Origin of the sequence: Faecalispora sporosphaeroides DSM 1294, assembly GCA_000383295.1 — a bacterium.
In the GTDB taxonomy this organism is placed as follows: Bacteria; Bacillota; Clostridia; order Oscillospirales; family Acutalibacteraceae; genus Faecalispora; species Faecalispora sporosphaeroides.
Genome location: KB911066.1, coordinates 513643 through 699405 on the forward strand (window position 1 = coordinate 513643; position 185763 = coordinate 699405).

The following is a 185763-nucleotide window of genomic DNA, read 5'->3' on the forward strand; positions in this document are numbered from 1 at the left end:
GAAAAAGCCCCAAAATAGAATTAACAGGAAAATTGTTACAGAAAGTTTACGGTAAATTTACCGATCGCCGCGTATTCTGTTTTGACGCGATATCCTTTTTAGAGTATAATAACTTCACGATATCATACATTTGCAGCAACTCACAGCACATCTGAAGAAAGGTTCGGGCGCCTGAGAAAGCATGGTATCCCTCTGGTCGGACGGCGCGGCATTTTATCTGGCCGCTTCCCGAACGGATGATATCATTCCTTCATTTTCCGCATATGATTAGGCAAACGGTTGTTGGCCTGATCGCCTCTGTTTTTGTTCCTCTGCAGATAAAACCGGCGGCATCTGCAGAAAAATCCGCATTTTTCTTGGCCGGCAACCCAAAAAGGAGGGGACCACTCTGTTTGACAAGCTTCAACTGACCCGGTTAAAGCCGTTGTTCGTGTTTTTCATCGGGTACACGATCTGTTTTTATCTCTTTGCCCTGACTCTGGGCTTTACCTTCCCGTTTGTAGCGGGGTTCCTGCTGGCGCTGATATTGCAGCCGCTGGTGCGGTTTCTGAAAGAGAAGCTGCACCTGCGGCCGGGGTTCGCGTCCATTCTCGTCACCCTGCTGTCTTTCTTCATCCTGTTTGGTTTAATGGCGCTGCTGGGCTACTGGCTTGTAACAGAAATCACCACGCTGGTGGTGAGGCTCTCTTCCATCGACATAACAAAAATCGTCGGGCCACTCAACGAACAGATGAGACATCTCGGAATTTATGTGGACAGAATCGACTCGGAATTTATCCGCCAGAATCAGGAGCAGCTGATCAAGTTCCTGCAAACGGGCGCCGGCGTTCTCACCTCTGTTCTGAACACGGTTCTGCAGATTCTGACTTCTTTGCCCGCAATACTGACGATGTTTATCGTCATGATTTTTTCCACCTACTTTTTTGCGAAGGATATGCCGAAGATCAAACGCCAGGTGGCGTCGTTTCTGTCGCAGACCACGGTGATCAACATTCGCTCGGCCTCCCGCCACAGCCTGACGATGAGCGGGAAACTGCTGGCCTCCTTTCTGCTGATCTACTTTATCACCTTCGTGCAGACCCTGGTGGTGTTTTTCCTGCTGGGGGTGCCGTACCCGCTGGTGCTCAGCCTGATCGCCGGCATCGCGGACGTTCTGCCGATTCTCGGCCCGGGAACGGTTTACATCCCGCTGTCCTTAATCAGCCTGGCACAGGGCGATATTTTTACCGCGGTGGCCCTGATCGTTGCGTGGCTGCTCATTTCCACCATCCGTCAGGTGATCCAGCCGAAGATCGTTTCCGCCTCTATAGATATTCATCCTCTCTCGATGCTGGCCGCAATCTATTTTGCGCTGGTGGCCGGCCGGGTGAGCATTCTGATCTACATGACGCTGTTCTTTGTTCTGTATCAGGTTCTGTGTAAAACCGGCGTACTGCCCCGGCTTTTTGAGTCGGATTCCGACTTGGACAAGCAGAGCAAGCGCCCCATTCCGCCCACGCAGAAAAACGGCGCCGCACAGCCGGAGCCGCCTGCAGATTCCTGAAAGCTTACAGAACTGTAACCCAAAAATACCGCGCGCTTCTTGACAGTGGGAAGCGCACATGTTATATTCAAACTGTACTAATCGAATTAATACACACTAATACACAGAGAGGTGAACCGGATGTTTCCGCTGGATTATAAAAGCAGACTGCCCATTTATGAGCAACTGAACAAGTCCATTTCCAAAATGGCCGCTTTGGGCGCTCTGGAACCAAACGAACAGCTGCCGTCCGTTCGCACGTTGGCCCAGGATCTGGGAATCAACCCAAACACCGTGCAAAAAGCGTATCAATTATTGGAGCAAAATGGAATTATTTACTCCGTTCCGGGGAAAGGTTCCTATATCTCACCGGATCTTTCCGTGTTGTCGCGGCAGAAGTCGAGGGCACTGGAAAAGCTGACCGAAGCCATTGCCAACGCGGCAGACTGCGGGGTTACTCAGCCGGAAATGATTCAGCAGGTGGAAAACCATTTTAACGGGAGGGGTTCTGAGCAATGATTGAAGTCAAATCACTGGTAAAAAAATTCGGCAGCACAGTCGCTTTAGACGGAATTTCTTTTACCATCGGCGGAGGCTCCGTATTTGGCCTTGTGGGCAGCAACGGCGCGGGCAAATCCACTTTGCTGCGCAGTCTGGCGGGCATTTACCGGCCGGAAAACGGAGAAATCCTTGTGGATGGCCAGGCGCCGTTTGAAAACAGCGCCGTGAAGAGCAGGCTGTTCTTCATTTCGGATTATCCGTACTTTTTCCAGCAGGCCAGCATGAAGGAAATGGCCGATTTCTATTCCAAAACGTACACGTCGTGGGACGCGCAGCGCTACCAGGAGCTTTGCTCGCTGTTTCCGCTCGACACAAACGCCCGCATCATCAATATGAGCAAGGGCATGCAGCGTCAGGTGGCGCTGATCAACGCGCTTTCCGTTCGCCCGAGCTATCTGCTGCTGGACGAAATTTTTGACGGCCTTGACCCGGTGATGCGCCAGCTGCTGAAAAAGCTCGTTTCGAGCGAGGTTTCGGAGCGCGGCATGAGTGCAGTGATCGCCAGCCACAACCTGCGCGAGCTGGAGGATTTGTGCGACCACGTCGGCCTGATGCACAAGGGCGGCGTTATCTTTGAGCAGGAGCTCGACACCCTTAAGCTGGGCATTCACCGCGTGCAGGCCGTATTTAAGCCGGTGCCGGCGCAGGATGCGTTCCAGGGGCTCGACATCATCAAGCAGGATTCCCGCGGTTCTCTGCTGAATCTTGTCATTCGCGGGCAAAGGGAAGAAATTCTGGAGAAGCTCAACGCGCTGAACCCGGTGTTTATCGAACTGCTTCCCCTTACGCTGGAGGAAGTCTTTATCAGTGAAATGGAGGTGGCCGGTTATGACATCGAAAATATCCTCAAATAATCTGCGCGGTGAACTGATTCAAACGTTTCTGTGGGAGCTGCGCCATCGCTTTGGCCTGATCGCTCTGTTCTGCGGTCTTCACTTTGTCACTCTGCCGCTGGTTGAAATTCTGGCTATGAACAACGCCCAGCGCATCAATATGGAAAACGGATACATGATCGACATGTCTCAGCGGTTTTTAAACGCGCTGAGTGTCGTGCTCCCGCTGTGCACCGCTTCTTTGTCGCTGCTGATGGTGCTGATCCTTTCCGTGCTGGCGTTCCAATACATGCACCAAAAGCGCAGTGTGGATCTGTTCCATTCCCTGCCGGTCAGCCGCAGTGCTTTGCTGGGCGGCCGGGTACTCAGCTGCCTTGTGGCGCTGCTGATTCCGCTGGTGCTGAATTTCGCGCTCACGCTTGTGGTCGCGGCCGTTTATCAGGTTGCCCTTTCCGAATTTATGGGATTCTTCCTCGTCTCTTTGGGCTGGATTTTACTGATGGCGTGCGCTTCGTTTTTCTTCTGCTCCTTTATGGCGGTTTGCAGCGGCACCACCTTTGACATGGTGATCTCGATCGTCGTTGTGAACATTACCTACCCGCTGATGATCCTCCTCGGGCGTGTAACCGCCGGAATGATCATCCCCGGCATGAATATGAACATCGATTTTCAGTCGGTTCCCTATACGGCGCTCTCCCCCTTTGTGGCCTCCTACCTGCCACTGATTTACGGCAGTCTGGGCGAAGAAGCGTTTTCTTCCGTGCCGTTTCTCCTCTGGTGGCTGATCCTCAGCGTTGTGATGATCGCTTCTGCTCTGTACCTGTACCGCAGCAGAAAGAGTGAGTGCGCGGAGAGCAACTATGCGTTCCCGATTCCGAAAACGCTGATCCGATTTGTTGCCACAGCTGCCGCAGGCCTGGCCGGCGCACTGGTCTTCCATTCCACCTTCGACTCCAGCGCCAGCTTTTTTGTCGGACTGTTCGTCGGGTCGATCATCGCCCATATCATTGCCGAGGCCGTTTACGGGCGCGGCTTTAAGGGACTGAAAAGAAGCTTTGCCTACTATGGCATATTTTTGATTGCCTTTGCGGCTTTTTACGGAATTTGCGTTACCGGCGCATTCGGGTACGATACCAAAATACCGAAAGCGGAAAATGTCAGCTATGTGGAAACCCGCCTGGGCCATGTGGACGCCAGCTACCCGACCAGAGGCTTCAACATTATGGATGAAAAGGGCAACAGACAGATCGCATGGATTCCGCAGACCGTAAGGAAAGCTGAGAATGTGGAAAAGGTGGTCGCCCTTCACACCCTGCTGGTAGAGGAAATCCGTTCCAAGGGCTACCCGTACCGGATTCAGGATTCCTACACCGATGTTCAGCTGATCTACCACATGAAAGACGGCTCCGTGATCAAGCGGTATTTTGCCTCCGACCTGATTTCAAATCACAATAACCGCTACGAAGAGGCTGTGAAAAAAGTGGCAGATACCAACGAATACAAAATCTCCGGCAATCCCTTTTACTATCTGCCCCCTGAGATGATCGAATCCATTCAGCTGTACGGCACAAAGGACGACGAGCACGTGCTGGTGCCCGACCGCGAGAAGCTGCAGGAGCTGATCGACGCGATCAAGCTCGACATGCAGCAGTCCGCGGAAAGCGATTCCTACAAAAATGTTGACCGCCAGATCTGGCTGGAATTCCGCACCCGCGCAATTACCCCCGCGCCGGGCAGCGAGCTGCAAAAGCTGGTTGGCAACTATACGGGGAAAATCACGCTTTCACTGCCCGGCATGCCCATCAACGATGATTTCCCCCATACGAAGGCGCTGATTGAAAAATACGGATGGACAGAAGACAGTTCCGTCTCACCCACGGCCGCGTCGGATTTACACGCGGCAACCACCTCGGCCGACAAATCGGCAATCCGGCTTACTGTCGCAAACTGATCGATTTCCTCCCTTTTCAATCCCCGGGAGCACGAATCATTTTCGTGTTCCCGGGCTTTCTTTTTGCCCCCCTCTCACAGAGCGCGAAGAGAAGCTCCTTCGCGTTTTGGCAATCCATGCAGCCCGATCAACCGGTGCAGCCGGCGGTTTCCATCACAATATAAAATGCGGTCTGCCGGAACCCCGGCAGACCGCTTATGTTCTGATTCAGCTTTTATGTGCAAACCGCAGAGACGGCCTGACCATTTTGACTTTTATAATCGACAGGATACATGTTATAAACGACTCCCTCTTTTGAAACCATGGAAATCGGAATCCTGGGCACTATACTATGCAAAACTTCAATAAATCCGGTAGATGCAAACCCCGCCATGCCCGTTACCACATGAACCGCGCCGATTTGGCGGATAAATCCCGCCGCAACCAGGGGACTGTCATCCTGAAAAATAATCGTCATTTCGGCGCCCGCTTCCCGCGCCGTTTGATACAGGTACTCCAGTTCTTCGCTGCACGTGCCATACCCGGCGGACTGCGGCTGAACACACAAAACCTGCATTGGGAGCGCCTGTTCTTCGGCAAGCTTTTTTCCCACGCGGATCAACCGATCACAATCACGCTGGCCGGTAACGCACACGAGAACAGCCGCCTTCTTTTTTTTCACTGCTTTACCTCCTTTCACCATTGCATCTTCTCTTGGATGCATCTTAAGTATACGGTATTTTTAAAGAATATCAATAGATAAATTATGAACGAACTGTAAAAAACGTTGTTTATTGTCCACAAAATTAAGATAAAATTAAAAATTGGTTAGTAGGATAAGCACAAACAAGCCAGTGAAAATCGGCATTTTTCCTCCACCGTTTCGGTGATTTTATTTTTGCCCACGACCACGATAACCTGCTCGGGCCCGTACAGCATGGGCGCAACACGGCTGCCGTTGCCGTCGATATGAAACAGCTTCCCATCCTGCGTGATGGCGTTGGTGCCGGTAATGAAGGTATCCGCGCCGAAATTCTGCAGATAGATGCTTCGTTTCTCCTCTGAGGAAAGCCCCGGGCGGTGCTTATCATAAAATACATAGCTTTCTGTTCGCAGAAAATCAAACACGCCGGTCTGTTCCAGAGTGACAGAGTCCCCGCAGCCCACACTGCTCCCTTCGGGGATCAGCTTTTTTAACAACGCAGTCAGTTCCGTTTCATCTTCCACGTAATAGCCGTCCATATTGTTTCTTTGCAGGCTCTGTATCGTCGTTTGAATTCGTGAATCCATTCCTATTCTCTCCGTTTGTCCGCATCTTCCTCACAAGACACAGTCAATTGAATTTAGGATAGCACACAGTATCTCAAAATACAAAGGCTGGCCGAATCGGCCAGCCTTTGTTCTGATTGCACTGTTTCATTTGTTCTCCAACGCAAAATCATTCCCTTTTTGATCAGTCATTCTGCTGCAAAAGGGCAAGCTGCCGCTTGACTGCATCCAGCTCCTGCACGGGGGCGGCGCAGGTGCCATTTTGGCAAAGGTAATACCGCACGCCCTCCTGCGGCAGCGGATATTCCGCCGTGAAGGGAGCCACGGCGGCCAGCTCACGCTCATTTTTCGCGCATTTGAGCAGAACCGTCAGGTTCGGCAGCGAATGCCGGCGCAGAAAATCGCGCACCTCCCCGAACGCCTCCTCTCCCTGCGCGGTGCAGACCAGCTCCTGCGAGGGATAAAGCACCGCAGAAAGCGCGATCAGCGACATTCCATACCCGGCCGGGTACTCCTTGATCCATCCGGAGAGAAAACGGATTTGCCGCTCACCGGCCTGCCGCCAGCGTTCTTCGCCCGTCAGCGCGGCAAGGCGTACAAAAACCTCTCCCGCCACAGAATTGCCGGAGGGAATCGCACCGTCGTATACCTCCTTGGGCCTGCTGATCAGCTGCTCGCTGTCATCGGCGGTGAGATACAGGCCGCCCTGCTCCGCGCTGGAAAACAGCTCCAGAATCTGCTCCGCGATTTGCGCGGCACGACGAAGATATGAGCAATCAAACGTGGAACGGTACAGCTCCAGCAGAGAGAAGGCGTAGAAGGCATAATCGTCCAGCTGGCCGTCGTTTGCCGCTTCTCCCTCCCGCCAGCGCAGCAACAGCCTCCCGCGCTCATCCACCAGATTTTCTTCCAGAAAGCGCTGCGCCCTCTGCGCCGCCTGTCGGTACTCCGGCTCGTCGAGCAGCCACCCCGCTCTGGCCAGAGCGGCGATCATCAGCGCGTTCCAGGAGGACAGCACCTTATCGTCGCGGTGCAGGCGGGTGCGCTCCAGCCGGTACGCATACAGCTTTTGGCACAGCTGCGCAATATGCGGGTTCTCTTCGTCATACGCGGAAAAGTCCAGCAGATTCGGAATGCTCTTCCCCTCAAAATTTCCCGCTTCGGTTACGCCAAAGCGGCTGCAGAAGCGCTCGCCGTCTTCTTTCCCCAAAACTCCCTGTACCTCCTGTGGGGTAAAGACATAATATTTGCCCTCGACTCCGTCGCTGTCCGCATCCTGCCCGCAGTAAAAACCACCCTGTTCATCCGTAAGCTCACGAAGTACATAGTCGAGCGTGCGTTTTGCCACGCTGCGGTAAAGCGGCCTGCCGGTAACGGCATAGGCTTCGAGATACGCGTACGCCAGCAGGGCGTTATCGTAAAGCATCTTTTCAAAATGCGGAACCAGCCATTTCACATCGGTGGAATAACGCGAGAATCCGCCGCCGATATGATCGAACAGCCCGCCGCGGAACATTTGAGCCAGCGTATGCTCCACCATCTTTTGCGCGGATTCCTCCCCCTCCAGCACGGAATAGCGCAATAGGAACAGCAGATTGTGCGGCGCCGGGAATTTGGGCGCACCGCCAAAGCCGCCCCAGCGGGAATCGTAGGAGACGCTCAGCTGAGCGACGGCGCCGCGGAGCAAATCCAGCTCCGGCTCGGCCGATTCGGGAGATGAACCGGCCTGCTCGCGCAGGTATTTTGTAATTTCTTCCCCGGCGCTCAGAAGCTGCCGGCGGTTCGTGCTCCACTGCTCGCGGATGAGCGCCAGAAGCTCCAACAGACCGGTGGAACGGAACGTAGACAGTTTGGGCAGGTAGGTTCCCGCCCAGAACGGGCGCTGCTCCGGCGTCATGAGGATCGTCATCGGCCACCCGCCCGAGCCGGTTATGGCCTGGCAGACCGCCATATACACCGCGTCGATGTCCGGCCGTTCCTCGCGGTCCACCTTAATGCACACGAACCCCTGATTGAGCGCCGCGGCGACCTCGTCATCCTCAAAGGATTCATGCGCCATCACATGGCACCAATGGCACGTGGAATAGCCGATGCTCAAAAAGATGGGCTTGTCCTCGCGTTTGGCTTTCTCAAACGCCTGCTCTCCCCACGGGAACCAGTCGACGGGGTTATTGGCATGCTGTAAAAGGTAGGGGCTTTTCTCCCTGGCTAAGTGATTGGAATTTCTATGAGAGTGAGTCATTTCATCATCCTTCTCTTTTCGGTATCATCGTGTTTATTATACCTGAAAACAGAAAGGATACCACCCTTTGCAGGCAATATCCTTCGTATTCTTATTAAAAGTAAACATTCGGTAGTAAGAGAGGTATCCTCCAACACTTTTAAGAACATCAATATTTAATGATATAAAAATCCAGACACAACAAAATGATTGTAGCATATTGTAAAAACCTGTTGGCAGTACTCAACGATTACTGCTATATTAAATACAGTAATAATCTGTTAGCGCTGCAGAATTAGTACAAAATCACATTATTAAGGGGTTAAAAAGGGAGGTTTATCAATCAATGGAACACACCTCTACCGCGAAACCCAGTCGCTTTGAACGCTTTTTAAAGGGAACGGAAAATTTGGGAAACAAAATTCCGCACCCGATGATGCTGTTCATTTGGCTGTCCATCGCGGTCATTCTGCTGTCCTTTATCTGTTCGATGTTCGGAGTATCCGATGTAAATCCCGCTACGGGCGAAATTGTTACGGCTTATAACCTGTTGTCGGTTGACGGCTTGGTTAAAATGATTACTCAGGCTGTAAATAACTTTATTACACTGCCGGCACTGGGAATGGTGCTTGTCTGTATGATGGGCGTCGGCTTATGCGACCATTCCGGTTTGTTTTACACGGCATTGAAGGGCTTTGCCGATTTTTCCAAGGGCTCCGATACGGTGGTAATCGCCGCATTCAGCTTTGTCAGCATTATGGCAGGCTGTGCCGGAGGCGCCGGGTTTGTGGTTATGCCTGCTCTGGGCGCCATGATCTGGATGGGCATGAAAAAAAATCCTTTGGCCGGCATGTTTGTTGCTTATTCTTCCGTGTCCGGCGGGTATGCGTCCAGCCTGATCATTACCGCATGGGACGTTGTCAATGCAAGCTTTACCACAGCCGCCGCACAGCTGATTGATCCGAACATCAGCCTTTCCCCGGCAATTAACTGGTATTTCTCAGCGGTTTCCGTGCCGATTCTGACCATTGCTTCCGTCGTTTTAACGCTCAAGGTGCTGGAGCCTCGGATGGAGAAATATGATCCGGCTTTCAGCGATCTGGAAGCGGAGGACACGATTTCGTTGACATCGGCGAAGGAGAAAAAGGCGCTGAAAATGGCGGGACTGTCTGTGCTTGCTTATGCCGCTGTGGTGGTTGTACTGGTGGTTACAGGAGTTCTCTGCGACCCGAAAACCGGTTCCCCCATTGCAACGAACGCTCCCCTGATGAAGGGCATCACGATCTTTATTGCCCTGATGTTTGCTGTTCCCGGTACAGTATACGGCGTTGTGTCCGGTAAATTCCAGGGAATTTCAGATATTGCGAAAGCGTTGGAAAAAACCATGGCCGGAATGGGCGGATACATAGCGCTGATGTTCTTCATCGCGCAGTTTCTGAACTATTTCAACTGGTCAAATCTGGGAATTATCCTCGCGATCAAGGGGGCCAATCTTCTCAAGGTGTCCTGATTCCCGATCTGGATGGTGTTAATTCTGTTTATGCTGATGTGCATGCTTCTGAATCTATTTATCGGCAGCGCCTCCACTAAGTGGGCCATATTGGCCTCGGTGTTTGTTCCCATGTTTATGGTACTGGGCTTCCACCCCGGTTTGATCCAGATGGCTTACCGCATCGGCGATGCGGTTACGAATCCGATTTGCGCAATCGACGCTTATTTTGTAATGCTGCTGGCTTTGGCGCAGCGCTACGACAGAAGATGCGGCGTGGGCACCCTGCTGGCCAATATGATGCCGTTTGCACTTACGTATGGTGCTTTGATGATGATTCAGCTGCTGCTGTGGTATTTTCTCAACCTACCGATGGGCCCCAACGCGCCAATCCTTCTATCTTAAACCCGATCAGGTATTACCTGAATAAAACTCTGCTCGAAACAGAAAGGATATTCTCTTATGATGAACGCAAAACCATACACAGCGGCACGAATAGAGAAAATGCGCGCCATAATGGAGCGCAACGGGATTGAAGCAATTGTTCTCTCCCAACCTGAAAACGTATTTTATTTCACCAATTTTAATCCGATTCTCACCAGTCACCCGGCTTACTTTCTTCTGGCGAAAAATCAGGAGCCATGCCTTTTGGTACATTGCATCCGCAACGACCACGCGCACGAAGACAGCACGATGGAAAACATCCAGCTGTACGGCGCATGGGGAAACAATGTAGCTCTTTCCGAAAACGCCAACGGCGCAATGGAACAATTAATTGCCGCAGATGTAAAAAAAATTGGTGTGGAATTCGATTTTATCAGCATCAGCAGCTGCAAGGCGCTGCAAAAAAGCTTTCCCAGCGCCGAGCTGGAGGATGTTTCCCACGACATCGCAATGATGAAAATCGTCAAGGATGCCTATGAAATTGATTTATGCCGCAAGTCCGCCGAGCTGGTTGACCTTGGTGTAAGCACGCACATCGAGTGCCTGCGCAAGGGGATGAACGAGGCCGAAGCCTGCACCGAGGGCCAGTACCGGATGCGCCGCGCCTGGCACGAAAAATTTCAGGAATATGAGGTGGCCGGGTTCAGCAGCAAGGAGCAGGCGCAGATTGATTCGCTGTGTGTATGGAGCATGGCAAACGAGCGGATCGCTTACGGCTGCGATTGCCCGCGCGATCACGTTCCGGCACAGGGCGACCTGATTCTGCCTATGAGCTGGGCCAGAGTCGGCGGGTACTGCGTAGAAAACGAGCGCGTCGTCATGGTCGGCAAGGTCAGCGAGACCAGAGAAAGGGCTTATCAGGCAATGCTGGAAGCACGGGGAAAGGTCTTTAGCATGATCCGCCCGGGCGAGCTGTTTGAAAACCTGTATCTTTCTGCGATGGAGATTTTCAGAAAGTACGGGTTCGGTGATATTCTTCCGGGCCGCTGCGGGCACGGAATGGGTCTGTCCACCCACGAATTCCCCAGCGTAACCAAGGGCAATCAGCTGAAGCTTGAGCCCGGCATGATCTTTACCGTAGAACCCGGCCTGATGAGCCGCGAGCTTGGGGGAGTACGCCATTCCGACACGGTTCTGGTAACAGACTCCGGTTTTGAAAGCCTGACCAAGTACCGCAACGATATTATTACAATTTAAGAGAGTCCGCCTCGTTTTGGATCTCATCGGGAGGGAGCGCTCTCATTCGGAAAGCCGTCCCCACCGAATCCACAGCAGACCCTTTGCAGATGGAAACAGCCTCTTGCCGACACCGGCAAGGGCTGCGCCCATCACTTTTTGAAAAGGAGTAAGCCATGAATAAAAGAGAAAGAATTCAGGCCGCGATTTCCGGGGCCCGCCCCGACCAAATTCCGTACTCTCTTTGGAGCCATGTTCCGGGAATTGATCTGGACCCAAAGCTCAACGCGGAGCATACGTTTGAATTTTACAAATCGCTGGATATTGATTTCATCAAGACAATGAATAACGGTATGTATGCCATTGAAGATTTCGGCTGCGAGATCGATTATTCCGAAATTCAGAAGGGGGGCGTCGCCAAGGTGGTCAGTACGCCTATTGCGGAGCCTGACGACTGGAACCGGCTTTCCGTCTGCTCCTGCAGCGAGGGCAGCCTTGCGCGGGAGCTTCTTTATCTCAAGCTGCTGCTCGAAAAGCTCAAGGGCGAAAACGTACCCGTCATCTTTACCATTTTCAGCCCGATCACCACAGCGGATAAGCTGAGCAACAAGCAGCTTGTCAGTCACATTCAGCAGGGCTGCCACAAGCAGGTGAAGCACGCCCTCGAGGTGATTACGGAAACCACCGTAAACCTTGCAAAGGCGGCGATCGGGCTTGGTGCGGACGGCGTGTTCTTTGCCTCGCAAATGAGCTCGTATGACGTTATGACTGCCGAGCTGTACGAGGAATACGGAAAGCCGTATGACCTTCGGGTACTGAACGCGGCGAGCGGCGGATGGATGAACGTTCTGCACGCGCACGGCAACAACATCATGTTTGAAATTCTCAAAAATTATCCCGTTCCAATTTTTAACTGGCATGCATGGGAAACGCTGCCGGCCATTGACGAGGCACTGACCCTGACCGGAAAATGCCTGATGGGCGGCCTGAGCCGTGCGGACATCACCGCCCGCAATAAGAACGCCATTCAGCATCAGGTGTTTGAATGCTGCAAGCACACCAACGGGCGTCACCTGATTCTTACCCCCGGCTGCGTCATCCGTTACCCACTGGATCAAAGCATGTTGGAATATGTGAAAAAGGTAAAGGAGTCCGTCGAAAGCATCACGATTGATCTGAGCTGAAAGTTTGGCGCGTCATTGTGATGAATTCCTTTAGCGCGCGCGTGCGGTATTTGTTCTTCAGATAACTGATAGAAATATCGTACTGGCCTGCGGGATAGTCGAGCGGAATCAGCGTCACCTCGGACAGCGTTTCGGATTTCAGCAAAGTGGTGCTGTGCAGAAAGGTATCCGGACAGATACAGATTCCCATACCGACAACCGCCAGAGAAACGCAGGTCAGCAGATTTTCCGTTTCCAGTATCACATGAGGAGTCATATTCGCCGCGCTGCAGCAATCCTGAAAAATTTTGCCCGAAAATGTGTGTGCAGACTGCATAATAAATGGAAAGTCCTTGAACAGGGAAATGGGGGCCGGACCTTTGGGCAGATCTCGTCCGGTATTTTGTAATTTTTCTGTTAAAAGATCATTGGGAATCACGATAGAATAGGTTTCCCGGTACAGGTTAATGCTGTGAACCTGAGGAAACTCGATGGGGTGATAGCCGATAATCAGATCCGTTGCGCCCTGAAGAAGGGCCTCTGTAATTTGCGAAGTAGTTCCTTCCACCAGATGCAGATTGACCTGAGGGAATTTTTTATGGTATGGCAGCAGGATGAGAGGCAGCATGGCAGTTCCCCGGGTAACGGGAATACCGATCGTAAGGTTTGCGCTTGAAAAATTGGCGATGTCTCCCAACTCCTGCTCTGCCTCGCGCTTTTGAATCAGAATTGTTTTTGCATGCCTCAGCAGAGCTTGGCCGGCCTCGGTTAGGGCCATAGGAATTCCGCGGTCGAACAGCTTGATGCCATAGTATGTTTCGAGCTTTGAAATATGATTGCTCAGGCTCTGCTGTGAAATATACAGCCGCTTTGCGGCATTGGTAAAGCTTAGCTCCTCTGCTACCGTGACAAAGTATTGCAAATTTAAGAAATTCATCTTTTGCACTCCGCCTTACAATCATTTGATTTATTCATTCTTTTATTATACAGATCATTCTTTGTTGTTTCAATGTTTCTTTTGTTTTGGAACCGAGCGTTTTCTCGCCCGCCGGAAAGCAAAACGATGAAAGTCAATTTTTGTTTTTTGGGCAAGCAGTAGAGAGCTTACTTGACTCTACAGAGAGGAATACTATTATGGATACAGAATATTACCAAAATCACCTCAAAATTTTGAAGGAAGAGCTGATTGTTGCATTGGGCTGCACAGAACCGATTGCCATTGCTTATGCGGCAGCCCGCGCACGCGATTTGCTGGGCGCGATGCCGGAGCGGTGCGTCGTTCGCAGCAGCGGAAATATCATCAAGAACGTCATGGGTGTCACGGTGCCGAACTCCGGAGGAATGCGCGGTGTGGCAATCGCCGCCATTCTGGGTATTGTGGGAGGCGAAGCCGACCGCGAGCTGGAGGTGCTGGAGGCCGTAACGGAGCAGAACCGGGCCGAGGCCAAAAGGCTGAGCGAGTCGAATTTTTGCACCTGCGAACTGATTCAGAACGTTTCCAACCTTTATATTGTAATAGAGGTGTGGGGCGGCGGGCATCAGGCACTGGTCGAAATTCAGGACACCCATAAAAATATTACCCGGATGGAAAAGGATGGGGAGAAAATTCCGGTTCAAATAAGACTGGAACATTCGGACTCCTCTGAGCCAAAGGGAGACCGTTCCCTGCTGACGCTGCGGAACATCGTGGAATTTGCAGACGCGGTATCTGTCGAGGATGTAGCGCCGATTCTTGAGCCGCAGATTCAATACAATATGGCAATCTGCGAGGAAGGTTTGAAGAATCCGTATGGCGCAGAAGTGGGAAGAGTGCTTCTGGACGGTTCTCACGAGCCTACCGTCGGCCTGAGGGCGAGAGCGTATGCCTCTGCCGGCTCGGATGCCCGAATGGGCGGCTGCGCACTGCCGGTTGTTATTAATTCCGGCAGCGGGAATCAGGGAATTACGGTAAGCGTACCGGTGGTCATTTATGCACAGGAATATCACGCCGAACAGGAAAAGCTGCTGCGGGCTCTGGTAGTATCCAATCTGGTTGCCATTCTTCAAAAGCGGTACATCGGCAGCCTGTCCGCCTATTGCGGCGTTGTCAGCGCGGCCTGCGGCGCAGCTTGCGGAATTTGCTATCTTCTGGATTATCCGTATGATGTGCTGTGCAGCACGATAACGAACACAATCGGCACAGTGAGCGGTATGGTATGCGATGGAGCGAAATCCTCCTGTGCAGCAAAGATTTCAACAGCGCTCCAAACCGCGCTGCTGGGAATCAAAATGAGCCTGCATGAGCGTTCCTTCCAACCTGGCGAGGGTTTGGTCAATGACGATGTAGAAACAACCATTCGCAACATTGGCCGTATGGGTAGAGAAGGCATGAAAGGCACCGATCTTGAAATTCTCAATATCATGTTAGGAAATTGATCAGGTATTAGGAAGAAATTTTTGCATACAGAAAGAAAGTGCAGTGCGCTCCACCGCACTGCAAACACCGTTTGACCGATCCCCCTGAAACGGCAGACTCGTCAGGGACGTGCGGAAATTTCTTTCTCTATTCCTTACGATTCATTGACGCCTAATCCTTATCGGAGCAAAATCAGGGCGATAGCCGGCCGCAAACGGAGAAACCGGCTGGCGGCGCCTCATAGGCGATCACTCCGCGGGTCATGACCAACCGCAGACCGAACGCTTCGTCCACAACGGTAAAGTCCGCGCGTTTCCCCTCCCGGATCGAGCCGATCTCGCCGTCCCTTCCGATTGCGGCGGCGGGGTTGATCGTGGCCGACCGCACCGCCTGCCGCAGCGGAACGCCGAACCGCACCAAATTTCTGATTTCGTCCAGCAGATTTGTCGTGGAGCCCGCAAGCGTCCCATCCGCCAGACGGGCCGCTCCGTTTTTGAGAAAAACCGTTTGCCCTCCCAGCTCCGATTCCCCGTCCGGCAGGCCAGCCGCCCGCATGGAATCGCTGACGACGACGCTCCGCTCCTCCCCCAGCAGACGGAAGGCCGTGCGCAGCACCGCCGGATGGACATGCAGCCCGTCGCAGATCAGCTCCGCGCGGACATCCGGAGCATCGAACACAGCCCCGACCATCCCCGGCTGCCGGTGGTGAAGACCCGTCATCGCGTTGAACAGATGCGTCGCATGGGTGATCCCCCACCGAAAGCTCTGCATCGCCGTGTCGTAGTCCGCTTCGGAATGGGCGGCGGATACCGTGCAGAACTCGGAGGCCCGGGTGATGAATTCCCTGGCGTTTTCGCATTCCGGGGCAATGTCCACCAGGCGAATGGCACCGCCGCAGCCATGATAAAGCCGTAGAAATTCCGCAAAATCCGGCGAGCGGAGCGCGTCGCCCCGCTGCGCGCCCTTCTTTCCTTCCGAAAGATACGGCCCCTCCATGTGCGCGCCTAAAACAGCCGCTCCCTGCGGCGGGTACTCCATGCAGTCCCGAACGGCAAAAAGCGCGGTCGCAATCTGTTCGGCAGAGCCTGTCATGGTGGTCGGGCAGAACGAGGTCACTCCCTTTTGCACCAGATGCGCGGCCATGCGCGCAATGGAATCCCGAGTGCCGTCAAAAGTATCCGCCCCCGCGCAGCCGTGGATGTGAATGTCCACAAGGCCCGGCAAAATCAGGCACCCGCGCAGATCACACACCTGCGCGCCTGTCAATTCATGGCCGATTCGCACGATTCTGTCTCCCCGCGTTTCAATATCGGCCTGCACGACCGCAAAATCATCGTCAAAAAGCCTGGCGTTTTTTAAAATCAATTTGATTCTCTCCTTCCCAAGGGCTTGTTATTTACGAGCGGCGGCAGCGCCCGTACCTACCGGCAAGGGATTCGCCGAGCCGCCAAGGAGATCCGATATCCTTTTACAATCTGAAACGGGTTGTTGGCGACGCCGCGCAAATATTTATCTACAAAGAATGGATTCCCGTAAAGGATATCCATTCTTTGTTCTGCCCGCCGTCAAAACATCTTCCGTTTCTTCTGAAACCGAGCCACTCAAAACAGGAACCTGCCGCTTCCCTCAAAAGATGTTCGCACCGGTCAGAGATCGAGCTCGCGGATCGCCTTTTTCATTTCCGGAATGCGGGAGGGCGCAACGGAAAGCTCATCCACACCGATTTTCAGATAAAACGCGGTCAGACCGGTATCTGCCGCGGATTCTCCGCAGATTCCCACTTCGATCCCCGCCTGCTTTGCGCTGCGCACAGTCGTCTCTATCAGCCAAAGCACCGCCGGGTGCCGCGGATCATAAAGCTCCGCGATCGAGCTGTTCATACGGTCCGCCGCCAGAGTATACTGCGTCAGGTCGTTGGTTCCTATGCTGAAAAAGTCCACTTCTTTTGCAAGCGAATCGCTTACCAGCGCCGCAGCCGGCGTTTCTACCATGATGCCGAACGGAACATGCTCCGAATACGGAAGCCCCTGTGCGCGCAGTTCCGTTTTTACCTGCTCCACGATTTTCTTCGCGGCCCTGACTTCGTCAATCGAAATGATCATGGGAAACATAACGGACAGATTCCCGAAAACCGATGCGCGCAGCAGCGCCCTCAGCTGTGTGCGGAAAATCTTCTCATTTTTCAGGCAGATGCGTATTGCCCGGCACCCCAGCGCTGGATTTGCCTCCTTCGGCAGGTTCCAATACGGAATCTGTTTATCCGCGCCCAGATCGAGCGTTCGGATGATGACGCGCTTATTCCCCATCTTTTCAAGAACGGTTTTATACGCCTGAAGCTGCTGCTCCTCCGTCGGGAACGAAGTCCCTTCCATATATAGAAACTCACTGCGGAACAAACCGATTCCGTCGGCGCTGTTCTCCAGCGCTCCATCCACGTCTCCCGGGTGGCCGATGTTCGCATTGAGCTCGATGGAGCGGCCGCTTCGCGTGACCGCCTTTTGCCCGGCCATGCTCCGAAGGCTTTCGCGCTCACGGGCGCAGGCATCCCGCTTGACGCGGTACTCTGCCAGCAGAGCCTCGTCGGGCTCCAAAAAAATCTCTCCCGAAAAACCGTCGACCACTGCGGTGACGCCATCCGTTAATTCTGAAAAACCGCTCCCCAGCCCCGCCACCGAAGTAATCTGAAGAGTTCTTGCCAGAATGGCCGCATGGGAGGTCATGGAGCCTTCCCGCGTCACAAAGGCCAAAACGCGGGCGGTATCCATCTGGATGGTATCGCTGGGCATCAGATCCTCAGCGCAAACCACAGAGGGGGCGGCAAACGGGGCGGGGCTTTCTTCGCTTTTGCGCTCCAACACCCGGATCAGGCGGGAGGAAATATCGATCACGTCTGTCTTTCTCGCCTGCATGTAAGAGTCATCCATTTGAGCAAAGCGTTCGGAAAATAATTTGCCGGTTTCCCAGACCGCATATTCCGCGTTGACCCGCTCGTTTTCTATCTTCTCCCGAATTTCCGCGAGGAAGTCCTCGTCCTCCAGCATCATACTGTGTATTTGAAAGATGGAGGAATTCTCATCCCCCACCAGCTTTAAGGACCGGTGATAGATTTCATCCAGCTCACGGATTGTCTCTTTTCTCGCCGTGTCCAGGCGCATAAACTCCGCCGTCACATCCTCGACCGTTTCTTTTCTGGCGCCGGTGCCGCCTTGATTCAGCAGCACGAGCGGGCCGATCGCGATCCCGCCCGAGACGCCGATTCCCTGAACTCGTTTCATTCCCTGCCCCCTGTTTCAAATCGATTCTTTGCAGAATGCCTTCAGTTTTTCGCAATCCGGGCTCTCGTTTTCCCCTTCCACTAACAGGGTGATGGTATCACCCCGTTTGATGCCAAGCCCCATGACCGCGAACAGTTTTTTTGCACTCGCCGTCTTTTCCCCCGACAAAATCCTGATTTCAGAGTTGCATGCCTGAGCAAATTTGACGAGCTTGCCCGCGGGCCTTGCATGCAGGCCTTCGGGATCCTGAACGATATGATCAAACTGTATCAAAATAAAGAATCCTCCTTGTTGCTTTACTGAACTCCAGTGCTGTTCGCGGTTCTCAAAGAAGCTTCGGCTCCTGCCTGCGAATCACGGAAAGAGCGTCCTCTGTGGCGACCACCGTCACATTCGGATGGAACTGCAGGATAGATGCCGGAAGCTCCGGCGTTACCGGGCCGAAAAGCGCACGGTACAATATTTCTGCCTTTTCGGCCCCCGAGGCGGCCAGCAGCAGCTTTTTTGCCTGCATGATCGCCTTGATCCCCATTGTGACGGCATATTCGGGCACCTTTTCGGGAGTTTCAAAAAAGCGTGCGTTGGCCTCGATGGTGCGCCGACTCAGCCTGATGCGGTGGGTCGTCTTGTCAAAGCTCTGATCCGGCTCGTTGAATCCGATATGCCCCGTGTGCCCGATCCCCAGCAGCTGGAGGTCGATCCCCCCAAGTGACGAAATCAGCTTATCGTACCGAATGCATTCCGCTTCGATATCTTCCGCGTTTCCATTGGGAAGATTATAGTTTTCCGCCGGAATATTAATATGATGGAAGAAATTGCTTTCCATGTAATACCGGTAGCTTTGCTCGCTGCCGGCCGGAAGGCCGCAGTATTCGTCCAGATTAACGGTATGCACCTTTGAAAAATCGAGGTCGCCCTTGCGGTACCAGTCCGCCAGCTGTTTGTAAATCCCCAGGGGAGTCGAACCTGTTGCCAGGCCCAGAACGGAGCGGGGATACAGAATGACCTGCGCGGAAATCAGATTGGCCGCTTTTCTGCTCATGCTTTCATAATCTGGTGCAGAGATGATTTTCATAATTTCAGTTTCCTTTTAGAAGTGTTCACGCAAGGATTTTCCGCCTCAAATGCAGACAGAAGCGTTTCATCCTTCCTTTTAAATTACAGTCCGCCTCTTCCGCACTGCCAAAGCGCATGCGGGCCGCCGGCATAGAAAACGATACCATCCGCGGTTTGAGTATTCGGAAGCCCACAAAAAGGAATTCCGAATACTTTTGCGCGGCAGCGCGTTCAGGCCTGCGGGCTGCTCTTCATGCCTTTGACAAATCGAGAAGTGATGATTTCCGGCCGGGTGATTGCCGTGCCAACCACGACGGCATGTGCGCCGGCTTTCAGCGCGGCGGCCGCCTGCTCCGCATTTTTGATTCCACCCTCGGCTATAATCGGAAGATCAGTGATTCCCTTTATTTGCGATATCAGGCCAATGGCGGGCAATTCCACGCCCGCGCTTTCGGGTGTATAGCCCGCAAGCGTTGTCGATATGAGATCGCATCCGGAATTTACCACCGCTTTCGCTTCATCGAAAGTTGCGATTTCCGCCATGACGAGCACCTCCGGGTATTCCGCCTTTATTTGCTTTAGAATCGACAAATAGGTCTCCCCATTGGGCCGCGTGCGGTTTCCGGCATCGATCGCTAGGATCTCCGGCCCTTCCTTCAGAACACCGACAGCATCCTGGAGGGTGGGCGTAATGTAGGATTCGTATTCATCCGTCCAGTGCTTTTGAATTCCGATCACAGGCAGTTGCACGCGGCGTTTGATTGCGGCAATATCTTCCGGACCGTTTGCCCGTATTCCCACAGCGCCGCCTTCCTGAGCGGCGGCGGCAAATGCCGCCATGATTTCCGAACCATGCATCGCCCATCCTTTACGGGCCTGGCACGAGACAATCAGCCCGCCCTTGATAGACTGAAGCAGCTTGCTCTTTTCCATTCAGATATCCTTCTTTTCATCAATTTTAGAACAACCCTATGAGCACCCCGACAAACGCAATTACAAAGGTACCGCCAAGGCACCAATAAACCCCGCCTTTGACCTTTTCCATAATTTTATACATGGCAATTACAATCAGTACGGGCAGCAAATTGGGGAATATGGCGTCGAGCACGCCTTGCAGGGAGACAGATTTGGCAGCGGTGTTCGCGGTTTCGGCAACATATACCCATTCCGGCTTGAGTTTAAGCGAAACAAAGCTTGCCGTCATTGCCGCAATGACCATCAGCCCAACAACCGTGGCGCCTTCTATAAAGCTCTGGAACAGGTTGGAGGAGCGGAGCTTGACGACGAGATTGATGCCGGACCGATACGCCGCTTTCAGGAAGCCCCAGCGGCTTCCCCATGCAAGCGCCATCTGCGGAATGATATAAATGATCGGCCCAATCGGGTTCCCGTCCATAGCAAAACCCGCGCCGATTGCCGAAAACAGCACGCGGTAGGTTCCCTGAAATACGGAATCCCCAATTCCGGCGAGCGGCCCCATAAGGGCTGCCTTTGTGGAAGAAATAGCGGTAACGTCAAATTCCGGGTTTTTGGAGTTCTCTTCTTCCAGCGCGAGCGAAACCCCCATAATCAGATTCGCAAAATACGGGTGTGTGTTAAAAAACTCCGTATTGCGGGTAAGCGCCTCCTGATATCCTTCGGGATTGTCTTTATAGATTTTCTGCAGGCCCGGAATAATACTGTAAAGATAGCCTATGGAGTTGTAGTTCTTGAAATTGAAGGAACCGGAGCTGGTAAAGGAACGGAAGAAAATGCGTCTGAGGTCCTTGTTGTTCAGCACCCCTGCCGGTTTTTCGTCCTGCTGCGGCGCTTCCTGCGCATCTGCCTGCTCCGTATTGGCGCGGTACTGAATGGCCGCGATGGCAAGGCCCAGCAATGCAATGGCCATAATGTCCAGCTTCATGTATGAGGCCAGCAAAAATCCCACAAGAAAGTAGGGCCAGCCCTTTTTCACCCCAAGAACCGCAAGGATGGACGCCATTCCGATTGCCGGAAGAATCCCGGTGGCTACCTTGAGTCCGTTAATAATGAAAACGGGAAGCGAATCATAGAAATTCTGAATGACTGTGGAACCGACGAGCAGCGCAATAACCGTTGGCAGAAAGAACTGAATGATCAATCTGCTGAAGATGGACATGTAATGCCAGAATTCAAACTGCTTTACCTTGGATTTTTTGATCGCGCTTTCCGCTTTTTCCACCCAGATCAGATTGAGGTTCGACACGAGGTAGTTCAGCCACTGAACAAGCAGCCCGATTGGGTAGGCCAGCGCAACGCCCAGCTCAATGTTTCCCCCGCTTATAATGGCCAGCGCCGTTCCGACCATTCCGCCTATAAAAGAGTTCGGGGGCGAATAGGCCCCCATCGCAAGTCCTCCGAGGAACACCATTTCGATCATGCCGCCGCATATAAGGCCTGTTTGCAGGTCGCCCATAATAAGGCCGATAATCGGGCCCGCGCAAACCGGCCGGGCTATGTAGATGGTGCCGCCCCACCAGTACGTTTCCATGGCCATAAAGGCGATGAAAAGACTCAGCAGGATAATTTCAACCGTGTTCATTCATATCCCCCTTTTCTCTTTTGAATCTATTTTTTAAGGTCGGCTATAATGTCAACCTCAAAATCCCGCGGAACCTGACGATGCTCAACCTTGGTATTGGGGAATGCCTCCAGGGAAAGAATATCCTGCTTGAGCTTGTCGTCCAGAAATATGGTTTTGTACAGCTTGGTGCGGCCGGGCTTATCGTAAATCCCCCCAATATTGATCTGCGGCACCGCGACGCCCTCTTGGAGCAGATGGAGAAACACAGAGGGGTTCCCCGCACAGAGGAACAGCTTTTTCCCTATATTCTGTTCGATTTTTTCCTTGGCGGCCGTTTCATCACAAACAATGCATTTGATCACCCCGGCCGCCATTTCGAGCAGCATTTTTTTCATTGCGTCGTGCGCGCTGCCGTCGTCGATTACGATAACGCAGTCCGCGTTATAGGTTCTGAGCCAGGCAAGCGCCATCTGTCCATGAATTAATCTTTCGTCAACACGAGCCATAACAATAGGCATCATTTATTCCCCTTTCTGTTTGAGCCGTTCTTCTTCGTCAAAATGGAGTAAAACCACATTGTGGAACTGGTTGCGGATCTCCTGAATTTTCACATTGTCCCGGCTGGGATGAATGCGGTTGGTCAGCAACAGGATGCCGCAGCAGCGGACAAAATCGACATAGACCGACGTCCCCGCAAAGCCGGTATGAAACAGGCACACATCGGAATAATAATCCCCGAATTTTGCGGTGGGATCGTTGCATATCCACCCGAGCGTTCTGCGGGCGGAATAGCCCTGCGTATAGCACCTTTTCAAAAGATTTACGGTAGATTCGGACAGGATGCGCGCTCCGTCCCATTCGCCGCCGTTTAACAGCATGAGCACAAAGCGCGAAAGATCTGCCGTGGTAGAGAACAGCCCGGCATTGCCGCTCACGCCCGAAAGCCTCCACGCTTTACCGTCATGAACCTCGCCGCAGATAATCCCGCGGTCGGCGGTCTGCTCGGTGGGAGCGCATCTGTGCCCAAGTCCCTTGGCCGCCGGGCGGTATACGGTTTCGTTCATCTTCAGCGGCTGAAAAATGGTTTTCTCCGAGAATGTTTCCAAACTGCCGACAAACTTTTCCGCCGCAAATCCAAGCGCGATGTACCCGAAATCCGAATAGGAAAGATCGGTACCGGGTTCAAATTCAAGAGGTTTGTTCTTGAAGAAATTCCAAATATCGCTTTTCCCATAGAACGCCTTGTACGCCTTGTCGTCGTGACATATGCCGGACGTATGCGTCAGAATTTGCTTTATCGTCACTTTTTTGTGGGGAAAATCCGGCAGCAAATCCGAAAGCGGCGTATCAAGCGTGAAGCAGCCCTCCTCGATCAGTTTCAGCACCACGGTTGTGGTTGACACCGCCTTCGTCACGCTTGCAAGATCATACAGGGTATCGTTCGAGACTTCCTCAAGCCGCGGCACAAGAGACTTGTATCCGGCGCATCCAAACCGCGTCCCCTCCCGGGTGACGAGCGCAAAACAGGCCCCGGGAATCTCTTTGTCCCGCACATGCGAATCGATGATTTTTTTTCCGTAATCCAATGCGTTCATGCCATCATTCTTCCTCTTTTCTTTTCTCGAGTATGATTTGGCTCAAATCCTGAAACCCGAGTCTGGAAGACACCAGGCACTCCTGAACAAGGGCTTTGGGATCGTTGATTTCTTCGCGCGACACGATCGCTTCCAGCAAAAACTGCATGTTCATCCCCGCAATCAGCCTGACAGATTCGGTGACCAGCTGCGTTGCGCAATTACACGGGGTTCCGCCCACAAAATCCGCAAGAATGAGGGTTCCGTCGCCGTCCTCCACCTCGCCGAGCGCATCCCTGAGTTCCTTCAAATAGCTTTCTCCGCTTTCACCCTCCAAAAGTGAAACGGCCTTCATCTGCCGGATGTCTTTCAAGAGCATTTGGGCCGCGTTGAGAAGTCCGCCCGGGTAGCCGCCATGGCCCGCCAAAATGATTCCGATCAATTGCTTTTTCCTCCTTCGTCTGCAAAAGCAGAAATTAAAATAATAATGAACTGAAATGTTCAACAGCGCTTGCCAGCGGGCCATTGTCATGATCGGCCGCAATGAACACGCTTCTTCCCAGCAGGCTGGCGGTGCCATCCTTCCATCTGTCGATTACGCCGTCGAGCAATTCTGCATCCGACGGAACAGCCGCCCGGCCTGCCGAGGACAGCATGTCGATATCATTGTTGCTGTCGCCCACGGCAAGAACATTTTTCAGTGAAAACCCGTACCTTCTTCCGGCCGATTCCAGACCCTTTAATTTATTGACGCCGTAAGGCTGTATCTCCGCGCTGAAGGTACCGTCCTTCCGCTCGTAGATGCAAAGGCCGGACTCCCTGAAGCTGCGCCGGAATTCCTCGAGCCTTTCGAGCGGAATTTTCGTCACCGCGAACTTGAGGATTCTGTTATTCAGCGAGCCGTGAAGCTCATCGATATATCCGTAATCTGCGCCGTGGCAATACAGCGGCACCCCGTTCCTGAAGAAAGCGGAATCCTTTTCAAAAAGCCGGCGGTCGTCTCTGCGGTAATACGGCAATTCCTCCGTATATACCGTGCAGGGATATTGGCCTTTGGAGATCCATTCAAAGAAGGTCTTCACCTGATTTTCAGGAAGATAACGGATGCTCCACGGACTGCTGCTGTTCGTGTCGATCAGACAGGCTCCATTTAAAGAAACAATCCCCGTCACATTACGAAACCCCAGCCATTGGAGACAGGGCCTGACGAAGCGGATGTGCCTGCCGGTGGCAATGATCAGCTTTACGCCATTTTCCCCAAGCCTTTCGGCTGTTTTCATGTCGCTGCCACAGACGTCTCCACGGCTTGTAATGAGCGTCCCGTCAAGGTCAACGGCCACCGCGCTGATCTTATGCATCGTTCTTATCCCCTGAAAGGACAAGCTCAAAGAGCTTTCGTAGGCTGTCGTCACATTGAGACAACAAAACTTTCGTCTCTTCGGCGCTTTTTCCGGTTCGCATCATTGCCGCCGCAAGCTTCACACTGCCGTTTGCCTTCTCAAGGGCCGCCTCGAATTCCTCCCGCGTTTTCTCCGGAAAGATTTTGCCAAGAATGAGGATGCTTCTGTCATGTAACTTTCGGTTGCTGGCGCTCAAATCCACCATCAGATTTCCGTATGTTTTTCCCTGCTGAATCATGGTTGCGGTAGAGAGAATATTCAAAATGATTTTTTGAGCGGTTCCCGCCTTGAGCCGGGTTGACCCGCTTAACGCCTCCGGGCCGACCACGGCCTCTATGGCTACGTCGCTGTATTCGGCCAGCTGGCAGTTCTTATTGTTGGATACGCAGATGGTCTTGCAGCCGATGCTTGCGGCGTATTGCAGCGCGCCGATCACATAAGGCGTTCTGCCGCTTGCGGCTATTCCGCAAACGACATCGTTGCCGCAAAGGGCAATATCACGAAGCTGGGCCTGCGCGGCGTAAGGATCATCCTCGGCGTCCTCCACCGCGTCTCTGATTGCGGCGTCGCCCCCCGCGATCAGCCCGATAAATCTGTCCGGTGCGACGGAAAATGTCGGCGGGCATTCGGACGCGTCCAGCACGCCCAGCCGCCCGCTTGTTCCCGCTCCAATGTAGATCAGGCGCCCTCCGCGCTTCATGTGGAACGTGATGATATCGACCGCATTCGCAATGTTTTCCGCCTGCTCATCAATGTCATCCGTAATCCTGCGGTTTTCCTCATTCAACAGTTTTACCATCTCTAAAGTTGAGGCCTTGTCGATTGTCATCGTTCTTGGGTTTTGCTGTTCTGTTTCCAAGGACCTTAACAGATTGATTTCAGGATCATTCATAAATAGGGGTTCCTTTCTGCTGATTTATATGTATAATAAAAACATAACCAAGACGTGGAGGTACAAAATGAGCTGCTTAACTAGGATTTTAAATTACTATGAATCGCTGACTCCATCTGAACAGAAGATAGCGGATTTTATAAACAACAATCCTGAGCTTGTGGTAAAATTCACGATACACAAGCTGGCTTCGGCAATCGGCTGTGCACCCTCGTCTATTACCAAATTTGTACGCAAATTAGACTATGCGTCCTTCAGCGCCATGCGGATCGAACTTGCAAAGAGCGTGGATTCCGTAAGCGCTCAGGACTTCAGCGAGATCCTGAGCTGGGGAAACAGCCGCGAGCATCTGAGCCAGATTTACATCAAAAACATATCCGGCATCTGCAGTGATACGCTTGAGATAAACGAGTTTGACAAATTTCTTGAGGTCGCCAGACTGGTCACGCAAGCGCAAAATGTGTATTTGTTCGGAGTGGGTACTTCCGCGGTGATAGCGCAGGATCTTCAGCACAAGCTGATTAAGCTGAAAAAGCACTGTATGTACTCGCTTGACGGCAATTTCGGGTTACAGAACGCTTCTCTCGCCACCGAAAAGGATGTTGCCTTCGCCATTTCGCACAGTGGGCAGACGGACGAGGTCAACCTTGCCGCACAAAAAATAAAGGAAGCAAAATGCCCTTTGGTGGCGCTTACGAGATATTCCAAAACACCGCTCGCGGCCATGGCGGATATCAACCTGTATGTGCCGAACACAGAACCCGTAAACCGTGTGACCTCGATATTTTCGAGATACGCTTTCCTTTTTCTGGTAGACATTGTGTTTCTGAACGTCATGCAGCTGATCGGCGAGGAGCCGGAGAAGGTTCTGCATAATTACAGGGGTCTGCACAACATCCCATAAAACGCGGCTCTAAAGCCGACCTTTTGAAAAACTTTTTGAACCAGAGCGCTTCAAACGCTCTGCTTTCGGTGTCTTTGGCCAATTCCTGGTTCAATGCCGCGCACGGAAAGCGTTTTGAGAAAGCCGGCCCATCCGCCCACGGAATACGGAAAGCCCTTCGCGCTCACAGATGTCTTGAGGCGCTTCGGCACTGTTTCAGCGGTGGAAGCAATTCTTTTTTGTCTGTTTAGAAATTTTATTTCTTAATAACTATACAATATAGAAAATATTATTTCCATTGCCGAATTGTATGAATTCAATTGTGATAATATGTGAAGTTTTTTGAAACTCATCCTCCCACATGGATAGAATTGATTGAAACTTCTCTGAAAAACCGTTGATTTTGCCGGCACCCTCTTCTACCGCTTTTCCATAAAGAAAGGCCATTCCACCGCAAACGAAGTGTTCGCAGTGAAATGGCCTTTCCATTTGATAAGCCTATCCATTTGATAAGCTGAGATCTGTTTATGCAAGAAAAGAGATCCTTTTCATCATGATAAGCCTCATGATGAAGCGCTCTGGCAAAATCGAAAAAAACGCAGCGCAATTAGCCTTCGTCAATGACATTTCCCTCAATGTTATGCTTCTTCTTCAAGGTGTTAATCATAACAGGAGCAAGACAGAAAACAAAAATCAGCAGAATCAGTACGATAGAGATGGGGCTGCTGACAAAAATTCCCAGACTGCCGCCGCTCATATCAAACGACTGGCGCAGGTACATTTCGAGCATGGGGGTGAGTACATAGGCCAAAAGCAAGGGGGCCGACGGTATCTTCGCCTGCTTTAAAATGTAAGCAATGGCCGCAAACGCGATCATCACATACACATCGAACATGCTGTTGTTGGTTGAGAACGTCCCCATCACGCACACCGCCGTAATACAGGGAATCATGTAGCCGGTGGGAATGCGCACAATGTTCGCCAAAAACGGAATGAACGCAATCGAGATCAGCAGACACACCACGTTGCCAATGTACATGGAGCCAATAAGTCCCCACACAAAATCCGGGTTTGTCTGGAACAGCATGGGCCCGGGCTGTAAGCCCCACATCATCAGTCCACCCAGAAGCACGGCCGTCGTTCCGCCGCCGGGGATCCCAAGGGAAAGCAGCGGCGCAAACGCTCCAATGGCCGCGGCGTTGTTCGAGGACTCGGAGGCGGCGACTCCTTCAACGGCGCCTTTCCCCATCAGGTCGCGGTTTTTATTGATCCGTTTTTCAATAATGTAGGAGAGGAAAGCGGACATTGTGGCGCCCGCGCCGGGCAGCACGCCGACAAAGGTGCCGATACAGCTCTGCCGGAAGGATACCGGCAAAATGCGCTTGAGCTCTTCCTGACTCAGCAGGCTCTCTTTGATGGTGATGCGTTCGGTTTTCATCTTTTTGAAATTGTCGCGGTTGACCACCATGTCGATGACCTGCCCGAAGCCAAACATGCCAATAACCATGGGAACCATATTGATTCCGCTGAACAGGTATACATTATTAAAACTGAACCGCGGCAGCCCCAAAGCTGCGTCCAAACCGATCGAGGCCACCATGATCCCCAACGCCGTGGCGAGCAGCCCGCGGGAGGGGCTGTCGCCGATAATCCAGCCGATTGAGGTGAGCGCCAGAATGATCAGCCACGCCAAATCCGGCGAACCGAACTGCAGGCCGAATTTTGCAGCCAGCGGCCCGATCAGGGTCAAAGCCAGAATGCCGATGGCGCCCCCGATCCACGAAGCCAGGTTGGCGGAAAACAGCGCCTTGCCGGCCTTTCCCTGCCGCGCCAGGGGGTAGCCGTCCAAAGCCGTCATAATGGCCGGCGAATCGCCGGGAATGTTTACCAGAATGGCGGAAAAACACCCGCCATACATGGTGGAATAATACAGAGCAGCCAGCATGATGATCGCTGCCGTGGGATTCATTTTAAAGGTGAGCGGCAGCAAAAGAGACACGCCGGCCAGAGAGCCTACGCCGGGCATAGAGCCAAGACACATGCCCAAAAGGCCGCCCACAAGACACGCCAGAAGATTTTCCGGCGTTAACGATATGGCAACGCCCTCCATAAGAAGACCTAATGTTTCCATTGAAATTCCTACCTTTCTTTCGCCGAATCACAGCAGTCCCAAAAGCCCCTTGGGCAGCGGGGAACCCAGCCACACCACGAAAATCAGATACAAGAAACCGGGCCAGATCACCGCAGTTAAAATGGAATTGCGCAAAGGGAACTTTTCAAACAGGTACAGCCACAGGAATACAAACAATACGAGCGAAAGAAAGATTCCGATGAGCTTTCCGCAAAGTATCATACCGATCAGCGCGCCCCACGGAATCAAAGCCCGAACACTGAAAGCCGTATCGGATTCCTTGTGCCATTCCCTGAGCAGCATCACTCCGCTGAAGCCGACACACAGAATTCCCGCAAGCAAAGGCAAAAAGCCGCCGCCGGGGCCGTTGCGCACCCACAGGTCCAGCTGCAGGGAACCGATAATCCAATACACGCCGGCCAAAAACACCAGCGCCAGAACAATTTTTTGCGCGTTTACTTTTTCTTTCAATCTCAAACACCTCCATACATTTAAAAGGAGCACCGCCAGCCGGCGCTATCCCTGAATAATTCCAACCTCTTTAAAAATGCTATTATATTTTTGGGTTTCCTCATCGAAAAACTTTTTGGCTTCGGCGGACGTCATATAAACCGGCGTCAAATAATTTTTCTCAATGTACTCTGTTTTCCAACGCTCGGTTTCCGTAACCTTGCGGATCATATCGTCATAAAACGCGATGGCTTCCGCAGACATTCCCGGAGTTCCGGCCAGTGCGCGAACCTCGGTAACCAGAATATCGGGATAACCGATTTCTTTAAACGTGCGCACCTGCGCAAATTTGCCGCTCAGGCGATTCTCGGCAAAAGTCGCCGTCGGCTGAATCTCGCCCGCCTCTACCTGACCAACGCATTCCGAAGGATTGAAAATACCAAAATCGACGTGGTCGCCCAGCAAGGCGGACATGGTTTCTCCGGAAGAATTAAACTGTACATATGTAATATCCACATTCAAATACTTGCGCATCATCTCAAAACACAGGTGATCGGTATTGCCCCTCTGGCTCCCCCCTATTTTCACACTGCCTGGGTTTGCTTTGGCCGCCTCGATCATCTCTTCCACCGACTTGTATTTTCCGTTTTTATTGATACACAGCAGCAGGTTATCGAATGCCACAACGGGCAGATAAGTGAGATCGGACGCCACCACCGGAGATTTGTTCACCAGTGTGGACATAATCTGACCGTTGTGCAGCACCATCAGAATTTCATCGTTGCCCTTTTTGGTCGCCATATAGGAAAAAGCGACGCCTCCGGAGCCGCCGGGCATATTATTCACCTTAAAGTTCTTTGGGGAAAAGCCGCCGGTAAACGCAATGTCGGCAATCATTCGGGCGTTGGTGTCGGAACCGCCGCCGGGAGCCGACGGAACAACAAACTCAATTTCAGATTTCGGCGCCCAACCGCCGGATGTTCCCTTTGATTCGCTTGGCGCGGCAGAGCCGCTGCAGGCAGTCAACAGCACACTGGCAGCCATGAAAGATGCACAGATGACGGAAAACCATTGTTTCATAATAACGAGATCCTTTCTCCTTTAGAATACCGGTATCCGCAAACGCTCTGTTTGAGGGCGACCGGGCTCCGCGCGGAGCGTTCAGGGTACAGGTGGAATAAATACGGTGCTTTTTCCGCAAAACGCCGCCCGCCGGAATACAACAAAATCTTGTGTGGAAAATGTGCAGCCGCCGACAGCCGGACGATGGATTGCGTTTTGATTCTTAACAGCAGGGATTTGTTCGCTGACCCGCAAGACTCCCTCTCATCCTTCCTGACAGGTTCTGCCGTAACTACCATAACGCATTGGGAAGGGTGATGTCCATCGGTTTTTGTTCACCCTTCGCTGCTTGGTTAGAACAGCAAATCCCGTGCCAACCTAAAAGCAAACTTGGGAATTTGATCCATATATTGAAAACACACCGCAATTTATCTGGTGATTTTTTATAACAATTCTTTTTTTCGTCCAGCTCCGATTGATTTTTGCGGCGTGTTGGCGCGAAGCAATATCGTGACATTTTGTTTCATATTAACCATTTCGTTTCATTGTTTCAAGTAAAATATTTATTTTTATTTTATCTTGTTTATTTTTTTTATTAATTATATCTGAAATGTTTCTCACAAATCAATTAAAATCGGTTTACGCTACTTCAAAATCATGCTAGAATAAAAAAGTCCGGGGAACATCAGCCACCGGGTACCCAAAGGGGAGTGTGGAAACAATGGTTCAAGTTCTGATTATTATCCCTTACAGCCAGGTACAGGACAAAATGCGGCTTTGGGCGGAAAAGATAAGGGACCCTTCGATCTCTGTGCAAATGACGCACGTTTACGGCACCTCCAATCCCCCGGAGCAATACCGCAATGCGGACATTATCGTTGCTCGGGGCATGACCTGCAGCGCCCTGCGCCGCCAATACCCCGAAAAGCACATTATTGAAATCAGCATGACCAGCTTTGACGTGCTGGACGCCATTGCCGAAAGCAAACGGAAATACCGCCCGAATAAGGTGGCCGTGTGCATGCAGTCGGCCTCTATTATGGATGTGGCCAGCTTAGAGGAGCTTTCGGGGCTTACCATTCTCACCTACGACGTCGCCGATGAATCGCAGCTGGAGGAAGCGCTGCGCAGAGGGCAGGCCGCGGGGGCCGAGGTTTTTGTCGGGGGGCTTACCCTGTGTCGGCAGTGCGGCAACCAGAATCTGGCGTGTACCCATATCAAAACCAGCGACCTGAGTTTGGAACGCGCGGTGTCCGAAGCGATCAGCACGGCGCAAACGATCAATCAGGAACGCACCAAAACGCTGGTGATTCAGTCGGTGCTCAATAACACCCCAGACGCTATTTTCGCCGTGGATAACGAGGGCTGCATCACCGCGCTGAACGACCAGGCCTACCATATATGCCATATTCCCGCACAGGAAAAGCCGTACGGAAAAAAACTGGACCGCTACTGCCCGGACATTGGGTGGGAGCAGGTCATTCTCTCCCGCACGGAATCGGAAAAATTGCAGCGCTTTTTCGGTTCGCTGTATTTTGTCCGCTGCCGGCCCATATTGACGGATGAAAACTGCGCGGGCGCGCTGATCACGGTCATGGCGGCCGACAAAATCCGCGCGGCGGAAACAAAAATCCGAAAAGAACTGACCACAAAGGGCCTTACGGCAAAATACAGCTTCGACAACATCATCGGCGTTTCCCCCGCTTTAAAAAGAGCGGTTTCCATCGCTTACAAATACAGCCAGGTAGACGCCAACGTGCTTCTGGTGGGCGAGACCGGCACCGGAAAAGAACTGTTTGCCCACAGCATTCACCGGGCCAGCAAGCGCAGCCACCAGCCCTTTGTGGCCGTCAATTGTGCCGCTTTGCCAGAAAATCTGCTGGAAAGCGAGCTGTTCGGCTATGTGGAGGGTGCCTTCTCCGGCGCTTCCAAAGGCGGTAAAATCGGCCTGTTCGAGCTGGCGCATAAGGGCACCATCTTTTTGGACGAAATCGGAGAGCTGCCCATTGCCCTGCAGGCAAAATTGCTGCGGGTGCTGCAGGAAAAGGAGATCCGCCGCATTGGCGACGACCGGGTGGTTCCGGTGGATGTGCGGGTCATTTCCGCCACCAATATCGACATAGAAAAGCAGATTTCAACCCGGGAATTTCGCGCCGACCTGTTTTACCGGCTGAATTTGCTGAATTTACAGGCGCCCCCTCTGCGCGAACGCAGCGAGGATGTTATGGCGATGGCGGATTATTTTCTGCGGCTGTTCGGGCAGGAATACCAAAAGAGCATTCCCACCTTTTCCCCCAAGGCCGTCGCCCTGCTGCAACGCTATTCCTGGCCCGGCAACGCCCGCGAGCTCCGCAACTTTTGTGAAAAGCTGATGGTGCTGAACGAAAGCCCCGTGGTAGACGATATTCAGCTGCGAAACATGGGGCTTCGCGCATCGAACCCACAGCCTGCCGAAGCGGTTTTGGAGCAGCCCGACAACATAAGCCGGGAGCAGCTGATGCAGCTTCTCTCCAGACAAAAGCTAAAGCAGGAGGATTTGGCGCGAATGCTGGGGGTCAGCCGCACTACCTTGTGGCGCTGGGCAAAGAAACAGCAACAGTGAAACATTTTGTTTCTTTTCGTTACATGTTCCATCGAATTGGGGAGGGCGTCGCCCTTCTCCCTTTTGCAGGACAGCGGAAAATTCCGCTGTCCTGCTTTCTTTTTTTCTTTTTGCACCGTGCTTCTTCTGTTTGGCACGCTTCTTGCTGTAATACCCGAGTGTGTGGAAACCATATGCAGCCGCGGCAGTTCGGCAACCAGAAGAAAGGATGCCAGACACTATGAATGCAAAACCAGTTTTAGGAATCCTGTTGGGGGATTCCACCGGCGTAGGCCCGGAAATCGTGGCCAAAACCGCCGCCAGCGGCTTTTTAAGCGAGCATTGCCGACCGATTCTCATCGGCGACAACCGTATTTTTGAAAACGCGCTCCGCATGGTAAACGCGGCCGCGCCCCATTACACCATCTCCGAAACTTCAGAGGCCGACTGGAGCAAAGGAATCCCTGTTCTGGACCAAAAAGATCAGGATCCCGCCGAGATTGAAATCGGCAAAATCAACGCGGACTGCGGCAAAGCCGTGAACCGAATGATCCGGCTGGCATGCCGGCTGTGCCAGGAGGGTGCAATTGAGGGCTTTGTCTTCGCGCCCTTCAATAAGTCCGCCATGATCGAAGGGGGCTGCTCCTTTGAAAGCGAGCACCACCTGATGGCTAATATTTTCGGAGTGACCGGGCCCTTTGGCGAGATCAACGTTTTGGGCGACCTGATGACCACCCGTACAACAAGTCACATTCCCATCAGCGCGGTCAGTGAAAGCCTGTCGGTAGAACGAATCCTTCGGGCCATTTTGCTCTCTTACCAAACGGTAAAGAACACCGGCGTGGAGCACCCCGTTTTGGGCGTTGCCGCACTCAATCCCCACTGCGGCGAAAACGGGCGCTGCGGCCGGGAAGAACTGGACATCATCGGCCCCGCAATTGAAAAAGCCCGCGAAATGGGGATGGATGCGCAGGGCCCCTTCTCCGCCGACATCCTGTTTATCAAGGCGTTCCGCGGGGATTTTCACAGCGTTGTCACCATGTACCACGATCAGGGACAAATCGCGTTAAAGCTGAAGGGCTTCGACCAGGGCATCACCGTTGCGGGCGGGCAGCCCTACCCCATTGTTACCTGCGCGCACGGAACCGCCTATGACATTGCCGGAAAAGGCGTGGTGCATACCTCCGCTTTTGAAAACGCGGTAAAAATGGCCGCCAAAATGGCGGTGCACAAGTACGCAAATTCCTGACGGAAACAAGCAGACAGAAGGACCTTGGGGATGCGCGGGGCCGCCGGAAATGGAAGGCCGCACCGCGGGGATTCCCGGGGTATGGGGAGGATTCCCAAGGCCCTTCTCTGCCGCAAGGAGGATCAAAACGATGAAGCTATGTTATCAGGTGGCAACACCGGATGTTGCGGTCGCACCGTCCGTTACGGCCTTTCAGGGAGATTTGGAGCACACCTTTTCCCGTCTGGCAGCCATTGGGTACGACGGCGCAGAGCTTATGACGCTGAATCCCGCCGAATTGGATTGGAACCGCGTCAAGCATACCGCCGAGCGTTACGGGCTCGCGATTCCGCTGGTCTGCACCGGAGAAATTTTCGGTCAGCTGGGTCTCTCTTTTTCCCACCGTGACGAAAGCATTCGCCGGGCCGCGGTGGACCGCGTAAAAGAAATCATTGCATTCGCCGGTTTTTTGGGGGCGAACGTAAATATCGGCCGGGTACGGGGCCAGTATTCCGACGACATCCCCAAAGAGCAAAGCTACCGCTGGGCCGTCGCCGCTTTGCGGGAGATCAGCACCAGCGCGGAAAAAGAGAATGTGAAAATCGCGCTCGAAACCGTCACCCTGATGCAGACGAATTTTATCAATACCCTTGAAGAGGCGGTGCAGCTGATTCAAGATGTGAACCACCCCAGCTTTGGCCTGATGATGGATGTCTTTCACTTGAATCTGGAGGAGAAGAACATCTACGACGCCATCTGGACATACCGGAAATACAATCTGCACGTTCATTTGGCAGACAACAACCGGCGCTACCCCGGGCACTGCGGGCTGGACTTTTTGAAAATCATACAGTGCTTTCGCAACGCAGGGTATGACGGCGCTTTCAGCACCGAAATTTTTCAAATTCCCGACCAGGAAAGAGCCGCGCAGGGCGCTATGACCCATTTGGGACCGATTTTGAAAAAGGTGTACGGGCGTCCCTGTTCCCCCGCTGCATTGGAGGTGGATCTCTCTTGAAACGAATCGCTTTGCTGCACACCGTCCCCAGTGTTTTTCTTTCTTTCGAGAAACGCATCCGCACCGCTTTGCCGGGCGAGGAGCTGAACATCCACAATACGCTGGACGACTTTTTGGCTTCGGACGCGAATGTGCGGGGCTTTACCCAAAACAACCGCAACAGGCTGTTTTTTCTGCTAAAAGCGATCGAGCTGGAAGAGCCGGACGTGATTACCGTTACCTGCTCGACGCTCACCCCCGAAGTCGCGCGCATTCGGCCCTTTCTTTCGGTGCCGTTGATCGCAATAGACGACGCCATGGCGAAGAAGGCCGTTGCCCTGGGCAGTAAAATCACAGTGATGGCCACGGCGCAAAGCACCGTGGAACCCACCTGCCAAAAGCTTTTGGAGGAGGCCGCCAAAATCGGCGGAAAGGTAGAGCTTTCTCCCATGGTGTGCCACGACGCGTACGAAGCCATCAAGCGCATGGATCAGCCGGCTCACGACGCGGTTTTGCGCAAGGCGGCCGGGGGAATCCACGACCAGGATGTCGTTGTGCTGGCACAGGCCTCTATGGCGCATATGGAAAACGAGCTTGCCGCTATTTGCGGGGTCCCGGTTTTATCCAGCCCCGCGCTTTGTGTGGAGCAGATTGTTCACACCCTTTATCCGGCGCGATAAACGTTGCAATCATCAACCAATGCAAAAGCTCCCTGCCTTTGCGGAATGGAGGATTCATTTATGAGCATCAGCGAAACGCGGCTGGCAGAGCTGAACACCTTCTGCCGCCGTCTGCGCAGCGAACTGATCGACACGCTGCACAGCGTGCAGACCGGTCACCCGGGAGGGTCTCTCTCCTGCTGCGAGATTTTAGTCACTTTATACTTTCACCATCTGCGGGTCGACCCCCGAAACCCGCAGATGGAAGACAGGGACCGCTTTGTCCTGTCCAAAGGGCACGCGGCCCCCATGCTGTACCTTTGCCTGGCCCATAAGGGATTTTTTCCCCTTGTCGATCTCAAAACTCTGCGCCAAACGGGCAGCCATTTGCAGGGCCACCCCTGCGCGCATAAAACCCCGGGGGTAGAGCTTTCCACCGGCCCGTTGGGTTTGGGGCTTTCCGCTTCGGTGGGCATGGCGGAGTCCGCCCGCCTGAACCGGCTGGATTACCAGGTGTACACACTTTTGGGCGACGGTGAAATTCAGGAGGGCATTATCTGGGAGGCCGCCATGACCGCCGCCAAGCTGAAAACCCCGAATCTCGTCGCCATTCTGGATCACAACGGCGTTCAGCTGGACGGCACCAACGAAGAGATTATGCCCATGGGGGATATCGGCGCCAAATTTGCCTCTTTCGGCTGGCATGTCCTTTCCGCCGACGGACACGACATCGTGTCGCTTTCCAACGCTTTGGAGCAAGCCAAAGCCTACACCGAAGGCCCCGTCGTCATCCTCGCCAAAACGGTTAAGGGAAAGGGCGTCTCATTTATGGAGGGCAAAAACACCTGGCACGGCAGGCCGATTTCGGACACAGAATACGAAAGCATACAAAAGGAATGGAAGGGAGCTGGTAACCATGGGTAATCTGGTCGCCATTCGCGATGCTTACGGGAATGCGCTGGCCCGTCTGGGCGAGGCAAACCCGAAGGTAGTCGTGCTGGAAACCGACGTCGGCTCCTCCACCAAAAGCGCGGTGTTCGGCAGCAAATACCCGGAGCGTTATTTCAACATTGGCATCTCCGAGCTGGATATGAACGCCATGGCGGCCGGATTTGCCTCCTGCGGGCTGATCCCGTTCACCAATACCTTTGCCGTTTTTATGACCCTGCGGGGCGGCGACCCGATCAACAGCCTGATCTGCTACGACAGCCTGAACGTAAAGCTGGCGGGCGCCTACAGCGGCCTTTCCGATTCCTACGACGGTGCCAGCCACCACTCCACCGGCGACCTTTCGGTATTGCGCGCCTTACCGAACCTGACCATTCTTTCTGTGTGCGACCCGGTCGAAACGGAAAAAGCCGTATTTGCCGCCGCCGCCCACCCGGGCCCGGTATACCTGCGGCTAAGCCGCGCGGCGGTTCCCGCCATCTTTGACGAAAGCTACCCGTTTGAAATCGGCAAGGGCGTGGTTTTGCGGGACGGAAACGACGTCACCATTTTTGCAACCGGGTACCCGGTTCACAAAGCGCTGGAAGCGGCCGAACTGTTGGAAAAAGACGGCATTCACGCCCGCGTGGTAAACCTGCACACGGTCAAGCCTCTGGACGAAGAGCTGGTAGTCCGCTGCGCGGCGGAGACCGGGGCGGTCGTCACCGCCGAGGAACACAGCATTTATGGCGGCCTGGGCGGCGCGGTTGCAGAGGTGCTGGCGCGCGAGCGCCCCACCCCGATGGAATTTGTGGGCACTTCCACTTACACCGAAAGCGGCGATTATGAAGAGCTGCTTGCGAAATATGGACTGAACGGCCCCGCGATTTACCGCAAGGCCAAACAGGTGTTAGCGCGCAAAAAGAAATGATTTTTGCTTTCGCATCCCATCACAAAGCAGAGGGTTCTCATTCACAATACAAAGTGATCTATGAAAAGGAGTGGAAACGCATGAAAGATTCTATTCACAAGTATTTTCAGGTCGGCACCATCCATTGGATGTCCTTTCCGCCCGCACGGTATGATTCGCTCGAGTCGCTTCAGCTGATTGCACGGGACGATTTTTATGATGCAATCGAGATTTCACAAATCAAAGACGACGCCCTGCGCAAGGCGACGAAAGATATTTTGGAGCAATCTCATTTAAAAGTGTGCTACGGCGCGCAGCCCCGGCTGCTGGGGCCAAAGCTGAACCCCAACGCCCTTGCCGAAGAAGATCGTGTTTTGGCGGAGCAAACGCTGCTGGAAGCTTTGGACGAAGCGGAATATCTGGGTGCGAAGGGCATTGCCTTTTTGGCCGGAAAATGGGAAGCGGCCAAAAAGGAGCAGGCGTATTCTCAACTGATAAAAACCACCCGCAATGTGTGCAAACGGGCGGCCGAGAAGGGTATGTTCGTAGAGCTGGAGGTTTTTGACTACGATATGGATAAGGCTGCGCTCATCGGCCCGGCTCCTTATGCGGCAAAGTTTGCCGCCGATGTGCGCTCCTGCTGCAGCAATTTCGGCCTGATGGTAGACCTTTCGCACTTCCCCACGACGTATGAAACCAGCAAATTTGTCATTCAGACCCTGCGGCCTTACATCACCCACCTGCACATAGGCAACGCCGTGGTGAAAGAGGGCTTTGACGCATACGGCGACATGCACCCGCGCTTTGGGTACCCAAACAGCGCCAATGATACCGAGCAGCTTCTGGACTTTTTTACCGTGCTGAAACAGGAAGGCTTTTTCAATGCGCAGAATCCTCTGGTGCTTTCCTCAGAGGTTTCCCCCCGCCCTCACGAGGACGCCCACATCGTTTTGGCCAATACCAAGCGGGTCATCAACCGTGCATGGGCATTGCTGGAGGAGTAAGTACCGTTTTTTAATCAAATTCAGAACGGAGGTCTTGTCATGAAAATCGTCATTTTAGACGGTTATACCGAAAACCCCGGCGATTTGAGCTGGGATGGCTTTGCGGCATTGGGTGAGCTGACGGTATACGACCGCACCCCTGCCGACCAGATTCTTTCGCGCATTGGCGACGCGGAAATCGTGATTACAAATAAAACCCCGCTCACCCGTGAAACATTTGCCGCCTGCCCCGGCATGCGCTATGTGGGAGTGCTGGCTACCGGCTATAACGTGGTGGACATAGAGGCCGCGAAAGAAAAGGGAATTCCGGTCACCAACATTCCAACTTACGGCACCACCGCCGTTGCGCAGATGGTGTTCGCTCTGCTGCTTGAAATCTGCCACCATGTCGGTGATCATTCCGAGGCCGTTCACCGCGGAGAATGGACCAGCTGCCCCGATTTTTGCTTTTGGAATACCCCGCTGATAGAACTGGCGGGCAAAACCATGGGTATAATCGGCTTTGGGCGAATCGGGCAAAACACGGCGCAGATCGCCCGTGCCTTTGGCCTGCGGGTATTGGCCTATGACGAATACCCAAACGACGCTGCCCGCGCCCTGGGCGACTATGTCACGCTCGACGAGCTGCTGGCGCAATCGGATATCGTCTCCCTGCACTGCCCTCTGTTCCCGTCCACAGAGGGGATCATCAACAAAGACAGCATTGCGAAAATGAAGGACGGGGTCATCCTGATCAACACTTCCCGCGGCCCGCTGGTAGAACAGGCCGATTTGGCACAGGCACTGAATTCCGGCAAGGTGTATGCCGCCGGGCTGGACGTAGTAGCCACAGAGCCGATTCGGGCAGACAACCCGCTGCTCAGCGCCAAAAACTGCATCATCACTCCCCACATTGCCTGGGCGCCCAAAGAGAGCCGCGCCCGCCTGATGGAGATTGCGGTGAACAACCTGAAGGCGTTTTTGGAGCAGAAACCGGTGAACGTGGTAAACGCATAATCCCTACTCATATTTCATAGAAGCACAGCGGCGGGATTCCCTGCCGCTGTGCTTCTAAAAAGGACGGATGATCATGAAGAAATTCCTATTGATTCCCGATTCTTTCAAGGGCACCATGAGTTCCGCGGAAATCTGTTCCCTGATGAAAGAAAAAATTCAGGAATATTACCCCGCCGCGGAAGTTCATTCGATTCCGGTCGCCGACGGCGGCGAAGGAAGCGTGGACTGCTTTTTGCAGGCTCTGGGCGGTGAAAAAGTGTTTGTAACAACACAAAATCCCTTTTTTGAACCGGTCGACAGCTATTACGGTTTGATCGACGACGGCCGCACGGCTGTAATCGAAATGGCGGCCAGCGCCGGGCTCCCCCTCGTCGAGGACCGCAGGAACCCGATGAAAGCCTCGACCTTCGGGGTGGGGGAATTGATCCTGCACGCGGCCCGAAAGGGCGTATCCAAAATCGTCATGGGGCTTGGGGGCAGCTGTACCAACGACGGCGGCTGCGGCGCCGCCTGCGCGGTGGGCGTCCGCTTTCTGGATGAAGCCGGTAACAGCTTTGTTCCAACAGGAGACACCTTACACCGCATTCGGCGGCTGGATCTTTCCCAAACAGAACCGATGATAAAAGACATTGAATTTGTCACGATGTGCGACATCGACAACCCGATGTACGGCCCCACCGGCGCGGCGGCCGTATTCGGCCCCCAAAAGGGCGCAACGCCGGAAGAGGTTGCGCTGCTGGACGCAGGCGTACAGCACCTGAGCCAAATCATTCGGCAGGCCATGGGGCTTGATCTGGCGTTTGTTCCGGGAACGGGAGCCGCCGGAGCCATGGGCGCCGGCATGGCGGCGTTCTTCCATTCCCGGCTGCAAATGGGAATTCAGACCATACTCGACACGGTACAGTTTGAAAAACTCGCCGCAGGGGCCGATATGATTTTTACCGGCGAAGGCAAGCTGGACAGCCAGAGCCTGCGCGGCAAGGTCGTTATCGGCGTCGCCCGCAGGGCCAAAGCGCTTGGGGTACCTGTCACCGCTTTGGTCGGCGACATCGGCGACGATATAGAGGCCGCTTACGACGAAGGCGTCAGCGCTGTTTTCAGCATTAACCGGGTCGCCGTGGATTTTTCGGTGGCCAGACTGCGTTCACGGCAGGATTTGTCTCTGACGATAGACAACTTAATGCGGTTTTACCGGGCGATGAAGCTATAAGGCTCAGGGAAAAACTCCCATTTTACCGCTTTTCATGGATGCGCTGTTTGCCGCAGAGGGAGCTGATTTTCTCATTCCCGCCGCTGCGGAAACCGGCGAGACGCATGAAAACAACCCAGCGCGGCGCCAAAAGCATTCGTTTAATGTTTTGGAATCCCGTTTGCACCCTCTTTTGCATAAGTCTCAAGAATGTTGTCAACATCCTACAAAAGATGAAAGGATACCGTCCTTTGCGGGCAGTATCCTTTCCGTTTTATTTCTGGATTAAAGAGTTTCAAACGGGGCGATGATTTCGCTGATTTTTTCCATCATCTCCTCATCGATCTCCCAGGTCAGGCAATGGATGTTCTGTTCCAGCTGCTGAATCGAGGATGCGCCCCCGATGATGCAGGTGACCTCCGGCTTTTGTCTCAGCCAGTTCAGCGCGATTTCGTTCATGGGCCTCCCGTATTCATCCGCAAGCTTCTTCAGCTTTTTCCCCGCCTCAAAATACCGCTCAAACTGGGGCCCCACCAGCTTTGGATTCTCGTTGCGGATATCATGCCTGGAAAAGGTGATCCCGGAATGGAACTTACCCGCCAGCAGGCCCTGGAACAGCGGGCTGTAAGGCAAAAACGCCTGCCCGTGTTTTCTGACGGCGGGCAGCACCTCCGCCTCCGTGCGGTACTCCAGCGGAATACCGTGGTAGCTGGTGGTGTTCCGCTCCAGCATGTTATACAGGCTCTGCTGACAATGCACCGGTGTCAGCTTTCTCATCCTCTCCACATCCGCCTGAGAAAAATTGCTCAGTCCCACATAACGGATTTTACCGGCCTGTTTGATCTCCTCCAGCGCTTCGGCGGTTTCCTCCAGCGGCACGTTGGGGTCGGGCCAGTGCATCTGGTAAATATCGATATGGTCCGTCTGCAGCCTTGTCAGGGTTTGGTCAATCTCCTTCATCAGGCTCTTTTTGGAAAGGTTGTTGGTCGTTTCGTGCGCATCGTTCCAGAGGAGCCCGCCCTTCGACGCAATCAAAACCTTATCCCTCAAACGCCCCTGTTTCAGGGCCATTCCCAGCACCTGCTCCGAGTGCCCCCATCCGTACACAGGGGCCACGTCAAAAAAGTTGATTCCCAAATCAATCGCCCTGTGGATGATATCGACGGATTTCCTATCGTCCGTCGAATCCCAGTCGCCGCCGAAATTCCAGCAGCCCACGCCGATGACGGAGATTTCTTCCTCTATCATCTTCACCTTTTTGTAAAGCATAATCGCGCACCTCCACCGCTCTAATAATTGTATGGTTCAATTTCTTTTTTTCCGCACCTTATCCAAAACAACCGCTATTACAATCAGGGAACCGATGATGATCTCCATGATAAAGGAATTGATTCCCAAAAGGGTTCCGCCCTGCCGCAGGGTAGCCATGATCATGGCGCCCAGCACCGCACCGATCACAGAGCCCTCACCGCCGTCCAGACTGGCTCCGCCGACCACCGCGGCCGCGATGGCGTCGAGCTCATACCCCGTGCCCGCATTCGGAACCCCGTTGCCAAGTCTGGAGGCGAGGAGGATTCCTGCTACGCCGCACACGCTGGAGCAGAATATGTATACGCCGTACACCACGGAGCGCACGCGGATGCCGCTCAGTCTGGCGGCCTCTTTGTTGCTGCCGTAGGCGTACATGTTGCGCCCGAATACAGTCTTCTTCGCAATGAACAGGCCAATGCAGACGAACGCGGCCCACGAAAGAAACAGATAGGGAATGCCGAGCAGGCTGTCTGCCGCAAAATTGGTAAATACCTTTGGAAGATCCGATATGGTTTTCGCACCTGTGATCAACAGAATCAAATTTCTGACGATGGTCAGGGAGCCCAGTGTGGCGATAAAGGGCGGAACGTTTGCGTCGTACACCAGAATCCCATTGAACAGCCCCACCAGAGCGCTGGACGCAATCGCCAGCAAAATGGCGATTGGGATAGGCACGCCGTTCACCATACCCATGGCGACGATCACGCCGGAAAGCCCGACCACGGAACCGACGGAGATATCGATTCCCGATGAAGTGATGACAAACACCATTCCGATTGCGATGATGCCGTAGATGGAGGCCTGCTTCAGGAGCTTCATCAATGTGTCCAACTGAAAAAACACCGGAGAGGTATTCCCGAAAAACAGAAACAGCACGGCGAGAATGCCGACCAGAAGCAGCTCTGTTTGGTAGCGCGCCAAATAGCTGTTGTATTGCCTTTGTTTCAATGATTTATTTTCTGCCGTCATCGTTTACTCCTTTCCCTTTATCCCGGAGGCCAGGCGAAGAATCCGTTCCTCCTGAAATTCGTCTCTGGATAAGATCCCGGTCTGCCGCCCCTCATACATAATCAGCATGCGATCGGCCAGCCCCATCACCTCAGGAAGATAGGAGGAAATCATGATGATCGTTTTGCCCTCCTTGAGCAGGGTTTCAAAGATTTTATAAATCTCCAGCTTCGCGCCGACATCCACCCCCACAGTCGGCTCGTCAAAGATGAACAGCTCGCTGTCCTGCTCCAGCCATTTGGAAATGACGACCTTCTGCTGGTTCCCGCCCGAAAGATTCTTGACCCGCTGGTAAACGGACGGTGTTTTGATCCTGAGCGCATTGCAGAAGCGTTTGGCGATTTTAACGCTCTCGTGATTATTCACCACGCCATACCGGCTGATTTTATTCTGTGCCACCATATTGATATTGTCTGAAACAGACAAGCCCAGCGCCAGCCCCTGCGCGCGTCTGTTTTCGGGGAGCAGAGCGACCCCCGCCTTAATTCCTTGCGCCGGCCTGACAAAATCCGCCTGTTTTCCGTAAAGGGTGACGGTGCCGCCCTCTTTGACATCGGCGCCGAAAAGACTCCTCACAATTTCTGTCCGCCCGGAGCCGACCAGGCCGAACATGCCGAAGATCTCCCCTTTTCTCACCTCAAAGCTGATATTGGAAAACGCCCTTCCCCTGGATATATTATCAACCTTCAGTATCGTTTCCCCTGGAGCCTGATGCTGAATCTGGTACATGTTTTCCACGTTTCGGCCCACCATCATGGCGATCAGCTGATCCTGCGTGGTTTGGCCGATCGGAACAGTGCCCACCAACGCGCCGTCCTTTAGCACAGTGGCCCGGTCGCAGATGGAGAAAATCTCTTCCATCCGGTGCGAAACGTACAGGATTCCCACCCCGCTGTTCTTTAGCCGCCCGATCATTTGAAAAAGCTGCTTCGTTTCATCGTTCGTCAGCAATGCGGTGGGTTCGTCAAAAATGACCAGTTTGGCTTTTTGAAATATGGTCTTGCCGATTGCGACCATTTCCTGCTGCGCCACCGACAACGTTCGGATAATCGCTTTGGGATCGACATGCACGTGAATAGATTCCAGAATCTCCTTCGTGGCCCGATGGATCATTTTAAAATCAACGGTGCCGAGCTTGGTTTTGGGGAGCTGCCCCATAAAAAAATTTTCGGCCACGGACAGATGCTGCGCGAGATTGACGTCCTGATAGACCGCGCCGAATCCAAAGGCCTGGGCCTGAACGGGCGATCGGGCTTCTTTTAATTCGCCCTCCACATAGATTTCGCCCGCCGTTTTGGAGTAAATGCCCATCAGAATTTTGATGAGCGTGGACTTTCCGGCGCCGTTTTCCCCAATCAGGGCATGCACCTCCCCCGGGTACACCTCTAAATCCACACCGGACAAAGCGCGAACTCCCGGAAAATCCTTTACCAGTCCCTTTATGGCGACGATTGGCTGTGCTTGCGTTTGCATACGAACCTCCCTGTCTGAAAACCAGACTTCCTCCGCCACTCCCTCATGCTTGGAACCATCGGCTTCGGAAGTCTGATTTTCCCCCTTTAGAACGTATCGATTCTTTATTTGCCGGGATACAGCAGCTTCTGCACCGCATCCTCCTGAATATTCTTCTTCGTCACCAGCGTCGTTTCGGAAACCTTATCCTTTTCAAGCTCCTTGCCCTCGAGCTTCGATACCGCGGCCAACACCCCGTTATAGCCCATCCCGAAGGGGTCCTGAACGACGATGCCGGTCAGATTACCGTTTTGAATCGCATCGATTTCGGTATCGTCCGAATCGAAAGCATAGGTGACGATTTTATCGCCCTTTTTGCTTTGCTCCATCGCTTTCGCAATGCCGTCGCCCATGTGGTTGTTGTCGCCAAAAATCCCGATCAGGTCCTGATTGGCCAAAACTAGGTTATCGGCCGCGTCAAGCGCTTTCTGAATGTCGTTGTCGCAATACTGGGTTTCAAGAACAACAATGCCCGGAACAAGGCGCTTGATTTCATCCGTGAACCCCTTGCAGCGCGCCTGGTTGACGGCCGAACCGGAATCCGCACTAATTAAGGCCACTTTTTTGCCCGCGGGATCAATGCCCTTTGCCTTCCACTGCTCCACCATATCTGCCGCGGCGGTGGCGGCGGCCGCCGCGTGGTCTGTGGCGATATGCTGGGTATACGCATCCGTTTCCAGCTTATTGTCCACCGTTACCACGGGAATGCCTGCTTTGACTGCCTGCTCAACCGCCGGCACGGTGGAGGTGGAGCTGATGGAAGCGAGCACAATGCCGTCCGGCTTTGCGGCAATCGCGTTTTCCAGAATGGTCACCTGCTTATCGATGTCGGTCTCCGAGGCAGGGCCGTCTGTTGTAACCTTGATCTTCCCATTGCTTTCCTCCGCCGCGGCCTTCGCCCCGAGCAAAAGCGTCTGCCAATAAGAGGAGTCGGTGGCTTTGATGATTACGGTGACATGGTAGGTGTCTTTCCCCGCGCCGGAAGCCCCGGAAGCGGCGGACGGCGCCGGCGCCGGGGCCGCCGTACCCCCGCAGGCCCCAAGGGATACGGCCATCGAGGCCGCCAGAAGCACTGACAAAACCTTCTTCTTCATACTAACATCCTCCATTTCTTCAATAGAAAAATATATAACAGAAAAATTTCTGTTAACGATAAAGGATTCCCGTTTTATGGAACCGGTTCCATATCCTTTGCAGCAAATTCACTCTCCCTGCTTTCTTTCAGAACCCTTCAGTTCCAATTTACAGGGCACCACCCATATGTTTCTGCTGCCGTCCGGTTCCGCCATGCGGCGCATCAACAGTCTGATCGCCATTTTCCCCATTTCCTCCGTGTCGCGGGAAACGCAGCTGAAATGAAACCCCAGCGCATCCAGTGTGGGGATGCGGTCAATTCCAACGGCTGCGATGTCCTTCCCCACGGTGATTCCCGCCTCCACCATCGCCTTGAGGAACCCCATGCTGGTGCGGTTGTTTGTGGTCACCATGGCGTCCGGCAAATCCCCGGAGGCGATCATCCGCTTCATCAGTTCATAGGCCGTGTCTGTGGTGAAATCGCCCTTCCATACATCTTTATCGAGAATCACCCTATGGTACGCCGCCATCGCGTCCTGAAAGCCCCGGTAACGCTCTCTTGCGATCTTCAGCTGCATATCACCCAGAATAATCGCAATCCTCTCGTTGCCCGCCTTAATCAGGCTTTCCGCCGCAAGATAACCGCTTTCATAGTTCTGAAAATAAACGGTGTCCCACTCCGAATCATCTAAATCTCTGTCGACCACCACGATGGGAACCGCCAGCTTGGAGAGCGCCCCTTTGATTATATCAATGGATTCCTTCCCATAGCCCATGGCAGGCGTGATGATGACCCCCCTGACCCGTTGCTGCTCCAGCATCCCGAGTGCCTTCAGCTCTTTTTCGCCGCTGTTCTGCGTGTCGCAGAAAATCAGGGAAAAGCCGTTTTCATCGGCCATTTTGGTGATTCCCTTCAACACCTCGGCAAAAAAGGGGTTGTCGATTTCGGGGATCACCACGCCGATAATACTGCTCTCCTGCTTGGAAAGGCTCACCGCGGCAGCCGAGGGCTTATACTGGTGTTCTTTGATCACCTTCTCGATTTTCTGCCGAGCCTCGTTGCTGACATAGCCGCTATTATTCAGCACTCTGGACACTGTGGATTTGGACATTCCGGCTAATTTGGCCACTTCTTTGATCGTTAGCATTATGAAACCCTGATTCCATTTCAGTATTTGTAAAACCGTTCCCACTACACATTCCTATGTATTTCAGATAAATAATATTAATAAATTTAAAAACAGAAAAGCATTTTTACCAATAAATATGTTGAAGAGTGATCAAAATATGTTCTTTCTAATTTCAGTTTCCCCTTTTTTATGGAACCGCTTCCAGAATCTTGCTTATCTAGGTCGGCAAAAAGCGGACTATAAGACCGGAATTTCTCTCTGCCCCACAACTGAATTCTCTATTGAAAGAACATGTGGGGAAGTTCACAGTCATTTCTTTATAAAAATTGCACATTTCATTTGGAATGACTTTTTGATAATTGTGGGGTAATCTAAAATCCTGAAAAACTATTGACAACTCCATGCAGAAAGCTATATGATAGCGGCATAACACAAAGAGAATATTCCATAAACAATGGCGTTTTGAAAATGACTTTTCAAAGCGCCTTTTTTGTTTTCCTTTTGGAATTCACGCTTCAAAGGCAAGACACAGCATTCCCGGCGCACTCTTATTCATCAAATAATAAATAATTTTATCATCCTTATTCATTTTAGAATGAAATCATCATTTTCAGGAGGAGCTCATGAATTGTAAAACAGATGCCCTGACGATCAACAGAAGCCGGCTGCAAGAGAACCTGCTGGAGCTTTCTGCAATCGGAAAAAATCAGCAGGGCGGAATTGACCGATGGCTGGGCAGCGAGGCGGATTCTTCCGCCCGCAGGTGGCTGCGGGACTACTGGGAACATCACACAAGCACAGAATTTCATACAGACGCGATCGCCAATCTGTGGGCGAAGAGTACGGGGACGCTTTCCCTTGCCCCACTGGTGATCGGTTCGCATCACGACACCGTTCCAAACGGGGGAATGTACGACGGGGCGCTGGGCGTGTTAATGGCCACCGAAATTTTGCAGACGCTTCAGGAATCCGGTAAAAAGCTGCGCCACCCCCTCTGGGTCGTATCCCTTACCGCAGAAGAGCCCAACCCGTTCAATGTATCTACCCTGGGCAGCAAGGTGCTGGGCGGAGTGTTGAAATACAAAGACCTCAAGGATGTCAACCATATGCAGACCGGCCAGACCCTGGCGGACGCCATCCGCCGCATCGGCGGAAATCTGGAGAAAATCGATTCTCTGCAAATTGCGCAAGGGCAGATAGCCGCCTTTCTGGAATGCCATATCGAGCAGGGCCGGCGGCTGGCCGACCAAAAGCTCCCATCGGCTGCGGTGTGCAGCATCACCGGGATTTACCGCGAAATCATCACCGTAACGGGAACTGCCAATCACGCCGGCACCACTGTGATGACAGACCGGCAGGACGCTCTGTGCGCCGCATCCGAGGTGGTTCTGCTGGCGGAAACCTCCGCGGCGGCACTGCACAGCGACGAAGCCGTTGCCACCGTGGGCTTTTTGCAGATCAGGCCCAACTCGACGAACATCATTCCCGCGTCGGCAGAAATGATTCTGGAAATGAGGGCATCCGACCCCGCAAAAAAGGAAGAATTTTTGAAGCTGCTCACACAGGGAGTGAACCAAATTGCCGAAAACAGAAAGCTTTCGATCCAACGCAAAATGATTCTGGACCAGCCGCCGATGCCGATGAACCCCACCGTGATCAAGGCAGTGGAGCAGGGCATTGAGCAAGGCGGCCGGCCAGCGGTTCAACTGGTGAGCATGGCGGGGCACGACGCCGCGCACATGGCCAGAGTGACACGCTCCGGCATGATTTTCGCCCAGAGCGTGAACGGCAAAAGCCATTGCGCCGATGAAGCCGCCGAAATGGACGACATTGAGTATACCGCAAATGCAATGCTCTCTGCGTTGCTGATCCTGGATGAGGAGCTGGACTAAATGGATTTATACTATCCCTCTTACTTATACAGCAAAAAACAGTTTTTAAAGGACTATGCTCTGGCGGTGGAAAAGGGAGTGATTCAAAAAGTGAGCCCCTTCGCCGAGCTGCGGGCGCAGTTCCCGAACAGCTATGTACACCGGTGGGAAAACCAGGTGCTGCTGCCGGGCACGGTCAACGCGCACAACCACTCCTTTCAAAGCCTGCTGCGCGGAATCGCGGCAGACCGCCCTTTTCTGGAATGGCGCGACTGTTCCCTGTACCGCTACTCCCCCAGAATGCGGCTGGAGGACATTTATAACGGAGCGGTGTTCGCGTTTTCCGAAATGCTGCAATGCGGCGTGACGACCGTGTCGGATTTTTTTTACCTGCATAATTACGGCACGGAAAGCGACGAGGCGATCATCCGCGCCGCACGGGATGTCGGGATTCGTCTGGTACTGGCCAGAACCATGTACGACTGGAACGGCGCGCCGGAGGGTTACCGCGAAACGGTATCTCAGGCGGTGGAGCGAACGAAAGCACTGGCACGGATGCACCGGGATGATCCCATGGTAACGGTGCTGCCCGCGCCGCACAGTCTGCACGCCGCCTCGCCGGAAATGATTCAGGCCGGCTATGAGCTGGCGAAGGAGCTTGGAACAGGATTCCACATTCATGTGGCGGAGGAACGTTTCGAGGTCGAGGAGGTCAAGGCGGCGCACAACGGCCTGCACCCGATCGAATATCTGGATCAGCTGGGTGTTGTGGACGAACGCATGATGATGATTCACGGCGTGTGGCTCAAGGACAGTGAAATCGATCTGGCCGGGTCACGCGGCGCAAAGCTGGCCTACTGCCCCTCGAGCAATATGTTCTTGGCGGACGGCATCACCGACATTCCCCGCATGGTAAATAGCGGCGTGACCGTTGCTTTGGGCAGCGACGGCGCCTGCGGCAACAACCGGATCAGCGTGCTGGAGGAAATGCGCATGGTTTCGCTGCTACAAAAGGCCCATACGCTCAACGCCCTCTGCGTCAACTACGAGCAGGCGTTTGAAATGGGAACGGCGGCAGGCGGCCGGGCGCTGGGCCTGCCCGTGGGTGAGATTGCGCGCGGCTGCTACGCGGATTTCTTCGGGGTCGATCTGGGAGATTTGTCCATGCAGCCCCTGAGCGCCTCTATGGAGCAGCTTCTGCCGAACATCGTTTATTCCATGCAGCCCTCGGCGATTCAGAACGTCGTCGTCAACGGGAAGCGGGTTTACAGCTGCGGCGATTTTCTCACGATCCAAAAATCGCGGGTTCTGCTAAAAATCAAGGACACGATGGAGCACCTGCAAAGCGCCTGACCGGAGCAATCGCCCCGATGAACAGATACCAAACGGAGCGCGTCCCTTCCCCGCCCGCGGCGGAGAATATGCCGGCGCACTGCCGATCAAAGGAGGAAGCTATGAAACTGACAGCACAAGAGCAAGCCATGCTCGACGGAGAATATGGAACCGGAGTTCAGCTGGCCATGAAGGTGCAGGTTGCGGTGGGCGAAAGCTACGACGCACCTTACATGGTACCCATTACCCGGGCTCACGTGGCTCTGAGCAATCAGGAGGCCGACCTGTGGTTTGTGGAAAAGCTCGTCAACGGCGGCGCCGTTTGCCGGGTTCGCCCCACGGTAAACCCCAGCTTCAACTGGGAGCAGTTCAAGGAGTTTACCACGTTGGAGGCGGAGGACGAAGAAATCGTGCGGCGTACGCACGAGGCCTACAAAAAAATCGGCGCGATCATGACCTACAACTGTACCCCCTACCTGGAAAAGAACGTCCCCCGCTTCGGGGAGATCACCGCGTTTTCGGAATCCAGCGCCACGCCGTTTGTCAATTCGGTGTACGGAGCCAGAAGCAACCGGGAGGCCGCCGTCAGCGCCCTGTGCGCCGCCGTGACCGGCGTGGTGCCGTATTACGGCTATCTGCTTAACGAGAACCGCAGGGGCCAGATTCTGGTGGAAGTGGAAGCGGAAATGAAAAGCGATTTCGATTATCAGCTGCTGGGGTACTGCACCCCGAAAAAGACCGGCTTTAAGCTCCCCGTGTTCAGCGGATTGAAAAATCCCGGGAAAGAAGCGCTGATGAATCTGGGGGCGCAGCTCAATACCGGCGGAAATGTGGCGATGTACCATATTCTCGGCTTTACGCCGGAGGCCCAAACCATGGAGGCCGCCTTTCAGGGCAAAGAGCCGGAGGCGGTGGTCAGAATCACGCAGGAGGATCTGGACATCATGCGCGGTGAGCTGACGGATCCCTACGGCAAAATCGACTTTGCGCTCTTCGGGTGTCCTCACCTGACGATCGACCAGATCGCGACGGTCGCCGGGATGGTTCAGGGGAAGCGTCTGGCGGTGCCGCTGTTTATCATGACCTCCTCGCTTTCTTACGTGCTGGCGGAAAAGATGGATTACATGCGGATCATACGCGAGGCCGGCGGCTGGATCGTTTCGGACACATGCATGGATCAGCCCTGTTGGAAGTTCCTGTATGGCAAAAAGGGAGTTACGGATTCCCCAAAATGCGCTTACTACACCCGCCGCCGCCAGATGCAGTTTGTGATTACCGAGCTGGAAAACGCCGTAACGGCCGCTTTGGAAGGAGAGATTACCCTATGAGCAAGACGTTTGAGTGCCATAAGATTTCGGAGGGTCAGGCCAAGGGCGAGGTGCTCATTTCTACCGACGATTTCTGCTTTTATCTGGTCGACCCGCAAACCGGGGTGGTCATCGAAAAAAATCACTGTCTGTACGGGCAGAGCATCGCGGGCAAAATTCTGCTGTTCCCCAACGGAAAGGGCAGCTCCGTGGTGCAAACAGACGGTATGTTTCAATTAAAGATGAAGGGCACCGAGCCCAAGGCGCTGGTGATTCAGAATCCGGACACCACCCTGGTGGCAAGTGCGATTTTGATGGAAATGCCGATGGTGGACCGGCTGGAGCCCGAGTTCTACCAAACCGTTCAAAACGGCGATTTGGCGGAGCTGGACGCCACAAACGGAGTGCTGAAGCTGCTCGGCAGGGAGGAGCGCGAATGAAGCCGCTGTTCTGGTTTATCGACGAGGAATGGAAGGACTACGATATAGAAACCGCCGTTCTAAGAGAGCAGTACCCCGACTGTGAGCTGAAATTTTCCAATTATAATTACGAACGCGATCTGGAGGAATTCGGGTACCGTGCGGACGCAATTATCGCGCAGGTGTACGCGCAGATTCCCGCCTCCACCATACAGCGCCTGCAAAGCTGCAAGGGAATCGCCGTACTTGGCGGCGGCTACGACCGTGTCGACACGGCGGCAGCCCGGGAAAAGGGGATCTGCGTCACCAACGTGCAGGGCTACTGCGCGGAGGATTTGGCGGATTACGTTCTGGCGGCCATCTTCCATTTTTATAAGGGATTGACCGAATACCACAGCAAACTGCAAAGCGGAGCATGGGGCGCACAGGCAGTCGAGCGGCTGCCGAGGCGGATTTCACACTCTACGCTGCTCATCGTCGGATGCGGGCGGATCGGCCTCACCGTCGCAAAGCGCTGTCAAAGCCTTGGAATGAAAATCCTCGGCTACGACCCTGACCGGGACGCCGCCTTTTTGAAGGAGCGGGGCGTGAAAAAGGTTTCTTTGGAAGAAGGCTTGCGTTTGGCCGATTATGTGAGCGTCAATGTGCGGCTGGACGAAAGCACCGCCGGTCTTTTGGGAGAGCAGGAGTTTTCCCTCATGAAGAAAAGCGCGTATCTCATCAACACGGCCCGCGGCGCCGTTCTGAAAGAGGATGAGCTGATCCGCGCGCTGGAAGCCGGCACAATCGCCGGCGCGGTGCTGGATGTCATCACGCATGAGCCGCCCCGGGAGCAGGAACCGATTTTCAGCGCGCCAAATTGTGTGGTCACACCGCACGTTTCGTACATTTCGCAGGAATCCTTTGAGGAGCTGCGCGGCCGGGCCGCCTGGAACGCCATTCAAATGCTGCGCGGGGAACAACCGGCAGACCTGGTGAACTGAGTTTTTCGCCTTTATGAGGGGGCATGCTCTTTCATAAAAATACAGCTTCGCTTGAAAACGGACTGCGGCTTCTCCTCCTGCGGCGGAAAAGCCGATGACCTCTCAAACAGGCCATTTCAAGGGAAAGCACAACACATGCGAAAATGAAATTGAGACAGGATGAAGGAGAATCTACTATGAGAAAAGCATCTGCAAAAATTATTTCTCTGGCTCTAGCCGCCGCCATGAGCACTTCGCTTCTGGCCGGCTGTTCCGGCGGCAGCACAAGCAAGGCCCCGGCGGAAAGCGGCGCCGCCTCGCAGAGCGCGGCATCCGGCGGCGTTTACGACGGTACCGTCACGCTGGCGCATTCCAGCTGGATCGGCTTCTACCCGCTTGATCTGGCTGTGGAAAAAGGGTTCTTTAAAAATCACGGCGCAGACGTAAAGGTAGAAATCATCGAAAGCAAATCCGACAGCAAAAGTGCTCTTGCCGCCGGCAAAATTCAGGGCATTGCCACCTCGCTGGATACCAACATCATGAGCGCCGCCAGCGGAATCGACCTGCAGGTGGTTCTGGCGCTCGACACCTCCTCCGGCGGCGACGGCCTGGTTGCGAAAAAAGAGTTTAAAAGCTTTGAGGATCTGAAGGGCAAGACCATCGCGCTCGACACAACCGGGGGCGCGAGCTTCTTCTGGTTCAACTACCTGCTCAAGGAAAAGAACCTGTCCATGAGCGACTTTGACGTGCAGTCCATGGGCTCCGGCGACGCGGGCGCCGCGTTTGCCGCCGGCAAGGTGGACGCCGCCATGACCTGGCAGCCCTGGCTCGACAACGCAAAGAAAACCACCTTCGGCCAGGTACTGCTCTCCAGCAGCGAATATCCCGGCGTTATTGTGGACGCTCTCGGCCTGAGCACCGATTTCGTCCAGAAATACCCCGAGACAACGCAGGCCATCATCGACGGCTGGAACGACGCGATCGATTACATGAAGAGCAACCCGGACGACGCGTATAAAATCATGAGCGTACCCGCGGGCATGAAACCGGACGCCCTGAAAGCCGCCTGCGAAACAGAGGTTCAGTTCTACGACAAGGCCGGCAACAAGAGCTATTTTGGAACCGCGGAAAACAAGGGCGACATTTACAAAATTTCTGAATTTGCCGCACAGCTTTGGGTCGACACCAAAATGGTAAGCAGCAAAGCAGATATTGATAAGGTACTGAATTCCACCTTTGTGAACGCCGCCAAATAACAGGCAGGACAATCGAAATAAAACCCATCCTTCTCTGGGGAGAGCGCTCCGCTCTCCCCAGGAGATGTTGTTATTTGGAGCAAAGTGTGCCGCAGGGAACGGCAGACGGCGCCCTGACGAAAGGAGCTCGTGCTATGGCAGAAAAAACGACGGCGGTTCCCGCCGCGGCCCTGACCACAAAATCCGCAAAACGAGAAACGGGGAACAAATCGATGTTTGGCGATAAAATAACAGCAGCCTTTCAGCCAAAAGGGAAAATCAAACAAAATACCGCCATGATTCTCGGCATTGTGGCCTTTCTTCTCATTTTGATTTTATGGAGCGGCCTGAGCTACGGAAAAATGGTCGATCCGCTCTTTTTACCCACCCCTACCGCCACTCTTCAGGCAAGCCTGCAGCTGTTTGGCAGCGGCTTCTGGACGGACATCGGCATGACGGTGTTCCGCGTAATGACCGGATTTGTCATCGCGGCGGTCGTGGCGATTCCTCTGGGGGTGCTCATCGGAACCTACGCGCCGATCTCGGCCTTTTTTGAGCCGGTGTTTTCGTTCGTGCGCTATATGCCGGCCTCGGCCTTCATTCCTCTGTTCATCTTCTGGATCGGCATCGGCGAAAGCGAGAAGGTCGCCATCATCATTCTGGGCAGCCTGCCGCAGCTGGTTCTGATGACCGCAACCAACATCCGCAACGTGCATTCCTCGCTGATCGAGGTTTCGTACACGCTTGGCACCAACCGCAAAAACGTGCTGTGGAAGGTCATCCTCCCCAAGGCGATGCCGGATATTACCGACACGCTGCGCATCGTGCTCGGCTGGGCCTGGACGTACGTGATCGTGGCCGAAATGGTGGGCGCGTCCTCCGGCATCGGCTTTAAGATTCTGCAGGCGCAGCGCACCGTGGACGTGGGAAAAATCTTTGTGGGGATTCTGATTCTTGGCCTGATCGGCCTGATGATCGATAACCTGCTGCTGTTCCTGAACAAAAAGCTGTACCCGTGGAACGAATGACAGAAAGAGAGGGATTGTTATGCAGACAGCGGTAATGGAAACCACCGCCAAGCGCCCACATCAGGGGCTTGAAATCAAGAACGTCTCAAAGCTGTTTCAGAGCGAGAAAGGCCCGGTAAAGGCTCTCGATGGAATTAACCTCCACGTGCGCTCCAAGGAATTTTTAACCCTGCTGGGAACCTCGGGCTGCGGTAAATCCACGCTGCTGCGCATCATTGGCGGGCTCGAAACCGCCAGCAGCGGCACCATCAGCTATAAGCAGCAGGAGCTCAGGGGCGCGGGCTCGGACAGAGGCATGGTGTTCCAGAATTACACCCTCTTCCCGTGGCTGACCGTTCTGGAAAACATCGAATTCGGATTAAAGCAGAAAAACGTGCCCGCAAAGGAGCGCCGGGAAATCGCGGAAAAATATGTGGACCTGGTCGCGCTGCGCGGCTTTGAATCGCTGTACCCCAAATCGCTTTCCGGCGGCATGAAGCAGAGGGTGGCAATTGCCAGAGCGCTGGCCAACGACCCCGATATTCTCCTGCTGGACGAACCGTTCGGCGCGCTGGATATGCAGACCCGCGAGCTGATGCAGGAGCTGCTGCTGAATGTATGGCAGCAGTCCCCGAAAACGATCATTATGGTCACACATGATATCGACGAGGCGATTCTTTTGGCAGACCGCGTGGTGGTCATGTCCGCAAGGCCCGGCCGGGTCAGAGAGATCATCGACGTGGGGCTTGAGCGACCCCGCGATCACCACACCCGCCTGACGCAGGAGTTTTTGCAGTATAAGGAGCGCGCCTCCGAACTGATCCGCGAAGAAAGCCTGCGCCTGATGAACGCGATCTGATCCCTTCAGAAAAGAGGTGCCGTTTTGATTCAGCTGATTCCGCGCGCGCGGCAAAAAACGACGAAATGGTCGGGAGGGGAAACCTCTGAGCTGTTTATTGATCCGCCGCAGGCTTCGTTAGCGGCACAGGATTTTCTCTTTCGGATCAGCACCGCCTCGGTTGCCTGCGGTGCCAGTGAGTTTACCCTGTTCCCGCAAAAGCAGCGAATTCTTCTTTTGCTGGAGGGGGACATCACGCTGACCTTTCGCGAGGGAGAAAGCATCCGCCTGAAGCCGATGCAGAGCGCCGCGTTTTCCGGCGCGTGGCATACCCAGAGCCGGGGAACCGGGAGGAATCTCAACCTGATCCTCTTGCCGTCTGCCAAAGGGTCTGTTAAAGTGATAAAGCTCCGCCCCGGAAAAGTGTGGCGTTTTTCGCCGCAAACCCGCTTTACCGGGCTGTATTTCCCGTTCGGTTCGGCACACGTGACCGCCGGGGATTCCGGCTATTCCATACAAAAAAGAGATTTCTTGTTGATTTCCAATCCTGCAGAAGGTATGATATTTGATGTGGATACGCTCTGCGAGCAGTATCTGATCATGACGGGAGTGGAGCTTGATGACCAATAGAAGGGCAGCCTTGCAGACAGAACCGATTCAATTTTTAATTGCCAAGCTGTCTGCCGCGGCAAAGGAATCTGCCACTTACGAAAAACTGGCTTATTATATAGAAAAGAATTATATGCGCGTCATTTTTATGACCGCCGTCGATGTGGCGCTGGACGCCAAGGTGAGCCAGGGCAGTGTTTCGCGTTTCTGCATGGCGCTCGGCTATAACGGCTATAATGAGTTTCAGCGCGAGCTGCAGAAAAGCGTCAGCGAAAAGATAACCGGACCCCAACGGCTGAATTATGTACTGAAGGATCGGCACAGCGCGGTCGGCGACATTCTCTCGAGCGAAGTGAATAATTTAGTGGAGCTGGAAGCTTCCATCGGCGGCCCCGCCTATGAAGCTCTGGTGAATATGGTGGCAAACGCGCGGGATTTGATACTGCTGTCGTCCAGAATGTCCGCCACCCTGCTGCCCTATATGCAGTATATTTTGAACAAGCTGCGCAACAATGTCTACACGGTAACGCCGGAAACCCCGGCGTGGAATACGCTGGAATACCGCGACCCCAAGGATACAGGGATCGTTCTGCCGATTTTCCCCCGTTATCCGGATGCTTTGCTGAAAAAAGCGCGGGCGCTCAAAAACGGCGGCTTTCGGATCATTGCCGTTACGGACAGCCTGCTCTCCCCCATCTGCCAGATCGCGGACGAAACCAATGTGGTTCCCATCACTGTGGCTTCGCTGTTCGACATTTACAGCACCCCCATGGTTTTTATGAACCTTGTCTTTCGGGACGCGGCCAAAAAGATTCCCGATGTAAACGCGCGGCTGGAGCAGATCGAGCTTCAGGAAAAAAGCTCCGGCGTTTATCATATCTCCGGCCGCTGAAAATCAATCAGACTATTCCGGGCATGACGGTCGTCAGACTGTCATGCCCTTCTTGTTGTAAGAACGCTCCGTTTATGGCTTTTCTGCCCAGTCGGAAAGCTCATTCGGCCAGATTCCCGAAGAAAGATGCATTGTCTGACCAGCAGCCGTTTATTTTTCTGTGAAATTTCAGCCGTTCTATGGTAAAATAGCCTTATCAATACGAAGCAAATGAAACAGCAGGAAGAGGGAAATGTATGGATATGATCGCGGAGCTGTCAAAGGAATTCCGCCTGAACCAGCAGCATGTGGGGAACATCATTACACTGATCGACGACGGGAATACCATTCCGTTTATTGCGCGGTACCGCAAGGAAATGACCGGCTCCTGCGACGACCAGGTTCTGCGCGAGCTGTCGGACCGCCTGCAATACCTGCGGAACCTGGAAAAGCGCAAGGAAGAAATTTTAGAGAGCATCGCGGCGCAGGGCAAAATGACCGACGCGCTTTTCCTCGCCGTTCAAAGCGCGAAAACACTCGCGGAAGCGGAGGATTTATACCGGCCTTACCGCCCCAAGCGCCGCACCCGGGCCACCATCGCGCAGGAAAAGGGCCTGCGCCCTCTGGCCGACCTGATCATGGCGCAAACACAGCGCGGTACCACACTGGAAAAGCTTGCCGCTCCCTATGTCAATCTGGAAAAGGGTGTGGAATTCTGGGAGGATGCGGTGCAGGGCGCGCAGGATATTCTGGCCGAGGAGATTTCAGACGACGCGGAGATGCGAAAAAAGCTGCGTCAGATCATACGAAGGGACGGGCTTGTGGTATCCCGCGCCGTTCAGGAAAACCCGGTGTATGAAATGTACGCCGAATATTCCGAGCCCGTCAGTAAAATACCGAGCCACCGGATTCTGGCGATTGACCGCGGAGAAAAGGAAGAATGCCTGAAAGTAAAGCTGGAGCTGAACGATGTGCCCGCGCTTGCGGCCTTGTGCGATCGGTTTGTAAAACTTGGCAGCGTCACCTCTGCCTGCGTCAAAGGGGCCGCGGAGGATTCCTGGAAACGCCTGATTCTCCCCTCCCTTGAGCGAGAAATCCGGAACGAATTGACGCAGCGGGCGGCCAAGCAGGCGATCTCGATGTTTGCCCTGAATTTAAAGCCCCTTCTGCTCCAGCCCCCGGTGAAGGACAAGGTGATCATGGGCTTTGACCCCGCCTACCGCACGGGCTGCAAGATCGCGGTGGTGGACGCGACCGGCAAGGTGCTGGACACCACCGTGGTGTACCCCACCCCACCCCACAAAAAGGTAGAAGAAGCAAAGCGGGAGCTCAAGCGCCTGATTGTCAAGCACGGCGTCACAATCATTTCGATCGGGAACGGCACCGCCTCCAAGGAATCCGAAATCTTTGTGGCAGAGCTCCTGCGTGAGCTGGAAACGCCGGTCAGCTATATGGTCGTCAGCGAGGCCGGAGCCTCGGTGTATTCGGCGTCAAAACTGGCCGCCGCGGAGTTCCCCGAGTTCGACGTTTCCCTGCGCAGCGCGGTCTCGATTGCGCGCAGGCTGCAGGACCCCCTGGCGGAGCTGGTAAAAATCGACCCCAAAGCCATCGGGATCGGCCAGTACCAGCACGACATGCCGCCCGCCGAGCTGGACAGCGCCCTGGAGGGCGTGGTGGAAAGCTGCGTCAACAGCGTGGGGGTCGATTTGAATACGGCGTCCGTCTCACTTTTGACTCACATTTCGGGCCTGAACGAAACGGTCGCCAAAAATGTGGTCGCCTACCGGGACGACAACGGGCCGTTCCAGAACCGCAGCCAGCTGAAAAAGGTTGCGCGGCTCGGGCCGAAGGCCTACGAGCAGTGCGCGGGCTTTCTGCGGATTCCGCGGGGAAAGAATATTCTGGACAACACCTCTGTCCACCCGGAATCGTACGATGCCGTCACAAAGCTTTTGGAGCTGCTCGGGAGGAAGCCCTCCGACCTGACAATGCAGGGAGTGGGCACGGTGTCGCAGCAGATTGAGAAGATCGGCTGGCAGAAGGCTGCCGCAGCCTGCGGCGTCGGCATTCCCACGCTGACCGACATCGTCGCCGAGCTGCAAAAGCCGGGACGCGATATCCGCGACGAGCTCCCCCCGCCGCTGCTGCGAACGGATATCATGAGCCTGTCTGACCTGAAAGCCGGGATGGAGCTGACCGGCACGGTGAGAAACGTCACCGATTTCGGCGCGTTTGTCGACATCGGCGTGCATCAGGACGGGCTGGTACACATTTCGCAGATGTCGGATCATTTTATCAAGCACCCGTCCGATCTGGTGAAGGTCGGTGATGTGGTACAGGTTACGGTGCTCAGTGTGGAGGAAGCGAAAAAGCGCATCTCCCTGACAATGAAGCGCACGGAAGCACAAAAAGCAAAGGCGTGAGTTTCGTTTGATCATACGTTTTCTAACTTTATTCCGGATGCGAAAAATCAGATAGAACTGATAAAAAGGCGTATCGAGCCGATGCTTGAGGTCTGTGAATCCTAGCACCAGACCATTTTTTTAAAATATCCAGAACAATTAAAATCGCATGGCCGGCAAACCGAAATACGGCTGCCGGCCATGCGATTGATTCTATATTTGATTTATTTGAGGAGGCATATTCAGGCCTTCACATCCCGTGAAAGCATAGGACAATCCGATTCTCAAATTCCTTGATAACACAAAACGCCAGTCATTCGGCTTATGTTATGCAGGATAGCTTGGCGCTGAGCACCTCCTCCCGCCATGGGATGGAGGGAATGGCTCCCTTGCGGGAAACCGCCAGAGAGGACGCGATGGACGCAAGCCGCAGGCATTCCTGCGGGGAATCACCCCTTGCGACCCCGGAGAAGAAATAGCCGGTAAAGGTATCCCCCGCCGCTGTGGTGTCCACCACGGGAACGTTGTAAATACCGTGGTAAAAGCGCTGCCTGCCAGCCTGATACACCGCTCCGGCTTTCCCTAAGGTTAAAACGGTGTGAACCTGCGGGTACCGCTTTTGAATCTGCTCGAGTACGGCATCGGGATCACGCTCGCCTGTGATCTGGCTGCCCTCAACCTCGTTCATCATCAGCCAGTGTACCTTGTGAAGATCACATCGCTTCACCGCATCGTCGTACGGGGAAGGGTTCAGCGCGATTTTCATCTTTCGCTGTGCCGCACGTTCGATGAGATAATCGAGCAGGTTGATCTCATTTTGGAGAAGCAGCAGATCGCCCGCTCCAAAATGAGAGAGCACTTCGTCGACATACGCTTTCTCATTTCTCCGGTTGGCCCCGCCGAACAGAACAATGCTGTTCTGCCCTTTGCCGCTCACCTGAATGATCGCGTTGCCGCTGCGTTCCTCCACAGTACGGATCAGGGAGAAATCCACATGATTTTCTTCGCAGGTCTTGCGGAGCATTCCACCGTCTTCCCCCAGCATTCCCGCATGGAACACCGTGGCGCCGCCCCGGGCCATCGCAACCGACTGGTTCAGGCCTTTCCCGCCGGGGTAGACATTCAGCTGCGTGGAGGAGATCGTTTCGCCGGGGGCGACGATGTGATCTACGGAATAAACATAATCAATATTGAGCGAACCAAAGTTCAGGATTTTCATTCGATTTCCTCCTTTCTTTCCAGCAAAGCACTGTTTTATCATCAATTCACTTTAGTATGGGCCAATGCAGCTGCCAAGGTCTATTCCCCGCCTGCGGTGGAGAAAGAGACCAATGATTGCTTTAAAGCCTTTGTTACTGTGCGGCGTTTCTTTCTTTTCGCTTCATTTCCTAGAAAGACGCAGCCGGTAAGCCGACAGATCTTATATCTCTACCAGCAGCTCCATCAGCGGGGCGTGCTGCTGCGCGCCGTATACGTCTCTGTCAAAGCTGGTGCCGGATGAAATCCGGCGGGCAAACGTGATCTTGAACCCGAGCGCCGGGTCAAAAAACACGATGTTGGTGATCAGGCTTTCGGGAATGTGATACAGCTCTGCCACCAGCGCACGGTTGATGACACCGCTTTCTTTGATCTTCCGGTAGATTTGTTCGTCGTCGAACAGGCAGTCCAGCGTCATTTCAAAGGGCCCGCTGTTTTTGGAGCGCAGCACCTTCGCGCATTCATACAGCCGCTTTTTCATTGCGCGCCGCCCCCTTTCCATTCTTCCACAGGGAACATCTCTTCCCCGTCCCGCACATCCATCAGGTGGTACAGAGAAAATTCGTATACCCTGCCGAAGGGCACGTCGCTCGGCGCAAACGGAAACGCCAGATTCCCCGCCGTGGATTTGCGGCCCTCGTACCCGTAATGCAGAAACGTAGAGCGCACCGTGGAGCAGATGGTATCGGCCAGCTCCTGCGTTTTGGCGATTACCTCGAACACCACGCCCACCTCATGCGGAAGGTCGCGGCAGGGCTCCATCTCGCCCATCACGCCGTTGATGCCGTAATTGATAAAGTTGATTTGGTACTCGCTTTCGTTTACATCGCTGTAATAGTCGCGCACCTGTGCTTTTACCTTATCCTGCACCTCTTCCAGCCGGCCGATCAAAAGCGGGTCGCGGATACCGGCCACGACAAAGGTGCGAAACGCAACCGGCATGGCCCCTTCCAGCTTGATGCGGTAGGGATTGGTTTTCTCGATTCGGCTGCCGGTAACAAAAACGCTTCGCCCATCCTCGAGCTCGGTAAAGGTGCAGTGCTCCAGATTCAGCACAATGCCGGGGCCGTGCAGAAGATAGGGATGATCTTTTTCGTAAAAGGTATGGGCCGCAACCGAGGTTTTTGTGCACACCCGGTCTTTCGATAATGGAGTGACGATAAAGCCATCCTCACGGATGACGCCGAGCATGCAGTCCTTGGTGGTGCCGGGCTGTGCGCACAGCGCCGCGCATTCCAGAATTTTGCCCGCGTGGTAGCCGTAGGCCAAATCGAACCCGTGGAACACGGCAACGGCGGCAAAGGGCGAGGGATCGTAGGCGCGGCCGCAGACGATGATGTCCGCCCCCTGCTCCAGCGCCCGCACAATCGGCTCATGGCCCATTTGCGCCACGATGCCCGTTGTTTTCTCAATGCGCTCCGGGGTGAGCTCGCCCACGGTCAGGCCCAGCGGGTCGATCTTCCCCTCGCTCAGGCGCTGCTTGACGACCTCTTTCTCTATATCGGCCCAAATGACGGTGAGCTTCAGATGCCGGAGCTCGTGCTCCTTTAATATTTCCTCTATGATCGAAAGCGTCCACTCCACGTGAACGCGGCCTCCCGCCCCACCGGCGGAACCGATCACCACCGGAATCTTCGCCCTGGCGCCGTTCGTGATCATAATTTCCAAATCCTTTTTGCAGGCACGGCGGCTGACGATTGCCACCCCGGCCCCAAGCTTATGGGGGCCGGCGTCCGTGCTGCCCGCATCCACCACAATCGCGTCGGGATTCATTGCCATCCCGTTCAGAAAAGAGCTTTCCGGAAATCCATACCCGAGGATTCCGCAGGGGGAAAGCAGCCTGAGCTCTTTCATGTTTATTCCTCCTTTACGGTGAAATCTCCAAAGGCGGTGCGGCCGATGCTCAGCGAACCACAGCCGAACATGCCGTATTCATAGGAATCGTCTTTGGCGGAAAGCATCTCTTTCCCGTCGACCAAAAGGGTGATCGTATCGCCAACGGCTTTGAGCGAGAGCTCATAAGCCTGCTCCTGCTCCCACCCGAACGCGGCGCTGCCGAGCTCGCGGTAGCCAAAATCATTTTTGTACAGCTTCACGGTTCCGTCCGCGGCGAGACCTCCGGCGTAGCCGCGCATCGCGCCCTGCGCGCGGATGGTAAGCAGGTGGCTGTCGCCGTTGAGCGGCGTAACCGGGGCCGTAACGGTGTAATCCGCCGCGTAGTAATTGCCCGCGTAGGCAAAGGCCGGCTCGCAGCGCATCAAAAGCAGCCGGCTGCCCTCCAGATCCCACGCGCCGTGGTCGAACGAGAAGGGCGTCACGCAGCCAAACTCCGTTTTCTGCTTCGCGAGGGCAATGCGGTACTCGCTCTTCCCGGTAATCGAGAAATCATCCAGATACAGCATTCCGAGTGTTTTGGATTTTGCCGGGGAGTAGCCTTCGATCACGATACCGACCTCATCGACCATATCGCCGTCGGTATCCGGAATCCGGAAGGAAACCTCCAGCCATTTGCCCTGCTGAAGCTTGATGTAGCCCTGCAGATGATCCTTTTTATCGCTGGTGGTGCGCACGTAAGGCGCGATGCCGATGGTCTCCCAGCCGTTCCACTGGTCCAAATACAGCTTCATGGAAACGATCTGGCCCGGGTAGGCGGTCGGCGTGAAAACAGGGCTGTACCGCTCATCTGAAAAATCGTCGCGGCGGTAGAACGGCTTGTAAAACAGCTTGCACTGGTGGCCGCGCTCCATGCGGTCCACCAGCACCTTCAAAGAGCCGGTGCCGCTTGCCGCCTGCTCGGTGGAATGCCAGGTGCGGCAGAAGAACGGGTCGGACACGCGCATGTTGTGCGTGGAGCCGGGCAGCTCAAAATCGAAATGAACCTCGCCCTGACGATAGGAATCGCTGATTTCGGCGGGCATCTCTTCCCCTGCAATACGGTAGCCCAAAGCGGCGACCTCTTTGCAGTAGGTGGGGACATCCAGAATATTCAGGTAACCGGAAATACCGGAAAGCACAAGACCGTCATTGATCGGGCCGCGGTAGCGCTCCGGCAGCCCATCGATGCCGCACGCCACGCCCAGCACAGTGCCGACGTTCCCGGCGTTGCAGTCGGTATCCCACCCGCACATGGTGGCAATCTCCACCGTGCGCGCAAAATTCCCCTGCCCATACGCCATTGCTAGGATGCACACACCGGCGTTCGGAATGATATGGCATACTCCGCCGTATTTGTCGTAGCCCCAGTCGTCCACCAGCATCTGGTGGCAGGCCCGCCAGTCCTCCGGGTGCTCTGCGTGGAAACGCAGTACCGCGTCGGCAACCCGTCGGTACAGGGAGTCCTCCGGGATTTCCGCAAACCCGGCGCTCATGATCTCGTTGATGTCGCTGGTTTCAAATGCCTTTGCAATTGCGGCGCAGAAGAAGCGCGCCCCGTAAACGCCCTCACCGTCGTGAGAAACGCTGGCCGCCGCCGCGCCGTACTCCGCCGCGCGGTGCGGCTCGCAGGGGTTGACCAGACCCCATGTATCAATAAAGATCTGCCCGCCAATCTGCTCGGCAATCGTCTTGCCGTTCTGCTGGATCGAGCCGGAGCGCGGAGCGGGAATGCCCGCCTTCAGGTTCAGGTACGCGGTGTGCTCGGTGCTGCGGCCATAGCCGCCCCACCAGAACATGCCCACGCCTTCGCGCGCATAATTCAGCCAAGCTCTGGCCACATCCTGCGGTTCCAACGGACGGTCAGCCGCGTCATCGTACAGCGCTCTTAAAAAATAAACAGGGCCGTTTACATCGTCGTCGGCTGCGAAATTTTTAAAGTCCTTTACATAGTCCGTAATCTCTCCATATGTATTTCGGATGCGCTCATAGGTCCAAATGGTCGGTTCCACCGGAGCGCCGAGCCGAATGCCGATGTTCATTCCCAAAAATCCGGAATAAACCTTTTCGAGATAATCCTTGATCATTTTGTAGCCTCCCAATCGTTTCACTTATTGACGGCAATGCCGCTAGAAAAGCCGTTGTTTTTACACAGACTCCCTTTGCAAGCGGATGCATTTTAAGAAACCGGTTACTCAGTATTATACTCATTCTTTTGTCGCTTTTCAAGAGGCGTTATCCATAAAAATACGATAATTCTATGGTTATTGTCCTTAAATTTCTGTGGGAATCGGGAATAAAAAAGAAACCGCTTGCTTTTTGTTTCTCAGTTTGTTTATAATAGGACAAAAGAAAGTTGCAGGCGCAGCGCGTTTGAGGCGCCTGGATTCGGCCGTTTGGAGGGAAAAGCATGCAGAAGTACAGTATTGCGGATATTGCGGCGATTTGCGGAGTTTCAAAAGCGACTGTTTCGCGTGTGATCAACAACAAAGCCACCGGCGTGGGGGAAGAAACCAAAAAGCGGGTACTTACCACCATAAAAGAGCTCAACTACCGCCCCAACACCCTGGCCCGCAGCGTAGCCACCTCCTGCTCAGGCGTGATCGGGGTGGTGGTTCCGGATATTCTGAATCATTTTTTCCCCGCCCAGGTGCGCGGGATCAGCGATGTACTGGACAAAAACGGGTACTCCATGTATTTTGGCAATTCCGATTTTGACCCGGAAAAAGAAAAGCACCATTTGTTATCGATGGTGGACCGCCGGGTGGACGGCATCATCCTTTGCTCCGGCGTGTCGAACGACACGTTTTTGGCGCAGTTTTCCAAATACAATATTCCCCTTGTGCTGATGGGGCGCAATTTTGATCACCACGTGTGCGACGCCAGCATCGCCAGCGACAGTGAATACGGCGCCACGCAGGCCATGCGCCAGCTGCTGTCCACCGGGAATCGCCGCATTTTGTATATGGACGGCAACGCGGGCGTTTCCGGCGCCGTTCAGCGGCACCGGGCCTATGAGCAGGTGTTGAAAGAAGCCGGGATTCCGATAGATGAACGGCTCGTTCATTTCGGGGATTTCTCCGCGCACTTCGGGCAGGAAACAGTGACCCGGCTGCTGCGGGAAGGGCTCGATTTCACTGCCGTTTTCTCCGGCAGCGATATGATCGCCATCGGCGCGCTGAAAGCGCTGAAGGAGGCTGGCAGGCATGTGCCGGGAGAAGTTGAGGTAATCGGTTTCGACGGAATCGAAATCTCCGAAACCTACGACCCGGCACTCTCCACCGTACTGAAACCCAGACGGGAAGCGGCCGAGCAGGCCGCCACCATGCTGATTTCGATTATCAATGGTACGATCGGCAGCATGCGTCACATGACCATTCAGCCCACTTTGGTTCTTCGGGAAACAACCAGAAGGTAACCGGTTCCTGATAAAACAACTTCTCACAGCGGATCTAATTATCAATTTACTGACACCTATTTGTCTATTGATGTAAATTGTATATTAAATTCGCTGTATTTTTGTGCAATAAAATGATTGAACCTGCAAAATAAACCTTGTATAATGAAGTCCATGAGATAAACCGGTTTCCTAAATCGCTTTTCCATATCATTCTTCCCTTTTGCCTTTGATGATATGGGTCTGCGGCAGAAGCAGCGGCGTACGATTCTCTTTCCCTGTTTTATGAAAGATCGGTCTTGTTTGTAAATGCAAGACGCCGAACCTTTTGAGAAAGAAGAGGCAAAGCGGCTCGTTTTCCAAAGGGAATCGCTGCACCGATTTTACAGGCGACTCCGGTATGACATTCTGCGATTGATGGTTAAAGGAGGTTCCCTTATGAACGACCGACTGCTGTCGGCGCCCCGTCGTGATCGATGGAAAGCGGCTTTCAAGCAGATGCGCACCGACAAAATTTTGTATGTGCTGATCGCGCCCACGATTCTTTATTTTATTATTTTTCGTGTGTGGCCAATCTGGAACATGCGCATGGCTTTCTTCAATTACAAAGCAAGAGGCCCCTGGGAATGGGCGGGACTGAAATATTTTCATATGGTGTTCAGCACGTCGGCATTCGCCGATATTCTGAAAAACACACTGATCATCAGCTTTATGAAATACATACTGTTATTCCCCTTCTTCGTTCTGTTCGCGATTCTGCTCAACGAAATCCGCAGCCGCCGGGCGCGCAATGCCATTCAGGCGGTGTCTTACCTGCCCCACCTGTTGTCTTGGGTCGTAATCGCGGGCATCTGGATTTCGTTCCTCAACCCGTCCAGCGGCGCGGTAAATCAGGTGCTGGGCTGGTTCGGCGCCGGGCCTTACGATTTTATGACGAGCAAGGGCGCAATTCGCTGGGTGCTCTTCTTTTCAGAAGCGTGGCGCAGCCTTGGCTGGGATTCGATCATTTTCTTTACGGCGATCATCAATATCAGCCCCGACTTGTTTGAAGCCGCAGACATGGACGGCGCAAACCGTGCGCAGGTCATCCGCGCAATCATTCTGCCGGCTTTGGTCATCCCCATGACCACCGTGTTCATCCTGAATCTGGGGTTCTTTATGACGGCGGGCTTTGATCAGGTATTTAACTTTACCAATCCGGCGGTCAACAGCGTGGTGGATATTCTGGATACCTACATTTACCGCCTGGGCCTCGATAACGGCCAATACTCGCTGGCCTGCGCGGTCAGCCTGATCAAGGGCGGAGTAGGGCTGATTCTGGTACTGCTGACCCACGTCACGTCAAAGCGCCTGACCGGGCAGGGCGTTTGGTAACACCCGAACGCGCATTTCAGTTGGAGGTGTCTGTATTGAAACAAGCAAAGCTGCGTAAAAAATTCCGCGTTGGTCAGCTGATTTTGATCCTCATTATGGGCCTGTTTATCCTGACCATTCTGATCCCGCTGCTGCATATCGTCGCAAAGTCTCTCTCCGACCCCGCTCAGTCCGCCCAGATGAAGGGGTTGGAGATTCTTCCGCGGGGGTTCAGCTTCATCAACTATCAGATCATTATGAGCAACCCGGTGCTGGTGCCGTCCCTGATTACCTCCGTGTTTATCACCGTGGTGGGCACCGCGCTGAACATGCTGCTGACCATTTCGGCAGCCTATGTGCTGACCCGCCCGAATCTGGTGGGCAAACGGGCCTTTATGGTTTTCTTCATCATCATGATGCTGTTCGACCCCGGCCTGGTTCCGGAATATTTCGTGGTAAAGGATCTGGGCCTGATCGGCAGCCGCTGGTCTGTGATTCTGGCTTTGGCCGTCAACGTCTATTACCTGATCATCATGATGCGCTATTTTGAGGAAATTCCCCCCTCGATTTACGAGGCCGCCAAAATCGACGGCGCGGGCCATATCCGCACCCTTTTTTCCATCGCGACTCCCCTGTGCCGCTCCGGCATCGCAACGCTCACCATGTTTTACGCCGTCGTCCGCTGGAACGAATACCTGCGCTCCGGCGTGTACATCAGCAAGCTCAAAGACAGCGTGCTGCAGGTGGTTCTGCGAAAGTTTTTGGTGGAGGGCGATACCACCACGCTGATCGGCGCGCAGAATCTGCTCAACTACAACGAGCTGGCCAAGATTGACTATACGGCATTGTCCTATGCAGTCATTGTCATCGCAATCATTCCAATCCTCGTATTATTCCCTCTGGTACTGAAGTACTACACGAAAGACGTGATGGCAGGGGGGGTGAAAGGCTGATCTTTTCAGCGTTCTAACCGGGAATCAAGAACAATCATTAGGAGGAGAATCATGAAAAAGAGTATTGCGCTTATATTGGCCATGACAATGGCAGCTACAGCCTTTACCGGCTGCGGAAGCTCAGCAAACACGGCGTCCGGCACCGCCTCCGAACCGCAGTCGGCGCCCACGGGCAGCGGCCCCTGGCCGGAAATCGGCAGCAAGGACGCTCCCGTAACGGTGAAGGCTCTGATCAAGGACGTTCTGCCCACAGAGGAAGATGTGATCGCCATGTGCGACGCCGTCGAAAAGAAAATGGCAGGCCACGGGCAGTACATCGATCTTCAGTTCGTCGAGCCCCCGGCCGGTTCTTACGCCACCGCTCTGCCGCTCGCGATGCGCACCGGCGACATCGACGCGGACATCATCTATTTTCAGGGCGGCGGAGATTTGGCCATCTCTCAGGAGGGGCTGCTGGAGGATTTGACCCCGTACATCGAAGGCTCCACCTATGTCAAGGAGCTGATGCTGCCCGTCAACCAGGCCCGCATGAAAAACTACCCGTACCTGCTGTGGCTGGCCCCGGCGCGCACCTATGTTCCGGTGATGAGAAAGGATTTGACAGAGAAGCTCGACAGCTATGACGCCCTCGTCAAAGACCCCACCATCGACCATTACCACGCTCTGTTTACCGAGATGAAAGCAAAGGGCCTTGTGCAGTACGCAATTACCGCCGACGACTCGAACAACGCGGGTGAAGGCAACATGCGCCGTCTCAACGCCTTCTTCAATCAGGCGTTCGGCGTGAGCGCCACTCTGGTAAAGGAAAACGGCCGCTGGGCTTTCTCCCGAGCGACCGAAGCGGAAAAGAAGAAGCTGGAATTCTATGCCGCCCTGTACAAAGAGGGCCTGCTGGACCCGGAATACCTGACCAACACCTGGGATGTGCTGGAGCAGAAATTCTATGAGGGCAAGGCCGGCGTCATCTCCGGCACAATAGGCGACGTCATTCAGATTTACAACAACAAGATGTCCTCGACCACCGGCAGCGACCTTGTGGTTCTCCCCCCTGCAAAGGGCGTGGCGCAGGGCTTTCAGGCGGTTGACGTCACCAAGGAGGAGCGCGGCTTCGGCATCAACATTGACAGCAAGAACAAGGCTGCCGCATGGGCCTTCCTTGAATTTATGGCCAGCCCCGAGGGCCGCATCATCGACAAGTGCGGCATCGAGGGCAAGCACTACAACGTTGAAAACGGCAAGATCGTCTTTACCGACAAATACCCCGAGTGGTGGTCGCGCATTTGGGTGACCACGAACAAGTTCAACCCCGACCCGCCTCTGGCGCGGCCGGTTTACACCGAGGCGGCCCAGAGCTCTCTCGATTTGGCAAACCAGTACTACGTAGAAGATGTCAACGTGCTGATCCCCGAAGAGCTGGCGCCGCAGTGGGATGCCATGAAATCTTTGTACGACGAGTATTCCGCCGATATCATTCGCGGAACCAAGCCGATTTCTGCCTTTGACGAATTCGTGGCGAAATGGAATCAGGCCGGGGGCGACAAATTTGCGGAATACCTGAAGGAAAAGCTCGGCTAAAGGAATACTGACAAGTGATGGAGGATTTATGATAACAAGATCTGAACTGGCCGGCAACCCGGCCAAAGCGTTTGACAAAGCATACGGGGCTCTTTCGGGCCTTGCAATCGGCGATTCGCTGGGAGATGCCGCACGCAAACCGGAAAATCGTGCCAATTACGGTATCACTACCGACTTTAACAAGGGTGCTTCCTGGAGCACAGACGATACGGAGTTCGCACTGCTTACCGCAAAGACCCTCATCGGCTGCGGCGGGAACCTGACCAGCGACATTGTGGTGCAGGCCTGGCTGGAGGATGTGGCAGTGCAGGACGAATTTAAACGTGGCGGCGCCAGTGAGATTGAAGCGGCCAATAACCTGCGCAAGGGAATCCGTCCACCGCTTTCAGGAAAATACAACGCGTTTCACATGAGCGACGGCTCTGCCATGCGGATTGGCCCGGTGGGCATCATCTGCGCGGGCGACCCGGAGCGCGCCGCCGCAATGGCGGAAATCGACGCTTCGGTCAGCCATTACCGCGACGGCATCTGGGGCGCGCAGGCTGTGGCCGTGGCGGTATCTATGGCGATGGCGGACGCGAGCATGGAAGAAATTTTCGACGCGATCATGAAGGTGATCCCCGAGGAATCCTGGTTCTACCACGCGATGAACCGCGCCTTCGAGATTGTGGATAACGCGAACGGTTCCATTCTGGACGCCTGGATGCCGCTGCACGACGAGCTTTACACCAGCAGCTGGGCCACGACGGCCGAGGCTCTCCCCTCCGCCTTCGCATGCCTGCGCATGCGAAACGAAACCTTCCGCGAGGGCGTTGTGCTGGCCGCCAATTTTGCCCGCGATGCGGACACAATCGGCGCGGTGGCCGGGGCCATTCTGGGCGCGAAATACGGCGCCTCTTCCATACCGGCTCATTGGGTGGAGAAAACGCGGTATCCCACCGGCACCTGCCTGCAGTTTACCAAAGGGCTGGACATTAAAGAAATGGCCGGTGAGCTCGCCAAACTGATTGATTGAGAAGAGCCTCTGATTCCCTGACATAACCAAAGAGTGATTTCCAAAAGGGCCGGCGTCATCTTGAAATGAACCGCCTAATACGGACAATGACAAAAAGAACCTCCTGTCGTAAAACAGAAACTACGATAGGAGGTTTTGTTTTGCCCAGAGAAAAAAGAACACCGGATATTAAAGCGACGCCGCTCTATCCTCTCTTTTCGGCTGCCGTTATGGGGCGGCACGTTCTTCCCAATTGCTCTCGAAGCTGGCCTGATCGCTGACAAAATCGATCCGGAACCGGCTTCCCTTAGAGCAGGTATACCGCACCGTGCAGGCGGCGCTCTCGTGAATCAGCCGGATCATGCCGCCGTTCTGCGGCGCACGCAGAGGCTGCGCGCGGCTTTTGAGAAGCTGAATTTTCAGCTGCAAATCGCCCTGCCGGAGCAAAATCGTATCCTCACTGAGATACAGCAGTCTCGCGCCGCAGTACGTGGCGATCCGGTATTCTTTTCCGTTCAGGTACACAAAGCCGGTGCAGCCCGTAAAGCACATCCCGCCCCACGGCACGTCCGCCGCCGAAAGCATGATGCTGTTCCGCCCCCACGCGCAGTGCGTCCACAGGTAACGCCTGGGGAAGGACACGCCGCGGTCGCCTTCGAGATAACCCGTTCCGTTTTCAAATACATATTCCCTGCCGTTGATGGAAAGGGAACCGTCCACCTGATGAAACAGGCTGAAAACGCTGTGGCGGCACTCCATCATCGGCAAACAGCAAAACGGCCCCATGATGTCGCAGGCGGGCGGCGTCAGAGGCCCAAACCAAAGTACCCCGCGCAGAATGCAGTCCTGCGTTTGCACGTCGAGCCCGATCCCCTGTTCTGAAAACAGGCATTTGCCCAGCCGAACCGGCAGCTCTTTTTGCGACGCCTCGTGCGCCTGCGGCGGAAAGTCCACGTGGAACACCCGATCGTTTGTAATCACCTGAAGCGACGCCGAGCAGTTCCCGCAGTCATCCGTGTGGAATGCCGGGATCAGCGCGACGGTGTCGGTGCCGTTCTGCTGCTTGAAATACCATCCCTTAAAATACCCGTGCGGTTTTTGAAAACCGCCTGCCGCTTTCATGTGGGAATCTCCTCCAGATCGGTCTGGGCAGGGCCTTCAAGCAGGCCGCCCTTTGCGTCAAAGCGGGAGCCGTGGCAGGGGCAATCCCAGCTTTTTTCATCGGGATTCCATTCCAGCTGGCAGCCGAGATGCGGGCACTTGATCGAAACCGCCGTCACATCCCCCTGCTCCTCCTTATAGGCGCCCGCCTTTCTCCCGTCGGCAATCACCATGCCGCCGTGGCCGTCCGGCAGCGTCTGCGGCTCGGCCGCGTCCGCATCCGGCAGCGAAAACGTCTGCTTGGCAAGGCCCTTCACGGCCTGCCCCATTCCGGAGAGAAAATTTTTCGCCGAAGCGCTCGGCGTAAAGCGCGCCGGCGAAAACACCGGTGCAAACGGATTTTCAACCCCTGCAATCTGCTCGGAGAGCAGAATGGCGGAAACCATACTGCTAGTCATCCCCCATTTGCCAAAACCGGTGGCAACATACCAATTCGGTGTGGAGGAAGAAAACTGCCCGATGTACGGGACGCTGTCCAGCGTCATGCAGTCCTGCGCGGACCAATGGGCCAGCTCTTTGCTTTGCGGATAAAACAAAGCGGCCACTTCGCGCAGCATGTCGTATTTTCCCCCGGTCTTATTCTCGCCCGTGCGGTGATCTCCCCCGCCCAGCAACAGGGCATCCCCATAGTTGCGCATCGAAAGACCCTTTTCCCCAATGCCGAGGTACATGCCGTCGAGCTCCGCAGCGTTCCGCAGCGCCAGCGCATAGCTGCGCTCCTGATACATGCGCATAAAGTAATAGCCCGGCGCGTTGACAAACGGAAAGTGCGACGCAAAAACGATATGCTCCGCCGTTACGGTGCCGCGGTCGGTCACGACGTTTTTCCCCTCCACCGACAGAGCCTTGGTTTTCTCATACACTGTAAGGGGTTCTGAAATCGCCTGTAAAAACTTCAGCGGGTGGAACTGTGCCTGCCCGCCGAACTTGATCGCCCCCGCAACCTCAAAGGGAAGGGTGGTCTTTCTCGTCAGCTCCGCGCGGATTCCCGCCCTGCAGGCATACTCCACCTCCATCTCCAGAGCGGGAATATCCTCCCGATCGACGGAGTACAGGTAAGCGGGGCGCTCCTCAAACTGGCAGTCAATCTGCTCCTGCGCAATCATCTGCCGGTAGCGCCCGATGGCCTGCTGGTTGGCGGAGGCATACTGCTTCGCCTCCTCCTCGCTGAAATTCTGAAACAGCTTTGTGTAGATCAGATTGTGCTGAGAAGTAATTTTCGCCGTGGTATTCTGTGTCTGTCCGCTCCCGATCCGGTTTGCCTCGAGCACGACGGATTCGATCCCCTTCTGCCGCAGCAGGCAGGCGGTTAAAATCCCCGCAAGGCCGCCGCCGATGACGGCGACGGGCACTGTGATATCCCCGGAAAGGGCCGGGCGTTCCCGAAAATCGGATGTTTCTCTCCAAATGGACTGCATAAAGCTCACCTCACGGATAGGCTGTGCAAAAATATGGAAAATAATCATCCGCGGGGAGCCTTTGAACAAAATGGCTCAGTCGCAGCCGTCGCAGCTCTTCCCGATATGTACCGCAGCCGTGCCGGCCTTTACCGCCGTTTCGTAAAACCGGATTTTCTTCTCAATTTTCTGAATATGCTGCTCCAGCTCGCGCATCTGCCGCTCGGCCCGGCGCTTCTGCTCCAAAAACAGCTCCAGGCGCTTTTGCAGCGTGGAATCCCCTTCTTTACACCAATCCATAAACTGGCGGATCTCCCGGATCGTCATGCCCGTGTTTTTCAGGCAGGAGATCACCTCGATCCACTCGTAGTCGTTCTCTTGAAAGGAACGGCATCCGGAGGAATCGCGCCCGATCGAAGGCAAAAGCCCCTCCTTTTCATAATACCGTAGGGTGTGCTCGCTCAGGCCCGTGTGTTTTGATGCCTCCGCAATCGTATCTCCCATGGAAAATACCTCCTGATCACAATCCGAAATTTGTCGGTTTCTCTGCTCCCGTTATACCTTAGAGCGCTCTCAAAGTCAAGAATAAAAATTCTTGCCGCAAAGGGCTTGACTTTGAGCATACTCGAAGGATTATAGTAATAAAAGAGATTGATTTCCTTCTCCTGTGCAGGCAGGAAAAGAAATCGCCGCACTTGCGTCAGGCTATTCAAAAGTAAATGATACAATAGAAAATGGAGGTATTCAAATGCAATTCGATTATTTTGTCCCCACGAAAATTCTATTCGGAAAGGGCCGGCTTTCAAGCCTGCACAGCCAGAAGCTGCCCGGAAAAAGGGCGCTGATCGTGATTTCCTCCGGCAAATCCACCCGCTCCAACGGTTACCTGGCCAGAGTGGAGGAGCAGCTGGATTTGGCCGGAGTGTCGCACGCCGTGTTTGACAAAATCCTCCCCAACCCCATCAAATCGCACGTAATGGAGGGCGCGGCGCTTGCCCGCACCGAGGGCTGCGACTTTGTGGTGGGCCTCGGCGGCGGCAGCAGCATCGACGCGGCCAAGGCGATTGCGGTAATGGCAGCGAACGAGGGGGATTACTGGGACTATGTCTCCGGCGGCTCGGGCCAGAGAAAACCCGTGCCGAACGACCCGCTGCCGATTGTGGCGATCACCACAACGGCGGGCACCGGAACCGAAGCCGATCCCTGGACGGTGACCACCAAGGAAGACACCAACGAAAAGATCGGGTTTGGGTATGAAAAGACGTTCCCGGTTCTCTCCATCGTAGACCCCGACCTGATGCTGACGGTGCCGCCCCACCTGACGGCATACCAGGGCTTTGACGCATTGTTCCACAGCACGGAGGGCTACCTTGCCAAAATTGCCGACCCGATCAGCGATCTGTTTGCGCTCAAGGCGATCGAGCTGGTCGGCAAAAGCCTTGCGAAAGCGGTGGCAGACGGAACAGACGAGGCGGCCCGCGCCGACGTTGCGCTGGCCAACACACTCTCCGGCATGGTGGAGTCCCTCTCCTCCTGCACGTCGGAGCACAGTCTCGAGCACGCGCTCAGCGCGTTCCACCACGAGCTCCCGCACGGGGCCGGGCTGATTATGATCAGCAAGGCATACTATACGCATTTTGCGAATACCCGCGCCTGCGACGAGCGTATGATCGCAATGGCAAAGGCACTCGGCAAAGCCGACGCTTCTTCCGCCATGGATTTTGTTCACGCGCTCTGCGATCTGCAGTCGGCCTGCGGCGTGGCGGAGCTCAAAATGAGCGACTACGGGATCGACGGCGCCAATCTGGAAAAATACGCGGACAACGCCAGGCAAACCATGGGCGGGCTGTTCCTGGTGGACCCCGTCCCGCTTTCCAGAGAAGACAGCATTCGCATTCTGCGGGAGTCATTCCGGTAAGCGGCAACGAATTGCATCCTGCAGCACGATCTCTTGGTAAAATTCTGAAATGCACAAGAATGCACCTTGGTCGGGCGTTACAGACCCGTTTCAAGGTGCATTCTTCTGGTATTGAAGCCGCTGCTTTGTGCAGCTTGCTGCCGCAAACTCGGTTCGCGAAAATCCCCGGAAAATTTATTTCATTTTCACAGGGAAGCAGACCTCGGTAACCAGTTCATCCGGATTCCGCGTTTCCGCGGGGCTGACGTGATAAATACTGAACATCGATCCATCAAAATCGTAATGATTGTCTTTTACCCAATTGGCGACCGCCTGATAAACCTCGCCGACCTGCTCATAGCTCCCCTGGTAGGTTGCGGAAGCGATCTGTACGGCCGGAACCGTTTGGAAAACCACGTTTTGCGTATTTTGATAGCTGCCCTGTACGGAAATCTGAATTTCCACGTCGGGGTCGATTTCCTTATACTCGTTGTCGTGAAAAATCGCAAGGGCGTTGCAGGGGGTGGCAAATTGAACGTTCTGCGGGCCGAGCTCACGCCGGAGCTGTTCCCAGAGAATTCCCTCCCTCTCATAAGCAGGAATAATCTTCCGAAGACTCGCGACAGTTCTTTCTGGCATTTCTTTGAGTGTTACCGTGTATTCCATCACATTTTCATCCTTTCCAAGTCGGGTGATGGCTGTTTCCAGAAGCAGCAGCTGCCTGCCGATTTTTTCCTCCTGCTCCAGTATTTCCTCCCGTTTGAGCAGAAGATACTGCCGCAAGGCCTCGGGATCACGATACGTTTTCAGGATTTCAGCAACAACCGAAAGGCCGAACCCCATTTCTCTGAGCGCGTGGATCCGATTTGCTGCCGGAAGCTGCGTTTCGCTGTAATACCGGTAGCCCGTTGCGGGATCAATGCTCTCCGGTATGAGCAGACCAATTTCATCGTAATGCCGCAGCATGCGGATACTGATTCTGGACAGCTTTGAAAAATCACCTATTTTCAGCATGTTTGTTCCCTCACATATATGTGTTTTTTGAGCTCATACCCAGTATAAAGCATCTCACTGTGTGAGAGTCAACCGGTATTTAAAAATAATTTTTGAGTACAATTGCGATACAGGTGATGCTTCGGGCTGGAAATATTCACAGGAGCTTGTTTTCCACGGCAGTACCCCAAAGCAGCTTTGCGGATTCTCCTGCGGATATTTGCCGAATGATTTTTCATTTTCAGACGGCCGGGTCTGTATCGCGGCAAAAGAAGCTTGCCCCCCCCCCCCCGGCCGCTGACTTGATTGCCGGGCATACAGCCTGAAAAAGCGGCCCCGACACCATTTTGGCGTCGGGGCCGCTTTGATTTTCCTTTTTTCTTTTGGCTACGCCAGTCCCAGCAGGCGCACGGTATTGGCCACAAGCATGCACAAAATAATTCCCGTAGCCGTCGGGATGGCAAAGGCGGCAAGGGTCCATTTCAGGCTTTGGGTTTCTTTTTTTACTGTCAGGCAAGTGGTGCCGCAGGGCCAGTGCAGCAGGCAGAACAGCATGGTGCAAACGGCGGTCAGCCACGTCCAGCCGTTGCTGACGAGCAGGGTGTGAAGCTCAGAGAGGTTTTCCAGCTCGGTGAGCGTTCCGGTCGCCATATAGCTCATGATAATGATGGGCACAACGATTTCATTGGCCGGGAAGCCCAGAATAAACGCCATTAGAATATATCCATCCAGCCCCATCAGCCTTGCGAACGGGTCAAGAAACGCCGCGCAGTGCGCGAGAAGGCTCATATCGCCGACAGAGATATTGGCCAGCACCCAGATCACCAGGCCCGCGGGCGCGGCGACGACCACGGCGCGGCCCAGCACAAACAGCGTGCGGTCAAAAATGGAGCGCACGATCACCTTCCCCACCTGCGGGCGGCGGTAAGGGGGAAGCTCCAGATTAAAGGACGACGGCAGCCCCTTGAGAATGGTCTTTGAAAGCAGGCGGGAAATCATCAGCGTCATAAAAACGCCGAGCACGATCACCCCTGTCAGCATCAGGGTAGAAACGACGGACTGAAACGCTCCGCCCACCGCGCCGGCAAAGAACATCGTGATAATCGCGATCAGTGTTGGAAACCGGCCGTTACAGGGGACGAAATTATTGGTCAGAATGGCGATCAGGCGCTCCCGCGGGGAATCGATAATCCGGCAGCCGATCACGCCGCAGGCGTTGCAGCCGAACCCCATGCACATGGTAAGGGCCTGCTTGCCGTGCGCGCACGCCTTGCAGAAAAAGTGGTCGAGGTTAAACGCGATGCGCGGCAGATACCCGGAATCCTCCAGCAGCGTGAACAGCGGGAAAAAGATCGCCATGGGCGGCAGCATGACGGAGATGACCCAGGCCAGCGTACGGAACACACCGTCTACAACAATTCCGCGCAGCCAATCCGGCGCCGATAGGAAAAGAAAGAAATCGTTAAGCGGCTGCTCAAGAGAGAACAGCGCTTCGGAAAGCATGGCCGACGGCACATTCGCGCCGCTGATGGTGATCCAGAAAATTCCAAACAGCATCGCGATCATAATCGGGATCCCCGTCAGCTTGGAGGTCAGAATGCGATCGATCCGGCGGTCGCGCTCCGCATATTTCTCCTCCTCAAACCGCACGGTTTCACGGCTGATCTCCTCGCAGGTCTTTACGATCCTCGTAACCACCTCATCCCGGAACTCCTCCTGCGGAATCCCAGCGGCCTCCAACTCCCGGCGGGCCTGCGCAACCTGCTGCAACACCTCTTGCGACTCCAGCAGATCATAGCCGAGGTAGTTTTTCATGGAACGAAGCAGGCTGTCGTCGTTGTCGAGCAGCTGCAGCGCCACCCACCGGCTGTTGACGGCGCCGTGTAAAACGTCCGCAACCACAGGCTCGATCAAAGCCACGGCGCTTTCGATCTCGTCGCCATACCGGATGCGCAGCGGATTCTTCTTTTCTTCCTCTCGCGTCAGCGCCGCCACGGTGTCCATCAGCTTGTCGAGCCCCTTGCCCGACCGCGCGCTCATGCCTACCACCGGAATCCCCAGCCGTTCCGACAGGCGGGGAAGATCGATGCGGATTTTCTTCTTCTTCGCCTCATCCATCAGATTGACGCACAGCACAACGCGGTCGGTGATCTCCATGGTTTGCAGCACCAGATTCAAATTGCGCTCCAGGCAGGTGGCGTCGGCCACCACAACCACCGCGTCGGCCCCGCCGAAGCAGATAAAATCCCGGGCAACCTCTTCCTCGGCGGAGTTGGCGATCAGCGAATACGTTCCGGGAATATCCACCATGATGTAATTCGTGCCGTTGTGGCGGTACTTCCCCTGCGCATTCACCACCGTTTTCCCCGGCCAGTTGCCCGTGTGCTGGTTCATGCCGGTCAGGCCGTTGAAGACGGTGCTTTTCCCCACATTCGGATTTCCGGCCAGCGCGATGATCAGATCCTGCTCGGTCTCCTTTTCAATATGTAGACCGCAGTGATTCAGCACGCCGGCTCCCGTAGATGCGTTTGTTAATCCCATTCAAAAACCTCCCAAAATAGAATCGGCGGAGCGGGAATCCGGCCGGCCCGTATCCGCATGGCGGCCGCGCTTCCCGCTTCTTTGCGTTCATTACGATACGGAAACGACTATTTTCTTCGACACGTCGGAGCGCAGCGCGATCACCGCGCCGCGGATCAGGTATGCAACCGGATTGCCGGAGGGGCTTCTATACAGAGGCTCGATTTCGGTTCCGCCCACGACCCCGAGGTCGAGCATACGCCTTCTGGTGGTTCCGTCGGATGTCAGCATGGTGACATTTGCTTTCCTGCCTACCGGCAGCTGATCCAAAGTGATCTGATTTCGATTCATAAATAGTTCCTCCTAAAACAAGCCTTCCAATCAGGCCGAGTCAGCGCGGGGCAAAATTGTTTCCCTGCGCTAATATATGATGCCTAAATAAATTGTGTTACGAATATAATGTAATGCCGGCAGAAATCCGGCGATTTTCTCCCCCGCCTTTGGCGGGGGAGAAAATCAACCCTTTGAATCAATTTGTTCCCACTGTGAAACGAACGGAAAATACAGGTAAAGGTTTGATTCTATGAACAACAGCAGCAATTCCGATTTCAGAACCGTGCGGGGGTACCAGCTGGCGAACCACCAGGACGGCCAGCTGACCCCGGCGCTGGAGGATTATTTGGAGATGGCGTACAGGCTCCATCTGGAAAATCATTACGCCCGTGTGGGACAGCTTTCTGAGCTGCTCCACGTCAAGCCGTCGTCCGCCTCTAAAATGATTTCCAAGCTGGCCGCTCTGGGCTACCTGAAATACGACCGCTACGAGGTGATTCTGCTTACGGAGCAGGGCCAAAAGGCGGGAGAATACCTTCTGGCCAGGCACCGGACGATCGAAGCCTTTTTAAAGCTGCTGGGCAGCTCGAATCCACTGGAGGAAACCGAGCTGATCGAGCACACGCTGAGCCCCTCAACCGTTTCGGACATCGAAATGCTCAACCGCTTTTTCACCGATCACCCGGAGATCCTTCGGCAGTTTACAGAATTTCAGGAAGCATCGGTCACGGCACTTTCACAGGGAAATTAACAATCTGCAAAAGGGCCTTCCGCCAAAATTGGCAGAAGGCCCGAATCAGGAAAGCCTGTCATATTGACGAGAATAAAGTGCCGGATTTCAAGTGACCAGGTATGCTAAGCGTGCTTTGTTTGCAGCTCTACCATATGATGGAAAATTCCCTTTGTCTTCATCAGCTCCGCCGGCGTGCCGTGCTCGGCAACCGTTCCGTCGGAAAGAACCACGATCTGGTCCGCACCCGCTACCGTGCGCATTCTGTGCGCGATCACCAGTACAGTCTTGTTTTTGACCAGCTCAGAAATAGCGGACTGGATCAGCGTTTCGTTCTCCACGTCCAAAGAGGCTGTGGCCTCATCCAACAGCACGATAGGCGCATCCTTGAGCAGGGCGCGGGCAATTGAGATTCTTTGGCGTTCCCCGCCGGAAAGCGCGGTTCCGTTCTCGCCGATCATCGTCTGGTAGCCGTTTACCATCTGCGCCACAAAATCCTCGCAGCGGGCCGCCTTTGCCGCCGCAATCACTTCTTCGTCGGTGGCGTCGCGCCGCCCGATGCGAATGTTCTCCATCACCGTGTTATTAAACAGGGTAACATCCTGAAACACGATGGAGTACATAGAAAGCAGTGTCTCAGAGTCAACCTGCGAAATATCCTTGCCGCCAAGCGTGATTTTCCCCTGACTTATGTCCCAAAAGCGAGCCGCAAGACGAGAAACCGTGGTCTTCCCCCCGCCGGAGGGGCCGACCAGCGCGGTCACTTCTCCCTGCTTTGCGGTAAAGGAAACGTCTTTGAGCACATCCTCTTCCCCATTGTAGGCAAACGCGACATGGTCAAAGACAATATCGCACCCATCTGGATCAAATTCTGAAGAACCGCTCTGTACCGGATGGTCGAGAATTTCATTCATGCGGGCTACGTGCATTCGTGTGGCAATCACCGCCGCAAAGTTCTGCAGCGCGGCCTGGAAGGGATCGTACAGCCGGGAAGCCACCAGCAGAAACAGAAAGAAAGTCATTACGTCGAGCGTTCCGTTGATCAGAAGGACAGAACCGGTAAGCGCAACAGTCGCAATGCCGACCTTTAAAATCAGCTGCCCGGATACAACAAACACTGCGGTGCCAAGCTCAGACACAATTGCCCGCTTTTCCACCGCCTTGATTTTTTTGTCCAAGCCCTTCAGGTAATTCTGCTCCGCGTTATTGGACTTCAGGTCGCGCACCGATTCCAGGCACTCCTGAATTCCATCCGCGCAGGCCATTTTGGCATCGAGCTGTTTGCGGCTCAATGCATCCTGCACTCGAATCGAAAAAATAACAATTAAAAGAGAAATCGGAATGACCCAAAGCGAAGCCAGAGCCATACGCCAGTCAAAAGCAAATAGGCTGAACGCAACCACAACGGTGGAAACGATTGACCCGAACAGCACGGGGATATAGTGAGAAAACGAGGTTTCCAAAACCGCGCAGTCCGCCATGATGGTGCTGGTCAGATCGGCCAGATCTTTCTTTCCAAAGAAGGAAAGCGGAATCTTACGCAGCTTTTCCGCCAAAGAAATGCGCCGTACGCCGCTTTCTTTGTAAGTAGCAAGAAAGGTTGCGTTGTACTGAAAATAAGTGGTAACAAAAATCAGCGCGAGGCAGACCAGAATTCCAATGACATAGAACGTACCGTTGGGAGCCGTACCGGTAAGCAGATCGCGAATCAGGTAATACATCAGGCCAACAGGGAACATCAGTGCCAGGTCGCGGAACACGCAGGCTACACTGCCCTTAATCAGATCCTTTGCACCCTGCTCGGACAAAGCAAATGCTCTTTGAATTTTCTTCAGCATGACACAGCCTCCTTTCCAACCTTCCATTTGATGGAGGTCTGGTAGTTATTCCACATTTTTGTATACAGGCCGCCCTGGGCTAAAAGCTGTTGATGCGTGCCGTTTTGAAGAATCTTTCCGTCCTTTAAAACGAAAATTTCATCCGCACCTACTACCGTAGTCAATCGGTGGGCGATCATAATTACTGTTTTTTGTTTGGAAAGCTCGGCAAACGCGGCCTGTACCCGGCTTTCATTATCCGGGTCGGCAAAGGCTGTCGCTTCATCCAGAATCACGACCGGTGAGTTTTTCAGCATCACGCGTGCGATGGCGATTCTTTGCTGTTCGCCGCCCGAGAGAAATACACCCTTCGTGCCGACGATCGTATCAAGTCCGGCAGGCATTTTTTCAATAATATCCATACATTGCGCCGCTGTCAGGGCCTTCATAACCTCTTCCCGCGAGGCGTCCGGCTTTGCAAGGCGAACGTTATCCAGAATAGATGCTTTCAGCAGCCGACTGTCCTGAAAGACAAAGGATACCGTTTTCATCAGCTCTGCTTTCGGAATTTTGCGAATGTCTGCCCCGCCGATGAGAATGCTGCCCTCACCGACATCAAAGAAGCGGGCGATCAACGCCGCCAGAGTCGACTTGCCGCCGCCCGACGGGCCAACCAATGCCACGGTTTTCCCTTGCTCAATTTTGAGCGAAACGCCATCCACCGCCCGATGGGTTCCATCATAACTGAAGCACACGTTCTGAAGCTCCACAGAAGCGTTTTTCGAGTGAAGCGGATGTTCTGTTTCCTCCGCCAGCGGCTGTATGTTCAAAACACTGTCAATACGCTCCAACGCGTCCTTGACAATCATCTGATTTTCACTGGAATGCATGATTTTTGTCAGGGTGATGGAAATGACCGGAGTGATAATGATATAAAAGATCAGGTTAATCAGGAAGGTGTTGGTCACACCGCCCTGTGTAAAGTAAATGCCCGCACCGATCAAAAAGGCAAACACGCCGTTGATCGCCGTGGTGTAGACCATCATAGGCAGGCGAAGCTGCTTGGTGTAAGAAATCACCCATTTGCCGTAATTATCGATTGCAGCTTTAAAGCGCTTAAAAGAAAACACCGTCTGCCCAAAGGTTTTCACCACAGGCACACCGCGAACATATTCTACCGCTTCGTTCGACATATCCTCCAGTGCGTTCTGGTACTCCTTCATCTTCTGCTGCATCTTCTCGCCCGTCATTCTGGACATAATCACAAAGGCAAGGATCACCGGTACAATGCTGAGCAGCCCCAGACGCCAGTCAAAGAAGAAAAGCAGGCCCAGCAGGCCGATGGGCGTAGCGATTGCCCCCGCCTTATCCGGCAGCTGATGTGCCAGATACGTTTCGGTAGCCGCGCTGGATTCATTGATGATTTTTCTCATTTTGCCGCTGCCAAAGCCGCCCATAAAACCAAGCGGCAGCGTAACAATATGGTGCATGGCTTTTGAGCGGATATTGGCCGCGATGCGAAACGCGGAAATATGGGAGCACATCAGCCCGCAGACATAGACAAACAAAGACAGAGCCGCAAACAGTACCGCCATCCACCCGTTGTGCGCAAGGCCTTGTGCCGACGAAAAATTCGGGGCGACGTCCAGCACCTCTTTAATGATTGCCCAAATGTACACAAACGGCACCAGGGCCATCAATGCGCTGACCGCGGATAAAATCCACGACGCAATTGTCAGATACCGGAACTTTCCGGCGTACTGAAACAACTGCGATATACTTGACTGTTGTTTCAAATTCTTTCCCTCCTTATACACTCTGCCTGACAGAGCAGGCAAAAAAATTGCGAAGTCTGCTTTGGCCCTCGGCATCCATCGGATACTGGGCCTTTACCCGGCCGCGCTCCATATGAACCACATAGGAACAACAGGTTAGAATAAACTGCGGGTCGTGTGAAACGACAAACAGCGTCTTCCCCTTATTTCTAAGCTCATCCATATGACTTGCCACCTCTTTCATGTGGCGCAGATCCAACCCGCTGGTCGGCTCGTCGAACAAGATGTAGTCCCGCTGAGACGCAACCGCGCAGGCAATGGCAACCCGCTGCTTCTGCCCGCCTGAAAGGGCCATTGGGTGAACGTCACGAAGCGAGGACAGATCAAGCGCTGAAAGGATTTGCTCGGCCTTCCCCCGGTCCTCTTCCTCCATGCTGAGCAGCACTTCGTCCAGCACACTTTCGCAGAACAGCTGATGATTGACATCCTGCATCACCATATAGCAATGCTTCAGCCGTTTTCCACGCCGAAGGTGCTGCGCGCCGTCCTGAATCGCCCCGTTACACCGCTTTTCAAGCCCGCACAGGCAACGGGAAAAGGTTGTTTTCCCTGCACCGTTATGGCCGATCACAGCGGTGCAGCTGCCCTTGGGCACAGAAAGCTGCGGAATGTTCAGAAAAGGCGTTCGCCCCTCATAGGCGAAGGCCAAATCACGGATACAAACCGTTTGCCCGTCGCCCTCTTCCCTTTTTCGGGTCTGCGCAAGGCCGTCCAACGTAAGGGGCCTTAGCCCCATTTCTGCCAGCTCGTTACCGCTGAGCGCATTCAACTCCCCGCCGCTTAAAATACGGCTGACTCTGCCGCCCTTCAGATAAACCGCCCTGTCCGCAAGTTCGCGAAGATAGTACAGCCGGTGCTCGGCGATGATCACGGTTTTCCCCTGAGACTTCCAATCCTGAAGAATACGGCGCAGATCGTTGATGGCGAACACGTCCAGATTCGAGGAGGGCTCATCCAGCACAATGACCTCCGGCGCACTGACAGAGACCGACGCGCAGGCGATCTTCTGCTTTTCGCCGCCGGACAGCTCGAAGAGGCTTCGGTTCATCAGCTTCTGAATGCCGAAACTCTCGACAGTATGATCCATTCTCTGTTCAATTTCCGCCTCCGGCATTCCCATATTTTCACAGGCAAAGGCAAGCTCACTGTTGGTATCCACGTTAAAAAACTGCGAACGCGGATTCTGGAACACAGACCCGACCTTTTGCGCCGTTTCGTACAAGGGCTGACTTTCCACCTGTTTTCCATCGATGCAGACGCTGCCGCTCAGCCTGCCGGCATAAAAGTTCGGAATCAGCCCATTCAGCAGCCTTGTCAGCGTGCTTTTGCCGCAGCCGGATTCCCCGCACAGCAGAATCATCTCGCCATCGGCAATCTTCAGCGAGATGTCCTTCAGGCTGTTGGCAGAATCCGCGTTTTCGTACTGAAACGAAACATTCTTAAGTTCAATCATGGTTTGCCCTCATATTATCTTTTTGCTGTAAAAGCAATTGAATTCTTCCTCCCGCCGCAACAGAGGAAAGAACCACTCATTTCGCGTAAAATCACTTTTCCAGTCAACGCGTTTTATCTCATACAAACAAGGAATTCATGATCCACATTCCAAATGCGAGCAGGCACAAAGCCAGCACAATCACATCTGGTAAGCGGAAACCGATTCTGCAAATATTGGTTCTTTTCACCGGTGCGCCAAGCCCTCTTGTCAGTGCAGAAGCAGACAGCTCCTCCCCGATTTTTACTGAGCAGATCATCATCGGGATCAGCCGGTATTCGAGCATGGCAGTCACCTTCCCGCCGCCGAAGCGGACGCCCCGCATGCGCATCGCGTCGTTAATGGCGGTGTACTCCTCCCCGACCGTAGGGAAAAAGCGAAAAATGACCGACATGGGGATCACGATCTGCTCGGGAAGGCGCATCCGCTCCATAGCGGCAACGAACTCGCTGACCGTCGTGGTGGACATGACGAAGTATGCCATCGCAATGCTCGGCATAAAGCGGGTGACGATTCCCGTCATCGCGATCACCATAAAATTGACAAAGCCGCTGGTCATCGGTATCAGGTAAATCTGCATCCAATAAAAAGTGGAAAACAGAAGCGCAAAGGTAACAGCCGCTCTCCACTTTCTAGAAAACAAAAGGAAGAAAAGCGGCATAACCGAAATAACCAACCGAAAGCTCTCCATTTTAGCCCCGCCCAGGCCCCCAAGCACGAAGACGGCCATGGTAACAAGCAACAGCAGCTTTGTTCTGGGGTCGAGCGTCAGGGTTCGTTTCCCTGTATTGGAATTGAGCAGAAAAGCGGGCATTACACAATCCCCGCCTTATGAAAGTGCTTTTTCAGGGCAGCTTTTCCAAGCAGGCCGCCGATGATGCCGCTGATAAATGAGACAACCAGCAAAACCGGGCACATCCAAAGAGGCATCAGTCTTGTCAGCGCAGCAATATACTCCTGACCATACCCCTGCCGGGTAGAAAAGTATGCTTCGATATTTAAAAACAGCGGGACAAAATTCCCCCAGACCCAGACGCTGAACACACCAGAGGTGAGCACAGCCTTAGAGGCACTTCTGTAATTGCCGCTTTTAAAGATCAGTTCGGCGATCAGCCCGGATACCGCTCCCACCAGAATGGAATAAAATCCCATACCGGTCAACAGCATCAAGATTCCCATAATCACGCTCATGATCCAGATCATCCCGAACTTTTTCACCTTGGTCAAAAACAGCATGAACGGGATTCCGCCGACGATCGGCACCAGCACGCAGAGCAGCGGCATAAAGATTGGTATGTACCCCAGCATGGCGACCGCGAAAACGATGACAAAGTACATCGCGGTAAAAACACCTACGTTAATCAGATCTTTCCCCTGTAAGCTTTTGTTTGAGCTGTTGTTTTCAGACATAAAGTCCCTCCTGTAAGTTAGCAATAGCTAACCAAATCCTCTTTTTTAAGCGCCCAGCGGGCGCCGTTTGATCCTCAATCTATTGTATTGTAGCGAATCATACTCTTTTATATCTACTCTAAAGCGTTGCGTTCTGCTCCATTCGGTCAAAATATTACAATGGTGCCGTGGATTCACGGGGCAAACTCTTTTGCCGCGGCGACTCGACCGCATCGACGCTTGCGGCATAAATCCCCCGCCCGCCAGACGGATGTTATGATATAGGATCATGCAGGGGGATCCATTTTATTTTTATTTTACATAAAAGCTCGTCGACTATGTTGGTAAAAAAACAATGATGAAAAACGCACGCATGCGTGCGAGCCGGAACAACAGAAACCGCCCTATGAATCGCACGTTAACCATTCCGATCGACTCATAAAATTCCTCGGCCTGCACACACTAGTGCCGAGGTGATTTTGATGTCTTATATTGATCCCAGAATCCGCGATAAATTTGAATCTCTGTCCATCGATTTGAAAAATGAAATTCTTGGCCGCGATGTAAAGCTGTATACAATGAACGACCTGATGCGGTGCTTGCAGGACATTGTCGACGGCAAATAAATCCCCGCAGCCGAACGCACGGCTTCGCTTGCCCCATTGTTTTTATTTTTCCAATCCATTCAGTTTATTTCAACCAGCCGATCCCGAGGTGATCTTATGAATGAACAAAACAAAGCTTTGAACACCGGCGAGCGGTCAAGCAACAAGGGAATCAGCGCAGATATTTCCAAGAGCAAGACCGAAAATCAGAACCAGAACCATAGCACCAAAAAGGCGGCGTTAGGGCCGAACACCAAACGATAAGGGTAAAATCGCAGCGTCCCAATTTGATAAGAGGGAAAACGGAAGTCTCAGCTCCTGCCATCAGGCGGGGGCTGCTTTTTTGCTCTTTATGTAATCCTGTCGTGAAACAGCGGACAAACTTCGGCTGTTATTTTCTATGAAACGCGGCGCCTTTTCGGCACGCGCCGGGAGCACGCGGTGCCGCTGTAAAACGGCACACAAAAACGCGCCTTGAGCTGGCCCTGTAATACCATTTCAAAGCGCGATTTCTTGTTTATCCCCATGGTGATGCCGTACAATTCGCTATCGCCGATTGATTTAGCGGCAGTTCTCGCCTTTTGGTTTTACCCAACCCGTTCCAGGTCTTTTTTCAGCCGTTCGATGATCCGCTTTTCGAGCCGAGAAATGTAGGACTGCGAAATTCCAAGTGTGTCGGCGACCTCCTTCTGCGTATGCTCGCGGCAATTGTTCAGGCCAAAGCGAAGCTGCATGATCTGCTGCTCACGGGAGGAAAGATGCCCCACCGCCTCCAGCAGCAAATCCTTTTCCACCTCCTTTTCAATTCCTTTGTTAACGGTATCCTGTTCGCTGCCCAGCACATCGGACAGCAACAGCTCATTGCCGTCCCAATCCACATTTAATGGGTCGTCAATGGATACTTCGTTTTTCAGCTGAGAGCTCTTGCGCAGGTACATCAGAATCTCGTTTTCAATGCAGCGCGACGCATAGGTCGCCAGCTTGATGTTTCTCTCCGGACAAAACGTATTGACCGCTTTGATCAGACCGATCGTCCCGATGGAAATCAGATCCTCCACACCGGCCGAGCTGGATTCAAATTTCTTCGCAATGTAAACAACCAGGCGAAGATTGTGGGTAATCAAAGGTTCGCGCGCGTTTTCTCTGCCCTGACGCACATTGTCCATCACAATGGCCTCCTGCTCCGGCGTCAGGGGCGGGGGCAAGGTTTCCGGGCCGTTTATGTAGTGCACCTCCGCCGCGGGCCAAAAGCGCCAGAGCAGCCGCAGCAGCCACCTCCTGATTCCGGAAATCAGTTTTTCCATTCCCCTTTTCACAACGATTTCTCCTTTCCGGCAATCCGCTTGCCTTGTGTGATCAGCTCCGGGTTCAGCAAAGCGCTGAAGCCTGTCGTGCCCAGTTTTTGGGCGGAAACAGCCAGGTACACCTCCTGAACTGCAATCCTCTCTTTCGCTGTCTGAATTTCAATGCAATCCGGCCGAAACGCCGGCAAAATTCCCTCTCCGCCTACCGCGCGGAACGGTACCAGTCGAAGCCCCGGCTGCACCTCTTCCCGCTTTTCCCCCGCTGCCACGAACAGATAGGAGCGCACGGCGGGCGGCACCAGCTCCTGTACGCACCGATATTCGGCCACGATCACCGGGTACCCGGAAAACGGCTCCTTGAGGCTGTTCCCCGTATCGATTTTTGTGGTAAGGCGCACACTTTTCCCCTGCGCGCGGACCGTGACAAAGCAGAACAGCGCGGCGGGCTGCCGCTGCCCGGTAAGCCGGTTCAGCAAGGTGACCCCCGCGTAGCAAACAACCGTCAGAGCCAGCAGCATCAGCGGGGAAATATCAAAATAAAGCACGGAGTTTTTGATGATCATTCCGCTCGGCGCCGCCAAATACCACAACGCCAGCATTGCCCCCGCAAAGCCGAAGCTGGTCAGGTAAAACCCGCCGACAGTGCGCAGAAAGAAAAGCAGGGACGGAGCGCCGAACGCTGTAACAACAATAAAGACGGAAAGAACCAGCTTGATCAAAAAAGACACAGGCGGCGGCAGCGACGGGAGCAGTATGACGAGAGAGCCGATGGCCCCAATTGCCGCCCCCAGCACCATACGCAGCCGCGAAGCGGAGATATGAAAGAATCCGGCGACCGTCAAGAGCAAAAAGTAATTGACGAAAAGGTTGACGGCAACCAATACATCCACATAGATAATCTGCTTCATCCCGCCCCCTCCTTTTTGCGCCGCAAAATTATTATAGCCGCTCAAAACGGCTGTTTCTGTCAAAACTTGGTTCCGCCGGAAGAATAAAAAGCCGGAAACAAAAGTAGGCAGAGCGGCTGTTTCATTTCGATTCTCATCAGAATTGCAACTTCATCAGCATGATGCTCAATTACTTATTTAATAAATTTTATTTATTAAATATATATTATATTTTAAATTTACATTTTATATTTATCTATTTTCTTTCCGCCCCTGTACGGATATAAGCTTTGAATCTAAAGCTGCACCTTTCTGTAAATATTTTATGATTTACTATGAAAATCATAGTAAAAAGCTTGGTTTTTTCTTGTGAATCTATACATTTTTGTTTTTCTAGATTCATCCATTTTTGATTTTTGGGGAAAATTATTGTGAACATTTACGTCTTTTTTCGCTGAAAAATGCGCGATCATTGATATAGTTTGAGAACTTTTCTTTTTCCATATAAAAGTTCTTTCGCTTGCGAAAAGATGTGATATAATGAAAACGAACAATTTTAAGAAACGGTTAAAAATCGATTAAATTTTCATGTAAGGGGAGTGTAAATGACTGTTTCACTAACAGATTTTATATCGTGGATGTCGGCTTACCCCATGCTGGGAATCACAGCGCTGCTGACGACCGGAGTGATTCTTGTAAACGGCTGGACGGACGCCCCCAACGCGATTGCCACCTGTGTATCCACCCGCGCCATGGCGCCAAGGCCCGCCATCATGATGGCGGCTGTATTCAACTTTTTAGGCGTTTTTGTTATGACCTCCATCAACGCCAGCGTGGCCGCCACCATTTACAACATGGTAGACTTCAGCGGCAATACGCACGAAGCTCTGGTTGCCCTGTGCGCCGCACTGCTGGCAATCGTTATCTGGGCTACCGCCGCCTGGTGGTTTGGGATCCCAACGAGTGAAAGCCACGCGCTGATCGCCGGTCTTTCCGGCGCGGCAATTGCCCTGCACGGCGGCCTTTCCGGCATCAACGGCGCGGAATGGATCAAGGTGATTTACGGCCTGGTGCTCTCTACCCTGCTGGGGTTTGCCATGGGCTGGGTCAGCGCCAAGATCACGCAGTCCATCTGCCGCAACATGGACCGCCGGCGAACGACCGCGTTCTTCCAGAAAGCGCAGATTGGCGGCGGCGCGGCAATGGCATTTATGCACGGCGCGCAGGACGGCCAGAAATTTATGGGCGTGTTCATGCTGGGCATGTTCCTGGCCAAGGGCGAGGCAAACGTGCCGAACTTCCAGATTCCCATTTGGCTGATGCTGTTCTGTTCTCTGGTGATGGGCCTTGGAACCTCGATCGGCGGCTACCGCATTATCAAGGCCGTCGGCATGGACATGGTAAAGCTGGAAAAGCACCAGGGCTTTACGGCAGACCTTGCCGCGGCGGCCTGCCTGCTGCTCTCTTCCCTGACGAGCATCCCGGTTTCCACCACACATACCAAAACCACCTCTATTATGGGTGTTGGCGCCGCAAAACGTCTGTCTTCCGTTAACTGGGGCGTTGTAAAAGAAATGGTGATGACCTGGGTGCTGACCTTCCCCGGGTGCGGAATGATTGGTTTCGTGATGGCGAAACTGTTTATAACGATCTTTTAAATCCGGCCTAGGCCGACACCTTGACGAAACAGGAGAATCGAAACTATGGCGAGAAAAAGTGATCAATATTATTATCATGTATTGTCCGAGGGCATCGATTACTGCATGCAGGCCGCTGATTTGCTGCTGAAAACACTGAAGAATTACCACCCGGAAAAAATGGACGCCTGTATTCGGGATATGCATGCCATTGAGCACGCGGCAGACCTTGGCAAGCATGTGATGATGAGCCGCCTGGTCAAAGAATTCATCACCCCCATTGAGCGCGAGGATATTATTGAGCTGGCCCAGACGATCGACGACGTGACCGACGAAATCGAAGACGTGGTGCTGCGCCTGTACATGTTCCACATCAAAACCATCCGCCCCGAGGCACTGCAGTTCGGCTCGATCATCGTTTCCTGCTGTAAAGCCATGAAGTCGATGATGGAGGAGTTTCATAACTTCAACAAATCCGGCACCATCCACCAGATGATTATCGACATCAACCGTATGGAGGAGGATGGGGACAAGCTGTATACCGACGCGATTCACTCGCTGTACTCCAACCCCTCCGATGCGATCGAAATCTTTACCTGGACGGAAATCTTCAGCCGCCTGGAGCGCTGTTGCGACGCGTGTGAGGATGTGGCCAACGTTGTGGAAAGCGTGATAATGAAAAACACCTGATTCTTTTTTTAAAAAATCACACATATTTGCGGCGGGCAGTGATCAGCTGTCCGTTTTTTATTTGAGGTATGGCCAAGCAGTTTCCGCTTGGCCATACCTTTTTTATTTTCGGCAAAATGACGATTCCCTGCGCCGTTCCACACGAAGCCATGATTGCTCTGCGCCTTTACGGAACCGGCAGAGAACATTCTACACGGCCCGGCGAAACGCTGTGGGGAAATGAATGATCTTCCATACTCCGAAACGTTTTCTATATCATGGAATCCGCTGATTTTCGGATACTCTGCCCGAATTTGCGTGTCATTTTTTGAAAGCCTTTCCGGCTTTCGTCAGATTTTCCAAAGAGGGAATTCTCTTCCTGTATTGGTAGAGCCAATAATCTTTCGTTTTCAATGTATATTCTTAACATTTTTCTTATAATCAATCGAAATGCACAAATTTTGTTATTGACAAAGCATTTTTTCCAGAGGATAATAAGACAAAGTGACAGTGCAAGGGGAGTGCTCTGTCATTTCATGCGCAATTTGGTAGTATCAATTTAATTATCAAAGGCGCCAATAAGGAGGAGCAATTGTGTTTCTGGAATTTATTCTTGCGCTGCTGCCGATTCTATGGCTTGTTGTATCCTTGTGCTACCTGAAAATGCCCGCCTACAAAGCCTGTCCCGTAGCGCTCGTCATTACCGTTCTGCTGGCACTGCTGTATTGGAAAGCACCCGGAATTGAGGTATTTACCGGCGGACTGGAAGGCGCGACAATGGCGCTTTGGCCCATTTCTCTTGTCATCGTCGCTGCGATCTTTACATATAACCTCACCGTGAAAACCGGGGCTATGGCGCGAATTCAAAAAATGCTGACATCCGTTTCAAACGACAAACGGGTGCTGGTGCTGATCATTGCCTGGGGCTTCGGCGGATTTATGGAGGCCATGGCCGGTTTCGGAACCGCCGTCGCCATCCCCGCCAGCATTTTGTGCGGCCTCGGCTTTCACCCCATTTTTGCCGCCGTCGTCTGTCTGGTGGCAAACGCCACCCCAACGGCATTTGGGTCCATCGGCATTCCCACCGTGACGGCCGCGTCCGTTTCGGGCCTTGACCCGCAGGCTACGGCGGTTGTGGTGTCGCTGCAGCTGTTCCTCATGGTCGTTCTCACGCCGCTTCTGCTGGTCACGATCACCGGCGGCGGTCTGAAGAGCCTGAAAAGCAGCTGGCACATTGCGCTGATTTCGGGCCTTGGGTTTGCGGTGGTACAGCTTCTCGCGGCCCGTTTTATCGGTGCGGAGCTGCCCGCAGTGACCGGCTCGGTCGCGAGCATGCTGCTGACCATCTGGGCGGCGAAGGTTTTCTGCAAGAATCCCCCGAAGGAATATCAGCTTTCTGAGGAAACGAAAGACGAGCTGCAAAAGCAGGAGCTTCCGAACCTCCGCGAGGCTGTGATCTCGTGGTCGCCGTTCCTTTTGATCTTCGTCTTTCTGCTCACCGTTTCAAAGCTGGTGCCCCCGGTTTACAACGTGCTTGCCGCAGTGAAAACCAGCGTCGTCATCTACTCGGGCGCGGGGGCCGCGCCTTACACCTTCTCCTGGCTGACCACCCCCGGCGTACTGATTTTTATCGCCGCGTTTCTGGGCGGGCTGCTGCAAAAAGCCAGCCTTTCCGACATGGCTCAGGTGCTGGTTCAGACTCTGAAGCAGATGCTGAAAACCATGATTACGCTGATCACGATTCTGGCCGCCGCGAAGATCATGGGCTACAGCGGCATGACGCGTGACATCGCCGCGTTTCTGGTGGCGGTTACCGGCACGGCCTACCCGCTCGTAGCGCCCCTGATCGGTTCGATCGGCACCTTTGTCACCGGCAGCGCCACCTCCTCCAGCGTGCTGTTCAGCTCACTGCAGGCAGAGACCGCGCGCGCCATCGGCATACAGGAAATCTGGCTGGTGGCCGCCAACACCATCGGTGCCACGGCCGGCAAAATCATTTCGCCCCAGAGCATCGCAATTGCGGTGGCCTCTACCGGAACCAGCGGAGAGGAAAGCAACATCCTTCGCATCACCCTCAAATATTACCTGCTGTACATTGTGATTTTCGGTTTGATTTCCTATTTTGGGTACAGCCTGCTCTCTTTGGTCTGAAAGTGACGCGGCGCTTGTTCCCCAGAGCACGGCGCCTGCCCGAATCTCCCCTTTGGGCAGGGAGTTTGCCGGGATGAAACGCTCCCGGAGCAAGCGGCCTTTCGATTGTTTGGATACATCATTAGTAGTAATCAGGAAAGGAACATGCAGTTATGAGCCAGTACAACAAGGTCACACCTGAATTGATTGAACAGTTCAGGCAAATCGCACCGAACCGTGTTTCCGTCAACGGAGACATCAACGACGATTTCACCCACGACGAGATGCCGATTTACGGCAAAGCCTGTCCCGAGGTGGTCATCGAGGCCACCTCCACAGAGGAAGTGGCGGCTGTGATGAAGCTTTGCTACGAAAACGGCATCCCCGTTACCCCCAGAGGCGCGGGCACCGGTCTGACCGGCGGCGCGGTCGCGCTTTGCGGCGGCGTAATTCTCTCCACCACCAAGATGAACAAGATTCTGGGCTACGACAAAGAGAATCTGAACGTGCGCGTTCAGGCCGGCGTTCTGCTCAACGATCTGGCGGAGGACGCCGCGAAGCAGGGCCTGCTGTACCCCCCGGATCCGGGCGAGAAATTCGCCACCCTCGGCGGCAACGTCGCCAACAACGCGGGCGGCATGCGCGCCGTGAAATACGGCACCACCCGCGACTATGTGCGCGCCATGACGGTTGTGTTGCCTACCGGCGAAATCGTCCGCATGGGTGCGAGCGTATCGAAGAGCAGCAGCGGCTACAGCCTGCTGCACCTGATGATCGGCTCCGAAGGCACGCTCGGCATCATCACCGAGCTGACGCTCAAGCTGATCCCCCAGCCGAAAGAGGTCGTCAGCCTGATCGTTCTGTTTGAAAATCTGGAGGAGTGTATCGCCGCCGTTCCGCAGATCATGCTGGCGCACCTGCAGCCCCAGGCGCTGGAATTTATGGAGCGCGAAATCGTTATTTCTTCCGAGGCCTACCTCGGCAAGAGCGTGTTCCCGCAGGAGTTTGAGGGCAGCCAGGTCAACGCCTACCTGCTGATCACCTTTGACGGCGAAAACGCCGACCAGCTCGACGAGATCATTGAGAAAGCCTCTGAAGTGGTTCTGGAGGCCGGAGCACTGGATGTTTTGGTCGCCGATACCCCGGCCTTGAAAAAGGATGCCTGGGCGGCCCGCAGCTCGTTCCTTGAGGCGATTGAAGCGCAGACCAAGCTTCTGGATGAATGCGACGTGGTCGTGCCCACCAGCAGAATCGCGGAGTACCTCACCTACATTAAATCCATTGAGGCCGATTACGGCTTTGAGGTGAAGAGCTTCGGTCACGCCGGCGACGGCAACCTGCACATTTACACCTGCTCCAACGACATGGAGCTGGAGGAGTTCAAGAGCCAGGTGCACGACTTTATGAAGAAGGCTTACGCCAAGGCAACGGAATTCGGCGGTCTGATTTCCGGCGAGCACGGCATCGGCCACGGAAAGCAGGCCTATCTTTCTGAAATGGCCGGCCCGGTGAACATGCGCCTGATGAAGGAAATCAAATCCGTTTTCGACCCGAAAGCGATTCTGAATCCCGGAAAAGTTTGCGTAAAGCTGTAAGAAGCGCCTCTTACCAAGCGCAAAGGTTCTGATTCCATGCTTTTCATAAAAGTGCTGGATCAGAAAGCATACGATTCATATTATTTTGAGCGGAGGAATAAGCGATGGCATATATCATTTCTGAGGAAGGCCAGGAGCTGCTGGGTGCAGTGAAGGAATTCTGTGAAAAAGAAGTAAAGGAACAGTGCAAGGAATATGACAAAACCGGCGAATGGCCGAAAGAAATTTACGATAAGGCGATTGAAATGCAGCTGCACATGCTCGAGGTTCCCGAGGAATACGGCGGCATGGGCCTTGACCGGGTCTCTGTGGCGGCTTTGATCGAGCAGATGGCGATTGCCGATTCCGGCTTTGCCACCACAATTTCCGCAAGCGGCCTCGGCATGAAGCCCGTTCTGATCGGCGGCACCGAGGCACAAAAGCAGCACGCGTGCGATTTGATCGTAAACGGCGGCTTCGCCGCTTTCTGCCTGACGGAACCCGGCGCGGGCTCCGACGCTTCCGCCGGCAAAACCACCGCCGTTAGGGATGGCGACAGCTACATTCTGAACGGCCGCAAATGCTTTATTACCAACGGCGCGGTTTCGTCCTTTTACTGCGTGACCGCCATGACCGATAAATCCGCCGGTACCAAGGGAATCTCCATGTTCTTCATCGAGAAAGACACGCCCGGTCTTTCTACGGGACATGAAGAGGATAAAATGGGAATCCGCACCTCCAACACCTGCGACGTGGTGCTCGAGGACTGCCGCATTCCCGCTTCTAATTTGATCGGCGCCGAAGGACAGGGCTTTTCCATCGCCATGAAAACGCTGGATCAGGCCCGCGCGTGGATGGGCTGCATCGCCACCGGCATCGCCCAGCGCGGCATGGAGGAAGCCATCGCCTACGGCAAAGAGAGAATTCAGTTCGGCAAGCCGGTGCTGAAAAACCAGGCACTCCAGTTTAAAATTGCCGACATGGCCATCAAGATTGAAACTGCCCGCCAGATGGTGGCCCATGCTCTTACTCTGATGGATCTCGGCCTGCCCTTCAGCAAGGAATCCGCAATCGCGAAGTGCTACGCGTCCGACATCGCGATGGAGGTTGCTTCCGAAGCGATTCAAATGTTCGGCGGGTACGGCTACAGCCGTGAATACCCGGTGGAAAAGCTGCTGCGCGACGCGAAAATCTTCCAGATTTTTGAGGGAACCAACGAGATTCAGCGCATTGTGGTTGCCAATAATACCATCGGGCGCTTCTGATTTACCAAAGCACCTGCTTACCCTTGCCGCCCTTCAGGCGGCATTGCGCAAAACCTGCGATTGCTTCCCCGCCGGGGGCGGGGAAGCAATCGACCGTTTTCAAAGCGAATGATTCTGCAAGAAGAATGAAGCCCACGCGTGGGAGCAATCCTTCCCCGCTTTCGGCGAGAAGAAAGCCAAAGAAATTCTTTTATGGAACGAAATCCACGCATGAGAACGGTCTTTCCCCCGCTTTTGGTGGGGAAGAAACCAAACGTATTCTTTCTGCAAGAAGCACAAAATGCAAGCATACAGCAGTTCCTTTCCCGCCCTTGGCGGGGAAGGAGAGAATTGCTTTACTATTCTGCAAGGAGAACAAAACACATGGAAATACTGGTATGTATCAAGCAAGTGCCGGACGACGCGGCTGAAATCCGCCTGAAGGCGGACGGAACGCCCGACTTGGACGGCGTGGCGCAGGTGGTCAACGCGTTTGACACCTATGCCCTGGAAATGGCGACCCGCCTGAAGGAAGCAGTCGGCGGCGAAATCACGGTGATCAGCGTGGGCGGCGAAGGCGTCCGCGACGCGCTGAAAACCTGCCTGGCGGTCGGCGCGCAGCACGCCTTTCTGCTGACCGACCCCGCGTTTGAGGGCTCCGACAGTCTGGGCAAGGCCCGGATTCTGGCAGCGGCTAAGGCAAAGCTCGAAGAGAAATCCGGCAAGCCCTTTGATTTGATTTTCTGCGGCCTGGAAGCCACCGACAAGGCCACCGGCCAAACCGGCGCACAGCTGGCCGAGCTGCTGAATCTGCCTCTAATCACCAACCTGACGGATATTTCTTACGAGAACGGCACCGTCACCGCAAAGCAGGAAACCGATTTTGGCTACAACCTGATCGATTCCGCCGCGCCGTGCGTCGTTACCGTGAATACACCGGCCTACACGCCCCGCTACCCCACCATCAAGAGTAAGCTGGCCGCGAAGAAGATGCCCATCGACCCCATTTCTCTGGCAGATTTGGGCGAGGGTCTCGGCAAGGTCGGCGAGAAAGCGGCTCTCACCCGCACCGTACGGTTTGCGGAGCCGCCCCAGAAGGTTGCCGGGGTAAAAATCAAAGAAGAGACCTGCGAGGATTCCGCCCGCCGGGCCGTAGCCATGATGGTCGAAGCAAAAGCGCTGTAAGGGAGTACTGAAACATGGAACAAAATCAAAATCAGAACGTATTGGCGTATGTGGAAACGGCCGGCGGAAAACCCGTGAACGTCGGTTTGGAGCTGCTGACGCTGGCCAGAACGATCGCCGACGCCGCCGGGCAGAAAGTGACTGCCGCCTTGATCGGCAGCGGGCTGGACGAGGCCGCGCAGCGGGTTGCCGCCCTCGGCGCAGACAAGGTTGTTGTTGTGGACGACCCCGCTTACACCGCCTTTTCAATGGACGAATACACCGGCGTGCTGGAGCAGCTCGTAAAAGACGAAAAACCCGCCGTATTCCTGATGGGAAACACCCTGCAGGGCAAGGGGATTGTACCCCGCCTCGCGGCCCGCTTTGAGAGCGGCTGCGTTGCGGATGTAACCGCCGTCTCCGCTCAAGACGGCGCAGTGCGCTGGACTACCCCCCGCTTTGGCGGCACCGTGCTGGCGGAAGAGGTCATCGAAAACTCCGCGGTTCAGTTTGCCACCGTGCGCACCGGCGCGTTCCCGAAGCCCGAAGCCGCACAGAATACCGCCCCAGTAGAAAAGAAAACGGTTTTGGTTCCGGCGGACTCCATCCGCACAAAAATCCGCGAGGCGGTGAAGGAACTGACCGAAAGCGTAAACCTGGAAGACGCGGATGTAATCGTATCCGGCGGCCGCGGCATGGGAAGCGCGGAAAACTTTAAGCTGGTGGAAGAGCTGGCGGCCCTTTTGGGCGGCGTGGTAGGCGCTACCCGCCCCGCAATTGAGGAGGGCTGGGTTTCAAGAGCGCACCAGGTTGGGCAGTCCGGCAAGATCGTTGCGCCAAAGCTGTACATTGCGTGCGGTATTTCCGGCGCGACACAGCATGTTTCCGGCATGTCCTCCTCCGGCTTTGTTGTGGCGATCAACAAGGATGAAGACGCCGCTATTTTTGATGTGGCGAACGTCGGCATCATCGGCGACGCGGTCAAGGTCATCCCCGCGATGATCGAGGAAATTCGCAAAGCGAAGGCAGAGGTCTGATTCCTCTTATCCCCTCTCCGTTTGCCTGCACCTGAGAGCATAGACGCAACGCTGCGAATGCGACGGTCTTCCCCTGCTGTAATCGAAGGGAAGCGAGCGAGTATGTGGTTGCCCGGCGCATCCGCGGCCTTGTTTTCCTTGCTCTGCGGGCACAAACGGTTTTTAATCATCCTTTTTTCTGCAATTGTACGGTTTATTTCAAATAGAGCAGGGCAGATCGAACGATCTGCCCTGCTCTATTTTCTGTTCATGATAGAACGGTCATACAAATCAGCCGACGGCGGCTCCCACGAAGGGTGAGGAAGCAATCGCCGCTTCTATGCAGCATCACTTCTTCAGTGAATTTCTGGAAAGCAGGCCGCCCAAAACAGCTACTCTTCGTCAAAAGAATCCTCTTCCTGAGCGGGAGAAAAATCGGCCATGAGGCCCTGCTCGAGCATGTATTCGTCAATCAGCGCAAAATGATCCTGAACCGCCAGCGAAAGATGAAGCTTGTTCCGGCGGCACAATGCGTTGACGATCTGTTCGTGCGCGTATTGCAGCTTGTGCCCCGTGTCGTCGTGCAGCAGAATATTGTAGCGCAGGTCGTGAATAAAGCGGTCGATGGAATCCGACAGCGCGCGCAGAATCTGAATGATCAGCTCGTTGCCCGAAGCGATGGCAATCAGCTCGTGCAGCTCCTTATCCAGCAGATCCGCCTCTTCCCCTTCATGGGTGCGCAGGCTTTGCACGAGTTCTTCCAGCCTCGCGATCTGATCCGAAGAAATACGGTCCACGGCAAGCATGGCGGCCTCCAGCTCCAGCCCTCTGCGCAGCTCTGCCAGCTGCCGGTAGCTGATCCTTTGCAGCAGCGACAGCAGTGTGAAGGTGTCGTTCAGGCTTTGGCTGATGTCGCAGCAGATGAAGTTGCCCGCGCCGTGCTCGCTGCGAATAAAGCCCATGTGCTCCAGCAGGCGCATGGCTTCCCGCACGGAATTGCGCCCTACCCCAAGCTCTTCCGCCAGCTTCCGCTCCGGCGGAAGGGAATCGCCCAGCGAAAGCGTGCCGTCCTTTAGCTTTTGCTGTAAATAGTCCACTACCTTTTCGTACGCTTTTGAGTTTTTTTCCTTTTCGACTTCCATTGGATCAACCTCCGCCGCCGGTGCGCAGGGCCATTCTCTCCGCACAGCCACCGGGCGATATTATCATTCTGATTTTATTTTTCTTCTGCGCCGCTTTGCAGAGTAACCACGACGATTTCGGGGCGGTTAAAGACCCGAACGGGGAAAAGACTGTTCCCCAGCCCCCGGCTGACGACCATCGTGGTCACGCCCCGTGTGTAAGAGCCGCTGGTATAGCGCGGAAAGATACCCTGCCCCGGCGCTACAAGCCCGCCCACAAACGGCAGCCGAATCTGGCCCCCGTGGGCATGGCCGGTAAACACCAATTCCATTCGGTGCTCCGCATACAGGGAAAACAGCTCCGGGCGGTGACAAAGCAACATCTGAAAAACATCCGGCGACGACCACCGGGCCAGACGGCCCGAGAGCTCCGCCGTATGGCCCCCGCTTGCGCTGTCGGAACCGACAAACGCGGGATCCCGCAGTCCCAGCAATTCGACGGAACTGCTCCCGAGGGATATCTTCTCCGCCGCGTCGTCGAGCACATGAGCCCCCGCTTTGGTCAAACGGCTTTTGATCTCGGGGTATTGCCTGAGCCTCGATTCATGATTCCCGGATACATAGTACACGGGGGCGATTTTCACGGCGCCGTTTACCAACCGCATGGCCGGAGCTAAGCGATACCGCCTGCTGTCTACCAGATCGCCGGTAATGACAATCAAATCTGGTGATACGCTTTCCAACCGATTCAGCAGCGGACGCTGCGCGCTGCCAAATTCTTTATTGTGTAAATCGGAAATCTGGGCGATCACATATCCGTTGAATTCCTTTGGAATTTTGGGGTTGCGACAGACTATCCTTGTTATCACTATGCTGTTGTTCTGCCAAGCGCAAAAGAGGATCACGCATAAACCAAGCAATAAGTAACCCATTCGCTTCTTCCTTTTCGCCAACCAATTCACGCACTGCCTCCGATTCCGCCGCCGGGAGAGCGACCGTTCTTGCGCAACAGGCAGGCGCCAGGCCCGATGCACGCTCACGGCGGCATATGCAATATCATAGCACTATTTTTCGCCTTCAACAAGCAGAAAGACCGTATTTTGCTTGTGAAAGCGAAAAAGTGCATTTATACTGAAAAGGCTGCCAAGCCAGACCGCTTTGCAGCGCACGCAGAATTGTCGCTGGCTTGCTGCCGTCACACAGCCCATTTGCGCCGCGGAGAGCACAGCCTGAAAGCCGGACGGTTTTCAGGCGAATAGACAATACGGACACACGTGGGCTCGCGGCCCGTTCTTCCGACAAAAAGCCGCAGGAATAATTTCCCTGCGGCAAATCCGACACCGGGAATACCGGTGAGAATATTTTTTATCTGTTCAGGCCCTTTTCACAGCGGTTGCCCCAGGCGTCCAGCAGGTCGTCGCCCCGGTAAAACCGAACGATCTCGCAGCGGTTCGGGCAGCCGGAGCATTCCCCAGCCTTCGTCGTAAAGGTCATTTCCAGCAAAGACGGATCGAAGGGCCGCTCCCTTGCCGCGGAACGCGACAGAATCGCCGCGCCGATCGCGCCCATCAGGTGAGATTCCGGATCCACCGTAACGCCGGCATGAAGCTCCTCCTCGAACGCGCGCACGACCCCTCTGTTTTTGCTCACGCCGCCCTGAAACACAATCGGTTCTTCAATGCGCTTTCCCTTGCCCACATTGTTTAAATAGTTCAGAACCACCGCACGGCACAGCCCCGCCACAATATCCTCCTTGCTGTGGCCGGTCTGGGCCTTGTGGATCATATCCGATTCCGCAAACACCGTGCATCTGGCGGCGATTTTGGACGGTGACCGGGAGCGCAGCGCCAGATCGCCGAGCGACTCCACCTCGAGCCCCAGGCGCTTTGCCTGCGACGATAAAAAAGCGCCGGTGCCGGCCGCGCACAGCGAATTCATCGCGTAGTCGGAGACCACCCCGCCGCGGATCAGAATGATCTTCGAGTCCTGCCCGCCGATCTCCAGAATGGTGCGCACCCCCGGGTGGCGCGACAGCGTGCCCACCGCGTGGGCGGTGATCTCATTTTTGACCACGTCCGCCCCCAGCATACTGCCGATCAGCCGCCTTGCGGAGCCGGTGGTGCCGACGGTACGCACGCTGACCGGGCCGGGCGCCTTTTCAAGCAGGATGCCCACCAGCCGCTTGACCGCTCCCACCGGGTTCCCCTCCGTCCAGAGGTATTCCTCCGAAAGCACCTGCCCATCCTCGCTCAGCAGCACGCCCTTGGTAGAGATGGAGCCGATATCAACCCCCAGAGACACGGGCTGTTCCATACGCTTTTTTCCTCCTCATGTCAATCATATCGGCAAAGGCCTCCAGCCTTGTCTCCACGCCCACCTCGCTGGTGTTGGCGTCGAAGCTCAGATGCAGAATCGGTATGCCGTAATCCTGCTCCAGTCGCGTCAAAGCGGGCATCACGTTCAGTTCCGGAATGCAGCCGAACGACTTCATGTGGATCAACCCGTCGTAGCCCAGCTCGGCATAGCGCTTTGCCTGGCAGACGCTGTCCACTCCATTGGCTCCCACCGTATATTTTAAATACCCTCCGCTTTCCCGCAGAGAGATGCGGTCTTTCTTCCCGAACAGCAGAAACGACACGCTCATCCTGCGGCTGACGCTGATATTTCTGCGCGCCAGCTGCTTTTCCAGATAAAAATTGCTGAACGGCTCCATCAGGGTGTACAGCTCCCCAATCACCCCGACGCGAAGCGGCATGGCGCTTTTTTTTACGGGGATTTCGCCCGCGGCGCGCGCGTACCCCTGCTTGAGGCGTTCCAGCCGGAGCATGGTTTGCGGCTCGCTCAACTCCTTTAAAAGCTGCTTCTGAAGCTTTTCAAAGGAGCCCGGGACGATCTCGAACCCGACGTTTTCACGGATATAATAATCCAGCGCGTCCATGATTCTCAGGCTTTCCGCGGTGCGCATCATCACGCCGAGAATTTCGCGCATGGAAAGCGGGCACCCCAGATTCCGGAGTACCCGATAGATCTTTTCCGGCTTTACGTGCGCCCGGGAAAAGCAGAGAAAATCAAACTCATATCCCAAGTCCCGCAGAATCTGCTCCTGAACCTCTCCGTAATAGCCGTAGCGGCAGCCAAGGCCCGTTTGCAGCAGCACGTTCGCCCCGGCCTCGAGCGCCTCAATATAGTTCCCCATGTTGTATTTAAACGGGGAGCAGACAAAATCGGGGCTGTATTTGCCGCCGAGCTCCAGCGTGCGCTGGGTGGTCGGCGGTGCCGAGATCACCCTCTGCCCCGGGAAAAGCTCACCGAGCATGGAGCGGATAACCACGTGGTAATCTCCCATGTGGGGAAAGCTGAACACAAGTTGCTTATCCATAAACCTTCTTCCTTTCCCCCAAAATATCCAGAAAGCTCTCAATGCGGGTCTGCAGCCCGGCGTCCGACTGCTGCTCGTCCATGAGCAGCTGAATCACCGGCACCTCGTGCACCCGCCGGATGACCAGCTCGTTGACAAGGGAATCCGTTCCGCAGGGGAACGCGGTGAGCAGAATCACGCCATCCACGCGGTTTTTATACAGCTCGATCGCGCCGATCATCTCTTTGTTCATCGTCCAGTACAGCTCGGTAGAAATCGCCTTGGATTTTCGGCTGCAAACGCTCCGGTTGCAGTAATCGGAAAATAAGACGGTTCCGTTCTGCTCCCGGATCATTCGGCAGACCGGTCCGCCGATAAACGAATCGTGGCTGATATAGGGCTGCGCGGCGATCAGGATCTTCAAGCCGTCGCCCTCGCTGACACGCTGCTGACGCTCCATGCGCGCCAAATCCTGATTTTGCTGGCGCTGTCTGGCGCGCTGGTACGCGCGAAAGCATTGGTCCGCGCTTTTCCCCAGCTGGCGGCCCATCGCGCAGAAGGCAAACAGCTCGGCGCGCGCGCTCCCCTTTAAATTGTAAGTAATCAGCTTGGCCCAGGGAAACGTGTGGCGCACAATATCGTACAGCCCCAAAAAACGCACGCAGAATTCCTCGCTGCCGCGGTTTCCCTCAAAGCGGGGTACCAGCACCGCGTCGCACTGCCCCAGCAGCGATTCCACATGCCCCAGATACAGCTTCATCGGCAGGCAGTTTTCCGCTTCGGAATGACGAATCCCATCCTCCAGAATCGTTCTGCAGGTTTCACTGCTGACGACAACCTCGCACCCCAGCTCCTGAAAAAATGTTTCCCACAAACAGCCGTAACGATAATATAAAAACGCCTTCGGTATTCCAATTTTCAAAGTTATCACCCAGATGCTATTATGGATTTTTTCCCTGCAAGTATTCATTCGGGCGACGCTTTTCCATAACCCCACGTCGGGCGCAGTCTCGACAAAAAGCAAAAAATCCGCTCCGGGCGTTTCGCCCTAAGTGGATTTTCAGGAATCACATCATTTTTTTGAAAGACAGCTCCGGGATTTTGATTTGAAAATAATCACCGTTTTGGATTGGAACACCCAGCTTATACCACCTGATCTCTTCCGGCGTTTTTGGCCTGATACAGCTTTTTGTCCGCAAGGTAAATCAGCTCATCCACAGCCTTTGGCGCATGGTCTGAGGTGACCGTCTCCACACCGATGCTGCAGGTGATGGCGATTTGCCCATAGGTGGTACGAAAAATATGACCGCGAATGGAATCACGGATGCGGCAGGCAATCTGCTTGGCGGAGTCGCTCTCCCACCCCGGCAGGCAAACCAGAAATTCATCGCCGCCGTAGCGGGCCGCCCACCCGCTTTTGGCCGGAACCATCTTTTGCAGCAGAACGGCGATTCCGTGCAGCACGCAGTCGCCGGCCACATGGCCGTTGTGATCGTTGATCTTCTTAAAATAATCAATATCGATAAACAGAATGCTCAGCGGCTGCTTCTGCTCAAAGCAGCTTTGCAGATCGGCGGGAAGCCGAAGATCGATGTACCGCCGGTTGTACAGGTGCGTGAGAAAATCGGTATAGACCGTTTCCCGGCATGCGTTTTCGTCCTCGATCCTTTCTTCCTGGCGGAATATGCGCCGGGCCATTACCAGAGTGCAGACTCTTTCCCCCACGATAAGGGGGATTTCGAGAATACTGCAGACCGTCGAATCCTCCGCAGATACACGCAGCGTTGTGCCCGGCCCGAAAAGGATTTGATAGTCGAAGCTTTTCTCGAAAGAGCGCTCAAACAGCCCTTGCGAATGGACGCTTTGCAATTCACCGTAAAGGATCAGTCCGCAGGTGGAATCCACAAAGTACAGCGAAGACGAAAACGCCCTCAATCCATACAGCAGATTCCCCACATCTGATAAAGATTCTAATACCATTACTTCCCTTTCTACCGATTCGGCGGACCGCAAATTCCTTCGATCAAAGCCGTACACCGCCAACCCGGAACCCGCAAAAATCGCTCAGCCATTGAAAATCGTGTTCTCTCAAAGCGCCCGGCAATTGCGGGGTTTCGGGCTTTGAGAGAAATGACAGAAAGGTATTCAAACTATTTCCGCAAACCCCAAAAACACAGAATAAGTGTTTTTATTTAAATTATACATATAATATTTGTGCAAGTCAATACGTAAATAGAGCGTGTGATAAGATCGTTTTCGTATTAATATATGTTGAAGGAAGGGTTGAAATGAAAGCAATAAATCAAATTATTCGCGATTTACGCGAAGATAAAGATTTAAGACAATCAGACATAGCAGCCGTCTTGGGAACAACACAGCAGCACTATTCCCGATGCGAAAAAGGGGAATCGCAGCTTTCAACTCGCTCCGTCATTGCACTGGCCGATTTTTATCACGTATCCACGGATTATCTGTTGGGCCGAACCGAATGCAAGCAAGGGGTGGACGTTCTGAATCAGCAAATTGCGGACGGTTACACCACCGGACGCCTTTTGACGGAGGCGCTTTCCCTGAGCATTGTCGGGCGCTGTGCTGTGGTGGAATACCTGAAGCTTCAGCTCCTAAAGGAAGAGGTGGAACAAAAGGGGCTCCTGTGAATTCCAGGCGAAATTTTCTTTTTTCCGGCTACCGACACGGGACAAAAACGAAATCGGCTCCCAAGGCGGCCGCCTTACCATGCAGACATCTGCAAAAGCACAGAAAGGATGAATGACAGATATATTAGTTAAAGATTCCGTTGTACGGAATTCGCCTTATTGGGATATGGGAATCACTTTAAAAACAGACTCCGAATGAAAATTTTGATTTTTCCCTGTCTTACACCCCGAATACAGATGGTTTTCCATGGAGATATTTCAAACGTCAATCCGAATTCAGGTTGACGTTTTCTCTTGTTCCAATTATCATATATTTATTAACCAGGATGCGGCAGGAGATGCTTATGATCTATTCTGAGATATTGTGTTGCGGATATCTACACTCTGCAAACAGCGGGGATCGCCTATAACAAGCTGGCATCCATGTGCGGCCTGAATCAATCTACCATTGACAACATCGTGCGCGGAGTAACAAAAGACCCGCGCGTTCAAACGCTCCATCATATTGCCCTTGGATTCAACATGACTCTGGCGGAATTTTTTTAGATTACCCGGAACTGAATGAGTATTCGTTTGACGAGGAATATCATTAACTTTGTGAGAGAGTTTTGGACAAGAAAAAGCCGCAGGACTTTCGTCCTACGGCAATGGAATATCTGAATTAATCTTTAAAAGAGAGCGGCGCTGCGCGCCGCTCTCTTTTATTTTTGAGAAAAGATTTAATTCCCGACCTCAAGGCTGATCTGATTAAAGCGATTCAGAAGATCGTCCGTAGACAGGGCCTCTTTTGCCTCGTCCGCGGCGTCGATCACCGCCTGGCCCTGGTGCATCATCAGCAGCCGGTTGCCATACTGAATCGAATATTTCAGATTGTGGGTCACCATCAGCGTCGTCAGGCGCTTTTCCGTCACCAGCTCCTGCGTCAGGCGCATCACATTTTCGGAGGAGCGTGGATCCAGCGCCGCCGTGTGCTCGTCGAGAATCAGCAGATCGATCGGCGTCATCGTCGAAATCAAGAGGGCCAGCGCCTGCCTTTGCCCGCCGGAAAGACTGCCCACCTGCACGCCGAGCTTATCCTCAAGCCCCAAATCCAGGCGCTGCAGCATGGTGCGGTATTCGTCGGTACGGCGGCGGCTCACGCCGCGGGAAAGCCCGTAAAACGAGCCCTTGTTGTCCGCAAGAGCCATGTTCTCTAAAATGGTCAGCTCCGGGCAGGTTCCCTTTGCGGGGTCCTGAAATACCCGGCCAATCGATTTGGAGCGCTGAAATTCCTTCCTCTTGCTGATATCCTCACCCTTCAGCAGAATGCTGCCGCTGTCGGGCACGATACTGCCGCAGATGAGGTTGAGCAGGGTGGTTTTGCCGGAGCCGTTGCTGCCGACCACCGAAACAAACTGCCCGGGCAGGATTTCGAGATTAAAATCGGAAAACAGAACCACCTCGCTCACGGAATCGGGAGAAAAGGTTTTGCAGATATTCCGCAGACTGACCATACTGTCAGATTTGAGTTGGGTTAACGACATGCGGATGCTTCCTCCTTCCCGAGAACGCCTGATTCCCCACCAGCGCCAATGTGAACAGCAGCGCCATCAGCAGCTTGAGGTAATTCGTGGGCAGGCCGAGCTGCATCGCGATCACCAGGCAGGTTTTGTACAGGATTGCGCCGATCACCACCATGGCGGTGGGGCGGATGAATTTGATCTTGCCGAACAGGCTGGTGCCGATGATGACCGAGGCCAGCGCCATAACCACCATACCCGTACCGCCGTAGATATTGGCGGTCTCTGTCTGCTGTGCCAGAATAGAACCGGCCAGAGCCGTGCAGCCGTTGCCGATCGCAAGCCCGGCGATCTTCATTCGTCCCGGGTCCTTGCCGAGCGAGATCACATACTGCGGGTTATTGCCCGAAGCGCGCAGCAGCAGGCCGGACTTCGTCTTTAAATACAGGTCGAGCAGCACCTTGACTATGACCACCACCAGCAGCACGATGAGCACCACGCGGTAATCCTGCATGCCGGGCGGCATCAGGTGAACAATGGGTCCGGAGGTAAAGATGGTCGGCTTATTGTAGAAGGGGAGCACCGCGGAGCCCCTTGTCACCACAAGGTTCACGCTCCACAGGCCCGTCATCACCAGAATACCGGAAAGCAGGTCGGTAATGTGCAGCTTTACATGCAGCAGACCGGTGACGCAGCCGGCAGCCGCGCCGGCCAAAAAGGCCGCAAGGCACGCGGCCCAGGGATTCACGCCAACGGCGATCAAGGCCCCAGTGACACACGCGCCCAGCGGGAACGTGCCGTCTACCGACAAATCCGGGAACCCCAGAATCCGATAGGTAATGTACACGCCCATCGCCATAATTCCGTAAATCAGGCCCTCCTCCATGACGTTGAAGAACAGGCCAAAAAAAACATCCATTCGCTGTTACCCGCTTTCCGTACAAATCAAGTTTGAACACACGGCGGTTTCTCCGCCGCGTATTCGGCGGGCAGAGAAACCGCAAATCAGATTCTGAATCCGGCGCCGTAAAACCGTGCGGCCGTTTGCGCTATTATTTGCTCGACGCCGGGGAATCTTCCGTAACCGCCTGCGCATTTTCGTACTCCTTCGGCAGAGTCATGCCGAAGATGTTCAGAACATCGGCGTTATAGACGGGAGCAAAATCCTTTACAATGTAAACGGGGGTTTCTCCGGCTTTCTTTTCGCCCTTCAAAATCGAAGCCGCCATTTTGCCGGTTTCTTTGCCGAGCGCGACATAGTCGATTCCCTGAGAGGCCAGGCAGCCGTTTTTCACCTGCTCAATCTCGGAGCCGAATACCGGGATGTTGCCCTTATTTGCGGCCTGCAGAACCACCTGCAGATTGTTGACGACGTTGTTGTCCGTAAAGTTATTGATGCAGTCGACGCCCTTGCTGACGAGCGACGCGGCGGCGGAAGCAACCTCCGACGCGTTGACGACGCCGGATTCCACAACTTCAAAATGATATTTGCTCGCAACCTCTTTCAAAGTGGCCAGCTGGCTGACGGAGTTCGGCTCGCTGGTTGTGTAGAGCACGCCGATTTTCTTCGCGTCCGGCAGGAAGGCACGGATCATCTTCACCTGCTCCTCCAGCGGGAGAACGTCGGAGCTGCCGGTGATGTTGTTTTCGGGTTTTTCGAGGCTCTTCACCAGCCCGGCCGCCACGGGATCGGAAACCGCGGTGAACACCACGGGGATATCGGTATCCTTGGCCGCGCTGTAAGCGGACATCGCGGACGGGGTCGCAATGCCAACCAGCATATCGTATTTGGAGGAAACCATATTCTTCGCAATCAAATCGCTGTTGGAGGCATCGCCCTGCGCATTCTGGTAATCGATGGTCAGGTTTTTGCCCTCTTCATATCCGGCTTCCTTCAGGCCCTCCACAAGGCCAGTGTAGCAGTTATCGAGCGACGGATGCGGCGCGTATTGAATCACGCCGATCTTCAGTGCTTTTCCTCCGTCGGACGCGGCGGAAGAAGCGGAGGAGCCATTGGAGCATCCGGCAAATCCTGCGGCCATAACAGCGGCCAGGGAAACTGCGGCAATTTTCGTAATCAGCTTTTTCATAGGAATACCAAACCTTTCTCTTTGCATTATTTCAATATCGTTTGGGAAGATGTTTTGATCGGTTTTGCGCTTCCACCAGCCATCCGGCATACGCCCCACCTCCTGTTTGGCAATAAAAAAAGCCCTTGCCCCCGATCGCTCAGGGACAAGAGCATCTGCTCCTGCGGTACCACCCAAATTGACGCCTCAGCGCCCTCTTTTCTCACATACCCGTTCGATATGCGCTCCACTGATAACGGGCAGAGCCCCCGTCGCAGACTACTTGGCACCATGGCCGTTCGCCCCGCCCTCATAAGTCCATTCCCCGCGCGATCTCTTGCCGCAATTCCACCGCATGCGGCTCTCTGGAAAGACATCCTGCCCGGCTACTACTCTTACTCACAGGTTTGTGTTATTGCCCCTATTATATGACGGCGCTTTGAATTTGTCAACACCGCAAATCCAAAATTCCATTTTTTCACCACCGCCGATTGCTTGCCACAACTTCTCCGCCCAATACGGCGATTCCCCACCCCACCTGCGTCCGGTAGAAAAAATGTCGATTTGAAACGCAATATGCTGCAAAAAGATCAGTTCCAGAATTTGACATTCGCTCAAAAAAACGGTAAAGTGATAGACAATGATTTCCGTTTTGGGATCATACTGCGCCATTTATTGCTTTGCTTTTACTAAATCAGGTGTATTTTAGAACATATCCATACAATATATAGAGAACGAATTGTGTAAATCTCTTAAAATTCCGTTAGGCGGTGCGCAGCGCTTGCCAAAACGTAAAATCTGCATTACAATAGGAACAGCAAAAAGTAGTTAAGCAACCTAACTAATTCAGTTCCGTGTCGGATCAAACACACAGGGCCGCCGAACCGGCCTGGCTCTGTTCATGAAATGCAACAGCCAAAACGGCCAAAAGATTGCGGAGGAAAAGGGACGATAGGATGAGAATCGGACTTGACGTCGGTTCCACGACCATCAAGTGCGTCGTGCTGGACGATGACAATCAAATTGTATATCAATCATATGAGCGGCATTTTTCACAGATCACGGAAAAAATGGCGGAGCTTCTGCACAAAATTCAGGCGGAGGTGTTAAACGGAGCGCCCGCTTATCTGTCGGTATCCGGCTCGGCGGGAATGGGAATTGCTCAAACCTGCGACCTGCCTTTTATTCAAGAGGTCTACGCGACCCGCGTGGCCATGGGCAAGCTGATCCCCGACGCGGATGTGATTATTGAGCTGGGCGGCGAGGACGCGAAAATTCTGTTTTTAACCGGCGGAACCGAGGTGCGCATGAACGGCTCGTGCGCCGGCGGAACCGGAGCGTTTATTGACCAGATGGCGACCCTTCTGCACCTTTCTCTGGAAGAGATGAACGAGCTGGCCGCGCAGCACGAGAAAATTTATACCATCGCTTCGCGCTGCGGCGTGTTCGCCAAGTCCGACGTTCAGCCTCTGCTCAATCAGGGTGCGCGCAAAAGCGATATTTCCGCCAGCATATTCGCCGCCGTGGCCAACCAGACCATTGCCGGGCTGGCGCAGGGCCGCCCGATTCGCGGCAAGGTGATTTACCTTGGCGGGCCGCTGACGTTTCTCTCTGAGCTGCGGCAGAGCTTTGACACCGCCTTGAAGGTGCAGGGCGTCTGCCCCGAAAATTCGTTGTACTACGTGGCGATGGGCGCTGCGTTCAGCAGTGAAAACGCCGTGGATTTGGGCACAGCGCTGACGAACATAGAAGCATACTGCGGAAAGAGCAATTTTCTGTCCATCCCCTCTCTGTTCCGCGACGAGCAGGAGTACCGGGAGTTTCAGGAGCGCCACCAGAGCTGCCGCGCAAAGCGCGGAGAGATCTCCCAATATAATGGAAAGGCGTACCTTGGCGTCGACGCCGGTTCCACCACGGTAAAAGCGGTGGTGCTCGGGGAGGACGGCGAGCTTCTCGACTCCATTTACCAGAGCAATTCCGGCAATCCGGTGCCGATCATCCGAGAATACCTGATGAATCTGTACCGCCAGTACCCCAATTTGACCATCTGCTCCTCCGCCGTGACCGGATACGGCGAAGAGCTGCTGAAAAACGCGTTCAACCTCGATTATGGCATTGTGGAAACGATGGCGCACTTTACCGCCGCCAAATACTTCATGCCGAACGTCGACTTCGTCATCGACATCGGCGGGCAGGACATGAAATGCTTTAAAATCCGAAACGGCGCGGTGGACAACATCTTCCTCAACGAGGCCTGCTCCTCCGGCTGCGGTTCGTTTTTGCAGACCTTTGCGAATACCCTTGGGTACGACATTGCGGATTTCGCCCGGAAGGGCCTGTTCGCGAAGCGCCCGGTAGACCTTGGCTCTCGCTGCACGGTGTTCATGAACTCCTCCGTCAAGCAGGCTCAGAAGGACGGCGCCACCACAGAGGATATCTCCGCGGGCCTTTCCGTCAGCGTCGTGAAAAACGCGATTTATAAAGTCATTCGTGCCGCTTCGGCCGAAGAGCTGGGCACAAACATAGTGGTGCAGGGCGGCACCTTCCTGAACGACGCGGTGCTGCGCGTGTTTGAAAAGGAGCTCGGCGTCAACGTCATCCGCCCCGACATTTCGGGCCTGATGGGCGCGTTCGGCGCGGCGCTGTACGCGAAGAGCCGGGCGAAGGGAACCAGCACCCTGCTCCCTTATGAGGAGCTGAGGGACTTTACCCACGAGGTAAAGGTGGCCACCTGCGGCCTGTGCAGCAACCACTGCCGCCTCACGATCAACAACTTTGGCGGCAACCGGCGCTTCATCGGCGGCAACCGGTGCGAAAAGCCGGTCACACGCCAGCAGGGCGGCCCGGCGCTCGATATGTACACCTACAAGCTCGATCTGCTGCAGAGCTACCGGCCGGTACCCGGCCCCCGCGGAAAAATTGGTATTCCGATGGGCCTGAATTTCTATGAGCTGCTGCCGTTCTGGCATTCGTTCTGGACGTCGCTTGGCTTTGAGGTGATCCCCTCTCCCCTTTCCACCCGCTCGCTTTATCTGAACGGGCAGCACACCATTCCGTCCGATACGGTTTGCTTCCCCGCAAAGCTGATGCACGGGCACATTGAAGCGCTGCTGCGGCAGGGGATCGACACCATCTTCTACCCCTGCATGTCTTACAATATCGACGAGGGGCTGGGCGACAACCATTACAACTGCCCGGTGGTTGCATATTATCCCGAGGTGCTTTCGGCCAACGTGGAGGAGCTCAAGCAGAAAACCTTTATCCACGACTATGTGGGCATTCACAGAAAGCGCGACTTCCCCATTAAAATGCACCAGATTCTGAACCAGTATTTCTCCGGCATCAGCCTGCATGAGGTTCAGAAGGCCGCAAAGGCCGCGTATGAGGAATACGACAAGTATTTCGCACAGGTGCACAAGGAGGGCGAGCGCATCATTGAGGAGGCGGAACGACTGCATAAGCCGATCATCGTGCTGAGCGGCCGCCCGTACCACCTTGACCCGGAAATCAACCACGGCATCAACAAGCTGATCACCAGCCTCGGCGCCGCCGTGATTTCGGAGGATGTGATCAGCAACCGCGTGGAAAAATTCCGCACCGGCGTGCTCAACCAGTGGACCTATCATTCCCGCTTGTACGCCGCCGCAAAGTACATCGGCACCCGGGCGGACATGAACCTGGTGCAGCTTGTCTCGTTTGGCTGCGGCGTAGACGCGATTACCACCGACGAGGTGCGCGAGATACTGGAAGCGGAAGGCAAAATCTATACACAGATCAAAATCGACGAAATTACGAATCTGGGAGCGGTGAAAATCAGACTGCGCAGCCTGTTTGCCGCGTTGGAACAGTGAGGTGAGCGTTCTTGGCAGAACTGAAAAGAGACAAAACCGGGCGTATTCTGTTTACCAAGGAAATGAAGCAGGAATACACCATCCTTTGCCCGCAGATGGCGGAAATCCATTTTTCGCTGATTATCAATGTTTTCCGCAACTGCGGCTACAACATGGTACTTTTAAAAAATGACGGCCCGAACGTGGTGCATGAGGGCCTGAAATATGTGCACAACGACACCTGCTACCCCGCCCTGCTCGTGATCGGCCAGTTTATGGACGCGCTGAAAAGCGGGAAATACGACCTGGACCGCACCGCGCTGATTATTACACAGACAGGCGGCGGCTGCCGTGCCTCCAACTACATTCACCTGCTGCGCAAGGCCCTGCGCAGAGCGGGCATGGAGAATATTCCGGTGATTTCCCTCAACCTTTCGGGCCTTGAGAGCAACCCGGGCTTTTCGCTTACCCTGCCCATGCTGCGCCGCCTGGTTGCGGGCCTTGTGTACGGCGACCTGCTCATGCTGCTCGACAATCAGGTAAAGCCCTACGAGCTGAAAAAGGGCGAGAGCGCCGCGCTGGTTCAGAAATGGATTGCGGAGCTTACCTCCCAGTTCAGCCGCAATGAAGGCTATTCCCTGAAGCAGCAGAAGGGCAACCTGGAAAAAATCGCCGCGGAATTTGCGGCGATCCCCGTTCACCGCGTGCCAAAGATACGTGTGGGAATCGTGGGCGAAATCTTTGTCAAATACTCCTCCCTCGGCAACAACCAGCTCGAGCAGTTCCTGGCCGAGCAGGACTGCGAGGTGAACGTGCCGGGCCTGCTGAACTTTATGCTGTTCAAGGTGGATAACCGCATGGAGGACATTAAGCTGTACGGCGGCAGCTCGGTGAAATTCCGCGTGGTGAAGGCCATGATGGATTACCTGATGAAAATGCAGGAGCTTTTGATCGCCGCCGTAAAAACACAGCCGTGCTTTGAAGCCCCGCTGAATTACCCCCACACGAAAGCGCTGGTCAAAGACGTGATCGGCTACGGCAACAAGATGGGCGAAGGTTGGCTCCTGACCGCCGAAATGCTCGAGCTGGTGGAATGCGGCTTTGAAAATATCGTCTGCACACAGCCGTTCGGCTGCCTGCCGAACCACATCTGCGGCAAGGGCATGATCCGCCGGATCAAGGAGATCGACGACCGCGCCAACATCGTGCCGATCGATTACGACCCAAGCGCCACGCGCGTCAATCAGGAAAACCGCATCAAGCTGATGCTGGCGGTAGCCCGGGAATCGCTGAAGCAGCGCACAGAAAAGCAGGCTACAACCGCATAGCACTGATAAAATATCCAAAAAAAATCAACTTTGTCCCCCGGTTTCCCTACCGGCACAAAGTTGATTTTTTTGACAAACTCTGATAAGATAATAATTATTATTTCTCTGCAGCCCGAGTGAACCATCGTTCTTCTCCGCACCTTTCGGGGAGAGAGACAAACACAGCTCGTTGCTTTCATGGGAAAGCGGGAGAACATTCTTTTGGAGTGGTAACATTATGGACAAACAGGAGGAACAGCATGTGAAAAAGTTCATCCAGGAATTTAAGGAATTCGCGATGCGCGGCAACGTGGTCGATCTCGCCGTCGGCGTGATCATCGGCGGCGCGTTCGGGAAGATCACCACCTCTTTGGTACAGAACATCATCACTCCCGTGCTTTCGGCAATCACGGGAAAAATCAATCTGGGCGACCTGGCTTTAAAAATTCCCGGTGCGTTCGGCGGCGCCGACATTGTCATCGCCTACGGCGCGTTTCTGCAAAACGTATTGGATTTCGTCATCACTGCGTTTGTCATCTTCCTGATGATCAAGCTGATGAACAAGCTGCGCCAAAAGAAGGAGGAGCCGCCCGCCGAGCCCGTGGCCCCCGCGCCGAGCAGAGAAGAGGAGCTTCTGACTGAAATCAGGGATCTGCTCAGAGAAACTAACGGCAAATAATCAATCGCACAGCTTCCTCCATTCCTTTTGGCGTGGGAGAAAGCGGAGAAGGATTCCGTGATACTTACAAAGCTCAAAACGAAGACCGTTTTGAAGCCCATGGGGAACCGCCGGCGATGTCGGCGGTTCCCCGTTGTTTATCGACGATCGGCACCGGAACGGCACGCTGCGGGAACCGCAGCTGGGAAACCGGACGGTTTTCCAGCGAATGGACGGTGCGAAACAAAAAGCTTTGCATAGAAACGGGACGCATCCGCAGTGGATGCGTCCCGTTTCTATCTAATAAATCGCCGCCGGGAAAGCCGCTTACCTCTCCCATTTCTTTGCAAGCGCCAGTATCTGATCCGCAAAACGGGCCAGATCCTTGTTGGTGCCGCCCTCGTTGCGCAGAATGATCTGGTGCAGCTGTTTCTCCGCCGCCAGCAGACGCTGAAAAGTGGAAGCCAGCTTGCGGGCTTTGGCCTTCTGGGGCTGCTCGCTGCGCTGCAGAGAGACATCGACGCCGAAATCCAGCTCCCTGTCGGCCAGCAGGTCGTACCTGGCTTCAAAGTTCGGCACATAAACGCCGTAGCCCAGGCCGCTCAGCTCCTCTGAGAAAGCCAGGCAGGTTTCGCGCTCGCCGTGCACAACGAACACGCGCTGCGGCTTTGGCCGAAACGCCCGCAGCCATTCGAGCAGGCCGTCGTGGTCGGCGTGGCCGCTAAGTGCGCGAAAGTTGTAAATCTGTGCCTGAACGGTGATTTCTTCGCCGAACAGCTTAACCTCCTTGATGCCGTCGACCAGCAAACGCCCCAGCGTACCGTTTGCCTGATAGCCGACGAACAGCACCGCGCATTCCGGCCGCCAGAGGTTGTGCTTTAAATGGTGCCGAATCCGCCCCGCTTCGCACATGCCGCTGGAGGAGATGATCACCTTGGGGGTCGTGTCGAAATTCAGCGCGCGGGAATCCTCTGCGCTCTGGCTGATATTCAGGTTGGAAAACGAGATCGGCTTGAAGCCGGAACGCAGAATCTCAAGCGTTTCCTCATCCGCGTAGCCCGTCAGGTCGCCGCTGAAAATGCGGGTGGCCTCCGCCGCGAGGGGGCTGTCCACATACACCGGAAAATCCGGGAAGCTCTTGACCAGGTGGCGTTCCTTGATCTCGCGTATAAAATACAGAACCTCCTGCGTGCGCCCCACCGCAAAGGCCGGGATGATCACATTGCCGCCGTTTGCCAGCGTTTTGTCGATCAGCTCCGCAAGCTGAGGGGTGTAATCATCCACATGCTCATGCTGCTTGAGGCCGTAGGTAGACTCCATCACGGCAAAGTCCGCCTCCGATACATATTGCGGATTGCGGATCAGCGGCTGATTTTTATTGCCAATATCCCCGGAAAAGACCACCTTTTTCGTCACATCCCCCTCCGTCAGCCACGCCTCTGTGAACGCGGAGCCGAGCAGATGGCCGGCGTCGGAAAAACGAACCCGAATGCCGGGCGCGGGCTCAAAAATCTCGCCGTACTCATGCGGCTCTAAAAAGGACAGGGTCTTTTCCACATCGTCAAGCGTGTAGAGAGGCTCCACCAGTTCGTGGCCGGCCCGGCGCCCCTTGCGGTTTTCGTTCGTTGCGTCCATCTCCTGAATGTGCGCGCTGTCGCGCAGCATTATGGAGAGCAGCTCGCACGTTTTGCCCGTCGCGTAAATTTTGCCGTGAAAGCCCTGCTTTGCCAAAAGCGGCAGCCGCCCGCTGTGGTCAATGTGCGCGTGCGTGCAGATCACAAAATCCACCGAAATGGGTAGAAACGGCAGCACGCGGTTATCCTTTTCGTCCTTGCCCTGCTGCAGCCCGCAGTCTACCAAAAAACGAATTCCGTTTGTATCCACACAGTGACAGCTGCCGGTAACCTCTTTATCCGCGCCAAAAAAAGTCAAATACATCCAAACGCCTCCCTGCTTTTATTTTTCAAATGCCGCCGGCCGCCGTTTCGCGTTCAGCCGGCCCGGGGATGCTCCCCGCCGGGGGGCACGGGAGCATTAAACGGTTTGTTTCTATCAGAATACCGGGGCCCAGCATGAATTGCAAGACCCCGGCACATATTATTTTGTCACCTTCGGCGAAAGCAGACCCTGCCGGTACGCGTTGAGCAGCATGGTCAGATCATAAATCTGGTTGCTGATGTCGTTCCCGTTGTCGGTATCCATTACCATCATGCGGGCAAAATGGGTCTCAAACACATCGGAGCGGGACTGAATGTCTTTGTTTTCCTCCAGCGCGCTGCGCACGCCGTCGAACGGCTGGTGCGACTTGATGCGCATTCCGTGCGAATTGTAAATGAGGGTGTACCCGGCGATCCCCGTGGTGGGGTGATACGCCTCGCAGAAGCCGCCGTCGATCACGATCAGCTTGCCGCCCGCCTTGATCGGGCTTTCCCCGTCGCCCGCGCGCACCGGCACATGTCCGTTGATGATATGGCAGAACGGCGTGTTCAGGCCAAACTCCCGGAGCAGCATTTCGCAGACCTCTTCCTGATTGTACCACTGGTAATAGGGATTCTTTTTCTCCGCCCAAGCGCTTTTGTCGTCGATGAACATGCGCTCAAACGTCGTCATCTTCTCGCGCCCGAACAGCGGGGAGTCCTTGCCGCTCCACAAATACCACATGTAATCGAGGCAGAACGGCTTATCCGCCGCGGTGGGCGGCGCAAAATAAGCCCGGCGCACCAGCTTGTCGGAAAGATCCATCAGCTCCTTGCCCTTCACGATCCGCCCCCCTACGTTGACGCCGGTCAGCTCGCCGTCAGCCGTCATGGGGATGCACCCGTGGAACAGCAGATTCTGGTTAAAGCATTTGTACATGCCGCCCTTGGCGTACAAAAAGCGCATGTGGCGGTGCAGCCTCTCGCTCTCCTTAAAATCCTCCATCAGCCCGTGTAGAATGTTTTTCTCTTCCACGGTGAGCTCATAGGGATTTTCGCGGCTCACGGTCGGGAACACCGTTGTGTTGAGCCGGTAGGTTTTCCCCTCGATTTCGATCGTGCCCTGCTCGTAATTGATCTGGTGCAGCAGCATCCGGTGCTCCATCCGGAATTCCGGGTGGCGGCGGATCAACTGGCCCTCGAGCTTAAACAGGATGATCGAGATCGCCTTGCGGATGGCGTGGTTCAAGTCCTCGCATTCCGGGTACTGCTCCTTTGCGAACATAGCAAGCCCGCGCATGCTGATGCCGTAGCCGCTCTCCAGCGTGGCGAGATTCCCGCCCGCCACGGTGTTGCGCACCACCGCCGCGGCGCACGCCTCGCTGCCGGAGGCCGCGCCCATCCACAGGATGTCGTGGTTGCCCCACTCCACATCCACGGCGTGATGCTGCATCAAAAGATCCATGATGCGGTCCGCGCCGGGGCCGCGGTCGAAAATATCGCCCACAATATGCAGGTGATCCACCGCAAGGCGCTTGATCAGCGAGCACAGCGCCGTAATAAACTCATCTGCGTTGTTAATGCCGATGATCGTGTCGATGATCTTCGCGTGGTACACCTGCTGGTTGCTGTCCTCCCCAGGCTGGGCGTGCAGAAGCTCGTCGATGATGTAGCTGAACTCCGGCGGCAGGGCCTTTCTGACCTTTGACCGCGTATACTTGGACGCCGTAATACGGCAGACGCTGATGAGCTGATGCAGCGTTTTCTGGTACCACGCGTCCAAATTGGATTCCGTCTGCTTGATGTAGCGAAGCTTTTGCTCCGGGTAATAAATCAAGGTGCAGATTTTGGAACGCTCCTGATCGGACAGGCTCTTTCCAAACACCAGATCCACTTTTTCGCGGATGACGCCGGAGCAGTTATTGACAATGTGGTAAAAGGCGTCGTATTCGCCGTGCAGATCGCTCATAAAGTGCTCCGTGCCCTTCGGCAGGTTCAAAATCGCCTGAAGGTTGATGATCTCTGTGCACACCGCCTGAATGGTCGGATAATCCTCCGCCAGAAGCTTTAGATATTTCAGTTCATGGTTCGACAGATGATATTCTGTGCCGCGCATGACTTGCGTCCCCCTTTGATCAGATAAAATCATACCGAACCGCAGTAAAGGCCGCGGATCACGCCTGTGCGCTCTCCGCTTTTTCCCCGCAGTTCAATATCAGTCCTACCGGACAGTGGTCGCTGCCCTGCACCTCTGAATAAATCACGCTGTCTCCGAGCTTTTCCCGCAGCCGTTCAGAAATAAGAAAATAATCAATGCGCCACCCCGCGTTGTTCTGGCGCGCCTTGAACATATAGGACCACCACGTGTAGGCGCCGGTCCGGTCGGGGTACAGCTCGCGGAAGCTGTCGAGAAAACCGCTCGCCAAAAGCTCGGTCAGCTTGCCGCGCTCCTCATATGAAAAACCGGCGTTGCCGATATTGCTCTTTGCGTTTTTCAGGTCGATCTCCTGATGCGCCACATTCAAATCCCCGCAGATAATCACCGGCTTTTTCTCGTCGAGCTGTGTGACATATTCGCGGAAGGCATTCTCCCATTCCATGCGGTAGGGAAGGCGCACAAGCTCGCGCTGGGAGTTGGGAGTGTACACGTTTACAAGGTAGAACAACTCGAACTCCAGCGTGATCGCCCGGCCCTCGCCGGTATGCTCCGGGTGCCGGATATCGTAGCAGACGGAAAGCGGCTCCTTTTTGGTGAACACCGCCGTACCGGAATACCCCTTTTTTTCCGCGGAATTCCAGTACTGAAGATACCCCGGCAAATCCAGCTCCGCCTGGCCCTCCTGCATTTTGGTTTCCTGCAGGCAAAAAACATCCGCGTCCGCCTCCCGGAAAAAATCAAGAAAGCCCTTATTCAGGCAGGCCCGAAGGCCGTTGACATTCCAAGACACAAATTTCATACTGCTTCTCCTTTTGCTGTACAGCAGCCGAAGCTGCCGAAAATCATGCCAATTTTCCGTAACATCCCGTATTTCCTTGCTGAAACCGGACTTTCGGTTTATAATAAACGAATAACAAAGTCATTGGAGGAATTTTAGATGAATCCTGTTGTAACGATCGAAACCGCCGAGGGCGTTATAAAAGTGGAGCTCTACCCCGAGGTTGCACCGAATACCGTGCGCAATTTTCTGTCTTTGGTAAAGAAAGGGTTTTATGACGGCACGATCTTTCACCGCGTGATCCCGGGATTTATGATTCAGGGCGGCGACCCGGAGGGCACCGGCATGGGCGGCCCCGACTACCATATTCGCGGCGAATTCGCCAAAAACGGCTTTCAGAATGATTTAAAGCACACCAAGGGCGTGATTTCCATGGCGCGCTCTTCCCATCCCGACAGCGCCGGTTCGCAGTTCTTCCTGATGGCGGGCGAAGCCCCGTACCTGGACGGCAGCTACGCGGCCTTCGGCAAAATCATCGAAGGGCTGGAGGAGGTTGATCGTATCGTGGCGTCTCCCCGCGATGCGAAAGACCGCCCAAGAGAGGATCAGGTGATGAAAAGGGTGACCGCCGAAACCTTCGGCGTGGAGTACGAGGAGCCCGAAACCCTTCCCTTTTGATTTTTCGTTTATTTCTAAAGAGCGTCTCTGTCGGAGAATCCGGCAGGGACGCTTTGTTTTCCTCCAGCCCCGTTGACCAAAACAACCAGATTTACTATTCAATAGTATAACATTTTTCATAAAAAGTAAAGGATCGATAAAAAAGCAACGCTCTTTTTTATCGATCCTTTTTTGCACCGGAAACCACCGTCTCCGCCGGTGGAGGTACCCTGTTTGCATTCGCTTCGGGCTCCGGGCAAAGCAAATGGCCGTCTATCAGCGCGTGCGGCTGTAACTGCTTTGGCAGTTACAGCCGCACGGGAAACGTGTGGGGGATTTTCAGGGCCTTTTCAAAGCAAGCCGGCAACATCCCCTTTTCGGGCCGGTACACCTCACCGGTTGAACGGGCGGTTTTGATTCTAGGGCGAAACCGCGCAAAGGAGAGGCGGAGCCCAAATGCTCCCCTCTCCTCTTTTGCATGGAAAATATAAGTAAAAATCGTGACTTGCAATCTTATCGAAACAGCGACAGCAGAATACCAGCCGCAACAGCGGAACCAATGACACCAGCGACGTTCGGGCCCATGGCGTGCATCAGCAGATAATTGCCCGGATTCGCCTTCTGCCCTTCCACCTGAGCCACTCTGGCTGCCATGGGGACTGCCGAAACACCGGCGGAACCGATGAGCGGGTTAATTTTCCCGCCCGACAAGAAGCACATCAGCTTGCCGAGCAGAAGCCCGCCGATGGTGCTGAAGCAGAATGCCATGAGTCCCAGGAAAATGATTTTCAAAGTAGCGGGGCTGAGGAACTGCTGCGCTGTTGCGGTCGCTCCGACCGTTACGCCAAGGAAAATCGTCACAATATTGATCAACGCGTTCTGAGCGGTACTGGACAGCCGCTCCGTAACGCCGGACTCTTTAAACAGATTACCCAGCATCAGCATACCGATCAGCGGTGCGACAGAGGGCAGCAGCAAAATGCAGAGGATTGTTACCATGATGGGGAAACAGACCTTCTCCAGCTTGCTGACTTCGCGCAGCTGCGTCATTTTGATCTCGCGCTCTTTCTTGGTGGTCAGCGCACGCATGATCGGGGGCTGAATGAGCGGGATCAGCGCCATATAGGAATACGCCGCAATCGCGATGGACGGCAGAAGATCCGGCGCAAGCTTCGAGGTGAGATAGATTGCCGTGGGGCCGTCCGCACCGCCGATGATGCCGATCGACGCCGCCTCCTGCGGGGTAAAGCCCAGTGCCACCGCCACAATAAAAGCGATAACAATTCCGAACTGCGCCCCCGCACCCAAAAACAGGCTGCTCGGCCGGGCAATCAGCGGGCCAAAATCCGTCATGGTGCCGATCCCCAAAAAGATCAACGACGGGTAAATTCCCAGCTTTACGCCCTGATATAAGTAATAGAGCAGGCCGCCGGCCTGCCCGTTCGCCGGCCCGTCCATCAACCCGATTTCTCCGGCCGGTATGGGCAGATTGATGAGCAGCATTCCAAATGCGATGGGCAAAAGGAGCAGCGGCTCGAATTTTTTAACGATCGCAAAATAAATCAATACGAGTGACAGTACAATCATGACAACGCTTTGACAGGTAAGGGCCGCAAAACCTGAACCCTGAATCAGCTTTTGAATCGCTTCAATAAACAATGTTCTTCCTCCTATCCTATGATCTGTTTTTTTCCGCACGCCTGCTTTCAAATTTGCGGATTCCGGCGGTGAAAATGCGAATTAAGAAGTACAATACCGCCAAAATCCCAAATACGAGAGACATGCAGAAAACACCGACCAATGCGGCTTCCGACACAGTCATTTCAAATCCTCCCTTTCTCTCTTAACGCCATGACCGGCTTACCAAAGGGGAGGGGATGCTCTGTGAGAAGCACCGGAAAAAAGGCGACAAAAAAGAGCGGGATGCTTCACACAGAAGCTTCCCACCCTTAAAGCTCAAAATCTTGAAAACAGAATTCAGAACCGAATCCTGCCCAACCGGTATTTTGTATTTTTCAATTTGTGCTTATTATACTCAAGTTTTCGACAGAAGTCAAGCATTCCCATCAAAATAGATTTTACTCATTGCCCGACTGACAAGGAGAGCACGAAGCCCATGCCGACCTCTTTTACAGAGATTTTTTCATGGATTGCCGCGCGCACGGCAAACGAGGTACAGTGGCAGGGATACAGCCGTCGGATTCCCGCCTCCCCGAAATACCGGATGGTGGCTTTTCCCCTTTCGTTTACCTGAAACAGATGAAAGCCGCCGATCACACCCGTTACTGTTTGAACGCCGCATACTCTTTTTGCCTGCTCTATGATATTGCAGATACCGCTGTGTGAGAGCCTGGCATTCGCCCGATCACCGAGGCTGAATAGAACAAAAAGCACCCTACAAAAAAGTAAGATGCCTTTTGCCGCGGCCGAGAAAGCGCTTCTCTGAAGAAACATTCCCTTTTGAAAAAGCCTTTCTGCCGCGATTCAAACCAAAATTAAGGACACAGAGCGTCAATTACAGCTCTGTCTTCCACAGGCCGTGCAGATTGCAGTACTCATAAACCGCAACCGGCTTTTCACCGTCCTGCAATGTAAATACAGCTTTCGGGGCCTCGCCGGGCTGAAGAGCCGTGCGGTGGCCGCTCGTGGTGGTCAGCAGATAAATCCACTGGATATAGTGCTCCGGCTGCATGGGATGCTCTACACTGCCGACAACAGCAGTAACGGTGTTCCCTTCAACGGTCACAACGGGAACATGCTTCTCGGTAGCGGCATCGGTCGTATTCGCAACCAGCTCGGTCATTTTATCCCCACAGCATACCATGGGAGCGCCGGAACTGAAGATCATTCCAACCAAATTGCCGCAATGCTTACAGATAAAGAATTTTTGTTCCTTGTTCATTTCTTTACTCCTTTCAATTGTCATAAAGCGGTGATTTCGATCACATAAATTATATCTCATTCTGCCGGTAAAATCCACCTGTAACGGCAAAATTCATTTGTAAGGATTGCCAAAATACACGGCTATTTTGTATCCGCCGTTTTCATTTGCTTCGCGACGATCAGCAGGCGCCCGTCCTCTTTGGAATACTCACAGGTTGACAGCAGCAGCAGACGATCCCCGAACGATACGCTTTCGCCGGTTGGATACAGCTCGCGCTTTTCACACGCGGAGAGAAAGGTCTGGAATTCCTTTTCATCCGAAGGGAAGGCGGCCTTTGTGTAATCGAACGCGCTAGGGTCATTCAGCAGCGCTGTGGTTTTGACGACCATGACAATCTGATAAAACCCGTACCGCTCCAGCGTATCAAACAGGATCACCGGATGCGCCTGATAATAGGACTGCCTTTCATACTCCACCAGAGCACCGAACATCCCCTTGTTTTTGGTGTGATGCCCGTAAATCAGCACGTTGCCGCCGGACAAATCGCTGCGGGAATCCGCATATGGAACTCCGTAGGGGCTGTATTGGCGCTGAAAATCGTGATCGAGATAATAATCCGGGTCTTTTGGGGTCTGCATCACCGGATAATTGATCGAGGTGCCCTCAATCTGAATCCACCCGGCCAGATCAGGATTTTGCTTTGCCAACTGACCATACCGCTGGCCGGCTGTTTGGGGAATGACTGCCGGGGAGTAGGGCCCCCCGGCAGTTGATAACGTCTCTGTCGATAGAATACCGCGCAGATCTTCAAATTCCTTGTCAGCCGTCATCTGGCGCTGGTAATCCAAAAACAGGATTGTACCGGAAATCAAGGCCAGAGCGGCAAATAAAACACATCCGACTACAGCCAGACGACGCTTACCCGTCTGTTTACTTATCGTTGGCATGACGTCCCCGTTTTCTCTCTACCAACAGTGAAATCACGGAATACCCCAGGCCGGCTAAAGACAGACCCAGCATCAGCGCCCACAAGGGCGATGCGCCGGTATAACCGGTTTTCGGCCCGAAGGTTTCTTTTCCGCCCTTCGGAACATCATTGTCTGGAATCACTTCAACCGGGTCTGTAGGCGGTGTGGGCTTAATACCGCCCTGAGGCACATCGTTGTCCGGGATAAATTCAGGACGCAGCTTATTGACAAAGCTGAGCTTTGTGCCAAACCCGGAAATACGCACTGTCTGCTCTGCCGGAATCACATATCTGTCCGTTACTCCCGCAACACTGATTTCGCGGACGGTATAGCTCCCGCTGGGTAGTTCGCCAGTCTCAATTTTGCCGTTGGAATCCGTCACAAAGCGCTCTGTATAGGTCTTGCCGTCCGTAATCTCGAAGGTAAAGCCGGATAGCGTACCGTCACCCTCAATGGACTTTTGAATCATAATATACCCGTTAGTAGAACCACCCGGATTTTTGGGCCCGCCGCTGCCACCGCCACCGCTGCCACCGCCACCGGGGTTACCGGGCTTGGTTGGAATTTTATTATTTGTAATTAAAATCGGATTCGTGCTGGTATCCACGGTAACGGTTTCCCCAGCGGTCGTTAGCTTTACGGGAATCGCCTTACCGTTCAGATAGTACCCATCAGGAGCATTGACCTCTTTGATTTCATACTCACCGGGGGCTGCATGGAATGTAAAGTTTCCGTCAGAACCGGAAGTGACAACCTGAAGCGGAGAATTTGAGCCTTTTATAAACAAGCCGATTCTCGCACCGGACAGACCCGTCACTCCGTTCTCTATCGTTTTCTTTCCGGTAATCGTACCTGTTTCATCAGTCTTTACATTCTTAAGGGTGAGAGAATAATGATAGGTGTCTGCCGCGATGGCCACTGCTCCCAACGAGGTAATGTCGTGCTCCGCTGTACCAAAAACAAAATATCGAACTGTTTCATCCGTGATATACCCGGTAGGAGCCTGTGTTTCCTCAACCCGATAAGGCGTACCCTCTTTCAGGAACAAGAAAGTCGCAAATCCCTTATCCGACGTTTTTTTCGTCATTGCCTTCGTTTCATTCAGAACCCATTCTGCTTTGGTATCGTTCCATTCCAAAGGAGTAAATTTAAACTCCGCTCCAGCCAGAGCTGTATTGCTCGAGTCTGTTTTCTTTATTTGAATGAGTCTGATATTTTTTGCAGTTGCATAGCTGTTCATATCAAAGCTGGCGCTACCGCCCGGCCTTTGTTCCCCAGTATTGGTAGAATTATTTTTCCCCCACGTTAATGTGACGTCGTTTGTCATGGAACTGTGCTCGGTATTTTCCAGGAAGTAGGTCTTGAATTTCACAATAAGGGGAGTTGTTTTGTAAGAAGCCGGGATATTAAACGTAAAACCGGTTACAGATGTTTCAATTCTAAAGTTTTTTAGTTCAGTCTCTGGAATCCCGGTTTCACTGTTAATTGTCCCGTTGGGCTGTAAAGTTGCAGAATAGAGCTGAAAGCTATTCTCGTCTAAAGCAAACCAGTTTTCCAGTTCATCTTTTACAGTAGCATTGGACAGGTCGATTTGATCTTTATTTAGCACGATCGTCCAATCGACCCACTGATTACCGTCTGCAAAGGTTCCGCTTTTCTCTACCGGAGGAACCGATACTGTACAATCCGCATGCGCTTCTGCATTGGTAATAGTTTCAGTATCTACCTTACCGTTCAGCTCAACATTGTTTGTGACAGTGTCTGCTTTCGTAAAGAAATTGTCGCGATAATTTTGCGGGTAAGCAGTAGTAAAAGTAAAGACATAGCTGTCGGTGTTTTCTGCTGAAGGCAGAGTAAAGGTCACTGTGCCACGATCCGGCTGTGTAGGCGGAGTCTTATCGTCAGCCTTCCAGTCCTTAGCAGCCGAATCATCCACCGAATAAGGAATGGTGGAACCGTCTTTGAACTGAATTGTGTCACTCGTTACAGAATCCAAGTCATACTTAGTGGTTCCATCTGCTTTGATCCGCTGCGCGGCAGTCAGTGTACCGAAAACAGCGCCGACAGGAAGCTCATCCGTCACCACACCATCCGTAATCGGAACGTGGTTGGGGTTTACCGTCACCTTCCAGGTAACACTGTGATTTAAAAAATCATAAGACCCTACCGCAGCTTTTTGAATCAATGTGTTGGAGATATTCTTCTTGACTTTCCCGGTATCCTTTGTTGTTCCGTTATAATTTAGGGTCGCTTCATTTTTGAGTTCACTATTGCCCTGTTTTGCCAAAATAACTGGATCAACCACTTCGGTGACCAGAGTCAGCTCATACACCTCATCATCGGCAATATCAGGCAGAGAAATAGTAAGAGTCTCATTTGCTGTTCCTGCATTGGCCAACTCATAATAAGGCTTTGTTCCACCAGCAATTGCTTTTTCCTTAATTTCAGTTAAGGCGTTACTGCTGAATTTGATTTTTCCATCTTCTAGCACGGCTGTTTTGTAATTCAGGCTGACAAATTTCTGCCCATACATTCCAAGCTCATCAGTAATGGATACGTTGTTTAAAGGCTGCCCAGCCTGATTCACTGTGAATTTCCAAGTCTGCTGATGCTTCGATTCGTTGTAATCGCCAGCAGGTGCTTTTTTAATCAGCGTATAGTCTGCGTTCACTACTTTATTAACAGAAGCGGAATGATCCCAGTTTCCACCGGTTCCACCTTCACCCTTTTCCCACCAAATCAAGGATGCCTTGTTGTTTAAATTCTTCTGGAACGTGCCGTCTGACCCCAATTTTGCTTCGGTCTGATATTCTATGGTGACTGGGGAGCTTAAGTCGCTGGCAGTAAAGGGAATAATCATAACCGCCTGCTTGGTTGACCCATTATTCACGGTATAATAGACGGCGTTATTTGAACCGACCAATGTTGAAAAGTAGTCTTCCGCAAGCCCGCTATCTAGTAGCTGACTGTAGGTTTTTAAATCAGATGCCGTTTCAGTTATGTCAACCGCATAGACCTCTGTGGTTGTGCTATCTATATCCACTTTAACCTTAACTTGATTCCCGCTCTCCATCTTATACATGTGGGTGTTTTCAATATCATCCACAGAATCAATCAAATAAATCTTATCACTACCCGAAAAATAGGTCTGTGCTGTAATTGTCCAGTCAAAGTATGGTGAATTCAGCGCAGCGCGCTTACCCTCTTTTGTCATAAAAGAGTTAGGCTTATCGGTTGTGCTCTTAGGAAGATTTGCCGTTGCCTTGCTCTCTATCGGGTCGGTTATTTTGTCACCCGAAAGCGTCGCGGTGTTTTCAAAAGATAGCGCATCCCCCTTGAGATATTTTGCGTAATCCTCTTTTGTCATAGTGCTTGGGTCAATTTTAACTGTGACAGTCAATGTCTCGTCTTTTGCCGTGGAAGTATCCGGAAAGATATACTCAAGTACCGGTGGGGTATCTGTTGAGAGGGTATAGTGCTTCCCTTCCGTACCCGGTGTCGTCGTATCCTGTGTCAGTGTTGTCTTGCCCAGCTTTACCTCACTTATTTTCAATCCAGCAGGAATCGTATCCTGAATCTTGGTACCGGCCAAAGTAGCATGGCTGGCAGTTGCTTTGATCGTATAAGTAGCAAAATCGCCGGAAAAGTCTGTGGCTGTTTTCTTCAAGTCATAAGAAGCGGTGGGCTTAGTCACAGTTATACTGACTTTAATTTTTCCGTCCTCCACCGTAATTTCAGGCTCAGCTGTGTCATCATTATCCATAATGATTTTGAGTGCCAAATCCAGGCCACCGGTTACATTTGTATGATTATATACAATCTTACTCAGTGTTCCGACAACCGTTAATGTTTTCTCTGTTTCGTCATATAGAACACTGTATGTTCCAATCTTTAAATCTTTACCAGCTTCGTCTTTCGCAATCAGTTCAACATTGCTTTTTTCCGCACTATCTACATTTTCAAAAATAGAATCATTCACTGGAATGGTAAACTGAAAACCAATCGGCGGAAGCGTTGTATCATCTGCACCTTCAAATGCAGAGTCAGGCTTACTGGTATCATCACCCAAAAAGTCAGCATACTTATCACCAAATAAATGTTCCTTCACCGGTGAGCAATGTAAAATCATATCGAAGATAAAGCGTTTTATCCGCATTCACTACCTTATATTTCAAATCAGCACTGTCAAATGCATCCTCTGTCGGTGTAAGAGAATCTGATAGTTCTGCTTTCAAATCGAGCGTTTTAACTCCGTCGGTATCTGTTTTCCAATTTGGTTTTGCACCCTCCGCCACAAACGGCAGCATCTGCAGCGAAACCAGCAGACACATTGCAGCCGCAAGCACTTTTTTCCCTATCCCTTTTTTCATGGTATAACCTCCTCAAGTACGCTCCGCCTGAATTTAGAAACATGTGACCAATCAGGTGCAAAAGCACCTTCTCATCATTCCTTTATTCATTCTATCGAATGAAAAGAAATAATACAATAATGATTTTTATTTTCTCCGTTATGCTAATTTATATGGTCACAAACTGGTAATTGTAAGTATTTTATTTTGGAAATTCTCTAATTTGTTTGTTAGCTTTTCCAAACAAGCCGGCACTTACGTTTGGGATTCTTCTCTCGGCGTGTCCTGTCTGCCCGATAAAACCGCTCCCCGGCATTTAGAAAACAGAAAGATATTTTTACAAATTGTCTTGCATTTCGGCCGGGATGGAAATACACTAGGAGGGAACGGCGGAATTGCCATTTTCCATTGTCTTTGAAAATCCGTTCGGTAGAAAGCGGCCCGCACCTTTTGCAGGCTCGCGGAGAAGGAATGAAAGTCACCATGGCGCAAAAAAACCAAATCAAAACCGTACTTCTGCATTTCGTTATCGTGCTTGCCCTGCTGCTGTCGGCGGCGGGAATCGGATACCTGCTGCGCGGCCTTGGACTGCCGGAGGCCAACATCGTAATCGTCTTCTTTCTGGCCGTATTATTGACCTCACTTCTGATTTCAAGCTACGTCTTTGCCATTCTGGCATCTGTGCTTGCGGCTTTTCTGTTTAATTTTCTGTTTACCGAGCCCTATTTCAGCTTTGCAGTACATGCGCCCAGCTATATGGTCACCCTGTTCATCATGAGCATTGCGGCTCTGCTCACCAGCACGGTGACGTTCCATGCCAAGCGGAACGAACGAAGCGCAATGGAACGTGAGCTCGAATCCCGTGCGCTTTATGCTTTGACCAATCTGCTGACAGACGCGAAAACCTTTCCCGAAATCGCGGAGCTGGCGGCCGACACCATCAGCAAATCGGTATGCGCGGGCGCGGCCTGTCTGTGCTTTGACGAGAACGGCAAGCCGGAGGATTCCTATATTCAATGCCTGCCGGGGCAGGCGGTGCGGCGCCGTACCGAGGATGTATCGGACCTCTTACAGCGTCTATCTGATTTGGACGCGGGTTTTGTCGCCGGCCCCGTATTTTACGACTGGCCGATTTACGCAAAGGATTCGATTCTGGGACTGATCCGCCTGCCGAGGGAAAAGGCGCAGCGCCTGTCTGCGGCGCAGATTCGGATTCTGCGCTCCATGATCGAAAGCACGGCCCTTGCGATGGATCGCTTTCGCGCCTCCCAGCAGCGGATTCACCTGCATGAGGAAACCGTACGGGAGCGCTACCGGGTTAATCTGCTGCGCGCAATCTCTCACGACCTCCGCACGCCCCTGGCGGGAATGATGGGAACCTCTGAAATGCTGCTCGGGATGACCGACCGCTCCGACCCCCGCTACCCGCTGATGGAAGGAATTCATCACGACGCAGGCTGGCTGCATTCGCTGGTGGAGAACATTCTGAGCCTGACGCGCCTGCAGGACGGCACGCTCGCCATCAGCAAGCAAATGGAAGCCGCCGAAGAAATTCTGGGCGGCGCCGCACGTTACGTCATGCGCCACCACCCCGGGTACGACATTGAGGTTCACGCGCCGGAGGAGCTGTTTCTTGTTCCAATGGACGCGAAGCTGATCAGCCAGGCGCTGATCAATCTGCTGGAAAATGCCATAAAACATACCGACCCGCCCGGCGAAATCTGCGTTTCTGTCGAAGAGGACAGAGAAAACCGCAAGGCCGTCTTTTCCGTACGGGATCGCGGCAGCGGGATCGGGGGCGCCGATCTTCCCCATATCTTTGAGCTGTTCTATACCTCTCACGCAAAGGAATCCGATTCCCGCAAGGGGGTCGGGCTGGGTCTTACGATCTGCGATACAATCGTAAAAGCCCACGGCGGAACCATCTGGGCGCGCAACCGCGCCGACGGCCCCGGTGCGGAGTTTGTATTCAGCCTGCCATTGGAGGTGGAAACCCATGGGTGAAGCCACTCATAAAATTCTGGTCGTGGAAGACGACAGGCAAATTCAAAGCTTTATCGGCTATGCGCTTGAGCAGGACGGTTTTTGCTCCCTGAGCGCAAACTCCGGGCACAGCGCCATGAGCCTGTTGATCTCTGAGCCGATCGAGCTTTTGCTGCTCGATCTGGGTCTGCCGGACTGCGACGGCATGGAAATCATCAAACGGGTGCGCGAGTGGTCGGACATGCCCATCATCGTCGTTTCCGCCCGGGATCAGGACAGAGAAAAGGCGGCGGCACTCGACGCGGGCGCGGACGATTACCTGACGAAGCCGTTTTCCGCCACTGAGCTGCTGGCGCGTATCCGCGTGGCCATCCGGCATTTGCGCAGGCAGAGCGGCGAAAAACCGCAGGCGGTATATCAGGTGGGAGAACTGAAAATCGATATGGAGAAACGCCTGACGTATCTTCAGGGAGAAGAGCTTCATCTGACCCCCATGGAATACAATCTGCTGGCCCTGCTGTTTAAAAACTGCGGCAAGGTGCTCACGACGCAGTATATCATTCGCGAGGTATGGGGCGTCGGCTATGGCAGCGACACCCAGGCTCTGCGCGCGCTGATGGCCGCGCTGCGCCGCAAGATTGAAAAAAACCCGGCAAAGCCGCGCTACATCGTAACAGAAATCGGCGTGGGGTACCGGCTGGTGGACGAATAACCGCCGCGTAAAAAGCGGGTGATCTCCTTCGCCCGCGGCGGAGAGAGAGAAAATCACCGCAGCTGCACAAAGCCCCTGAAAGCGGGCTATTTACTTTCTGTAAAAAATTGACTGGAAAAAGGATTCTTTTCTATTATTCATGAAAAAAGACCCGATGCGGAACAATATCCGCATCGGGTCTTTTTTCATAAAAAACGCGAAAAACAGAGCGGCAGGCGCCGCAAGGAAACGAATACGCACGCAGGCAAAACCATTTCATTCCCATTCTCACAGGATTCTCACACCAATCTCTGTCTTTTCACACCCAACTCACAGGCTCTTCGCTAAAATAAGAACGGAAATCGGGAAAGACAGGCAGGGCGATCCGGTAAGAAATCCGCAGTTCCCCTTCCGCAGCAGGGACTGACCGGGCTTACCGGAACGCAGCGCCGCTGATTGAAAAACAGAAATATGAAGAACGCAAACGGCCGGTTTCAAACGCGACGCGAACGTTTCCTCACGCGCCGCAGCCCCACAATCAAATGGGGGTTTTTTGCTAACCCGCCTGCCGTTGAAGCCGGCCCTGCAGCCTGGCTCCCGGCGGCAAACGCGCCCATAAGGGATCAGACTGCGGCGAACCCCTTCTTCCCGCGTTTGGTACCCGGCGGGATCCGAATGGAATGATACATGTTATGGAACGGAGAGCTGAACGATGAAAGAATCAAACGTACAAACCGCCACTCATCAGCCGGCCGCACCGCCGGTCAATGATCTGCCGCGCAAAATCCGGCAGCTGCCCGTATCGGAAGTATACGGGGCGCTGGGCACCGCAGAGCAGGGCATTTCCCCCGAAGAGGCGCAGGCTCGCCTGAAAAAGTACGGCAAAAATACAATACAGGAAAAGAAGGGCCAGCCGCTGATCTGGAAGTTTCTTTCCAACTTTACCCACCTGATGGCGATTCTGCTTTGGATCGCCGGTCTCGTCGCGCTAATCGCGGGTATGCCGGAGCTGGCCATCGCCGTTTGGATGGTCAACGTCATTAACGGCGTATTCAGCTTCTGGCAGGAATTCCGCGCCGGCAAGGCGACCGAAGCCCTCAAGAAGCTGCTGCCGGACTACGTTCGCGTGCTGCGCGGCGGCGAGGAGCTTCGCCTTCTGGCGGAGGATCTCGTTCCCGGAGACATTATGCTGCTGTCGGAGGGGGACATGATCTCTGCCGACGCGCGTCTTGTCGAGGACAACGACCTTCGCGTCAACCAGTCCACACTCACCGGAGAATCGAATCCCGTGCACAAGGCACGTGACCAGGTGCTTCGCACCGATATTTCCACAGTGGAGTCGCCGAACCTGATTTTTGCCGGAACAACGGTCTCCTCCGGCACCGGCAAGGCGATCGTCTGCTCTACGGGAATGGATACCGAATTCGGCCGCATTGCCAGCCTGACCCAGAGCCTCAAGGATGAATCCAGCCCCCTGCAGAAGGAAATGGGGAATCTGACCAAGAAGGTTTCCGCCATTGCTGTTTCGATCGGCGTGCTGTTCTTTATTCTGGCGATTTTCCTCGCGAAATCCGAGCCTGTGGCGGCGTTTATTTTCGCTCTGGGCATGATCGTCGCGTTTATTCCGGAGGGCCTTCTCCCCACCGTTACGTTATCGCTCGCCATGGGCGTGCAGCGCATGGCAAAGCGCAACGCGCTGATCAAGCGGTTGTCCGCTGTCGAGACGCTCGGCTGCACCACGGTGATCTGCACGGATAAAACCGGCACCCTGACTCAGAACGAAATGACCGTCAGCAACGTGTGGCTCGGCGGCCGCAACCTCGAGGTGACCGGGGTCGGCTACAACGCCGAGGGCGGCCAGATTTTGGAAGAAGACGGCCGCCCCGCCGACAAGGATAACAGCGACCTGTGCCAGCTGCTCACCGGCGCCGGGCTGTGCTGCGACGCCAGACTGCTGCCCCCAAGCGAAGAAAACAGCCATTACACCGTTCTCGGCGACCCCACGGAAGCCGCTTTGCTGGTCGTTGCAAAGAAGAACGGCCTGAATCTGGATGAGCTGTCCGCCTCGATTCCCCGCCTGCGCGAGCTGCCCTTCGACTCGGGCCGCAAGCGCATGAGCACCATTCACCAGCCCCTGAGCGGCGGCCGCCTTGCGTATGTAAAGGGCTCGCCGAAGGAGGTGCTGGATTTATGCACCCGCCAGCGCAGAAACGGCGTGGTTTCCGCCATGAGCGACGACGAGCGCCGCCGCGTCATGGCGGTGAACGACGAATACGCCAAAAAGGGGCTGCGCGTGCTGGCGGTCGCCTGCCGCGAGCTGACCGGCGAAGTCGCGCTGCCGACCAGCCTGAGCGAGTACACCCCCGAGCTGATTGAGCAGGATCTGACCTTCCTCGGCCTGATCGCCATGGTTGACCCGCCCCGTCCGGAGGTTGCCGCCGCCGTGAAGAAATGCCACAAGGCCGGCATCCGCATCATCATGATCACCGGCGACTACGGCCTGACCGCGGAGAGCATTGCCCGCCGTATCGGGATCATTTCCGGCAGCCACCCCCGCATCATCACCGGTCTGGAGCTTGAAACCATGAGCCAGACGGATCTGGAGGAAGCGCTCAAGGATGAAGTCATCTTCGCGCGCGTCGCCCCCGAGCAGAAGCTTCAGGTCGTCAGCGCTTTGCAGGATATGAAGCAGATCGTCGCCGTCACCGGCGACGGCGTCAACGATTCCCCCGCGCTGAAAAAGGCGGATATCGGCGTCGCGATGGGCCGCTCCGGAACCGACGTGGCAAAGGAAGCCGCCGACATGATTCTGACCGACGACAACTTTGCCTCCATCGTCAACGCGATCGAGGAGGGCCGCGCGGTGTATAGCAACATCCGCAAATTTGTTCTCTATATTTTCAACAGCAACATGTCCTGCGCCGTGCCGATGGTTCTGTACCTGTTCTCCGGCGGGCTGATTCCGCTTCCCCTGACGATCATGCAGGTTCTGGCCATCGACCTCGGCACCGATATGGTGCCCGCCATGGGCCTTGGCTCCGAAGCGCCGGAGGCGGGTGTGATGGACGCGCCACCGCGCTCCAGAAAGGATGTTCTCCTCAATCGTCCCTTGATTTTGAGGGCTTTTCTGTGGTACGGTATGCTTGAAGCAATCTTTGGCATCGCCGCATACTTCTTCCTGAACTTCCTGATGGGCTGGCCTGCGGTTCCGCTGGCCTCTGAGGGAATCGCGTACCGGATGACCACCTCCATTACCTTTGCCGCCATCGTGCTTTCGCAGATGGGCGCGGTATTCGCCTGCCGCACGGATCGCACGTCTGTATTCAAGATCGGTTTGTTCAGCAACCGCCTGATTCTGGTGGGGATCGCGGTGGAATTCACGCTCCTTGCGTGCCTTGTTTTCCTGCCGCTGCCGTTCCTGCACAACCTGTTCAACACGGCGCCCCTGCCGCTGAAACACCTGGGAATGCTGCTGTTCATCCCGTTTGCCATGCTGCTGCTGGATGAGGCGCGCAAATGGCTTCTGCGCTGGTGGGATCGCAGAAAGAAGAAGAATCGCAACGACCAAACCCACACCAACATGCCCAAAGACGCAAAAAGGGAGGCTATTTGATGAAGATCATTATTGTAGGGTGCGGACGCAACGGCTCCGGCCTTGCGCAGGCCATGAGCAAAGCCGGTCACTCCGTTACCGTCATTGACTCTGACCCGGCAGCGTTTCAACAGCTCGGCAAAGGCTTTCACGGAAAAACAGTCGAAGGCATCGGCTTTGACAAAGACGTTCTGCAGCGGGCGCAGATCGAGCGCACCGACGCGCTGGCGGCCTTTACCTCCAGCGACGAATCGAACGCCGTAATCGCCCGCATCGCCAAAGAGATTTACCATGTTCCAAAAGTGGTCGCACGCCTGTACGACCGCGAAAAGGCCGAGATTTACAAGCGCCTGGGCGTACAGACCCTCTCCTCCACCACGTGGGGTATCAAGCGTGCATCGGATTTGCTTTCGTACTCCTCGCTGAATCAGGTTTACAGCTTCGGCAGCGGCGAGGCGGAGCTGGTGCGCGTGGAGCTGCCCGCCCTTCTGGCAGGGCACCGGGTGAATGAGCTGACGGTGGTCGGCGACATTCACGTTGTCGCGATCGAGCGCGACAACAAAACTCTGCTGCCGACAACCGGCACGATTTTTCAAAAGGGCGACGTCGTGTATATCGCGGCAACCTCCGCTTCCGGCGGTCAGCTGCGCAAACTGCTCGGCAAAACATGGTAGGGGGATGAAATCATGAAGGTAATTATTGTCGGCGGCGGTCAGGTGGGCTGCTACCTTGCATCGCTTTTGATTGAACGCGGCCACAGCATCACGATTATTGAGGCAAAGGACAACCGGATCGAGGTTTTGAAAAAATCCCTCCCGCACGATACGATTCTGCAGGGCAACGGCGCGGAGCCGAAGGTGCTGGAGGCCGCCGGTGTGCGCCAGGCGGACGTTGTGGCCGCCGTGACCGGCTCGGACGAAAACAATCTGGTCATCGGCACGCTGGCCCGCCTGGAATACGGCGTGCGCAGAGTGATCGGCCGTGTGAACAACCCGAAAAACGCGTGGCTGTTCACGCCCTTAATGGGCATTGATGCCGCCGTGAACCAGGCCGACCTGATGGCCCGGCTGGTGGCGGAGGAAATGTCGATGGGCGACATGATGACGCTTTTAAAGCTGCACGGCGGCAAGTATTCGCTGGTTGAGCGCATCGTGAACCCGGGCTCCTCCGTGCAGGGCAAGCTGCTGCGCGACATTGAGCTGCCCACCGAATGCGTGCTCGTTGCGGTCATCCGCAACTCCGACCTGCTGATCCCCCGCGGCGACACCATGCTGCAGGGCGGCGACAAGGTCGTGACGATCGTTCATATTGACCAGCTGGAGAATATGGAAAAGATTCTGGGCGCGGGCCTGTAACACAGAGCAAAGCGGACTTTGGCCGATCTGCACCCAACAGAGCCGCAAAGCCAAGTTGCACCGCCAAATTGAATGCTGCAAAACAAGGTATCTTCTATTGAGGAAGGATACCTTGTTTTTTGCCGGAAAACGGGCTTCCCCCCCTGCTGCCCAAAGCCGGATTACAGCTCCCAAAACAGATAATTTCACCCGAATTTCAATATTTATTTATTGACAAACAATAAATAAATGCTATAATCGAGTTAACGATAGAGAATGGAGTGATTTTATGAAGCAGCGTGTCTCAACCATCTTTTTAACAACCGTCATTGTCCTGATCGGAATCGCCGTGCTCGTTTTCGGCGTTTTCCTTTTGCCCAGATTTGCAAACGCTCTGTCTGCATTCGTGCCGGCGGCGGCGTTTTTCAAACTCCCGTTCCTGATCTGCATGTATGCGGCAATGATTCTTTTCTTCTTTGCGCTGTACCAGGCGATCAGGCTGCTGCACTATATCGACAGCGGAAAGGTGTTTTCCGACGCATCCATCAGGACGCTGAGGAACATGAAAATCGCCGGAACGCTGATGACCGGGCTTTTCTATTTGGCCGGTATGCCGGCCGTATATCTTGTGGCACAATGGGAGGATGCGCCCGGCCTTATCCTCCTCGGCTTTGCCATGGCCTCCATCCCGCTTGTGGTTGCAACCTTCGTAGCCGTTCTTCAAAGACTGCTGCAGGAAGCGATCCTCATCAAATCTGAAAATGATTTTACCATTTGAGGTGAGCACATGGCAATGATAATCAATATTGATGTGATGCTCGCAAAACGGAAAATGAGCGTGACGGAGCTTTCTGAAAAGGTCGGCATAACGCTGGCGAATCTTTCCATCTTGAAAAACGGTAAGGCAAAGGCAATTCGCTTCTCCACTCTGGAAGGAATCTGTAAGGCCTTGGACTGCCAGCCCGGAGACATACTGGAATACCGGCATTCGGAAGCGCCTCAAGCCGACACATGAAGGAAGGCATTCCCTTGGTCACTGCCAGCAAGGGATTCCCGCCGATCGATTCACCGCGGCGTTTTTCGGGAATAAAACAATCCTTAACAAACAAAAAACGGGGCGGCTGCAAAATGCACCCGCTGAAAAACAGTACACAAAAATGCGCCTTGATCCGTATCCTGCCAGATCAAGGCGCATTCTCCTGTTTATCAGCGTGCTTTGCCGCGCGATTTGCGACTGCAACTTTGTTTTTGCAGCAATTCTATTTTTCTAACGGAATAAATCCTGTTTCATAAAAGAGCATTCGTTCCGGCGCTTATGCGGCAGCGTGTTTATTTGCCGAATGCGGCGGTATCCCTCTTTTGCTCCTCCACCAGCTCGTAGATCAGAGACAAAATGTTTCTGGACGACTGCGATTTATCGAAGCTCTGGCAGGACTGCCGCATTTTCTCAAGCTTTTCGCGGTTGCGCAGCAGCTCGGAGATTGTGCCCGCGCAATCGTCGCCCTTGCGGATCCTCACCGCCATATCGTGGCTCATCAGGAAATTGGCGTTGTCCTCCTCCTGCCCGGGGATCGCGTCGAACACGGCCAGCGGAACGTTGCAGGCCAGCGCCTCAGACACCGTGAGCCCGCCGGGCTTTGTGATGATGAGGTCGGACGCGTGCATGTACTTTTCCACTTCGTTCGTAAAAAAGACCAGCCGGGTGTGCTTGCAACCCATTGGAGGGCTCAGGCGGCACTCTGCAATCTTATCCTCGAAGGCCTGGAACAATTTTTCGTTCCGCCCGGTGATGACGATGATCTGGAACGGCAGATCCAGACAAACGATATCCTCGTAAATCTGGAGGATGTTTGAAACGCCGAAGCTCCCCGCCATAATCAGGATGGTAAGCTGGTCGGGCTTCATTCCCAGCTCTTCCAGCAGCGCGGCCTTGTCGGCCTTATCGAAAAACACATTGTAAACCGGAATGCCGAACGGGTACACGATTTCGCGCCGCACGCCCATGGCCTCCATCTCCGGCACCATGTCTTCACTCGACACGACGTAGGCGTCCACATTGTCCGAAATCCACGCCTTATGCGGGCCGTAGTCCGTCATGATGCAGATCAGCGGCACCCTGACCTGCCCCTTTTCTTTTAAATGGGAAACCATTTCCGTTACAAAGGGGTGCGTTGCGATGACCACGTCGGGCTCGTACTCCTCAAACAAGGGCAGCAGCCGCTGGCTGAACAGGCTGTTGAATTTCGGCACCATCTGCGCCAGGGGATTTTCCTCGTTGGATTTCTGGTACAGCAATCCGAACATTTTCGGAGTCTTCGTGGCCAAAAAGTGATATCCGTCGCAAATCGTTTTATCTAAGATTGGATGAATGGTTTTCAGCGCATCCACCACTCTCACTTCAACATCTGTGGTATTCTCCAAAAGATACGACTCAATTGCATGGGATGCACGTAAATGGCCGCCTCCGGTTGCCGCAGATAAAATAAGAATTTTCACCTGAAGGTTCCTCCTGTGAGAACGGAACGATTCCGTTCTGCGTATTTTTCAAAATACAGTCCCGACCCGGCAGTGCCCAAATGAAAAAGTCTGCATTTCTTGCCGCAGGGTCGCGTATTTATACAATATAGTATTTCCCACTAAGTTTCAAGCCTTGATATGTAAATATTTTACGGAATAAACGGCCTTTTGAAACTTATGTAAAAGCTGTAACTTTACATTCCTTGCAAAAGGCGATAAAATAGATTCGCGAAAAGCCTTGTTTTGCTGTGCCTTCAGCTTCCCGCTCCGGGAACGCGCAGGACGAATTTTGTTTCAGGAAGGAAGGATTGTTGTATGAATCAGACGACTCATCCCCACCAGGAAGAATCCCTGAAGGACCTGTATTCTTCTTCCCCGAAACACGGCAAAAACAGCTCCGGCCGGTGGAAAAAGATTGCGGCCGCCGCGGCCGGCGTCCTGATTTTGGGCGCAGCTGTGTTTGCGGGCGTCTCTTACTACCAGCAGCAGGAGAAGGCGAAGAACGAAGCCACTCTTCTGCGGGCGGACACCTACTACGCCGGAACGGTGGTAGAGGGAATCGACCTGGGCGGAAAGACAAGGGAAGAGGCCCAAAAGGCGCTGGAAGCCGCCGAGCCCGCTCTTCTGCCAAAAATCGACATCACGCTGACCTACGGCGATAAAAGCTGGACGCTCACCGCGCAGGATTTGGGGTACCGCTTCAACACGCGGGAGGTTCTGGACGAAGCCTACGGCTACGCCCGCACGGGCAGCGACGAGGATCGCCTGAAGCAGATCGAAGCGCTGAAAACGACCCCCAAAACCTATCGTCTGACGGCAACGCACGACGAAGCGGTGTTAAAACAGAAACTCTCTGAAATCGAGCAGGCTGTGAATGTTTCGCCGGTCAACGCAACGGTCGCTTCTTTTGATACCGCCACGGCCACGTTCCACTATAAGGACGGCAAAGACGGCCTCGCGGTGGAAAGCGACTCTCTGTTCTCTCAGGTGAACGCCCTGGTGGGCGGCAGCGGAACAGGAACGATTGAGATTCCCGTGAAAACGGTTCCCTTCGACGTGACGCAGGCGCACCTGAAAAGCCATATGCAAAAGCTCGGCACTTACACAACCACCTCAACCAACACCGCGGACGGCAACCACAACATGAAGGTGGCTTCGGCGGCCATCAACGGCAAGGTGATTGAGCCCGGCGCCGTATTCTCATTCAACAATGCAACGGGCGACTCAAATCTTCCCGAAAACGGCTACCGCAAGGCCGTGGCCATCTCCGGCGGAAAGAAAGTGCTGGAATATGGCGGCGGCGTATGTCAGGTGTCCTCCACACTGTACGGGGCGGCTATCCGCTCCAACATGGAGATCACCAGCCGCGCCAATCACATGTGGCGGTCCTCCTATGTTCCGCTCGGTCTGGACGCAACCGTCAGCTACCCTTATTTGGATTTTCAATTTAAAAATCCCACCGAATACCCGGTATACATCGTGGCCGGCATGGCCGGCACAAAAGTGACGGTTACGCTTTACGGCTACCAGTCCCCCGATTATGACGCCATCGAGGTCGTCTCTCAGCAGACCGGCACCGTGGCGCAGCCTGCGGACCAGTTCGTGGTGGATCCCTCCCTGAAAAAGGGCGAGAAGGTTCTCGACCGCAAGGGCAACGCCGGCATTCGCGCGTCCGCCAAACGCATTTTCTACCTCAACGGCAAGGCGGTCAAAACAGAGGCTCTGCCGAGCAGCTATTACCGCGCCATTGCGAACATTTATAAGGTAGGCCCCGGCACGGAGGGAACCGCTTCCGTATCCCCGGCCTCCTCGGCACCCGTCTCTTCAAAGCCTGCGCCGAGCGCGCCGGCTTCCTCTTCACAGGCTTCGCCTTCCTCCCACGCGTCGTCTCAGCCTGCTTCTTCTCAGCCGAACACGGCATCTTCCGACTCCTCCGGACAAACGGAATCGGGCCAATAACAGCCCCGCAAAGAGCTTTTACCTGTTCCTGCAACAGGGGCATGTATCAACCTGCGCAAAAAGCGGGATACTAGTTTCGTATGAAAGGAGAAATGAGCTTTGCCGAATCAAGCAAAATTCAAAGACCCCAAAATCAGCGTGGTAATTCCCGTCTACAATGTGGAGCCTTTTGTCGGCAAGTGTCTTTCCACTCTGGTTCACCAAACATTTCAGGATTTTGAAATCATCGCCGTCAACGACGGTTCAAAAGATGGTTCCCTTGCTATTCTTCGCGAATTCGAGCGGAATTATGTCAATATTATCGTGATCGACCAGCCCAATGCCGGCATGTCTATGGCGCGCAACCGCGGAATGGAGGCCGCCCGCGGCGATTACCTCTGTTTTGTGGACAGCGACGATTATGTTTCTCCCTACTTTTTGGAGGAGCTGTACCGCGCAGTCACCGAAAACGACGCAGACATTGCCTGCTGCTACTATTATTACCACTTTGTCCGCTCAGATGTATTGTACAAGTACCCGTTTCGCTGCCACGGCGTTTTCAGCCGCGACGTGGCCATGAACAAGCTGCTGCACGACACCCAGATTCAGAGCCTTGTATGGAACAAAATTTATAAAAGAAGCCTGTTTACCGATTACGGTATCACCTTCCCCTCCATGGCGTTTGAGGATCTGGCCACGGCAAACAAGCTGTTTTCGCACGCAAACAAGGTCGTCGTCATCGACAAAGCGCTGTATTATTATAGTCAGCAAAGCACCAGCACTCTGGCTACGATCAATGCGGACAAGATCAACGATTTTATCCGCGCCACCGCCATGGTGCGCGCCACGCTGGAAAACGTGGGCGTTTATTCCGATTATGAAAAGGCCTACCATGCCCTTTGCCGCAAGACCGGCCTGTGCTGTCTTTATTATGTGCTGAAAATGCACCTGCGGGAGAGAAAGGGCGCCAACTGTCTCAGCAATTTAAACCGGGTGCGGCGCGGTATTTTCTATTGCTGCAGCAAGCAGTTCAAGCTGGAAAATCTGCGGCGGCATATGCCGGACGTTACCGTTTGCCCGCCGGCGCTAAAAGAAAATTATTCCACTCGATAAAGAAGGGCGCGCGGCTGCGCGCCCTTCTATTTCCCAAAAATGGAGGAGAACAGTCCTATGAAAGACGGATTTTTCAGAATCGCCGCCGCTACCCCGGTGATTCGGGTAGCGGACTGCCGGCACAACGGATCTGCCGTGATCGACCTGATGCGCGAGGCGGAGCAGCAGCAGGCGGGCGTTGTGGTATTCCCCGAGCTGTGCCTGACGGGCTACACCTGCGGTGACCTGTTTCGCGACAATACCCTGATCGCGGGTGCGGAAGCGGCCTTATCACGCATTCTGCACGAAACCCGCGGTATGCGCATCATCGCCGTGATCGGCGTACCCGTTGCGCTGAACGCCGAGCTGTACAACACCGCCGCCGTGATCCATCAGGGCCGGATTCTGGGGCTGGCCGCCAAGCGCAGCATTCCGAATTATTCGGAGTTCTATGAAGCGCGCCATTTTTCCCCTGCTCCCGCTGCCTGCGAGGTCACACTCTGCGGACAAGCGGTGCCGATGGGCGGCGATTTGATTTTCCGCTGCGTGTCCATCCCGGAGCTGGTACTGGGGGTGGAAATCTGCGAGGACTTGTGGATGCCGGAGCCGCCCTCGGCCAATCTGGCCTCCTGCGGGGCGACGGTGATTCTGAATCCCTCCGCGAGCGACGAGGTGATCGGCAAGCCCTCTTATCGCCGCGCGCTCGTCACCGGGCAGTCGGCCCGGCTGATTGCCGCCTACGCCTACGCGGACGCGGGCGAAGGGGAATCCTCCACCGACATGGTTTTTTCCGGACATAACCTGATTGCCGAAAACGGCGCCCTTTTGGCGGAGGCGCCGCTGTTTACCACCGGCCTGACCTGCGCGGACGTTGACCTGCAGCGCCTCATTCAGGAGCGCCGCCGCATGACCACGTGGCAGAACGGTCGCCGCTGCACGGCGATCGAGTTCGATTTGGCCCCTGCTCCGCTGGAGCTTCGGCGCACCTTCCCCTGCCTGCCGTTCGTGCCGTCCGACTCCTCCGATCTGTACGACCGCTGTGAGCTGATTCTGACGATGCAGGCCGAGGGGCTGAAAACCCGCCTGCGCCACACCGGCGGAAAATCGGCTGTGATCGGTCTTTCCGGCGGGCTGGATTCCACTCTGGCACTGCTGGTCACGGTGCGCGCCTTCGACTCTCTGCGGCTTCCCCGCACGGGGATCACCGCGGTTTCGATGCCGGGCTTCGGCACCACCAGCAGAACCAAAAACAACGCTTCGGGCCTTGCGGAGAGCCTGGGCGTGAGCTTTCGCGAAATTTCCATCGCGGCCGCGGTGGAACAGCATTTCAAAGACATCGGCCACGACCCGCAGGTTCACGACGTGACCTACGAGAATTCGCAGGCGCGCGAGCGCACGCAGGTATTGATGGACATTGCCAACCAGACGGGCGGAATCGTCATCGGCACGGGCGACCTGTCGGAGCTTGCGCTCGGCTGGGCCACCTACAACGGCGATCACATGTCGATGTACGGCGTGAACGCCTCCATCCCCAAAACGCTGGTGCGCCACCTGGTACGCCACGCGGCGGAAAACAGCCTGCCCGGGGTGCGCGAGCTGCTGCTCGACATTCTCGATACGCCCGTCAGCCCAGAGCTCCTGCCCCCGGTGAACGGCAAAATTTCTCAGAAAACGGAGGATTTGGTCGGGCCGTATGAGCTGCACGACTTCTTCCTGTTTTACATGCTGCGCTTCGGCTTCCGCCCAAAGAAAATTTACCGCATGGCACGCATGGCCTTTGCCGGCGCCTATGACGACGAAACGATCAAAAAGTGGCTGCTGATCTTCTACCGCCGCTTCTTTGCCCAGCAGTTCAAGCGCTCCTGCCTGCCGGACGGCCCCAAGGTGGGCACTGTAACGCTGTCGCCCCGCGGCGATTTTCGCATGCCGAGCGACGCCAGCTCCCGTTTGTGGCTGGACGAAATCAAATCCCTGTAATCATAAGTGCCTTTGTTCTCCCCGCCCATGGCGCGGGAGAACTTTTTTTCTGTCTCCTGAAAATCGGGCAGACAACCAACAAAAAGTGTTTCTGACGCAGCGATAAAAAAACGCTTTGAGATCCCTCTCCCTGCGGCAAGGGGAATCCCTGTTTGATTGACGATATGCACGAATGAAAAGCGCGCCTTTGGAATACACCTGATAGTACAGGTTGTAGGAGGAGGCGCTTTCTTTTGAAAATTTCTGCGGTGATTCAGCAGCTGAACGATGTTCTGCATCCCCTGCTGTGGGGCTGGCCCGTTCTGGCCGCCATTTTGCTGGTGGGGGCAAATTTTACCTTTCGTTCGGGCTTTTTTCAGTTTACGCATTGTAAACTCTGGATGAAAAATACTTTCGGTAAACTTTTCAGCCGGAATTCACGCAGCGGGGAGGGAATTTCTCCCTTTCAGGCGGTTTCCACCGCGTTGGCCGGTTCCATCGGCACCGGCAACATCGTGGGGGTCGCCACCGCTTTGACTCTCGGCGGCGCGGGCGCGATCTTCTGGATGTGGGTCTCGGCGATTCTGGGAATGATGACGATCTTCTCTGAAAACGTGCTGGGCATGAAATACCGAATCAAAAATTCGGACGGCACCTGGCTGGGCGGCGCGATGTATTACCTTGAGCGCGGCGTTCACAGCCGGGGGCTGGCCGTGCTGTTTTCCATCGGCTGCGTGCTGGCCTCGTTCGGCATGGGGAACATGGCGCAGTCGAATTCCATCGCCGGTGCGCTGCAGGACACCTTCGGCGTCGCGCTCCCCGTAACCGGCTTGGCGCTGGCGGTTCTGCTGGCAGTCACGACCTTCGGAGGCATCCGCCGCATTGCCCGTGTTACGGAACGCCTGGTTCCGTTTATGGCGGTCAGCTACCTGCTCGCGGCGGGAATCGTTCTGTACTGCCACCGTCAGGTACTGCCGGAGGTGCTCCGGCAGATTGTGGAGGAGGCTTTCGGCCTGCGGCAGGCCGCCGGAGGAATCGGCGGGGCGGCGATGGCGAACGCGGTGAAAACCGGCGTTTCGCGCGGGGTATTCACCAATGAGGCCGGGCTTGGCAGCTCGGTCATGGCGCATTCCGGCAGCACGCTCAAAGAGCCGGTAGAGCAGGGCATGTGGGGCATTTTTCAGGTGTTTCTGGACACGATCCTCATGTGTACGGTAACAGCGCTCGTCATCCTGTGCAGCGGCGCGCTTTCGGGCGGAAAGGACGGCGCGGCGCTCTCGGCGGCGGCCTTCTCCTCGGTATTCGGCAATTACGGCGGCGCGCTGATCTCCGTGTGCATCTCGCTATTTGCGTTTGCCACCCTTTTGGGGTGGTCTTATTACGGTGAGTGCGGGGTGCGATACCTTGTGGGCAACCGGGCGGTGCCCGCCTACCGGATTCTGTTTGCCCTCTCGGCCATTGCGGGCTGCACGCTCGATTTGCATCTCGTTTGGGGAATCAGTGATATTTTCAACAGCCTGATGGCCTTCCCGAACCTGATCGCCCTGTTCCTGCTCAGCGGGGAGGTGCTCGACGAAACCGCCAACTACCTGGCCAAGTGCCGCCAGAAGGACCGGGCAGACGGAAAGCGCCGTCTCTTTGCCGGGATTCGGCGCAGTTATTCCTCGCACAGCAAAAAATACCAGAGCAATAAATTTTAGCTATATCCTTAAATAGAGAAATCCTATATGATTTCTAGGCTTTTTTTATTGACAAATAAGAGAGGGCTCTCTATAATAAGTGTAATCCCCGGAGAAAAAGGATTTCTTTTTTTACAAAACCCCGTTTCTGAAGCGATGCTCCCCATTTACTATCCGAGCGTTTTGGTATATACTAAGAGGGTTATTGTAGAAAAGGAGGGAATTTTGTGGCGCCTCAAACATTGATTGAGATTCAGGAGCTGGAAAAGACATTCCAAACCAAAAACGGCGCTGTTCACGCCTTAAAAGATATTAATCTGCAAATTCAGCAAGGGGACATATTCGGGATCATCGGCATGAGCGGCGCGGGAAAAAGCACCCTGGTGCGGTGCATGAATCTGCTGGAGCGCCCCACGGCCGGCCGCGTGCTGTTCGACGGCAAGGACATAGCAAAGCTGAACGACTACCAGCTGCGCACGGTGCGCCGTTCCATGGGAATGATCTTTCAGCAGTTCAACCTGCTGATGCAGCGCACCGCAGAAAGCAATATCTGCTTCCCGCTGGAAATTGCCGGGGTGGACAAAAAAACCGCAAAGGCGCGAGCCAGGGAGCTTTTGGAGCTGGTCGGCCTTTCCGACCGCGCAAAGTCGTACCCGTCGCAGCTTTCGGGCGGGCAGAAGCAGCGCGTGGCGATCGCGCGTGCTCTGGCCCCGAACCCGAAGGTGCTTTTGTGCGATGAAGCCACCAGCGCGCTGGATCCCACCACAACCGCATCGATCCTGTCGCTGCTCAAGGACATCAACCGGCGGCTGGGCATCACCATCATCATCATCACGCACGAAATGAGCGTCATCGAGCAGATCTGCAACCGGGTGGCCATCATTGACAAAAGTCACATTGCCGAGGTTGGCAGCGTGGAAGAAATCTTCTTTCACCCTAAAACCGCCGCGGCGCAGAAGCTTGTTTACCCGGACGGCCGCAAGAGCGAGCCGTTCTCGGCGCAGGATGCCGACGCCACCTGCTACCGGATCGTGTTCGACGGCAACTCCTCGTTCGAGCCGGTGATTGCGGATATGGTACTGGAATTCAAAATCCCCGTGAATATCATCTATGCGGATACGAAAAATATTGACGGCAAGGCATTCGGCCAGATCGTCATTCAGGTTCCCCAGCAGGAATCCCTGCGGGAAAACATGCTGCGGTACCTGCAGCGGCGCGGGCTGACGGTGGAGGAGGTGACCGGCTATGTGGGATAATGCCACAATCCAGATGCTGCTGGTCGGCATTGGGGAATCCTTATACATGACGGTGTTTTCCGCCCTGTTCGGCTATGTGATCGGCCTGCCGCTCGGCATTCTGCTGGTCATCAGCGCAAGGGATGGAATCCGCCCCAACGCTTCGCTTTACAAGGTGCTCGACGTGATCGTCAATGTGACACGCTCGATTCCCTTTCTTTTGCTGATGGTTATGCTGATTCCGGTAACGCGGGCTATTGTGGGCACCTCTTTGGGCCCCACGGCCGCCATCGTTTCACTAACATTCTCCGCCGCGCCGTTTATTGCGCGCATGGTGGAGTCCTCTTTGATGGAGGTCGACAAGGGCGTGATCGAGGCGGCTCATTCTATGGGTGCGTCCGACCGGCAGATCATTCTAAAGGTGCTGCTGCCGGAGGCGGTTCCCTCCCTGATCAACGGGGCGACAATCGCGATCGCCACCATTCTGGGTTACTCCGCAACAGCTGGCTTTATCGGCGGCGGCGGACTTGGCGCCATTGCGGTCAACTATGGTTACTATCGCTATCAAACCGATATTATGCTCGTCACAGTGCTGTTACTGGTTGTTGTGGTGCAGATTTTTCAGGAAATCGGAATGCGTTCCGCCGGGAAAAGTGACAAGCGTAAATCTTAAATATTCGGTGTGAAAATTGTATGGAGGTATATTGACAATGAAAAAAATTCTTTCTCTGTTATTGGTTGCGGCCCTTTCCGTTTCGGCTCTGGCAGGATGCTCCAACGGCTCTTCCGCCAGCAGCGCGGCGGCGGCTTCGGAGCCCGCTTCTTCCGCAGCGGAGCTGCAAACCATTAAGATCGGTGCATCCCCCACGCCCCACGCGGACATTCTGAAGAAGGCCAACGAGCTGCTGAAGGACAAGGGCTACCAGCTCGACATTCAGGAATTCAACGACTATGTGCAGCCGAACCTTGCGCTGGAGAACAAAGAGCTGGACGCGAACTACTTCCAGCACATCACCTACCTGAACGACTTCAATAAGGAAAAGGGTACCCACCTTGTTTCTGCGGGAGACATTCACTATGAGCCCTTCGGCATCTATGCCGGCAAAACCAAATCTTTGGATGCGCTGAAGGACGGCGCGACCATCTCTGTTCCGAACGACACCACCAACGAAGCCCGCGCACTGCTGCTGCTGCAGGATCAGGGCCTTATCAAGCTCAAGGACGGTGCAGGCATCACCGCTACCAAGAACGACATTGTCGAGAACAAGAAGAACCTGAAGATTCAGGAAATCGAAGCGGCCCAGACCGCCCGTTCCCTGCCCGATGTTGACCTTGCCGTCATCAACGGCAACTACGCCATCGCCGGCGGCCTGAAGGTTGCCGATGCGCTTGCCGCCGAGGCCGATACCTCTTTGGCCGCCACCGCATACGTGAATGTAATCGCCGTACGTGACGGCGATCAGAACAACCCGGGCATCAAGGCTTTGGTTGAAGTTCTGAGAGGCGACGATATCAAAAAGTATATCGAAGACACCTACGCGGGCGCCGTTGTCCCTGCGAAATAAGCCTTCCTTTCAAAAAACAGTCCGGTTTTCCCCACGGTGTCATAGGGACATTTTCTAAAACCGTGGAGAATTGAGCGGTATGCATCGGCAGTCAGTGAGTATTCGCTGGCTGCTGATTACTTTTATGCGACCTCAGATGGCTTTTGTTGTGTGGATTCATTAGTTTGTAACTCAATTACGTTGTCCAGCAGTCCGATATCCCGATAGTAAATGCTGATTTCCTGCATAGCGGTGCGAGACCATTTTTCTGTGCGTTCGCCGACTTCTATTCGCTCAATGAAGAGACGCAGGACTTCAGAAATCAATTCATCAATCTTCGTATATTGCTTTGCCTTATCAATAAATGCGCTCACAATTCTGATTGGAAGCGACTCTTGCACCGCTTTCCGCCTTGATTCTTGCAGAGGCTTTCCCCTTTTTACTTCAGTCTTTCGCATACCATTCGTTTGTAATGTGGCGTTTAGGAAAGGTTGCGAGAAATATGAAAAAACATTGCAACCAAGCGGGTTTGCGGCTGATTGCTCCCTTCAAGAGTTAAGCCATATAAGCCTGCTTACCACGATTTTTTCTGCAAACCGGGTGAAAAAGCTAAAGTCAGTCAAATGCTACTAACCTTTTACACTTTAAGAATAACATATATCTAAGGGGATACCCTGCTGCTTCAATGCGGCAGGGCATCCCCTTGTTCTATTTCTATGACAAAGGAGGTTCTGCCCATGGGAAAACACACACGCATCTACAACAAATTTGCGTATTGGAGTGTTGCGGACTGCGTCTGTACATACTGCCGGCACTACAATCGGAAAAAAGGCTGCATGCTCACGGAGTGCTGCTGGTAAGGGAAGTGCCTCTTGAACGCAAAAGTAATTTGTGCTATATTTTAATAGTTCACAAATGAACTATATTGCTTAAAAGGATATGCTATGAAAAATACGAATTCAGAAGACCTCATCCGCCCGTACTTGCCTTATATGGCGATGGCGTGGAAGTTTGTCAAGTGGTATGATTCCTGCTTTGTGCCGATACAGCAGGAATACAGGCTGACGGCCAATGAGCGGGATATTCTGTTATTTTTGCACAATCACCAAGGGGTTAACACCGCCGCGGACATTGTCAAATACCGCTCTATTTCCAAATCCTTGGTGAGCAAATCGGTAGACAGCCTAATTCAACGCGGTTTTTTGCAGCCGCATCAAGGTTCGGACCACAGGTGTGTCTATTTGAATATAGCGCCCGAGGCTCAGAACGCTGTTATAGAGCTGTCACGCATTCAGCAGCATCTTTTTATGATGCTGGGTGACGGACTGACGGAGGATGAGTGTCGCAGCTTAAATTCTGCACTGAAAAAAATGGGGGATAACGTTGAGCGTTACTCCCGAAAGGGGTAATTCACTTGCAACAGGACAAAAATACGCAATTGGCAACACAAAGCATCGGAAAGCTGTTGTTTAAGCTTTCCATTCCGGCTGTGACCGCGCAGCTAATTAATATGCTGTATAACATGGTGGATCGTATGTATATCGGACGCATACCCGATGTGGGGGCGCTGGCGCTCACCGGCATGGGTGTCTGCATGCCCGTCATTCTGTTGATTTCCGCCTTCGCGGCACTGGTCAGCATGGGGGGCGCACCCCGCGCCTCCATCAAAATGGGAGAGGAAAATCATGAGGAGGCTGAGCGCATACTTGGCAACTGCACGAGTACGCTTCTTGCAATATCCTTGGTGCTGACGGTGGTATTTCTTACCTTTGCAGAGCCGCTTCTTCTGCTCTTTGGCGCCAGCGCGGACACCATCGGCTTTGCCCTGGATTATATGCGTATCTATGTGATGGGAACAGTGTTTGTCCAACTGGCACTGGGGCTCAACGCATTTATCACAGCGCAGGGCTTCGCCGTCACCAGCATGCTGACGGTTCTCATTGGCGCGGTGCTGAACATTGTGCTTGACCCCATCTTTATCTTTGCTTTTGATATGGGGGTGAAGGGCGCAGCGCTTGCCACGGTCATTTCGCAGGCGGTTTCTGCCGTATGGGTAGTGCGCTTTTTGCGGGGCAAAAAATCTACTTTGCGCCTACACCTGAAAAATATGAAACCGGATCTGCCTGTGATTCTCCCCTGCCTTGCACTGGGGTCGGCCCCCTTTATCATGCAGGCCACTGAGTCGATTCTGATGATTACATTTAACACATCTCTGCAAAAATACGGCGGCGATATGGCAGTGGGCGCCATGACTATCCTCAGCACGGTCATGCAATTCGCTTTATTGCCACTGATGGGGCTTTCACAGGGAGCGCAGCCTATTATCAGCTATAACTACGGCGCCAAAAACGCCGAGCGGGTAAAAGCGGCTTTTATTGCTTTGCTGAAAGTATCCATTCTGTTTTCCGTCTGTCTCTGGCTTGCGGTTCAGTTGTTCCCACAGATATTTGCAAATATTTTCACATCCGATACTGTGCTTGTGGCATACACCGCTCAGTATTTACGGATTTATATGGCAACAAGCGTTGTAATGGGTGTGCAGCTTGCCTGCCAGCAGACCTTTATCGCCATTGGGAATGCCAAAACCTCGTTGTTTTTGGCGTTGCTGCGCAAAGTGTTTTTGCTTATCCCGCTTATTTATATGATTCCCGTATGGATGGCGGATAAAGTGACAGCCGTTTTTCTGGCGGAGCCTGTCACCGACTTTATTGCGGTAACAGTGACGGTGATTCTGTTTGCTTTGCAGTTCCGAAAGGCCTTGCGCGGTATGAGGGCTTCCGCATAGCTATCAGCATTGCCAGCTTTTTAAGATTGATGGCAGCAAATTTAAGCTTCACCCAATTCGTCACTTGAGTTAAGCCCTTGTAGAGCGTGTAGCGCATCCCATATTTCACCTTTGCATCGGCGAACACCCGCTCAATGGTTTCTTTTCGCCTTTGGTAAAGCTCTTTGTATTTCAGTGTGTGCCTAACGTCTTCCGCCATCTCTACATAATCCTGCCACACATGCCGCGTCACCGTTTTCGTACAGTTCTGACTTTCGGTGCACTGAGAACGAGAGAGGCATTTCTCACAAATACAACTCCGGCTTTTGTATTCTCGGTATCCCTCACGATTGGTTGTCGCGTTATGTGGACGTAGGCTTTCTTGTTCAGCTCGCTGATGGTCGAGGGGGATACCTTGCTGCCCCACAGTGCCTCCGTAATATCCTCCACCCGGTGTACGGATACTCCCGCCAGGTACATCTCAATCAGAGCCTCCTCCACGCTGCTTTCTCTGCGGCGATACCGCTCAATGATTGCCGTCTCAAAGGGTACGCCTTTCAGCCGGGGCACATTCAAGGTCACATCTCCGGAACTGGTGGTCAGATTGCGCTGGTAGTGGCCGCTGCGGTAAGCCTGCCGCTCCTTGCTGCGCTCGTAACGCGCGGCCTGCGTCAGCTTCTGCGCCTCTGCTTCCAGCAGACCGTTCAGTGTTTCCTCCACGCTGCCCCGAACCAATTCTTTAATTTGCCCCTTGATTACTTCCTCGTTTAACTGTACAAATTTTCGGACATGGTTTGCTGTCTCCTTTCAGAATGGTGTGTGGTAACTTCATTCTATCAAAGACTGCATACTATGTCTCTTTTTATTCCATTTTCAATTTACGTTACGCAATGTATTCTACCTCCACCCGTGGGCTTCTCCGGACTGTTTTTTGATGTCAATCGATGTGAAACAGCAAGCCTTCTCCACTTCTACGGGGGAACTTCAATGGCGCTTTGAACAATACATTACAAATTAATAAAAAAATTGAAAAAATGATAAAATAGGATTGACCCTGACGCGGCGTTATAGCTTATGATACTCTTTGAAAGGAGGAATTCCCACATGAACGCCAACGAGGTTGCGGGCCTGACCGGCCTGAGCGTGCGCACGCTGCATCATTACGATGCAATCGGGCTGCTGTGCCCGCGGCGGAATCCGGAAAACGGGTACCGGGAGTATTCCGAAGAGAATCTGGATCGTCTGCAGCAGATCCTGTTCTTTCGGGAATGCGGGTTCCCCCTTTCCGTCATCCGCGAGCTGCTGGAAAATCCCGAATTTGACCGGGAACAGGCCTTTCAGGTGCAAAAAGCGTACCTGGTGCACGAGCGCCGGCGGATCGACACCATGCTGGACACTCTGCTCAAAACACACAAAACATGGAAAGGAGATATCACCATGACGCCGAAAGAAAAATTTGAGGGTTTTGATTTTTCAAAGAATCCCTATGAAGAAGAAGCGCGGCGCCGCTGGGGCGACGAAACGGTTCAGAAAAGCAGCTCCATGCTTTCCGCTCTGGGAAAAGAGGAACAGGAGAAAATCGCGCGGCAGATGGAAAACATCTTTTGCACGCTTGCACAGTGCCGTCAGCTTCCGCCGGATTCCCCCGAGGTATTGGAAAAAGTCGGGGAGTTTTATCATTTTCTGAACGACAATTTCGGCCATCACTATTCGCCGGAAGCCTTCACGGGTTTGGGCCAAATGTATGTGGACGACCCGCGCTTCACCGAAAACATCGACCAATACGGCGAGGGCCTCTCGGCCTTTCTGGCACAGGCCATGAAGCACTATGCCGACACTTTGAACTAACGGCACCGAGTGATAACAGGGAAAGGATTTGCCCCTGCAAAACAAATTCAACAATACAAAGCGGGAGCGAGCCCTTTTCATAGGGCACACTCCCGCTTTTTCTTTATGATATAGAATGGAAAAGGAAATCAGTCCTTTACAAAGGTGCCTTGATCCAGCTCCAGAAACGCCTGCTGCAGCTCCTGACGGGTGTTCATCACAATCGGCCCGCCCCAGACAATCGGTTCTTTCAGCGGAGGGCCGCTGAACAGCAGAAAGCGCACGCCCTGCGCGCTTGCCGTAACCGACAGCTCTTCTCCCTCATGGAACAAAACCGCGTGCTTTTCCTGAACCGTTCCATCCTGCTCGGCAAAGCTGCCTTCCCCGCGCACCACATACACAAACACCGTATCCGCCGTGGGAACGGTCAAGCTCCATTCGCAGCCGGGGTTCAGCGCAACGTCCAGCATCGTCATCGGAACAAATTCGCCCTGCCCAGGGCCGGCTGTGCCCTGGTAGCTGCCGGCGATCACACGGGTGGTGCCCGCCTCTGTTTCTACCGCAGGTACCTGCTCGGCACGAATATCATGATATTTGGGGGCTGTCATTTTAGCTTTGGCCGGCAGGTTCAGCCAAAGCTGTACTCCCAGCATGCGGGGGCTTTCCTTCGGCATCTCCTGGTGCAGAATGCCGCCGCCCGCCGTCATCCACTGGCAGCAGCCGTTATCAATACTGCCCCGATTGCCCAAACTGTCGCCGTGCTCGATGGTTCCCTCGATCAGATAAGTGACCGTTTCGATTCCCCGATGCGGATGCCACGGAAATCCTTTCACATAATCGGCCGGATCGGTGGAATCAAATGCGTCCAGCATCAGGAACGGATCAAAATCCTCTACGTCCGGGCGGCTGATCACGCGTACCAGACGCACCCCCGCGCCGTCATATTGTGTATTCCCGGTAACTGTTTTACGAATGGTTCTTCTCATGCTGTTTCCCCTTTCCGTCCTCTTGGTTTTTTGATTAATTATGATAATCATTCTCATGTTATTGTATTATAACACACTGTTCCTGATTTTGCCAGACCTTACTTTCCGTTACCGAAGGATGACATTTCTCGTTCTTTGTGGTATATTATAATTAGAAAGGATGAGTGCCGATGGAAAAAATGATACCGCGGGAAAAAATGAGCAAATCGCAGCGCAGAAAGCTGGATCTGCAAAAGCGGGCCGGTTGGGGCGGACTGAATCCCATAACCAGAAGAATGCCGAACGGTAAGGCATATAACCGAAAAAAGATTCAAAAGGGAGTGGATGATGTGTTCCGCCGTTTTGAATCTTTTTCTTTTTGCCTTATTTCAGCAGGGCCTCTTCCCATTCTTTCTCCCGAAAGCCGACCAGCACGGTTTCTCCATCCGTCAGAATCGGCCGCTTAACCAGCATTCCGTCGGTGGAAAGTAGCGCCAGCTGCTGCTCCTCACTCATTTCCGGCAGTTTTTGGGAAAGTGCCTGCTCCCGGTAGGCCATGCCGCTGGTATTGAAGAATTTTTTCAGCGGAAGCCCGGATGCGCGGTACCACCGTGTCAGCTCCTCCTGTGACGGATTCTGCTCCTTGATATTCCGCACCTCAGCGGAAATTCCGTGCTCCTTCAGCCAGCGTTCGGCCTTTTGGCAGGTGGTGCATTTGGGGTAACACACAAATAAGCGCTCCATTATTTTTCCTCCTGTTCTTCTATTACATACTGCACCCGGCCAACAATTCCGGATTCCAGCATCACCTTTATGCCGTGGGGATGGCTCGGGCTTTTTGTGAGCAGGCGTGCAACCCGCCCCCGCGTCAAACGTCCCGTCGGCTGATCCTGCTTTTGAACGACGTCTACCAATGAACCAACCGCTATATTTTTTCTTTGCTTTCCATCCATGGATTTGTTACTCCTTTTTATTTTCAACAAAAGATTATTTCATTTTCTTTTTTGGGCTGATTGTTTTTACGGCTTACTTGAAGAAAGCGATATTCTGAAAGAGTTGGTTTTCAGCGGATGCCCCGCGTGGGATTCCGCTTACGCGGGCTTGCCCCTCTTGCCGGGTTGGACAGAGATAAAAAGGAATCCAAACAGCTTGCGTCTGAGATGATTATAACACAAATTCCATCCATTCCCAAACCCCTTCCGCAAAACCGCCGTATTTGAAGACCCCAAGCTCTCTTTCTGTGATATTTCTCACATGTTTCTGCAAAAGACTCTCTCCAATTGCAGGATCTTATCATACAGAAATTTCAGGAAGGGAAATATTGACAGAAAAACGCCTCGTTTTTCTGCTCCCTTTTGGGCCGTTATCCCGTGACAAACCGCTCTTTTCGTTGTATAGTAATACACATTGACAGTTTTTTCGTTCGATGCCATTTCAGGCCTTGTTTCTGAAAAATCTGATCGGCGCTTTGCATCTCAGTCTAATGGACAACGGCGCTCTCTTCGCCGCTACAGCTCCCGTACCCTTGCCCAAATACAGCTTTAAAGGAATTGGTGTGATTTTGTTGCACAGCAAAACGCTTCTCATCATAAAACAGCGAACCTCTCACTTACTGGAACAGTATCTTTCCGGAAAAAGCATCCATTACCAGCAGGTTCTTGCGCTGGCTTTGCCCGTTTTTTTAGAGCAGGCCTTTATTCTGGGCATCAATTTTTTTAACACAGCTCTCATCAGCACCGCGGGCGTTGCGGCAATCAGCGCCGTAAACATGGTAGATTCGCTGAACCTGCTGATGACGACGATTCTGGTGGCGGTAGCCACCGGCGGCACGGTCGTAGTGGCGCAGTACCAGGGCAGCCGCAATCAGGAGATGGTGTCGCGCTCGACCGAGCAAACGGTGGCCGCGGTTCCCCTTCTGGCAATCGGCCTGGGTGTGGTGCTCATTCTGTTCCGCGACCCGATTTTGTGGCTGCTGTTCGGCAGCGCCGACGCAGACGTTTTTTCAAACTCACGGCTCTATCTTTTGGGCAGTGTTCTTTCTTACCCCGCGTTTGGCCTGTATCAGGGCTGTGTCTGCTGCCTGCGCGGCGTAGGGCGCACCCGGCCCGCTCTGGCGCTTACTTTGATCACCAATGTGTCTTACGTTCTTTTGAATCTTCTGTTTATTTCTGTCTTCCACTGGGGCGTGATCGGGATGGCCGTTGCGGTAAACATCGCGCGCGGCCTGGGTGCGGCCTGTTCGCTTCTCTTTCTCATCCGCCTGGATGATACCCTCCATTTTGATTATCGGGGCGCGCTGCGCCTGAATCAGGATATTCTGAGACGGATCATGTACATCGGCCTTCCCTTCGCGGCGGAACAGGTATTTTTCAACGGCGGCAAGCTGCTGACGCAAACTTATATTGTCGCTCTGGGCACTTTGGCAATCACGGCGAACGCCATCGCCTGGTCGATCATCATGGTGTTACAAATTCCCAGCAACACCGTCAGCCAGGTTGCCGTAACGATTATCGGCCAATGCATGGGCCAGCGGCAGATTGACGATTCCCGCAAATTTATACGGACATTTGTGATCCTCTCGAGCGTATTCTATTTGATAATGCTGCTGCTTGTACAGCCGATGCTGCCCGGCCTGATCGGCGTTTTTAACCCGCCGGAGCAGATCATCCCCGAAGTCCGGCGCATCGTGATCGTGACCGCGATCGCCATGCCCTTCGTGTGGTCGCTCAGCTTCATCATTCCCGCCTCCATCCGCGCGGCGGGCGACGCCAAATTCAGCTCGGTTGTTTCTCTTTGCTGCATGTGGACGTTTCGCGTTGCCGGCGGCTGGCTGCTGGCTATTCCGCTCGGCTTCGGACTCATCGGCATTTATCTGGCGATGATCCTCGAATGGGCAATCCGGGCAGGGATTTTCCTGTTCCGGGTGAAGGGAAACAAATGGTATGCGCATCACCTGATCGATTAAACGCCCCAAAACTGGAAAGGATATCTTATGAAACCGGAATATACCCTCATCCGCTCCAGCCGCAAGACCCTTTCGCTGGAGATTACGCGAGACGCCGCCGTGGTAGTGCGCGCCCCCATGCGCTGCCCGCAGAGGGAGATCGATCTGTTTGTCGCCCAGCGGGAAGGCTGGATTCGATCCGCTCTGGAACGGCAGCGCAGCCGCATAGAACAGCATCCGGAGCCGAGCGATGCACAGCGTGAGCAGCTCATTCGGCGCGCAAAAGAGATCCTGCCGGAACGGGTGGCCCACTATGCCGGCCTGATGGAGCTGCGCCCCACCGGCATTACGATCACGGGGGCGGTTTCCCGCTTTGGCAGCTGCAGCCCCAAAAACCGCCTTTGCTTTTCCTGGCGGCTGATGCAATACCCGATGCGCGCTGTGGATTACGTTGTGGTACACGAGCTGGCACATATCCGCCATAAAAACCACGGCAGGGATTTTTATGCACTGGTGCAATCCATTCTGCCGGATTACCGGGAGCGTTGGCAGATGCTGAAAGATTGATGCTGTTTGGAAGATAAAATGCTGAAAGCAATCATTTTTTTGTATAGAAAATGAGCAAAATCCATTGACATAGCATACAACTTATGGTATCATAACTCTCGCACCTTGTGTTGGAGGGGTGTCCGAGTGGTTTAAGGAGCTAGTCTTGAAAACTAGTGATCCCGCAAGGGACCAAGAGTTCGAATCTCTTCCCCTCCGCCATTCGTAAAAAAGCTGACAAGCTTTTCAATAAAATAGATTCGGAGAAATACCCAAGTGGTGAAGGGGCTCCCCTGCTAAGGGAGTAGGTCGGGTAACCGGCGCAAGGGTTCAAATCCCTTTTTCTCCGCCAAAGTCCGCATTAACGCTCAGTTTTTGCGGGCTTTTCTTTTGCCTGTAAAATGGCACCACATGGTATAAGAAAATATAAAATTTCTTTCTATTCCCACTAAAAATTGCCCATAAATAGAAGAAATCCCTCGTAATTGGACTTACTCCAGCTATGAGGGATTGTCATTTGCTATGGTAAAACCGAATTCACAGCCACTTTTTCTTTTTGAAAAACAGGAGCATTACAATACTGACGGCCGCCATCACCGCCCAAACGGCAGGATACCCCCACGGCTGATTCAGTTCGGGCATGTACTTAAAATTCATCCCATACACACCCGCAATAAAGGTAAGCGGAATGAAGATGGTGGAAATGATGGTCAGCACCTTCATGATTTCGTTCATACGATAGCTGATGTTGGAGAAATGCAGATCGGCCAGGCCGGACAGCAAATCTCGATAAGTTTCGGTAGAATCGATGGCCTGCACGATATGATTGTAAACATCCCGCAGGTACGGCTCCGTTTCGGTGTGAATCAGCTCGCTCGATTCCTTGTCCATCAGCGAGGCCACGTTGCGCAGCGGCCAGATATGCCGGTTCACCCGCAGCAGATTTTTCTTGATCGCCCGAATTTGCAGCAAATGCTGCTTTGTGGTTCGCTCCATGATGCTGTCTTCCAGATCGTCGATCTGCCCGCCGATCGTTTCGAGCACGTCGAAATAGCCGTCAACAATGGCATCCATCAGCAGATAGGCCAAATGATCCGCCCCCATGGAACGCACACGCGCATCGGCCTGAATACGCCTGCGGATACTCTCGAACACATCCCCCTGGGTATCCCCAAAGGTGAGCACATAATTGCGGCCAAGCAGAATGTTGGTGTGCTCCACCGTAAGAACGTCGCCGGCAAAATAAATCATTTTCGTCACGATGGAAAGAAACCCGTCGTACTCCTCCACCTTGGCCCGCTGAAACTGATTGCGCAGATTGTGAATGACCAGCGGATGAATACGAAAAACGGCTCCGATCTCATTCAGCAGCTCTTCGCTGCAGGGGCCGTCCACATTGATCCACCGCGCGTGTTTTTCAGCAATATCGGCCAGAGAATCCAGGTGTGGTGCGGACGAAAAATCCCAAAAGAAACGATCGCATGCATCCTTACTGTAATCAAAAATCTCAATTGACGGCCATTCTCCGGATTTCTCCAAGCTGTTTTCTTGCTCCATTGGCACAAAATCCTCCCTGTTTCGCCCTTCCTGCATTTTATATTTTTACGCATTCCGCCTGTTTCTTCCGCCGCGAATGGATTTCCTTCTAAGTCGCGGCTCCTGCCCGTTTTCCTTTTGCGGCAGGCGGCTTCTTATCGCTATGGGATATCGATCAAATGGCAAAGCCGGTATCTTAAGTCGCTATGCGGCTATTATACCACAAATTTACAGGGAAATATCTACACCAAGAACCAAATGGTACGTGTACGGTTCCATATTTACGGTCATTTCAAGCGATTCTGAGCCTTGCTTTGTGCCGCGAGGCATGCTGTTCTATATTAGCCGCACGAAGCAACCGGATTCCGTTTGCTTTCGGGCCGATGGTTCTGCACCCTCTCATATGCCCGGGGCTTCGCCTCGGCATGCGGTTTGTAGCCGTGTTTCATTCCGTTTCAGAGCGCTTTTTGCCTATGCTTTTCAGCACACCCGTATCGTATGATTTTCCCTTGTCAGGAGAAAATAATTTGCGGACCATCTGGTAAATTTAACATCTTAGCTGTAAAATTAAGGAAGCCTGGTATTTATTGAGGCTGATAAGGAAAGAATTTCAACTGATACCACAAAAAGAAAGGGTGTACGTTTATGAAAGCAATGCTTGACAGATCGGGCTGTATTTCCTGCGGACTTTGTGCAGAAACCTGTCCGGAAGTATTTCGCATGGCAGATGACGGCGTGGCAGAGGTTTACCAGGAGGACGTTCCGGAGAGCGCGGAGGCGACTGCCGTTGAAGCGCAGGAAGGGTGTCCTGTTTCCGTTATCACGGTTGATTGAGTTTTCTGGAAAAGCTGCGGCGGCCATTGATGAGGCCGCCGCAGCTTTTTGATGGGAACACGTTATTTCTCTTTCAAAAACATCGTTTTCAGCAAATGCTTTCCGGTTTCTGTGCGAAACAATGTCGACAGAACATTGCGAACCGCCTGTTCGCTCAGCGCGTCCTCATAGGCGTTTACGAGAAAATCCGCCTCCACCAGAATCTGGTGATCTATTTGCTGAATATTGCCATAAGTATGATGATGCCCCACCAGCCAGCAAACACGGTCTACAAACGGCTCCGGGTAACCGAGCTGCCTTAAAAGCGCCCCAGCCTCCGGCGGGCCCTCAAGCTCCTGATACTTCCCCGAGCTGCTGCGGTATTTTTCCTCGCTGTTTTTGATCCCAATATCATGCACCAGAGCCGCAATCTCAAGAATTTCCTGCGTGTCGGGATCAATGCGCTCCATTTCTCCAATGAGCTTGGCGAAATGGTATACCTTAATAAAATGCTGAATGCGTTTCGGGTCACCGGCGTAATAGTTGATCATGGCGACCGCAACCTGCCGCGTGCTGCTCATGCCTGACTCCCTCCTTTTCACTGCCCTGCCGTTCTGTTATGCGTACAGATTCCTCTAAAAAATCTCCGGTGCCGGGCGGCGTCTGTTTTGCGGGAAAAGCGGGCGCGACCCTTCGGCCGTCCGCGCGGAACAGCGATTCTTTTCTTCCTTTATACCACACCTGCGGCATTCCCGCAACCAGATCACGCAATCATTTGCTAAAGATTTTGTAAAGGTTCAATCGGCCTGCTCCTGTACCTTTCGGCGGATCAGCTCCAGATTGGATTTCAGGCGTTCGTCCGCGGGCCTCATTTCGCAGGCCTTTTCCGCAAGATTCTGGGCCTTTTCATACAGACCCAGATAATAGGCGGAGACAGCCCCCAGATCGTACGGCTCCGCTCCCCAGCATTCCGGCTCCGTCAGATAGCTCCCGCTCTTTCGCGTGATCGAAAGCGCCGACCGCACCATGGTGTACACCAGCGGCCAGTTCTTTTCCCCATAGGCCAGTCTGGCGAACGCCAGATACGGCTCGCGCACCGTGGGGCATTCCTCCACCGCGCGAAACAGCCATGTCGTAGCCGCCCTGCCATCCCGCAAGCTTTCATAGCTCTGCGCGATCAACCGCATGGCGGCGCTTCTCTCTTCGCCCCACCGTGCCGTCGGAAGCTTTAAATAGCGTTTGAGCGTCTCAATTGCCGATTCGTATTCCCGGTAATACAAATACTCTCGGCCGAGCCAGAACATGGCTCTGTCGTCGAACGGGTTTTCCTTTACCGAAAGCTCCAGCAGGGGCAGGTACTGGCTTCTGGGCTTTGAAAGATCCGGGTAATGGTGCAGAACGAGCTCCTCGATCCACACCTCGTTTTCTCCGCCCTCCCCGGTGTATTCCAAAATCTCATGCACGGGGCGAATCCAGTGAAAATCATGCCGCCGGTGAATCTTTTCTCTTTCGTATTTCTGGTCGGGCGCGCCGTCGGAACGATGATTCCAGATATACGGGTATCTTGCGCGGGTATACGCCGGGCTCCAGGCGGATTCCAAAACCTTTCTCCACCCGGGCTCGTGGATTTCATCCAGATCGATCGACACGCAGATGTCCGCGTCGTCGGGAACATGGGCAAGCGCGCGGTTTCGTGCCTCATCAAACCGCCATGGAACAATTTTTTCTTCATAAACCGCCGCGCCGCGCTCCCGAAGCTTTTCGACCGTACGGTCTGTCGAGCCGGTATCCACCACAATCACCAGATCGGCTTCGCCGACGGAATCCATCCAGCGGTCAACAAACTTTTCCTCATTTTTACTGATTGCGTATACACAAATCTTATATTGGCCCAATCGCATTCTCCCCCTTACTCAAAATCATCTCCTTCTGATAGTATATGACCCGGCTTTGGGGAGAGTGCCGGGGAACGGGCGTTCCATTGAATACTCAGCAAGCTTCAAAACGAGAGCGTTCGTAGCGCGCGGGGAAGTGCCGCCGGTTTGCTGCCGATGTTTCCGTATTCTACAATCGAAATCTTAGACTTATTCTAAAAGTGCCTATTTGTGACTTATTTAAAAAATTGTTATAAATTTTGCAAGTTTGGTTTGCAAATACCACAATAGTCAAAAATGGTCTATAGCCTACACCGAGGCTTTTGAGGCAGAGAAACCATTTAAATGTGATTTTTATGTGTCAATTAGTTGACAATCTACTCCATTCCTTTTATACTCTAATTGAATTGTGGAGAAAAATACGCAATTCATCGGCCGCCGAAAAGCGGCAGGCGGCAGATGCCGCTATGAGAGCCTTGTCATATGAATCCCGCGGGCCCTTTGTTTTTTTGCGTGCCGCCGGCGGCGTTTAAAAAGCGTTTCTACTTCTATATGAGCATCAGGCCAGTCCCGCCATTTCTGCTAAGTGTTTTCTTCGCAGATCTGCCGGAAACCAAAATCCCACAGAAAACGAATCTGACGGAAAAGCACTGCTGATCTGAAAGAAACGGATGGATAGTCCTCTTTTACAAGCGGGCCGTCTGTTTTGCTGCGTTTTGATCAGACCCAAAAGCCTTTCCGAATATTCGGAAGGGCTTTTATTGATTTCAGGAGGAATGCGTTATGAACCGAGTCGCTGTAATCAGCGCCATTTTAGAGCAGCCGAATCTGTGCCAGCAGGAATTTAATCAGGTGATATCTTCCTTTCAGGGCATTGTCAAGGGCCGCATGGGGATCCCCATGCCGGAGGAGAACATGGCCGTGATTTCTCTGGTGGTGATCAGCAGTACCGACGAGATCAACAGCCTCACCGGGCGCCTCGGCAGGCTGGAGCACGTGACCGTTAAAACTTCGATTTCAAAAAAGGAGGTATCCTGAATGGAGCAAAATCAGTCCCCGCGTTCCGTGAGCACGCACATCGCGCTGTTCGGCAGGCGAAACGCCGGAAAATCGAGCCTGATCAACGCGCTGACCGGCCAGAACACCGCCATTGTTTCCGACCAGCGCGGCACGACCACCGACCCGGTGTACAAAAGCATAGAGCTGTTCCCGCTGGGGCCATGTGTGCTGATCGATACCGCCGGACTCGACGACACCGGCGAGCTGGGTGCGCTGCGGCGTGAAAAATCGCTGGAGGTGCTGGGCAGAACCGACATCGCCGTGTATGTGGCGGACGCCCAAACCGGCCTTTCCGCCGAGGAGGAGGATTTTCTGCGGCAGCTTCGGCAGCGCGGCCTGCCGGTGATCCTCGTATGGAACAAAAGCGACCTGGAGTGTCTTCCCGCGCCGGAGGGCGCAATTTCGGTTTCCGCCCAAACCGGGCAGGGAGTGCAGCAGCTGATCGAGGTGTTATCGAACACAAAGCCGCAGCAAAAAGCACCGGGCCTTCTGGACGGCCTTGTTTCACCCGGTGAGCTGGTGCTGCTGGTGACACCCATCGATTCCTCCGCGCCCAAGGGGCGGCTGATTTTGCCTCAGCAGCAGGTTCTGCGCGCCCTTTTGGAGCTGCCCGCCCCCGCTCTGGTGGTGCAGCCGGAGGAAATCCCCGCGGCGCTAGCCGCGCTCGCGGCCCCGCCCGCACTGGTGATCACCGATTCGCAGGCCTTTGCCCGGGTTGCGGAGCTTTTGCCTCCGGACATGCCGCTGACCTCGTTCTCCATCCTGTTCGCCCGCGCCAAGGGCGACCTTTCGGAGCTGGCGGCGGGCGCCCGGGCAATCGCCGCGCTGAAAGACGGCGACCGGGTTCTGATTGCCGAAGCCTGCACGCACCACCGGCAGGAGGACGACATCGGCAAGGTGAAAATTCCGCGCTGGCTGCGGCAGAAAACCGGAAAAGAGCTGCACTTTGATTTCTCCTCCGGGCTCGGCTATACCAAGCAGCTGCCGGAATACGCGCTTGTCGTTCACTGCGGCGCGTGCATGATCAACCGCGCCGAAATGCTCAGCCGCATCCGACAGGCGCGGGAGGCCGAGGTGCCGATCGTCAACTACGGCGTTTTGATCGCCTATGTGACCGGTATTCTCGACCGCGTGCTCCAGCCGATTCCCGAAACACACAAAAAGGAGGGAAGCTATGCGTGATCTTGCCCGTATGACCCGTGCGGAGCTTGCGGAATTCATCCGCGACGGCGGAGGGGCGGACTATGCGGAGCTGATGCGGGAGGCCGACCGGATTCGCCGCCTTTCTTACGATAACGAGGTCTACACCCGCGGCCTGATCGAATTCACCAACTACTGCAAAAATGACTGCCTGTACTGCGGCATTCGCCACAGCAACCCGCACGCGGAGCGCTACCGCCTGACCCAGCGCCAGATACTGGAGTGCTGCTCGTTGGGCTGGGAGCTTGGCTACCGCACCTTTGTGCTGCAGGGCGGCGAAGATCCATACTTTACCGACAAGCGGATCGAACGCATTGTGTATTCCATTCGCAATGCCCACCCGGACTGCGCCGTGACTCTTTCGATCGGCGAGCGCAGCCGCGAATCGTACCAGCGTTTCTACAATGCGGGCGCACAGCGCTACCTGCTGCGCCACGAAACCGCAAACGACGAGCATTACCGCAAGCTGCACCCCGCCGCCATGTCCCCCGAAAACCGCAAGCGGTGCCTTTGGGATCTGCGCGACATCGGTTACCAGGTAGGGGCGGGCTTCATGGTGGGCTCCCCGTTCCAAACGCCGGAATACCTTGCGGACGACCTGCTGTTTTTGCAAGAGCTGCAGCCGCACATGGTGGGGATCGGGCCGTTTATTCCGCAGAAAGACACGCCGTTCGGCGCCTTCCCCTCCGGCACGGTGGAGCAGACACTTTTGCTACTCGCGATGCTGCGGGTGCTGCTGCCCACGGCGCTGCTGCCCGCCACCACGGCGGTGGGCACGCTTGACCCGCTCGGGCGGGAAAAGGCGCTGAAGGCCGGCGCAAACGTGGTGATGCCGAACCTTTCCCCCACCGACGTTAGAAAAAAATACTTGTTGTACGACAATAAAATCTGTACCGGCGACGAAGCGGCGGAGTGCCGCTTCTGCATTCAGGGCCGCGTGGAGCGGGCTGGATTCCGCCTGACGGTAAGCCGGGGCGACCACAAAGAATGGAGAATGCAGCATGATGCAGTTGGATCATGACCGAATCTATCAATTACTCGAGCAGGCAAAAAACAGCACTCAAAAGCAGCGCGAAGCCACCGTTTGCCGCGCGGAAAACGGCGAAGCGCTGGATTACTTGGATATCGCGCTGCTGCTTGAAATCACCGAGCCGGAGCTTTTGGCGCGCATTTACCGGGTTGCCGGGAACATCAAGAAGAAAATCTACGGCAACCGCGTGGTGCTGTTCGCGCCGCTGTACGTTTCAAACCACTGCGTGAACAACTGCGTTTACTGCGGCTTTCAGCACTGCAACGAGATGCCGCGCCGCCGCCTGACCCGCGAGGAAATTCAGCAGGAGGTTCGCGCGCTGGAACGCATGGGCCACAAGCGTCTTGCTCTTGAGGCCGGAGAGGATCCCGTCAACTGCGATATTCAGTACATTCTGAACGCGCTCGACGCCATCTACGACACGAAGCTCGACAACGGCAGCATCCGCCGCGTCAACGTCAATATTGCCGCCACCACGGTGGAGGAATACCGCATGCTCCACGAAAAGGGCATCGGCACCTACATTTTGTTCCAGGAGACTTACCACAAACCTACTTATGAAGCTATGCACCCTCACTGTCGCAAGAGCAACTACGACTACCACCTGACCGCGTTTGACCGCGCGATGGAGGCCGGGATTGAGGATGTGGGCGCAGGCGTGCTGTTCGGCCTGTACGACCCGAAGTTCGAGGTGCTCGGCCTGATGATGCACAACGCACACCTGGAGGAACGCTTCGGCGTGGGCTTCCACACGATCTCCATGCCGCGTCTCAAGCAGGCCGAGGGTATGAGCCTGAAGGATTTTCCGCATCTGGTGGACGACGAAACCTTTAAGCATCTGGTCGCCATCCTGCGGATCGCCGTGCCCTACACCGGCATTATCATGTCCACGCGCGAATCGGCCCAGATGCGCGACGAGGTGCTGCGTTACGGGGTATCGCAGATCAGCGCGGGCTCCAACACGGAAATCGGAGGATACCATCAGGAGGAGGAGGCCCCGCACGAGGCGATACCCGGGCAATTTCAGCTTTCAGATGAGCGCCGCCCGCTCGAGGTGATCAAGACCCTGATCGAAAACGGATACATTCCCAGCTACTGTACCGCCTGCTACCGGCAGGGCCGCACGGGCGACCGCTTTATGCAGCTGGCGAAAAGCGGAACCATCCAAAACACCTGCACCCCCAACGCGCTGATGACGCTGCTGGAGTACATGCTCGATTACGGCGACCCCGAGCTGAGCGAAATGGGCGGGCATCTGCTGGAGAACGAGCTGAACAAGATCGAAAACCCGAATGTGCAGAGAATTGTCCGCCGGAACATTGAGCGCATGCGCGCCGGGGAACGCGACCTGTTCCTGTAAAATGTTATCGTTCAATCAAACAGAAAAAGGCGGTATCCTGCGAGCATTGCAGATACCGCCTTTTTCTGTGAACCCGAATTGACAGAGGCTTTGTCCGATGATATTGTCTCCCGGCCGCTTTCGGTTGAATTTCCCGTCTGGGTCTGCTACAATGTCAGGAAAAGAAATAGGAATAGAGGCGATCTCATGAACCGAGTCATTCGTAGGAATCAGATCAATCTGCCCTACAGCTTGCACGATGGGAAAGTGATTGGCTTTCAGGTGACAAACGACATCCTTCAAATGCAGCTGCAGAGCGGATTCATAGAAACCATCGAGCCCTTTGAACAGGTAACCGGCTATATTGAGCTTGAGAAAATAGATTGGGATTCCAGCTATGTGTACCTGCTGGAATATCAGGAGGTTCCATGCGGGAACTGCGGCAGCTTTACCGGTGAAAAAATGGGGCTGCACGAATTCATCGATCAGTTTCACAACGCCGGGTTCGACATCATGGAGGAAACCTATGGCTACAATATGTCAAAATTCAGCGGATACCTTTCAGCAAAAGGGTCTGTCAAAGAATGCATTATCGAGATATCCCATTTGGGTGATATGAGCTACATTGTGGAGAAATGATTTTTGATTGCCGCAAGCTTCTCACCAGCGGCAATCGCGGCTCCGCATTTTTCTCCCAAATCTTTCAAAACATCAATACTAATTGTATATTTTAGAATAATATATTCTATAAGTAATTCAAAAACCGGCCAGATTTCAATTTTGCTGTAAAATGGGAAATGAAAAGCCAATATTGTGGCTTATGAAAGCCCCTTTCTCTTTTTCACAGACTCGGTCAGCGCCGGCAGCACCTGAAACAGGTCGCCCACCACGCCGTAATCGGCCACTCCAAAAATGGGGGCGTCAGGGTCTTTATTGACGGCGACCACCACGTCGGAGCTGTTCATACCCACCAGATGCTGAATCGCACCTGAAATACCGGCCGCAATGTAAAGCTTTGGGCCTACGGTCTTCCCGCTTTGCCCTACCTGATGAGAGCGTGAAATCCAGCCGGAATCCACCGCCGCGCGGGATGCGCCGACCGTCGCGCCAAGCGCGTCCGCCAGCTCCCGAATCGTGCGGAATCCCTCGGGACCGCCTACGCCGCGCCCACCGGAAACAATGATCTCTGCTCCCTCCAAATCGACCAGCTCTTTGCTCAGTTCGCTGATCACGTCCAGCACCCTGGTGCGCAGGCGTTCCTCCGGAATGTGAATCTCTTCTCTGATCACCTCCGCGGAGCGGCTGCCGTCAGGCTCCTTCTTCTTAAAAACACCGGGGCGCACCGTGCCGATCTGCGGGCGGTGGTCGGGGCACAAAATGGTGGCCATCAGGTTTCCGCCAAAGGCCGGGCGGGTCCACGCCACATTGCCGCTTTGCTCATCGATATCCAGTCCGGTGCAGTCTGCCGTAAGGCCCGTTTTCAGGCGGCAGGACAAACGGGGGGCCAAGTCGCGCCCGTTGCCGGTCGCTCCGATCAGCAGCGTGGTAGGGCCATATTTTTCCACCAGCGCATACAGCGTGTCGGTATACGCGTCGGTTGTGTACCGGGCAAATTCAGGGCCGTCCACCACAATGATTTGATCTGCCCCGTGCGCCTGTGCGGCCTTAACCGCCTCATCCACCCGGGAGCCGATTACAACGGCCACCAGTTTCCCCTGCTGTCCCTCCGCCAGGCGGCGGCCCGGATTCAGCAGCTCCAGCCCGACATTTTTCGCTCCGCCGTTCTGGTCGGTTTCGACCAATACCCACAAATCCTTTGTCTTTGCTTCCATTGTTTTTCCCTCCCTCTTATATCGCACAGGTTTCGCAGAGCGACTCAAACAGCTTTTTGCCGGCATCTGTCCCGCTTTCTTCCTGAATTCTGACCCCACCGGACTTCTGCGGCGCCGTATAGGTCTTTTTCACTTTTGTCGGCGAACCCTTCAGCCCCACGCGGCTGAGGTCGATCGTCAGATCCGCGGAGGTGAGAGTGGGAATCTCGGCCTTATTCGCGGCCAGTTTGGTTCGGACGGTGGGGTACCGCGGCTCATAGGGCAGCTTTGTCACCGTAATCACACACGGCATTTTAACCCCCAGCAGCTCAAAATCATCTTCCGCCTCGCGCTTGACTTTCGCGGTGTCGCCCTCAACGGAAAGCCCAACCGCACAGGTTACCTGCGGGTAGTCCAGGTGCTCCGCAATCTCGGGGCCCACCTGGGCCGTATCGCCGTCGATCGCCTGCTTGCCGCAGAAAATCAAATCGAATTTGCCCTCCAGCTCCTCCACCCGGACGATGGCGCGCGAGAGAATATAGCTGGTTGCCAGCGTATCGGAGCCGCCGAACGCGCGGTCGCTGATCAGATACGCTTTGTCCGCCCCCACTGCCAGACATTGCTTGAGCGCCGCCTTGGCCTGCTCCGGCCCCATAGACAGCACGACGATTCTGCTGCCCGGCACCGCATCCTTCAGCCGGGCCGCCATTTCCATTGCGTAAGAGTCGAACGGATTGACGATGCTGGGTACGCCCGAGCGGATCAGCGTATTTGTTTTCGGGTCGATGCGAATTTCCGCCGTATCGGGCACTTGCTTGACACACACTAACAGATTCATTTTCGCTCTCCTTTTCCCACATAACTCCCCTTTGTGCCGGGGGCCAAGGCTCCGCTGCCGGAGCGCCGTGTTTTTCTGCGGAGCACCGCAAATAAGCGGCCGCAAGATTGCTGACCGTGCATATTGGTGCTACCAATATTTATATTAACTATAATACAAAGATCTGTCAATAATCGTTGTTTTATTGTCAAACTTCTATAAATAAATAACAATATTTCATTTGAGTAATTTTCTTATGGCAATTTAGAAGCACAAACCGCTGATGTAACTGATGCTTTTCACGCACTGGTATAACCAACAGCCGCCCCCGGCCATTGCAGCGCCTGATACGGCCTGATTTTTCAAGAGAATTCCATTTGCTTTATAGGCTGTTTGATTTTATCTTTCCTTCTGTTTTCGCCGGTTCTGCTTTTCAATACAGATTACAACACACGTTGAACAGGGTATTAAAAAGCTTTTGTGAGCGTTTTTTTCAGATTTCTACCAACCAGACACTTTTCCGATTCGCCGGCACAGCCGGTGGTTGTTCTACAGAAAAAGGGAAAGGAACTGTATCCAACAGTTCCTTTCCCTTTTCTATATGGCAGCGCCGGTAAAACGAAGCCATAATCATTTTATTTTTCCCGTCTGTCTCAGGGCAATTGCTTATCCACTCCGGGGCAGCCCTCCGCTTCCCCTTTCTCTTGTTCCTTCACGGAACGGCAGACCGCTCCGCACGGCTCCACCTGAGAAAAGGTGTAGGAATCCAGCTGCCTGCGCACCGATTCCGAAATTTCGGCATAGATGCGGTGATACCGGCAAGCCTGATGCGTACAGGCATATTCATCCTGCTGGCACCGGCTGATCATGTACGGGCCTTCCACCGATTCAATCACCTCGCGCAGGGTGATTCGGCTGCCGGGGCGGGCCAATGTATAGCCGCCGTGCGCCCCTTTGTAGGACTGCACAATTCCGTCGGAAACCAGCTTGCGCAGAATCTTGAGCGCAAACCGCGGCGGAACACAGGTTCCCTCAGAAATGCTGCGCGCATCTGCCTTTTGATTGGATGCCGCCAGAAAATCCACAATTCTGACCGCATAGTCCGTTTCTAATGTCATGTGCATGACGAGGCTCCTTCCATTAATCCAGGAAGTCCTTCAGCTTTTTGCTGCGGCTGGGGTGACGGAGCTTGCGCAGCGCCTTTGCCTCAATCTGGCGAATGCGTTCGCGGGTAACGTTGAACTCCTTGCCCACTTCCTCCAGTGTGCGGGAACGGCCATCCTCCAGGCCAAAACGCAGGCGAAGCACCTTTTCTTCCCTGGGGGTGAGGGTGTCGAGCACCTCGCCAAGCTGCTCGCGCAGCAGCGTGTGGGAGGCGGCATCCGCCGGGGCGGGCGCTTCGTCGTCGGGGATAAAGTCGCCGAGGTGGCTGTCCTCCTCCTCGCCGATCGGGGTTTCGAGCGAAACCGGCTCCTGCGCAACCCGCATGATCTCGCGAACCTTATCGACCGGCATATCCAGCTCCAGAGACACCTCGTCCGCCGTCGGCTCGTGGCCGTTCGTGTGCAGAAGCTGGCTCGATACCTTCTTTACTTTATTGATCGTTTCCACCATGTGCACGGGGATGCGGATGGTTCTTGCCTGGTCGGCGATTGCCCGGGTAATGGCCTGGCGAATCCACCACGTGGCATAGGTAGAAAATTTAAAGCCCTTGGTGTAGTCGAACTTTTCCACCGCCTTAATCAGGCCGAGGTTCCCCTCCTGAATCAGGTCGAGAAACTGCATTCCGCGGCCAAGGTAGCGCTTGGCTATGCTGACGACCAGACGGAGGTTCGCCTCGGAAAGGCGCTTCTTTGCGGCTTCGTCTCCGTTTGAAATGCGGATGGCCAGATCGATCTCCTCTTCGGGGGTAAGCAGCGGAACACGGCCAATCTCTTTGAGGTATACCTTAACGGGGTCGTCAATGGCAATTCCTTCAGTGGTCAGGGCCGCCTCCACATCCTCGCCTTCACCGGCGGGAATGTCGAGCCCCTCGAGCGGGATATTGGCAAAATCCTCTATGATCTCAACGCCCTGGCTCTCGAGTGTATCATAAAACTTTTCAATCTGCTCCGGCTCAAAATCCAGCTCGCCGAGAGCGTCCAGAATTTCTTTCGTCGAAAGCTGTCCTTTGCTTTTCCCCAGTTCGATCAGATCTCTGATGACTGTCTTCTTATCAGGCATTTCCATTGGTAGTTCCCCCTATTTTTTCTGCTCCCTTAGTCTTTGCAGATAGTCCCGAATGTCCTGCGGGGCCGCGGCGGCTGCGTCCTGCGGCTCCAGCTTTGCATTTTCCTGTAAAATCACATTCCGGTACTCCTTTGCGTCCTGAGCAGTCACATTGACCTGATGGTAATCTGCCAGCATTTTCGCAACGGAAGAAATCTCTTCCACAGAGAATTCCCCCGCAAGGTCTGTAAGGCCGCATGCCTTGCCATCCTTAATCTTCCCCAGAATGACCGTATATAATCGACGATTGAATGCAGTGACGAAATTTTCGGGCGGCAGAGCCGCTTCCAGCGCCTTTGCCGCGTCCGGATGCTGCATCAGGTAGACGATGAGCGCTTCCTCCGCATTGGCCGCGCGCAAATGCCGGCTTTTTTCCGGATTCACGGTGTCGCGGATTCCCGCCGTCTGCTGCTGAAACGCCCGGAACTCCCGCCGCTGCTGATCCTTTCGCCGCTTTTTCCTGTTTTTATCCACCTGCATCAAAATCGAGGATCGCTCGATCCCGATCTCTTCCGCCAGGCGGCCCGCGTAAATTTCCTGCTCCATGCGGCTGTCGAGCGTAGCGAGAAGCTCCGCCGCGCCGGTGAGGTACGCAACCTTTCCGTCAGCCGTTTGCAGGTTGTGCCCGGCCCGCAGCTTTTGCAGGCGGTACTCCACGTCGTTTCCGCTGCTTTCCATCAGCTGGCGGAAGCGCGCCGGCCCCTGCTCGCCGTAGGAGCGCATGAATTCGTCCGGGTCTTTCCCCGCGCTCAGGCTGAGCACCCGCACCGTAAGCCCCGCCTCCCGCAGCAGCGGAATCGCGCGGGAGCTGGCCTTCTGCCCGGCTTCGTCCGAATCGTAGCACAGAAAAACCTCGCCCGTGTAGCGCGCCAAAAGCCGCGCCTGCTCCGTTGTGAGCGCCGTGCCGAGCGTGGCGATGGCATTCGTAAACCCCGCCTGATGCAGCGCGATCACATCCATGTAGCCCTCGGCCAGAATCAGGCCGTCCTTCGCGTTGTTCTTCGCGAAGTTCATCGCGAACAGCCCCGTGCTTTTATGGAAAACGAGCGTATCGGACGTGTTGAGGTATTTCGGCTTGTTGTCCCCCAGCGTGCGCCCGCCAAACGCGATCACATTCCCGCGCAGATCGATGATCGGGTACATCACGCGGGCGAAGAAACGATCCATCACCCGACCGGTAGAGGCCCGAACCGCAACATTTGCCTGCAGCAGCTCCTCGGGCGTGTAGCCCTTGCCGCTGAGGAAATTGACCAGCGAAAAGCGCGAATCGGGCGCGTAGCCGAGCCCGAAATGACGGATGGTCTGCGGGGTCAAACCGCGGCCCAGCAGGTACTCCCGCCCCGGCGTGCCCTGCGCGCTCATCAGCTGCGTGTGGTAAAACCGCGCGGTTTCGCGGTTGATTTCGAGAATGCGTCCCCTGACTCTGGCAAGGCCCTGATCCGCATCGCTTTCCGGCACGGAAATTCCGGCCCGCTGCGCCAAATGCCGAACGGCCTCCATATAATCCAGATTTTCAATCCGGCGGATAAACGTGATGACATCGCCGCCCGCGCCGCACCCAAAACAGTAAAACGAACCGTTTTCGGGGTACACATGAAACGACGGCGTCTTTTCGCTGTGAAACGGACAGAGCCCGGAAAGGGTTCTGCCGCTGTGCCGCAGATTCACGTAGGATGAAACCACGTCGGCAATATCACTGCGGCTTTTCAGCTCCTGTAAAAAATCGTCCGGCAGCGCCAACGGATCCCCCTCCTATCTCCGGTGCTCAATGATCCCAGGATTTTGGGATGCTGATGTCCTGAAACAGCACCACGGCATACCGGTCGGTCATACCGGCAATAAAATCCGCGGCGGCCCGTTCGGTTCCCTCCCGCTCCGCTATTTCGCGCAGATCCGGCGGCAGATGCGCGGGATTCTTCGCGTACTCAAACAGCGTTTTGATCAGGAACGGAACCTTTTCCTCCTCCTTTTTGGCATAAGGATTCAAATAGACCTTTTGAAACATAAACTGGCGCAGCTCCAAAAACAGCGGGAAAATGTGCTCCTCCATGCGGATCTCCGCCCCGCCGCTCGCGCGGATCACGGATTTGACGAGCGTATCGATACGCACTGATCTTCGGGTGCCGAGCACACTTGTAATGTGCCCGGGGATATCCCGCTCGGACAAAACGCCCGCGCGCACTGCGTCGTCAATATCGTGATTGATGTAAGCGATCTTGTCCGCCAGGCGGACAATGCGCCCCTCCGGCGTTTGCGCCTGAGTGCCGCTGGTGTGGCACAGAATCCCGTCGCGCACCTCGTGGGTCAGGTTCAGGCCCCGGCCCTCGTTCTCGAGCTTCTCCACCACGCGCACGCTCTGCTCGTTATGCCGAAAGCCGTGCTCGCACAGCTCATTGAGCACCCGCTCGCCCGCGTGGCCGAACGGGGTATGTCCCAGATCGTGCCCAAGCGAGATCGCCTCGGTCAGATCTTCATTGAGCAGCAGGCCGCGCGCGATGGTCCGCGCAATTTGCGCAACCTCGAGCGTGTGGGTCAGCCGGGTGCGGTAATGGTCGCCTTCGGGCGACAAAAACACCTGCGTTTTGTGCTTTAACCGGCGGAACGCCTTGCAGTGGATAATGCGGTCGCGGTCACGCTGAAACGGTGTGCGCATCTCGCATTCCTCTTCGGGCCGGTCGCGGCCCCGCGTTTTTTTCGACAATGTCGCATAAGGCGACAAAATTTGCTCTTCCAGCAGCTCGGTTCTCTCTCTTACGGTCATAATTATCACCCGCAATCCTCTCATAAGGATATACGCAAAGAGGGCCTAAAACTCCTGCTTCCACTCAAAATATTTTTCTCCCGTCCGCTCCGCCTCCACCGTTCCGCCGGTCGCATCCGCCAACCGTTTGCAAAACAGGGGTACGTCGTCCTGCGCCATGTGAAAGCGCAGCGTGACGATCTCGGTAAAATCCGAAGCATCCACCACACCGCCGCACTCCGGAATCAGCGCCGCCAGGATCCCGTACTGCGAGTAATCGCACGAAAGCCGGAGCAGCAGGCAAAGGCGCATGACGATGGGCCTTGCCGCCTGAATGCCAAGCGAGGCCGCGTGGGAATACGCGCGCACAAGGCCGCCTGCCCCCAGCAGTACGCCGCCAAAATAACGGGTCACCACAATGGCCGCGTCGACAATGCCGGACTTTTGCAGAACCTCCAGCACCGGCATTCCTGCCGTGCCCTGCGGCTCGCCGTCGTCGGAGTACCGGCGCAGCTGGCCGCCGCGCAGCGAATAGGCATACACGTTATGGGCAGCGTCCCAGTGTCTCTGGCGGATTTCGTTCAGGAAAGAAATCGCGTCCTCCTCGGTGGAAACCGGCCTTGCATAGCCGATAAACCGGGAACGACGCTCCGTAAATTCCGCACAGGCATTTTGACTGATGGTTTTGTATTCTGTCATAAGCCCGCCCCGCCCTTTTCACAGTAAGGATAAAAAGACGGGCGGCGCATCGCGCCGCCCCCCATAATTCCAGCTAAAACTTCCGCAGATGCTTCAGGATGATTATTTGCCCTGAAGACCGTAACGCTTTTTAAATGTGTCCACGCGACCGCTAGTATCAATCAGCTTCTGCTTGCCGGTGAAGAACGGATGGCACTTGGAGCATATTTCAACGCGGATGTTATCTTTGGTGGACCGTGTCTCGATCTCATTTCCGCAAGCGCATTTAATGGTCGTCTTCTGGTACTTCGGATGGATTGCTTCCTTCATTCCTGTCACCTCTTTCAACGAAAGTACAACTTATTTAATATAAGTATAACAAAGGAATTTTAACACAATGCAATCAAAAAATCAAGTGGTATTTCCAGCAAAATCTTTATTTTTTCGATTGCTTGGAAAGATAAGAGACATATTCCTCCAGACAAAAGCCCATTTGGCGCATCCGCAGGGCGTTTTCCTGCCCCACGTAGCGAAAGTGCCGCGGCTCCGCATTCTTTTGAGTGACGCTCTCTTTGTTCTCCGGATACCGCAGAACAAAGCCGTACTGCGGGCCGTTGACCAAAAGCCATTGCGACTGCTGCCCGCCGGTCAACTCAAAATCCACCGCAAGGCCGGTCTGGTATTCACTGTAGCCGCCGCGCTCCACCAGAGACTGTGCCGCATCCTCGGCGCGCACCTGTGTGTAGCCCGCCGCCACCAGCTCCCGCACCTTCTGCTTGTACAGCTCCTCCTGCTGCTCCGCCGTAACATAGCCCCGCGTGATCTTCAGCGCAACGCCGTCATCCGCTGCGGCTTTCTCCATCTCTTCGTACGCCGCGGCCAGGCGCTTGTCCACCTGAACTCCGTCCAACTCCGTCAAATCCGGCACAACGCCCTCCATCAGTCCCCGGCCGCTGCCAACCAGCACCAGAAGATCCGGCGCACTGCCGGCCGACGACTGCACCGGCTCGGAATATTCCGGCGCCGAGGACGTGAACAGTTCCTTCTCCAAAGACGGGTGCAGCTGGAACCAAACCAGCAGCAGACCCGCCGTTACCGAAATCAGAATGATCACCGCAATCACCGTCATCAGAATCCGCAGCCGCCTTACCTGATTTACCCCGCGCCAGCCGGGCTGGCTTTTCAGCACTCTTTCCCCGCGGCGGCCGAGCCGGTCGTCCCTTTTCCACAGCCTCACGCTGCGCACTCCTCTCCTTACGGCACCGCGTCCCTGCGGCCGATTGCCGTTTCATTTTCTCATTTCTTTCTTCTTTACTTATTGTATATGTTATCGTAAAATTTTTCAATATCTGTTTGTAATCCGGAAAAGGTACCTATTTTCTTTTCCCCCATTAATATTTGTTTGATTTTTCACGAAATATGATGTAGTATTAGCGTGAAGAAAATCAGGATTTGCGCCGTGCGCCCAACCATAAAATCCGCCCGTTCGAATGGAGGAATTACTTGTGAGAAAAACGAAAATCATCTGTACGCTTGGCCCTTCAACCGATAAAGAAGCTGTGCTTCGTCAGTTGATGCTGTCCGGCATGGATGTGGCCCGTCTGAACTTTTCCCACCAATCCCACGCAGAGCAGAAGGTTCGCTCCGATATGGTGAAAAAGCTGCGTGAGGAGCTGGATCTTCCCATCGCGCTGCTGCTCGATACAAAAGGCCCCGAAGTGCGCATCAGAGCCTTTTCAACCCCGCAGGTCACGCTGAAGCAGGGCCAGAAATTTACTTTGACCACAAGAGAGGTTGACGGAACAGAGGAAATCGTCAGCGTCACCTTTGCCAATCTGCCGAAGGACGTAGACCATGGTTCTCACATTCTGATCGACGACGGACTGATTGAGCTGAGAGTGGAAGCCTGTACCGATACCGATGTTCTCTGCACCGTATTAAACGGCGGCACCCTTTCCGCGAACAAGGGTGTGAACGTGCCCGGCGTACAGCTTTCCCTGCCGTTCATCAGCGAGCGGGATCAAAGCGACATCGCCTTTGCCGTGCAGGAGGATTTCGATTTTATTGCCTCCTCTTTCACGCGCAGCGCCCGCGACATCCTTGAGCTGCGCAGCGAGCTGGAAAAGCTGAACTGTCACAGCATGCGCATCATCGCCAAAATTGAAAACCGCGAGGGCGTGGACAATATCGACGAGATCATCCGCGTGGCCGACGGCATTATGATCGCCCGCGGCGATCTGGGCGTCGAGATCCCGCTTGAGGAGATCCCCGTGGTGCAGAAGCGCCTGATCAAGAAGGGCTACAACGGCGGCATGCAGGTCATCACCGCCACCCAAATGCTGGATTCGATGATGAAGAACCCCCGCCCCACCCGCGCGGAGGCCACCGACGTGGCAAACGCCATTTACGACGGCACCAGCGCGATTATGCTTTCGGGCGAAACGGCTGCCGGCAAGTACCCCATTGAGTCTCTGAAAACGATGTCCACCATCGCCGAGCGCACGGAGCGCGATATCAACTACAAATCCCGCTTTTCCCAGCTGGTCGGCAGGGAATCGCCGAACGTTACCTCCGCGATTTCTCACGCCACCTGTACCACGGCGCACGATCTGGGCGCTGTGGCGATCATCACGGTATCGAAATCCGGCAGAACCGCCCGGATGGTTTCAAAATACCGCCCGGCCTGCCCGATTATTTCGGGCACCACCAGCGAAACGGTGCGCCGCCAGATGAACCTTTCCTGGGGTGTGATCCCGATTATGGTGGAGGAGCAGGTGAACACCGACAAGCTGTTCGACCACGTGGTAAAGGTTTCGAGAGACCGCGGTCTGGTGAAGGACGGCGACGTGGTCGTCATCACGGCCGGCGTGCCCGTGGGCTTTTCCGGTACCACCAACCTGCTGAAGGTGCAGATGGTGGGAGACATTCTCGTTTCGGGGCGCGGGGTCAACCAAAGCTATGCCTGCGGCAACCTGTGCGTCTGCCAGACGGAGGAAGAAGCCTGGCAGCGCTTTAAGCCCGGCGATGTTCTGGTGCTGCCACACACGACAAACAAGCTGATGGAGCTGATCCGCCTGAGCGCCGCGATCGTCACCGAGCAGGATGGGCTCAACTCCCACGCGGCGATCGCCGGGATGGCCCTGAATAAGCCGGTGATCGTCAATGCGGAAAACGCCACGCAGCTGCTGAAAAGCGGAACCACCGTAACGGTGGACGCCATGCGCGGAATTGTGTACAGCGGCATTCACAAGCAGGAAAAGTAAAAATCGATACCGGTTTTTTCAGTGAGGGGCCGCCGTTCCAAAAGAACGGCGGCCCCTCACAAAACATTTTTTGGACAAGCGCTTGATTTTTCATCCAAAATAGTTTATAATAAGCCACGTTGTTCTTGCCGGTGTGCTGGAATGGCAGACGGGGCGGACTCAAAATCCGTTGGTAGTGATACCGTGTGGGTTCAAGTCCCACCACCGGCACCAAACGCACATAACCCGAACATTCACTTTATCGGTGAAGCGTTCGGGTTTGTGATTTTATTGAACTAAAACGAAATGAGGGATAGCCGTTAGGTTATCCCTCATTTGCTGTTTTGCGGACAATCAACCTTGCTTTTCCGCTGCTTTTTCTTTTTGCTGTTTCTGCCATGCCATAAACTCCGCTTGCCCCTGCTCACTTTAAAAAAATTCCCGAATGGCAGGATAAAGCGTTGCGGCGAGGGCTCCCAGTTCGTGCTCAGGGATGGTTGTTCCCTGCTTCTTGGCCGATCCCCCGACTGTTTACATTTCTTGTTGCAATGGCGGTAATTGATGACGTTACAAGTCTTGCCGCTTGAAGTTGTTGGAACAATGGCAGAAAAAAACGATAACGTGAACAGGAGCGATGAAATCGCTTCTGCATACTGTTAATGTGCGACACATAAGATTCAGATAAATGGGAGATGATAAAAAAGGGGTGAACGCATGAATCGTTTGGCAAGTGCTTATAGTAAAATTAATGAAATTTTGCAAAAACACCAACAACACGGACTGAGCTCTGATGATATTATCGCTCTCAAAGATGCTCAAAAAGCAATATTGTTAATCGAAATGCTAGGTTTGTCACAAAAAAGTGATAACGCAAATCTCACTTAAAAATGTCACTATAAAGAGCTTTCGCTTCCGCAGGAATGTCTGTATTAATTAGATGAGCAATTCTACTCTTTATCGTATCTGGCTTATTCTGAACACCTACATTTGTTCCCTCGATAGATACCGAACCAGGTACCAGTGCGCTTAAAATTTGGACAAAGCTTGTGATTTCTGCGGTAGAAAAAGATTTGTTTAACTGTGAGTTTAATTCATGACGAATAACACTGATATTAGGCGGCTCATTATCTGTTGATTGAAGTTTGTAAATCAGATCGATGATTTCATAATATGGTGGGTTTTCAACAGTTTCGCCCTGAAGATCATCAATCCATTTTTTTACATCCATTGGCGCATAGCAGGTATCAAACAGGTTTCTGAGCTTATTTAATCCAAGCTGCTTTGGAGTCGCAAGGAAAAGAAGCCTAATCAAATCTTTTGCCCGAATAATAGTTACCTTTTGCTGAACGGCCTCTTTTGAGATAGCACTATTAGCATCATCTTCTCCCTGATAACCGATTGCGACTTCTAAAGCATAGTTTGCGTTATAGTCTGCTTGGTGACGTTTTAGACCTGACAAATGGGCTGTTCCTGCTGCAATTTAATCTTTAGCGGTACTTTTTGCGTCGTATGTAAGTGAATAACTTAACAATTGCCCACTTGCATTGTACCCAAGCCTTGCATCTGCTTTGCCATCTGGCTTACCATTTCCTCCAATTTTGATTGTTTCAAAACCAAGCGCCAATAATACGCGGTATACCGCATCTTCTAATGCAGTGGGGTTGGCTATGGCCTCCTTTAAGAAAAGCGCAACAGCGGGAATTCCTTCTCGGTCGGACAGTGCTAATTCACGCAGGGTAGTGTCGCGCTTTCGCATAACTTCATTAATTTGAGTTTCTTCAATACCCAATTCATATAAGTGTGCCTCTGTTAGGACCTCCGTGATAGCAATGCTTTGAAGAGGAAGTGTGTTTTGATAGGCATCTGCGTAGTTTGCGATATAAGGATGCGACGAATTAATTGTTAAAAGTCTCTTCTCAAGATTCAGTTTAGCAATGGGTGCTCCAGTTGAAAGCGAAGCCCACTCGACTGTTTCAATAACTTGACTCCCAGTATCAATATCCTTTTCATATGCATCCAGAATGGTCTGCCTTTTTGAATCACTAGGCCTTTCAATTAAAAAGGGATTGACTATTTCGCCAGCAAAATAACGTTTCGCAAAATTATATATGGGTCTCTTAGAAGTCGTATATGAAGTTTGTGATAGGCGATATGAGATAGTCCTTTTGTCTGCTTCCCGATTTTCTTCATCAAAATAATAGGTGCGGACTTCACTATTAAATTTTCTTTTTATATAATCCTTAAGCTGCTTATATGGTAAAGATTCTTTGACTGCTTCGCGAGTGGATGTCAAATTGTTGTCTAACTCATCAGCATCTATTATGATTCTAGTTCTATTAAACGCACCGTGAGAAAAAGCTTCCATCCCAAGTAATGGATCGTCAAGATTAATTAGCCGTCCTCGGATATTCAGAAATATTCCGTGGCTTCGCCCTAATCCTGATGATTTTCCGCTTACCAGAGAATCCTTATACAAAATGAACTTGCCTGAGACACCCTTTAGATTTTCAAAATCAATGGTATACTCTCCATTGTGTTCACTACAAACGGTACCCTTAAACGTCTCGGCTGTTTTATCATCTTTACCGACAATCCATTCTTTTAAAATTGGGACATCAATTTTTGACGATTCAACCCGTTGTCCATTGTAAAATAGGTTGAATTGGGGATTAAGCGGTAATGCCGTACGAAGTATCCATTTCAATCTGCCTTCTGAGATTTCTTGTACTTTTGGTCTCAAATCAGTTAAAATAGAAAATGTCCATGACGAAACAGCTTTTTCCCCGAACAAATCAAATTCTAGTTTCCCACCATTATAGCTATTAGTGTAGAAGGATAGAAGTTGCGTGGCTGTAGTTTCATCAATCTCTCGTTCATCAAGGTTTAGTTTATTGACGGAACCATGAATTTTATCATAATCCATGGTAGCTAGAATATATCGCCCCGTCTTTTTCGAGATGTATGTAAGTTTCCTAGCAAGAACATATGTGGCCAGCTTTCCTATGCCAAACTGTCCAATTTGCAGGCGCTTTTTGTCTCTATCCGTATTGAGCCGTTTTGATGACTCGCCTATATGCCACAAATCTTTCAGCTCATTGGTGTCAAGACCTTCGCCGTTGTCACACACCCAGATGAAAGTACCCTCTGCGGATAAGTCATTTGGTAAGTATACGCATACTTTGTCAGCAAAAGCATCATAAGAGTTGCAGACGAGTTCCTCAAATGCTTTGTTTGGGCTAGAATACAAACCGGCAGAAAAGAGCTGGATAATTTTATAGCTTATTTCAACCGGGATATCATCTATTTTTGTCCCAACTGTACTAATATCCACTCTTTTTACCTCCCAATAACAATAAATTCTTCGCTGTAAACCTTTCTTTTGTCTGAGCTAGCAGAAAAACGACCACTCTCGTCTCTATACGGTGTCAATATTTTTCCAGATATTTTTCGTTTTGTAACGGATACTTTCGCAAATCCGCTATTGAGCATTGACTCGCATAAATGTCTTACATTATCAATGTGAACGCCTTTATACTCTGTGTTACCAATTACCATAAGCATCATCCCGCCAGGAATCAGTACGTCCTTGCATACGCCGGTAATCTTTTGCATGTCCAAGTAGTATTTTGCTACGCTACGAGCTTTTGATTTGTCTACACCAGATAGCTTATCGAATATTACTTTTCCTGACCGATTAAGTGATTCAACACTTTTTTCATCGTAGTTGTTATGTGATGAGCCAATGGAGTTTTTACGCAAATCCCGGTAATCATTGGCATAATCGAGCCAAAGGCTTGATAATTGGTGCAAATCAGCGTATTCGTAGGAAGTAACATACGGAGGACTCGATATAATTAGATTTGCAAAGCCTTGCTTCTGAATATTTAATGCATTCCTACACTCTATTACAGTTTTTGAGGTCTTAACAACATCGTTTTCCGTGATAAGAGCGGCTTTCATTGATATACACTGATTAACAAAGGCATCCCGCACATGCATCGGCTTTTTATTTGGGTCAATTTGGGGTTTTATGGATTTTGTAAGCCACTTTGATGTTGATTTAAGTATATTTGAAAATGCGCATAGGAAGTAATAGCGATACTTACTGTTGTAAGGAATGCATTTCATAATGCATTCCTTAAGCAAACTCAATTCACGAATTTCATTTGGAAAAAACCAATATGATATACGTTGATTGATATTTTCAGGAGGCTGATAAAATGGGAGCTGTTCATCAAATCGAACTAATATGGATTGGTAATATATATCGATTGCCGACTCTATGTAATTGCCGCTTTTAGCTTTTGCAATTAAAACCGCGACTGGATTTAGATCGCAGCCCCAAAAGTCGATACCAGAGCGCTTTGCCTCATAAGCCACAGTTCCGCATCCACAAAAAACATCAGCAATACAATCAATTTTGATGCCTAATACCTGAGCATATTGTATGGCCTTTTGAGTAATAAATGCCGGGAACTTGGCAGGATATGCGTGTATTCTATGGCTCCGATGCTCGCGTTCACTACCGACATTCCAAAATGGATCAATATCAATATTTTCAAAATCAACTGATAAAGCATCAATGACATCAATCATATGCAAATATCCTTCTTCCTGTGGGCTTATTTGTACCTGAGAGCCAAATTAACCCCAGAATACATACATATATTTATTTTACCACAAGTCTTGCGGCTTCTCAATGAATTTTCGCTAATAATAGTAGTTAAGAAAAACAGCGTCCATAGTCTTTTACGCTTATCCCTCATTTGCTATTCTGCAAACATATTATTTTTGTTCTTTCGCTGCTTTTTCTTTTTGCTGCACCTGCCACGCCTTAAACTCCGCTTGCCCCTGTTCACTTTCAAAAAACTCACGAATGGCGGGATAGAACGTTTCGGCAAGGGCTTCAAGTTCATGCTTAGGGATGGTTGTTCCCTGATTTTTGGATTTTGACATTGGGAACACCCCCTATTGATTTGGATTTTTGCATTTATCGGTATCAAAAGGTAAATCGCCAGTATTTTCAATTTCTATCCAGCCATCCAACATCTTTTGGCGCGATGCAAAATATTCCTTTGTGGTTATTTCGTCATACTGATTTTCGCCAGTAAAATGCACCACCTTGTGAATGCGGCGTATAAAGGCGTTCCAGACCGCAGGAGTGTCTAAACGCACATTGGCATATTGGTATTCCAATGGAATGTTGCTGATGATGTACGCCCTTGTATAGCACGCTACACGGTTTGCATATCGGCAGGGTAGCATCAGCGGGTAGCCATCAAGGAAATTGTTCATATCCTGAATTTTCAGACTAGATGAAAATTCGTCAAAAACTATGACATCTTCGCTCTGGTATTTGTCAAAGCATCCATGCTGGTAGCCGGTTATCTGGCATATGTTTTCATATCCGTACCTCTCCATGACAAAGCGTGTCTTGCCAAGTCCTGTTGTGCCATATATATAGGTTGTTTCAAGTATGCGAAAGGTATCGCGGAATTGTTCTGCAATCAGTTCTTGCCTAATTTGCTCCAAAGTGGAGCGGTAACGCATTAAATGGGTTTGTACTCGAATAACATCCATTGCGCTGTGACCGTCCTCAAGCATGGCTAACGCAATATCCCAATCGGTACGCTGACCGGGATTTTCCGTCGGCAGCACTCCCCCTTCCTCAAATGTGCCGGGAATACTGGTATCGGATTTTTCATCCCCTGCCCATTTCCCGGACTTTTGCACATACGCCCGGTTTTCTTCGGAAGTGCCGCAGGCCGGGTCAAGATGGGCGGTGGGAAAATAGCCCTTGACGGTGGAAAAGCGAATGGCACTGTTGGCAACCAAGAACACATGCGTATGCGGGGTCTGTTCCTGCAATCCCTGTTCGTCAGCCATGCACCAATATTTTAGCTGCATTTTGCCAAGAACTGCACAGATTTTTTCATGTGACCATTTAGCGCCGGGATTATTGATTGTAAGTAAGTATTTTCTGTGTCGTGTATCTTTTTTCAAAGGTTTTCACTTCCTTTGTTTGATTTTCGCAGTTGTGGTACAAAGGTGTCTGGGTAATACTAGCCAGACACCCGCGCCGCGCGCCTTACGCTTCGCACGGCGGGCGGCGCGTGCATTTCTAAGACAATGCCTTTATGCATATCTGCCGCATTCGTTCTGAATTTTGTACCGTTCCTACCTTGATAAAATGCAGTTGCGAACCTTGAAGTAACGCAACACCTTCACTCTTTCCAAATATACGGCCTTTGACTTGCTCCATGAAATCAGGTAAGAGCATTTCATAGATACTCTTGATAGCCGCGCCGAGAATGATTACAACGCCGTAGTTAAGGCGCGAACCAGAGGGAAAAGCAACCGCGTCAGGACGCTGCATGGTGGTAATCAAGCGTACAGACAGGGAACGCCCAAGCAGTAATATTTCGCTTACCTTGTTCATCACCACCGCCGCCACTTTTTTATCCTGATTTACAAGCGACAAGACATTTGCCATGTATTCATCCCAAATCAGCGTAATGGGATGCTTGCTTTCGTCCTCTCCCGACTGCCGAGCATTTAAGCGGGCATACACGGCCTCTAACGCTTGCAATGTGCTTTTGTAAGAATAATATCGAGAACAGCTGTGCAGATACGCAAAGTTGTCATCCCCCTTGTAGTCCGCAAAATGGTATTCCCCGCCCGATTCTGCCATAATAAGCTTTGCAAACAGGGCGTTTTCAAAATAAGATTTTCCCGAACCGGACATCCCGCAAATGAGAATATGGCTGTTAGCAGTTGGGGAAACATCAGTGATTATGGGGATTTTAGCCCCATAACCGTTCCATGCGTCCAAATCGTAACCAAGTGTAAGCAGCTTCGGCGCGTCAGATTTCATCACACAGCACATCCTTTCGGCTTGTTTCCGCTCCGGGTGCGGCAGTAATGACAATGATATTGCGATTTCGTCCATTTCTGCCACCATACTTGATAGGCTCCACAAAATGGATGTTAAGCGCATCCTGTATTTCCGCGCGGTGTGTTTCCCATGTTTCTATGCCAACTCCCAGCGAATAGAACATCATCACGCTGACCTGTGTATTTTTGATACGCTTGCATGAAATTAACGCCGGGGCATACCCGTAGCGGTTGGCAAGACCGATTTGCAACAGACTGTTTTCAATTGTGTTTGCCCGGAACGGCGTTCCCAAAAGAAGCAGCAGCCCGACCAAAAACAGCAGGAACAGCAGTGGGATTAAAACCGCGATAATATAGCTCCAGACGGTGGACAGCAGAGGTATATCGCTGTGGAAGAGTACTAACGTATCGCGGACATTCCAAAGAAAGATAAATGCAGCACACAGCGGCAGGATGAAAACGCCTTTCCACGTTGTAGCTGATTCTTTTATCCCCGACCATAGGCGCAGCCGCAGAATGGCACGATTACGCCGCCTTTGAGCCAGAACTTTTGTCTGATGAACGATATTTTTTGATTCCATATTGTTTCCTCCACATCAAGCACCAGTTGCACCGCCGGGAGAAATTCCCCCAAGCGGTACAAGTTGTGCGGTTTAGAATTTACTTGCCAATGACTGTGATGGTCTCCGGCTTGCCCTTGCGGTTAAATGTAATGTCCAGCATATCACCCGGTTTGCAAGTGGGCAGCGTAAAGCCGTCCCGCAGGAAAAGCTTATCCGTCATTTCACCGACAACATTTTCTTC

General features: G+C 53.7%; 166 protein-coding genes, 3 tRNA genes, 4 pseudogenes and 1 other annotated feature. Of the genes and pseudogenes, 85 read left to right on the top strand and 88 right to left on the bottom strand.

Features of this window, described 5'->3' with window-relative positions:
• Positions 1-430 precede the first annotated feature (430 nt).
• The 4 genes from ytvI to G340_RS0102680 all read left to right on the top strand — a co-directional run bounded on the left by ytvI (position 431) and on the right by G340_RS0102680 (position 4867).
• Complete coding sequence (ytvI, locus tag G340_RS0102665) at positions 431-1543, top strand: sporulation integral membrane protein YtvI (RefSeq protein ID WP_326522302.1); 1113 nt, start codon at positions 431-433, stop codon at positions 1541-1543.
• A 120-nt stretch (positions 1544-1663) separates the two neighbouring features.
• Positions 1664-2041: a GntR family transcriptional regulator gene (locus tag G340_RS0102670; protein ID WP_020072111.1), complete on the top strand. Its 378-nt coding sequence runs from the start codon at positions 1664-1666 to the stop codon at positions 2039-2041.
• A complete protein-coding gene (locus G340_RS0102675; RefSeq protein WP_020072112.1) occupies positions 2038-2937 on the top strand; it encodes an ABC transporter ATP-binding protein in 900 nt (299 codons plus the stop codon). The genes G340_RS0102670 and G340_RS0102675 overlap by 4 nt, the downstream gene beginning before the upstream one ends.
• Positions 2912-4867: an ABC transporter permease gene (locus G340_RS0102680; protein WP_020072113.1), complete on the top strand. Its 1956-nt coding sequence runs from the start codon at positions 2912-2914 to the stop codon at positions 4865-4867. Before G340_RS0102675 ends, G340_RS0102680 begins: the two co-directional genes overlap by 26 nt.
• Before the next feature lie 214 nt (positions 4868-5081).
• Here the strand turns inward: G340_RS0102680 and G340_RS0102685 are convergent, their stop codons facing one another.
• From G340_RS0102685 to G340_RS0102695, 3 genes and pseudogenes are all read right to left on the bottom strand, one after another.
• Positions 5082-5528: an adenine nucleotide alpha hydrolase family protein gene (locus tag G340_RS0102685; RefSeq protein WP_020072114.1), complete on the bottom strand. Its 447-nt coding sequence runs from the start codon at positions 5526-5528 to the stop codon at positions 5082-5084.
• Between the two features lie 191 nt (positions 5529-5719).
• Positions 5720-6136, bottom strand: a pseudogene (locus tag G340_RS16275) (lactate utilization protein); the annotation flags it as partial.
• Between the two features lie 163 nt (positions 6137-6299).
• Complete coding sequence (locus G340_RS0102695) at positions 6300-8357, bottom strand: thioredoxin domain-containing protein (protein WP_020072116.1); 2058 nt, start codon at positions 8355-8357, stop codon at positions 6300-6302.
• Positions 8358-8682: 325 nt separating this feature from the next.
• Here G340_RS0102695 and G340_RS17055 point away from each other — a divergent pair.
• The 3 genes and pseudogenes from G340_RS17055 (at position 8683) to G340_RS0102710 (ending at position 12629) form a co-directional block, all read left to right on the top strand.
• Positions 8683-10230, top strand: a pseudogene (locus G340_RS17055) (AbgT family transporter).
• Between the two features lie 99 nt (positions 10231-10329).
• On the top strand, positions 10330-11466 hold the full coding sequence (locus G340_RS0102705) for a M24 family metallopeptidase (RefSeq protein WP_326522303.1): 1137 nt from the start codon (positions 10330-10332) through the stop codon (positions 11464-11466).
• A gap of 155 nt (positions 11467-11621) precedes the next feature.
• Positions 11622-12629 carry a uroporphyrinogen decarboxylase family protein gene (locus G340_RS0102710; protein ID WP_020072120.1) on the top strand — a complete coding sequence of 336 codons (1008 nt, stop codon included), beginning with the start codon at positions 11622-11624 and terminating at the stop codon, positions 12627-12629.
• Here G340_RS0102710 and G340_RS0102715 read toward each other — a convergent pair.
• The gene (locus G340_RS0102715) at positions 12610-13545 is read right to left on the bottom strand and encodes a LysR family transcriptional regulator (RefSeq protein WP_020072121.1); all 936 of its coding nucleotides are present in this window, start codon (positions 13543-13545) and stop codon (positions 12610-12612) included. The two genes, G340_RS0102710 and G340_RS0102715, sit on opposite strands and share 20 nt — an antisense overlap.
• A gap of 197 nt (positions 13546-13742) precedes the next feature.
• Between G340_RS0102715 and G340_RS0102720 the strand changes: the two genes are divergently transcribed.
• A complete protein-coding gene (locus tag G340_RS0102720) occupies positions 13743-15023 on the top strand; it encodes an L-cysteine desulfidase family protein (RefSeq protein WP_020072122.1) in 1281 nt (426 codons plus the stop codon).
• Positions 15024-15195: 172 nt separating this feature from the next.
• Here G340_RS0102720 and nagA read toward each other — a convergent pair whose 3' ends face one another.
• The 11 genes from nagA to murQ form a co-directional block, all read right to left on the bottom strand.
• Positions 15196-16368: an N-acetylglucosamine-6-phosphate deacetylase gene (gene nagA, locus G340_RS0102725; protein ID WP_020072123.1), complete on the bottom strand. Its 1173-nt coding sequence runs from the start codon at positions 16366-16368 to the stop codon at positions 15196-15198.
• A 281-nt stretch (positions 16369-16649) separates the two neighbouring features.
• Positions 16650-18278 (bottom strand): phosphoenolpyruvate--protein phosphotransferase, encoded by a 1629-nt coding sequence (gene ptsP / locus G340_RS0102730; protein ID WP_020072124.1) that lies wholly within the window; start codon positions 18276-18278, stop codon positions 16650-16652.
• A 15-nt stretch (positions 18279-18293) separates the two neighbouring features.
• The gene (locus G340_RS0102735; protein WP_020072125.1) at positions 18294-18551 is read right to left on the bottom strand and encodes an HPr family phosphocarrier protein; all 258 of its coding nucleotides are present in this window, start codon (positions 18549-18551) and stop codon (positions 18294-18296) included.
• 52 nt (positions 18552-18603) lie between these two features.
• On the bottom strand, positions 18604-19353 hold the full coding sequence (gene nagB / locus G340_RS0102740; protein WP_020072126.1) for a glucosamine-6-phosphate deaminase: 750 nt from the start codon (positions 19351-19353) through the stop codon (positions 18604-18606).
• Positions 19354-19565: 212 nt separating this feature from the next.
• Positions 19566-20267 (bottom strand): N-acetylmannosamine-6-phosphate 2-epimerase, encoded by a 702-nt coding sequence (locus G340_RS0102745; protein WP_020072127.1) that lies wholly within the window; start codon positions 20265-20267, stop codon positions 19566-19568.
• A 25-nt stretch (positions 20268-20292) separates the two neighbouring features.
• Positions 20293-21894 (bottom strand): PTS system mannose/fructose/sorbose family transporter subunit IID, encoded by a 1602-nt coding sequence (locus G340_RS0102750; protein ID WP_020072128.1) that lies wholly within the window; start codon positions 21892-21894, stop codon positions 20293-20295.
• A 26-nt stretch (positions 21895-21920) separates the two neighbouring features.
• Positions 21921-22382 (bottom strand): PTS sugar transporter subunit IIB, encoded by a 462-nt coding sequence (locus G340_RS16285; protein ID WP_177309634.1) that lies wholly within the window; start codon positions 22380-22382, stop codon positions 21921-21923.
• Between the two features lie 15 nt (positions 22383-22397).
• A complete protein-coding gene (locus G340_RS0102760) occupies positions 22398-23471 on the bottom strand; it encodes a serine hydrolase domain-containing protein (protein ID WP_020072130.1) in 1074 nt (357 codons plus the stop codon).
• Positions 23472-23475: 4 nt separating this feature from the next.
• The gene (locus G340_RS0102765; RefSeq protein WP_020072131.1) at positions 23476-23892 is read right to left on the bottom strand and encodes a PTS sugar transporter subunit IIA; all 417 of its coding nucleotides are present in this window, start codon (positions 23890-23892) and stop codon (positions 23476-23478) included.
• Positions 23893-23926: 34 nt separating this feature from the next.
• Entirely contained in the window at positions 23927-24808 is an 882-nt protein-coding gene (locus G340_RS0102770) for an HAD hydrolase family protein (RefSeq protein WP_020072132.1), read from the bottom strand.
• Positions 24801-25742, bottom strand: a complete 942-nt coding sequence (gene murQ / locus G340_RS0102775) for an N-acetylmuramic acid 6-phosphate etherase (RefSeq protein ID WP_020072133.1) — start codon at positions 25740-25742, stop codon at positions 24801-24803. Before murQ ends, G340_RS0102770 begins: the two co-directional genes overlap by 8 nt.
• A 67-nt stretch (positions 25743-25809) precedes the next feature.
• Here murQ and G340_RS0102780 point away from each other — a divergent pair, with 67 nt between their 5' ends.
• Positions 25810-26646, top strand: a complete 837-nt coding sequence (locus G340_RS0102780; protein WP_020072134.1) for a MurR/RpiR family transcriptional regulator — start codon at positions 25810-25812, stop codon at positions 26644-26646.
• A gap of 586 nt (positions 26647-27232) precedes the next feature.
• On the opposite strand, the gene G340_RS0102790 is transcribed toward G340_RS0102780, so the two are convergent.
• Genes G340_RS0102790 through G340_RS0102800 form a run of 3 tightly spaced genes read right to left on the bottom strand, consistent with a single transcriptional unit; the run spans position 27233 to position 30286 of the window.
• A complete protein-coding gene (locus G340_RS0102790; protein WP_326522304.1) occupies positions 27233-28756 on the bottom strand; it encodes a tripartite tricarboxylate transporter permease in 1524 nt (507 codons plus the stop codon).
• A gap of 27 nt (positions 28757-28783) precedes the next feature.
• Positions 28784-29227 carry a tripartite tricarboxylate transporter TctB family protein gene (locus tag G340_RS0102795; protein ID WP_020072137.1) on the bottom strand — a complete coding sequence of 148 codons (444 nt, stop codon included), beginning with the start codon at positions 29225-29227 and terminating at the stop codon, positions 28784-28786.
• 45 nt (positions 29228-29272) lie between these two features.
• On the bottom strand, positions 29273-30286 hold the full coding sequence (locus G340_RS0102800; protein WP_020072138.1) for a Bug family tripartite tricarboxylate transporter substrate binding protein: 1014 nt from the start codon (positions 30284-30286) through the stop codon (positions 29273-29275).
• Positions 30287-30989: 703 nt separating this feature from the next.
• On the opposite strand from G340_RS0102800, the gene G340_RS0102805 reads away from it, so the two are divergent.
• The 10 genes from G340_RS0102805 to G340_RS17730 all read left to right on the top strand — a co-directional run bounded on the left by G340_RS0102805 (position 30990) and on the right by G340_RS17730 (position 41048).
• A complete protein-coding gene (locus G340_RS0102805; protein ID WP_020072139.1) occupies positions 30990-32870 on the top strand; it encodes a sigma 54-interacting transcriptional regulator in 1881 nt (626 codons plus the stop codon).
• A gap of 220 nt (positions 32871-33090) precedes the next feature.
• On the top strand, positions 33091-34098 hold the full coding sequence (locus G340_RS0102810) for a PdxA family dehydrogenase (protein ID WP_020072140.1): 1008 nt from the start codon (positions 33091-33093) through the stop codon (positions 34096-34098).
• Positions 34099-34228: 130 nt separating this feature from the next.
• Positions 34229-35095 carry a sugar phosphate isomerase/epimerase family protein gene (locus G340_RS0102815; protein WP_020072141.1) on the top strand — a complete coding sequence of 289 codons (867 nt, stop codon included), beginning with the start codon at positions 34229-34231 and terminating at the stop codon, positions 35093-35095.
• Positions 35092-35754, top strand: a complete 663-nt coding sequence (locus tag G340_RS0102820) for an aspartate/glutamate racemase family protein (protein WP_020072142.1) — start codon at positions 35092-35094, stop codon at positions 35752-35754. The genes G340_RS0102815 and G340_RS0102820 overlap by 4 nt, the downstream gene beginning before the upstream one ends.
• A gap of 60 nt (positions 35755-35814) precedes the next feature.
• Complete coding sequence (locus tag G340_RS0102825) at positions 35815-36657, top strand: transketolase (protein WP_020072143.1); 843 nt, start codon at positions 35815-35817, stop codon at positions 36655-36657.
• Positions 36650-37591: a transketolase family protein gene (locus G340_RS0102830; protein ID WP_020072144.1), complete on the top strand. Its 942-nt coding sequence runs from the start codon at positions 36650-36652 to the stop codon at positions 37589-37591. The genes G340_RS0102825 and G340_RS0102830 overlap by 8 nt, the downstream gene beginning before the upstream one ends.
• 80 nt (positions 37592-37671) lie before the next feature.
• Positions 37672-38574, top strand: a complete 903-nt coding sequence (locus G340_RS0102835; RefSeq protein ID WP_020072145.1) for a sugar phosphate isomerase/epimerase family protein — start codon at positions 37672-37674, stop codon at positions 38572-38574.
• Positions 38575-38613: 39 nt separating this feature from the next.
• Entirely contained in the window at positions 38614-39570 is a 957-nt protein-coding gene (locus G340_RS0102840) for a D-2-hydroxyacid dehydrogenase (RefSeq protein ID WP_020072146.1), read from the top strand.
• Between the two features lie 73 nt (positions 39571-39643).
• Positions 39644-40780, top strand: a complete 1137-nt coding sequence (locus G340_RS0102845) for a glycerate kinase family protein (RefSeq protein WP_027103830.1) — start codon at positions 39644-39646, stop codon at positions 40778-40780.
• Between the two features lie 34 nt (positions 40781-40814).
• Complete coding sequence (locus G340_RS17730) at positions 40815-41048, top strand: hypothetical protein (protein WP_154653072.1); 234 nt, start codon at positions 40815-40817, stop codon at positions 41046-41048.
• On the opposite strand, the gene G340_RS0102855 is transcribed toward G340_RS17730, so the two are convergent.
• The 5 genes from G340_RS0102855 to G340_RS0102875 form a co-directional block, all read right to left on the bottom strand.
• Positions 41045-42028, bottom strand: a complete 984-nt coding sequence (locus G340_RS0102855) for an aldo/keto reductase (RefSeq protein ID WP_020072149.1) — start codon at positions 42026-42028, stop codon at positions 41045-41047. The genes G340_RS17730 and G340_RS0102855 overlap by 4 nt on opposite strands.
• A 36-nt stretch (positions 42029-42064) precedes the next feature.
• Positions 42065-43018 carry an ABC transporter permease gene (locus G340_RS0102860; protein ID WP_326522305.1) on the bottom strand — a complete coding sequence of 318 codons (954 nt, stop codon included), beginning with the start codon at positions 43016-43018 and terminating at the stop codon, positions 42065-42067.
• Positions 43019-43042: 24 nt separating this feature from the next.
• Complete coding sequence (locus tag G340_RS0102865; protein ID WP_020072151.1) at positions 43043-44551, bottom strand: sugar ABC transporter ATP-binding protein; 1509 nt, start codon at positions 44549-44551, stop codon at positions 43043-43045.
• 104 nt (positions 44552-44655) lie between these two features.
• A complete protein-coding gene (locus tag G340_RS0102870; RefSeq protein ID WP_020072152.1) occupies positions 44656-45684 on the bottom strand; it encodes an ABC transporter substrate-binding protein in 1029 nt (342 codons plus the stop codon).
• 108 nt (positions 45685-45792) lie between these two features.
• Entirely contained in the window at positions 45793-46812 is a 1020-nt protein-coding gene (locus G340_RS0102875; protein WP_020072153.1) for a LacI family DNA-binding transcriptional regulator, read from the bottom strand.
• 605 nt (positions 46813-47417) lie between these two features.
• Between G340_RS0102875 and G340_RS0102880 the strand changes: the two genes are divergently transcribed.
• From G340_RS0102880 to G340_RS0102930, 11 genes are all read left to right on the top strand, one after another.
• Positions 47418-48686, top strand: a complete 1269-nt coding sequence (locus G340_RS0102880; RefSeq protein ID WP_020072154.1) for a hydantoinase/carbamoylase family amidase — start codon at positions 47418-47420, stop codon at positions 48684-48686.
• Positions 48687-50018 carry an amidohydrolase family protein gene (locus G340_RS0102885; RefSeq protein ID WP_020072155.1) on the top strand — a complete coding sequence of 444 codons (1332 nt, stop codon included), beginning with the start codon at positions 48687-48689 and terminating at the stop codon, positions 50016-50018.
• 101 nt (positions 50019-50119) lie between these two features.
• On the top strand, positions 50120-51325 hold the full coding sequence (locus G340_RS0102890) for an aconitase X catalytic domain-containing protein (RefSeq protein WP_020072156.1): 1206 nt from the start codon (positions 50120-50122) through the stop codon (positions 51323-51325).
• On the top strand, positions 51322-51744 hold the full coding sequence (locus tag G340_RS0102895) for an aconitase X swivel domain-containing protein (RefSeq protein WP_020072157.1): 423 nt from the start codon (positions 51322-51324) through the stop codon (positions 51742-51744). Before G340_RS0102890 ends, G340_RS0102895 begins: the two co-directional genes overlap by 4 nt.
• Positions 51741-52706 (top strand): C-terminal binding protein, encoded by a 966-nt coding sequence (locus tag G340_RS0102900; RefSeq protein ID WP_020072158.1) that lies wholly within the window; start codon positions 51741-51743, stop codon positions 52704-52706. The genes G340_RS0102895 and G340_RS0102900 overlap by 4 nt, the downstream gene beginning before the upstream one ends.
• A gap of 176 nt (positions 52707-52882) precedes the next feature.
• Positions 52883-53941 carry an ABC transporter substrate-binding protein gene (locus G340_RS0102905; protein ID WP_020072159.1) on the top strand — a complete coding sequence of 353 codons (1059 nt, stop codon included), beginning with the start codon at positions 52883-52885 and terminating at the stop codon, positions 53939-53941.
• 134 nt (positions 53942-54075) lie between these two features.
• A complete protein-coding gene (locus G340_RS0102910) occupies positions 54076-54948 on the top strand; it encodes an ABC transporter permease (RefSeq protein WP_020072160.1) in 873 nt (290 codons plus the stop codon).
• A 19-nt stretch (positions 54949-54967) separates the two neighbouring features.
• Positions 54968-55786, top strand: a complete 819-nt coding sequence (locus tag G340_RS0102915) for an ABC transporter ATP-binding protein (RefSeq protein ID WP_020072161.1) — start codon at positions 54968-54970, stop codon at positions 55784-55786.
• 24 nt (positions 55787-55810) lie between these two features.
• Positions 55811-56395, top strand: coding sequence for a HutD/Ves family protein (locus G340_RS17185; RefSeq protein ID WP_020072162.1), 585 nt, complete (start codon positions 55811-55813; stop codon positions 56393-56395).
• Positions 56385-57266, top strand: a complete 882-nt coding sequence (locus tag G340_RS0102925) for a MurR/RpiR family transcriptional regulator (RefSeq protein ID WP_027103832.1) — start codon at positions 56385-56387, stop codon at positions 57264-57266. The genes G340_RS17185 and G340_RS0102925 overlap by 11 nt, the downstream gene beginning before the upstream one ends.
• Positions 57267-57502: 236 nt before the next feature.
• On the top strand, positions 57503-59668 hold the full coding sequence (locus tag G340_RS0102930; RefSeq protein WP_020072164.1) for a Tex family protein: 2166 nt from the start codon (positions 57503-57505) through the stop codon (positions 59666-59668).
• A 301-nt stretch (positions 59669-59969) separates the two neighbouring features.
• Here the strand turns inward: G340_RS0102930 and G340_RS0102935 are convergent, their stop codons facing one another.
• From G340_RS0102935 to G340_RS0102950, 4 genes are all read right to left on the bottom strand, one after another.
• Positions 59970-60866: a ribokinase gene (locus G340_RS0102935; protein ID WP_020072165.1), complete on the bottom strand. Its 897-nt coding sequence runs from the start codon at positions 60864-60866 to the stop codon at positions 59970-59972.
• A gap of 201 nt (positions 60867-61067) precedes the next feature.
• The gene (locus tag G340_RS0102940) at positions 61068-61385 is read right to left on the bottom strand and encodes a DUF4387 domain-containing protein (RefSeq protein WP_020072166.1); all 318 of its coding nucleotides are present in this window, start codon (positions 61383-61385) and stop codon (positions 61068-61070) included.
• A complete protein-coding gene (locus G340_RS0102945) occupies positions 61382-62758 on the bottom strand; it encodes an acyclic terpene utilization AtuA family protein (RefSeq protein ID WP_020072167.1) in 1377 nt (458 codons plus the stop codon). Before G340_RS0102945 ends, G340_RS0102940 begins: the two co-directional genes overlap by 4 nt.
• 2 nt (positions 62759-62760) lie before the next feature.
• The gene (locus G340_RS0102950) at positions 62761-64863 is read right to left on the bottom strand and encodes an ADP-ribosylglycohydrolase family protein (protein ID WP_020072168.1); all 2103 of its coding nucleotides are present in this window, start codon (positions 64861-64863) and stop codon (positions 62761-62763) included.
• Positions 64864-65186: 323 nt separating this feature from the next.
• Between G340_RS0102950 and G340_RS0102955 the strand changes: the two genes are divergently transcribed.
• From G340_RS0102955 to G340_RS0102980, 5 genes are all read left to right on the top strand, one after another.
• Positions 65187-66194, top strand: coding sequence for a LacI family DNA-binding transcriptional regulator (locus G340_RS0102955; protein ID WP_020072169.1), 1008 nt, complete (start codon positions 65187-65189; stop codon positions 66192-66194).
• A gap of 417 nt (positions 66195-66611) precedes the next feature.
• Complete coding sequence (locus G340_RS0102965; RefSeq protein ID WP_020072171.1) at positions 66612-67547, top strand: ABC transporter permease; 936 nt, start codon at positions 66612-66614, stop codon at positions 67545-67547.
• 26 nt (positions 67548-67573) lie between these two features.
• Complete coding sequence (locus tag G340_RS0102970; RefSeq protein ID WP_242841427.1) at positions 67574-68479, top strand: carbohydrate ABC transporter permease; 906 nt, start codon at positions 67574-67576, stop codon at positions 68477-68479.
• 51 nt (positions 68480-68530) lie between these two features.
• Complete coding sequence (locus G340_RS0102975; RefSeq protein ID WP_020072173.1) at positions 68531-70054, top strand: extracellular solute-binding protein; 1524 nt, start codon at positions 68531-68533, stop codon at positions 70052-70054.
• Between the two features lie 28 nt (positions 70055-70082).
• Entirely contained in the window at positions 70083-71069 is a 987-nt protein-coding gene (locus G340_RS0102980; RefSeq protein ID WP_020072174.1) for an ADP-ribosylglycohydrolase family protein, read from the top strand.
• Positions 71070-71276: 207 nt separating this feature from the next.
• Here G340_RS0102980 and G340_RS0102985 read toward each other — a convergent pair whose 3' ends face one another.
• The 3 genes from G340_RS0102985 to G340_RS0102995 form a co-directional block, all read right to left on the bottom strand.
• Positions 71277-72170 (bottom strand): hypothetical protein, encoded by an 894-nt coding sequence (locus G340_RS0102985; protein WP_020072175.1) that lies wholly within the window; start codon positions 72168-72170, stop codon positions 71277-71279.
• Positions 72167-73627, bottom strand: a complete 1461-nt coding sequence (locus G340_RS0102990) for an FAD-dependent oxidoreductase (protein WP_027103834.1) — start codon at positions 73625-73627, stop codon at positions 72167-72169. Before G340_RS0102990 ends, G340_RS0102985 begins: the two co-directional genes overlap by 4 nt.
• A gap of 75 nt (positions 73628-73702) precedes the next feature.
• On the bottom strand, positions 73703-74110 hold the full coding sequence (locus G340_RS0102995) for a MerR family transcriptional regulator (RefSeq protein WP_020072177.1): 408 nt from the start codon (positions 74108-74110) through the stop codon (positions 73703-73705).
• A gap of 244 nt (positions 74111-74354) precedes the next feature.
• Between G340_RS0102995 and G340_RS0103000 the strand changes: the two genes are divergently transcribed.
• Positions 74355-75524 (top strand): iron-containing alcohol dehydrogenase, encoded by a 1170-nt coding sequence (locus G340_RS0103000; RefSeq protein WP_020072178.1) that lies wholly within the window; start codon positions 74355-74357, stop codon positions 75522-75524.
• 174 nt (positions 75525-75698) lie between these two features.
• Here G340_RS0103000 and G340_RS0103005 read toward each other — a convergent pair whose 3' ends face one another.
• The 3 genes from G340_RS0103005 to G340_RS0103015 all read right to left on the bottom strand — a co-directional run bounded on the left by G340_RS0103005 (position 75699) and on the right by G340_RS0103015 (position 79367).
• Positions 75699-76517 (bottom strand): MerR family transcriptional regulator, encoded by an 819-nt coding sequence (locus G340_RS0103005; RefSeq protein WP_020072179.1) that lies wholly within the window; start codon positions 76515-76517, stop codon positions 75699-75701.
• A gap of 366 nt (positions 76518-76883) precedes the next feature.
• Positions 76884-79037: a ferrous iron transport protein B gene (gene feoB / locus G340_RS0103010; protein WP_020072180.1), complete on the bottom strand. Its 2154-nt coding sequence runs from the start codon at positions 79035-79037 to the stop codon at positions 76884-76886.
• 90 nt (positions 79038-79127) lie between these two features.
• A complete protein-coding gene (locus G340_RS0103015; RefSeq protein WP_020072181.1) occupies positions 79128-79367 on the bottom strand; it encodes a FeoA family protein in 240 nt (79 codons plus the stop codon).
• 232 nt (positions 79368-79599) lie between these two features.
• Between G340_RS0103015 and G340_RS0103020 the strand changes: the two genes are divergently transcribed.
• Positions 79600-80100: a metal-dependent transcriptional regulator gene (locus G340_RS0103020; RefSeq protein WP_020072182.1), complete on the top strand. Its 501-nt coding sequence runs from the start codon at positions 79600-79602 to the stop codon at positions 80098-80100.
• A gap of 104 nt (positions 80101-80204) precedes the next feature.
• Here the strand turns inward: G340_RS0103020 and G340_RS0103025 are convergent, their stop codons facing one another.
• The 5 genes from G340_RS0103025 to G340_RS0103045 all read right to left on the bottom strand — a co-directional run bounded on the left by G340_RS0103025 (position 80205) and on the right by G340_RS0103045 (position 86633).
• Positions 80205-81917 carry an ABC transporter ATP-binding protein gene (locus tag G340_RS0103025; protein WP_020072183.1) on the bottom strand — a complete coding sequence of 571 codons (1713 nt, stop codon included), beginning with the start codon at positions 81915-81917 and terminating at the stop codon, positions 80205-80207.
• Positions 81911-83692 (bottom strand): ABC transporter ATP-binding protein, encoded by a 1782-nt coding sequence (locus tag G340_RS0103030; protein ID WP_020072184.1) that lies wholly within the window; start codon positions 83690-83692, stop codon positions 81911-81913. Before G340_RS0103030 ends, G340_RS0103025 begins: the two co-directional genes overlap by 7 nt.
• Positions 83693-83705: 13 nt before the next feature.
• Positions 83706-85184, bottom strand: coding sequence for an ABC transporter ATP-binding protein (locus G340_RS0103035; RefSeq protein ID WP_020072185.1), 1479 nt, complete (start codon positions 85182-85184; stop codon positions 83706-83708).
• A gap of 118 nt (positions 85185-85302) precedes the next feature.
• Positions 85303-86037, bottom strand: a complete 735-nt coding sequence (locus G340_RS0103040; RefSeq protein ID WP_020072186.1) for an energy-coupling factor transporter transmembrane component T — start codon at positions 86035-86037, stop codon at positions 85303-85305.
• Complete coding sequence (locus G340_RS0103045) at positions 86037-86633, bottom strand: MptD family putative ECF transporter S component (protein ID WP_020072187.1); 597 nt, start codon at positions 86631-86633, stop codon at positions 86037-86039. The genes G340_RS0103040 and G340_RS0103045 overlap by 1 nt, the downstream gene beginning before the upstream one ends.
• A 461-nt stretch (positions 86634-87094) precedes the next feature.
• Here G340_RS0103045 and G340_RS18175 point away from each other — a divergent pair, with 461 nt between their 5' ends.
• Together G340_RS18175 and G340_RS18180 are read left to right on the top strand one after the other, a co-directional pair.
• On the top strand, positions 87095-87238 hold the full coding sequence (locus tag G340_RS18175; protein ID WP_020072188.1) for a hypothetical protein: 144 nt from the start codon (positions 87095-87097) through the stop codon (positions 87236-87238).
• Between the two features lie 96 nt (positions 87239-87334).
• Positions 87335-87481 carry a hypothetical protein gene (locus G340_RS18180; RefSeq protein ID WP_020072189.1) on the top strand — a complete coding sequence of 49 codons (147 nt, stop codon included), beginning with the start codon at positions 87335-87337 and terminating at the stop codon, positions 87479-87481.
• Positions 87482-87804: 323 nt separating this feature from the next.
• Here the strand turns inward: G340_RS18180 and sigE are convergent, their stop codons facing one another.
• Both sigE and G340_RS0103070 read right to left on the bottom strand, forming a co-directional pair.
• Entirely contained in the window at positions 87805-88521 is a 717-nt protein-coding gene (sigE, locus tag G340_RS0103065; RefSeq protein ID WP_051092131.1) for an RNA polymerase sporulation sigma factor SigE, read from the bottom strand.
• 8 nt (positions 88522-88529) lie between these two features.
• Positions 88530-89429 carry a sigma-E processing peptidase SpoIIGA gene (locus tag G340_RS0103070; RefSeq protein WP_020072192.1) on the bottom strand — a complete coding sequence of 300 codons (900 nt, stop codon included), beginning with the start codon at positions 89427-89429 and terminating at the stop codon, positions 88530-88532.
• Between the two features lie 584 nt (positions 89430-90013).
• On the opposite strand from G340_RS0103070, the gene G340_RS0103075 reads away from it, so the two are divergent.
• From G340_RS0103075 to G340_RS0103115, 8 genes are all read left to right on the top strand, one after another.
• Positions 90014-91066: an inorganic phosphate transporter gene (locus G340_RS0103075; protein ID WP_027103837.1), complete on the top strand. Its 1053-nt coding sequence runs from the start codon at positions 90014-90016 to the stop codon at positions 91064-91066.
• Between the two features lie 45 nt (positions 91067-91111).
• Entirely contained in the window at positions 91112-91735 is a 624-nt protein-coding gene (locus tag G340_RS0103080) for a DUF47 domain-containing protein (protein WP_020072194.1), read from the top strand.
• 68 nt (positions 91736-91803) lie between these two features.
• On the top strand, positions 91804-91962 hold the full coding sequence (locus G340_RS17735) for a hypothetical protein (RefSeq protein WP_020072195.1): 159 nt from the start codon (positions 91804-91806) through the stop codon (positions 91960-91962).
• 346 nt (positions 91963-92308) lie between these two features.
• On the top strand, positions 92309-93865 hold the full coding sequence (locus G340_RS0103090; protein ID WP_020072196.1) for an L-lactate permease: 1557 nt from the start codon (positions 92309-92311) through the stop codon (positions 93863-93865).
• Between the two features lie 152 nt (positions 93866-94017).
• Complete coding sequence (locus G340_RS0103095) at positions 94018-95439, top strand: FAD-binding oxidoreductase (RefSeq protein WP_020072197.1); 1422 nt, start codon at positions 94018-94020, stop codon at positions 95437-95439.
• Between the two features lie 104 nt (positions 95440-95543).
• Positions 95544-96683, top strand: a complete 1140-nt coding sequence (locus G340_RS0103100) for an acyl-CoA dehydrogenase family protein (RefSeq protein WP_020072198.1) — start codon at positions 95544-95546, stop codon at positions 96681-96683.
• A 363-nt stretch (positions 96684-97046) separates the two neighbouring features.
• Positions 97047-97847: an electron transfer flavoprotein subunit beta/FixA family protein gene (locus G340_RS0103110; RefSeq protein ID WP_020072200.1), complete on the top strand. Its 801-nt coding sequence runs from the start codon at positions 97047-97049 to the stop codon at positions 97845-97847.
• 14 nt (positions 97848-97861) lie between these two features.
• Entirely contained in the window at positions 97862-98863 is a 1002-nt protein-coding gene (locus G340_RS0103115) for an electron transfer flavoprotein subunit alpha/FixB family protein (protein ID WP_020072201.1), read from the top strand.
• 371 nt (positions 98864-99234) lie between these two features.
• On the opposite strand, the gene G340_RS0103125 is transcribed toward G340_RS0103115, so the two are convergent.
• From G340_RS0103125 to G340_RS0103155, 6 genes are all read right to left on the bottom strand, one after another.
• A complete protein-coding gene (locus G340_RS0103125; protein ID WP_020072203.1) occupies positions 99235-99984 on the bottom strand; it encodes a FadR/GntR family transcriptional regulator in 750 nt (249 codons plus the stop codon).
• Between the two features lie 74 nt (positions 99985-100058).
• The gene (locus tag G340_RS0103130; protein WP_326522306.1) at positions 100059-100832 is read right to left on the bottom strand and encodes a metallophosphoesterase; all 774 of its coding nucleotides are present in this window, start codon (positions 100830-100832) and stop codon (positions 100059-100061) included.
• A gap of 496 nt (positions 100833-101328) precedes the next feature.
• Positions 101329-102276 carry an acyl-CoA dehydratase activase gene (locus tag G340_RS0103140; protein WP_020072206.1) on the bottom strand — a complete coding sequence of 316 codons (948 nt, stop codon included), beginning with the start codon at positions 102274-102276 and terminating at the stop codon, positions 101329-101331.
• The gene (locus tag G340_RS0103145) at positions 102248-103342 is read right to left on the bottom strand and encodes a hypothetical protein (RefSeq protein ID WP_020072207.1); all 1095 of its coding nucleotides are present in this window, start codon (positions 103340-103342) and stop codon (positions 102248-102250) included. Before G340_RS0103145 ends, G340_RS0103140 begins: the two co-directional genes overlap by 29 nt.
• Positions 103335-104252 (bottom strand): acyl-CoA dehydratase activase-related protein, encoded by a 918-nt coding sequence (locus G340_RS0103150; protein WP_326522307.1) that lies wholly within the window; start codon positions 104250-104252, stop codon positions 103335-103337. The genes G340_RS0103145 and G340_RS0103150 overlap by 8 nt, the downstream gene beginning before the upstream one ends.
• Before the next feature lie 212 nt (positions 104253-104464).
• Positions 104465-105301, bottom strand: coding sequence for a GGDEF domain-containing protein (locus tag G340_RS0103155; protein ID WP_020072209.1), 837 nt, complete (start codon positions 105299-105301; stop codon positions 104465-104467).
• A 308-nt stretch (positions 105302-105609) separates the two neighbouring features.
• Here G340_RS0103155 and G340_RS0103160 point away from each other — a divergent pair, with 308 nt between their 5' ends.
• Positions 105610-105978, top strand: coding sequence for a helix-turn-helix domain-containing protein (locus G340_RS0103160; protein WP_020072210.1), 369 nt, complete (start codon positions 105610-105612; stop codon positions 105976-105978).
• Between the two features lie 423 nt (positions 105979-106401).
• The gene (locus tag G340_RS17370; RefSeq protein WP_326522308.1) at positions 106402-106524 is read left to right on the top strand and encodes a hypothetical protein; all 123 of its coding nucleotides are present in this window, start codon (positions 106402-106404) and stop codon (positions 106522-106524) included.
• Positions 106525-106697: 173 nt separating this feature from the next.
• On the opposite strand, the gene G340_RS0103165 is transcribed toward G340_RS17370, so the two are convergent.
• From G340_RS0103165 to G340_RS0103180, 4 genes are all read right to left on the bottom strand, one after another.
• A complete protein-coding gene (locus G340_RS0103165; RefSeq protein ID WP_020072211.1) occupies positions 106698-107501 on the bottom strand; it encodes an ATP-binding cassette domain-containing protein in 804 nt (267 codons plus the stop codon).
• The gene (locus tag G340_RS0103170; RefSeq protein ID WP_020072212.1) at positions 107476-108396 is read right to left on the bottom strand and encodes an ABC transporter permease; all 921 of its coding nucleotides are present in this window, start codon (positions 108394-108396) and stop codon (positions 107476-107478) included. The genes G340_RS0103165 and G340_RS0103170 overlap by 26 nt, the downstream gene beginning before the upstream one ends.
• A gap of 133 nt (positions 108397-108529) precedes the next feature.
• Positions 108530-109657 carry an ABC transporter substrate-binding protein gene (locus tag G340_RS0103175; RefSeq protein ID WP_020072213.1) on the bottom strand — a complete coding sequence of 376 codons (1128 nt, stop codon included), beginning with the start codon at positions 109655-109657 and terminating at the stop codon, positions 108530-108532.
• A gap of 288 nt (positions 109658-109945) precedes the next feature.
• The gene (locus tag G340_RS0103180; RefSeq protein ID WP_020072214.1) at positions 109946-110218 is read right to left on the bottom strand and encodes a hypothetical protein; all 273 of its coding nucleotides are present in this window, start codon (positions 110216-110218) and stop codon (positions 109946-109948) included.
• Positions 110219-110502: 284 nt separating this feature from the next.
• Between G340_RS0103180 and G340_RS16295 the strand changes: the two genes are divergently transcribed.
• The 3 genes from G340_RS16295 (at position 110503) to mscL (ending at position 115362) form a co-directional block, all read left to right on the top strand.
• Entirely contained in the window at positions 110503-113397 is a 2895-nt protein-coding gene (locus G340_RS16295; protein WP_020072215.1) for an acyl-CoA dehydratase activase-related protein, read from the top strand.
• 11 nt (positions 113398-113408) lie between these two features.
• The gene (locus G340_RS0103190; RefSeq protein ID WP_020072216.1) at positions 113409-114704 is read left to right on the top strand and encodes a 2-hydroxyacyl-CoA dehydratase; all 1296 of its coding nucleotides are present in this window, start codon (positions 113409-113411) and stop codon (positions 114702-114704) included.
• 217 nt (positions 114705-114921) lie between these two features.
• On the top strand, positions 114922-115362 hold the full coding sequence (gene mscL / locus G340_RS0103195) for a large-conductance mechanosensitive channel protein MscL (RefSeq protein WP_020072217.1): 441 nt from the start codon (positions 114922-114924) through the stop codon (positions 115360-115362).
• 73 nt (positions 115363-115435) lie between these two features.
• On the opposite strand, the gene G340_RS17740 is transcribed toward mscL, so the two are convergent.
• The 4 genes from G340_RS17740 to G340_RS0103220 form a co-directional block, all read right to left on the bottom strand.
• Positions 115436-115681, bottom strand: coding sequence for a hypothetical protein (locus G340_RS17740; protein ID WP_154653073.1), 246 nt, complete (start codon positions 115679-115681; stop codon positions 115436-115438).
• Positions 115669-117279 carry an MBL fold metallo-hydrolase RNA specificity domain-containing protein gene (locus G340_RS0103205; protein ID WP_020072219.1) on the bottom strand — a complete coding sequence of 537 codons (1611 nt, stop codon included), beginning with the start codon at positions 117277-117279 and terminating at the stop codon, positions 115669-115671. Before G340_RS0103205 ends, G340_RS17740 begins: the two co-directional genes overlap by 13 nt.
• Before the next feature lie 159 nt (positions 117280-117438).
• Positions 117439-119373 (bottom strand): fructose-bisphosphatase class III, encoded by a 1935-nt coding sequence (locus G340_RS0103215; RefSeq protein WP_020072221.1) that lies wholly within the window; start codon positions 119371-119373, stop codon positions 117439-117441.
• Between the two features lie 58 nt (positions 119374-119431).
• Positions 119432-120214 (bottom strand): exodeoxyribonuclease III, encoded by a 783-nt coding sequence (locus G340_RS0103220; RefSeq protein WP_020072222.1) that lies wholly within the window; start codon positions 120212-120214, stop codon positions 119432-119434.
• Positions 120215-120352: 138 nt separating this feature from the next.
• Here G340_RS0103220 and G340_RS0103225 point away from each other — a divergent pair, with 138 nt between their 5' ends.
• Complete coding sequence (locus G340_RS0103225; RefSeq protein WP_020072223.1) at positions 120353-120871, top strand: peptidylprolyl isomerase; 519 nt, start codon at positions 120353-120355, stop codon at positions 120869-120871.
• A gap of 492 nt (positions 120872-121363) precedes the next feature.
• On the opposite strand, the gene G340_RS0103230 is transcribed toward G340_RS0103225, so the two are convergent.
• The 7 genes and pseudogenes from G340_RS0103230 to G340_RS17745 all read right to left on the bottom strand — a co-directional run bounded on the left by G340_RS0103230 (position 121364) and on the right by G340_RS17745 (position 129072).
• Positions 121364-122509, bottom strand: a complete 1146-nt coding sequence (locus tag G340_RS0103230; RefSeq protein WP_020072224.1) for a sodium ion-translocating decarboxylase subunit beta — start codon at positions 122507-122509, stop codon at positions 121364-121366.
• Positions 122510-122525: 16 nt separating this feature from the next.
• Positions 122526-122672 (bottom strand): OadG family protein, encoded by a 147-nt coding sequence (locus G340_RS18560; protein ID WP_020072225.1) that lies wholly within the window; start codon positions 122670-122672, stop codon positions 122526-122528.
• Between the two features lie 115 nt (positions 122673-122787).
• Positions 122788-122850, bottom strand: a sequence feature (sodium ion sensor (DUF1646 type); this cis-regulatory element may regulate processes involved in with the transportation of sodium ions).
• Positions 122851-122932: 82 nt separating this feature from the next.
• Positions 122933-123196: pseudogene (locus tag G340_RS0103240) on the bottom strand (MBL fold metallo-hydrolase); the annotation flags it as partial.
• A 169-nt stretch (positions 123197-123365) separates the two neighbouring features.
• Positions 123366-123752: a desulfoferrodoxin family protein gene (locus tag G340_RS0103245; RefSeq protein ID WP_020072227.1), complete on the bottom strand. Its 387-nt coding sequence runs from the start codon at positions 123750-123752 to the stop codon at positions 123366-123368.
• 122 nt (positions 123753-123874) lie between these two features.
• Complete coding sequence (locus G340_RS0103250; RefSeq protein ID WP_081626915.1) at positions 123875-124681, bottom strand: class B sortase; 807 nt, start codon at positions 124679-124681, stop codon at positions 123875-123877.
• The gene (locus G340_RS0103255; RefSeq protein WP_177309636.1) at positions 124665-128831 is read right to left on the bottom strand and encodes a SpaA isopeptide-forming pilin-related protein; all 4167 of its coding nucleotides are present in this window, start codon (positions 128829-128831) and stop codon (positions 124665-124667) included. Before G340_RS0103255 ends, G340_RS0103250 begins: the two co-directional genes overlap by 17 nt.
• Positions 128788-129072, bottom strand: a complete 285-nt coding sequence (locus G340_RS17745) for a hypothetical protein (protein WP_020072230.1) — start codon at positions 129070-129072, stop codon at positions 128788-128790. The genes G340_RS0103255 and G340_RS17745 overlap by 44 nt, the downstream gene beginning before the upstream one ends.
• A gap of 462 nt (positions 129073-129534) precedes the next feature.
• Between G340_RS17745 and G340_RS0103265 the strand changes: the two genes are divergently transcribed.
• The 8 genes from G340_RS0103265 to G340_RS17750 all read left to right on the top strand — a co-directional run bounded on the left by G340_RS0103265 (position 129535) and on the right by G340_RS17750 (position 137944).
• Positions 129535-131055, top strand: coding sequence for an ATP-binding protein (locus G340_RS0103265; protein WP_027103844.1), 1521 nt, complete (start codon positions 129535-129537; stop codon positions 131053-131055).
• Positions 131048-131746, top strand: a complete 699-nt coding sequence (locus G340_RS0103270; protein ID WP_020072232.1) for a response regulator — start codon at positions 131048-131050, stop codon at positions 131744-131746. Before G340_RS0103265 ends, G340_RS0103270 begins: the two co-directional genes overlap by 8 nt.
• A 691-nt stretch (positions 131747-132437) precedes the next feature.
• Positions 132438-135338: a cation-translocating P-type ATPase gene (locus tag G340_RS16300; protein ID WP_020072235.1), complete on the top strand. Its 2901-nt coding sequence runs from the start codon at positions 132438-132440 to the stop codon at positions 135336-135338.
• Positions 135338-135991: a potassium channel family protein gene (locus tag G340_RS0103290; protein WP_020072236.1), complete on the top strand. Its 654-nt coding sequence runs from the start codon at positions 135338-135340 to the stop codon at positions 135989-135991. The genes G340_RS16300 and G340_RS0103290 overlap by 1 nt, the downstream gene beginning before the upstream one ends.
• Positions 135992-136003: 12 nt before the next feature.
• Entirely contained in the window at positions 136004-136672 is a 669-nt protein-coding gene (locus G340_RS0103295; protein WP_020072237.1) for a potassium channel family protein, read from the top strand.
• A gap of 268 nt (positions 136673-136940) precedes the next feature.
• On the top strand, positions 136941-137429 hold the full coding sequence (locus G340_RS0103300) for a DUF2975 domain-containing protein (protein ID WP_020072238.1): 489 nt from the start codon (positions 136941-136943) through the stop codon (positions 137427-137429).
• A gap of 9 nt (positions 137430-137438) precedes the next feature.
• On the top strand, positions 137439-137666 hold the full coding sequence (locus tag G340_RS0103305; RefSeq protein WP_020072239.1) for a helix-turn-helix domain-containing protein: 228 nt from the start codon (positions 137439-137441) through the stop codon (positions 137664-137666).
• Positions 137663-137944 (top strand): hypothetical protein, encoded by a 282-nt coding sequence (locus G340_RS17750; protein ID WP_154653074.1) that lies wholly within the window; start codon positions 137663-137665, stop codon positions 137942-137944. The genes G340_RS0103305 and G340_RS17750 overlap by 4 nt, the downstream gene beginning before the upstream one ends.
• A gap of 36 nt (positions 137945-137980) precedes the next feature.
• Here the strand turns inward: G340_RS17750 and G340_RS0103315 are convergent, their stop codons facing one another.
• Positions 137981-139147 (bottom strand): MGDG synthase family glycosyltransferase, encoded by a 1167-nt coding sequence (locus G340_RS0103315; RefSeq protein WP_020072241.1) that lies wholly within the window; start codon positions 139145-139147, stop codon positions 137981-137983.
• Positions 139148-139483: 336 nt separating this feature from the next.
• On the opposite strand from G340_RS0103315, the gene G340_RS0103320 reads away from it, so the two are divergent.
• From G340_RS0103320 to G340_RS0103350, 7 genes are all read left to right on the top strand, one after another.
• Complete coding sequence (locus G340_RS0103320) at positions 139484-141127, top strand: VanW family protein (protein ID WP_020072242.1); 1644 nt, start codon at positions 139484-139486, stop codon at positions 141125-141127.
• A gap of 99 nt (positions 141128-141226) precedes the next feature.
• Positions 141227-142219 (top strand): glycosyltransferase, encoded by a 993-nt coding sequence (locus G340_RS0103325; protein WP_020072243.1) that lies wholly within the window; start codon positions 141227-141229, stop codon positions 142217-142219.
• Between the two features lie 57 nt (positions 142220-142276).
• Positions 142277-144175: an NAD(+) synthase gene (locus G340_RS0103330; RefSeq protein WP_020072244.1), complete on the top strand. Its 1899-nt coding sequence runs from the start codon at positions 142277-142279 to the stop codon at positions 144173-144175.
• A 233-nt stretch (positions 144176-144408) separates the two neighbouring features.
• Positions 144409-145854: an alanine/glycine:cation symporter family protein gene (locus tag G340_RS0103335; RefSeq protein ID WP_020072245.1), complete on the top strand. Its 1446-nt coding sequence runs from the start codon at positions 144409-144411 to the stop codon at positions 145852-145854.
• Positions 145855-146060: 206 nt separating this feature from the next.
• Positions 146061-147089 carry a methionine ABC transporter ATP-binding protein gene (locus G340_RS0103340; protein WP_020072246.1) on the top strand — a complete coding sequence of 343 codons (1029 nt, stop codon included), beginning with the start codon at positions 146061-146063 and terminating at the stop codon, positions 147087-147089.
• The gene (locus G340_RS0103345; RefSeq protein ID WP_020072247.1) at positions 147079-147741 is read left to right on the top strand and encodes a methionine ABC transporter permease; all 663 of its coding nucleotides are present in this window, start codon (positions 147079-147081) and stop codon (positions 147739-147741) included. Before G340_RS0103340 ends, G340_RS0103345 begins: the two co-directional genes overlap by 11 nt.
• Positions 147742-147778: 37 nt before the next feature.
• On the top strand, positions 147779-148633 hold the full coding sequence (locus G340_RS0103350) for a MetQ/NlpA family ABC transporter substrate-binding protein (RefSeq protein WP_020072248.1): 855 nt from the start codon (positions 147779-147781) through the stop codon (positions 148631-148633).
• 122 nt (positions 148634-148755) lie between these two features.
• On the opposite strand, the gene G340_RS0103355 is transcribed toward G340_RS0103350, so the two are convergent.
• On the bottom strand, positions 148756-148986 hold the full coding sequence (locus G340_RS0103355) for a DUF4368 domain-containing protein (protein WP_326522309.1): 231 nt from the start codon (positions 148984-148986) through the stop codon (positions 148756-148758).
• 363 nt (positions 148987-149349) lie between these two features.
• Between G340_RS0103355 and G340_RS18355 the strand changes: the two genes are divergently transcribed.
• The 3 genes from G340_RS18355 to G340_RS0103370 all read left to right on the top strand — a co-directional run bounded on the left by G340_RS18355 (position 149350) and on the right by G340_RS0103370 (position 151397).
• Entirely contained in the window at positions 149350-149472 is a 123-nt protein-coding gene (locus G340_RS18355; RefSeq protein ID WP_020072250.1) for a hypothetical protein, read from the top strand.
• Between the two features lie 84 nt (positions 149473-149556).
• Complete coding sequence (locus G340_RS0103365) at positions 149557-150021, top strand: MarR family winged helix-turn-helix transcriptional regulator (RefSeq protein ID WP_020072251.1); 465 nt, start codon at positions 149557-149559, stop codon at positions 150019-150021.
• Positions 150022-150026: 5 nt separating this feature from the next.
• On the top strand, positions 150027-151397 hold the full coding sequence (locus G340_RS0103370; protein ID WP_020072252.1) for an MATE family efflux transporter: 1371 nt from the start codon (positions 150027-150029) through the stop codon (positions 151395-151397).
• On the opposite strand, the gene G340_RS17380 is transcribed toward G340_RS0103370, so the two are convergent.
• Positions 151318-151803, bottom strand: a complete 486-nt coding sequence (locus G340_RS17380) for a transposase (protein WP_177309637.1) — start codon at positions 151801-151803, stop codon at positions 151318-151320. The two genes, G340_RS0103370 and G340_RS17380, sit on opposite strands and share 80 nt — an antisense overlap.
• Positions 151740-152159, bottom strand: a pseudogene (locus G340_RS16305) (IS256 family transposase); the annotation flags it as partial. The pseudogene G340_RS16305 and the gene G340_RS17380, both read right to left, overlap by 64 nt.
• A gap of 321 nt (positions 152160-152480) precedes the next feature.
• Between G340_RS16305 and G340_RS0103380 the strand changes: the two are divergent.
• A complete protein-coding gene (locus G340_RS0103380; protein WP_020072254.1) occupies positions 152481-153224 on the top strand; it encodes a MerR family transcriptional regulator in 744 nt (247 codons plus the stop codon).
• A 128-nt stretch (positions 153225-153352) separates the two neighbouring features.
• Here the strand turns inward: G340_RS0103380 and G340_RS0103385 are convergent, their stop codons facing one another.
• The 3 genes from G340_RS0103385 to G340_RS0103395 all read right to left on the bottom strand — a co-directional run bounded on the left by G340_RS0103385 (position 153353) and on the right by G340_RS0103395 (position 155121).
• Complete coding sequence (locus G340_RS0103385) at positions 153353-154189, bottom strand: pirin family protein (RefSeq protein WP_020072255.1); 837 nt, start codon at positions 154187-154189, stop codon at positions 153353-153355.
• Between the two features lie 363 nt (positions 154190-154552).
• Complete coding sequence (locus tag G340_RS0103390; protein WP_020072256.1) at positions 154553-154912, bottom strand: arsenate reductase family protein; 360 nt, start codon at positions 154910-154912, stop codon at positions 154553-154555.
• Positions 154912-155121 (bottom strand): YwbE family protein, encoded by a 210-nt coding sequence (locus G340_RS0103395; RefSeq protein ID WP_020072257.1) that lies wholly within the window; start codon positions 155119-155121, stop codon positions 154912-154914. Before G340_RS0103395 ends, G340_RS0103390 begins: the two co-directional genes overlap by 1 nt.
• A 530-nt stretch (positions 155122-155651) precedes the next feature.
• Between G340_RS0103395 and G340_RS0103405 the strand changes: the two genes are divergently transcribed.
• The 4 genes from G340_RS0103405 to G340_RS0103420 all read left to right on the top strand — a co-directional run bounded on the left by G340_RS0103405 (position 155652) and on the right by G340_RS0103420 (position 158010).
• A complete protein-coding gene (locus tag G340_RS0103405) occupies positions 155652-157133 on the top strand; it encodes an MATE family efflux transporter (protein WP_326522310.1) in 1482 nt (493 codons plus the stop codon).
• Between the two features lie 27 nt (positions 157134-157160).
• The gene (locus G340_RS0103410) at positions 157161-157679 is read left to right on the top strand and encodes a M48 family metallopeptidase (protein WP_020072260.1); all 519 of its coding nucleotides are present in this window, start codon (positions 157161-157163) and stop codon (positions 157677-157679) included.
• 112 nt (positions 157680-157791) lie between these two features.
• Positions 157792-157880 (top strand) — tRNA-Ser (locus G340_RS0103415).
• Positions 157881-157920: 40 nt separating this feature from the next.
• A tRNA-Ser gene (locus G340_RS0103420) sits at positions 157921-158010 on the top strand.
• Positions 158011-158195: 185 nt separating this feature from the next.
• On the opposite strand, the gene corA is transcribed toward G340_RS0103420, so the two are convergent.
• The gene (gene corA, locus G340_RS0103425) at positions 158196-159215 is read right to left on the bottom strand and encodes a magnesium/cobalt transporter CorA (RefSeq protein WP_020072261.1); all 1020 of its coding nucleotides are present in this window, start codon (positions 159213-159215) and stop codon (positions 158196-158198) included.
• 633 nt (positions 159216-159848) lie between these two features.
• Between corA and G340_RS0103430 the strand changes: the two genes are divergently transcribed.
• Positions 159849-160028 (top strand): ferredoxin, encoded by a 180-nt coding sequence (locus G340_RS0103430; RefSeq protein WP_313294210.1) that lies wholly within the window; start codon positions 159849-159851, stop codon positions 160026-160028.
• Between the two features lie 62 nt (positions 160029-160090).
• Here G340_RS0103430 and G340_RS0103435 read toward each other — a convergent pair whose 3' ends face one another.
• Positions 160091-160588: an HD domain-containing protein gene (locus G340_RS0103435; RefSeq protein ID WP_020072262.1), complete on the bottom strand. Its 498-nt coding sequence runs from the start codon at positions 160586-160588 to the stop codon at positions 160091-160093.
• Between the two features lie 216 nt (positions 160589-160804).
• Complete coding sequence (locus tag G340_RS0103440; protein ID WP_020072263.1) at positions 160805-161902, bottom strand: tetratricopeptide repeat-containing glycosyltransferase; 1098 nt, start codon at positions 161900-161902, stop codon at positions 160805-160807.
• A gap of 762 nt (positions 161903-162664) precedes the next feature.
• Here G340_RS0103440 and G340_RS0103450 point away from each other — a divergent pair.
• From G340_RS0103450 to G340_RS0103470, 5 genes are all read left to right on the top strand, one after another.
• Positions 162665-162919 carry a TM1266 family iron-only hydrogenase system putative regulator gene (locus G340_RS0103450; RefSeq protein ID WP_020072265.1) on the top strand — a complete coding sequence of 85 codons (255 nt, stop codon included), beginning with the start codon at positions 162665-162667 and terminating at the stop codon, positions 162917-162919.
• Complete coding sequence (gene hydF, locus G340_RS0103455) at positions 162920-164122, top strand: [FeFe] hydrogenase H-cluster maturation GTPase HydF (protein WP_020072266.1); 1203 nt, start codon at positions 162920-162922, stop codon at positions 164120-164122.
• Complete coding sequence (hydE, locus tag G340_RS16310; protein WP_020072267.1) at positions 164115-165161, top strand: [FeFe] hydrogenase H-cluster radical SAM maturase HydE; 1047 nt, start codon at positions 164115-164117, stop codon at positions 165159-165161. Before hydF ends, hydE begins: the two co-directional genes overlap by 8 nt.
• Positions 165145-166530 (top strand): [FeFe] hydrogenase H-cluster radical SAM maturase HydG, encoded by a 1386-nt coding sequence (gene hydG, locus G340_RS0103465; RefSeq protein WP_027103847.1) that lies wholly within the window; start codon positions 165145-165147, stop codon positions 166528-166530. The genes hydE and hydG overlap by 17 nt, the downstream gene beginning before the upstream one ends.
• A gap of 186 nt (positions 166531-166716) precedes the next feature.
• Entirely contained in the window at positions 166717-167148 is a 432-nt protein-coding gene (locus G340_RS0103470) for a hypothetical protein (protein WP_020072269.1), read from the top strand.
• Here G340_RS0103470 and G340_RS0103475 read toward each other — a convergent pair.
• From G340_RS0103475 to G340_RS0103520, 10 genes are all read right to left on the bottom strand, one after another.
• On the bottom strand, positions 167130-167318 hold the full coding sequence (locus G340_RS0103475) for a hypothetical protein (protein WP_020072270.1): 189 nt from the start codon (positions 167316-167318) through the stop codon (positions 167130-167132). The two genes, G340_RS0103470 and G340_RS0103475, sit on opposite strands and share 19 nt — an antisense overlap.
• A 9-nt stretch (positions 167319-167327) precedes the next feature.
• Positions 167328-168341 carry an electron transfer flavoprotein subunit alpha/FixB family protein gene (locus G340_RS0103480; RefSeq protein WP_020072271.1) on the bottom strand — a complete coding sequence of 338 codons (1014 nt, stop codon included), beginning with the start codon at positions 168339-168341 and terminating at the stop codon, positions 167328-167330.
• A gap of 16 nt (positions 168342-168357) precedes the next feature.
• Positions 168358-169158 (bottom strand): electron transfer flavoprotein subunit beta/FixA family protein, encoded by an 801-nt coding sequence (locus G340_RS0103485; RefSeq protein ID WP_020072272.1) that lies wholly within the window; start codon positions 169156-169158, stop codon positions 168358-168360.
• 632 nt (positions 169159-169790) lie between these two features.
• Positions 169791-170261, bottom strand: coding sequence for an RrF2 family transcriptional regulator (locus G340_RS0103490; RefSeq protein ID WP_020072273.1), 471 nt, complete (start codon positions 170259-170261; stop codon positions 169791-169793).
• 16 nt (positions 170262-170277) lie between these two features.
• A complete protein-coding gene (gene rpoD / locus G340_RS0103495) occupies positions 170278-171360 on the bottom strand; it encodes an RNA polymerase sigma factor RpoD (RefSeq protein ID WP_027103848.1) in 1083 nt (360 codons plus the stop codon).
• Between the two features lie 18 nt (positions 171361-171378).
• Positions 171379-173145, bottom strand: coding sequence for a DNA primase (gene dnaG / locus G340_RS0103500; RefSeq protein ID WP_020072275.1), 1767 nt, complete (start codon positions 173143-173145; stop codon positions 171379-171381).
• Positions 173146-173170: 25 nt separating this feature from the next.
• Complete coding sequence (locus tag G340_RS0103505; protein WP_020072276.1) at positions 173171-174166, bottom strand: deoxyguanosinetriphosphate triphosphohydrolase; 996 nt, start codon at positions 174164-174166, stop codon at positions 173171-173173.
• 45 nt (positions 174167-174211) lie between these two features.
• A complete protein-coding gene (locus tag G340_RS0103510; RefSeq protein ID WP_020072277.1) occupies positions 174212-174844 on the bottom strand; it encodes an IMPACT family protein in 633 nt (210 codons plus the stop codon).
• Between the two features lie 102 nt (positions 174845-174946).
• The gene (gene rpmE, locus G340_RS0103515; RefSeq protein ID WP_009059810.1) at positions 174947-175153 is read right to left on the bottom strand and encodes a 50S ribosomal protein L31; all 207 of its coding nucleotides are present in this window, start codon (positions 175151-175153) and stop codon (positions 174947-174949) included.
• Between the two features lie 106 nt (positions 175154-175259).
• Positions 175260-176060 (bottom strand): M15 family metallopeptidase, encoded by an 801-nt coding sequence (locus tag G340_RS0103520; RefSeq protein WP_020072278.1) that lies wholly within the window; start codon positions 176058-176060, stop codon positions 175260-175262.
• A gap of 268 nt (positions 176061-176328) precedes the next feature.
• On the opposite strand from G340_RS0103520, the gene pyk reads away from it, so the two are divergent.
• The 3 genes from pyk (at position 176329) to G340_RS17755 (ending at position 178950) form a co-directional block, all read left to right on the top strand.
• Positions 176329-178086, top strand: coding sequence for a pyruvate kinase (pyk, locus tag G340_RS0103525; protein ID WP_020072279.1), 1758 nt, complete (start codon positions 176329-176331; stop codon positions 178084-178086).
• Positions 178087-178213: 127 nt separating this feature from the next.
• A tRNA-Leu gene (locus tag G340_RS0103530) sits at positions 178214-178299 on the top strand.
• Positions 178300-178779: 480 nt separating this feature from the next.
• Positions 178780-178950: a hypothetical protein gene (locus tag G340_RS17755; RefSeq protein WP_020072280.1), complete on the top strand. Its 171-nt coding sequence runs from the start codon at positions 178780-178782 to the stop codon at positions 178948-178950.
• Here G340_RS17755 and G340_RS18360 read toward each other — a convergent pair.
• From G340_RS18360 to G340_RS0103565, 7 genes are all read right to left on the bottom strand, one after another.
• Positions 178943-179524 (bottom strand): hypothetical protein, encoded by a 582-nt coding sequence (locus tag G340_RS18360; protein WP_020072281.1) that lies wholly within the window; start codon positions 179522-179524, stop codon positions 178943-178945. The two genes, G340_RS17755 and G340_RS18360, sit on opposite strands and share 8 nt — an antisense overlap.
• Positions 179525-179545: 21 nt before the next feature.
• The gene (locus G340_RS17060) at positions 179546-181396 is read right to left on the bottom strand and encodes an ATP-binding protein (protein WP_020072282.1); all 1851 of its coding nucleotides are present in this window, start codon (positions 181394-181396) and stop codon (positions 179546-179548) included.
• A gap of 5 nt (positions 181397-181401) precedes the next feature.
• Positions 181402-182661: a DNA methyltransferase gene (locus G340_RS0103545; protein WP_027103849.1), complete on the bottom strand. Its 1260-nt coding sequence runs from the start codon at positions 182659-182661 to the stop codon at positions 181402-181404.
• A 189-nt stretch (positions 182662-182850) separates the two neighbouring features.
• On the bottom strand, positions 182851-183021 hold the full coding sequence (locus G340_RS17760; protein WP_020072284.1) for a hypothetical protein: 171 nt from the start codon (positions 183019-183021) through the stop codon (positions 182851-182853).
• 12 nt (positions 183022-183033) lie between these two features.
• Positions 183034-184068 carry a hypothetical protein gene (locus G340_RS16320; RefSeq protein ID WP_020072285.1) on the bottom strand — a complete coding sequence of 345 codons (1035 nt, stop codon included), beginning with the start codon at positions 184066-184068 and terminating at the stop codon, positions 183034-183036.
• Between the two features lie 118 nt (positions 184069-184186).
• Positions 184187-184939 carry a helicase HerA domain-containing protein gene (locus G340_RS0103560; protein ID WP_020072286.1) on the bottom strand — a complete coding sequence of 251 codons (753 nt, stop codon included), beginning with the start codon at positions 184937-184939 and terminating at the stop codon, positions 184187-184189.
• A complete protein-coding gene (locus G340_RS0103565) occupies positions 184929-185540 on the bottom strand; it encodes a hypothetical protein (protein WP_020072287.1) in 612 nt (203 codons plus the stop codon). The genes G340_RS0103560 and G340_RS0103565 overlap by 11 nt, the downstream gene beginning before the upstream one ends.
• Positions 185541-185763: the final 223 nt, after the last annotated feature.

Coding starts and splice junctions, on each gene's coding strand:
- G340_RS0103125 (WP_020072203.1), bottom strand. CDS start 99,984: ATGGAAGTCGAAAAGGAAAAAAACTCAAAAGCGTACGAAAAGGTAGTG.
- G340_RS0103250 (WP_081626915.1), bottom strand. CDS start 124,681: ATGCCAACGATAAGTAAACAGACGGGTAAGCGTCGTCTGGCTGTAGTC.
- G340_RS0103095 (WP_020072197.1), top strand. CDS start 94,018: ATGAGCCAGTACAACAAGGTCACACCTGAATTGATTGAACAGTTCAGG.
- G340_RS0102675 (WP_020072112.1), top strand. CDS start 2,038: ATGATTGAAGTCAAATCACTGGTAAAAAAATTCGGCAGCACAGTCGCT.
- G340_RS18175 (WP_020072188.1), top strand. CDS start 87,095: ATGTCTTATATTGATCCCAGAATCCGCGATAAATTTGAATCTCTGTCC.
- G340_RS0102855 (WP_020072149.1), bottom strand. CDS start 42,028: ATGCTTTACAAAAAGGTGAAGATGATAGAGGAAGAAATCTCCGTCATC.
- ptsP (WP_020072124.1), bottom strand. CDS start 18,278: ATGAAACGAGTTCAGGGAATCGGCGTCTCGGGCGGGATCGCGATCGGC.
- G340_RS0103505 (WP_020072276.1), bottom strand. CDS start 174,166: ATGACCGTAAGAGAGAGAACCGAGCTGCTGGAAGAGCAAATTTTGTCG.
- G340_RS0102995 (WP_020072177.1), bottom strand. CDS start 74,110: ATGGGAGATACGATTGCGGAGGCATCAAAACACACGGGCCTGAGCGAG.
- G340_RS17745 (WP_020072230.1), bottom strand. CDS start 129,072: ATGAAAAAAGGGATAGGGAAAAAAGTGCTTGCGGCTGCAATGTGTCTG.
- G340_RS0102830 (WP_020072144.1), top strand. CDS start 36,650: ATGGGTAATCTGGTCGCCATTCGCGATGCTTACGGGAATGCGCTGGCC.
- G340_RS0102815 (WP_020072141.1), top strand. CDS start 34,229: ATGAAGCTATGTTATCAGGTGGCAACACCGGATGTTGCGGTCGCACCG.
- G340_RS0103485 (WP_020072272.1), bottom strand. CDS start 169,158: ATGAATCTGTTAGTGTGTGTCAAGCAAGTGCCCGATACGGCGGAAATT.
- G340_RS0103155 (WP_020072209.1), bottom strand. CDS start 105,301: ATGGTATTAGAATCTTTATCAGATGTGGGGAATCTGCTGTATGGATTG.
- G340_RS0102805 (WP_020072139.1), top strand. CDS start 30,990: ATGGTTCAAGTTCTGATTATTATCCCTTACAGCCAGGTACAGGACAAA.
- G340_RS0102760 (WP_020072130.1), bottom strand. CDS start 23,471: ATGAACGCATTGGATTACGGAAAAAAAATCATCGATTCGCATGTGCGG.
- G340_RS0103295 (WP_020072237.1), top strand. CDS start 136,004: ATGAAGGTAATTATTGTCGGCGGCGGTCAGGTGGGCTGCTACCTTGCA.
- G340_RS0102680 (WP_020072113.1), top strand. CDS start 2,912: ATGACATCGAAAATATCCTCAAATAATCTGCGCGGTGAACTGATTCAA.
- sigE (WP_051092131.1), bottom strand. CDS start 88,521: ATGGAAAAACTGATTTCCGGAATCAGGAGGTGGCTGCTGCGGCTGCTC.
- G340_RS0103345 (WP_020072247.1), top strand. CDS start 147,079: ATGTGGGATAATGCCACAATCCAGATGCTGCTGGTCGGCATTGGGGAA.
- G340_RS0102780 (WP_020072134.1), top strand. CDS start 25,810: ATGAGCTGCTTAACTAGGATTTTAAATTACTATGAATCGCTGACTCCA.
- G340_RS0103225 (WP_020072223.1), top strand. CDS start 120,353: ATGAATCCTGTTGTAACGATCGAAACCGCCGAGGGCGTTATAAAAGTG.
- G340_RS0103390 (WP_020072256.1), bottom strand. CDS start 154,912: ATGGAGCGCTTATTTGTGTGTTACCCCAAATGCACCACCTGCCAAAAG.
- G340_RS0103005 (WP_020072179.1), bottom strand. CDS start 76,517: ATGCTGAAAATAGGTGATTTTTCAAAGCTGTCCAGAATCAGTATCCGC.
- G340_RS0103000 (WP_020072178.1), top strand. CDS start 74,355: ATGCAATTCGATTATTTTGTCCCCACGAAAATTCTATTCGGAAAGGGC.
- G340_RS0102945 (WP_020072167.1), bottom strand. CDS start 62,758: ATGAAAGAGCTCAGGCTGCTTTCCCCCTGCGGAATCCTCGGGTATGGA.
- murQ (WP_020072133.1), bottom strand. CDS start 25,742: ATGAATGATCCTGAAATCAATCTGTTAAGGTCCTTGGAAACAGAACAG.
- G340_RS0102940 (WP_020072166.1), bottom strand. CDS start 61,385: ATGAAAAAGCGGCTGTATGAATGCGCGAAGGTGCTGCGCTCCAAAAAC.
- G340_RS0102980 (WP_020072174.1), top strand. CDS start 70,083: ATGATAACAAGATCTGAACTGGCCGGCAACCCGGCCAAAGCGTTTGAC.
- feoB (WP_020072180.1), bottom strand. CDS start 79,037: ATGGGATTAACAAACGCATCTACGGGAGCCGGCGTGCTGAATCACTGC.
- G340_RS0103045 (WP_020072187.1), bottom strand. CDS start 86,633: ATGTCTGAAAACAACAGCTCAAACAAAAGCTTACAGGGGAAAGATCTG.
- G340_RS18180 (WP_020072189.1), top strand. CDS start 87,335: ATGAATGAACAAAACAAAGCTTTGAACACCGGCGAGCGGTCAAGCAAC.
- G340_RS0102870 (WP_020072152.1), bottom strand. CDS start 45,684: ATGAAGAAGAAGGTTTTGTCAGTGCTTCTGGCGGCCTCGATGGCCGTA.
- G340_RS0102900 (WP_020072158.1), top strand. CDS start 51,741: ATGAAGCCGCTGTTCTGGTTTATCGACGAGGAATGGAAGGACTACGAT.
- G340_RS0103450 (WP_020072265.1), top strand. CDS start 162,665: ATGAACCGAGTCGCTGTAATCAGCGCCATTTTAGAGCAGCCGAATCTG.
- corA (WP_020072261.1), bottom strand. CDS start 159,215: ATGGAGCAAGAAAACAGCTTGGAGAAATCCGGAGAATGGCCGTCAATT.
- G340_RS0103430 (WP_313294210.1), top strand. CDS start 159,849: ATGCTTGACAGATCGGGCTGTATTTCCTGCGGACTTTGTGCAGAAACC.
- G340_RS0103115 (WP_020072201.1), top strand. CDS start 97,862: ATGGAACAAAATCAAAATCAGAACGTATTGGCGTATGTGGAAACGGCC.
- G340_RS0103265 (WP_027103844.1), top strand. CDS start 129,535: ATGGCGCAAAAAAACCAAATCAAAACCGTACTTCTGCATTTCGTTATC.
- G340_RS16285 (WP_177309634.1), bottom strand. CDS start 22,382: ATGGCTCGTGTTGACGAAAGATTAATTCATGGACAGATGGCGCTTGCC.
- G340_RS0102710 (WP_020072120.1), top strand. CDS start 11,622: ATGAATAAAAGAGAAAGAATTCAGGCCGCGATTTCCGGGGCCCGCCCC.
- G340_RS0103140 (WP_020072206.1), bottom strand. CDS start 102,276: ATGGAACAGCCCGTGTCTCTGGGGGTTGATATCGGCTCCATCTCTACC.
- G340_RS0103255 (WP_177309636.1), bottom strand. CDS start 128,831: ATGATTTTACATTGCTCACCGGTGAAGGAACATTTATTTGGTGATAAG.
- hydG (WP_027103847.1), top strand. CDS start 165,145: ATGCAGTTGGATCATGACCGAATCTATCAATTACTCGAGCAGGCAAAA.
- G340_RS0103490 (WP_020072273.1), bottom strand. CDS start 170,261: ATGCACATGACATTAGAAACGGACTATGCGGTCAGAATTGTGGATTTT.
- G340_RS0102670 (WP_020072111.1), top strand. CDS start 1,664: ATGTTTCCGCTGGATTATAAAAGCAGACTGCCCATTTATGAGCAACTG.
- G340_RS0103385 (WP_020072255.1), bottom strand. CDS start 154,189: ATGAGAAGAACCATTCGTAAAACAGTTACCGGGAATACACAATATGAC.
- G340_RS0102800 (WP_020072138.1), bottom strand. CDS start 30,286: ATGAAACAATGGTTTTCCGTCATCTGTGCATCTTTCATGGCTGCCAGT.
- nagB (WP_020072126.1), bottom strand. CDS start 19,353: ATGAAAATCATCTCTGCACCAGATTATGAAAGCATGAGCAGAAAAGCG.
- G340_RS0103305 (WP_020072239.1), top strand. CDS start 137,439: ATGGCAATGATAATCAATATTGATGTGATGCTCGCAAAACGGAAAATG.
- G340_RS0102925 (WP_027103832.1), top strand. CDS start 56,385: ATGACCAATAGAAGGGCAGCCTTGCAGACAGAACCGATTCAATTTTTA.
- G340_RS0103470 (WP_020072269.1), top strand. CDS start 166,717: ATGAACCGAGTCATTCGTAGGAATCAGATCAATCTGCCCTACAGCTTG.
- G340_RS0102865 (WP_020072151.1), bottom strand. CDS start 44,551: ATGCAAACGCAAGCACAGCCAATCGTCGCCATAAAGGGACTGGTAAAG.
- G340_RS0102875 (WP_020072153.1), bottom strand. CDS start 46,812: ATGCTAACGATCAAAGAAGTGGCCAAATTAGCCGGAATGTCCAAATCC.
- G340_RS0103380 (WP_020072254.1), top strand. CDS start 152,481: ATGAACGCCAACGAGGTTGCGGGCCTGACCGGCCTGAGCGTGCGCACG.
- G340_RS0103565 (WP_020072287.1), bottom strand. CDS start 185,540: ATGGAATCAAAAAATATCGTTCATCAGACAAAAGTTCTGGCTCAAAGG.
- G340_RS0103110 (WP_020072200.1), top strand. CDS start 97,047: ATGGAAATACTGGTATGTATCAAGCAAGTGCCGGACGACGCGGCTGAA.
- G340_RS0103040 (WP_020072186.1), bottom strand. CDS start 86,037: ATGCCCGCTTTTCTGCTCAATTCCAATACAGGGAAACGAACCCTGACG.
- hydF (WP_020072266.1), top strand. CDS start 162,920: ATGGAGCAAAATCAGTCCCCGCGTTCCGTGAGCACGCACATCGCGCTG.
- G340_RS17370 (WP_326522308.1), top strand. CDS start 106,402: ATGTGCGGCCTGAATCAATCTACCATTGACAACATCGTGCGCGGAGTA.
- G340_RS0103160 (WP_020072210.1), top strand. CDS start 105,610: ATGAAAGCAATAAATCAAATTATTCGCGATTTACGCGAAGATAAAGAT.
- G340_RS0102705 (WP_326522303.1), top strand. CDS start 10,330: ATGCGCGCCATAATGGAGCGCAACGGGATTGAAGCAATTGTTCTCTCC.
- G340_RS0102790 (WP_326522304.1), bottom strand. CDS start 28,756: ATGGAAACATTAGGTCTTCTTATGGAGGGCGTTGCCATATCGTTAACG.
- G340_RS0103365 (WP_020072251.1), top strand. CDS start 149,557: ATGAAAAATACGAATTCAGAAGACCTCATCCGCCCGTACTTGCCTTAT.
- G340_RS16295 (WP_020072215.1), top strand. CDS start 110,503: ATGAGAATCGGACTTGACGTCGGTTCCACGACCATCAAGTGCGTCGTG.
- G340_RS0103205 (WP_020072219.1), bottom strand. CDS start 117,279: ATGTATTTGACTTTTTTTGGCGCGGATAAAGAGGTTACCGGCAGCTGT.
- G340_RS0103035 (WP_020072185.1), bottom strand. CDS start 85,184: ATGATTGAACTTAAGAATGTTTCGTTTCAGTACGAAAACGCGGATTCT.
- G340_RS0103080 (WP_020072194.1), top strand. CDS start 91,112: ATGGCGAGAAAAAGTGATCAATATTATTATCATGTATTGTCCGAGGGC.
- G340_RS0103320 (WP_020072242.1), top strand. CDS start 139,484: ATGAATCAGACGACTCATCCCCACCAGGAAGAATCCCTGAAGGACCTG.
- G340_RS0103100 (WP_020072198.1), top strand. CDS start 95,544: ATGGCATATATCATTTCTGAGGAAGGCCAGGAGCTGCTGGGTGCAGTG.
- G340_RS17740 (WP_154653073.1), bottom strand. CDS start 115,681: ATGGGAGAGGTAAGCGGCTTTCCCGGCGGCGATTTATTAGATAGAAAC.
- G340_RS0102750 (WP_020072128.1), bottom strand. CDS start 21,894: ATGAACACGGTTGAAATTATCCTGCTGAGTCTTTTCATCGCCTTTATG.
- G340_RS0102845 (WP_027103830.1), top strand. CDS start 39,644: ATGAAGAAATTCCTATTGATTCCCGATTCTTTCAAGGGCACCATGAGT.
- G340_RS17755 (WP_020072280.1), top strand. CDS start 178,780: ATGAATCGTTTGGCAAGTGCTTATAGTAAAATTAATGAAATTTTGCAA.
- G340_RS0103480 (WP_020072271.1), bottom strand. CDS start 168,341: ATGGAAGCAAAGACAAAGGATTTGTGGGTATTGGTCGAAACCGACCAG.
- G340_RS0102930 (WP_020072164.1), top strand. CDS start 57,503: ATGGATATGATCGCGGAGCTGTCAAAGGAATTCCGCCTGAACCAGCAG.
- G340_RS0103215 (WP_020072221.1), bottom strand. CDS start 119,373: ATGCGCGGCACAGAATATCATCTGTCGAACCATGAACTGAAATATCTA.
- G340_RS0103330 (WP_020072244.1), top strand. CDS start 142,277: ATGAAAGACGGATTTTTCAGAATCGCCGCCGCTACCCCGGTGATTCGG.
- G340_RS17735 (WP_020072195.1), top strand. CDS start 91,804: ATGGCCAAGCAGTTTCCGCTTGGCCATACCTTTTTTATTTTCGGCAAA.
- G340_RS0102905 (WP_020072159.1), top strand. CDS start 52,883: ATGAGAAAAGCATCTGCAAAAATTATTTCTCTGGCTCTAGCCGCCGCC.
- G340_RS0103245 (WP_020072227.1), bottom strand. CDS start 123,752: ATGAACAAGGAACAAAAATTCTTTATCTGTAAGCATTGCGGCAATTTG.
- G340_RS0102965 (WP_020072171.1), top strand. CDS start 66,612: ATGAACGACCGACTGCTGTCGGCGCCCCGTCGTGATCGATGGAAAGCG.
- G340_RS0103145 (WP_020072207.1), bottom strand. CDS start 103,342: ATGGATAAGCAACTTGTGTTCAGCTTTCCCCACATGGGAGATTACCAC.
- rpoD (WP_027103848.1), bottom strand. CDS start 171,360: ATGCCTGATAAGAAGACAGTCATCAGAGATCTGATCGAACTGGGGAAA.
- G340_RS0103545 (WP_027103849.1), bottom strand. CDS start 182,661: ATGATTGATGTCATTGATGCTTTATCAGTTGATTTTGAAAATATTGAT.
- G340_RS17750 (WP_154653074.1), top strand. CDS start 137,663: ATGAAGGAAGGCATTCCCTTGGTCACTGCCAGCAAGGGATTCCCGCCG.
- G340_RS0102810 (WP_020072140.1), top strand. CDS start 33,091: ATGAATGCAAAACCAGTTTTAGGAATCCTGTTGGGGGATTCCACCGGC.
- G340_RS0102825 (WP_020072143.1), top strand. CDS start 35,815: ATGAGCATCAGCGAAACGCGGCTGGCAGAGCTGAACACCTTCTGCCGC.
- G340_RS0103015 (WP_020072181.1), bottom strand. CDS start 79,367: ATGAATCGAAATCAGATCACTTTGGATCAGCTGCCGGTAGGCAGGAAA.
- rpmE (WP_009059810.1), bottom strand. CDS start 175,153: ATGAAGGAAGCAATCCATCCGAAGTACCAGAAGACGACCATTAAATGC.
- G340_RS0103435 (WP_020072262.1), bottom strand. CDS start 160,588: ATGAGCAGCACGCGGCAGGTTGCGGTCGCCATGATCAACTATTACGCC.
- G340_RS0102770 (WP_020072132.1), bottom strand. CDS start 24,808: ATGCATAAGATCAGCGCGGTGGCCGTTGACCTTGACGGGACGCTCATT.
- G340_RS0102935 (WP_020072165.1), bottom strand. CDS start 60,866: ATGAAAATCCTGAACTTTGGTTCGCTCAATATTGATTATGTTTATTCC.
- G340_RS0102885 (WP_020072155.1), top strand. CDS start 48,687: ATGGATTTATACTATCCCTCTTACTTATACAGCAAAAAACAGTTTTTA.
- G340_RS0103290 (WP_020072236.1), top strand. CDS start 135,338: ATGAAGATCATTATTGTAGGGTGCGGACGCAACGGCTCCGGCCTTGCG.
- G340_RS0103270 (WP_020072232.1), top strand. CDS start 131,048: ATGGGTGAAGCCACTCATAAAATTCTGGTCGTGGAAGACGACAGGCAA.
- G340_RS0102840 (WP_020072146.1), top strand. CDS start 38,614: ATGAAAATCGTCATTTTAGACGGTTATACCGAAAACCCCGGCGATTTG.
- G340_RS0103020 (WP_020072182.1), top strand. CDS start 79,600: ATGAACAACAGCAGCAATTCCGATTTCAGAACCGTGCGGGGGTACCAG.
- G340_RS0102910 (WP_020072160.1), top strand. CDS start 54,076: ATGGCAGAAAAAACGACGGCGGTTCCCGCCGCGGCCCTGACCACAAAA.
- G340_RS0102715 (WP_020072121.1), bottom strand. CDS start 13,545: ATGAATTTCTTAAATTTGCAATACTTTGTCACGGTAGCAGAGGAGCTA.
- G340_RS17760 (WP_020072284.1), bottom strand. CDS start 183,021: ATGTCAAAATCCAAAAATCAGGGAACAACCATCCCTAAGCATGAACTT.
- G340_RS0103300 (WP_020072238.1), top strand. CDS start 136,941: ATGAAGCAGCGTGTCTCAACCATCTTTTTAACAACCGTCATTGTCCTG.
- G340_RS0103165 (WP_020072211.1), bottom strand. CDS start 107,501: ATGTCGTTAACCCAACTCAAATCTGACAGTATGGTCAGTCTGCGGAAT.
- G340_RS0103075 (WP_027103837.1), top strand. CDS start 90,014: ATGACTGTTTCACTAACAGATTTTATATCGTGGATGTCGGCTTACCCC.
- G340_RS0102975 (WP_020072173.1), top strand. CDS start 68,531: ATGAAAAAGAGTATTGCGCTTATATTGGCCATGACAATGGCAGCTACA.
- G340_RS0102720 (WP_020072122.1), top strand. CDS start 13,743: ATGGATACAGAATATTACCAAAATCACCTCAAAATTTTGAAGGAAGAG.
- G340_RS0103350 (WP_020072248.1), top strand. CDS start 147,779: ATGAAAAAAATTCTTTCTCTGTTATTGGTTGCGGCCCTTTCCGTTTCG.
- G340_RS16300 (WP_020072235.1), top strand. CDS start 132,438: ATGAAAGAATCAAACGTACAAACCGCCACTCATCAGCCGGCCGCACCG.
- G340_RS0103410 (WP_020072260.1), top strand. CDS start 157,161: ATGAAACCGGAATATACCCTCATCCGCTCCAGCCGCAAGACCCTTTCG.
- G340_RS0102890 (WP_020072156.1), top strand. CDS start 50,120: ATGAAACTGACAGCACAAGAGCAAGCCATGCTCGACGGAGAATATGGA.
- G340_RS0103220 (WP_020072222.1), bottom strand. CDS start 120,214: ATGAAATTTGTGTCTTGGAATGTCAACGGCCTTCGGGCCTGCCTGAAT.
- G340_RS0102880 (WP_020072154.1), top strand. CDS start 47,418: ATGAATTGTAAAACAGATGCCCTGACGATCAACAGAAGCCGGCTGCAA.
- G340_RS0102990 (WP_027103834.1), bottom strand. CDS start 73,627: ATGCAGTCCATTTGGAGAGAAACATCCGATTTTCGGGAACGCCCGGCC.
- G340_RS0103025 (WP_020072183.1), bottom strand. CDS start 81,917: ATGCTGAAGAAAATTCAAAGAGCATTTGCTTTGTCCGAGCAGGGTGCA.
- G340_RS17730 (WP_154653072.1), top strand. CDS start 40,815: ATGGATGCGCTGTTTGCCGCAGAGGGAGCTGATTTTCTCATTCCCGCC.
- G340_RS0103405 (WP_326522310.1), top strand. CDS start 155,652: ATGGACAACGGCGCTCTCTTCGCCGCTACAGCTCCCGTACCCTTGCCC.
- mscL (WP_020072217.1), top strand. CDS start 114,922: ATGGACAAACAGGAGGAACAGCATGTGAAAAAGTTCATCCAGGAATTT.
- G340_RS0102835 (WP_020072145.1), top strand. CDS start 37,672: ATGAAAGATTCTATTCACAAGTATTTTCAGGTCGGCACCATCCATTGG.
- G340_RS0102895 (WP_020072157.1), top strand. CDS start 51,322: ATGAGCAAGACGTTTGAGTGCCATAAGATTTCGGAGGGTCAGGCCAAG.
- G340_RS0102950 (WP_020072168.1), bottom strand. CDS start 64,863: ATGATCAAGGATTATCTCGAAAAGGTTTATTCCGGATTTTTGGGAATG.
- G340_RS18560 (WP_020072225.1), bottom strand. CDS start 122,672: ATGACTGTGTCGGAAGCCGCATTGGTCGGTGTTTTCTGCATGTCTCTC.
- G340_RS0103175 (WP_020072213.1), bottom strand. CDS start 109,657: ATGCCGGATGGCTGGTGGAAGCGCAAAACCGATCAAAACATCTTCCCA.
- G340_RS0102985 (WP_020072175.1), bottom strand. CDS start 72,170: ATGAAAGCGGCAGGCGGTTTTCAAAAACCGCACGGGTATTTTAAGGGA.
- G340_RS18355 (WP_020072250.1), top strand. CDS start 149,350: ATGGGAAAACACACACGCATCTACAACAAATTTGCGTATTGGAGTGTT.
- G340_RS0103170 (WP_020072212.1), bottom strand. CDS start 108,396: ATGGATGTTTTTTTTGGCCTGTTCTTCAACGTCATGGAGGAGGGCCTG.
- G340_RS0103070 (WP_020072192.1), bottom strand. CDS start 89,429: ATGAAGCAGATTATCTATGTGGATGTATTGGTTGCCGTCAACCTTTTC.
- G340_RS0103560 (WP_020072286.1), bottom strand. CDS start 184,939: ATGAAATCTGACGCGCCGAAGCTGCTTACACTTGGTTACGATTTGGAC.
- hydE (WP_020072267.1), top strand. CDS start 164,115: ATGCGTGATCTTGCCCGTATGACCCGTGCGGAGCTTGCGGAATTCATC.
- G340_RS0103395 (WP_020072257.1), bottom strand. CDS start 155,121: ATGGATGGAAAGCAAAGAAAAAATATAGCGGTTGGTTCATTGGTAGAC.
- G340_RS0102745 (WP_020072127.1), bottom strand. CDS start 20,267: ATGGAAAAGAGCAAGCTGCTTCAGTCTATCAAGGGCGGGCTGATTGTC.
- G340_RS0103510 (WP_020072277.1), bottom strand. CDS start 174,844: ATGACAGAATACAAAACCATCAGTCAAAATGCCTGTGCGGAATTTACG.
- G340_RS0102955 (WP_020072169.1), top strand. CDS start 65,187: ATGCAGAAGTACAGTATTGCGGATATTGCGGCGATTTGCGGAGTTTCA.
- G340_RS0102695 (WP_020072116.1), bottom strand. CDS start 8,357: ATGACTCACTCTCATAGAAATTCCAATCACTTAGCCAGGGAGAAAAGC.
- G340_RS0102915 (WP_020072161.1), top strand. CDS start 54,968: ATGCAGACAGCGGTAATGGAAACCACCGCCAAGCGCCCACATCAGGGG.
- G340_RS0103180 (WP_020072214.1), bottom strand. CDS start 110,218: ATGGCGCAGTATGATCCCAAAACGGAAATCATTGTCTATCACTTTACC.